General features: G+C 64.1%; 210 protein-coding genes, 5 tRNA genes and 1 other RNA gene (2 of these 216 cut by a window edge). 98 read left to right on the forward strand and 118 right to left on the reverse strand.

Translation table 11 applies throughout. The annotated features are described in order from the left end of the window. The 16 genes from HU144_RS17660 to HU144_RS17735 form a co-directional block, all read right to left on the reverse strand. Nucleotides 1-171, reverse strand: the beginning of a protein-coding gene (locus tag HU144_RS17660) for a hypothetical protein (RefSeq protein WP_235352402.1). It extends 183 nt beyond the left edge of the window; 171 of the gene's 354 nt are visible here — the first part of the coding sequence; the start codon lies at nucleotides 169-171; the stop codon falls past the left edge of the window. A 35-nt stretch (nucleotides 172-206) separates the two neighbouring features. After that, entirely contained in the window at nucleotides 207-971 is a 765-nt protein-coding gene (locus HU144_RS17665) for an MBL fold metallo-hydrolase (protein WP_235352403.1), read from the reverse strand. Then, a complete protein-coding gene (locus tag HU144_RS17670) occupies nucleotides 968-1945 on the reverse strand; it encodes a hypothetical protein (RefSeq protein ID WP_235352404.1) in 978 nt (325 codons plus the stop codon). The genes HU144_RS17665 and HU144_RS17670 overlap by 4 nt, the downstream gene beginning before the upstream one ends. Beyond that, on the reverse strand, nucleotides 1935-2408 hold the full coding sequence (locus HU144_RS17675; RefSeq protein ID WP_235352405.1) for a RidA family protein: 474 nt from the start codon (nucleotides 2406-2408) through the stop codon (nucleotides 1935-1937). The genes HU144_RS17670 and HU144_RS17675 overlap by 11 nt, the downstream gene beginning before the upstream one ends. A gap of 87 nt (nucleotides 2409-2495) precedes the next feature. Then, entirely contained in the window at nucleotides 2496-2651 is a 156-nt protein-coding gene (locus tag HU144_RS17680; RefSeq protein ID WP_096158366.1) for a hypothetical protein, read from the reverse strand. A gap of 287 nt (nucleotides 2652-2938) precedes the next feature. After that, nucleotides 2939-5296, reverse strand: coding sequence for a transglycosylase domain-containing protein (locus HU144_RS17685; protein ID WP_235352406.1), 2358 nt, complete (start codon nucleotides 5294-5296; stop codon nucleotides 2939-2941). Nucleotides 5297-5351: 55 nt separating this feature from the next. After that, on the reverse strand, nucleotides 5352-6320 hold the full coding sequence (locus HU144_RS17690; RefSeq protein WP_235352407.1) for a metallophosphoesterase: 969 nt from the start codon (nucleotides 6318-6320) through the stop codon (nucleotides 5352-5354). A gap of 131 nt (nucleotides 6321-6451) precedes the next feature. Then, a complete protein-coding gene (locus HU144_RS17695; RefSeq protein WP_198397763.1) occupies nucleotides 6452-7363 on the reverse strand; it encodes a metal ABC transporter permease in 912 nt (303 codons plus the stop codon). Beyond that, on the reverse strand, nucleotides 7363-8232 hold the full coding sequence (locus HU144_RS17700) for a metal ABC transporter ATP-binding protein (protein WP_235352408.1): 870 nt from the start codon (nucleotides 8230-8232) through the stop codon (nucleotides 7363-7365). Before HU144_RS17700 ends, HU144_RS17695 begins: the two co-directional genes overlap by 1 nt. 2 nt (nucleotides 8233-8234) lie before the next feature. Beyond that, a complete protein-coding gene (locus HU144_RS17705) occupies nucleotides 8235-9296 on the reverse strand; it encodes a metal ABC transporter solute-binding protein, Zn/Mn family (RefSeq protein ID WP_235352409.1) in 1062 nt (353 codons plus the stop codon). A gap of 212 nt (nucleotides 9297-9508) precedes the next feature. Then, on the reverse strand, nucleotides 9509-10561 hold the full coding sequence (locus tag HU144_RS17710; protein WP_235352410.1) for an aspartate-semialdehyde dehydrogenase: 1053 nt from the start codon (nucleotides 10559-10561) through the stop codon (nucleotides 9509-9511). Then, nucleotides 10558-11883, reverse strand: a complete 1326-nt coding sequence (locus HU144_RS17715; RefSeq protein WP_143922121.1) for an aspartate kinase — start codon at nucleotides 11881-11883, stop codon at nucleotides 10558-10560. The genes HU144_RS17710 and HU144_RS17715 overlap by 4 nt, the downstream gene beginning before the upstream one ends. Nucleotides 11884-12152: 269 nt before the next feature. Continuing rightward, nucleotides 12153-12386, reverse strand: a complete 234-nt coding sequence (locus HU144_RS17720; RefSeq protein ID WP_235344515.1) for a helix-turn-helix domain-containing protein — start codon at nucleotides 12384-12386, stop codon at nucleotides 12153-12155. Further along, nucleotides 12386-13072: a DUF2975 domain-containing protein gene (locus tag HU144_RS17725; RefSeq protein WP_235352411.1), complete on the reverse strand. Its 687-nt coding sequence runs from the start codon at nucleotides 13070-13072 to the stop codon at nucleotides 12386-12388. Before HU144_RS17725 ends, HU144_RS17720 begins: the two co-directional genes overlap by 1 nt. Nucleotides 13073-13314: 242 nt before the next feature. Continuing rightward, on the reverse strand, nucleotides 13315-13920 hold the full coding sequence (gene recR, locus HU144_RS17730; protein WP_198397770.1) for a recombination mediator RecR: 606 nt from the start codon (nucleotides 13918-13920) through the stop codon (nucleotides 13315-13317). Further along, on the reverse strand, nucleotides 13917-17255 hold the full coding sequence (locus tag HU144_RS17735) for a DNA polymerase III subunit gamma and tau (RefSeq protein ID WP_235352412.1): 3339 nt from the start codon (nucleotides 17253-17255) through the stop codon (nucleotides 13917-13919). The genes recR and HU144_RS17735 overlap by 4 nt, the downstream gene beginning before the upstream one ends. Nucleotides 17256-17393: 138 nt before the next feature. Between HU144_RS17735 and HU144_RS17740 the strand changes: the two genes are divergently transcribed. Genes HU144_RS17740 through HU144_RS17775 form a run of 8 tightly spaced genes read left to right on the forward strand, consistent with a single transcriptional unit; the run spans nucleotide 17394 to nucleotide 22996 of the window. Continuing rightward, nucleotides 17394-18062: a DUF1707 SHOCT-like domain-containing protein gene (locus tag HU144_RS17740; protein WP_235352413.1), complete on the forward strand. Its 669-nt coding sequence runs from the start codon at nucleotides 17394-17396 to the stop codon at nucleotides 18060-18062. After that, the gene (locus tag HU144_RS17745) at nucleotides 18062-18250 is read left to right on the forward strand and encodes a hypothetical protein (RefSeq protein WP_235352414.1); all 189 of its coding nucleotides are present in this window, start codon (nucleotides 18062-18064) and stop codon (nucleotides 18248-18250) included. The genes HU144_RS17740 and HU144_RS17745 overlap by 1 nt, the downstream gene beginning before the upstream one ends. Before the next feature lie 31 nt (nucleotides 18251-18281). Beyond that, nucleotides 18282-19307, forward strand: a complete 1026-nt coding sequence (locus HU144_RS17750; protein ID WP_235352415.1) for a GNAT family N-acetyltransferase — start codon at nucleotides 18282-18284, stop codon at nucleotides 19305-19307. A gap of 38 nt (nucleotides 19308-19345) precedes the next feature. After that, entirely contained in the window at nucleotides 19346-19963 is a 618-nt protein-coding gene (locus tag HU144_RS17755) for a DUF4178 domain-containing protein (RefSeq protein WP_235352416.1), read from the forward strand. Continuing rightward, nucleotides 19963-20541, forward strand: coding sequence for a DUF2617 family protein (locus tag HU144_RS17760; RefSeq protein ID WP_235352417.1), 579 nt, complete (start codon nucleotides 19963-19965; stop codon nucleotides 20539-20541). Before HU144_RS17755 ends, HU144_RS17760 begins: the two co-directional genes overlap by 1 nt. Continuing rightward, on the forward strand, nucleotides 20538-20897 hold the full coding sequence (locus HU144_RS17765; RefSeq protein ID WP_235352418.1) for a hypothetical protein: 360 nt from the start codon (nucleotides 20538-20540) through the stop codon (nucleotides 20895-20897). The genes HU144_RS17760 and HU144_RS17765 overlap by 4 nt, the downstream gene beginning before the upstream one ends. Nucleotides 20898-20945: 48 nt before the next feature. Next, nucleotides 20946-21371, forward strand: a complete 426-nt coding sequence (locus tag HU144_RS17770) for a DUF350 domain-containing protein (protein ID WP_235352419.1) — start codon at nucleotides 20946-20948, stop codon at nucleotides 21369-21371. After that, nucleotides 21368-22996, forward strand: coding sequence for a polyamine aminopropyltransferase (locus HU144_RS17775; RefSeq protein WP_235352420.1), 1629 nt, complete (start codon nucleotides 21368-21370; stop codon nucleotides 22994-22996). The genes HU144_RS17770 and HU144_RS17775 overlap by 4 nt, the downstream gene beginning before the upstream one ends. A 19-nt stretch (nucleotides 22997-23015) precedes the next feature. Here the strand turns inward: HU144_RS17775 and HU144_RS17780 are convergent, their stop codons facing one another. The 3 genes from HU144_RS17780 to HU144_RS17790 form a co-directional block, all read right to left on the reverse strand. After that, the gene (locus tag HU144_RS17780; RefSeq protein WP_198397780.1) at nucleotides 23016-23408 is read right to left on the reverse strand and encodes a DUF4190 domain-containing protein; all 393 of its coding nucleotides are present in this window, start codon (nucleotides 23406-23408) and stop codon (nucleotides 23016-23018) included. A gap of 126 nt (nucleotides 23409-23534) precedes the next feature. Beyond that, nucleotides 23535-24137, reverse strand: coding sequence for a TIGR03085 family metal-binding protein (locus HU144_RS17785; RefSeq protein ID WP_235352421.1), 603 nt, complete (start codon nucleotides 24135-24137; stop codon nucleotides 23535-23537). Further along, nucleotides 24134-25063 (reverse strand): Sir2 family NAD-dependent protein deacetylase, encoded by a 930-nt coding sequence (locus HU144_RS17790; RefSeq protein ID WP_235352422.1) that lies wholly within the window; start codon nucleotides 25061-25063, stop codon nucleotides 24134-24136. The genes HU144_RS17785 and HU144_RS17790 overlap by 4 nt, the downstream gene beginning before the upstream one ends. Before the next feature lie 42 nt (nucleotides 25064-25105). Between HU144_RS17790 and HU144_RS17795 the strand changes: the two genes are divergently transcribed. The 4 genes from HU144_RS17795 (at nucleotide 25106) to HU144_RS17810 (ending at nucleotide 27973) form a co-directional block, all read left to right on the forward strand. Beyond that, nucleotides 25106-25555 (forward strand): flavodoxin family protein, encoded by a 450-nt coding sequence (locus tag HU144_RS17795; RefSeq protein ID WP_235352423.1) that lies wholly within the window; start codon nucleotides 25106-25108, stop codon nucleotides 25553-25555. A gap of 157 nt (nucleotides 25556-25712) precedes the next feature. Continuing rightward, the gene (locus HU144_RS17800; protein WP_235352424.1) at nucleotides 25713-26132 is read left to right on the forward strand and encodes a hypothetical protein; all 420 of its coding nucleotides are present in this window, start codon (nucleotides 25713-25715) and stop codon (nucleotides 26130-26132) included. A 19-nt stretch (nucleotides 26133-26151) separates the two neighbouring features. Further along, nucleotides 26152-26493, forward strand: coding sequence for a winged helix-turn-helix domain-containing protein (locus tag HU144_RS17805; RefSeq protein WP_235352425.1), 342 nt, complete (start codon nucleotides 26152-26154; stop codon nucleotides 26491-26493). 52 nt (nucleotides 26494-26545) lie between these two features. After that, complete coding sequence (locus tag HU144_RS17810; protein ID WP_235352426.1) at nucleotides 26546-27973, forward strand: amidase; 1428 nt, start codon at nucleotides 26546-26548, stop codon at nucleotides 27971-27973. A gap of 7 nt (nucleotides 27974-27980) precedes the next feature. Here the strand turns inward: HU144_RS17810 and HU144_RS17815 are convergent, their stop codons facing one another. Genes HU144_RS17815 through HU144_RS17825 form a run of 3 tightly spaced genes read right to left on the reverse strand, consistent with a single transcriptional unit; the run spans nucleotide 27981 to nucleotide 30229 of the window. After that, nucleotides 27981-28652, reverse strand: coding sequence for a DNA alkylation repair protein (locus HU144_RS17815; protein WP_235352427.1), 672 nt, complete (start codon nucleotides 28650-28652; stop codon nucleotides 27981-27983). A gap of 48 nt (nucleotides 28653-28700) precedes the next feature. Next, nucleotides 28701-29873 (reverse strand): RNA polymerase sigma factor, encoded by a 1173-nt coding sequence (locus HU144_RS17820; protein WP_235352428.1) that lies wholly within the window; start codon nucleotides 29871-29873, stop codon nucleotides 28701-28703. Beyond that, complete coding sequence (locus HU144_RS17825) at nucleotides 29822-30229, reverse strand: YciI family protein (protein ID WP_198397787.1); 408 nt, start codon at nucleotides 30227-30229, stop codon at nucleotides 29822-29824. The genes HU144_RS17820 and HU144_RS17825 overlap by 52 nt, the downstream gene beginning before the upstream one ends. A 245-nt stretch (nucleotides 30230-30474) precedes the next feature. On the opposite strand from HU144_RS17825, the gene HU144_RS17830 reads away from it, so the two are divergent. The 3 genes from HU144_RS17830 (at nucleotide 30475) to HU144_RS17840 (ending at nucleotide 32879) form a co-directional block, all read left to right on the forward strand. After that, complete coding sequence (locus HU144_RS17830) at nucleotides 30475-31077, forward strand: hypothetical protein (protein WP_235352429.1); 603 nt, start codon at nucleotides 30475-30477, stop codon at nucleotides 31075-31077. 129 nt (nucleotides 31078-31206) lie between these two features. Next, a complete protein-coding gene (locus tag HU144_RS17835; protein ID WP_235352430.1) occupies nucleotides 31207-32163 on the forward strand; it encodes an NADP-dependent oxidoreductase in 957 nt (318 codons plus the stop codon). A 182-nt stretch (nucleotides 32164-32345) separates the two neighbouring features. Continuing rightward, nucleotides 32346-32879: a type 1 glutamine amidotransferase domain-containing protein gene (locus HU144_RS17840; protein ID WP_235352431.1), complete on the forward strand. Its 534-nt coding sequence runs from the start codon at nucleotides 32346-32348 to the stop codon at nucleotides 32877-32879. A gap of 103 nt (nucleotides 32880-32982) precedes the next feature. Here HU144_RS17840 and HU144_RS17845 read toward each other — a convergent pair. Next, a tRNA-Ser gene (locus HU144_RS17845) sits at nucleotides 32983-33067 on the reverse strand. Nucleotides 33068-33328: 261 nt separating this feature from the next. Here HU144_RS17845 and HU144_RS17850 point away from each other — a divergent pair. The 4 genes from HU144_RS17850 to HU144_RS17865 all read left to right on the forward strand — a co-directional run bounded on the left by HU144_RS17850 (nucleotide 33329) and on the right by HU144_RS17865 (nucleotide 36894). Further along, on the forward strand, nucleotides 33329-33754 hold the full coding sequence (locus HU144_RS17850) for a YciI family protein (protein WP_198397794.1): 426 nt from the start codon (nucleotides 33329-33331) through the stop codon (nucleotides 33752-33754). Then, nucleotides 33721-35085 (forward strand): RNA polymerase sigma factor, encoded by a 1365-nt coding sequence (locus HU144_RS17855; RefSeq protein ID WP_235352432.1) that lies wholly within the window; start codon nucleotides 33721-33723, stop codon nucleotides 35083-35085. Before HU144_RS17850 ends, HU144_RS17855 begins: the two co-directional genes overlap by 34 nt. 49 nt (nucleotides 35086-35134) lie before the next feature. Then, nucleotides 35135-35230, forward strand: an RNA gene (ffs, locus tag HU144_RS17860) — signal recognition particle sRNA small type. 182 nt (nucleotides 35231-35412) lie between these two features. Next, nucleotides 35413-36894, forward strand: a complete 1482-nt coding sequence (locus HU144_RS17865; RefSeq protein ID WP_235352433.1) for a L,D-transpeptidase — start codon at nucleotides 35413-35415, stop codon at nucleotides 36892-36894. 55 nt (nucleotides 36895-36949) lie between these two features. Here the strand turns inward: HU144_RS17865 and HU144_RS17870 are convergent, their stop codons facing one another. Beyond that, nucleotides 36950-37978: an iron-siderophore ABC transporter substrate-binding protein gene (locus HU144_RS17870; protein WP_235352434.1), complete on the reverse strand. Its 1029-nt coding sequence runs from the start codon at nucleotides 37976-37978 to the stop codon at nucleotides 36950-36952. 164 nt (nucleotides 37979-38142) lie between these two features. On the opposite strand from HU144_RS17870, the gene HU144_RS17875 reads away from it, so the two are divergent. After that, nucleotides 38143-38493, forward strand: a complete 351-nt coding sequence (locus HU144_RS17875; protein WP_235352435.1) for a helix-turn-helix domain-containing protein — start codon at nucleotides 38143-38145, stop codon at nucleotides 38491-38493. A gap of 31 nt (nucleotides 38494-38524) precedes the next feature. Here HU144_RS17875 and HU144_RS17880 read toward each other — a convergent pair whose 3' ends face one another. The 5 genes from HU144_RS17880 to HU144_RS17900 all read right to left on the reverse strand — a co-directional run bounded on the left by HU144_RS17880 (nucleotide 38525) and on the right by HU144_RS17900 (nucleotide 42308). Continuing rightward, nucleotides 38525-38812 (reverse strand): SHOCT domain-containing protein, encoded by a 288-nt coding sequence (locus tag HU144_RS17880; RefSeq protein WP_235352436.1) that lies wholly within the window; start codon nucleotides 38810-38812, stop codon nucleotides 38525-38527. Between the two features lie 118 nt (nucleotides 38813-38930). Then, nucleotides 38931-39590, reverse strand: a complete 660-nt coding sequence (locus HU144_RS17885) for a response regulator transcription factor (protein WP_235352437.1) — start codon at nucleotides 39588-39590, stop codon at nucleotides 38931-38933. Next, on the reverse strand, nucleotides 39587-40993 hold the full coding sequence (locus tag HU144_RS17890; RefSeq protein ID WP_235352438.1) for a sensor histidine kinase: 1407 nt from the start codon (nucleotides 40991-40993) through the stop codon (nucleotides 39587-39589). The genes HU144_RS17885 and HU144_RS17890 overlap by 4 nt, the downstream gene beginning before the upstream one ends. A 92-nt stretch (nucleotides 40994-41085) precedes the next feature. Beyond that, a complete protein-coding gene (locus HU144_RS17895) occupies nucleotides 41086-41667 on the reverse strand; it encodes a ClpP family protease (RefSeq protein ID WP_235352439.1) in 582 nt (193 codons plus the stop codon). Then, entirely contained in the window at nucleotides 41664-42308 is a 645-nt protein-coding gene (locus HU144_RS17900) for a ClpP family protease (protein WP_235352440.1), read from the reverse strand. Before HU144_RS17900 ends, HU144_RS17895 begins: the two co-directional genes overlap by 4 nt. A 154-nt stretch (nucleotides 42309-42462) precedes the next feature. Between HU144_RS17900 and HU144_RS17905 the strand changes: the two genes are divergently transcribed. The 3 genes from HU144_RS17905 to HU144_RS17915 all read left to right on the forward strand — a co-directional run bounded on the left by HU144_RS17905 (nucleotide 42463) and on the right by HU144_RS17915 (nucleotide 44424). Further along, on the forward strand, nucleotides 42463-42768 hold the full coding sequence (locus HU144_RS17905; protein ID WP_235352441.1) for a hypothetical protein: 306 nt from the start codon (nucleotides 42463-42465) through the stop codon (nucleotides 42766-42768). Between the two features lie 175 nt (nucleotides 42769-42943). Beyond that, entirely contained in the window at nucleotides 42944-43759 is an 816-nt protein-coding gene (locus HU144_RS17910; RefSeq protein ID WP_235352442.1) for a YidC/Oxa1 family membrane protein insertase, read from the forward strand. A gap of 35 nt (nucleotides 43760-43794) precedes the next feature. After that, nucleotides 43795-44424 carry an endonuclease gene (locus HU144_RS17915; RefSeq protein WP_235352443.1) on the forward strand — a complete coding sequence of 210 codons (630 nt, stop codon included), beginning with the start codon at nucleotides 43795-43797 and terminating at the stop codon, nucleotides 44422-44424. A gap of 87 nt (nucleotides 44425-44511) precedes the next feature. On the opposite strand, the gene HU144_RS17920 is transcribed toward HU144_RS17915, so the two are convergent. The 4 genes from HU144_RS17920 to HU144_RS17935 form a co-directional block, all read right to left on the reverse strand. Continuing rightward, nucleotides 44512-47061, reverse strand: coding sequence for an ATP-dependent Clp protease ATP-binding subunit (locus HU144_RS17920; RefSeq protein ID WP_235352444.1), 2550 nt, complete (start codon nucleotides 47059-47061; stop codon nucleotides 44512-44514). 90 nt (nucleotides 47062-47151) lie between these two features. After that, complete coding sequence (locus HU144_RS17925) at nucleotides 47152-47958, reverse strand: DUF3152 domain-containing protein (protein ID WP_235352445.1); 807 nt, start codon at nucleotides 47956-47958, stop codon at nucleotides 47152-47154. A gap of 45 nt (nucleotides 47959-48003) precedes the next feature. Next, nucleotides 48004-48672, reverse strand: coding sequence for a VOC family protein (locus HU144_RS17930; RefSeq protein WP_235352446.1), 669 nt, complete (start codon nucleotides 48670-48672; stop codon nucleotides 48004-48006). Then, entirely contained in the window at nucleotides 48660-49313 is a 654-nt protein-coding gene (locus HU144_RS17935; RefSeq protein ID WP_235352447.1) for a VOC family protein, read from the reverse strand. The genes HU144_RS17930 and HU144_RS17935 overlap by 13 nt, the downstream gene beginning before the upstream one ends. An 82-nt stretch (nucleotides 49314-49395) precedes the next feature. On the opposite strand from HU144_RS17935, the gene HU144_RS19585 reads away from it, so the two are divergent. The 7 genes from HU144_RS19585 to HU144_RS17965 all read left to right on the forward strand — a co-directional run bounded on the left by HU144_RS19585 (nucleotide 49396) and on the right by HU144_RS17965 (nucleotide 57234). After that, nucleotides 49396-49452, forward strand: coding sequence for a putative leader peptide (locus tag HU144_RS19585; RefSeq protein ID WP_353843990.1), 57 nt, complete (start codon nucleotides 49396-49398; stop codon nucleotides 49450-49452). Nucleotides 49453-49525: 73 nt separating this feature from the next. After that, complete coding sequence (locus HU144_RS17940) at nucleotides 49526-51235, forward strand: TIGR04028 family ABC transporter substrate-binding protein (protein ID WP_235352448.1); 1710 nt, start codon at nucleotides 49526-49528, stop codon at nucleotides 51233-51235. Then, the gene (locus HU144_RS17945; RefSeq protein WP_235352449.1) at nucleotides 51232-52287 is read left to right on the forward strand and encodes an ABC transporter permease; all 1056 of its coding nucleotides are present in this window, start codon (nucleotides 51232-51234) and stop codon (nucleotides 52285-52287) included. Before HU144_RS17940 ends, HU144_RS17945 begins: the two co-directional genes overlap by 4 nt. Beyond that, nucleotides 52284-53159, forward strand: a complete 876-nt coding sequence (locus tag HU144_RS17950; protein ID WP_235352450.1) for an ABC transporter permease — start codon at nucleotides 52284-52286, stop codon at nucleotides 53157-53159. Before HU144_RS17945 ends, HU144_RS17950 begins: the two co-directional genes overlap by 4 nt. Next, nucleotides 53156-54835: a dipeptide ABC transporter ATP-binding protein gene (locus tag HU144_RS17955; RefSeq protein ID WP_235352451.1), complete on the forward strand. Its 1680-nt coding sequence runs from the start codon at nucleotides 53156-53158 to the stop codon at nucleotides 54833-54835. The genes HU144_RS17950 and HU144_RS17955 overlap by 4 nt, the downstream gene beginning before the upstream one ends. 10 nt (nucleotides 54836-54845) lie before the next feature. Further along, the gene (locus tag HU144_RS17960) at nucleotides 54846-55889 is read left to right on the forward strand and encodes a putative FMN-dependent luciferase-like monooxygenase (protein WP_235352452.1); all 1044 of its coding nucleotides are present in this window, start codon (nucleotides 54846-54848) and stop codon (nucleotides 55887-55889) included. 1 nt (nucleotide 55890) lies between these two features. Then, on the forward strand, nucleotides 55891-57234 hold the full coding sequence (locus tag HU144_RS17965) for an alkylhydroperoxidase domain protein (protein ID WP_235352453.1): 1344 nt from the start codon (nucleotides 55891-55893) through the stop codon (nucleotides 57232-57234). Between the two features lie 6 nt (nucleotides 57235-57240). Here HU144_RS17965 and HU144_RS17970 read toward each other — a convergent pair whose 3' ends face one another. Beyond that, nucleotides 57241-57861, reverse strand: a complete 621-nt coding sequence (locus HU144_RS17970) for a class I SAM-dependent methyltransferase (RefSeq protein ID WP_235352454.1) — start codon at nucleotides 57859-57861, stop codon at nucleotides 57241-57243. Beyond that, complete coding sequence (locus HU144_RS17975; protein ID WP_235352455.1) at nucleotides 57861-58832, reverse strand: NAD(P)/FAD-dependent oxidoreductase; 972 nt, start codon at nucleotides 58830-58832, stop codon at nucleotides 57861-57863. The genes HU144_RS17970 and HU144_RS17975 overlap by 1 nt, the downstream gene beginning before the upstream one ends. Before the next feature lie 114 nt (nucleotides 58833-58946). Between HU144_RS17975 and HU144_RS17980 the strand changes: the two genes are divergently transcribed. Then, complete coding sequence (locus HU144_RS17980; RefSeq protein ID WP_235352456.1) at nucleotides 58947-59564, forward strand: helix-turn-helix domain-containing protein; 618 nt, start codon at nucleotides 58947-58949, stop codon at nucleotides 59562-59564. A 6-nt stretch (nucleotides 59565-59570) separates the two neighbouring features. On the opposite strand, the gene HU144_RS17985 is transcribed toward HU144_RS17980, so the two are convergent. Both HU144_RS17985 and exaC read right to left on the reverse strand, forming a co-directional pair. Further along, nucleotides 59571-59990: a DUF779 domain-containing protein gene (locus tag HU144_RS17985; RefSeq protein ID WP_235352457.1), complete on the reverse strand. Its 420-nt coding sequence runs from the start codon at nucleotides 59988-59990 to the stop codon at nucleotides 59571-59573. After that, nucleotides 59990-61513 carry an acetaldehyde dehydrogenase ExaC gene (exaC, locus tag HU144_RS17990; protein WP_235352458.1) on the reverse strand — a complete coding sequence of 508 codons (1524 nt, stop codon included), beginning with the start codon at nucleotides 61511-61513 and terminating at the stop codon, nucleotides 59990-59992. Before exaC ends, HU144_RS17985 begins: the two co-directional genes overlap by 1 nt. 249 nt (nucleotides 61514-61762) lie before the next feature. Here exaC and HU144_RS17995 point away from each other — a divergent pair, with 249 nt between their 5' ends. Next, entirely contained in the window at nucleotides 61763-62785 is a 1023-nt protein-coding gene (locus HU144_RS17995) for a hypothetical protein (RefSeq protein ID WP_235352459.1), read from the forward strand. Between the two features lie 8 nt (nucleotides 62786-62793). Here the strand turns inward: HU144_RS17995 and HU144_RS18000 are convergent, their stop codons facing one another. From HU144_RS18000 to HU144_RS18020, 5 genes are all read right to left on the reverse strand, one after another. After that, nucleotides 62794-63246 (reverse strand): SRPBCC family protein, encoded by a 453-nt coding sequence (locus HU144_RS18000; protein WP_092103478.1) that lies wholly within the window; start codon nucleotides 63244-63246, stop codon nucleotides 62794-62796. An 85-nt stretch (nucleotides 63247-63331) separates the two neighbouring features. Further along, nucleotides 63332-63943, reverse strand: coding sequence for a M23 family metallopeptidase (locus HU144_RS18005; protein ID WP_235352460.1), 612 nt, complete (start codon nucleotides 63941-63943; stop codon nucleotides 63332-63334). Between the two features lie 8 nt (nucleotides 63944-63951). After that, nucleotides 63952-64512 carry a GNAT family N-acetyltransferase gene (locus HU144_RS18010; RefSeq protein WP_268825973.1) on the reverse strand — a complete coding sequence of 187 codons (561 nt, stop codon included), beginning with the start codon at nucleotides 64510-64512 and terminating at the stop codon, nucleotides 63952-63954. Continuing rightward, nucleotides 64509-65282, reverse strand: a complete 774-nt coding sequence (gene aqpZ, locus HU144_RS18015) for an aquaporin Z (protein ID WP_235352462.1) — start codon at nucleotides 65280-65282, stop codon at nucleotides 64509-64511. The genes HU144_RS18010 and aqpZ overlap by 4 nt, the downstream gene beginning before the upstream one ends. Nucleotides 65283-65387: 105 nt before the next feature. Then, on the reverse strand, nucleotides 65388-65858 hold the full coding sequence (locus HU144_RS18020) for a GNAT family N-acetyltransferase (protein WP_235352463.1): 471 nt from the start codon (nucleotides 65856-65858) through the stop codon (nucleotides 65388-65390). 58 nt (nucleotides 65859-65916) lie between these two features. Here HU144_RS18020 and HU144_RS18025 point away from each other — a divergent pair, with 58 nt between their 5' ends. Next, nucleotides 65917-66132: a hypothetical protein gene (locus HU144_RS18025; RefSeq protein ID WP_235352464.1), complete on the forward strand. Its 216-nt coding sequence runs from the start codon at nucleotides 65917-65919 to the stop codon at nucleotides 66130-66132. A 3-nt stretch (nucleotides 66133-66135) separates the two neighbouring features. Here the strand turns inward: HU144_RS18025 and HU144_RS18030 are convergent, their stop codons facing one another. Next, nucleotides 66136-67206, reverse strand: coding sequence for an AI-2E family transporter (locus HU144_RS18030; protein ID WP_092103486.1), 1071 nt, complete (start codon nucleotides 67204-67206; stop codon nucleotides 66136-66138). Between the two features lie 107 nt (nucleotides 67207-67313). Between HU144_RS18030 and HU144_RS18035 the strand changes: the two genes are divergently transcribed. Together HU144_RS18035 and HU144_RS18040 are read left to right on the forward strand one after the other, a co-directional pair. Beyond that, entirely contained in the window at nucleotides 67314-69890 is a 2577-nt protein-coding gene (locus tag HU144_RS18035) for a M3 family metallopeptidase (protein WP_235352465.1), read from the forward strand. Further along, complete coding sequence (locus HU144_RS18040) at nucleotides 69865-70614, forward strand: queuosine precursor transporter (protein ID WP_235352466.1); 750 nt, start codon at nucleotides 69865-69867, stop codon at nucleotides 70612-70614. The genes HU144_RS18035 and HU144_RS18040 overlap by 26 nt, the downstream gene beginning before the upstream one ends. Here HU144_RS18040 and tgt read toward each other — a convergent pair. Beyond that, on the reverse strand, nucleotides 70611-71903 hold the full coding sequence (gene tgt, locus HU144_RS18045) for a tRNA guanosine(34) transglycosylase Tgt (protein WP_235352467.1): 1293 nt from the start codon (nucleotides 71901-71903) through the stop codon (nucleotides 70611-70613). The genes HU144_RS18040 and tgt overlap by 4 nt on opposite strands. Nucleotides 71904-71924: 21 nt before the next feature. On the opposite strand from tgt, the gene mmuM reads away from it, so the two are divergent. Beyond that, the gene (gene mmuM / locus HU144_RS18050; protein WP_235352468.1) at nucleotides 71925-72872 is read left to right on the forward strand and encodes a homocysteine S-methyltransferase; all 948 of its coding nucleotides are present in this window, start codon (nucleotides 71925-71927) and stop codon (nucleotides 72870-72872) included. Here the strand turns inward: mmuM and HU144_RS18055 are convergent. Next, nucleotides 72847-74247, reverse strand: a complete 1401-nt coding sequence (locus tag HU144_RS18055; protein WP_235352469.1) for an FAD-binding oxidoreductase — start codon at nucleotides 74245-74247, stop codon at nucleotides 72847-72849. The two genes, mmuM and HU144_RS18055, sit on opposite strands and share 26 nt — an antisense overlap. Beyond that, entirely contained in the window at nucleotides 74244-75329 is a 1086-nt protein-coding gene (hisC, locus tag HU144_RS18060) for a histidinol-phosphate transaminase (RefSeq protein ID WP_235352470.1), read from the reverse strand. Before hisC ends, HU144_RS18055 begins: the two co-directional genes overlap by 4 nt. 216 nt (nucleotides 75330-75545) lie before the next feature. Between hisC and HU144_RS18065 the strand changes: the two genes are divergently transcribed. After that, entirely contained in the window at nucleotides 75546-77021 is a 1476-nt protein-coding gene (locus HU144_RS18065) for a malate:quinone oxidoreductase (protein ID WP_235352471.1), read from the forward strand. Between the two features lie 143 nt (nucleotides 77022-77164). Here HU144_RS18065 and HU144_RS18070 read toward each other — a convergent pair whose 3' ends face one another. The 3 genes from HU144_RS18070 to HU144_RS18080 form a co-directional block, all read right to left on the reverse strand. Next, nucleotides 77165-77989, reverse strand: coding sequence for a bifunctional allantoicase/(S)-ureidoglycine aminohydrolase (locus tag HU144_RS18070; RefSeq protein ID WP_235352472.1), 825 nt, complete (start codon nucleotides 77987-77989; stop codon nucleotides 77165-77167). Nucleotides 77990-78061: 72 nt separating this feature from the next. After that, nucleotides 78062-79369, reverse strand: coding sequence for a DUF6986 family protein (locus tag HU144_RS18075; protein ID WP_235352473.1), 1308 nt, complete (start codon nucleotides 79367-79369; stop codon nucleotides 78062-78064). Between the two features lie 105 nt (nucleotides 79370-79474). After that, nucleotides 79475-80854, reverse strand: a complete 1380-nt coding sequence (locus HU144_RS18080) for an NAD-dependent malic enzyme (protein ID WP_235352474.1) — start codon at nucleotides 80852-80854, stop codon at nucleotides 79475-79477. A 241-nt stretch (nucleotides 80855-81095) separates the two neighbouring features. Between HU144_RS18080 and HU144_RS18085 the strand changes: the two genes are divergently transcribed. Beyond that, nucleotides 81096-81881 (forward strand): IclR family transcriptional regulator, encoded by a 786-nt coding sequence (locus HU144_RS18085; protein WP_235352475.1) that lies wholly within the window; start codon nucleotides 81096-81098, stop codon nucleotides 81879-81881. Nucleotides 81882-82057: 176 nt separating this feature from the next. On the opposite strand, the gene aceE is transcribed toward HU144_RS18085, so the two are convergent. The 4 genes from aceE to uraD form a co-directional block, all read right to left on the reverse strand. Beyond that, entirely contained in the window at nucleotides 82058-84811 is a 2754-nt protein-coding gene (gene aceE, locus HU144_RS18090) for a pyruvate dehydrogenase (acetyl-transferring), homodimeric type (protein ID WP_235352476.1), read from the reverse strand. Nucleotides 84812-84877: 66 nt separating this feature from the next. After that, a complete protein-coding gene (pucL, locus tag HU144_RS18095) occupies nucleotides 84878-85762 on the reverse strand; it encodes a factor-independent urate hydroxylase (protein WP_235352477.1) in 885 nt (294 codons plus the stop codon). 188 nt (nucleotides 85763-85950) lie between these two features. Continuing rightward, on the reverse strand, nucleotides 85951-86274 hold the full coding sequence (gene uraH / locus HU144_RS18100) for a hydroxyisourate hydrolase (protein WP_092103512.1): 324 nt from the start codon (nucleotides 86272-86274) through the stop codon (nucleotides 85951-85953). Next, a complete protein-coding gene (gene uraD / locus HU144_RS18105) occupies nucleotides 86271-86765 on the reverse strand; it encodes a 2-oxo-4-hydroxy-4-carboxy-5-ureidoimidazoline decarboxylase (RefSeq protein ID WP_235352478.1) in 495 nt (164 codons plus the stop codon). The genes uraH and uraD overlap by 4 nt, the downstream gene beginning before the upstream one ends. 263 nt (nucleotides 86766-87028) lie before the next feature. Here uraD and HU144_RS18110 point away from each other — a divergent pair, with 263 nt between their 5' ends. Together HU144_RS18110 and bcp are read left to right on the forward strand one after the other, a co-directional pair. Next, on the forward strand, nucleotides 87029-88228 hold the full coding sequence (locus tag HU144_RS18110; RefSeq protein WP_235352731.1) for a glycerate kinase family protein: 1200 nt from the start codon (nucleotides 87029-87031) through the stop codon (nucleotides 88226-88228). 43 nt (nucleotides 88229-88271) lie between these two features. Next, nucleotides 88272-88739 carry a thioredoxin-dependent thiol peroxidase gene (gene bcp, locus HU144_RS18115; protein ID WP_235352479.1) on the forward strand — a complete coding sequence of 156 codons (468 nt, stop codon included), beginning with the start codon at nucleotides 88272-88274 and terminating at the stop codon, nucleotides 88737-88739. 76 nt (nucleotides 88740-88815) lie between these two features. Here bcp and HU144_RS18120 read toward each other — a convergent pair whose 3' ends face one another. From HU144_RS18120 to HU144_RS18140, 5 genes are all read right to left on the reverse strand, one after another. Continuing rightward, nucleotides 88816-89370, reverse strand: coding sequence for a DUF559 domain-containing protein (locus HU144_RS18120; protein ID WP_235352480.1), 555 nt, complete (start codon nucleotides 89368-89370; stop codon nucleotides 88816-88818). A 619-nt stretch (nucleotides 89371-89989) separates the two neighbouring features. Next, nucleotides 89990-91369: an allantoinase AllB gene (gene allB / locus HU144_RS18125; protein ID WP_235352481.1), complete on the reverse strand. Its 1380-nt coding sequence runs from the start codon at nucleotides 91367-91369 to the stop codon at nucleotides 89990-89992. A gap of 196 nt (nucleotides 91370-91565) precedes the next feature. Continuing rightward, nucleotides 91566-93362 carry a glyoxylate carboligase gene (gcl, locus tag HU144_RS18130; protein ID WP_235352482.1) on the reverse strand — a complete coding sequence of 599 codons (1797 nt, stop codon included), beginning with the start codon at nucleotides 93360-93362 and terminating at the stop codon, nucleotides 91566-91568. 116 nt (nucleotides 93363-93478) lie between these two features. Continuing rightward, entirely contained in the window at nucleotides 93479-94360 is an 882-nt protein-coding gene (locus HU144_RS18135) for a 2-hydroxy-3-oxopropionate reductase (protein WP_235352483.1), read from the reverse strand. Between the two features lie 44 nt (nucleotides 94361-94404). After that, a complete protein-coding gene (locus HU144_RS18140; protein ID WP_235352484.1) occupies nucleotides 94405-95217 on the reverse strand; it encodes a hydroxypyruvate isomerase family protein in 813 nt (270 codons plus the stop codon). A gap of 307 nt (nucleotides 95218-95524) precedes the next feature. Here HU144_RS18140 and HU144_RS18145 point away from each other — a divergent pair, with 307 nt between their 5' ends. Next, nucleotides 95525-97087 (forward strand): nucleobase:cation symporter-2 family protein, encoded by a 1563-nt coding sequence (locus tag HU144_RS18145; protein ID WP_235352485.1) that lies wholly within the window; start codon nucleotides 95525-95527, stop codon nucleotides 97085-97087. A 25-nt stretch (nucleotides 97088-97112) separates the two neighbouring features. On the opposite strand, the gene guaD is transcribed toward HU144_RS18145, so the two are convergent. The 8 genes from guaD to HU144_RS18185 form a co-directional block, all read right to left on the reverse strand. Beyond that, a complete protein-coding gene (gene guaD / locus HU144_RS18150; protein ID WP_235352486.1) occupies nucleotides 97113-98399 on the reverse strand; it encodes a guanine deaminase in 1287 nt (428 codons plus the stop codon). 37 nt (nucleotides 98400-98436) lie between these two features. Further along, entirely contained in the window at nucleotides 98437-99234 is a 798-nt protein-coding gene (gene xdhC / locus HU144_RS18155; protein ID WP_328284311.1) for a xanthine dehydrogenase accessory protein XdhC, read from the reverse strand. After that, entirely contained in the window at nucleotides 99231-101621 is a 2391-nt protein-coding gene (gene xdhB, locus HU144_RS18160; RefSeq protein ID WP_235352487.1) for a xanthine dehydrogenase molybdopterin binding subunit, read from the reverse strand. Before xdhB ends, xdhC begins: the two co-directional genes overlap by 4 nt. Next, the gene (locus HU144_RS18165) at nucleotides 101618-103084 is read right to left on the reverse strand and encodes a xanthine dehydrogenase small subunit (protein WP_235352488.1); all 1467 of its coding nucleotides are present in this window, start codon (nucleotides 103082-103084) and stop codon (nucleotides 101618-101620) included. The genes xdhB and HU144_RS18165 overlap by 4 nt, the downstream gene beginning before the upstream one ends. A 213-nt stretch (nucleotides 103085-103297) precedes the next feature. Then, the gene (locus HU144_RS18170) at nucleotides 103298-104773 is read right to left on the reverse strand and encodes an NCS2 family permease (RefSeq protein WP_235352489.1); all 1476 of its coding nucleotides are present in this window, start codon (nucleotides 104771-104773) and stop codon (nucleotides 103298-103300) included. Nucleotides 104774-105181: 408 nt separating this feature from the next. Continuing rightward, nucleotides 105182-105269, reverse strand: a tRNA-Ser gene (locus HU144_RS18175). Between the two features lie 71 nt (nucleotides 105270-105340). Further along, nucleotides 105341-105805: a tRNA adenosine(34) deaminase TadA gene (tadA, locus tag HU144_RS18180; RefSeq protein ID WP_235352490.1), complete on the reverse strand. Its 465-nt coding sequence runs from the start codon at nucleotides 105803-105805 to the stop codon at nucleotides 105341-105343. A gap of 74 nt (nucleotides 105806-105879) precedes the next feature. Continuing rightward, nucleotides 105880-106434 carry a tRNA adenosine deaminase-associated protein gene (locus HU144_RS18185; protein WP_235352491.1) on the reverse strand — a complete coding sequence of 185 codons (555 nt, stop codon included), beginning with the start codon at nucleotides 106432-106434 and terminating at the stop codon, nucleotides 105880-105882. A 78-nt stretch (nucleotides 106435-106512) separates the two neighbouring features. Here HU144_RS18185 and upp point away from each other — a divergent pair, with 78 nt between their 5' ends. The 3 genes from upp (at nucleotide 106513) to HU144_RS18200 (ending at nucleotide 109291) form a co-directional block, all read left to right on the forward strand. Then, the gene (gene upp, locus HU144_RS18190; protein WP_235344937.1) at nucleotides 106513-107151 is read left to right on the forward strand and encodes a uracil phosphoribosyltransferase; all 639 of its coding nucleotides are present in this window, start codon (nucleotides 106513-106515) and stop codon (nucleotides 107149-107151) included. 282 nt (nucleotides 107152-107433) lie between these two features. After that, nucleotides 107434-108261: a winged helix-turn-helix transcriptional regulator gene (locus HU144_RS18195; protein WP_235352492.1), complete on the forward strand. Its 828-nt coding sequence runs from the start codon at nucleotides 107434-107436 to the stop codon at nucleotides 108259-108261. Nucleotides 108262-108349: 88 nt separating this feature from the next. Further along, the gene (locus HU144_RS18200; protein ID WP_198398036.1) at nucleotides 108350-109291 is read left to right on the forward strand and encodes an endonuclease/exonuclease/phosphatase family protein; all 942 of its coding nucleotides are present in this window, start codon (nucleotides 108350-108352) and stop codon (nucleotides 109289-109291) included. 28 nt (nucleotides 109292-109319) lie between these two features. On the opposite strand, the gene HU144_RS18205 is transcribed toward HU144_RS18200, so the two are convergent. Then, nucleotides 109320-110507 carry a MarP family serine protease gene (locus HU144_RS18205; protein WP_235352733.1) on the reverse strand — a complete coding sequence of 396 codons (1188 nt, stop codon included), beginning with the start codon at nucleotides 110505-110507 and terminating at the stop codon, nucleotides 109320-109322. An 8-nt stretch (nucleotides 110508-110515) separates the two neighbouring features. Next, entirely contained in the window at nucleotides 110516-112177 is a 1662-nt protein-coding gene (locus HU144_RS18210) for a PrsW family intramembrane metalloprotease (RefSeq protein WP_268825976.1), read from the reverse strand. Between the two features lie 383 nt (nucleotides 112178-112560). Here HU144_RS18210 and HU144_RS18215 point away from each other — a divergent pair, with 383 nt between their 5' ends. Continuing rightward, complete coding sequence (locus HU144_RS18215) at nucleotides 112561-114498, forward strand: hypothetical protein (RefSeq protein ID WP_235352493.1); 1938 nt, start codon at nucleotides 112561-112563, stop codon at nucleotides 114496-114498. Between the two features lie 96 nt (nucleotides 114499-114594). Here the strand turns inward: HU144_RS18215 and HU144_RS18220 are convergent, their stop codons facing one another. The 6 genes from HU144_RS18220 to HU144_RS18245 are packed head-to-tail and all read right to left on the reverse strand — an operon-like array spanning nucleotide 114595 to nucleotide 121010. Next, complete coding sequence (locus tag HU144_RS18220; RefSeq protein WP_235352494.1) at nucleotides 114595-115383, reverse strand: HpcH/HpaI aldolase family protein; 789 nt, start codon at nucleotides 115381-115383, stop codon at nucleotides 114595-114597. Next, nucleotides 115368-116153: a fumarylacetoacetate hydrolase family protein gene (locus tag HU144_RS18225; protein WP_235352495.1), complete on the reverse strand. Its 786-nt coding sequence runs from the start codon at nucleotides 116151-116153 to the stop codon at nucleotides 115368-115370. Before HU144_RS18225 ends, HU144_RS18220 begins: the two co-directional genes overlap by 16 nt. A gap of 12 nt (nucleotides 116154-116165) precedes the next feature. After that, nucleotides 116166-117278, reverse strand: a complete 1113-nt coding sequence (gene hpaD, locus HU144_RS18230) for a 3,4-dihydroxyphenylacetate 2,3-dioxygenase (protein ID WP_198398040.1) — start codon at nucleotides 117276-117278, stop codon at nucleotides 116166-116168. A gap of 11 nt (nucleotides 117279-117289) precedes the next feature. After that, complete coding sequence (gene hpaE / locus HU144_RS18235; protein ID WP_235352496.1) at nucleotides 117290-118795, reverse strand: 5-carboxymethyl-2-hydroxymuconate semialdehyde dehydrogenase; 1506 nt, start codon at nucleotides 118793-118795, stop codon at nucleotides 117290-117292. Continuing rightward, a complete protein-coding gene (locus HU144_RS18240; protein ID WP_198398042.1) occupies nucleotides 118792-119529 on the reverse strand; it encodes a GntR family transcriptional regulator in 738 nt (245 codons plus the stop codon). The genes hpaE and HU144_RS18240 overlap by 4 nt, the downstream gene beginning before the upstream one ends. Continuing rightward, nucleotides 119526-121010 (reverse strand): fumarylacetoacetate hydrolase family protein, encoded by a 1485-nt coding sequence (locus HU144_RS18245; RefSeq protein WP_235352497.1) that lies wholly within the window; start codon nucleotides 121008-121010, stop codon nucleotides 119526-119528. Before HU144_RS18245 ends, HU144_RS18240 begins: the two co-directional genes overlap by 4 nt. Nucleotides 121011-121176: 166 nt before the next feature. Between HU144_RS18245 and HU144_RS18250 the strand changes: the two genes are divergently transcribed. Together HU144_RS18250 and HU144_RS18255 are read left to right on the forward strand one after the other, a co-directional pair. Then, entirely contained in the window at nucleotides 121177-122520 is a 1344-nt protein-coding gene (locus HU144_RS18250; RefSeq protein ID WP_235352498.1) for an MFS transporter, read from the forward strand. 76 nt (nucleotides 122521-122596) lie between these two features. Further along, complete coding sequence (locus tag HU144_RS18255; protein WP_235352499.1) at nucleotides 122597-124498, forward strand: FAD-binding monooxygenase; 1902 nt, start codon at nucleotides 122597-122599, stop codon at nucleotides 124496-124498. A gap of 80 nt (nucleotides 124499-124578) precedes the next feature. On the opposite strand, the gene HU144_RS18260 is transcribed toward HU144_RS18255, so the two are convergent. The 5 genes from HU144_RS18260 to HU144_RS18280 form a co-directional block, all read right to left on the reverse strand. Beyond that, nucleotides 124579-125559 carry a hypothetical protein gene (locus tag HU144_RS18260; RefSeq protein ID WP_235352500.1) on the reverse strand — a complete coding sequence of 327 codons (981 nt, stop codon included), beginning with the start codon at nucleotides 125557-125559 and terminating at the stop codon, nucleotides 124579-124581. A gap of 164 nt (nucleotides 125560-125723) precedes the next feature. After that, a complete protein-coding gene (locus HU144_RS18265; RefSeq protein WP_235352501.1) occupies nucleotides 125724-126242 on the reverse strand; it encodes a hypothetical protein in 519 nt (172 codons plus the stop codon). Nucleotides 126243-126304: 62 nt separating this feature from the next. Then, the gene (locus tag HU144_RS18270; RefSeq protein WP_235352502.1) at nucleotides 126305-127966 is read right to left on the reverse strand and encodes an HNH endonuclease; all 1662 of its coding nucleotides are present in this window, start codon (nucleotides 127964-127966) and stop codon (nucleotides 126305-126307) included. Between the two features lie 53 nt (nucleotides 127967-128019). Next, nucleotides 128020-128631, reverse strand: coding sequence for a uridine kinase (udk, locus tag HU144_RS18275; protein ID WP_235352503.1), 612 nt, complete (start codon nucleotides 128629-128631; stop codon nucleotides 128020-128022). 94 nt (nucleotides 128632-128725) lie between these two features. Beyond that, nucleotides 128726-130249: a transposase gene (locus HU144_RS18280; RefSeq protein WP_235352504.1), complete on the reverse strand. Its 1524-nt coding sequence runs from the start codon at nucleotides 130247-130249 to the stop codon at nucleotides 128726-128728. Nucleotides 130250-130434: 185 nt separating this feature from the next. On the opposite strand from HU144_RS18280, the gene HU144_RS18285 reads away from it, so the two are divergent. Further along, on the forward strand, nucleotides 130435-133869 hold the full coding sequence (locus HU144_RS18285; protein ID WP_235352505.1) for a proline dehydrogenase family protein: 3435 nt from the start codon (nucleotides 130435-130437) through the stop codon (nucleotides 133867-133869). A gap of 112 nt (nucleotides 133870-133981) precedes the next feature. Here the strand turns inward: HU144_RS18285 and HU144_RS18290 are convergent, their stop codons facing one another. Next, a complete protein-coding gene (locus HU144_RS18290) occupies nucleotides 133982-134773 on the reverse strand; it encodes a GntR family transcriptional regulator (RefSeq protein ID WP_235352506.1) in 792 nt (263 codons plus the stop codon). 339 nt (nucleotides 134774-135112) lie between these two features. Here HU144_RS18290 and HU144_RS18295 point away from each other — a divergent pair, with 339 nt between their 5' ends. Genes HU144_RS18295 through HU144_RS18320 form a run of 6 tightly spaced genes read left to right on the forward strand, consistent with a single transcriptional unit; the run spans nucleotide 135113 to nucleotide 140784 of the window. Continuing rightward, on the forward strand, nucleotides 135113-136252 hold the full coding sequence (locus HU144_RS18295) for an ABC transporter substrate-binding protein (protein WP_096162225.1): 1140 nt from the start codon (nucleotides 135113-135115) through the stop codon (nucleotides 136250-136252). Further along, nucleotides 136249-137178 carry an ABC transporter permease gene (locus HU144_RS18300; protein WP_198398052.1) on the forward strand — a complete coding sequence of 310 codons (930 nt, stop codon included), beginning with the start codon at nucleotides 136249-136251 and terminating at the stop codon, nucleotides 137176-137178. The genes HU144_RS18295 and HU144_RS18300 overlap by 4 nt, the downstream gene beginning before the upstream one ends. Further along, nucleotides 137163-138083 (forward strand): ABC transporter permease, encoded by a 921-nt coding sequence (locus HU144_RS18305; RefSeq protein ID WP_096160314.1) that lies wholly within the window; start codon nucleotides 137163-137165, stop codon nucleotides 138081-138083. The genes HU144_RS18300 and HU144_RS18305 overlap by 16 nt, the downstream gene beginning before the upstream one ends. Further along, complete coding sequence (locus tag HU144_RS18310) at nucleotides 138080-139183, forward strand: ABC transporter ATP-binding protein (protein WP_235352507.1); 1104 nt, start codon at nucleotides 138080-138082, stop codon at nucleotides 139181-139183. The genes HU144_RS18305 and HU144_RS18310 overlap by 4 nt, the downstream gene beginning before the upstream one ends. Continuing rightward, nucleotides 139180-139860 carry an HAD family hydrolase gene (locus HU144_RS18315; protein ID WP_235352508.1) on the forward strand — a complete coding sequence of 227 codons (681 nt, stop codon included), beginning with the start codon at nucleotides 139180-139182 and terminating at the stop codon, nucleotides 139858-139860. Before HU144_RS18310 ends, HU144_RS18315 begins: the two co-directional genes overlap by 4 nt. 9 nt (nucleotides 139861-139869) lie before the next feature. Then, a complete protein-coding gene (locus tag HU144_RS18320) occupies nucleotides 139870-140784 on the forward strand; it encodes an endonuclease/exonuclease/phosphatase family protein (protein WP_193084107.1) in 915 nt (304 codons plus the stop codon). A gap of 59 nt (nucleotides 140785-140843) precedes the next feature. Here the strand turns inward: HU144_RS18320 and HU144_RS18325 are convergent, their stop codons facing one another. After that, on the reverse strand, nucleotides 140844-142028 hold the full coding sequence (locus HU144_RS18325) for an FAD-binding domain (RefSeq protein ID WP_235352509.1): 1185 nt from the start codon (nucleotides 142026-142028) through the stop codon (nucleotides 140844-140846). A gap of 1296 nt (nucleotides 142029-143324) precedes the next feature. Between HU144_RS18325 and HU144_RS18330 the strand changes: the two genes are divergently transcribed. Then, a complete protein-coding gene (locus HU144_RS18330; RefSeq protein WP_235352735.1) occupies nucleotides 143325-145169 on the forward strand; it encodes an ExeM/NucH family extracellular endonuclease in 1845 nt (614 codons plus the stop codon). Between the two features lie 98 nt (nucleotides 145170-145267). Here the strand turns inward: HU144_RS18330 and HU144_RS18335 are convergent, their stop codons facing one another. From HU144_RS18335 to HU144_RS18345, 3 genes are all read right to left on the reverse strand, one after another. Then, complete coding sequence (locus HU144_RS18335; protein ID WP_235352510.1) at nucleotides 145268-146434, reverse strand: PrpF domain-containing protein; 1167 nt, start codon at nucleotides 146432-146434, stop codon at nucleotides 145268-145270. Next, a complete protein-coding gene (locus HU144_RS18340; RefSeq protein ID WP_235352511.1) occupies nucleotides 146431-147690 on the reverse strand; it encodes an MFS transporter in 1260 nt (419 codons plus the stop codon). The genes HU144_RS18335 and HU144_RS18340 overlap by 4 nt, the downstream gene beginning before the upstream one ends. A 66-nt stretch (nucleotides 147691-147756) precedes the next feature. Continuing rightward, nucleotides 147757-149220, reverse strand: a complete 1464-nt coding sequence (locus HU144_RS18345) for a benzaldehyde dehydrogenase (protein ID WP_235352512.1) — start codon at nucleotides 149218-149220, stop codon at nucleotides 147757-147759. Between the two features lie 194 nt (nucleotides 149221-149414). Here HU144_RS18345 and HU144_RS18350 point away from each other — a divergent pair, with 194 nt between their 5' ends. Next, nucleotides 149415-150188 carry an IclR family transcriptional regulator gene (locus tag HU144_RS18350; RefSeq protein WP_235352513.1) on the forward strand — a complete coding sequence of 258 codons (774 nt, stop codon included), beginning with the start codon at nucleotides 149415-149417 and terminating at the stop codon, nucleotides 150186-150188. Nucleotides 150189-150200: 12 nt separating this feature from the next. On the opposite strand, the gene HU144_RS18355 is transcribed toward HU144_RS18350, so the two are convergent. Next, nucleotides 150201-150464: a DUF2277 domain-containing protein gene (locus HU144_RS18355; RefSeq protein ID WP_198398059.1), complete on the reverse strand. Its 264-nt coding sequence runs from the start codon at nucleotides 150462-150464 to the stop codon at nucleotides 150201-150203. Nucleotides 150465-150574: 110 nt separating this feature from the next. Between HU144_RS18355 and HU144_RS18360 the strand changes: the two genes are divergently transcribed. Beyond that, complete coding sequence (locus HU144_RS18360; protein WP_235352514.1) at nucleotides 150575-151207, forward strand: GTP pyrophosphokinase; 633 nt, start codon at nucleotides 150575-150577, stop codon at nucleotides 151205-151207. A gap of 17 nt (nucleotides 151208-151224) precedes the next feature. On the opposite strand, the gene HU144_RS18365 is transcribed toward HU144_RS18360, so the two are convergent. Continuing rightward, on the reverse strand, nucleotides 151225-151788 hold the full coding sequence (locus HU144_RS18365) for a dihydrofolate reductase family protein (protein ID WP_235352515.1): 564 nt from the start codon (nucleotides 151786-151788) through the stop codon (nucleotides 151225-151227). Nucleotides 151789-151980: 192 nt separating this feature from the next. Between HU144_RS18365 and HU144_RS18370 the strand changes: the two genes are divergently transcribed. Beyond that, the gene (locus HU144_RS18370; RefSeq protein ID WP_235352516.1) at nucleotides 151981-152739 is read left to right on the forward strand and encodes an SDR family NAD(P)-dependent oxidoreductase; all 759 of its coding nucleotides are present in this window, start codon (nucleotides 151981-151983) and stop codon (nucleotides 152737-152739) included. Here HU144_RS18370 and HU144_RS18375 read toward each other — a convergent pair. Genes HU144_RS18375 through HU144_RS18395 form a run of 5 tightly spaced genes read right to left on the reverse strand, consistent with a single transcriptional unit; the run spans nucleotide 152724 to nucleotide 156007 of the window. Then, complete coding sequence (locus HU144_RS18375; protein WP_235352517.1) at nucleotides 152724-153314, reverse strand: thiamine pyrophosphate-dependent enzyme; 591 nt, start codon at nucleotides 153312-153314, stop codon at nucleotides 152724-152726. The two genes, HU144_RS18370 and HU144_RS18375, sit on opposite strands and share 16 nt — an antisense overlap. Nucleotide 153315: 1 nt before the next feature. Further along, on the reverse strand, nucleotides 153316-153858 hold the full coding sequence (locus HU144_RS18380; RefSeq protein WP_235352518.1) for a thiamine pyrophosphate-binding protein: 543 nt from the start codon (nucleotides 153856-153858) through the stop codon (nucleotides 153316-153318). An 11-nt stretch (nucleotides 153859-153869) separates the two neighbouring features. Continuing rightward, nucleotides 153870-154226, reverse strand: coding sequence for a VOC family protein (locus tag HU144_RS18385; protein ID WP_235352519.1), 357 nt, complete (start codon nucleotides 154224-154226; stop codon nucleotides 153870-153872). A 10-nt stretch (nucleotides 154227-154236) separates the two neighbouring features. Further along, entirely contained in the window at nucleotides 154237-154770 is a 534-nt protein-coding gene (locus HU144_RS18390) for an O-acetyl-ADP-ribose deacetylase (protein WP_235352520.1), read from the reverse strand. A 13-nt stretch (nucleotides 154771-154783) separates the two neighbouring features. Beyond that, complete coding sequence (locus HU144_RS18395) at nucleotides 154784-156007, reverse strand: Fic family protein (protein WP_235352521.1); 1224 nt, start codon at nucleotides 156005-156007, stop codon at nucleotides 154784-154786. A gap of 153 nt (nucleotides 156008-156160) precedes the next feature. Here HU144_RS18395 and HU144_RS18400 point away from each other — a divergent pair, with 153 nt between their 5' ends. Next, nucleotides 156161-157039 carry a class II glutamine amidotransferase gene (locus tag HU144_RS18400; protein ID WP_235352522.1) on the forward strand — a complete coding sequence of 293 codons (879 nt, stop codon included), beginning with the start codon at nucleotides 156161-156163 and terminating at the stop codon, nucleotides 157037-157039. Nucleotides 157040-157051: 12 nt separating this feature from the next. Here the strand turns inward: HU144_RS18400 and HU144_RS18405 are convergent, their stop codons facing one another. The 6 genes from HU144_RS18405 to HU144_RS18430 form a co-directional block, all read right to left on the reverse strand. Beyond that, nucleotides 157052-157597, reverse strand: a complete 546-nt coding sequence (locus tag HU144_RS18405) for a hypothetical protein (protein ID WP_235352523.1) — start codon at nucleotides 157595-157597, stop codon at nucleotides 157052-157054. Further along, on the reverse strand, nucleotides 157594-158958 hold the full coding sequence (locus HU144_RS18410; RefSeq protein WP_235352524.1) for a signal peptidase I: 1365 nt from the start codon (nucleotides 158956-158958) through the stop codon (nucleotides 157594-157596). Before HU144_RS18410 ends, HU144_RS18405 begins: the two co-directional genes overlap by 4 nt. A 2-nt stretch (nucleotides 158959-158960) precedes the next feature. Beyond that, nucleotides 158961-159581, reverse strand: a complete 621-nt coding sequence (locus HU144_RS18415; RefSeq protein ID WP_235352525.1) for a SipW-dependent-type signal peptide-containing protein — start codon at nucleotides 159579-159581, stop codon at nucleotides 158961-158963. A gap of 125 nt (nucleotides 159582-159706) precedes the next feature. Beyond that, a complete protein-coding gene (locus HU144_RS18420; RefSeq protein ID WP_235352526.1) occupies nucleotides 159707-160312 on the reverse strand; it encodes a SipW-dependent-type signal peptide-containing protein in 606 nt (201 codons plus the stop codon). Between the two features lie 262 nt (nucleotides 160313-160574). Next, nucleotides 160575-160799, reverse strand: a complete 225-nt coding sequence (locus tag HU144_RS18425) for a sulfurtransferase TusA family protein (RefSeq protein WP_101598479.1) — start codon at nucleotides 160797-160799, stop codon at nucleotides 160575-160577. Further along, on the reverse strand, nucleotides 160796-161851 hold the full coding sequence (locus HU144_RS18430; protein WP_235352527.1) for a YeeE/YedE family protein: 1056 nt from the start codon (nucleotides 161849-161851) through the stop codon (nucleotides 160796-160798). Before HU144_RS18430 ends, HU144_RS18425 begins: the two co-directional genes overlap by 4 nt. Nucleotides 161852-162132: 281 nt before the next feature. Here HU144_RS18430 and HU144_RS18435 point away from each other — a divergent pair, with 281 nt between their 5' ends. The 12 genes from HU144_RS18435 to HU144_RS18495 all read left to right on the forward strand — a co-directional run bounded on the left by HU144_RS18435 (nucleotide 162133) and on the right by HU144_RS18495 (nucleotide 174354). Then, nucleotides 162133-163317, forward strand: coding sequence for a 4-hydroxybenzoate 3-monooxygenase (locus HU144_RS18435; protein WP_235352528.1), 1185 nt, complete (start codon nucleotides 162133-162135; stop codon nucleotides 163315-163317). A gap of 46 nt (nucleotides 163318-163363) precedes the next feature. Continuing rightward, the gene (gene pcaH, locus HU144_RS18440) at nucleotides 163364-164164 is read left to right on the forward strand and encodes a protocatechuate 3,4-dioxygenase subunit beta (protein WP_235352529.1); all 801 of its coding nucleotides are present in this window, start codon (nucleotides 163364-163366) and stop codon (nucleotides 164162-164164) included. Continuing rightward, nucleotides 164157-164729, forward strand: coding sequence for a protocatechuate 3,4-dioxygenase subunit alpha (gene pcaG / locus HU144_RS18445; protein ID WP_198398075.1), 573 nt, complete (start codon nucleotides 164157-164159; stop codon nucleotides 164727-164729). The genes pcaH and pcaG overlap by 8 nt, the downstream gene beginning before the upstream one ends. 51 nt (nucleotides 164730-164780) lie before the next feature. Next, nucleotides 164781-166166: a lyase family protein gene (locus HU144_RS18450; RefSeq protein ID WP_235352530.1), complete on the forward strand. Its 1386-nt coding sequence runs from the start codon at nucleotides 164781-164783 to the stop codon at nucleotides 166164-166166. A gap of 6 nt (nucleotides 166167-166172) precedes the next feature. After that, the gene (gene pcaDC, locus HU144_RS19590) at nucleotides 166173-167480 is read left to right on the forward strand and encodes a bifunctional 3-oxoadipate enol-lactonase/4-carboxymuconolactone decarboxylase PcaDC (protein WP_442862667.1); all 1308 of its coding nucleotides are present in this window, start codon (nucleotides 166173-166175) and stop codon (nucleotides 167478-167480) included. Between the two features lie 150 nt (nucleotides 167481-167630). Continuing rightward, complete coding sequence (locus HU144_RS18465; protein ID WP_235352531.1) at nucleotides 167631-168833, forward strand: MFS transporter; 1203 nt, start codon at nucleotides 167631-167633, stop codon at nucleotides 168831-168833. A 205-nt stretch (nucleotides 168834-169038) separates the two neighbouring features. Next, entirely contained in the window at nucleotides 169039-170481 is a 1443-nt protein-coding gene (locus HU144_RS18470; RefSeq protein ID WP_235352532.1) for an MFS transporter, read from the forward strand. Nucleotides 170482-170540: 59 nt separating this feature from the next. Beyond that, entirely contained in the window at nucleotides 170541-171011 is a 471-nt protein-coding gene (locus tag HU144_RS18475) for an FABP family protein (protein WP_235352533.1), read from the forward strand. Between the two features lie 193 nt (nucleotides 171012-171204). Then, nucleotides 171205-172002: a transporter substrate-binding domain-containing protein gene (locus HU144_RS18480; protein WP_235352534.1), complete on the forward strand. Its 798-nt coding sequence runs from the start codon at nucleotides 171205-171207 to the stop codon at nucleotides 172000-172002. Nucleotides 172003-172188: 186 nt separating this feature from the next. Next, nucleotides 172189-172983 carry an amino acid ABC transporter permease gene (locus HU144_RS18485; protein ID WP_235352737.1) on the forward strand — a complete coding sequence of 265 codons (795 nt, stop codon included), beginning with the start codon at nucleotides 172189-172191 and terminating at the stop codon, nucleotides 172981-172983. After that, the gene (locus HU144_RS18490; RefSeq protein ID WP_268825983.1) at nucleotides 172983-173765 is read left to right on the forward strand and encodes an amino acid ABC transporter ATP-binding protein; all 783 of its coding nucleotides are present in this window, start codon (nucleotides 172983-172985) and stop codon (nucleotides 173763-173765) included. Before HU144_RS18485 ends, HU144_RS18490 begins: the two co-directional genes overlap by 1 nt. Before the next feature lie 133 nt (nucleotides 173766-173898). Continuing rightward, a complete protein-coding gene (locus HU144_RS18495; protein WP_235352535.1) occupies nucleotides 173899-174354 on the forward strand; it encodes a protein-tyrosine phosphatase family protein in 456 nt (151 codons plus the stop codon). A gap of 21 nt (nucleotides 174355-174375) precedes the next feature. On the opposite strand, the gene HU144_RS18500 is transcribed toward HU144_RS18495, so the two are convergent. Then, the gene (locus HU144_RS18500; protein WP_235352536.1) at nucleotides 174376-174894 is read right to left on the reverse strand and encodes a MaoC/PaaZ C-terminal domain-containing protein; all 519 of its coding nucleotides are present in this window, start codon (nucleotides 174892-174894) and stop codon (nucleotides 174376-174378) included. A 125-nt stretch (nucleotides 174895-175019) separates the two neighbouring features. Between HU144_RS18500 and HU144_RS18505 the strand changes: the two genes are divergently transcribed. Continuing rightward, complete coding sequence (locus tag HU144_RS18505; RefSeq protein ID WP_235352537.1) at nucleotides 175020-176435, forward strand: MFS transporter; 1416 nt, start codon at nucleotides 175020-175022, stop codon at nucleotides 176433-176435. Next, a complete protein-coding gene (locus tag HU144_RS18510; RefSeq protein WP_235352538.1) occupies nucleotides 176428-176958 on the forward strand; it encodes a nuclear transport factor 2 family protein in 531 nt (176 codons plus the stop codon). Before HU144_RS18505 ends, HU144_RS18510 begins: the two co-directional genes overlap by 8 nt. A 13-nt stretch (nucleotides 176959-176971) precedes the next feature. Here the strand turns inward: HU144_RS18510 and HU144_RS18515 are convergent, their stop codons facing one another. Beyond that, complete coding sequence (locus HU144_RS18515; RefSeq protein ID WP_235352539.1) at nucleotides 176972-177613, reverse strand: TetR/AcrR family transcriptional regulator; 642 nt, start codon at nucleotides 177611-177613, stop codon at nucleotides 176972-176974. A gap of 41 nt (nucleotides 177614-177654) precedes the next feature. On the opposite strand from HU144_RS18515, the gene HU144_RS18520 reads away from it, so the two are divergent. Genes HU144_RS18520 through HU144_RS18540 form a run of 5 tightly spaced genes read left to right on the forward strand, consistent with a single transcriptional unit; the run spans nucleotide 177655 to nucleotide 183476 of the window. Further along, complete coding sequence (locus HU144_RS18520; protein WP_235352540.1) at nucleotides 177655-178440, forward strand: hypothetical protein; 786 nt, start codon at nucleotides 177655-177657, stop codon at nucleotides 178438-178440. A gap of 1 nt (nucleotide 178441) precedes the next feature. Beyond that, on the forward strand, nucleotides 178442-179335 hold the full coding sequence (locus HU144_RS18525; protein ID WP_235352541.1) for an alpha/beta fold hydrolase: 894 nt from the start codon (nucleotides 178442-178444) through the stop codon (nucleotides 179333-179335). Continuing rightward, nucleotides 179332-180999 carry an AMP-binding protein gene (locus tag HU144_RS18530; protein WP_235352542.1) on the forward strand — a complete coding sequence of 556 codons (1668 nt, stop codon included), beginning with the start codon at nucleotides 179332-179334 and terminating at the stop codon, nucleotides 180997-180999. Before HU144_RS18525 ends, HU144_RS18530 begins: the two co-directional genes overlap by 4 nt. 22 nt (nucleotides 181000-181021) lie before the next feature. After that, the gene (locus tag HU144_RS18535; protein ID WP_235352543.1) at nucleotides 181022-182200 is read left to right on the forward strand and encodes an acyl-CoA dehydrogenase family protein; all 1179 of its coding nucleotides are present in this window, start codon (nucleotides 181022-181024) and stop codon (nucleotides 182198-182200) included. 49 nt (nucleotides 182201-182249) lie between these two features. Then, a complete protein-coding gene (locus tag HU144_RS18540) occupies nucleotides 182250-183476 on the forward strand; it encodes an acetyl-CoA C-acetyltransferase (RefSeq protein ID WP_235352544.1) in 1227 nt (408 codons plus the stop codon). A gap of 148 nt (nucleotides 183477-183624) precedes the next feature. Here HU144_RS18540 and HU144_RS18545 read toward each other — a convergent pair whose 3' ends face one another. Further along, the gene (locus tag HU144_RS18545; RefSeq protein WP_235352545.1) at nucleotides 183625-184641 is read right to left on the reverse strand and encodes a proline racemase family protein; all 1017 of its coding nucleotides are present in this window, start codon (nucleotides 184639-184641) and stop codon (nucleotides 183625-183627) included. Between the two features lie 6 nt (nucleotides 184642-184647). Continuing rightward, nucleotides 184648-187518, reverse strand: coding sequence for an aminotransferase class I/II-fold pyridoxal phosphate-dependent enzyme (locus HU144_RS18550; protein WP_235352546.1), 2871 nt, complete (start codon nucleotides 187516-187518; stop codon nucleotides 184648-184650). A 140-nt stretch (nucleotides 187519-187658) separates the two neighbouring features. Here HU144_RS18550 and HU144_RS18555 point away from each other — a divergent pair, with 140 nt between their 5' ends. Further along, nucleotides 187659-189386, forward strand: coding sequence for a thiamine pyrophosphate-dependent enzyme (locus HU144_RS18555; RefSeq protein ID WP_235352547.1), 1728 nt, complete (start codon nucleotides 187659-187661; stop codon nucleotides 189384-189386). A 230-nt stretch (nucleotides 189387-189616) separates the two neighbouring features. Continuing rightward, on the forward strand, nucleotides 189617-191248 hold the full coding sequence (locus tag HU144_RS18560; protein ID WP_235352548.1) for an amidohydrolase: 1632 nt from the start codon (nucleotides 189617-189619) through the stop codon (nucleotides 191246-191248). Nucleotides 191249-191308: 60 nt separating this feature from the next. Here the strand turns inward: HU144_RS18560 and HU144_RS18565 are convergent, their stop codons facing one another. Further along, a complete protein-coding gene (locus tag HU144_RS18565; protein WP_235352549.1) occupies nucleotides 191309-192670 on the reverse strand; it encodes an aspartate aminotransferase family protein in 1362 nt (453 codons plus the stop codon). Nucleotides 192671-192791: 121 nt separating this feature from the next. Between HU144_RS18565 and HU144_RS18570 the strand changes: the two genes are divergently transcribed. Further along, a complete protein-coding gene (locus tag HU144_RS18570; RefSeq protein ID WP_235352550.1) occupies nucleotides 192792-193403 on the forward strand; it encodes a YigZ family protein in 612 nt (203 codons plus the stop codon). A gap of 30 nt (nucleotides 193404-193433) precedes the next feature. On the opposite strand, the gene ybaK is transcribed toward HU144_RS18570, so the two are convergent. Both ybaK and HU144_RS18580 read right to left on the reverse strand, forming a co-directional pair. Further along, entirely contained in the window at nucleotides 193434-193934 is a 501-nt protein-coding gene (ybaK, locus tag HU144_RS18575) for a Cys-tRNA(Pro) deacylase (RefSeq protein WP_204235035.1), read from the reverse strand. Nucleotides 193935-194179: 245 nt separating this feature from the next. Continuing rightward, a complete protein-coding gene (locus HU144_RS18580) occupies nucleotides 194180-194527 on the reverse strand; it encodes a metallopeptidase family protein (RefSeq protein WP_235352551.1) in 348 nt (115 codons plus the stop codon). 183 nt (nucleotides 194528-194710) lie between these two features. Between HU144_RS18580 and HU144_RS18585 the strand changes: the two genes are divergently transcribed. The 3 genes from HU144_RS18585 to HU144_RS18595 all read left to right on the forward strand — a co-directional run bounded on the left by HU144_RS18585 (nucleotide 194711) and on the right by HU144_RS18595 (nucleotide 195047). Continuing rightward, a tRNA-Glu gene (locus HU144_RS18585) sits at nucleotides 194711-194783 on the forward strand. A gap of 48 nt (nucleotides 194784-194831) precedes the next feature. Beyond that, nucleotides 194832-194905 (forward strand) — tRNA-Asp (locus HU144_RS18590). Nucleotides 194906-194974: 69 nt separating this feature from the next. Next, nucleotides 194975-195047: transfer RNA gene (locus tag HU144_RS18595), tRNA-Phe, on the forward strand. 72 nt (nucleotides 195048-195119) lie between these two features. Here the strand turns inward: HU144_RS18595 and HU144_RS18600 are convergent. Then, entirely contained in the window at nucleotides 195120-195962 is an 843-nt protein-coding gene (locus HU144_RS18600) for a CPBP family intramembrane glutamic endopeptidase (RefSeq protein ID WP_235352552.1), read from the reverse strand. A gap of 213 nt (nucleotides 195963-196175) precedes the next feature. Between HU144_RS18600 and HU144_RS18605 the strand changes: the two genes are divergently transcribed. The 3 genes from HU144_RS18605 (at nucleotide 196176) to HU144_RS18615 (ending at nucleotide 198725) form a co-directional block, all read left to right on the forward strand. Next, a complete protein-coding gene (locus tag HU144_RS18605; RefSeq protein ID WP_235352553.1) occupies nucleotides 196176-197072 on the forward strand; it encodes an SDR family oxidoreductase in 897 nt (298 codons plus the stop codon). A gap of 45 nt (nucleotides 197073-197117) precedes the next feature. Beyond that, nucleotides 197118-198173, forward strand: a complete 1056-nt coding sequence (locus tag HU144_RS18610) for a patatin-like phospholipase family protein (RefSeq protein ID WP_235352554.1) — start codon at nucleotides 197118-197120, stop codon at nucleotides 198171-198173. An 87-nt stretch (nucleotides 198174-198260) separates the two neighbouring features. After that, nucleotides 198261-198725 carry a hypothetical protein gene (locus HU144_RS18615; RefSeq protein ID WP_235352555.1) on the forward strand — a complete coding sequence of 155 codons (465 nt, stop codon included), beginning with the start codon at nucleotides 198261-198263 and terminating at the stop codon, nucleotides 198723-198725. A 22-nt stretch (nucleotides 198726-198747) separates the two neighbouring features. Here HU144_RS18615 and HU144_RS18620 read toward each other — a convergent pair whose 3' ends face one another. After that, nucleotides 198748-199554: an isocitrate lyase/PEP mutase family protein gene (locus HU144_RS18620; RefSeq protein WP_235352556.1), complete on the reverse strand. Its 807-nt coding sequence runs from the start codon at nucleotides 199552-199554 to the stop codon at nucleotides 198748-198750. 95 nt (nucleotides 199555-199649) lie between these two features. Between HU144_RS18620 and HU144_RS18625 the strand changes: the two genes are divergently transcribed. Beyond that, nucleotides 199650-201077, forward strand: coding sequence for a sugar porter family MFS transporter (locus HU144_RS18625; protein ID WP_235352557.1), 1428 nt, complete (start codon nucleotides 199650-199652; stop codon nucleotides 201075-201077). A 9-nt stretch (nucleotides 201078-201086) separates the two neighbouring features. Then, a complete protein-coding gene (locus tag HU144_RS18630; protein ID WP_235352558.1) occupies nucleotides 201087-201464 on the forward strand; it encodes a universal stress protein in 378 nt (125 codons plus the stop codon). A gap of 17 nt (nucleotides 201465-201481) precedes the next feature. On the opposite strand, the gene HU144_RS18635 is transcribed toward HU144_RS18630, so the two are convergent. After that, nucleotides 201482-201964 (reverse strand): DUF1648 domain-containing protein, encoded by a 483-nt coding sequence (locus HU144_RS18635; RefSeq protein WP_235352559.1) that lies wholly within the window; start codon nucleotides 201962-201964, stop codon nucleotides 201482-201484. A gap of 103 nt (nucleotides 201965-202067) precedes the next feature. Here HU144_RS18635 and mgtE point away from each other — a divergent pair, with 103 nt between their 5' ends. Together mgtE and HU144_RS18645 are read left to right on the forward strand one after the other, a co-directional pair. Continuing rightward, nucleotides 202068-203435 carry a magnesium transporter gene (mgtE, locus tag HU144_RS18640; RefSeq protein ID WP_235352560.1) on the forward strand — a complete coding sequence of 456 codons (1368 nt, stop codon included), beginning with the start codon at nucleotides 202068-202070 and terminating at the stop codon, nucleotides 203433-203435. Between the two features lie 77 nt (nucleotides 203436-203512). Next, nucleotides 203513-204778, forward strand: coding sequence for a C45 family autoproteolytic acyltransferase/hydolase (locus HU144_RS18645; protein ID WP_235352561.1), 1266 nt, complete (start codon nucleotides 203513-203515; stop codon nucleotides 204776-204778). A 25-nt stretch (nucleotides 204779-204803) separates the two neighbouring features. On the opposite strand, the gene HU144_RS18650 is transcribed toward HU144_RS18645, so the two are convergent. Both HU144_RS18650 and HU144_RS18655 read right to left on the reverse strand, forming a co-directional pair. Beyond that, nucleotides 204804-206588 carry an ABC transporter ATP-binding protein gene (locus HU144_RS18650; protein ID WP_235352562.1) on the reverse strand — a complete coding sequence of 595 codons (1785 nt, stop codon included), beginning with the start codon at nucleotides 206586-206588 and terminating at the stop codon, nucleotides 204804-204806. Continuing rightward, nucleotides 206585-208282, reverse strand: a complete 1698-nt coding sequence (locus HU144_RS18655; protein ID WP_235352563.1) for an ABC transporter transmembrane domain-containing protein — start codon at nucleotides 208280-208282, stop codon at nucleotides 206585-206587. Before HU144_RS18655 ends, HU144_RS18650 begins: the two co-directional genes overlap by 4 nt. A gap of 63 nt (nucleotides 208283-208345) precedes the next feature. Here HU144_RS18655 and HU144_RS18660 point away from each other — a divergent pair, with 63 nt between their 5' ends. Next, entirely contained in the window at nucleotides 208346-209224 is an 879-nt protein-coding gene (locus HU144_RS18660) for an oxidoreductase (protein ID WP_235352564.1), read from the forward strand. A gap of 56 nt (nucleotides 209225-209280) precedes the next feature. Here HU144_RS18660 and HU144_RS18665 read toward each other — a convergent pair whose 3' ends face one another. The 3 genes from HU144_RS18665 to HU144_RS18675 are packed head-to-tail and all read right to left on the reverse strand — an operon-like array spanning nucleotide 209281 to nucleotide 213444. Then, complete coding sequence (locus HU144_RS18665; protein WP_235352565.1) at nucleotides 209281-210477, reverse strand: acyl-CoA dehydrogenase family protein; 1197 nt, start codon at nucleotides 210475-210477, stop codon at nucleotides 209281-209283. 1 nt (nucleotide 210478) lies between these two features. Further along, nucleotides 210479-211705 (reverse strand): CaiB/BaiF CoA transferase family protein, encoded by a 1227-nt coding sequence (locus tag HU144_RS18670; protein ID WP_235352566.1) that lies wholly within the window; start codon nucleotides 211703-211705, stop codon nucleotides 210479-210481. Between the two features lie 26 nt (nucleotides 211706-211731). Continuing rightward, on the reverse strand, nucleotides 211732-213444 hold the full coding sequence (locus HU144_RS18675; RefSeq protein ID WP_235352567.1) for an acyl-CoA dehydrogenase family protein: 1713 nt from the start codon (nucleotides 213442-213444) through the stop codon (nucleotides 211732-211734). Between the two features lie 125 nt (nucleotides 213445-213569). Here HU144_RS18675 and HU144_RS18680 point away from each other — a divergent pair, with 125 nt between their 5' ends. Further along, nucleotides 213570-214475, forward strand: coding sequence for a LysR family transcriptional regulator (locus HU144_RS18680; protein ID WP_235352568.1), 906 nt, complete (start codon nucleotides 213570-213572; stop codon nucleotides 214473-214475). Between the two features lie 110 nt (nucleotides 214476-214585). Here the strand turns inward: HU144_RS18680 and HU144_RS18685 are convergent, their stop codons facing one another. The 4 genes from HU144_RS18685 to HU144_RS18700 form a co-directional block, all read right to left on the reverse strand. Continuing rightward, nucleotides 214586-216001 (reverse strand): aldehyde dehydrogenase family protein, encoded by a 1416-nt coding sequence (locus HU144_RS18685; RefSeq protein WP_235352569.1) that lies wholly within the window; start codon nucleotides 215999-216001, stop codon nucleotides 214586-214588. A gap of 64 nt (nucleotides 216002-216065) precedes the next feature. Beyond that, nucleotides 216066-217562, reverse strand: a complete 1497-nt coding sequence (locus tag HU144_RS18690) for an APC family permease (protein ID WP_235352570.1) — start codon at nucleotides 217560-217562, stop codon at nucleotides 216066-216068. Between the two features lie 128 nt (nucleotides 217563-217690). Then, nucleotides 217691-218689 carry a helix-turn-helix domain-containing protein gene (locus tag HU144_RS18695; protein ID WP_235352571.1) on the reverse strand — a complete coding sequence of 333 codons (999 nt, stop codon included), beginning with the start codon at nucleotides 218687-218689 and terminating at the stop codon, nucleotides 217691-217693. Between the two features lie 63 nt (nucleotides 218690-218752). Beyond that, nucleotides 218753-219403, reverse strand: coding sequence for a TetR/AcrR family transcriptional regulator (locus tag HU144_RS18700; protein WP_235352572.1), 651 nt, complete (start codon nucleotides 219401-219403; stop codon nucleotides 218753-218755). A gap of 88 nt (nucleotides 219404-219491) precedes the next feature. Between HU144_RS18700 and HU144_RS18705 the strand changes: the two genes are divergently transcribed. Further along, nucleotides 219492-221453 (forward strand): primary-amine oxidase, encoded by a 1962-nt coding sequence (locus HU144_RS18705; protein WP_235352573.1) that lies wholly within the window; start codon nucleotides 219492-219494, stop codon nucleotides 221451-221453. A gap of 23 nt (nucleotides 221454-221476) precedes the next feature. Here the strand turns inward: HU144_RS18705 and HU144_RS18710 are convergent, their stop codons facing one another. Next, nucleotides 221477-221881: a winged helix-turn-helix transcriptional regulator gene (locus HU144_RS18710; protein ID WP_235352574.1), complete on the reverse strand. Its 405-nt coding sequence runs from the start codon at nucleotides 221879-221881 to the stop codon at nucleotides 221477-221479. A 93-nt stretch (nucleotides 221882-221974) separates the two neighbouring features. Here HU144_RS18710 and HU144_RS18715 point away from each other — a divergent pair, with 93 nt between their 5' ends. The 3 genes from HU144_RS18715 to HU144_RS18725 are packed head-to-tail and all read left to right on the forward strand — an operon-like array spanning nucleotide 221975 to nucleotide 225064. Further along, nucleotides 221975-223000 (forward strand): NADP-dependent oxidoreductase, encoded by a 1026-nt coding sequence (locus tag HU144_RS18715; RefSeq protein ID WP_235352575.1) that lies wholly within the window; start codon nucleotides 221975-221977, stop codon nucleotides 222998-223000. Next, complete coding sequence (locus HU144_RS18720) at nucleotides 222993-223865, forward strand: alpha/beta fold hydrolase (protein ID WP_235352576.1); 873 nt, start codon at nucleotides 222993-222995, stop codon at nucleotides 223863-223865. The genes HU144_RS18715 and HU144_RS18720 overlap by 8 nt, the downstream gene beginning before the upstream one ends. Then, entirely contained in the window at nucleotides 223865-225064 is a 1200-nt protein-coding gene (locus tag HU144_RS18725; RefSeq protein ID WP_235352577.1) for an MFS transporter, read from the forward strand. Before HU144_RS18720 ends, HU144_RS18725 begins: the two co-directional genes overlap by 1 nt. A 49-nt stretch (nucleotides 225065-225113) precedes the next feature. Here the strand turns inward: HU144_RS18725 and HU144_RS18730 are convergent, their stop codons facing one another. Then, on the reverse strand, nucleotides 225114-225413 hold the full coding sequence (locus tag HU144_RS18730; RefSeq protein ID WP_235352578.1) for a muconolactone Delta-isomerase family protein: 300 nt from the start codon (nucleotides 225411-225413) through the stop codon (nucleotides 225114-225116). 209 nt (nucleotides 225414-225622) lie between these two features. Here HU144_RS18730 and HU144_RS18735 point away from each other — a divergent pair, with 209 nt between their 5' ends. Continuing rightward, nucleotides 225623-227052: the 5' portion of a GMC family oxidoreductase gene (locus HU144_RS18735; protein WP_235352579.1), read on the forward strand. 211 nt of this gene lie beyond the right edge of the window; only the first 1430 of its 1641 coding nucleotides appear in the window; its start codon is at nucleotides 225623-225625; the stop codon falls past the right edge of the window.

Genomic DNA, 227052 nt, shown 5'->3' on the forward strand with positions numbered 1-227052 from the left:
GTCATAGCCGAATCCATGCTCGAGAGGTATGCCCTCTGGCGTGGCGGGACACCATGGCTGATCAGGGTTGCCGCGGTTGCTCAGCGAGTATCCGAGGCCCCACGTGTGGAAGAGCGTGAGCACGATGGCAGGCACGCTGAGCCCGAGATACAGCCACGGGCTGAGCGACAATCGCCGTCTCGACTGTCGCTTCGTCCTATCGCCCCTCATCCGTCCTCGGGCATGAGCGCGCCGAGGTAGTTCAGTTGCGCCCGCACGATCTGCTCGGCGGCTCCCCGGACGCTGGGATCGACATCGTGGTAGACGATGTCGCAGACCGCAGATGCTGTCCTCGCTCCCTCTCCCAAAGCGGCCTTGACCTGCTCGATCCGTTCGAGCCGGTGGCGACGGTAGTAGGTGAGCACCTCGGCGGACGATTCGATCGTAGGACCGTGCGCTGGTTCGATGCTCGTGAACACGCCATTGTCGTGGAGTCGGATCAAACGGTCGAGTGACTCAAGGTAGTCGCGCAGAGAGCCCTCCGGGTGGGTGACGATGGTCGTCCCCTCCCCCAGGACCGTATCGCCGCTGTAGAGCACGTGGTCGTGGATGAGACTGATGCTGTCCATCGTGTGTCCCGGAGTCGCGATGACCTCCATGACATCCGCTGTGTCAGTGCCGAATGCGATCATGTCACCATCGGCCACAGGAGGTGCCAGACGGCCGAATTTCTCGAGGACCGCGTACACGGGCACCTCGGGCGCCCACCGCTCCACACTTCCGAGCATCTCCGAGTGATCGGCATGCTGATGAGTGAGGATGATGGCCGAGAGCTTCCTGTCGCCGAGCTCAGCCAGGAAGTTCTCACGGTGCTGCGCAAGTTCAGGGCCCGGATCGATGAGCACTGCCGTGGTGTCGTCCGCCGAGGCGATGACATAGGTGTTGGTGCCCGTCAGTGTCATCGGGGATGGGTTGTTCGCGCGGATCCTCATGATTCGTCGGTCTCCTCCTCGCCGCTTTCGGCGTTGTTGTCATCGTCACTCAGCGTCAGGAATCCTGGGCTCTGGTCGTTCTCGTCGTCACCGACGGCTATCGCGTAGTCACGCAGAGTGCCTTTGCGGTAGAGGTCGCGTCCGGGGTGGATGACGACGCGCCATTCGCCGTCTTCATTGGTGACCTCTGGTCGCAGCGGATGCAGGTCGCGGACCTGGGCCATGGCGGCTCCGACGCTTGGAACATCTATCAGGCTCTCAGCGATGATGCGTGTGCTCGCACTGATCTTGTCGGGATCTCCTGCTGTCTCGGCAAGGATCTCCTTGGGCCGTTTCCACCCTCCCGAGGTCTCATTCGGTGAGAGGAAGTCGACGTTCTGTCCGAAGGGCACTGTGGCCACAAAATAGGTGGTGTCGAAACGGTGCAGCTGGGTCCCCGTGTTGATCCAACGCAGCCAGGGTTTGCAGAGGTCCGGGCGAAGCTTGAGATCACGTTCGCGCAGGATCTGGGACCAGGAGATCTCATTGGAGAACAGCCGTGCCCGAGTTCCGCGCCAATCCGTCTGGGGCGCGGCGACGATGTCACGATCGACGTCTTCGCCCAGCAGCACACCGGTTGCGGCGAACGAGATGCGTGCCGCAGCCGAGAAATGGTGCAGCGCCCGTGACTTGTTCTCGATGCTCAGAGTCCTTGCGCAGCGAGCCGAGTTCCATCCGGCCAGAGGCAGATTGCGCAGGTCGCCGGGGCGCAGGTTGCTCACAGGGAAGGACAGGCGGTTGCGGTCTTCGATTCCGCGGGCATCGAGCTGCCGGGTGATGAAGGTTTCCAAACCTTCCAATGAGTCCCTGATCAACACGATCGCCGAGGCGGGTCGTGGAGCTTCGGGGACCGGGAACCGCCCGTCGGACTGCCATTGGTCCAAGAGCCAACGCAGCTCCGACGAGACGGGCAGAGAGCGTCCGCTAAGCGGCATCGTCCTCAACCTCGACGATGACCTCGACCTCGACCGGAGTGCCGAGAGGAAGAGTGTTCACTCCCACCGCGCTGCGCGTGTGCTGGCCGCGGTCGCCGAAGATCTCACCGTAGAGTTCGGAGACTCCGTTGATGACCGATGGCTGCTGTGTGAAGTCATCTGCCGAGTTCACGAAACCGGTCACTTTGACGACGCGCACGATCTTGTCCAGGTCGCCGATGACGCCGGCAATCGCGGCGAGAGCGTTGAGCCCTGCAGTCCGTGCCAGGTCGTAGCCGGTCTCGAGGTCGACGTCGGAGCCGATGTGGCCGGTCGCCGGGAGCTTCCCGTCGACGACGGGCAGCTGGCCCGAGGTGTAGACGTAGTTGCCGGTGCGAAGCGCCGGGACATAGACGCCAGCGGGAACGGCGACATCGGGCAGGGTGAGACCGAGTTCAGCGATGCGGTCTAGGGTCTTCGACATAGTTTGTCCTTCGACGAGGGTGTTACAGGTCAGATGAGCGCCCAGACTCTCATGCGTCAGGCTTGTGGTGCTTCAGGCACTGTTGCTTCAGGCTTTGGGACGCTTGAGGTAGGCAACCAGGCCGTTGTTGTCCGGGCCTGGGACGACTTGGACAAGCTCGTAGCCGTCTTCGCCCCACTGGTCGAGGATCTGCTTCGTTGCGTGAACGATGAGCGGCACGGTGACGTATTCCCACTTGGTCATGATTCTCCTTGAGTCTCTGTGTGCCCGAGTCCCCGATGCGTCATCGGTACGAGCGTCTGCATGGACCGACAGCCGATCGTCCTCCAGGAGTGCGACCGGCCGATCACTGTCGTTCCCAACCCTAGCCGAGAACCCGTGCACCTACCGCCAGCCATGCCACAGTGTGAACACCGCTGACAGAAGAGAGTGGGGCGGGGCGATCATGACGATCGTCCCACCCCACTGTCCCTCAGGCTCTGTCTCTCAGGCTCCGTTTCTCAGGCTCTGCCTCTCAGGGCGTCCGGTGCTCAGTTACCGCCGAGCCCCGGCGCTTCGCCGCCACCGTCTCCACCGTCGCCGCCGTTACCACCGGTGCCGCCGCCGTTGTTACTGCCGCCGCCACCGCCGGTGCCACCGCCGGTGCCACCGCCGCCGCCGTTGTTACTGCCGCCACCACCGCCGCCGGTGCCGCCACCACCGTTCTGGCCGCCGCCTCCGGTACCGCCGCCGCCTCCGGTACCACCGCCGCCGCCCATGTACTTGCCGCTCGGCTTAGGGAATCCGGTGTTGCCCTTCGTCTCCTTGACCGCGTCATTCATATAGGCCTGCCAGGTCTTACCGGAGATCGTGGCACCGTAGACGTGTCCGCGGACAACGCCCTCGCTGTTGTTTCTCCAGTCGCGTGTACCTGACGGGTCACCTGTCCAGACCGCAGTCGACAGTGTCTTCGTGAACCCGAGCAACCAGGTGTGGCCGACATCGAAGTTCGTCGTACCGGTCTTTGCACCTGCTGGTGCTCCGATCTTCAGCTGGGTGGTGGTACCGCCGTTGAACGTCTGTGTCAGAGCGTAGGCGACACCCTTGGCCACCTCTTTGTCGAGGACTCGCTTACAGCCTTCTCCCGGCACGTCGATGTTCTTGCCTGAGCGGTCCTTGATGGAGACGATCGGCTTCGGGCCGCAGAATTCGCCCTCGTTCGCGAAGGTCGCGAATGCCGCGGCCATTGCAATCGGTGTTGTCTCCGTCGTGCCCAGAATCGAGGATGGTGACAGGGCCTGGATGAAGCCCGCCTTGTTCTTGAAGTCGAGCTTCTCGCCGCTGCCGTAGCGAATTCCAAGGTCCATAGCGGTGTCCATGATCTTGCACATGTTGAGCTGGTTGCCCATAGCCGCATAACCGGTGTTCACGGACTTCTTCGTCGCTTCCAGCGCGGTCATCGAGCCCTTGCCCTCACCGTCACCGGCGTTGTTCGGGTCCCAGTCACCGGCCATGTTCGGACAGCCCTCATACTTCCAGGAACTTGCAGGGAAGTTGCGCTTGGTAGCGTTGACCGTGGTGTTGAGACCTCGACCGGATTTCAGCCACGTGGCCAGCACGAAGGGCTTCCAAGTCGAACCGACCTGGAATCCGCCACCGCCGTTGTGCTTCCTGTCGACCGTGTAATTGATGCTGGTCTTCTTGTTCTTTTCGTTCTTCTTGACCTCGCCGACCGTGTATTCGCGGTTCTCGGCCATGGCGATGACCTCGCCCGTGCCCGGTTCGATCGTGACCAGAGCGTGTCCGGCGCCGGACGGATCGCCCACAGGAACACGCTTCTTGATCTCCTTGTCAGCGATCTTCTGAATGTCTGGGTTGAGGCTGGTCTTGATCGTCAGTCCGCCCCGCTGCAGGAAGGCGAGGCGCTCGTCGACGGTCTCGCCGAAGGTGTCATCATTCTTGATGACGTTTTCGACGTAGTCGCAGAAGAACTCTGCGTTGCTCTTGGCCGAGGTACAGCCGTTCGGCGTCTCATGCAGATCGAGGTCGAGGTCGGTCTTCACCGCCTTGTCGTATTCCTTCTGAGTGATGTGCTTGTACTTGAGCATCTGCCCCAGGACGGTGTTGCGGCGCTTCTTCACCTGATCGGGGAAACGCTGCGGGTTGAAGGCCGAAGGGTTCTGCACAATGCCGGCGAGCATCGCCGACTGCTCGATATTCAGGTCCTTCGCATCGATGCCCCAATACTTATGGGCGGCGGCCTGCACTCCGTAGGCGTTGGGTGAACCGGAGTAGTTGTTGATGTTCATGTAGCGGTTGAGAATGTCCTTTTTGTCGTACTTCTTCTCAACTGCCACCGCGAGTTTGGCTTCACGGAGCTTACGCGCATAGCCGGCCGTGCCTTCTGACTCCTTGGCCGCTGACACGCCCTCTTTGTCCGCTTCGGCATGGGCGTTCTCCGCCAGCACGTTCTTCACGTACTGCTGAGTCAGCGTTGATCCGCCCTGCGTTGTCGAGGACACCATATTGTGCACCGCTGCCCGCGCAATGCCCTCGATATCGACGCCGCCGTGTTCGAAGTACCGGTAGTCTTCGACGGCGATCGTCGCGTCCTGCATATGATCTGAGATCTCGTCGAGAGGCACTTCGACTCGATTCTGCCAGTAGAATTCCGCGATCTCCGAACCATCGGAGGCGAGCATCGTCGACTTCTCTCCCAGGTCCTGGATCTCCAGGGTCGCGGGAAGTGAATTGAAGATCTCGACGGCACTGTTTGCACTGGCAGTAGCTACACCGACTCCGGGGATGGCAAGACCGGCGGCGACGATTCCCGCCACCGCGCTCACGGCGACGAACTGGAGAAACGCGCCTGTCTTGGTCGGATTCGGATTTGACTCAGGAGACACCATGAAACCAAGTTTAGCTAATACGACTTGTGCAAGTTCTCAAAAATCATTGAGAACGTCAGACTCCAGGGACGAGCGTCAACAGGCTGACCTCGGGACGGCAGGCGAAACGCACCGGTGAGAAGGGCGAGAAACCCAATCCGGCGGAGATTTCGACGAGAGATTTTCGATAGGGAAACAGGCCTCTCGCGCGTGTCCGATCGAGGTCGCAGTTCGTCACCGGCGCGCCCCAGAAGGGCACCCGGATCTGTCCCCCGTGAGTGTGCCCGGTCATGATGAGGTCAGCCCCCGCCGAGGTGAACGCCTCCAGCGTCCGCGAATAGGGCGCATGCGTGACCCCGACTTTCACCCCAGCTTCAGAATCGAAGCGAGGGTAGTCGAACGCGTCAGGGCCGCGGCCCTGACCGTCGCTGGGCTGGATCCGGTCCCGGTCGATGTGGGAGTCCCCCAGGCCGCAGAAGTCGATGCGGGTCCCACGGATCGTCAGAGTTGCCTCGGCGTTGTCGAGGAAATGCCATCCGCGGGTGCTGCTGGGCGTGTCACCGGTCGACACTTCGCTCACTGTTTCGTCTCTGGCCTCGAACCCGCGGATCAGGGCTTTCACGTCGAGGTCGGGCTGTGTGCGGTGCTTGACCTCGGAGGGGGACCGCAGGTAGGTGGCTGGGTTCTTCGCCTTGGGTGAGAAGAAGTCGTTGGATCCGAGGACGAAGACGCCGGGTACATCAAGAAGTCCGTCGAAGACGTCGAGGACAGTGGGCACGATGTCTGCAGAGAGGTTGTCTCCGGTGTTGACGACGACATCCGGTTCCAGTCGTGTCAGCGCTTTGACCCAGGCGGCCCGGTGCTTCTGCCAGGGCGCCAGGTGCAGATCGGAGACGTGCAGCATCCGGACGCTCTGTGCACCGGCCGGCAGGATCGGCAGAGTGTGGCGGCGGACGGCGAAGAGGTGCGGTTCGATGACCGCGCCCCAGATTCCAGCCGCCGCGGGGACTGCAAGGGCGCCGGCGAATAGTGCACGCTTCTTCATTCGTCCAACTCTAGTCGGCCTCGGGATCCCGGCCTGGACCCGGCCCTCGAGCTTCCGTCATAGTGGGCTCCCGTTCGAAGAATCACGCGTTCTCGAACGCGAGCCCACAATCACAGACTGCCAACGGCACCTCAGGCAGGGAACGCGACCGGCTTGTCGTGTTCATCGGCGGCACGGGCCGTGCGGCGGCGATGCAGATGCTTCATCCGGCGCTGCCCCACGAGCCTGCAGACAAGGTAGATGAGGAAGGAGATCGTGGTGACGAATGGGCTGATCGGCACCACAGGCGAGCCCAGTGCGATGAGGATGCCGCCGACGGAGGCGGTGACCGCGAAGATGACGCTGAACACCGGCACCCACACCGGGGAGGCCGAGAGCTGGGTGGCCGCCGCGGCTGGAGTGATGAGCAGAGCCAGGACCAGGAGGACGCCCACGACCTGCACGCTCAATGCCACGGCCAGACCGAGGACGAGCATGAACACGATCGTCAGCCCGGACACAGGCACCCCTTTGGCGCGTGCCACCTCGGGGTCGAGGCTGGCGAACATGAGTGGTCGCCAGATGACGGCGAGCACGAGGAGCACGATCAGCGAGCACACGACGAGGGTCATGATCTGGCCCGGGGTGATGGCTACGATCTGCCCGGTCAACAGGCCGAATTTGCTGGCGGCACGTCCGTCGTAGAGGGCGAGGAACAGAATCGCGAGGCCCAGCCCGAAGGGCATGAGCACACCGATGATGGCGTTCTTCTCCGAGGCTTTGGCCCCGCCGATGCCGATGATGAGTGCGGCGATGATTGAGCCGATGATGGACCCGCCGACCACATCGAAACCGATGAGGAGGGCAAAGGCGGCACCGGCGAACGAGAGTTCGGAGACGCCGTGGACAGCGAAGGGAATGTCGCGGGCCATGACGAAGACGCTGATGAGTCCGCCGACGACGCCGAGCAGTCCGGCGGCGATGAGCGAGTTCGTCAGCAGCGCCACCAGTTCGCCGTAGTCCTCGAAGGTGAACAGGCTGCCGAAGATCTCCTGAGCCGACATCAGATCGCACCTCGTTCCATGCTCATCTCGTCCTCGTGGACGTGGTGATCCACGCATTCGGCTTCGCCGCCGACCACGATGAGCCGACCGCCTACCCGGACGACTTCGACCGGGGAACCATAGAGTCGGGTCAGCGATTGGGTGGTCATGACCTCTGCGGGGGTGCCGACGAGGAAGTGGCCGCCGACGATGTAGAGGACGCGGTCGACGTAGGGCAGGATCGGGTTGATCTCGTGGGTGACGAAGACGACTGAGGTGTTGCGTTTGACTCGCTGCTCATGGAGCAGGTTGGCCACGACCTTCTGATGGTGGATGTCCAGGGACAGCAGCGGCTCGTCACAGAGAAGCACCGAGGGGTCGTTGGCCAGGGCCTGAGCCACGCGCAGTCGCTGCAGCTCACCGCCGGACAGGGTCCCGGCTGGGGCGTCCGCGTATTCTCGGGCGCCGACGGATTCGAGGAGTTCATCGACCAGCTGTCGGCGGCGTTTCAGGAACCGGCCGGGGCCCCAACGGTGTCCGTCGATGCCCATCCGTACCAGATCGCGACCCCGCATCGGGGTGTGTTGGTCGATTCCGCGCTGCTGGGGGATGTAGCCGATGGCCGAGTTCCCCGAGTGGACATTCCGGCCATTGATCTCAGCCGAGCCGGTGGACAGCGCATGCTGGCCCAACAGCACCTTGAGCAGCGAAGTCTTTCCTGTCCCGTTCGGGCCCAGCACCGCCACGAACTCCCCCGGCGCGACGTCGAGATCGAGGTCGTGCCAGAGCACACGCTCTCCGAATCGCAGTTCGGCATCGCGCAGACGGATCACCGGAGGGTGATCGGCGGATGCGGTCTGCTTGGGAGTAGCGTCGGAATCAGTGGCCATTCTCAGTGTTCATGTCCTTCGAGCGCAGTGGAGATTTCGGTGATGTAGTCGCCCATCCAATCCGCGTAGTGCGCATCGGCCGGCATCGTCTCGCCGAGGTCGACGACCGGAACATCGGATTTCTCAGCCGTAGATTTCAGCTGCTCTGCCTGTGGACCTGCCGCTTGAGTATTGTACCCAAGCAGCACCGCCTCGCCCGAGGAGATCTGCTCCTCGGCCTTCTTCAGCACCAGAGGCGGCACGTCATTGCCCTCTTCCACCGCTTCAAGGAACTCATCGGAGGTGATGTTCTTCAGTCCCATGTCCTCAAACAGCCACAGCGGCACGGGTTCGGTCGCCGCGACCTCATCTCCACTATGTTCTGCCTTGGCGTCGTCGATCTGAGACTGCAGCTTCTCCAGCGTCTTCTTATAGTCATCCGCGTTGGCTGCGAAGTCATCCTTGTGCTCAGGCTCAGCCTCGCCGAGGTGGGTTGCGACCTCATCGACGAGCTTCGTCATCGTGGGGACGGAGTACCACAGATGTTCGTTGAATTCCCCGTGTTCGTGGGCTTCCCCGTCACCATGGTCGTGACTCTCTTCTTCGCCGTGGTCGTGGGTTTCATCCTCGCCGTGGTCGTGGGCGTGGCCACCGGCTTGGGCTTCCTCGTCGCCATGGTCATGGCCCTCATTGCCGACCCCTTCAGATCCGGGCAGGCCCGAGATCGAGACTGTATCGATGGTATCGACGTCGACGTCGGAGGCCTCGAGCATCGTGGTCATGAACGAGTCGTAGCCGCCTCCGTTCTGCACCACCAGATCGGCCTTCGACAGCTTCAATCGGTCCTGGGTCGTCGCCTCATAGGAATGAGGGTCCTGGTTGGGATCGTCAATGACCGCCGTGACCTTCGCGAAGTCCCCGGCCACCTGGGACACGATGTCGGCGTACACATTGGTCGAGGTCACGACCGAGAGATCGGCGTTCTTGGAGTCCGCGCCGGATGCGCCTGACCCGCAACCGCTCAGTGCGAGAACAGCAGTGAGGGCAGCAGCTCCGGATGCGATGCTGAGTCGGGAAGAACGCATGGTGGGCCTTTCAGAGTGTGAGCGGTGATCAATGAATCAACCTCGAACACAATACTCAGCCTGGCGCCCCACCACTAATATAAATATTTATATATAGCAACTTGTTTATGTGTCCTCGCCGCGCTCGATCTGCTCCGAGTTCGAAGACGTTCCGGCAATGTCGAACGCCCGAGAGCAAGGCTCCCGGGCGTTCGATACGGCTATTCGACTGCTCAGGCCGCCTGTGCCTCGACCTTCTTCGCCAGCAGGGCGGCGATCTGCACCGTGTTCAGAGCAGCGCCCTTGCGGAGGTTGTCGTTCGCGACGAACAGGACGAGTCCCTTGCCCTCCGGGGAAGACTGGTCGGCGCGGATGCGGCCTACGAAGCTTGCGTCCTTGCCGGCCGCCTTCAGCGGTGTGGGCACATCATCAAGTTCGACACCGGGTGCCTCAGCGAGCACCTCGGTGGCCCTGGCCGGGGTGATCTCGGAGTCGAACTCCGCGTGGATGCTCAGGCTGTGCCCGGTGAACACGGGAACGCGCACGCAGGTGCCGGCGACGAGGAGATCCGGCTTACCGAGAATCTTGCGGCTTTCGTTGCGCAGCTTCTTCTCTTCGTCGGTCTCGAGCTCACCGTCGTCGACGATGGACCCTGCCATGGGCAGGACGTTGAATGCGATGGGCTCGACGTAGTTGTCCGGCGCAGGCAGAGTCACGGCGCTGCCGTCGCGAGCCAGCTTGCGGGAATCTGCAACCCCGGCTTCGAGCTGACCGGCGAGTTCCTCGACTCCGCTCACACCCGATCCCGACACTGCCTGGTAGGTGCTGACGATGAGCCGCTTGAGTCCGGCGGCGTTGTCGAGCGCCTTGAGGACCGGCATAGCGGCCATCGTGGTGCAGTTCGGGTTGGCGATGATGCCCTTGGCCACCGCGTCGAGAGCCTCAGGGTTGACCTCGCTGACGACGAGTGGAACCTCGGGGTCGGATCTCCAGGCCGATGAATTGTCGACCACGGTGACTCCGGCCGCGGCGAAACGCTCCGCCTGCGCCCGGGAGGTGGCTCCACCGGCGGAGAACAAGGCGATGTCGAGTCCGCTGGGGTCCGCCTCGGCGGCGTCTTCGACGGTGATCTTCTCACCGTTGAACTCGATGACCTTGCCTGCAGACCTCGCCGAGGCGAAGAGCCTCAGGCTCTTGATTTCGAATCCTGGGTTGTCTGCCAGCAGGTCGAGCATGACGCCGCCCACCTGGCCTGTTGCTCCGACTACTCCGATATTGACGCTCATCGTCCGGTACCTCCGTAAACCACTGCTTCGTCGTCTTCACTGTCGAGTCCGTACGCGGCATGCGCGGCGCGGACTGCGTCGTCGAGAACATCTGCTCTCGTGACGACGCTGATGCGGATCTCCGAGGTGGAGATCATGTCGATGTTGACCTGGGCTTCGCTCAGCGCTTCGAACAGGATGGCGGTCACCCCGGGGTGAGAGCGCATGCCCGCACCGACGACGGAGAGTTTGCCGATCTGGTCGTCGTAGCGAACCTGGTCGAAGCCGATCGAGGCCTTCACCGCGTCGAGGGCTTCGAGCGCCTTGGCGCCATCGTCCATCGGCAGGGTGAACGAGATGTCGGTCTTGGCCGGCTCTCGTGTGGAGATATTCTGCACGATCATGTCGATGTTGATCTCTGTCGCAGCCATGGTGTTGAAGATCTCGGCGGCTTTGCCAGGAACGTCGGGAACGCCGACGATCGTGACCTTGGCCTCCGAGCGATCATGGGCGACTCCGGAAATGATTGCCTGTTCCATGTTGGACTCCGTTTCTGATTCCGCTGCCGGGGCCTTCGCTCCCCGTGTCGGCCGGAAGGCTTCAGGAATGGGTGAGTCAGTCACCCAGGTGCCTTGCTTACGTGAGAATGAGGACCGTACGTGCACCGGCACGTTGTAGCGGCGGGCGTATTCGACACACCGGAGCATGAGGACCTTGGCGCCCGAAGCCGCCATCTCCATCATCTCCTCGTAGCCGATCTCATCGATCTTGTGCGCGGTCGGCACGATGCGAGGATCGGCGGTGAAGACGCCGTCGACGTCGGTGTAGATCTCGCACACGTCGGCATCCAGTGCCGCCGCGAGGGCTACCGCGGTTGTATCCGATCCGCCGCGTCCCAGTGTGGTGATGTTCTTCGCTGTCTGGCTGACTCCCTGGAATCCGGCCACAATGGCCACGTATCCCTGGTCAAGTGCCGAGCGGATTCGGCCTGGCGTGACGTCGATGATGCGCGCCTTGCCGAACTGCTCGTCGGTGATGACACCGGCTTGGGAGCCTGTGAATGACTGTGCTTCCTCGCCGAGGTTGGCGATCGCCATGGCAAGAACCGCCATGGAGATGCGCTCACCGGCAGTGAGGAGCATGTCGAGCTCACGGGCTGGGGGCATCGGAGAGACCTGTTGGGCCAAGTCGATGAGATCGTCGGTGCTGTCTCCCATGGCCGACACCACGACAACAACTTCGTGACCGGCCTGACGGTTCTCGACAATTCGCTTGGCCACCCGCTTCACCGATTCCGCATCGGCTACCGAGGACCCGCCAAACTTCTGGACGACTATGCTCACTGCAGTCTCTTCCTTATCGCTGATAAGTTCCGTGCCGGGCGATCGATTCCATGCTTCCGAACATGGTTGTCTCGTGCTTGCATCGATCAGGATTTCAGCCGTGTCGGCTCTCCGGCACCTTGACCATTGTATGAGGTCAGCCGTTTCACTTCACCTTCGCCCGTCATTCAGACACTGCTCAGGTCCCCGGGTTCTACGTCGTGGATCCACTGAGATCCCCGAGCTGCTAACGATCGCGGGCGTTTCGCCAGTGACGCGTTCTGCTCGTCTCAGTCGGGCCGAACGTTGACGGTGAAAAGGTCGCCAGGTTGGCAATCGAGCACTTGGCACAATGCGATGAGCGTGGAGTATCTGATGGCTTTGGCGCGGTTGTTCTTGAGCACCGACAAGTTAGCCAAGGACACATCGACAAGCCTCGAGAGCTCAGTCAGACTCAGCCCTCTCTGCGTCAGCACCGAGTCAAGATGACAGACGACGTGCAGCGACTCGAATTCCTCGACCATCAGACGAGGCCCTCGAGTTCTTCCTGGGCCTTCTGCCCCGACTTGAAACAGCGGCGCAGCAGCTCGACTCCACCGACGACACCCAAGAGCACGAACGCCTGGACGGTCGTCACGCCGGGGCCGACATCATCGGCGATGTCGAGGTCGCGCGAGACCATGTTGCTGCCCAGCACCATGGCAGCGAAGTACACCAACCACCCGACGGCGATGACGCTCTCGAGTACCCCGAGCGCATTGATCGACCGAGCAGTGAACGGGTCGCCCTTGGCGATGCCCCGGATCACAGGCACTATCGAGACCGCGGCGACGACGGCGGTGAGTGTCAGAACGATCTTCGCAATGAGAAGGAGCACCAGCGTCGCGGTGGCCAGATCGGTGGTCGCCACTGTTATCTGAGTCAAGCCACTCAGCGTTGCCTCCGCCCCCGGGAAATCGAGCGCGGCTGCCGCGTCGGATTCGAATTCAAGCGGAAGCCTGATCTGCGCATGAGCAAGGTCGGTGACCAGCTCGGTCACGGCAAAGATCACGTAGAACGCGAGCGCCATTCCGACCCAGAGTTCGTAGCCCGTGCCCAGGGCCTTCTGTTTGGCAGCGCCGTCTCCGCGCTTCATCCCACCCTTGAGACTTCCGCTGACGGTGTCGTCTGGCTCCTCGGGCAGTTCGCTGCGTCCGTTTTCCTGTGTCATGATCCTGCCTTCTCTTCGTGGCGAATCCCGGTGGGAACGTCAAGTCTCCGGCCCAGATCCACCGCATCGACTCGCAAATGGTTATCGTTAGTCGATATATCGATAAACAATATACTTCACGATAATCGATATGGTGTCAAGGACAGGGATCGAACGACTGCTGACGACAGAAGACGAGCACTGACGGCAAGACGAGCACTGACCAGAGGAACGATCAGCAGAGGCGGAGCTGTGGAGTCAGATCAGTCCATTTCGCGGCGGCCGGAGAAAGCACGCCCGAGAGTGACCTCGTCGGCGTATTCAAGGTCTCCCCCGACGGGCAGTCCCGAGGCCAGCCTGGTCACGGTCACTCCCAGAGAGTTGAGCAGCCGCACGAGGTAGGTGGCTGTGGCTTCACCCTCGAGGTTGGGGTCGGTGGCGATGACACATTCCTTGACCTCACCGTCCTGCAGACGCGGCATCAGCTCTTTGATACGCAGATTGTCGGGACCGACTCCTGCCATGGGGTCGATCGCGCCGCCGAGGACGTGGTAGAGGCCCCTGTATTCGCGGGTGCGTTCGATGGCGACGACATCCTTCGGCTCTTCGACGACGCAGATCATCGAACGATCACGACGCGGATCCTGACAGACGGTGCACTCTGCCTCCTCAGAGACATTGCCGCAGATATCGCAGAAGCGCACGCGCTTCTTCACTTCGGTCAGGGCCTGAGCCAGGGCGCTGACATCGGCGGATTCAGATTGGAGAATGTGGAACGCCAGCCGCTGCGCGGACTTCGGGCCAATGCCCGGAAGCTTGCCGAATTCCTCGACCAGGTCCTGCAGGGCACCTTCGTAAACCGCGCTCATACTTCTCTTTCATCAATGATTTCGCCGCCGAGGACGCGTGCGATCACGGCCACGCCGATCTGTGGAGCTTCCGAGACATCGAGATCCGTCTCCGGATCATAATCGTCTTCGTCGGCACCGGAGCGTTGGGCCTGAGCACCTGCGCTGTCGTCCACCGCACCGTTTCCGGGCAATGAGCCGTTCGCATCCTGCGGGTACGCGTTTGCTCCGGTCTGGGCCGGTTGCTGTGTGGTGGCGCCTCCGTGCTTCTCGGCCAGAGCGGCGAAACGGGATTTGAATGGCTTCGCGCCCCCGTGTCCCTGAGGTCGCGAGGACTGTGCCGATTGAGCCTGCGACTGCGGTTGCGAAGTTGGCTGTGCCGCAGAATCCGACAGTCCCATATCCCCATCTGCGTAGTCACCGAGGAAGTCGAGATCATCATCCTCTGGAGGAGGCACCACCAGCGCTCCCACTTCCACAGCTCCCGAACCCGCGCTCGTGGACTCGTCGATTGGATCGTTCGACGAAGCCTCGCCGTCTGAGGAACCACCGAAGTTCGGGGCGCCGGCGTTCCGGCCGTCAGCGCTCGGGGCACCAGCGTTCGGGTCGCCAGCACTTGGCCCATCGTGCCAGGTCGGCTCCTCCCACCGTGGCTGCACATACTCCATGGGTGCGTCCGGTGTCGTCTGTGATGTGGTGGGCGCCTGCGATGCAGTAGGCGCCGGTGACGTGGTGTGCGCCAGTGGATCACCTTCCGATTGCTGATCGGACGCATGGTCGGAAGGGCCGCTGAAGAAGTCATCGTCCGAGAGATCGGGCACGACGATATCCGAATCCGCCGCTGGATCGTCAGGCTCTGCGGCCTCCCGGGCTGGCTCGTCGATCATCGGCTTGTTGGACTCCGACAGTCCCTGGGATTCTGTAGATTCCTCTGGATCTTCGGACGCCGCGGGCTCGTCGACCCGTTGCGATTGATCGGCCGACCCGGCGAGGCCGTCCGGGCCGGGCTGTTCACCCGACGTGAATTCTTCACTCGAGCCGGGTTCTCCTCCTGGTCCAGAGTGGCTGCCTGAATCGTCGCTGGCCTGAATAGGCACGTCCGTTGAGGTGTCGGGTTCGGAGTCAGTCGGTGACTGTGGAGCTTCATGTGACGCCGGCTGTTCTCCCTCCTCGTCGTCGTCGGACCAAGGACCTTGAGGAGAGCCGCTGGTCTCCCAGAATTTCTCGTGATCAACCTGCGGCTTGTCGACCTCGCGAGTGCCGACGACCGCGGCGACTTCCTGAGGGCTGGGTCGCCTCTGTGTGGGAGCCTGCCCACGATTGCCGGCGGCCTCATTCGCCACCGGTGCCGAGGCGCCCTTGCCACCGCTTCCGCGCCCGGCATCCGCCTGACTCGAATTTCCACCTATACGACCGACGTCGCCGATATCGATGCGAGCTTGGATGCCGAGGACATCATTGATCGCCATCGCCAGCTTCGCTGCGTGGTCTCTCTGCTGGAAGCCCTGGACGGAACCGGCGTTGTTGAATCCGAGGTAGACGACACCCTCAGAGAACGACTGCGGGATCGCATTCGCAGCAATGATCGCCCTGGTCAGGCGACTGCGTTTCTCGACCGCCGCGAGGATGCTCGGCCAGGCCCGTCGAATGGCTTCGATCTCGCCACCGATGTTGCCCGCACCGGCTACGGCGACGCTTTCCGGAGCAGAGCCAGCGCCTGGGGCTGATTCCTGAGATGGCGCACTGACTTCTGGCTCACGCTGCGCTCGAGGTTCCGGTGCAGGTCGGGCCTGCCCCGCCTCATCATGAGGCGCCTGAGCCTGGTTCTGGGGTGCTTGCGCCTGGGCAGTCTGCTCCTGCGGAGCAGTTTCGACCACGGGCTCTTCACGAGGTTCCGCTTCTGCGGCTGCGTTCGCTGACAGTGATGGGTCTGGAGCCGAGCGCGGTGGCTCGTTGAGCATGGATTCCGCAGCGACAGCCATCTCGGCGAGGTCGTCGAAATCATCATGTGGTGCTTGGCTTGAGGCCTGCGCAGCGGGAGCCTGCGCAGGCTGTGCCTGAGGTGACTGCGTTGCCTGCGCCGAACTCGACGGCGCAGCTTCTCGCTGCTGGGCACCGGCAGCCGGCTGGGCAGTGTTGTCCTGCATTCCATCCTGCGGGGCGGGCGGAATGTTCTCAGCCGTTCCGGATGCGGACATGCCGATCCGACGTTCCATCCGTTCGACACGGCTGAGCACGGCATCACGGCTGCGGCCCGAACCGGGTAGGAGAATACGCGCGCAGATCAGCTCGAGCTGCAACCTCGGCGAGGTTGCTCCTGACATTTCGGTCAGACCCTGGTTGAGAAGGTCGGCGGCACGCGAAAGTTCGCCCTGACCGAACCCTCTGGCCTGCAGAGTCAGCCGTTCGAGGCGGTCGGGAGGGACCTCCGGCAGGAAGGCATGAGCGGCCTCGGGAGCAGCATTGATGACGATGAGGTCGCGCATGCGCTCGAGCAGGTCCTCAACGAAGCGACGCGGATCCTGACCGGACTCGATGACACGTTCGACGGCCCGGTACACCCCGCCGCCGTCACCGGCGGAGAACGCATCGACGATATCGCTGAGCAGGGAGTCAGGAGTGTAGCCCAACAGTGCGATGGCTCCGGCGTAGTCGACACCGTCGGGACCCGAACCGGCGATGAGCTGGTCGAGGACGGACAGTGTGTCACGCACGGAACCGCCGCCGGCGCGCACGACGAGCGGCAGCACACCCTTGGCGACCTGCACACCTTCGCGGTTGCACAGATCTTCCATATAGTTGCCCAGCGCCTCGGGCGGAACCAACCGGAACGGGTAATGATGGGTCCGCGAGCGGATCGTGCCGATGACCTTCTCGGGCTCGGTCGTCGCGAAGATGAACTTGATGTGAGGCGGCGGCTCTTCGACGATCTTGAGCAGAGCATTGAAGCCCTGCGAGGTCACCATATGAGCCTCATCGAGGATGAAGACCTTGTACCGGTCGCGTGCCGGGGCATAGATCGCACGCTCACGCAGGTCACGGGCATCGTCGACACCGTTGTGGCTGGCCGCGTCGATCTCCACGACGTCGAGGGATCCCGGGCCGCCGTTGGCCAGGTCCTCACAGCTCGGGCACTCACCGCAGGGCACAGGAGTCGGACCCTTGGCACAGTTGAGGCACCTCGCCAGGATCCGAGCCGAGGTGGTCTTGCCGCAGCCTCGGGGGCCGGAGAACAGATAGGCATGGTTGATGCGGCCACGTTCGATCGCGGCCTTCAGCGGATCGGTCACATGCTCTTGACCGATGACCTCATCGAAGGTCTCTGGGCGGTATCTTCTGTACAGTGCGGTGGACACGCCCCTAGCCTAATGCCAACGGCTGACACGACACACGGACCGCTCCTCGACGCCACGGTGACCTGCAGCCCATCGCCGCACCCAATGCCCGGTGCAGTCCGTTGTAAGCGGCGGTGTGAATCGGGCACGATAGAGACTATGAGCCACTCCACCCCCGATTCCCCCGACAACTCCCCTGCCGAAAACGACCCTGCGAAGACCTACCGCATCGGACACAAAGAGCGCGACGAAGCGATCGAAGTCCTGCGCGAAGCCGCCGGCGACGGCCGTATCACAGTTGAGGAACTCGACGAGCGCATGGAGAAGGTCCATGCCGCCCGGTTCCCGATCGATCTCGACGAGGTCCTCTCCGACCTCACCACCGATCTGCCCTCCGATCGCTTCCGTCCCGGCGCCTCTCTCACCCGATCAACTCCCGCAGGGCAGGCCATCGAGACAGGAGAGCCATTGGTCATCAGGGCCGGCTGGGAGAACGAGCTCCGTCGCGCCAAATGGCAGGTCCCTCCCTATATCCGGTGCCACCCGACAGGGGCGAACATCGAACTGAACTTCCTCGAGGTCGAGACCGGCCTCGAGGTCATCGATGTCGAAGTCGTCGCCGGCATGGGGTCTGTGATCGTCGTCATCCCCGATGACTGGGCCGTCAACATCGACTCCCTGTCCAAATCATGGGGTTCGGTGAAGTCCGTGGTCAACGCCGTTCCAGAGGGCCGCAAGCCGATCATCCGAGTCACCGGTTCGGTCGGCATGGGTTCCTTCCGCGCCCGTTTCGCGAATTTCCTCGACCGCCGCCGGATGGCCAAGTGATGGAACCCGGTCTCGGCGCGGTCATCTTCCTCATCCTGGCCATCATCGTGGTCGTCAGTGTGGGTGCCTTCCTCGTCTACCGGGTGATGAATCGTCCCGATGCGCACATCGGCTCGCGCCTTCCCAAAGACGATCCCCCCGCCGAGGCGGGACCTGAGGACGGCAGGGACTCGCACCGAAATCCTTGAAATCCGTGCCGGGCCATGGTCGACTCGTGACATGGTCGATGTCCGGATCACCCGCATCGAGCCCGACGATGTCGACGGGCTCACGCGTTGGCACGGCCTCATGCGTCAGGCCTACACTGCTGATCGAACCGCACCCTGGTGGCAGAGTCTCGAATCCACCCTCACCCAGTTCGCCCACCCGCGTTCGGACAAGGTGGACATCGCACTCCTGGCCCACCTCGGCGAGGAGGCCATCGGCGGTGCGGAGATCAACATCGTCACCGATGCTCCCGCCGATGTCGAGATCGGGGTTGTGCCCGACTGCCGGCGCCGGGGTCACGGCACCTCGATAGCCGGAGTCGTCGAGGAACTGCTGCGCGGGCGCACGGAGCTGGTCCAGACCGAGACCTACTGCCCGGAGGGCGTTGCCTTCGCTCAGGCCCAGAGCCTGCGCATCGGCAACCAGGAACATCGCCTCCTGCTCGACCTGCCGGCCTACCTGAACGACGATGCGAACCGCTACAAGAACCCGGATGCGAAGTCGCGTCTGACCACAGCGCCCGATCCTTCCCTGTCGATCACCTCATGGATCGGCGGCTGCCCGGACGAAGCGGTCGAGGATTGGGCGAGGCTGCGTGAACAGATGGACGAGGATGTCCCCGTCGGCGAACTCACTCGCACCCTCAAACATGCCGGTGCGAGCGCAATTCGCACCCATGAGGAGCGGATGGCGGAGCAGGGCTGGATCCTCGTCAGCTCGATCGCGCACAGCGACGACGACTCCAGCGGCCCTGCCCCTGTCGGCTATACGGAGATCATGGTCTCCCGCCACGAACCGGACATCGTCATCCAGGAGGACACCTTCGTCGAGGGTGCGTATCGCGGTCGCGGCATCGGACGCGGACTCAAGGTCGCGAACATGCGCCAGCTCCACGACGTCCCGGAGGCCGCCCAGGCTTCATGGGTCCAGACCTACACAGCGGCGGGCAACAGGCCGATGCACGCGCTCAACCGGGATCTCGGCTTCTTCTCTGCGGATTCCATGACCGCGCTCGAGGGACGTTTCGACTACAGTTGAGTGTGAAAGTTCCGGCTAACTGAGTGAAGCAGGCACCCGTGTCCTCCAACATCCTCATCACCGTCTTGGTGTTCATCGTCGTCATCATCATCACGGTGATCATCGTCCGCAGGCGCGCCGCGAGCCGCCGCAAGTTCGAAGAGAACGCGGCCGCACCCCGCCGGCCGCAGGATCCGTTCGCCCCCGAACAGAACACCGGCGGGGATCCGGAGACGATCAAGGCCGGTGACCTGCTCGAATTCGGCAATGAGAAGTTCTTCGTCCGCGGCACCCTGCGCATCTCCGAGGGCGGCTACGACTGGGCCGAGCACTTCTTCCAGGCCGACCAATCCGCCACCCGCCTGTGGCTGACCGTCGAAAAGGATCCCGACCTGCAGGTCTCCCGGTGGAGTGATCGCCCCGAGCTCGACATCGAGCCCAAGGCCAAGACCATTACGATCGAGGGCACCGAGTACAAACTCGTCGAGCACGGGACCGCCTCCTACCGCTCCGAGGGCACCACCGGCCTCAATGAGAAGGGCGGCGTGGACTACGTCGACTACGAGTCCGATGACCACAAGCTGCTCGCCTTCGAACGCTTCGACCACGGCCGTTGGGAAGTGAGCACCGGCGAATCGATCCCGGTCGGCTCCTTCACCATCTATTCGGGCAGCTGATGACACTCACTCCCTCATTGACCGAGCCGGTGCCGACCCAGCACGTGAGCGTCGACGTGGCATTCGCCGATACGTCCGCCCAGGCGCTGACCTTCAGCCTCGAACACGGCCGCATCACCCCTCTGGCCTCAGACTTCATCGACCTGCCGTCGTCGAATGGGCAGGAGCGCTCGCGTCTCGAACTCCACGTCATCGGCTCCTCCCACCAGGTCATCCTGAGCGAGAACGACGCTGACTCATTCATCGAAACCTTCGCCTGCCTCAGCGAGGATGAGCATCCTGGCTGGGATACGACCCGCACCACTGCTGGAACCTGGTCGGGTTTCGCCCGACATCAGTTCCGATGCGAGCTGACAGATGTGGCCGGCAGCTTCAGTGATGCCGCCGCCGAGGTGGTGGCCCGTTCGAGTGCCCACGACCGTCACCTCGTCGTCGACTTCCCCGGTGAACCGGGTGCGCTCACAGCATTGGCGCTCACAGACAGGACAGCTGAGCAGGTCTCCTGGCAGAGCTGGCACTGCTATCCGCAGCACCGACAGATCGTGCACAGCCACAGTCAGCTGAGGAGGAGATCATGAGTCGCGATCCCAACGTCTCCATGGGCGGAGGCTCCTTCAACTTCGACGCCGAGAACGGGCGCGGCTCCGGCGGCGGAGACCGCGGATCCGGGGGCAATCGCGGCTCCGGGCCCTCGAACAACAACTCCGGCGGCCCGAAGAGACGCTCCGGGTGCGCCACCGTCGTCATTCTCATCGTCATCGTCCTGATCCTCGGCAACATCATGAATGGCTGCACGGATGACTCGGACGGCTCGGGTGGCGGTGGCGGAGGATTCTTCTTCCTGCCCTTCTTCGGTGGCAGCTCCAGCAGCACAGGATCGAACTATGGCGACGGCTCTGGATTCCGCGGCGGCGGACCCGGCACAGGCAAATGACAGCGTTCGCGGCAAATGACAGCACCGGCAGCACTCTGAAAGGCAATCATGTTGGCAGAACTCTTCCTTGAGATCGGGATCGTCCTCTCCTACGCTGTGAGCGGCCTCGCGCTCATGCTCATCGGCTACTTCGTCGTCGACCTCCTCACCCCCGGAAAGCTGCACGTCATCCTCTGGCAGCAGAAGTCGAAGAATGCCGTGATCCTCGTCGCCTCCGACCTCCTCGGTGTGGCGATCATCGTCATCGCCGCGATCCGGGCCAGCTCGGATGACTTCGTCTTCGGCATCATCTCCACCCTGGTCTTCGGCATCGTCGGCATCATCCTCATGGCCCTGAGCTTCCTGCTCATCGACGCCTTCACCCCCGGCAAGCTCGGCGACATGATCAAACCCGATGCGTTTCACCCTGAAGTCTGGGTCAATGCCTCCGCTCACGTGGGCATCGCGGGCATCATGGCCGCAGCGCTCCTTTGAGTTCACCGACAGAGTCCAGTAACGCCGATACCATCGGCGGCAGCAGACCGATCACGCTGCCGCTGAAGCCAGGACCCGCCCGCTTCTTCGTGCTTCTGGCCGTCTTCATCTGCGCCAGCTGCGGCATGGTCTACGAGCTCGCGCTCGTCGCACTCGGCTCCTACCTCCTCGGCGACACAATTGTTCAGGCCTCGATCGTCCTCTCGGTCATGGTCTTCGCGATGGGCATCGGGTCCCTGGCCACGAAGCGCCTGACCGAGTTCGCCGCAGTCGCCTTCGCCCTCATCGAGGCGGCCCTGGGCATCATCGGCGGGCTCTCGGTCATCCTGCTCTACCTCGCATTCGCCTTCGCCGACGTCTACACCGTGGCGATGGTCGCCCTCGCCTTCGTCATCGGTGCTCTCATCGGCGCGGAGATCCCCCTGCTCATGGAGCTCGTCCAACGCATCCGTGCGCAGAAGGCCTCCAGTGCCGTGGCCGATCTCTTCGCAGCGGACTACGTCGGCGGGCTCGTCGGCGGCCTCGCCTTCCCGTTCATCCTGCTTCCGGTCTTCGGTCTGCCCAGAGGCGCTCTGGCTGTGGGGATCACGAACGCCGTCGTCGGCATCCTCATCGTCCTCTGGCTCTTCCGCACCGAGATCCGCACCCGCACACAGGTGATTTTGGCGGGCCTGCTCGTCCTCATCGTCGGCGGACTCACCGTGGTCTGGGTGTTCACCGACGACATCGAGATGACGACCCGCCAGCGTCTCTACCGCGACCCGATCGTGTACTCCCAGCGCACGGACTATCAGGAGATCGTGCTCACCGAATCGCAGAAGACCGGGGACACGAGGCTCTATCTCAACGGAGACCTGCAGTTCGCCTCGGCCGACGAATACCGTTATCACGAGTCCCTTGTCCATCCGCTCATGGACGGCCCCAAGCGCAATGTCCTCGTCCTCGGCGGCGGGGACGGCCTGGCCGTGCGGGAGATACTGAAGTACCCCGACGTCGAATCAGTGACGCTCGTCGACCTCGACCCACGCGTCCTCGAACTCGCGAAGACCTCGGACCACTTCACCGACTTCAACGAAGACTCCCTCGACGACCCTCGGGTGAGAACCATCGCCGCGGACGCCTTCACCTGGCTGCGTGAAGCCGAGCACACCGCCTACGATGCGGTCATCGCCGACCTGCCCGACCCCGACGATGTGGCCACCTCGAAGCTCTACAGCATCGAGTTCTACGGTCTCATCAAGCAGGTGATGTCCCCCGAGGCCCGCCTCGTCGTCCAGGCCGGCTCCCCGTACTTCGCGCCGGAGGCGTATTGGGGCATCGGAGAGGCTGTCGCCGAGGCGGGCCTGACCACCACGCCCTATCACGTCGATGTCCCCAGCTTCGGTGACTGGGGCTATTTCCTCGCCGATGCCTCTGATCACGACGGGACCAGCGATAAGGGTCCGGACGTGACAATGCCTGCTGATGCTCCCGGGGGGTTGAAATTCGCGACGCCTGAGGTGCTCGCTTCCTCCACCACGTTCCCGCCCGACCGTGATCGGGCCTCCGTCGGTGACGTTGAGGCTTCGACCCTGCTCCACCCTCGCGTGCTCGATCAGGAGCGCGGAGCCTGGGTCGGGTACTGAGTCTCAGTCTGTCTGAAGCTCAGGCTCCCAGCAGGCCGGCGAGCCCGGCGAAGCCTGCGATGGACAGGCCGAGCAGTCCGCCCAGTGCTGCCACCGAGATGAACACGATGCCGAGGATGAAGCCCCATTTGCCCATCTCGTTGTCGGCGAAGCCTGCGCCGCGTGAGTTCTTGCGTGCCATGTGACCGGTGATGATGCCGATGATCGGGCCGAGGAAGTTGAAACCGAGGAACGTCGACAGGGTCGCGACCAGGGAGATGATCCCCAGGACCTTACCCGGATCCTCCTCGGCTCGAGCACGGTATGACTGCGGCGGCTGCGCGCCTGTGCCGTAGTTCTGAGTCGGATCGTAGTAGCCCTGGCTGCCGGAGTGCTGGTTGCTGTCAAGGTTGGGGGTGTAGTTGGTGTCCATGATTCTGCCTCTGCTCGTCTCTGTGCTGTTGGTACCAGCCTAGGAACTCTGCGCGGCGGAGTGAATGATATAAACCGTTGCGCTCCTCGGGGGTTTTCCCCCGTTTCGCCTGTTGGAGCAGTCGCTTCACTTCACGTCGACGAGGGCACGGCGCTCACGACCCATGAGGTAGAGCAAGATCTCCACGGGTTCGCCCGTGATGGTGATTCCACCGGCCTCCCCGTTGCTTTCACGGGTCTGCCTGCCGGCGCTGCGCTGACCGAAGCCGGGGCTGGAGATCTCCACACGACCCTCGGCCTTGGCAGCGAAGGGCAGGAGCGCGGTTCGGCACGCGGCCCACACCGCGCGGTTCTCCGGCAGCGACAGCCTGCGTGGGATCCACTCGATCGCAGCACGGCGGATGTCCTCATGGTGGACGACGTATTCGGCGGTGTTCATCACCGATTCGACGCCGGGCCACCCGCCAGGGGTCCACCTCGGCGGGGATGCCACCAGACCCAGCAGATGCGAATACGGCATCGAGGCATACGCCTGTTCCTGCTCCTCACGCTTGCCCTCGAACTTCGGCATGAAGATGCCGAGGGCGGCAGCGGGATGACGCTCGCGAATCACCAGGTGTGTGGCCAGGTCACGTGTCGTCCAGCCCTCGCACAGAGTCGGGGCGTCTTCACCGGCCCTGTTGGCTGTATCGACGAGGCGGAGGCGTTCGGTTCGCGCAAGATTGGTCATGCCTGAAGCTTGTCATCATCGCCTTGGATTCCTCTGAGTGCCCAGTCCTGCACGAAATCGGCAACGCGGGAGATCGAGCGGTAGTCGGCGAGCTCATCGCCCCTGGTGGGACCGTCGGTGACGATGACGACCGGCTTCGACTCCTTCGCGGCAGCCCGGACGAATCGCAGCCCGGACAGCACCGCGAGCGAGGATCCGAGCACGACGATTCCGCTCGCCTCATCGCAGATGCGATTCGCGTCCTGCAACCGTGCCGGCGGCACGGAGTCACCGAAGTACACGACGTCTGGCTTGAGCAATCCGCCGCAGCGGGGGCAATCGGTCACGATGAAGTTCGCCGTCTCCTCCAGATCCACGTCACCGTCGGGCGCCGTCTCGACATCGATCGGGTCGATTCCCACGAGTTTCGCGAAGTCGGGGTTGAGCTCACTGAGTCTGGTCTGGACCCAGTCGCGGTCGAACATGTGCCCCTGGTCAAGGCAGATGACGCGATCAAGGCTGCCGTGCAGGTCGATGACCGGGCTGTCGCTGCCCATCTGCCTCGCCGCGGCCTGGTGGAGTCCGTCGACGTTCTGCGTGACGATTCCGGCAACGGGCAGCGCCGCGAGTCCCAGATGGCCCGCGTTCGGACGCGCTGAGCGCATGCGCGGCCAGCCCACCCAGGAGCGCGCCCAGTAGCGGGCCCGCTGATCGGGGTGGGACAGGAAGGTCTGGATCGTCATCGGCTGCCGTGGCACTGCGTCGGGCCCCCGATAGTCGGGAACTCCCGAGTCCGTGCTCATCCCGGCCCCGGTCAGCACCGCCCACCCGGAGGTGTCAACTCCCACGGTCCCGTCAGCGCCGGTGAGCACGTCGATGATCTCCTCATCACTGTGGCTGGCCGCGGGCCGCGTCCGCCCTCGGAGCGGATCAAAGATGACTGCCACGAATCCTCCCTCGTCGAACTGCTGCAGGGTTAGTCTGGTCCCATGGTCAGCATATTGCTCGTTCATCATTCTCCGTCACAGGCAACGACTGAAATCGCCGAGGCGGCGCTGTCCGGACTGCGCATGCCGGAGCTGGGTGCCGTCGACGTGACGGTCCGCTCCGCGCTGGAGGCGACGTCCGCGGACGTGCTCGCCGCCGATGGCTTCGTCCTCGGTACGACCGCGAACTTCGGCTACATCTCCGGTGCGCTCAAGCACTTCTTCGACACCACATACGACGAGGTCAGGGAACCGACCGCGGGTCGCCCGTTCTCCTATTGGATCCACGGAGGCTATGACACGACCGGAGCGGAGACCGCGATGAAGCAGATCACCACGGGCCTGGGCTGGAAACTCGCCTTCGACCCTCTCATCGTCACCGGCGAGGTCACCGAGGACCACCTCACCAGCGCGACCGAGCTCGCGGCCACCGTGGCGGCTGCGGCCATGTGAGCGCCGGGCACCACAAGCAGTCGCCGAGGTGCGCACGACGCTCATTGAGATGAACTTCGCGAAAGTACTTTCCAACATGGAAAGTACTTGCTAGTCTGTAATCACTTCCACTCGGAGGACACCGCATCTCGGTGAAGACAGCAACGAAGGAGTTGTCATGAGCACGCCCACTCCGCAGCAGGCAGAGGACCTTCTTTCGCGGGTCGAGTCACACCAGACTCAGGCCCGATCCGGCGACGCCTGGCCGCTGGTCACGATGCTCTTCGTCTACAGCGCAGCCGTCTCCGTGGGAATCCTCGCCGTGGGGATCATCGAGGACAATACGACTCAGCTGATCCTCCTCGGCGCAGGAGGCGCCTGGTTGGTGCCGGCCATCATCGTCTATGTCGTCAAGGCTCTGAGCTGGAGTCGTCGTTCGACCGTCCTGCTCTGCACCTGGCTGCCGCTGATCTTCGTCGCCTTCTTCACAGCGATCATCGTCGACTCGTTCACCCCCACTTCTTGGGTGCCGTTCGCTGCCGCCGGCTTCCTCTGGGTCCTCTCCCCCATCATGGCCCTCTTCGGTCTGCGCCGCTGAGAAGGGGCGAGGCACCGGAATGAAGAACGAATCACACGAGACGATCCCCGACCTCGGCGCCTCCCTGGCTCGGATCGAATCAGATCTGGGCAATCCCACGCGACTCGGAATCGTGGCGAGCCTGAAGAATCGGGACAGGGCCGAATTCAAACTCCTGCGCGATTCTCTCGGGGTCTCAGACTCAGTGCTCTCTCGACACATCTCCGCTCTCGAGAAGGCAGGCATGATCGAGGTCAGCAAGGGCTACGTCGGCAAGCGGCCCCGCACCTGGGTGTCTATCACCTCGGGAGGCCGCGATCGTCTCGACGCTCACGTCCAAGCCCTGCGGGAACTCGCCGGTGGTGGATCTGACCAGCAGTGACCTTCCGGACTTTCCCCGATAGCATGAGGAAAACCGATGCAAGGAGGCGTCCATGGCCAGCAGCAGCACAACCTCGGCGAAAAGCGGACTCGAGTTCCGCGAACTGCACGAAGTATCGGAACTCATCAGGTCAGGGCGACTGAGCTCCAGAGACGCCACGCAGGCCATGTTCGATCGGATCGCCGAGCTCGACTCCCACCTTCTGTCCTTCGTCACCCTGATGCGGGAATCGGCACTGGCCGAAGCCGATGCCCTCGATGCGCGCCTGGCTCGCGGGGACTGGCTGGGACCGCTGCACGGCGTGCCGCTGGCGGTCAAGGACCTGGCCTACACCCACGACGCGCCGACGGGCGCGGGCACCACGATCCACGCGGACTTCCGGCCAGACTACGATGCCACCGTCGTCGCGCGCCTGCGGGCCGCCGGGGCCGTGATCCTCGGGAAGCTGCGACTGACCGAAGGCGCATTCACCGGCCACCACCCCGACCTGCCGACTCCGGTCAATCCCTGGGAACCGAACACCTGGTCAGGAGTCTCCTCATCCGGTTCGGGCGTCGCGACCGCCGCCGGCCTCTGCTACGGCTCCCTGGGCTCGGACACGGGCGGATCGATCCGGCTGCCCTCCTCGGCGAATGGGGTCACCGGACTCAAACCCACGTGGGGCCGGGTCTCGCGCAACGGCATCTTCGGGCTGGCACCGAGCCTCGACCACATCGGCCCGATGACGCGCAGCGCACGGGACGCCGCCATCATCCTCGAGGCCATCGCCGGGCATGATCCCAACGACCCGACCTCTGCCCTCGAACCGGTCCCCCGCTACAGCCGGCAGCTCGAACTCGACCATGCTCCGGTCGTCGGCTTCGACCGCGAACTGGCCGCCGAGCATTTCGATGAGGCGACCAATGAGATGCTCGAGTCCACGATTGAGGTGCTCATCGACCTCGGTTGGCGCGTCCTCGATGTGCGCACCCCCGGGTTCCCCGAAGCGGCACAGGAATGGACTGCGCTGTGCGGAATCGAGACTGCGGGCGTTCATGCGGAGAACTACCCCTCGAGATCAGCCGAATACGGACCCGACCTCGCCGGGCTCATCGAGATCGGGCGCGGACTGAGCGCCGTCGACTACCACGAGCTGCTCGAATCCAGGCGGGCGTTCACCGGTCGTATGCGCGGCCTCATGGCCGATATCGACCTGCTGCTGCTTCCGGGCATCGGAGCCGCCTCGCCGACGATCACGCAGATGGAGAACCTCGGCTCGGATGCCGAACTGTTTGCCGCGGTGACGGTTCCGACGGCACCGATCGACAACTGCGGCATGCCCTCGATCACCCTGCCCGCCGGATTCTCCGATCGCGGCACCCCTCTGGCTGCTCAGTTCGTCGCCGGTGACTTTCAGGAGAGTCTGCTGTTGGCCGCGGGGCACGCGTTCCAACAGGCCACCGATTTCCACCGACAGCACCCGCATATCGTGGCGGTCTAGACGACGCTCACTGCGCCTCTCGGCGGGCCACAATCTCTGTGATCCAGGTCGGCGCGAAGGGGGAGGTGCAGTTCGGCGGGGTCGGATAGTCCTTGAGGACACCGAGGCGGTTGCCGATTGCGATGGCACGTGGACGCAGCTGTTCGTTCTCGATGCCGATATAGGACAGGGTCTCGTTCATCGCCCACTGCAGGCGCTCTTCGGCGTCGAGCATCTGAGCCTCGATGATGTCGAGGAGACCAGGCAGGTCAAGGCCTTCGGGCGACTTGTTCACGCGCTCGCTGGTCAGTGCCCAGCCGGCCGAAGCCACGACCGGATCGGGGTCGGCCATCCAGCTCAGGCGCAGTGTCTCGGCATGCTTCGACTTCTTGACGATGTAGTTGACCAACCAAGCGTGGACCTTCGGCACACGTGCATCGCGCAGCATGGCGTCGAAGCGCTCCGCGTCATAGCTGCGGGGGCGCATGATGAGGATCGCGACGAGACGCGCCGCGCTATCCCCGGTTTCCCACAGTTCGACGGCGAGCTCCTCGTTCTTCTTCAGTTCCTTGGCCACGGCCCGCAGCTTCGTCAGATTCACACCGTGATCGTCACCGTGCTTCTCGTTGACGGCACGGGCCTTGGGATCCTCCATCGTCGCCAGTGTCTCCATGACGCTGTGCACGCTTGCTTCAACCATGCGATCAGACTATCGCGAGTTCGGCGCCCGGTCCTCAGCGTTCGGAGTTCAGTGCTCAGAGTTCAGGCGGGCCGCCTGACGGATGAGGTGGTCACGTTCGGCGAGGTTGCTCGACTGGGCCGCGGCCCTGACGTAGAGCTGCGCCGCCGCCTCATCTTCGCCTGCCCGTTCTCGCAGGTGGGCTTCGACGGCGAAGTAGCGCGGCAGAGTCTCATCGAGTCTGTCCAGTTGGGCCAGTCCGGCCGCCGGCCCGTCGGCTTCACCGATCGCGACAGCTCGGTTGAGGGAAGCGATCGGGCTGTCGTGGAACTTGAGCAGCTCGTCGTACCACTCGACGATCTGGGGCCAGTCGGTGTCCTCGACTCGTTGTGCATCGGCGTGAAGAGCGGCGATGGCCGCCTGCACCTGGAATTCGCCGAGTTCCTCGCGGGCGAGCGCGGTCTGCAGAATGCCGATGCCCTCGGCGATGAGGTGGGAGTCCCACCGGGAACGGTCCTGGTCGGTCAGAGTGATCAGAGCCCCATCGGCGGTGAAGCGAGCTTCGCGCCGGGCATGGTGGATGAGCATGAGCGCCAGCAGCCCGGAGACCTCGGGATGGTCGATCGATGCGGCCAGCACCCGGGTGAGACGGATGGCTTCTGCTGCGAGGTCGATGTCACCGGAGTAGCCCTCGTTGAAGACGAGATAGAGGATCATGAGGACGGCGGAGATGCTTCCCGGGCGGTTGAGTCTGCGTCCGGACAGGGTGCGTTTGGCCCGAGAGATGCGCTGAGCCATCGTCGCCTCGGGCACGAGATAGGCCTCGGCGATCTGCCGGGTCGTCAGTCCGCCGACGGCCCGCAGGGTCAGGGCCACCGCCGAGGCTGGGCTGAGGTCCGGATGGGCGCACAGAAAATAGAGAGCGACGGTGTCATCGGCCGAGGTGGTCGCCGCATCCGTGTCCAGTGCAAAGGCATGTTCCTCCCGCGCAGTCCGCGCGGACTCCGCACGGACGCGGTCGAGGAACTTCCGCCAGGCGACCGTGATCAGCCACCCCTTCATGTCCCGGGGTTCGTTCTCCGGCCACGTGCGAAACGCCTCGATCAGCGCCTCCTGAACGGCATCCTCGGCGGTGGCGAAGTCTGCTCCCCTCCGCTCGAGGATGCCGATCACGATGGGAACGAGCTCCCTCAGTCCGTCGTAGATGGGGTCACACCCATGAACGGACGGAGTTCGAGCCACTCCCGGATCGGCTCGCCGCCGGCACCCGGTGCCGCCGAGAGTTCGCCCGCAAGTTCGAGCGCCCGATCGTAGGACTCGACGTCGATGACCATCCACCCGGCGATGAGATCCTTGGTCTCAGGGAAGGGACCGTCGGTGACCGGCGGCTTGCCCTCTCCGTCGAAGCGGACGAAGGTCCCTTCGGGCGACAGTGCCTGGGAGTCGACGAATTCGCCGCTGGCCTTCAGCCTCGCCGCAAAGTCGTTCATGTAGCCGATGTGCGCGTCGACTTCGCCCGGCGTCCACTCCTCCATCGGGGTGTACTGCATGTACTCGGGGGCCATCGTGTAGTGCTTGAGCATCAGGTACTTAGCCATGATCTTCTCCTCTAATGATTTGCTCGTCGCGAACTTCGCTGACATCCCTGGGACGGAGCCACATGCGCATTCTCGACATCCTCGGCGAGATTTCCTTCGATTCTTCCACGGATAGTCTCCGATGTGCGGTTGTCACCAACCTGGAACACACGTCTCCGAATGCGAACACACACGCCCCCACCTCGGCGGATTCCGTTGACAGAGTGAACTCATACACATCACCTTCACCTCATCAGGAGTTCACCATGAAGACCACGAAGATCATTCGGACCATCACCGTCGCCGGCGCAGTTGCGGCAGCACTGTCACTCTCGGCCTGCGATATGAACATCTCCTTCGGCACTCCCGAGCAGGAGCAGACGCAGGGCCAGGAGGACGACGAGACGTCAGCGAATCCTGACGAGCTGCAAGAGGCCGCGAATCCTGCTGAGGAATCGCCGGAGGAGTCTCAGTCGAACGACGCCGCCGGGGACTCCCCCGATTCCTCGCCGAGTCAGGGCTCGTCGTCAAGTGACGGCTACAGCACTTCCACCTCGGCGGGTGAAGGATCATCGAGTTCCAGCGGCGAACATGCCAGCGCCGATGACCCCGGATTCGACATCGATGAGCACGGCAACGGCACCATTCCCGCCTCCCTCCTCGAGAAGGACATTGAGAAGGCGTACTCCAAGCAGGGGACGACAGTCGACGAGGTCGAATGCCTCAACGACCTGATGGTCATCTCCAAGCAAGGCTCGGCCTCCTGCAACGTCACCGCCTACGGCGAGAAGCGCTACGGCACGGTCAAGGTCACATCGGTCTCAGGCAACTACGTCGGCTACAAGCTCGACTTCCCCAGCTTCAACTGAGCCTAGCTGCTGGCACCGCTGGTGTCGGCCGAGGCTGCGGAACAACTCGCGACCGCAGATGGTTATGGCGGGTGCACACCTTTACAGCCCGTGCACCTGCCACATCGACCAGCGAGGAGCATTCCCATCATGCGCAGTGTCCAGTACACCCAGAACGGCGATATCGACCAGCTCCACATCGCCGAGGCGAACGCCCCCTCAGTCGGTCCAGGTGAGGTCCGAGTCGCCGTCCGCTATGCCGGACTCAACCCCGTCGATCTCGCCGTCATCGGTGGAGCCTTCGGGCAGGCCACCGGCACGAAGGGCAACGGCGCCGACTTCTCGGGAGTCGTGGACAAGGTTGGTGAGGGTGTCACCGACTTCTCCCCCGGCGATCTCGTCTTCGGGGGACGGCCACACCGCACGCAGACGACTCATCTGCTCATCCGGGACCCGGCAGAACGACTCGACAAGATACCTCGGGGTCTCGGCATCGACACAGCCGGAGGCCTCTACATTGCCGGGCGCACCGCCATCGCGGGCATCCGCGCCCTGGTGATCACCGAAGGTGAGACCGTCCTCGTCACCGGTGCCTCGGGCGGAGTCGGAATCATCGCAGCCCAATTGGCGCTCAACTTGGGCGCCCGCGTCATCGGCACTGCCAGCGAAGGCAACCATGATGCTCTGCGCAATCTCGGCATCGAACCCATCACCTATGGTGAGGGACTCGAGGCCCGCCTGCGGGAGGCGGTTCCTGAGGGCATCGATGCCGCTTTCTCGACCCAGGACGAGGCCGAGATCAAGCAGCTGCTGAGTCTCGACATTCTCGCCGGGCGCATCAATTCGATCGGTGCGGGACCACAGGTCGCCGACACGTACGGGGTGAGCATCGCCGGCGAGACTGCGGCTGAACGCGGTGACCTGGCGTGGCTTGCCACAGCGATCGCCTACGGACATGTGCACGTGCCCGTCGCCGGGGTCTTCTCACTCGACGAGGTCCAGAGCGCCTACCGTTTCCTCAGGGGCTCACACCCTGCCGGCAAGGTGGTCCTCCGCGTCGGCGCCGATCCCCTCACCAACGATCAGCGCGAGTTCCTCAGCAGCTGATCCCAGGTCGCCTCCGATGGTGGGCGCTCAGGAATACTGTGGCCGGCAGGAATACTGGGGCCGGGTCGGTGCGTTCTCCTTGACGACACCGACGAACAGCACCCGGTGCTGAGAGATCGCATACGACGATGTCAGATCGTCTGCGACGAGTCGGATCCGACAACTGACTAGGAGTAAGCATCATGGCAATCTCAGACAAGAAAGTTGCATTCCTCCTCACCCGCGGGGTCGAGCAGGTCGAGCTCACCAGCCCCCGCGGAGCACTTGACGAAGCCGGAGCCACAACGGTCATCGTCTCGCCCTCGGACGGCACATTGCAGGCGATGAACGGTGACTGGGACCATGCCGATGAGTTCACCGTCGACGTCTCCGTCTCTGCAGCCAAGGTTGAGGACTTCGATGCGCTCGTGCTTCCCGGCGGCACCCTCAATGCGGATGCCCTGCGCCTCGACGAGGACGCTGTGGCACTGGTGAAGGCGTTCTTCGCGGCAGACAAGCCTGTGGCCGCGATCTGCCACGCACCATGGATCCTCGCCGAATCAGGCGTGGCCAAGGGGCGGAAGCTGACCTCATTCGTCTCGACGAAGACCGATCTGGTCAACGCCGGAGCGGAGTGGGAGGATTCCGAGGTCGTCGTCGACGGCAATCTCATCACCTCGCGCAACCCCGGCGACCTCGACGCGTTCAACGCAGCCATCGCGAACGCGCTGGGCTGAGGCCCTGGGGCTGAGGCGCTAGAGCAGGCTGATGCGCCTGTGCACAGCGAACGAAGAAGGCTCCCATCCGAAATGTTCTCGGACGGGAGCCTTCTTCTCTCTGCGGAGGATAGGGGATTCGAACCCCTGAGGGCGTTAACCCAACCCGCGTTCCAGGCGAGCGCCATAGGCCACTAGGCGAATCCTCCGCGAGCCAGCCTATCCGAGTCATGTCGACAATGCGAAATCCTGACGGCCGAGTGTGAACCATCACACTAAGTGTTGGTGAAATCGCTCCTCAGCTGCCTTTGCCCTCACCTCCCTGCCCCAGGTCGAGCCAGTAGAGGGCGGTTGAAATGGGCGCAGAAAATTTTCCCGCCGTGTGTCGACGCGGCATAAACTTGTTCGACGTAGTGCATGAGAGAGTCTCGACCGAGACTCTCTGAAACATTGCTGACTAAGGAGTCATCATGAAGTTCATGCTCATCATGCGCGCAGTCGACCAGACCGCTGTGGACGCCTACGAAACCGCCGATTTCGAGAAGATCATCGCCGACATGGGTGCCTACAACGAATCCATGGTCAACGCCGGGGTCATGGCCGACGGCGCCGGACTCTCCGATGCCTCCGAAGGGGCAGTCGTCGACTTCAGTGAGGACGATCCCGTCGTCACAGACGGTCCCTATGGAGAATTGCGGGAGCTGTTCAACGGCTTCTGGATGGTCGAGGTCTCGTCCCAGGAGGAAGCGATCGAGTGGGCCAAGCGGGCCCCTTTGGGCGCCGGATCCCAGATCGAGGTGCGACGCGTCAATGGACCGGAGGACTTTCCTCAGGACAATGAGTGGATCCAGAAGGAACAGGAATGGATCGCCGAAGGGAAACTGGCCGGCAGTTGACCAGTGCCCCAGCCGATGACACCGATGCGGTTCACCGGGTCATCGCCGCGACGTGGCGGATCGAGGCAGCGAAGATCATCGCGGCCCTGACCCGCTACGTCGGCGATTTCGGGCTCGCCGAGGATCTCGCCCAGGAGGCAGTGACCGATGCGCTGTCCCAGTGGCCGAAATCCGGAGTTCCGGCTAACCCGGCCGCGTGGCTGACCACGGTTGCCAAGCGTCGGGCAATCGATTCGTGGCGAAGGCGAGAGCGACTCGACGATCGTCTGGTGAAGCTTGCCGGGGAGCTCGAAGGCCGTCAGGACGCGGACTTGGGTGGCCTCCCCTGGGATCCGGACGACATCGAGGATGATGTACTCCGTCTCGTCTTCATCGCCTGTCATCCAGTACTCGGTCGCAGCGCCCAGCTCGCACTCACGCTTCGGGTTGTGGGCGGACTCTCCAGCGAACAGATCGCCCGGGCGTTCCTCATTCCAGTCTCGACAGTGCAGCAGCGCATCGTCCGGGCGAAGCGGGCCCTGGCAGATGCTCAGGTTCCCTTCGAGCTTCCACCGGCCGACGAACAGCCGAAGCGGCTCAAGGGAGTGCTGGGGGTCCTCTATCTCATGTTCGCAGAGGGACACGTGACAACCTCCGGACCCGACTGGATGCGTCCAGAATTGGCAATGGAGGCTCTCCGACTGACCCGGGTGACTGCCGGTCTGCTCCCACACGATCCGGAGGTCCACGGTCTCGTCGCCCTCATGGCCTTCACCGTGGCCAGATTCCCTGCCCGCCTGGGGGCGGATGGCGAGCCGATCCTGTTAGCCGATCAGGACCGATCGAAATGGGATCGCTCGCTCATACGCCTCGGCTCTCGCAGTCTTGGGACCGCACAAGGTCTCCGTGCTGCACTCGGCCCCTATACGCTCCAAGCCATGATCGCTTGGTGTCATGCCGAAGCCAGTAGCGTTGAGGCCACCGATTGGGTGCGCATTGCGTCGCTTTACGACATGCTCAATCGAGCCGTTCCCTCACCTGTCACTCAGCTCAACCAGGCGATCGCGATCGCCGAAGCGCATGGCCCAGCTCGCGCTCTCCCCCTCGTCGATGACATCGACTCCACGGGAGCACTTGGGAAATTTCACCTTGTTCCCAGCGTGCGCGGTGAGCTCCTGTCCCGCCTCGGCCGGGATCAGGAAGCGCGAGGCGAATTCGAACGCGCGGCATCGCTGACGGCCAATGACCGAGAACGCGACATCCTCCTCGCCAAGCTTCGCAGAATTGAGTGCCGGCCGGCAGAGAGCACCGACAAGGCCGATCGTGGACGTCGACGAAGCACTGGCAACTGATCCAGCCGCCTCGTTTTGTACCTCGAGGATGCTCTCGACTACACTGATCGATGGCTCCCCGTGCGGCGTCATCTTGTGAACTCCCCCAGGGCCGGAAGGCAGCAAGGGTAAGCGAGCTCTGGCGGGTGCACGGGGAGTCCTTCATATCTCAAGGTCACAATTCCACAACTCCCCCTCCCCTATGTCAGTCCAGGTCAGGGACACTCTCGACGGCGAGAAATGGGCAATTCCCGACGATTTCAGGCATTGCTTTAATACTTTCGTGATTTGGCTTCACTAGCATAGTCTGCAGCTCTCATCCCCATTGTTCGAACGAGGATCCCTGTTTTGTCACCCAAGAAGATTCACGGGGCGGTTGCTGCCCTATCGGCAATCGCTCTGCTCACGGCCTGCACCCCCTCGGGCTCTGACCCCGATTCCACTCGCGATGATGCTAAGACTGCCGAAGCCGCTGCCGAAACTGTCTTCCGAATCGGCACGATCTCCGAGGACGAGGCAGCCAAGTCCCCTGCGCAGAGATCGTCAGCGAAGACTTCCGGTTCCACCTCATCGGCCGAGCCGACCGGCACCAAGTCACCCACCCCGGGACAGAGCGGGAAAGTCGTCGAATCGGGCACGGAGTCAACGGCCGAACCGGGTGAGCGCATCAGCCTCAGCGTCGAGAACGCGACACTCAGCGACATTTCGATCACCGAGTCCGAACACCCCCGAATCACATCTGACCCTGGAGTCTTCTTCGACACCGCCGGGGCCGAACTCGAGGCAGCCGACCAGAGCCAGAAGTCCTCTGATGAGGCGGGCTCTGCGACTCCAAGCGAAACCGCTGCAACCGAGGCCGCTGCGAAGAAGGACGCTGCCAAGGACGAGCACTCGGTCTTGGCTCCCGACGACGCTGCGGCCTGGGTTTCGGCCTACGGCCTCGTCGCCGACAGCACCTACGAGCTCTCGGCCACTGCCACCTCAGCGGATGGGCAGGAGCACGACTTCACTTCCACGGTCAAGGTGCCAGCCGGCGACGCCTCGCCGATGTCCGTGCGCACGACCCTCTCCGATGACCAGACTGTGGGCGTGGGCGCACCGATCATCCTCAGCTTCGGCTCCACAGTGAGCAAGCAGTACCGTGACGATGTCGAGCGTCGCCTGACGGTCAATGTCACCGACAACGAGGGCAAGAAGCGCAAGGTCGAGGGCTCCTGGGCGTGGCTGCCTGACGATCCGCAGTCACGTCTGCACTTCCGCCCCAAGGACTTCTGGCCCGCGCACTCGAAGGTCTCCGTCGACGCCCCACTGAAGAACGTCCCCACCACGACGAAGACGGTCGGCCAGAACGACCTCACCCTTGATTTCGACATCGGCCGCAAGCAGATCGTCAAGGCCGATGCCAAGTCTCACCGCATGACCGTCACCCGCGACGGCAAAGAGGTCATGGACTTCCCCGCCTCGCTGGGTGCGGCGAAGTCTCCGTCATACAACGGAACGCATGTGGTCATGTCGAAGTCGGCAGACTACACGATGACGTCCGAGCAGTGGGACTACGAAACCGACGTGCGCTGGGCCGTGCGCATCCACAACAACGGAGAATTCATCCACGCCGCTCCCTGGTCGACAGGGGTCCAAGGATCGGCGAATGTCTCCCACGGCTGCATCAACCTGTCGACCGCGCGCGCCAAGCAGTACTACGACTCGGCGATCTTCGGCGATCCGGTCGAGATCACAGGCTCGAACGTCAGCCTGTCCACCGCCGCCAGCGACATCTCCGACTGGGTCTACAACTGGGGCGACTGGAAGAAGATGAGCGCACTCGACTGATTGTCTGCAGTGCGCCCACCTTGCGTCCCCGTGTGCCGCTCGGCCTCTTGTCGTCCTACTTCTTGACCTTCTTCGCTGCCTTGTCGATCATCGGGACGTAGCGCTCGAGCGTCCAGGGAACGGTGAGCGGGTTGATGATCGACGAAGCGGTGACGAAGGCCTGGTCTTCGGGAGCGACTACCGCACCGGATTTGATTGCCGGAATGTTGGAGTACACGCTCTGTGACTCGATCTCCTTCTTGCTCTTCTCATCGGAGTAGAAGGTGAAGATGAGGTCAGAGTCGTCAAGCTTGTCGGCGTTCTCGAGGCCGATGAGAGCCGAGTCCGTGCCCGGAGCATCGTAGTTCGTCTTGAGCTTGTTGATGATGGGATCGGGGGTCAGACCCAGTGCCGAGACCATCGCCACCCGCTGCTCATTGGGGTAGAAGACGCCGAGGGTGCCCGGTCCGTCGTTGTAGATGTAGGAGAATGTGAGTCCCTCGTATTCGGACCGCTTGGCTTCGGAGAGCTGCGTCTTGATGTCGTCGACGAGCCCCTCAGACTCCTTCTTCTGGCCCAGTGCCTTGCCGATGGTGGTGATCTGCTCATCCCATTCGATGGTCCACGGCTGCTTGGGGTAGGCAACCGTGGGTGCGATGGCGTCGAGCTGCTTGTACTGATCGGCGGTGACGCCTGACCACGGCGCGAGGATCACATCAGGTTCGAGCTCGGCGACGGCTTCGACGTCGAGCTCCGTATCTCCCTGGAACTGCGTGGGAAGCTTGTCCCCCTTCTCCTTCACAGCCTCATGGATCCACGGCATGTAGCCGGTGTCATCGCTGCCCCAGGCGTATTCCTCCATGCCGACGGGGGTTTTGCCCAACGCGATGGCTGTCTCGGTCGAGCCCTGGCCGAGGGTCACGACGCGCTTCGGTTCGGCCTCGATGACGGCCTTGCCCAGCGCATGTTCGATCGTGACGGTCTGGAAGTCGCTTGAGGCCGACTTCTCCGCATCCGCCGAGCCCTGGCTGCAGGCGCTCGCGCTGAAGGCGAGCGTGACGATGGTGCCTATGGCCATGGCCCGGCGAGAGAGATGAGCTGACATTCCTGCCCTTTCGACTGTGGGGATCGCTGTCGACCCCTCAACATGAACATAGGACAGCCTAACTTAACCTTGTGGTGTTGGTGCAACTCGGCTGCTCAGCTGCAATTCGTCTGCTCAGAGCAGAAACTCGTGCCACCGCAGCCGAACGCTCCTAGGATCACACCATGGAACCACTTCGAGTCACGGACGGACAAGGCGATCAGGCCCCGGCGCTGCTGTGGCGCGAGACTCTCGGGCGGGTGCTGCGGCTGCGCCGCACCGAGCTGGCCCTGACCTTGGCACAGGTGTCGCGACGCTCGGGAGTGTCAACCCAGTACCTGTCCGAGGTCGAGCGCGGCCTCAAGGATCCATCGTCGGAGGTCATCGAGGCGATCGCCGTGGTTCTCGGCCTCGCACTCCCTCAGGTTCTCGTTCTCGCTGCCTCGTCCATGACGAGAGCTGCGCCCGCGTTCTCCGTCGACGGGCGCTCAGTCCCGCTCAGCGGTGGGCGGGCGCAGCTCTCACTCGTGGCCTGATCTCACAGTCCGGTCGGCTCAGCTCGTCGTCTCAGCTCGTCCCGGAATCGAGCTGATTGGTTCTCAGCACTTCGAGCCGTGCCCGATACTCGGCCTCGTCGATATCGCCTTGGGCGAAGCGCTCAGACAGGGTCGCCTCCGCGTTCTTCGTCGATCCGAAACGGCCCTGAGCATCCCCCCAGGGCGGTCCCCCTGCTTGGCGCCAGCGACGCCGGTTGAGCGTGATGATGAGGGTGACGACCAATCCGATGATGAGCACCCAGAAGATCGGGATGAGGAAGAAGAGCGGCCAGGCCGCGGGTCCGTGTTCCATGTGCATGATGCCTCCTTGTCAGGAATCCACGTCGCTCGTGGATATGACATCCATCCTTCGCCGCCGGGCGTCACGGCGAATCCCCCACCGGGAGTCACTTCAGGTACTCGCTGGGGATGAGCTTCTACTGGTCGCGCAGCCACCCCGGGGAGACCAACCCGGACTCATAGGCGAGCACGACCAGGTGGACCCTGTCGCGAGCGGCAGTTTTGGTCATGATGCGCGAGACATGGGTCTTCGCCGTCAGCGGGGAGAGGACCAGCCGGCCGGCGATCTCGTCGTTCGACAGCCCCTGACCGACGAGGGCGAGGACTTCGCGTTCTCGCTGTGTCAGCACATCGAGATGCTTTGCCGGCTCCGCCCGCAGGCCCAAGGACATCCTCGACAAGAGGTATTTGGTCACTTCGGGCGAGAGCAGCGCCTCACCCTCGGCAACGACGCGCACCGCTCTGATCAGGTCAACCGGCTCTGTGTCCTTGAGCAGGAATCCGCTGGCGCCTGCCCTGACCGCGCGCACGATGTACTCGTCGAGGCCGAAGGTCGTCACCAGCACGACCCGCACGTGGCCGAGGCCAGGATCGGCTGCGATCGCCTCGGTGGCCCACAGTCCGTCACCGCCTGGCATCCGGATGTCCATGAGCACGACGTCGACCGGTGTCGCTGCCAGCTTCTCCAGCAGCTCCTCCCCACCGGAGGCCTGCACGGGTTCCGCGTCCAACAGCGAGGCGAAGCCGGCGCGGACCAGCTGGTGGTCATCGGCGATCGCCACCGAGATATCGCTCATATCTGAGCCTGCCGATCCGATCGTGCGTGTCCGCTGGCCCAGGGCAGCCAGGCGCTGATGTGCGTGCCGTCCCCGCTCGCCGAGGTGATCTCGAAGCTTCCGTCGAGAAGTCTCGTCCTCTCCCGCATCCCGATGATTCCGGTGCCCGAGTCGTCGTCTCGCCCGAGCCTTGAATTGTCGGTTCCGTGGCCGTCATCGCCGATCTCGATGTGCAGGAACTCGCCGTCACGGAAGACTCTGACGTTCGCCTGAGTGGCGTGAGCGTGGCGGACCACATTCGTCAGCGCCTCCTGCACGATCCGGTAGGCGGCCGCATCGGCGGCACTGCCGGGGGTCTCTCGAGTCCCGTCGGCTCGAACTTCGCGCCTGTCATCGAGGTGGATGGATGGTCGGCCCGTCATCGCGGCGATGAGGGCCGGCAGATCGTCGAGGCCGGGCACTGGGGCCAGCGGCTCGGCTAGGCCTTCGCCTGCACTGCCTGAGTCGGAACTGGCTGAGTCTGCACTTGCTGAGTCGGGGTCGGCGGCGTCCGAGCGCATCGTGTGGAGCACGGAGCGGACCTCGTTGAGTCCCGTTCGGCTCAGCTCCTTGATGGCGGCGAGCGCGCGCCGGGCCTGCTCAGGGTCGCGGTCGAGGAGGTGTTCGCCCACACCGGCCTGCACGTTGATCTGAGACAGGGAATGGCCCAGCACATCGTGCAGGTCTCTGGCGATGCGCAGTCTTTCGGCCTCAATCACCTCATGGTGCCGGGCCCGCGCCTCCTCGGCCGCGATCCTCCTGCCCTCGCGCCTGCGTCGGGCGAAGGCTCCGATGCTCAGAGTAATGAGCAGACCGATCGTTGCAGAGGCCACACGCCCCACCGACCAGTCGACTCCCAGGAAGGGCCCGAGGAGCAGGGCACCCGACCAGACACCGGCGGCCGAGGCGATGGCCCAGATCTGGTGACCGCGGACCATGGCCACGACGAGAGCGAAGAGGAACGCCGCATAGAACGGTGTCATCTCAGGCCCGGTCAGCCCCTGCGCCCACATTCCGCCCGCCCCCTCCCCTGACCAGGGACGACGGCCTGGACCATGGGCCCACACACCGGACAGGCTGGATCTTGCCAGGGCGGCCCACACGACAATGTCGACCAGCGTCAGCCCGGCGATGATCGCGACTCTCGGGCCCGGCCAACGTGCGCACAGCAGGAAGATCATCGGGGACACCAGGGCCACTGCGATGCGCACACCGCCGACCAGGGCATCGGCACCATCGTACGAGGCCATGAACAGCGCGAAGGGCAGCTGCAGCAGCAGGGCCAGGACGCTCAGTGCAACCAGGCGCAGTCGAGGTCGATGACGGACAGGACGATCAGAATCGGTCTCGCTCGCCTCGGCGGGGGCACGCCTGGATCGGCTCATCCTCCGATCGTAGTCACTGGTGCCGGATTCGGCGTCGTACCACGGGAGTATCTGAGGGGACTTCCCACGGAGTACTGCTGCCCGGGAGCGCCTCAGAGGATCTGATCGACGAGGCCGAAGTCCCGGGCAGCCTGCGCATCGAGGACGAGGTCCCGGTCGAGGTCGGCGTGGATCTGCTCTAGGCTGCGCCCGGTCCCCTGCGCCAGCATCGCCTCGACCTCACGTCGTTGTCGGGCGATCTCGTCGGCAGCGACGATGAGGTCGGGGATTGCTCCGCGTGCACCCTCGGCATGGGGTTGGCGCAGCACTGCTCGAGCGTGTTCGAGCATCGAGCGCTGGCCGGGCTCTCCGGCGGCCAAGAGCACCGCGGCATCAGCGGCCGCCTGCCCCACGCAGATGGTCGCCACCGGTGCCCCGATGTGCTGCATCGCGTCGTAGATGGCGGTCATGGCCGTCAGCGATCCGCCCGGTGAGTTGATGTACATCTGGATCGGAAGTTCGCGGCTGCTCGCCTCGAGATGGAGCAGCTGCGCGATGACAGTGTTGGCCACCCCGTCGTCGATCGGCACGCCCAGGTAGATGATGCGGTTGCCCAACAGGTGGGAATACACGTCGACGATCTTCTCCCCACCACCCGAGCGGTCAACGACATTCGGAATCGTGTACTGGCTCATGGCGCACCGATCCCGCCGCGCAGATCGGCTGGGGAGTCGACGACGCGGTCGATGAGCCCGTAGTCGAGTGCCTGCTTCGCGGTGAACCACCGATCACGCAGGGAATCCTCGAAGATGCGCTCATATGTCTTCCCCGTCGCCTCGGCGATGCGGTGCAGGACCGAGTCGCGGACGTTGCGCAGATCCCCGGACTGCAGTTCGATGTCCGCGGCGGCACCCCCGATGCCTGCCGATCCCTGGTGCAGGAGGATCCTGGCGTGGGGCAGGGCGAGTCGTCTGCCGGGTGTGCCCATCATGAGCACGAACTGCCCCGCCGAGGCGGCCCACCCGAACGCCACCGTGACCACATCATTGGGCAGAGTTTCGATCGTGTCGGCGATCGCGTGCATCATCGGCACCGACCCGCCGGGTGAGTTGATCCACAGGTGGATGTCGCTGTGGGGATCCTCGGCGGAGAGGAGGACGAGGCGGGAGATGATCTCCATGCCGTTCTCATCACGCAGCTCCCCGTTGAAGACAACCGAGCGGTAGGCGTAGAGCATTCTCTGGGATTCGGGGATGGACGTCGGTGTGGGGGCATCCTCCGGGTCGCCCCACCTCGGCGGGATTGGGACATTTCTGGTGTCGATTCGTGTGTTCATGTCACCACTGTGGCTGCCGCTGCGCCAGGCGGGAAGGTGTTTCCGCTCCAAGCGGGAGTCTGCCGCTGTGAGCGGACAGTTCCGCTTTCCCAGACGACGTGCAGTACCGTCGTGATAAAATCAAGCGACGATTTCAACTGGAAGGTCGACCGGAATGCTGCTGAACCTGTGGATGACAGTTCAGTTCATCGTGGTGCTGTTGAGCGCCGATGTCGATTCGGTCATTCCCCAGTCGTCCATGCATCTGATCGTCCTCGTGCTTCTGGGCGCGGTGCTGCTGTCACCGGTGGCGCCCTGGGCGGCGAACGCTCTCGTCAGGGCTCTGTCCCTGGCTCCCCACGGTCCCTGGATGCGACGTGAGCGAACCGAGGTTCGCGGATTCCGCATACCTGAGGAGCCCGGGACTCCGGGCACCGCGCAAGCCAGAGCCCCCTCCTTCGTCGTTCGCTCCTTCGCCTGAACGACGACTTGATCGCCGTGCCCTGAGGCGCGGTCTCTGACGTCACTCCTGCCTGCTCCCTGAGAGCCTGCCCGTGTGTCGCCATGCGTCGTTCAGTCCATGAACCCCCATGACGACATCACCACTGCTGCCTGCATGCTTATGCGCATCGGCGGCGCCCAGGAGGGCACTCACCATGAACATCTACGAATTTCCACCCATTGAACTGCTCGTCAACGCCGCCTATTGGGTCGTCACCTGGCTCTCGACCCTGCTCGAACCACTGGCAGGCAGCGCAAGCGCCGCGCTGGCCATCGTGGTGCTCACGCTCGTCGTCCGCGCCGTCCTCATCCCCGTGGGCCTGTCACAGGTCAGAGCCGGAAACACGCGACGTCGGCTGGCACCGAAGATCTCCGAGCTGCAGTCCCGACACAAGAAGAATCCCGAGCTCATGCAGCAGAAGATCATGGAGCTCTACAAGGAGGAGAAGGCCTCCCCGATGGCCGGCTGCCTGCCCGTGCTCGCTCAGATGCCGGTGCTCATGGCCGTCTACGGAATCTTCATCCAATCCACGATCGGCGGGCATGCGAATGAGCTCCTCAATCATTCGCTGCTGGGCATCCCCCTCAATGCCGGCTTCGTCGGTCTCCTGGGTAGCGGGGATCTGACGGTGGTCAGTACTGCGGTCTTCGCCGTCATCGTCGTGATCATCACTGTCGTCGCAGCCCTGTCGCGGCATCTCCTGACCCCCGAAATGCCGCAGACGCCGCCGGTCCAGGCTTCCACCACCGATCGACCTGCTATGCCGGACCTCTCCGGCGTGACCAGGGTGCTGAGCTTCATGCCGTTCATGACGGCGGTCATCGCCCTGTTCGTGCCGCTGGCGGCCACCCTCTATCTCATGACGACGACGGCATGGACCTTGGCAGAGCGTCTCGTACTCAACCGTGCCTTCAAAGTTGACGAGCAGGACCAGGCCCAGCAGAAGATTCAGAGCAGCTCGGCCGCCTGAAGAGATTGTCAGGCTGATGGCCTAGCATCTGCGACATGAGCACACATCGAGACCTCGCGCGCCGCCTGGTGGATGAGCACGGTCGCACATTCGCAGCCGAGGCGGCAATCACCTTGCGGGACAAACCCGCTCCGCTGTGGCAGCTCCTCGTTCTCAGCCTGCTGCTGTCGACGCGGATCAGCTCTGATATCGCCGTCGGAACTGCACGTGAACTCTTCTCCACTGGGTGGAGGACGCCCCAGCGCTTGCGCGAGAGCACGTGGCAGCAGCGAGTCGATGCGCTTGGGCGCGGAGGCTATCGCCGGTATGACGAGAGCACTGCGACCCGCCTGGACGAGGCAGCCGCACTCCTCATCGATCGGTGGAACGGAGATCTTCGCCGACTGCGTGACGAGGCCGGGGCGGACGCCGCTCGCATCTCGAAGCTCCTGCAGGAGTTCACCGGGATCGGTCCCACCGGAGCCAGCATCTTCCTGCGTGAGGCGCAGCAGGTGTGGCCCGAGGTCCGACCGTTCACCGACAAGCTCGTTCACAAGGGAGCCAAGACCGCTGGCCTGCCCGAAGATACCGACGAACTGGCCGAACTGGTCGCCGGGAACGAGTTCGCGAATCTGGCCGCGGCACTCGTGAGAGTGGCTCAGAACCCTGGCCTTCTCGACGGCTGACCCCGGTCACGCGGGCGAAGGACAGAAGAAGGCCCGGGCCGGAGGAAGAATCCTCCGGCCCGGGCCTTCTCAGCACCGGTGACTGACCTACGCCGACACGGGCACCTCGGAAGATGACACGATCACGCGCAACGCTCCGTCTTCGACGCTGGCGCTGACGGTTCCGCCCTCTGACACCGCGTCGTTGACGAGGAGGTCAGCGATGCGGTCGTCGAGCTCACGCTGGATCACACGCCGCAGCGGTCGAGCACCGAACTCGGGTTCGTACCCGGCATCGGCAAGCCATTCCACAGCATCCTCGGACACGCTCAGGCTGATGTCCTGGTGCGCCAGACGCTGCACCGACTGCTCCAGCTGGAGACGGACGATGACGCGCAGCTGCTCACGGTCGAGCCGCGAGAACATCACGGTCTCGTCGATCCGGTTGAGGAACTCGGGGCGCATGACTTCCTTGAGCTTGCCCATCACCTTTGCACTCAGGTCCTTCTCGGTGACCTTCGCATCGGTGGAGCTGAAGCCCAGCGGGGTGCTGCCGGCCATGAACTCGGAGCCCAGATTGCTCGTCATGATGACGACGGTGTTCCGGAAGTCCACGGTTCGCCCCTGTCCGTCGGTCAGACGACCGTCGTCGAGGACCTGGAGCAACAGATTGAATGCGTCAGGGTGGGCCTTCTCGACCTCATCGAGCAGGATCACCGAGTACGGCTTCCGCCGGACCTGTTCGGTGAGCTGACCGGCTTCGTCGTAACCGACGTAGCCGGGAGGCGAACCCACTAGGCGCGATACGGTGTGACGCTCGCCGAACTCACTCATATCGAACCGGATCATCGCCGACTCGTCGTCGAACAGGGTCGCTGCCAGAGACTTGGCCAGCTCCGTCTTGCCCACGCCTGTGGGGCCCAGGAACAGGAAACTGCCGATGGGACGGTTCGGGTCCCCCATGCCCATCTGTGACCGGCGAACGGCCTTGGACACCGCGGTCACCGCATCGTCCTGGCCGATGACACGGCCATGCAGGACCTCTTCGAGCTTGGCCAGTTTGGCCTTCTGTCCCTGAGTCATGTTCCCTGCTGGGATTCCCGTGGCACGGGACACGACCTGTGCGATCTGGTCGGCGTCGACGACGCTGGGATTGGCGTCGGCCTCAGCCTGCATCGTGCCGTCCGGGTTCTCGGCTGCATGCAGCTTCGCCCCAAGACTCATGATCTCGTCGCGGAGTTCTCCTGCGCGCTCATAGTTCTCTTCGCCGATGGCGGTGCTCTTCTCGGTTTCGAGCCGCTCGATCTCCGTCCGCAGAGCCTGGGCATCGATCTTGGGCCCACGACGCAGCGACAGACGAGCTCCCGCCTGATCGATGAGGTCGATCGCCTTGTCCGGCAGGAACCGATCGTTGATGTAGCGGTCGGAGAGCTCCACCGAGGCGCGGATCGCCTCAGGTGTGTACGTCACATTGTGGTGCTCGGCGTAGCGGCCCTTGAGCCCGTCGAGGATCGCCACAGCATCCTCGATGTTCGGTTCTCCCACACGCACCGGCTGGAACCGACGTTCGAGAGCTGTGTCCTTCTCGATCGTGCGGTATTCCTTGAGAGTGGTCGCACCGAGCAGGTGCAGATCTCCTCGGGCCAGCCTGGGCTTGACGATGTTGCCGGCGTCCATCGAGTTGGATTCGCCGTTGCCGCCAGCACCGACGAGGGTGTGGAGCTCGTCGACGAAGACGATCATCTCGCCATCCTCGGCAATCTCGTCGAGTGCGCCTGTCAGACGCTCCTCGAAGTCGCCGCGGTAACGTGTGCCCGCGAGCATTCCCGGCAGATCGAGTGCGATGACTCGTTTGCCTGACAGCTGTGCCGGAATCTCGCCGCTGTGGATGGCCTGAGCCAGTCCTTCGGCGATCGCGGTTTTGCCGACGCCTGCTTCGCCGAGGAGCACCGGGTTGTTCTTGGTGCGTCGGGCCAGGATCTCGATCGTCTCCTGAATCTCCTCAGCTCGTCCGATCACCGGGTCGAGATCACCATCGGCTGCCAGCGCCGTGAGATCCGTCCCGAAGCGCTGGAGCATGGTCTCTTCCGACTGCCCGGCTCCGGGACCGCCTTGCGGATCGCCGGCCTCAGCGGCCTCGGCTCCGGCCTGCAGCCGCTCCTGCGTCACGCCCGCCTGGGCGAGGATGCGACCGGCAGGCATCTCGTGGTTGAGCACGAAGGCGAAGAACAGGTGCTCCGGGTCGACGTAGGTCGAGCCGAATGCCCGCGCTACCTGGTAGGCGTCAAGGAGCGCACGCTGACCGGAACCGGTCAGGGTCAATGCTCCCTCGGGTTTCGTGCTCGAGGATGCGGGCAGGCGCTCCTCAACGGCGTGGGCGACCTGTTCGGGGTCCGCGCCGGCTTGGCGAATCGCTGAGATGCCGGGTTCGGTCTCTGCCATCGTGCGCAGAATGTGCAGGGCATCGACCTCTGACTGACCGTGCTCTCTGGCATAGTCAGCGGCGTTGTCGATGACCTCGTGACTGCGCTTGCTCAGCAGCTTGTTGATGTCGACGCTGCGCCCCTGGCGGGCGCCCTGTTGTCCTTGCAGAAAACGGGCAAGGAACTCGTCGAATGAATCTCCGCCAGAACCGGCGGATCCGAAGAACGTAGCCAATCTGACCTCCTGTCGAAAGTTGAGCCTATACGACTCAATCAACGACGAAGGCGGTGGTCTTATTCCCGAGTGCCGACTTCGACTTCCCGACTAGCCCTTCGAGGGCCAGCCGTTGGGCTCGCAGCCCTGCAGCCCCTTGGTCTGCTGCTGCATGAGCGGAGCGGTCTCACCGGAACCGGGGCAGGATTCATGGCCGTGGCCCAGTGCATGCCCGACCTCATGATTGATGAGGTACTGCCGATACTGGGTAGTGTCGTCGAATTCGTCTGTGGCAGACACCCAGCGTTTGGCGTTGAGGATGACGTTGTTGCCGTTGCGACACGAGAGCTTGCCCAGGGTGCGCAGCGGCAGGCACATCTCGTCGACCGTGTCGGGGCTGGCGATGGAGATCATCGCGTCCGGGCCCTCATCGACCATTTCGATCGAGACATCATCGAGGTCCTGCCAACCGCGTTCGTCCTGGAGAGTGGTGATGATGAATGCGGCCGCCTCGTCGACGTCGATCGGGAGATTGTCCTCGACCTGCAGTGCGACCGTGAAGGTCTTCCCCTCGTCCCGGTTCGGACCCGTCTCCTTCTTCGGGCGGTCCCATTCGCCGCTGCCGTTCATATCGATGTCGGACTCGCTCACACCGGCAGCACCGGCGGCTTCGACGTCGGGCGTGGAGGATTCGCTCGGCTCGGGACTCGGCGATGCCGACCCGCTCGGCTCGGCAGAGGCCGAAGCAGCCGGTACTAGTGTCTCGGACGACGACGGCGCGGGCCGGGTCTCGTCATCGGACTCGGGCGCGCAGGCACTGAGTCCGATGAGCAGAGAGGCGACCACGATCGCCGAGGCGGTCCGCAGAGGACGTCGTGAGTGCAGTGGGCCTTGTGAATTACGGGGAGTTCTCGACACTCTGCCGAGTCTAGCGTTCCTGTGCCCGTTCCCGGGCGGTTCGACTCAGAACGTGAGTTCTCCCCCGGGACCGCGCAGGCGCGCACGCAATCGGCATTCCGCCCCCTCGACGACCTCGGTGTCACCAGCGCCGAGCACCTCGAGCACCTCCCGCGCCGCCTCGGGCTCTGGGGATTCCACACGGAATTCGAGCAGCTCCACGGAAGGGAGCGGCGCCTCGGCGGGGTGGGTCGACTCTCCCCAGTCGATGAGGAACGGCTGCGCACCGTCGTGCGGCAGCGGCGAGCGGGAGGTCAGCCGCCATTCGAGGAGGTCGCCCTCGGCGGTCTCCCGGGACATGTCGTTGACCTCACCGAAGTCGATGTCGGCGGAATTCGCACCGGCGACCTTCGCGAGGAAGGCATGTGGGTGGATCGCCCAGGTCTGCAAGGTCAGGCCCTGCGCCAGATGTGCATCCAGCGGCAGGATGCCGTCTGCCGGTGGCTTCTGCTGTGCGTCCGGGCCCAGTATCTCAAGATAGGTATGGGCACCGGCGTCCCAGCCTGTTGGGGCAAGTCCGACAAGATAGTTCGCGGTTCCTCGGCCGGGGTGACTTCCGCCGGCGACGGGGCGGACCCCGGTGAGGCGCTCGAATTCAGCAACCCCAGCTTCGAGTTCAGGCACCGTGATGATGAGGTGGTCAAGATTGGCGGGAATCGTACTCAGATCGTCCATGATCCACCGGGACCTTTCAGTGTGGCGTGCAGGGTTTGGGTGACTCCTGCCTCAACCTCGATGGTAGCCCCCAAGGATCGCAGAACTCTGGATGTTGTGTCCACATCTGGGCTCGTCGCCCAGAACCGCTCGAGGCGAACAGTGGGCATCGCCTGCCGTGCGGGATGCACAGAATCCTTCCAATCGATGAGGAAGGGCTGGATTCCGCCCAGTGCCAGCGGTGTCCGTCTCGTCAGTCTCCATTCGAGAAGCGTGCCTTCGGGGGTGCGGCGGGTCATGTCGTGAACCTCGCCCAGGTCGATGTGCGGTTCGATTGATCGTGCGGCTGAGGTGACGAGTCCGTCGAAGTCGGCCGGGTGGATCGCCCACCGCTGCACAGTGGGCTCGGTGATCCCCGCCAGGCGCGAAGCCGCGAGGCCCGGATCCTGTTCGGGGTCGGGGCCGAGGATCTCAAGGTAGATATCACGGCCGGCCCCGGTACCGACCCCCTCGAGACCAAGCAGAGCATTGGCCGTGCCCAGACCCGGATGAGCGCCCCCGGGAATAGCCTCCACACCGAGAATGCTGTGATATTGCTCAACACTTTCAGCGAGATTGGGCACAGCAATGACGAGATGGTCGAATTTCGGAGGCAGCAACATGACTCAATGTTAAGCGATCAGATTGACGCTCAGCATGCCGATGCGCTTAACTCAAAACATGCAGACACAACCGGAGGCCCGAATGCTGTGGCGCCGAATCCACATCGATCTCAAGAGGCTCACCAGCTCCAATTGTTGAGCTATATCAACAACTGCTTGAGCAACTGATCCACCCCAGACCTCGGTTTCATCTGCACAAAGGACCACATTCCATGACGGACCTCCGTCCCTCCACCTCGGCGAGCCCCAGGCGTTCCTACGGCCGACGCAATTTCCTCAGCCTCGGGCTGGGACTGGGCACCATCATCACCCTCAGCGCGTGCACACCCTCGGACACCGAGCCGCTGCCCGAGGGCGGCGACCCGGTGCAGGGCGGAGTCCTCACCTACTTCGAACCTCAGACCTGGACACTCCTCTACCCGCCCTCGGTCGGGTTCTATCCCAACGGCGGCATCATGAACAACATCTCCGCGCGTCTGCTGTGGCAGGACCCGGAGACTCTCGAACTCCACCCCTGGCTGGCCACGCAGCTGCCGGAGATCAACGGCGATGCCACCCAATTCACGTTCACGATCCGCAGGGGCGTGACCTACTCCGACGGTTCAGCGCTGACGGCGCAGAATGTGGCAAAGAACTTCGACCTCTTCGGCAGAGGCGACGAGACCCGCACTCTCCCGGTCTCCGAGCAGATCTCGAACTATGAGAGCAGCGAGGTCCTCGACGATCATCGGGTCCGCTTCCACTTCAGCGCCCCCTCCCCGGGGTTTGCCCAGGCGACATCGACGATGAATGCCGGTCTGCTCGCCGATTCGACACTGGGACTCGACGCCGAGGGATTCGGTCCCGGCGGTGCCACACAGATCCACACCTGCGGTCCGTTCCGCATCACCGAGGAGACGATCGGGACGAAGCTGTCCGTGCGCGTCCGCGAGGACTACGACTGGGCGCCTCCGCACTTCGAACACCAGGGCCGAGCCCACCTCGACGGCATCGACTACCTGGCCAACAATGAGTACTCGGTGCGCATCGGAGCCGTGCTCTCCGGGCAGGCCGACGGTGTCCGCGACGTCCAGGCCCCCGACGAACCCCGGGTGAAGGAACAGGGTCTGAGCCTCTATGCCAAGGCCACGAACGGCATCAACAACAGCATCAACTTCCGTTTCCGACACGAGCTGCTGTCCGATCTCAAGGTCAGGCAGGCCATCATCGCCGCCGTTGACCGGCAGGAGATCGTCGACAAGCTCTTCACCCCCAACTACCCCTTGGCCACCGGGCTCTTGGCCAAGGGAGCCATGGGCTACAAGGACCAGTCCGGATCCTGGGTCCATGACCCCGACGAAGCGAACCGACTGCTCGACGAGGCAGGCTGGTCCGAACGCAATGACGCTGGCTTCCGCATCAAGGATGGTCAGGTCCTGGAACTGTCCGTCAACATCGCTTTGCCGCAGCCCCGCTCGAATGAGGTGCAGACGCTCGTCCAGCAGCAGCTGCGCCACGTCGGCGTGCGCCTGTCCATCAATCCCGGTGACCAGTCCAAGCAGACGCTGGACGCCCTCGATCTCGATCGCGTGCAGATCTATCATTCGATGGTCGCCCGCGCGGACTTCGACAATCTGCGGTCGAACTACTCTTCGGTCAACCGTGACGTCTTCCTCAACGGGAAGGACCGTGACGACGCTGGTGATGAGAGCATTGATCCCGAGGTCGACCGACTGCTGGACGAACTCGCCTCGGAGCCTGTGACGAAGAAGCGCCAGAAGGCTGCGGAGAAGGTCCAGGACTACCTCGTTGAGAACGCCTATGTGCTGCCGTTCTTCGAAGAGCCGCAGGTCTTCGCCTTCCGCCGCCGAGTCAACGGTTTCGCGACCGAACCGGTGGGTCGCCCCGACTTCTACAGCACATGGTTGGCAGGTCAGAAATGATCCTCGACGTCCGATACCTCTTCCTGCGCCTGGGGCAGGCTGTTCTCGTCCTCCTCCTCGCATTCACCGCGGCCTTCATCCTGCTCAGCCTCATCCCGGGCGACGGAGTCACCGCCAGGTTCGCCGACCCGGCACTGGGCCTCTCGGCCGATCAGATCGCCACGATCCGGAGCGAGACCGGGGCCGATGAATCCTGGATCAGCCGCTACTTCCTCAGCCTGGGCGGGTTCCTCACCGGCGACTTCGGGTTCTCCGTTCAGACCGGGGCCGCCGTGTCGACGATCATCACCGCGGCCCTGCCCTCGACGGCGGTCCTCGCCCTGTCCGGGTTCGTCTCAGCCTTGGTCCTGGCCGTGGTCATCGCGGTGCTGGCGACCTACGGGCCGTTTCGCTGGCTGCGCAAGATCCTCGACTCCGTGCCCAGTCTGTTCATCTCGATTCCCGTGTTCTGGCTCGGTATCCTGCTGATCCAGATCTTCTCCTTCCAGCTCGGGTTCGTCTCCGTGGTCTCCCCCACCCCCGCCGAGGCGCTCGTCCTCCCGACCCTGACCGTGGCGGTTCCGCTGTCGGCCCCGATCGCGCAGGTCCTCATCCGCTCCATCACCGATGTCAAGGCTTCCGGATTCGTCAAAGTCACCTCGGCGAAGGGCGCGAGCGAACTGTGGATCCTCGTCCACTCCGTCGCCCGCAATGCGATCCTGCCCGGGCTGACGATCATCGGCCTGGTCTTCGGCGAACTCGTTGCCGGCGCCGTGGTCACCGAAACCGTGTTTGGGCGCAACGGCATCGGCCAGATCACGGCCCAGGCAGTGACCCACCGCGACAATCCGATCCTCCTGGCCGTCGTCGTCATCGCGACCCTGACGTACGTGATCATCAACCTCATCGTCGACCTCCTCTATCCCGTCATCGACGTACGCCTGCGTTCTGGGGCAGGAACCACCTCGGCGGGGAAGAAGCCTGCCGACGAACCCACTCGCCGAGCGCTGACGACCACCGCTGCCAGCGTCGGAGTCGACCTCGACTGGGACGAGAAGGACACGCACTCATGAGCCTCATCGACACCTTCGCCCGCACCCCCGGCGCCGGCTCGCCGCGTCCGGCATCGAAACGGCGCAGCCGCACCCGGGCGAGCATCGGGCCCGCCACCATCATCTCCGGGTTGGTCCTGCTCATCGCCGTTGCGTGGGCACTCTTCCCGGGGCTGTTCACCCACCATGATCCCAATGACGGCGGAACCACTCCCGCGCTGCTGGCCCCGAGCCTCGACCATTGGTTCGGCACTGACCAGACCGGGCGTGATGCCTTCACCCGCGTCGTCTACGGCGCATCTCAGTCCCTGCTGGCCGCGCTCGTGGCAGTGGGCGTCGGCCTTGTCGTGGGAACGGCGATCGGACTCATCGCCGGCACCCGCCGCGGCTGGCTCGACGATGTGCTCATGCGCTTCATCGACGTGCTGCTCTCGATCCCCGCGATCCTGCTCAGCCTCTCGATCGTCATCGTCTTGGGCTTCGGCACCATCAACGCGGCCATCGCCGTCGGTGTCACAGCCATCGCCCAGTTCGCACGCCTGTCGAGGTCAGAGGCGGTGCGGATCAACACAAGCGACTTCGTGGCCGCGGCCTACGGCTCGGGCGGCACCTTCTTCTCCGTCCTCTTCCGCCACATCCTGCCCAACTCGATCTCGCCCGTCCTGTCCCTGGCCGTGCTGCAGATCGGATCCGCGATCCTCCAGATCTCGACCCTGGGCTTCCTGGGCTACGGCACTCCCCCGCCGACACCGGAATGGGGCCTCATCATCGCCGAGGGCCGCAACTTCGTGGCCACCGCCTGGTGGCTGACCGTGCTGCCCGGCTTCGTCGTCATGGCCATCGTCCTGGCCACCCATCAGATCGGCAACACCCTGCGAAAGGCGACATCATGACCGAGAGCGCACCGCTGCTGTCCGTCCAGGATCTCAGTGTCGCCTACTCCCAAGCAGCGGCCCCAGCCGTCGACGGCGTCTCGTTCGCCGTTGCTGCCGGGTCGATGACCGCGGTCGTCGGCGAATCCGGGTCCGGGAAGTCGACGACCGCGAACGCGGTCATCGGTCTGCTCCCGGAATCCGCGCAGATCACTGGTGGGCACATCCGATTAGGCGAGGTCGATCTCGGTGCGCTGGGCGCCAGCGCCTGGCGGGGAGTCCGCGGCAGTCAGATCGGCTATGTTCCCCAGGACCCCGGCAGTTCCCTCAACCCCCTGCAGACCATCGGGAAATCCGTCGCCGAGGCGCTGCGGATCCACAAGCGTGCCGACCGGAAGTCCGCCCGCGGCCAGGTCATCGACCTGCTGGCCAAGGTCGGCATCGATCGTCCGCAGATGCGTGCCGATCAGTTCCCGCACGAGCTCTCCGGAGGCATGCGTCAGCGGGTGCTCATCGCATCGGCCATCGCACTGCGTCCGCGTCTGCTCATCGCCGATGAGCCGACCTCGGCGCTTGATGTGACCGTGCAGAAGCAGGTCCTCGATCTCCTCGATGGGCTGCGGGCCGAGACCGGGACGGGCGTCCTCTTCATCACTCACGATCTGGCTGTCGCCGGTGAACGCGCCGATGATGTCGTCGTCATGCAGTCTGGGAAGGTCGTCGAGGCCGGTCCGGCAGCTCGGATCTTCTCCCGCCCTGCGACCGACTACACCGCCCGACTGCTCGCCGATGCTCCGGCGTTGAAGACGAAGGCGCGCCACACCGCGACCGCCGAGGACTCGCAGGCAGACTCATCCTCAGCAGCCTTCGTCTCCGTCGAGGGACTGACTCAGGTCTATGCCCGCAACGAGGATCAGGTCATCGGCGTCGACGATGTCTCGCTGAGCGTTCAACCCGGGACCACACACGGCATCGTGGGCGAATCCGGGTCCGGCAAGACCACAACCGGCAAGGCCCTGGCAGGGTTCCTCACCCCGCAGTCCGGGCGCATTCGCATCGGCGATTTCGACACCGCCGATTCCGTGAAGGGCAATGCCGCGCGCGTCCGCCGTCGGGACTTTCGACGCAGAGTCCAACTGGTGCACCAGAACCCGTATTCGGCATTGGACCCGAAGCACTCGATTCGGCAGATCCTGACCGAACCCCTGCGCAATTTCCGCATCGGGACCAGGGCTTCGCGTGCCGGACTCGTCGCCGAGGCTCTTGACCGGGTGTCGCTGCCGACAGAGTTCCTCGACCGGCGGCCGCAGGAGCTCTCCGGCGGTCAGCTGCAGCGAGTGGCGATCGCCCGGGCGCTCATCGCCGGTCCGGAACTCGTCGTCTTCGATGAAGCGGTCTCCGCCCTCGACGTCACCGTGCAGGCCCAGATTCTGGACCTCCTCGATGAGCTCCAAGTGGAGCTTGGTCTGACATATGTCTTCATCTCCCACGATCTTGCTGTCGTGCGTCAGATCGCTGATACGGTGTCGGTGATGTCGCAGGGACGCCTGATGGAGAACGGACCGACGGAGGACCTCTTCGCTCGCCCGCAGACACACTACACACGCACCCTCCTCGACGCGATCCCCCGCCCCGTGATGCTCCACGGCGGCGAGGACGCGAAGAATCCGACACCGCTCGCAGCCGCAGAAAGATGAGACCACCACGATGACGAACAGCTCCCCCGGACCCCGGCTCGGATTCTTCACACGCCTGCTCGAGGACGCTCCGGCCGACCAGCGCTACCGGTTCGCGCTCGAACAGATCCAGGCGGCCGAGACCCACGGCTTCGATTCGGCCTGGGTCGCCCAGCACCACTTCTCCGCGGCCGAGGGTGGTCTTCCCTCCCCGCTCGTGTTCCTCGCCCATGCGGCGGCGCAGACGTCTCGGATTCGACTGGGCACAGCGATCATCACCCTGCCGATGGAGAACGGTGTGCGTGTGGCCGAAGACGTCGCAGTCACCGATGTGCTCTCCGGCGGGCGCCTTGAGATCGGACTCGGTTCGGGCGGAAACCCCAAGTCGTTCCCGGCCTTCGGCACCAGTTTCGATGTCCGCCGCGAAGTCTTCGCCGACAACCTCGCCGCGCTGAAGACTCTGCTGGCAGGGAGATCATTGGACACCGGACACACCCTCTACCCGCAGGCCTCCTGCCTGTCTGACGGTCGCGGACTCTCCGAACGACTCTGGCAGGCCACCTTCTCCTCCGGCGGTGCCGGAGCGGCCGGTGCCGCGGGTGATGGCCTCATGCTCTCTCGCACGCAACCCCGTGCACAGGACAACCCAGGGGCACCCCTCGACGAGGTGCAGCTGCCGGTCATCGACACCTATCTGTCGAACCTGCCGGCGGGGATCGAGCCCCGCATCCTCGCCTCCCGCACGGCCGTCGTCGCCGAGGCCAAGGATCTGCCGGCGCTGCGTGCGCTGACGGAACCGGCGCTGCGGTCCGAGGCAGACCGCCTCGTCGGCTACGACACCTCGGGCCTTTGCCTTGATGAGCTGCTCGTCGCCACGGATACGTTCCTGGGCACCTCCGAGCAGGTCGTCGAACGCCTCTCGACAGACCGTGTCCTCTCACGGGCCACCGACGTCAGCTTCCAGGTGCACTCGGTGCCCGCGACGAATGAGACCACCCTGCGATCCATCGAGCTGTTGGCCACCGAGGTGGCACCGGCTCTGGGACTGACATTGACGACAGAACAGGCGGCCTGACATGACCGACATCATCAACACCCTGGCGGGAATCGCCGCGCAGGACCCGCTCGATGCTCTCCGCGATCACCGTGCACAGGCCAAGGAGAATGCGCAGCTCAGCTTCGAAGCTCTCTTGGAACCTGCCGAGGCCGAGGAGTTCTCCCAGCGAGATCGCTACGCCGTCGCCGCCTTCACCGCCGGGCTGCTGGGATCTCCTGCCGCCGAGGAGTTCTACCGCGACCTCCTTCGCGACGAGGACGAGGTCGCGTCCTGGGCAATCGCCGAACTCCTCGACGAGGCTCTGCCCGAACTCGACTCCCGGTCATCCGGGCACGGTCCCTATGGAATCTTCGAATCCGCTGCACTCGCTGACGAGAACGTCATCGGACCATGGTTGTCAGTGGAGAAGAAGTCCATCGAAGTCCTCGGTCCGCAGCTGGCCGCCGGGCTCGAGTTCGCTCATCTTCTGGTCCTGCATCCGCGAGATTCTCGACCCGAACATATGGCGCTGCTGCTCGATGCCGGATGGGACGAGGATTCGATCGTCACGCTCGCGCAGCTTGTCTCGTTCCTCAACTTCCAGATCCGCATCAGCACCGGGCTGACGGCACTGGTCCACGCACCGGCCGCGGCCCTGGCCCCCGTCGCAGACGAGCCACCGGAAGCGGTCGACGATGACGGCGAGGCCACCTCGGCGAGGGAAACCGCTGCCTCTTCGAAAGGCAGCGAAGCTCTGGCCCGGGTGGGCGATCGTGTCAGCTCCTACTCCGATCTCAAACGGCCCTCATTGTTCCAGCAGTCCGGATTGGGGTGGGTGCCCTGGATCGCACCCGTCGCCGAGGCGGAGCTGACCGATGTCCAGCGCGAGGCTCTGATCGAGGCGGGGCGGGCGAAGAACCCCTACTTCCGTCTGTTGGCCAGAGATCCTGCGGCTCTGCGGGCCCGGACGCTGACCGATCTCGACATCTTCTTCAACACCACCGACGGACTCGGCCGGGCCGAACGCGAGCTTGCCGCGACCGTGGCCTCACGTCTCAACGGGTGCCTGTTCTGCGCCTCGATCCACTCGGACCGGGCCACTGAGGAATCCGGGCGCCGCGACCTGGTGCAGTCGCTGCTCGACTCTGGCATTCACACACCGCCGAACCTCGGCGACGCGGTCTGGGATGCTGTCGTCGACGCCTCCGCGGCGCTCACGCTCACGCCCCAGGCGTTCGGCCCGGCGCATGTGACTGCACTGCGCGAAGCCGGTCTCGAAGACGCGGACATCGTCGACGTCCTCAACTGCGCGGCCTTCTTCAACTGGGCCAATCGGCTCATGCTCTCCCTGGGAGAACCGGAGGTGCTGGCACCCGGAAAGTGACCAGGCTCAGCGATCGCGCCGTGCCCTGACCACGACGTCGTCGATGGTGATTGTGCGGCCTCCAGGTCCGACCATCGTCCGCTGGGCCTCTTCGGCGGTGACGAGGGTCCAGACCGCTGGATCGAGACGGCCCGTGATGGAGTCGGCGGTGGCTGAGGCTTCTGCAGGTGGGTGAGATTCGCCATGGCCGTGGTGGTGGAGGTGGCCGACGATGAGCAGGGTTCCGCCGGGTGCCACCCAGGCGGCGATGCGGTCGTAGAAGTCCAGCTGCCCCATCGCAGGATGCGCATAGTGGGTGGTGACCAGGTCAAACTGCGTCTCCGGTTCCCATACGGACAGGTCAGCCTGGACCCATGCGATTCGTCCGGCCTTCCCGGCAGCGGCCGCACGATCCTCGGCATAGTTCAGCGCAGTGTCGGCGACGTCAGCGCCGGTGACGTCCCACCCCTTGTCCGCCAGCCAGATGGCTTCTGCTCCGGCACCGCAGCCGGCATCGAGGGCAGTCCCGGGTTCGAGCTCACCGATCTCGTGGACCAGGTGGGGGTTCGGATCGCCTGAGCTCATCATGGGGGCTCGTTCGCCGTCCCAGGTCTCGTCCCAGTAGTTCTTATCGAATGAGTGAGTCATCAGCTTGCCTTCCCGGCCTGCTCGTCGTTCAATTCTGCCGCTGCACGATCGAGGTCTTTGAAGATGAGATCGGTGTTGATGTGCTGGGCGGCGAGCGCTCCGGCTGCCGCCGCACCGCTGACCTGTGCTCCGATGTCTGTGGCGTTGCCTGCGACCCAGACACCCGGGACCGAGGTCAGTCCGAAGGATTCGGTTTCGATGAAAGCTCCTGCTGGATGTGCCGTGGGTTCGAGACCGATGCCTGCGAACAGTTCGGTCCGCGCGACCATCGGCGTTGCCACGACCGCGGCGTCCACAGCGACCACCTGCCCATCGTCCAGACGTACACCGGTGAGTGTGTCGTCGATGATCTCGAGGCTGGCGATCCCGCCTTCGATTACTGGGATGTCGAGTGCCTGCAGCTTGATCTGCTCGTCCTCGCTGAGCTCGTGGTCTCCGGCGAAGAGCATCACCTGGTCACTCCACTGGCGGAACAGGAATGCCTTGTGGACGGCCATCGGGGTGGTGACGAGGACTCCGATGCGGCCATCCCGAACTTCCCACCCATGGCAGTACGGGCAATGGAGCACGCCATGGCCCCACTGTTCGCGGACACCCGGGATCTCGGGCAGCTCATCGACCAAACCGGTGGCCATGAGCAGGCGCCTGCCTTCGACCGCATTCCCACTGCGTAAGCTGAGCGTGAATCCGTCCTCGGCGCCGCTGACGGCGACGACTTCATCGTCGATGAGCTCCCCTCCGTAGCCGAGCACCTCTTCTCGTCCTCGCGTCAGCAGCTCCTGAGGACTGATGCCTTCGTGGCCCAACAGCCCGCGCACTCCGTCCGCGGGTGCGTTGCGCGGTTGGCCCGCGTCGATCACGGTCACGCTCCGGCGTGCGCGGGCCAGGGTCAGGCCCGCACTGAGGCCGGCCGCTCCCGCTCCTACGATCACGACGTCTCTGATTGCGCTCTTCTTCTCTGCCACGCTCATGCCTCTCGTCCTCCCAAGAAATCAGGAACTGCCTTTGCGACGTTCCAATACTTCGATGGTGACAAGCACGACGCGCCATTGCAAATGAGTTTGCCGAATGGCAAAATAGTGAGCATGGATGAACTCATGGACCGCACCCTCGATGCTGTCGGACCGCGCCTGAAGCAGCTGCGACAGCGCCGCGACATCACTCTCACCGATCTTTCCGAAGAGACCGGCATCTCGATCAGCACACTGTCCCGACTCGAAGCCGGTCACCGCCGCCCCAGCCTCGAGCAGCTTCTGCCCTTGGCACGCGCATTCGGAGCCACTCTCGACGAGCTCGTCGATGCTCCACCGACTGGGGATCCGCGCATCAATCTGCGTCCGATCCCCAGTGGTGACGGTCGCACCATCCTGCCTCTGACCCGTCGGGCCGGGGGCATCCAGGCCTACAAGTTCGTCCTTCCCGCCGGGGACGACGAGACAGTGCCAGAGCTGCGCACCCATGAGGGCTATGACTGGGCGTTCGTCCTCAACGGCAGACTCCGACTCGTCCTGGGCGAACACGACCTCATCCTCGAACCAGGCGAGGCCGCCGAGTTCGACACTCGCACTCCGCACTGGTTCGGCGCCACCAGCTCAGGACCAGTCGAATTCCTCAGCCTCGTCGGCAAACAGGGAGAACGAGCCCACATCCGAGCGGCACCGAAGCGCCACCTCGGCGCAGAGCAGAAGCGCCAGGCGAACTGACTGGCTTCAGCCGACGTCCATGAGTGTCGACCGGATGATGAAGCGATTGCCCGTCGGTGACTCGACGCTGAAGCCGCCTCCCCGTCCGGGCACCACATCCACCGTCAGATGCGTGTGCTTCCAGTATTCGAACTGCTCGACCGACATCCAGAAGTCGAGGCCGGACTTCTCACTGTCGTCGATAGGCAGTTCGAAGTGTCCGAGCAGGACATCGGCATCGGAGGTCAGGAAGTCGCCTTCTGGGAAGCACATCGGCGAGGACCCGTCGCAGCAGCCACCCGACTGGTGGAACATCAGTTGACCGTGTTTGGCGACCAATTCGCCGAGGAGGTCGACGGCGGCCTGTGTCATGGCCACCCGGGACTTCTCCTCCCCATCGATGGTGGGGGCCGATTCCAGTGCTGCTGTCTGTGTCGATTCACTCATCAGAAAAATCCTTGTGCGTTCTCCGAGTAGCTGACCAGCAGGTTCTTCGTCTGCTGGTAGTGGTCAAGCATCATCAGGTGGTTCTCACGTCCGATTCCCGATGATTTGTATCCGCCGAACGCGGCATGTGCCGGGTAGGCGTGATAGTTGTTCACCCAGACACGGCCGGCCTGGATGTCACGGCCGGCACGGTAGGCGATGTTGCCGGTGCGGGCCCAGACGCCGGCCCCCAGACCGTAGAGCGTGTCGTTGGCGGTGGTGATGGCGTCGTCGTAGTCCTTGAACGAGGTCAGTGCCACGACTGGACCGAAGATCTCCTCCTGGAAGATCCGCATATTGTTCGAGCCCTTGAAGATGGTGGGCTGGACGTAGAAGCCGCCTGCGAGATCTCCTTCGAGTTCGGCCTTGTCTCCGCCGATGAGCACCTCGGCGCCTTCGTCCTTGCCGATCTGCAGGTAGGACATGATCTTCTCGTACTGATCATTCGAGGCCTGCGCACCGACCTGGGTATCGGTGTCGAGTGGATTGCCCTGCTTGATCGCTCGCACACGCTCGACGCCGGCGGCGACGAAGTCATCGAAGATCGACTCCTGGACGAGAGCGCGAGACGGACAGGTGCAGACCTCACCCTGATTGAGCGCGAACATCGCGAAGCCTTCGAGCGCCTTGTCGCGGTAGCTGTCGTCGGCGGCGAGGACGTCTTCGAAGAAGATGTTCGGTGACTTGCCGCCGAGTTCCAGGGTGACCGGGATGATGTTCTGCGAGGCGTACTGCATGATCAGACGACCGGTCGTCGTCTCACCGGTGAACGCGATCTTCTTGATCCTCTTGTTCGAGGCCAGAGGTTTGCCTGCCTCGACTCCGAAGCCGTTGACGATGTTGAGGACACCGGCTGGCAGCAGATCACCGACGAGTTCAGCCAGGATGAGGATCGAGGCCGGAGTCTGCTCGGCGGGCTTGAGGACGACGCAGTTGCCTGCGGCGAGCGCCGGTGCCAGCTTCCACGTGGCCATGAGTATGGGGAAGTTCCACGGGATGATCTGCCCGACGACGCCGAGCGGTTCGTGGAAGTGATAGGCAACGGTGTCGTCGTCGATCTGCGACAGGCCGCCTTCTTGGGCCCGGATCGCTGCAGCGAAGTAGCGGAAGTGGTCTATGGCCAGTGGGATGTCGGCGGCCAGCGGTTCGCGGATGCCCTTGCCGTTGTCCCACGTCTCTGCGACCGCGAGCATCTCAAGATTCTCTTCCATTCGATCAGCGATCTTGAGGAGGATGTTCGAACGCTCGGTCACCGAGGTCTTCCCCCAGGCGGGTGCTGCTGCCCAAGCCGCATCGAGGGCGGTTTCGATGTCCTCGGCGGTGGAGCTGGGGATCTCTGTGAATGCCTGTCCGGTGACGGGAGTGATGTTGTCGAAGTAGTCGCCGTTCTTCGGCGGCACCCACTCGCCTCCGATGTAGTTCTCGTAGCGCGACTTGAACGTGACGAGCGAACCTTCGGTACCGGGTGCTGAGTAGACTGCCATGACACTCCTTCCTGTGAGTCCATCCGCTCGCATCGCACGCATTGTTTCGCGTGCAGTGCATGGTCGTGGTCGACTGCGCGGAGCGGATGTGTCCGTGTCCTCTCACCATAGGGCGGAGAGAGTCTGCGAACAATAGCCTGCACGATTTCGACGTGAAGTTGAGAGAATGACTCCATGGATGTCCGACCGTTCTATCCTGCTGATCGCGAATCATCCGAAGCAGATATCTATCGGCCTCAGCGTAAGGTCATGACTTGGCGCGTGGAAAGTGCCCGTAGAATCTCTGCCGAGATCCACAGACTCGATGATTCACAGGTATGTGCGCTCGTCGACGCCGCTGAGATAGTAGGGGTCGGCATCGGTGGAACCACGAGAACTGCTGAGATCGATGGAGCTCCTGTCTTCATCAAGCAGCTTCCACTCACACACAGCGAAGCGTCGGATCCGACCGCCACCCGCAATCACACTGGACTGCCGTTTGTCAGCCACTACGGGATCGGGAGCCCGGCGCATGGTGTCGGGCGCGAGCTGGCAGCACACACGTTCACCTCCGATTGCGTCCGTTCCGGGGAGACAGACTTCTTTCCGCTCCTGCTCGGGTGGCGAATCGTCGATCTGAAGTGCGAATCCGACCTCAGCGAATTCGACGGAGACAGCCCGAGGCGCCGATGGGGCACCTCTTGGCCTCAAGTTGAGACGAAGCTCTCCGAGATGACGTCCGCGCCCACAAGTATGGTGATCTTCCTTGAACATGTGCCTGAGACCTTGGGGTCGTGGGTGCGCCGAAGCGTGGCCGAAGGCAGCGGATCGACGGTGTTTGCTGAGGCCGTGGGACAGATCATCGATGCCACGGCGTGGATGGAGAAGCAGGGATTCCACCACTTCGACGTGCATCCGGGAAACATCCTCATCCACGACGGCAGACTGATCTTCACGGATTTCGGACTCTCGCTCCACCGCGATTTCGATCTCACCGCGGACGAAGAGTCATCGCTGTCCACTCATCAGGGCTTCGACCGTGACACCGGCCTCATGCACCTGTTTCACTGGACGCTGTTCGAACTCGGATACACCTCCGGGTCCAGGCGGTTGGAGCTGCTGCGTGCCGCAGCAGCTGATCCGGCAGCCTCAGCGCTGAATCCGGTTCGCGCAGCTCTCGGTGAAAAGGGTGCCGACCTCATCGCTGAGCATGCGAGCGTCGCTGTCCGCATGACGGAGATGTTCGCCGTTCTCATGCGGGATGCGTTCGGCGCCAAGTACGACAGACGATGACGCCGGTTCTAGTCGGTTCTGAGTATATTTCGCCGGAGGAGTTCGAGGCTGAAGTCCCACCCGTCGGCGAAGAAGTCGCGCGCTTCGCCTCGGCGTTCGATTGGAATGTCGTCAAAGCGATGCACGATGACCACCTTCGTATCCTCCCCGTGTGGTTGCAGGGTGATCTCGACTCTGTCGGATCGGCCGAAGCGCCCATTCGTCCGCCGAAGGATCGCGATGCAGCACCGCTCGTCGAAGACGGTGATCTCACCAGTGAGCACGTACTCGTGGGAGTCGTCTCTGTAGTGCTCCTCGTAGGGGCTGCCGACTCGTGGTTCGAAGTCGATCTGCACTGTCGGCGGCGGACACCACCATCTGCTCAATCGAATCGGGTCTGCCACGTGCGGCCAGACCTGGGCAGCCGGCGCTTTGATCACCAGCGATCTGTCGAAGCCCCAATCCGGATTCTTGTCGGCCATGGGCACATTCTTCAGTGCCCGGCATCAAGCCACAAGGATGATTCGGATCAGCCGGTCGTACTAGGCGAGTTCTCATTCGAGCGCACTACCGCGAGACAACCGAACCATTCGACGGCAATGCGCCTCTGAACGCAATGCGCGCAGCCACAGCGTGCTCAATGTCGACGCGGTCGATCGCTTGGACATGCAGGTGCGGTTCCGTGCTGTTGCCGGAGTTTCCGCACCGGCCGATCTCTTCGCCGATCTCAATGTGCTGTCCCGCCCGAACTCGTGTGCTGAGATGCTGGAGATGGCAGAGCGAGACTATACCGCCGTCGCACCGGATCATGACGTGATTGCCGGCGAGCGCACGCCAGCCCTCGCCGACACGCCGGGCCTGTGTCAGGGAGTATCCGATCGACGGGACACCGCGGTACGAGAAATGATCACGCTCAGTGTCATGAGAAGCCACGACAGTTCCTGCGACCGGAGAGAGCACCGGGCGGCCGAAGCCGACAAAGCTCTCCGGAGGTTCCGGACGGAGGAGGGAGCCGAAGGTGAAGGGCGCCGATCTCCCAGAGCCATCGACCGGCACGAAGTCGATTGCGTATGAGGTCGCGAAGAGTGTCGTGCCGTGGCTCGGCACCCGGTCGGCGGGACTGTTTTGAACCAGCCATCGGCCGGTGAAGGGGTAGTCCATATCGAGCAAGTCGGCCATGGGGTTCATCACCTCCTGGGGTGGCCCCGTCGTACCGAGGAATACAGGATCATGTCGCGACATTCGCCGCCGACCAGCTGATGGCTGACCAGGAGTACATCGCGAACATAGCCTGCCCGTTCGGCGGTGCGAATCGATGCGATGTTCCACGGTTCGATGAATAGGTCGATCCGCTGTACTCCCGGTACAGTCCACCCGAACTCGGTCAGGGCCGCGAGTGCCTCGGCCGCATAGCCGCGCCCACGCTCGAACGGTGCAACGGCATAACCAGCTCTCGCCCGCCCCTCGTCGAGATCCTTCAGCCAGAGACCGCAGTGACCGATCGCGAACTCATCGGTTCGCCGCGCAATCGTGAACGAGAAGCCAGCTCCCTCCGCGTGACGACCCTGCTGGCGTTCGACCCAGTCGCTGGCCTCCTGCATGGTGGCGTTTCCTGGCAGTGAACCCGTCTGCGGCACATAGGGATCGGTCGACAGCTGCTGAGCCATTGCGGCATCCCGCGCCTCCACTGCTCGCAGCAGAACCTGCCCACAAGCCGGTGGCTCCGCTGGCCAGTGTGGCAGTGTCATCCGCCCTCGGTGATGGGAACTTCGACAGCCTTCGGGAACAGAAGGTTATAGGTGAGTCCGGCGACGGCGGCACCGGCGAGCGGTGCGAGGAAGAACACCCACACCTGACCGAGCGCGTCTCCACCGGCGAATACCGCGACACCGAAGGAACGCGCCGGATTGACCGAAGTGTTCGACACCGGAATGGCGACGAGGTGGATGAGTGTGAGTGAGAGGCCGATCGCCAGAGGTGCCATTCCGACCGGGGACCTGTCGTCGGTCGTCCCGAGGATGACGTAGAGGAAGATGGCGGTGAGGACGAACTCGGCGACGAGCACGCTGACCAAGGAGAATCCGTTCGGGGAGAATTCTCCATAGCCGTTCGTCGCCAGACCGTCCTTCGCAAGCGAATAGTCGGGATTGCCCGAGGCGATGAGGAGCACGACTCCACCGGCGACGATGCCGGCGACCAGCTGTGTGATCCAGTAGGGAACGGCGTCCTTGACCGGGGTCCTGCCCGCAAGTGCACAGCCCAGCGTCACTGCGGGATTGAAGTGTCCACCGGAGACATGTCCGACGGCGTAGGCCATGACGACGACGGTGAGACCGAAGGCCAGCGCGACGCCGAGGAATCCGATGCCCATGTTGATGCCGTCGTCACCGACGACCTTTGCTGCGAACACGGCCGCGCCGCAGCCGCCGAAGACGAGGACGAAGGTACCGAGGAATTCGGCGAAGATCTTCGAGACCAGGGTGGGTTTCTGCTGGAGCGCCATGATGATTGATCCCATCTGTGATGTGTGCCACATATCATGCCGTTTTCCATACTACAGTCACGTCTCAGCAGATGAGCCCAAGTCGTACTGTCGTCTCCTCTGACCGAGTACGACGCGGGCTCAGACCAACGGCATGACCATGATCAGGCAGGGCGTCTGCTCATCCCACAGATCGGTCTCCTCGAGCGGGAAGAATCCCATCTTCTGGTAGAAGTGTCGTGTCCGGTCGTAGTTGGGATCGGGGTTCGAAGCCCCCAACGTCTTCACCTGCAGCAGCGTGGCGCCCCTTCTCCTCACATCGGCTGCAATCGCTCGCATCATTGCTGTGCCGGCTCCTGCCCCATGTTCCGATCGGTCGACAACCGTGAAATGGACTTCGGCAGAGTGATCGAAATGCCACGACACCAGCGTGACCCCGACGACCTCGCCAGCCTCGTTTCGCACCGTCCAGGTCTCCATGGTTCGTGCATCATCGACGTACTCGGCGTTGGATTCCGGCCTGCCGAACCACTCCGGGACAGTCAGCAGAAGACGATCCACATCGTCGGGCACCTGGTCATCTCTGACTGCACTCCACCGTGTCTGTGTCATGCACTCAACCCTAGCGCCCACCTCGGCGAGGGAGCCGGCACTTGGTACGCTGACGAACATGAGCGATGTCGACAGCCCGGTTCTCCGCCTGATTCCCTATCTCGCGGCACTCACGGTCGCGGTGTTCCTCGGCCCGCCTGTGATGGGCAACGGAGATCTGCTGACGGCCGTGGTCGTCATCGCCGTCGCCTACTTCGTGACCTACTACCTGGTCAGGTACGTCATCGGCCTCATCGTCCGCAACCGCCGCAACAGCACCGACGACCAGGACTAGCAGCTACCTCTCGTCCTGCGCAGGCACGACGACCTTGCGGATGATGATCATTCCCGAGGCGGCCACGGGCACAGCGACCACGGCCCCGAGGACTCCGCCCAGGGTGCCGCCGGCGATGGCCGCGATGATGACGAGCGCACCGGGCACATTGACCGCGGTCTTCATGATGCGGGGGCTGAGCAGGTACGCCTCCACCTGCATGTACACGAGGTAGTAGATGCCGACGGCGATCCCCAGCCCCGGAGAGACCATGAGGCAGGACCCGGTGATGATGATCGCACCGGTGATCGGGCCGACGAGTGGGATGAGTGAGGCGAGGAACGCGATGAACGCCAACAGCGCCGGCAGCGGGGCACCGATGATGGTGAGGAAGATCGCCGAGCACACGCCGTTGACGATGCCCAAGGACACCTGACCCAGAACGTAGCGTCCGATGGATCGGGTGACTTCCTCGGTGACGGATTCGACGGTCGGTCGGGAGCTCGCAGCGACGAGGGAGAGCATGGCCGACTTGATCGTCGGCATCGTCACGGCGAAGTAGATGGTGAGGATGACGACGATGACGACGCCGGCGAGGAAGCTGATAATGCCGGCTCCGATGGACACGACCCCGCCGCCCAACGACACCACGTTCTTCGGGTCGGATGCCCACTCGCCGAGGTTGGCGAAGATCTTGTCGAGATCGACCGCTCCGGTGAATCTCTGTTCGAGGTCGGCGACCCACCCTGTGGCCGCCAGGCTCGCGACGATGTCCGGAAGATCACCGATGAACTGCTGGATCTGGCTGATGACGGCAGGGGCGATGAGCAGCACAGCACCCGCGACGATGGCGAGGAAGGCCAGAACGACGAGGACGACCGACAGGGACCGGGGCAGCCTGCGCTCGACCAGCCACAGCACGATCGGTTCGAGTCCGAGCGCGAGGAACAGGGCCAGACCGATGTAGATGATGACGGTCGCCACGGACTGCAGGGCCGTGATCAGCCCGAATGCGAGTCCCACACCGAGCGTTCCGGTGAAGCCGACCCGGAATGCGCTGTTGAGAGTCAGCGATTTTCCCTGCCCTTTGCCCATGGTGACAAGTGTAACCAGCGACCATGCGCTTCAGCGTGTTCACGCGTTAGGATCGAGGGCGAGACCTGGCACAATCCTTCAACCGTGTAGAAAGTGGTACGTCGACGATGAGCTCCGATCCGAACAGCATCGATGTCTGGGAGGCCTTCCTCGACCCACAGGGCGACTTCTCACTGCCCGATTTCTCCGCGGTCACTCCGGCATCACTGATCGCTGCGGTCAGGGCGGCCACCGACTTCGCGCGATCCGAGGTCGAAGACATCATCGGTGATGAGAACGAGCCGACGTTCGTGTCGACAACCGTGCGCTTCGAATCCGCGACCATTCCCATGGCCCGCATCTCGGCCGTGGTGAGCGCCGTGGAGTCGAATCATCTCCGTCCCGAACTCGCCGATGCCGTCGCCGAGGTGTGGGATCGTCTGTCCGCGGCACGGACCCGGATCTTCCTCGACGTCGATCTCTTCCACCGCATCGAACAGGTCCCTTCCAGCGATCTCAACCCCGAGGACAAACGTCAGCAGGAGCTCACGGTCGAGGAATTCGTGCGTGCGGGAGCCCGCCTCGGCGAAGAAGAACGCGAGCAGATGTCCACGATCGCGGCCGAACTCACGACCCTGGCGACCTCCTTCTCCCGGGCACTGCAGAAAGACACCCGGGATCTCGCAGTCCACCTCCGCGACGCGCAGCAGCTGGCCGGGATGAGCGAGGACCAGGTCGCCGCCGCCGCGAACCGGGCCGCCGAACGTGGCACGGACGGGTATCTGCTGCCACTGAACAACTTCACTCAGCAGCTCGTCCTCGAATCCCTGGAATCCGCCGAGACCCGCAGACTGGTGCTCGACAATTCGACCTCGCGCGGGGCTCGAGGCGGCGAAGGCGACACCCGTACCCAGGTGGCCGACACCACGGCGCTGCGAGCGCTGCAGGCGAAACTGCTGGGATACCCCTCGTACTCATCATTCGCAGTCGACAACCAGACCGCCGGCGGACCGGATGCGGCCGCGGACATCGTCTCCTCACTCATCGCCCCGGCCAACGCTCAGCTGTCGACGGAGCTGGCGCAGGTCAAGGACCGCTACGGCCTGAATGATGTCGCCCCCGAGGATGTCAAGCACCAGCTCGCGCGATACCGGGCGGATGAGTTCGGCATCGATGCCGACGAGGTGGCCAAGTACTTCGAGTTCGACACTGTCCTCAATGAGGGCGTCTTCCGCGCCGCAACGGGCCTCTACGGAATCACCTTCGCCCCGCGTGAGTCAGTCATCGGCTGGCACGAAGATGTTCGCTCCTTCGAGGTCACGGACACCAACGAACGCACCCTGGGACTCATCCTCCTCGACCCGTATTCCCGGGACACGAAGCGCGGCGGTGCCTGGATGGGCGAGTTGGTCACGAGTTCACGACTGACCGGGCACCTGCCCGTCGTCACCCTCTCACTCAACCTGGCCAAACCCGGCGAGGGCCGACCGACGCTGCTCAACCCCACCGAGCTCAACACCTTCTTCCACGAATTCGGCCACGTCCTCCACGGCCTGTTCGCCAACTCGACCTACCCGTCGACCGCCGGCACCGCCGTTCCACGCGACTACGTGGAGTTCCCATCCCAGCTCAATGAGATGTGGCGCTTCCACCCGCAGGTCCTCCCCCACTACGCCAAACACGTCGACACAGGCGAGCCGATGCCAGAGTCGCTGGTCACAGCCCTTATCGAGAGCGAGAAGTTCGGGCAGGGATTCGACACGACCGAATACCTGGCTGCGGCCATGCTCGACCTGTCGTGGCATTCCCTTGAAGCCGGTGAACACATCACCGACGTCCTCTCCTTCGAATCCGAGGTCCTCGCCGCTGCCGGGTTCACCACTCTCGTTCCGCCCCGTTATCGCACCACCTACTTCGGCCACATCTTCGCCTCAGGCTATGCCGCCGGCTACTACTCCTACCTCTATTCGGAGGTCATTGCGGCCTGGGTCAGCGAATGGTTCGAAGCTCAGGGCGGACTCAACCGTGAGGCCGGCGATGCGTTCCGCGAGGCGATACTGGCCCCCGGCTTCTCCATCGATCCGATGAGCGCGATCGAACGCTTCTTCGGCACACGCCCCGATGTGGCGCCGCTGCTGCGCCGTCGCGGGCTGGCGGAGCCAGTGGAGGAACCGGTCGAAGCCGTCGAAGAGCCCACTGAGGTCGAAGCCGTCGAACCACAGGAACACCGCAACCATGCTGAAGTCGCCAAGGTCCTCGAGGGGAAGGGGATCGAACCACAGATCAGACTCTTCACCGATGCCACGCCCACTGCAGCCTCGGCGGCGGAGAAGGTCGGTGTCGAGGTCGGCGCGATCGCCAACAGCCTGATCTTCGCCTCCGACGGGGAGCCGGTGCTCATCATGACCTCGGGACGTCACCGCGTGGACACGGAGCACGTGGCCAGGCTCATCGGCGCGGACTCCCTTGACCGAGCAGACAAGGACCTCGTGCGCACCGCAACGGGCCAGGTCATCGGCGGTGTCGCGCCCTGTGGACACCCGCAGCCGATTCCCACGTATGTCGACACAGCGCTGAAGGACTATCCTGTTCTCTGGGCTGCCGCCGGCACACCGAATTCGGTGATGCCGCTGACATACGAGCAGCTGTTGGCGATCACCGGAGGGAAGGAAATCACTGTTGTCGAAGAAGGTGCCGAAGGCTGAAGGCTCGGAAGAGCCGAGCCCGGAAGGCTCGAATGCGCTGAGCGCTGCGAGCAGATTTGCGGCCTTCGCCTCCTCCAGGGGGCGCTACTACGCGGTGATCCTCGCCGTGTTCTCGGCGATCCTCATCATCTCCAACATCTCCGCGACGAAGGTCATCGGGTTCGGACCCGTAGTCACCGACGGCGGTGCCTTCCTGTTCCCCATCGCCTACATCCTCGGCGACGTGATCAGCGAAGTCTACGGTTTCAAGGCCGCCCGCAAGGCCGTCATCACCGGCTTCGGGCTGCAGATCCTGGCGACCTTCGTGTTCTGGCTCGTCCTCATCTCACCGCCGGGACCTGGCTATGAGAACCAGGACGCGTTCGCCGCCGTCCTCGGCTTCTACCCCCGCATCGTCGCAGCATCGCTGATCGGATACTTCTTCGGGCAGCTGCTCAATTCCTATGTGCTCGTGGCCGTGAAGAAGCGGATGGGCGAGCAGAAGCTATGGGTCCGTCTGCTGACTTCAACGGGCGTCGGTGAGTTCGTCGACACCCTGCTGTTCTGCGTCATCGCCTTCGCCGGCGTCATACCCGGCCTCGACTTCATCAACTACATCGTCTTCGGCTTCGTCTACAAGGTCGCCGTCGAAGTCATCCTCATGCCCGTCACCTACCGGGTGATCAAGCTGGTGAAGAAGCACGAGCCCAGCTACGAACTGCCCGGCGGCGGCAAGGCAGACTAGCTGCGCTGCTTCGCGTAGTAGCGGCCGAGCACCTCGGTCTCGAGTTCGAAGAAGCGGCCCTCTTCCATGGACCGACGGATCTCGGCGACGAGGTTGACGACGAAGTACTCGTTGTGGATCGTGCACAGGGTGGAGAAGAGCATCTCCTTCGCCTTGTACAGATGCCGCAGGTAGGCCCGCGAATAGTTCTGGCAGGTGTAGCACCTGCAGTCCGGGTCAAGCGGCCCGAAGTCCCGGCGATACTTCGCTCCGGTGAGGTTGTAGCGGCCATCGCGCGTGTAGATGGCCGCATTGCGGGCAACGCGCGAGGGTGAGACGCAGTCGAAGGTGTCGGCGCCGGTCTTGATCGCCTCGAACAGGTCATCGGGCTCCGAGATGCCCAGCAGGTGGCGCGGTTTGTTCTCCGGCAGCTCCTCGCACACCCAGCGGATGATCGTGCCGAGGTTCTCCTTCTCCAACGCGCCTCCGATGCCGAAGCCGTCGAAGTCCATCGCGCCCAGGTCGTGGGCTGCCTTGCGTCGCAGGTCCTCGTACTGTGCGCCCTGGAGCACGCCGAACAGCGCCTGGTAGGGCCGGTGCGTGCGTGCTTCGGTCTGCCGCTTGTGCTCCTCGATGCAGCGCAGAGCCCACTGACGAGTGCGCTCCAAGGACAGCACCTGGTAGCCGCGGGTGTTGACCAGCGTCGTCAGCTCGTCGAAGGCGAACATGATGTCGGCGCCCAGTTCGTGCTGAACCCGCATGGAGACCTCGGGGGTGAAACGGTGCATGCTGCCGTCAAGGTGGGATTTGAAGGTCACGCCGTCGTCGTCGACATTCGACATGCGTTCCTTGCCGACGGCAACGAGATCATCGTTCTGCTCCCCCGTCGACTCCATCGAGATGACCTTCTTGAAACCCGAACCCAGGCTCATGACCTGGAATCCGCCCGAGTCGGTGAACGTCGGGCCGGGCCAGTTCATGAATTTCCCCAACCCGCCGGCCTCATCGACGAGATCGGACCCGGGCTGCAGGTAGAGGTGGTAGGCATTGGAGAGCACCGCCTGACCGCCGAGTTCTTCTACCTCATCGGGACGCACGGCCTTGACCGTGGCCTTCGTCCCGACGGGAATGAAGGCGGGAGTCGCGATGTCACCGTGTGGAGTGTGGATGACGCCGGTGCGCCCACCCTCGTCGAGGCGGGTTCCGATCTCGAACCCGAATCGGGAGCGGTCGTTGATGGCCGGGGCGTCGGCGCCGCCGTCGGTTGAGGAGGCTGTCTCAGATTCTGCGGAGGATTCGATTCGGGTCACCCGACAAGTTTAACTGGGAGCATGTCGACAACCTTCATCCAGATGCTCCGGGCCGCGGAAGTCAGCGGCGAGCCCATCATCATCGACGGCGGCCTGGGCACTGCGCTCGAGTCCCGCGCCATCGATCTGCGTCACGAGCTGTGGTCGGCGGCCCTGCTCCGGGACTCCCCTGACACGCTCGCCGAGGTGCACGCCGACTTCATCCGCGCAGGTGCCCGAATCGTCACGACCGCCAGCTATCAGGCGACCCCCTTGGGTTTCGAGCGGGCATCGATCTCCGCCGAGGAGGGGCTGCGTCTCATCGCGACCAGTGTGGAGGTCGCTGCCCGAGCTGGCACCGCCCTCGTCGCCGGGTCCGTGGGACCGTATGGGGCCGCTCTCGGCAACGGCGGCGAGTACACCGGCGACTACAGCTTGAGCGATGCCGAGTTCACCGACTTCCACCGCCCGCGTATCGAGGCCCTGGTCCGTGCTGGTGCCGATCTGCTGGCCATCGAGACTCAGCCCTCGCTTCCGGAAGCGAGGGTGCTCGCAGGCCTGGCCGAAGAGTTCGGCATTGCTGCCTGGCTGAGCGTGACTCTGGCCGACCATGGGGGCGTGGCCGATGGTCGTCACATGGCCGACGGGACACCCCTGACCGACCTCGCCGAGGCGGTTGCCGGCTCGACGATGATCCGCGCACTGGGCGTCAACTGTGTGCGCCCATCGCTGGTCTCACCCGCACTGCAGACGTTGGCGAGTGCCACGGACCTCCCGCTCATCGCCTATCCGAATTCGGGTGAGACCTACGATGCGGCGGCGATGGAATGGCGCGAGGGTGCGGCCCTCGACACGAGCCCGACGACCCTGTCATCGTGGGTGTCCTCCGGTGCCCGCATCATCGGCGGCTGCTGCCGGACGACGCCGGGCGACATCGCCGGCCTCGTCGCCTCGGCGCAGGAACTCAGCCGAGCATCTTCCCCGGATTGAGGATCCCCAGCGGGTCAAGCGCGTCCTTGATCTGCGTGTGCATCAGCCTGGCTCCAGCATCGAGCTCACGCCCGAGCCACTCGCGCTTGAGGAATCCGACACCGTGCTCCCCCGTGATCGTCCCACCCAGATCGAGTCCCAGCTGCATGATCGCGGCGAACGCCTCCTGCGCCTGGCCCACCTGAGCCTCGTCCCCGGCGTCGAAGACCACCGAGGGATGCATGTTCCCGTCACCGGCGTGACCGGCCGTGGCGACCTCGACGTCGAAGCGAGCATCGATGATCGCCAGGCGTTCGAAGAACTCCCCGAGAGCGGAGCGCGGCACGCACACATCATCGACGAGCTCTCCCCCGCCACGGGTGTGCGCGTACTTCTCCATCGCCGGGGCCACCGCTCGACGGGCCGCGACGAGCATCTCCGAATCGGCGGGATCGTCGGAGACGAAGACCTCGGTGCCGCCGTTGGATTCTGCGACCCTGCGGAAGGCTTCGAGCTCCTCCATCGCACCCGCGCCCTTCACATCCGACTGCACGAGCAGAAGCGCACCGACGTTGTCCGGCAGGCCGAAGTCACCGTATGCATTGATCATCGCCACGCTGGGCCCGTCGATGAACTCCAGCATCGACGGATTCGCTCCCGACCCCATGTACTCGGTGACTGTGCGCCCGGCGGATGCGGTGTCAGGGAAGATTCCCACGGCGGTGATCGGCTGCGTCAGTGCCGGCTTGAGAGCCAGCGTCACCTCGACGATGGTGCCCAATGTTCCTTCGGACCCGACGAACAGGGCCGCCAGGTCGAGTCCGGCAACACCCTTGGCCGTCTGTCTCCCCAGCTTCGTCACGGTGCCGTCGGCGAGCACCACGGTCATGGCGCGCACATAGTCCTTGGTCACTCCGTACTTCACGCAGCACATTCCGCCGGCGTTCGTGGCGACATTGCCGCCGATCGTCGAGATCGCCACGGACCCGGGGTCGGGAGGATAGGAGAGTCCGTGTTCGGCCAGCGCCGTCTTCAGATCCCGGTTGATGACACCGGGCTGGACCCGGCATGTCTGGTTGACCGGATCGATGTCCACGATCTCGTCCATCCCGGCGACATTGAGCAGCAGGCAGCCATCGACTGCGTTGGCGGCACCCGAAAGCCCGGTCCGTGCACCCTGAGTGACCACAGGAATGCGATGCTCGGTGGCGAAGACCATCACTGCCGCGACATCGTCGACCGTTCGCGCCCGCACCAAGGCCAGTGCCTGCCCGGCGGGGCAGAACAGGGCCCTGTCGACGGCATAGCTGTCGATGACGTCGCGGTCCGTGACGAGGGCACCGGGGCTCAGCCGAGCCTCCAGCTCCTGTGTCGGAATCTGGGCCGTGATGCTCATGCGGTCCTGGACTCTGCGAAGGACTTGGCCACCTCACGCACTCTCTCGAGCGCTTCGTCGGCGCCGATGCTGATCCGAACTCCCCCGCTCAGACGACGGATGGCGACGGCCTGCTCGGCACACGCGGCTTCGAATGCCTGTGCATCCTCTGCCCCGAGGCTGACCCACACATAGTTTCCCTGGGAGTCGGAGACGGTGAGCCCGGCATCGCGCAGGTCCTGTTCGAGCTGGTCACGGGTGGCCGCGACCTCCTTGGCTCGGACGAGGACCTCGTCATTGCGCAACAGCGATTCCACAGCAGCGACCTGTGCCGCCGAGGTGACGCTGAAGGGTGCGATCACCTGACGCAGTGCGCTCGCGATCGTCGGGTCGGCGACTCCGTAGCCCACACGCAGACCGGCCAGGCCATGTGCCTTGGAGAAGGTCCGTGCCAGCACCAGATTCGGGAACTTCCGGTAGGCGTCCATCCCATCGACCACCTCGGCGGCGGTGGCGAACTCGAAGTAGGCCTCGTCGAGGACGACGACGACCTCGGCTGGGACCTCGGCCATGAAGCCGTCGAGCTCGGATGTCGAGATCGACGGTCCGGTCGGGTTGTTGGGCGAACAGAGCAGGATGAGTCGGGTCGTGTCATCGATGGCGGCGACCAGTCCCGGGAAGTCGTGCCGACCGTCTTCGAGCAGGGGCACGGGGCGCTTCTGCGCACCGCGCGCCGAGGCGAGGATCGGGTACATCTCGAACGAAGGCCACGGGTAGACCACCGAGGTCCCGGACTCGAGCGTGATGTTCGTCAGCGCGGACAGGATCTCCGAGGCTCCGGCGCCCGGGACGATCTCCGCCTCATCGACGTCGAAGTGGGCCGCTATATCGGTCACCAGCTTCGACGACTTCGGGTCTGGGTAGTTCGCGGGCACCCGCCCGGCGTCTGCGATCGCGTCGGTGACACCCGGCAGCGGTGCCAGATGGTTCTCATTCGAGGACAGCTTGTACGGTTTCAGACCTGGTGCGCTGGCAGGGGGTTTGCCCGGCACATAGGGCGGGAATTCGGCCAGGGCATCACGAAGAAGGAAGCGATTCGACATGTGCCCATATTTGCACATCCTGTGGCGGGCGACACAAGGGGTCCAGAGGCTAAAAGTCCGAATGGTCGGAAAACACCTCACACCGCGGACAATCATCGGCTGTGAGGTTCCTCGCATGGGACTCCTGTGCCCGGGGGCGGGTTACTGGTTCGCCTGACGCGGAGAGTAGTCTGTGAGGCGAATACATGTAGTCAGTGACGAAGGATGAGAGTCGAAATGCCCTCAACGCAGGAAAAGGTTGACGTTGTCTTGATCGGCGGCGGCATCATGAGCTCCACTCTTGGTGCCATGCTGACCGAGCTTCAGCCCGAATGGGATATCCGGGTCTACGAGAAGCTCGACTATGTCGCCGAGGAGAGTTCCGATCCGTGGAACAACGCCGGCACCGGTCACGCCGCCCTGTGCGAGCTCAATTACACTCCTGAGGACGAGAACGGCCACATCGACCTCGCGAAGGCCTCGCAGATCAACGAGCAGTTCCATCACTCCCGCCAGTACTGGTCACACCTCGTCGACAACGGCGTCCTGGCCCAGCCGAAATCCTTCATCAACCAGGTCCCTCACATCAGCTACGGCCGTGGTGAGAAGGGACGCGACTACATCAAGAACCGCTACGAGCAGATGGTCCGCAATCCGCTGTTCTCCGAAATGGAGTACACCGACGATCCGGACACCCAGGCCGAGTGGCTGCCGCTGATGTTCGAGGGTCGCGGACCCGGTCAGGTCAACGGCATCTCACGCACGAAGATCGGCTCGGACGTCGACTTCGGTTCGCTCTCGCACCAGCTGCTGAACTATGTCGGCGATAAGGGTGCCACGATCCGCACCAGCCATCAGGTCACCGACCTCGAACGCTCCTCCGACGGCTGGGTCGTCACCGTCAAGGACCTGCTCTCCCATGAGACCCACAAGGTCAACGCGAAGTTCGTCTTCGTCGGCGCCGGCGGCGGTGCTCTGCCGCTGCTGCAGAAGTCGGGCATCCCCGAGGGCCGCGGCTACGGCGGCTTCCCTGTCTCCGGCATCTTCCTGCGCACCTCGAACCCCGACCTCGTCGCCCGCCACCATGCCAAGGTCTACGGCCAGGCATCCTTCGGCGCCCCGGCGATGTCGGTGCCTCACCTCGACACCCGTGTCGTCGACGGCAAGGACTACCTGCTGTTCGGACCCTACGCCGGCTTCTCCCCCAAGTTCCTCAAGGGCGGCCGCTTCACCGACCTGCCCTTCTCGGTGCGCGGGAACAACCTGCCCACGATGCTCAACGTGGCCAAGGACAACACAGACCTCGTCACCTACCTCGTCTCCGAGCTGGCCGCGTCGAAGAAGGCCCGCTTCGAATCGATGCACGAGTTCATCCCGAACATCGACCCCAGCGACTGGGAGTTCATCCAGGCCGGTCAGCGCGTGCAGGTGATGAAGAAGGATTCGAAGAAGGGCGGTGTGCTCAGCTTCGGCACCGAGCTCATCTCCTCCGCCGATGGCTCGATCGCCGCTCTCCTGGGTGCCTCGCCCGGTGCATCGACGGCAGTGTCCATCATGCTCAACCTGCTCAAGACCTGCTTCCCTCGCCAGTACAGCAGCTGGGAGCCCTCCATCAAGGACATGGTGCCTTCGCTGGGCCGCAGCCTCGCCGACGACGAGACCCTGCTCAAGGAGCTCTCCGAGTACACCGCGCGCACCCTGCAGCTGATCTGATCGGCTGACAGCCAGCAGCGCCTGGCCGTGCAGCCCGCTGAATGCAGTAACCGCTTGCCAGAAGTGCCAGAGCACGTCACTTGTGCTCTACCCAGGCACTTCCGGCAAGCGGTTACTGCATTCACCCCTGACACTGGCGGCAGCTACAGCTCGACTTGGCGGTTGACGTCTTTGTAGAGCAGGTAGCGGAAGCGGCCCGGTCCACCGGCGTAGCAGGCCTGCGGGCAGAAGGCGCGCATCGAGATGAAGTCACCCTCCTGGACCTCGACCCAGTCGCCGTTGACACGGTAGACGGCCTTACCCTCGAGCACGTAGAGGCCGTGCTCCATCTCGTGGGTCTCGGCGAAGGGAATCACGGCACCGGGTTCGAAGGTCACGATGTTGACGTGCATGTCATAGGCCAGATTGTCCGGATCCAACGGACGCGTCGTGCGCCACCGGTTGTCGGTGCCCGGCATCGCTGCGGGTTCGACGTCGGACTCCTGGCCGAACTTGGCCTCCGGGTCCAGTCCGGCCACTGGCTGGTAGCGCTTGCGGATCCAATGGAAGCGTGCCGCCTCGGCGCCGGTGGACTTCACACTCCACGTCGAACCGGCGGGCAGGAACCCGTAGCCGCCCGGCGTCAGGGTGTGGGCCTGACCCTCGTGGGTGATCTCGAGCTCGCCGGCCATGAGGAAGATGAACCCCTCGACCTCGACCTGCGGCTCCGGCTTCTCGGCGCCTCCGCCCGGGGCGACTTCGAGGATGGTCTGTGAGAACGTCACCGCACCCCCGGCCACCGGCTTGCTCAGCACCCAGGAACGGGTCCCCGTCCATTCGGGCAGGTTCGAGGTCACGATGTCGCGCATGACTCCGCGTGGGATCACCGTGTAGGCCTCGGTGACGATCGCACGGTCCGTGAGCAGGTCCGTCTGCGGCGGGTGCCCTCCGGTCGGCGCGAAGTAGGTGTAGGGGTCGGTCGTCGTCATGTGTGCGTGTTCTCCTTCGGAACGGGGGTGGTCAGTACCAGGTGGTTGTGTGTCGCCGAGGGTGCCGGCAGGTCACTCGGGCGCGCCGGTGGCGGCGATGTGATTGAGGGTCGCAATCGACATCTTCGTCCGGTCCGTCACGAATTCCTCGGTGTGGGCACCGCAGGACAGTCCACGGCCCAGGTAGCGGGCCAGCGCCCGCGCGGTCGCCGGCTCGTCGAGGACGGCCGAGTCCTCCTGGAACACGTAGTTGCGCAGTCGGGTCGCCGCACGTTCGGCCCCCTCACGGTAGAAGCGGAAGGTGGCGAGGAAGCGTGTGGGCAGCTGGTGCGGATGCATGTCCCACCCTTGGTAGATGCCGCGCTTGAGGTGCCTGCGGACCAGTCCGGCGTGCAGGCTCCAGGCGCGCTGAATCTCCTCGGGCTCGCCAAGGGGCATGATGTTCGTCGAACCGTCGGAGAGGTGGACGCCGGTGCCGGCGACCGCGAGCATCATCTGGTTCTTCGCGAAGTCGGCCACCGGGTGGTCCATAGCCTGATAGGCAGCGGCAACACCCATCGATGCCGAGTAGTCGTAGGTGCCGTAGTGCAGGGAGGTGATGCGCCCGGCACCGGCGTCGAGGACTGGAGCCAGGGGCACAGTGCCGTCGGCGCCGAGGATGAGCTGCGGGGTCTCGACCTGCACCTCGAAGGTGATCGAGCCCTCGGCCAGACCGTGCTCGGCTTCCAGCGCACGGCAGGCAAGGACCATGGCGGACACCTGGTCAACGGTGCTCACCTTCGGCAGAGTGAGGACCAGCTGCTTGGGCAGGGAACCGTGGGCGGCGATCACCTCGGCGAGGAACAGGTCCAAGGTGCGCAGTCCGCGCGCCCGGGTATCGGCCTCCATGCATTTGAACCGGATGCCGAAGAACGCCGGTGCGCCCGTCTCACTCAGTCCTGCGATCGCGTTGCGCGCGGCCTGGCGGACACAGTCGTCCTCGGTCGCATCACCACGATCTCCGAACCCGTCTTCGAAGTCCATCCGCAGGTCCTCGATCGGTTCGACGGCAAGCTTCTTGGTGACCGCCTCGGCGAGCATCTCCGCTTCCCGGGCGACCTGGTGCAGATTCGGCATCGTCTGGCTGTCGGGGGCCAGCGTCTCCTTGCGGGAGGCGATGATGACGCGTTCGGCCAGTTGGACCATCCCGCCGTTGGCCTCGACGCAGTCGAGCGCCTGCTCACCCCATTCGCGGGGCAGGGCCGGGGATGAGAGGTGCCCGGGGACGTAGACGGTGTGCACGGGCTGCCGGACCTCGCGCTCGCCGGGATACCGCGTGCTCAGCAGCTCGTCCGTGTCCGCCAGGAGTGAGTCGATGTCGGCCAACGTTGATTGATCCAATTTCACATTCTCTTTCGTAGCATCATTGCGCGGGAGGACTGGTCTTCCAACATTGTCTCTCATAAAACAGCGACCGGCCCCCTGTTTCAGGAGACCGGTCGAAGATCAGGAGGAGACAGCGGCGACAGCCTCCGCCACCTTCTTCGCCACGTCGGGGTCGAAGACCGACGGGACGACGTAGCCCGGATGGAGTTCGTCTTCGGGGATGCACGAAGCGATCGCGTCCGCCGCGGCGACCATGATGTTCTCGTCGATGTCGGTCGCCTCGGCGTCGAGGAGCCCGCGGAAGATGCCCGGGAAGGCCAGCACGTTGTTGATCTGGTTCGGGTAGTCGCTGCGTCCGGTGGCCACGACGGCGGCGTACTTGAGCGCCTCGGCGGGGTCGACCTCCGGGTCGGGGTTGGCCATCGCGAAGACGAGGGCGTCCTTGTTCATGGCCTGGATGTCACTGCCGTCGAGCACGTTCGGAGCGGAGACGCCGATGAACACATCGGCGCCGACGACGGCTTCCTTCAGGGTGCCCTCGAAGCCCTCGGGGTTCGTGTTGCGCTGCAGCCACACCTTATGTTCTGTGTCGACCTTCGAATTCGGTCCGATCGCGCCGTCACGGCCGCAGGCGATGATGTTCTTCGCCCCCGCGACCTGGAGGAGCCGGATGATCGCATTGCCGGCAGCACCGACGCCGGAGACGACGATGCGCTGATCTTCGAGCTTGCGGCCCACGACCTTGAGCGCGTTCTTCAGCGCGGCGAGCGTGACGATGCCGGTGCCGTGCTGGTCATCGTGGAAGACCGGAATGTCGAGCTCGGCGCGGAGCCTGGCCTCGATCTCGAAGCAGCGCGGGGCGGAGATGTCCTCGAGGTTGATGCCGCCGTAGGCCGGGGCGATGGCCTTGCAGATCGAGATGATCTCCTCGGTGTCCTTGGTATCCAGTGCCACGGGCCAGGCATCCACGCCCGCGAACTGCTTGAACAGAACAGCCTTGCCCTCCATCACCGGCATCGCCGCTTCGGGCCCGATGTCGCCGAGGCCCAGCACTGCGGTGCCGTCGGTGACGACCGCCACGGTGTTGCGCTTGATCGTCAGACGACGGGCATCGGCCTTGTTCTCCGCGATGGCCATGCATACGCGGGCCACACCCGGAGTGTAGGCACGGGAGAGGTCGTCGCGGTTGCGCAGAGGCACCTTGGGGGTGGATTCGAGCTTACCGCCGAGGTGGAGCAGGAAGGTCCGGTCGGAGACCTTGTGGACCTCGACTCCATCGAGCGTATCGAGTGCAGCCGATACCTCGTCGGCGTGTGCGACATCGCGGGTATCGGCGCTGACGTCGATCATCACCGTATGCGGGGTGGATTCGACGACGTCGAGCGCGGTGATCGCGGCGCCGGTGGCGGCAGCGGCGGCTACGAGGTCGGACGTGGATGTCCGACCGACCGCAGTCTCCACTCGAAGAGTGATTGAGTATCCGGGGCTTGGAACAGCCATGGGAGTTATCCTCTCTGATAAGTCTTTTCCGTAGTACGGATAATATCTTCTGTATAGTGGAAAATCTAGCCAGAATGCTCGTGAACGGAAACTTTCTTCCATTTCAGGACTAGACTGAGGGGCAGTTTCGCACAGCGATGCTGGTTTTCATGCCGTCGGCACTCATCGTCGAGCTGCCACACAAGTCAATGAATACGGATCCAAAGAACACGAATCCAATGGACGAGGAAGAGGAACTGGGATGACCAGCAATGACACGAAGGCCCCTGCGATCCGCCAGACGAAGGGCGGCGTCCAGTCCGTCGAGCGCGCCTTCGGGCTCCTCGAATGCATCGCGAACTCCTCCGGCTCTGCCACGCTGAGTCATATCGCCGCCGAGGTGAGCCTTCCCCTCCCGACGATTCACCGCCTGCTCAATACTCTGGTCAACCTCGGCGTGGTGCGTCAGCTGCCCAACCGCGGCTATGCCCTGGGGCCAGGCCTGATCCGCCTGGGCAACCTCGCTGGATCCCAGCTGGGCGCCATCGCGCGTCCCTACCTGCGCACGCTCGTGGACGAACTCGGCGAGTCCGCAAACGTCGCGACCATCGACGGAGACATGGTCGTCTACGTCGATCAGGTGGCCTCACAGCACCAGATGCGGATGTTCACCGAGGTGGGGCGCCGCGCCCATATGCACGACACCGGAGTGGGCAAGGCGATGCTCGCCGGGCTCGATCCCGAGCAGGTACGTCACATCGTCACAACTGCGGGAATGCCGACGCCCACGCAGTACAGCATCGGCACCGTCGCAGATCTCGAGGCCGAGCTGGTGCGCATCCGCGACCGCGGGTACTCGATCGACGAGCAGGAGCAGGAGCTGGGTGTGCGCTGCTTCGCGATGTCGATCCCCGATGCCCCCGCTCCCCTGGCGATCTCCGTGTCCGGACCCATCAGCCGCGTCGACCAGGCCTTCTCAGATCGCGCCATCCCGCTGCTGCGATCAGCCGCCGAGGCGATCTCAGCAGACATGCGCGGCGGAGCCTAGGGCGCAGCAGCCGGAGCGCCGCCGCATCCGCGATACAACGGCGGAGCGCCGAGACTCTGGTGTCCGCCAGACCTTAAAACTCAGTAACGGGTGGCGCGTCGAGAAACGTATGTGCAATCACGTTTCTCGACACACCACCCGTTTTTCGCTGCAGAGCGCCGCTGAGGCTGCCAGCCTCAGGAATCGCCTCCGGCGGTGCCTGAGGTTCCTGCGTTGACCTCGTTCAGGCGATACTTCTTCGCCGCCTCAACCGGCACCGAGCGAGCGATCTCGCCGCGGTCGGCCAGCAGCTGCAGGGTCCGGACGACCATCGAGTGCGCATCGATCTTGAAGTGGCGCCGGGCAGCGGCGCGGGTGTCCGAGAACCCGAAGCCGTCGGCACCCAGGGTCGCGAAGTCCTGACTGAGGAACGGACGGATGAGGTCCGGCTGAGTGGAGTCGAAGTCGCTCGTCGCAACGATCGGCCCCGCCTCGGCGCCCAGACGCTGTCGCACATAGGGCGTCCGCGGTTCGGCTTCGAAGTTCTCGAGCTTCTCGGCCTCGCACTTCAGCGCATCACGGCGCAGCTCGGCCCATGAGGTCACCGACCAGACAGCCGCATCCACGCCCCATTCCTGAGCCAGCAGGCCACGGGCCTCAAGTGCCCACGGGACCGCGACTCCCGACGCGAGCAGCTGAGCCTGCGGACGATTCCCGGCCCCCGCCTCGGCGCCGGTGCCGGCATCTGCCACTCGATGGATGCCGCGCAGGATCCCATCGACGTCGACATCCTCGGGTTCGGCCGGCTGGAGCATCGGCTCGTTGTACACGGTCAAGTAGTACATGACGTTGCGGGCGTCATCGCCGAGGTCGTGCTCGCCGTACATGCGGTGCAGGCCATCACGCATGATGTGGCCGATCTCGTATCCGTAGGCCGGGTCGTAGATCCGCACCGCAGGGTTGGTCGCGGCCAGCACGGGTGAGTGTCCGTCGGCGTGCTGCAGGCCCTCACCGGTCAGCGTCGTGCGACCGGCTGTGGCCCCGATGATGAACCCGCGGGTCATCTGGTCCCCGGCGGCCCAGAAGGCGTCGCCGGTGCGCTGGAACCCGAACATCGAGTAGAAGACGTAGATCGGGATCATCGGCTCACCGTGCGTCGAGTACGCGGTTCCGGCGGCGGTGAATCCCGCGGCCGCACCGGCTTCGTTGATGCCGACGTGGAGCAGCTGACCCGAGGTCGCCTCCTTGTAGGACAGGAACAGTTCACGGTCGACTGCCAGGTAGTTCTGCCCGTTCGGGTTGTAGATCTTCGCGGTCGGGAAGAATGCATCGATGCCGAAGGTCCGGGCCTCATCGGGGATGATGGGCACGATCCTGTTGCCGATGCCCTTCTCGCGCATGAGGTCCTTGAGCAGGCGCACGAAGGCCATCGTGGTCGCGGCCTGCTGATGGCCCGAGCCCTTCTTGGTCTGCGAGAAGGCCTTGTCGGACACGGCAGGCAGGGTCTTCTTGCTGTTCTCGGGCTTGCGATTGGGCAGGAATCCGCCCAACTTGGACCGCTTCTGAAGCATGTACTGGACTTCTTCAGCGTCGTTGCCCGGGTGGTAGTAGGGCACCGCGTAGGGGTCTTCGTCGATGACCTTGTCGGTGATCGGGATGTCCATCCGGTCGCGGAAGGCCTTGACGTCGGCGGCCGTGAATTTCTTCATCTGGTGCGTGGCATTGCGCGACTCGAAGGTCGTGCCCAAGCCGTAGCCCTTGACCGTCTGGACGAGGACGACGGTCGGCTTGCCCTTCGTGTTCACGGCCTGCTCGTAGGCGGCGTAGACCTTGTGATAGTCGTGACCGCCGCGCTTGAGGTTCCAGATGTCGTCGTCGCTCAGGTGCTCGACGAGGCCCTTCGTCACCGGTGAGCGGCCGAAGAAGTTGTCGCGGATGAATCCGCCGGACTCGGCCTTGAAGGTCTGGTAGTCACCGTCAAGGGTCTCGTTCATGATCCTCACCAGTTCGCCGGTGTGATCGGCGTCGAGCAGGGAGTCCCATTCGCGGCCCCAGAGGACCTTGATGACGTTCCAGCCGGCGCCGGTGAAGACCGCTTCGAGCTCCTGCACGATCTTGCCGTTGCCGCGCACCGGTCCGTCGAGTCGCTGCAGGTTGCAGTTGATGACGTAGGTGAGGTTGTCGAGGCCCTCGTTCGCGGCCAGCTGGAGCGCGCCGCGTGACTCCGGCTCGTCCATCTCGCCGTCGCCGAGGAAGGCCCAGACGCGCTGATCGGAGGTGTCCTTGATGCCGCGGTTGTGCAGGTAGCGGTTCATTTGCGCCTGGTAGATCGAGTTGATCGGGCCCAGCCCCATCGACACGGTCGGGAACTGCCAGAAGTCGGGCATCAAGCGCGGGTGCGGGTAGGAGCTCAACCCGTTGGGGGCCTTCGAAGCCTCCTGCCGGAAGCCGTCGAGCTGCGTGTCGCTCAGACGGTTTTCGAGGTATGCCCTGGCGTACATGCCGGGTGAGGCGTGACCCTGGAAGAAGACCTGGTCGCCGCCGCCGGAATGATTCTGGCCGCGGAAGAAGTTGTTGAACCCGATCTCGTAGAGGGTCGCGGCACCGGCATAGGTCGAGATGTGGCCGCCGACGGAGATCTCGGGGCGCTGGGCTCGGTGGACGAGCATCGCGGCGTTCCAGCGCAGCCATTTGCGGTACTTGCGCTCGAGGCGCTCATCGCCCGGGTAGGCAGGTTCCTGATCGGCCGGGATCGTGTTGACGTAGTCGGTGGTCGTGACCTTGGGCTGGGCCACCGAGTTCGATGCGGCACGTCGGCGCAGGGCCTCCATGATCTCGGCCGCACGCAGAGTGCCACGCTGGTTGACGAGCCCCTCCCAGGACTCGAGCCACTCGTCGATCTCTTCGTCACCGGTTCCCCTCGGGATCGCCGAGGTTGTGTCCTGGGTCATAGTTCTCCCTCTCAAACACGTCAGGCCCACGGGAAGGTGTTCCCGTGGACCCGACTATGGAAATTATCAGCAGAAGCCGGCGATCTGCGCCCAGGCGTCCTTGTTCTCCTCCACCCCGTCACGGGTGAAGGTGGCCTCGATCAGCCCGTAGGGCCGATCAGCGACGATGAGCACTTCGTTCGGGTTCTCCAAGCCGAAGCGTTCGATGTCGTAGAGGAAATGGTGCTTGTTCGGGCACGAGAAGCGGATCTCGTCGATCTCCGGCACAGCCTCGATGACCTTCTCACCCATCTGGTACAGGGTGTGCTGCAGGGCATGCGAGTAGTGGTCGGTGAACGAGTCGAGGATGATTTCCTTGACTCGTGAGTACACGCCTTCGAAGTCGAGATCCGTGGTGTTGTAGATCCAGCGGGTCGCGATGTCGGTGGCGAGGATGCGGTCGTCGGTCTCCGGCAGGGTCGTGTACTTGTCCTTCGGGTAGCCGACGAAGCCTGATTCGGTGGTCTTGAGCACGGTCAGCCCGTAGAAGCCGGAGATCAGGTTGGTGGTGTCGCCGTCGCGGGTGAGCACCGCGGTGCGGGTCTCCGGCGCTGACTTGTAGAAAGAGTGATTGTGATCGTTGATGCGCGACCAGCCGTACTCTTCGGCTGCCCAGCGTCCGCCGGTGACCCAGTCGAAACTGGAGGTGAAGTGTTCGCCGAGCCCGAGGAGGAACTGCTCGGGTGAACTCACTCCGAGTTCCTTGGCCTTGGCGAAGACCGTGTTCTTCTGGGTGTCGGTGGCGACGACGTGTTCGTTGTTGCCCTCGGTGTGCGCGGTCTCGAAATCGCCCCACAGCTGTGAGGTGACATTGAGGTCGCGGATCTCGTGACGTTCGGAGTCACGGTAGACCCGCATCAGACGATTCTCCGCCTTGCCGTACTGATTCGTCGTCAGTTTCACCTTGCTCATCTTCTTGCTCCTGTTGCCTGTGCCAACGACCGCGCCGCACTCGTCACCGAGTCCGACATGGCCGCTGTGACCAATTGATTTGCGAGGTCACCGGGCGTCGAACCCGGCGAACTTCGGCGGTTTGTTGAGGATCACGATCCTGTAAGGGGGCCTGCTTCCCCTGATGTCTTATGGGTGTTGCCGTCCGCTCAGCTTCCCCGGTAGGTGCTGTACGCGAACGGGCTCAGCAACAATGGTATGTGATAGTGCGCCTCGCCTGCCTTGACTGTGAAGTCGATCGTCACCTGGGGGTGGAAGTGATCCTGTCCCTGGGCCTCGAAGTAGGCACCGGTACCGAACACGATCCGATAATCACCGGCACCGAGGTGGTCCGGTCCGAATTCCGAGACACGACCATTGCCGTCGGTGCGGGCGTTGGCGAGCACCTCTGTTCCGGAGTAGAGCGTGACCTCGAGGTCGGCGGCAGGGGTGCCGAGCGTAGAGTCGAGAGCGTGGGCGGAGATGAAGCTCATGCGAGGAGTCCTTCGAGTCTGAGTGCGGCGATCTGGATCAGCTGCTCGCCGACCTCGGCGAGTTCGTCGGTGTCGGTGTTGGCCATGCGACGCTGAAGTTCGGCGAGGATCTCCTCGGGACTGCGGCCGGCCGCGCGGATGAGGAAGACGCGGTCGAAGCGCTCTTCGTAGGCGGCGTTGCCCGCCGCGAGTCGATCCTGGATGTCACCGTCAAGGGAACCCAGGCCAGCCTGCTCGCGGGAGGAATGAGCCGCCTCGGCGGAAGAGCCTTCGGCCTTCTCACCGATCCGGGGATGGTGGGACATGGCCTGGTTGATCTCGTCATCGGTCAGTGGGGTCGCGCTGGTGCGGGCACCCTCGAGGGCGGCCTGCACAGTGGAGAACGGCCGCGCTGCGACGACCCCGTCGATCCACCGGTCGACATCGAGACACGGGCGCAGAGTCGCGCGGGCGTCATCGATCGACAGCTGATTGAACTCGCCTAGGTCCACATTGACCTCCTGAGAAAATCGAGATGCACAACCACTGAGAATGTGTTTCACATCACGGAAGACTATTTCCATTTAACTGCTTCGAGTTTGACCCCAGGTCCGCGCTAAGTCAAATTCCGCGGTCGGCGTCAGCGGCCTTTTCCGGTGGATTTGGAAAAGTAATTCCACAAAGCGGATAATGATGGCAGAGTCCCTCGCGCAGTCCGCGTTCTGGGCACTTGGCCATCGTTTTCTCGACAATGAGGTTGAATGACGTCATGAGCATGGAAGCACCCACGATCGTCTGCGCGCCCGATTCCTTCAAGGGTTCGGCCGGCGCCCCCGCTGCCGCTGCCGCCCTGGCTCGCGGTGCCCGCCAGGTGTTCCCCGACTCGCGGATCACCGACCTGCCCTTCGCCGACGGTGGTGAGGGAACCCTCGATGCCCTGCTGGCCGTGTGGGACACCCCGGCTCGCTCAATCGAGGTCGTGGATGCCCTGGGCCGGCCGACGACAGCCCTGTTCGGCATCTCCGCTGATGGGAAGACCGCGGTCATCGAGGCGGCTCAGGCCAATGGCCTCCCCCAGGTCTCCGACCTCGCCCTCGCACCCGAGCGCGCCGATACATACGGCGTGGGCCTCATCGCCCGCCACGTCCTGGACCAGGGGGTGGAGGAGATCCTGCTGTGCATCGGCGGCTCGGCGAGCACCGATGGCGGCGTCGGCATCGCCTCGGCCTTGGGCGCGGCCTTCGCCGACTCCTCCGGTGCGCCCATCGCCCCCGGTGGCGGCGGGCTGTCCTCCTTGGCCAGCGTCGACGTCTCCGCATTGGATCCGCGTGCCCGCGAGGTCCGCTGGCGCATCGCCGTCGACGTCGACAATCCGCTCATCGGCCCTCGTGGCGCCGCCGCAGTCTTCGGTCCTCAGAAGGGCGCCGATGCGACGTCCGTTGCCGTCCTCGATTCCGGACTGGCCCACCTCGCCGAGGTGCTCGCCGGCTCGGCTGCCCAAGCGTCGTCGCTTGCGGCAACGCCGGGGTTCGGAGCCGCAGGCGGAATCCCTCTGGCACTGACGAGCCTGCTGGGTGCCGAGGTCGTGCCCGGGTCGACGATGGTCGCCGAGGCTGTGGGCCTGACCGAGGCCCTGGCCGCCGCCGACATCGTACTCACGGGCGAAGGATCCTTCGATTCCCAGTCTCTGGGCGGGAAGGTCGTCGCGGCCGTACGCGACCATGCCCCCGCCTCGGCGAGGATCATCGTCATCGCCGGCCGCGTCGCCCTCAGCCCCGCCGAATGCCGCGAGGCCGGCATCACTGCGGCCCTGTCGATCGCGCCGGGCCCCGCCGACCTCGCCGAGCTCTCCGGCCGCGCCGAGGAACTCATCGAAGCCACCGCCGCCCACGCGTGCGCGCTCGCGGGCGCAGGCGTCGCGGGCGCGAGAGCAAGCGTCACGGGCGCAGGCGTCGCGGGCGCGCAACAGAACTGACCACCAAAGACACCAGCAGTCACCTACGAAAGGACTCACCACCATGAGCACACAGCTCAAAGTCGGACAGACCGCACCGGACTTCTCTCTGGCCGATGCCAGCGGAAAGACCTACTCGAAGGCGGACCTCGCCGGGCAGAAGGTCATCCTCTATTTCTACCCGAAGGCCGCGACGCCTGGCTGCACCACCGAGGCCTGCGACTTCCGCGACAACCTCTCGTCCCTGGCCGCTGCCGGGTTCCAGGTGCTCGGCGTCTCCCCCGATGACGCCGAGGCGCTGCAGGCGTTCACCGACGACCAGCAGCTGACATTCCCGCTGCTCTCGGATCCGGGTGCGGAGCTGGCGCAGGCGTACGGCTCGTTCGGTGAGAAGACGGTGGGCGGCAACACCTTCGAAGGCACCCTGCGCTCAACCTTCGTCATCGCCGAAGACGGAACTCTCTCCGACGTCGAATACAACGTCGACGCCGAAGGCCACGTCGCCCGCCTCCGCGAGAAGCTCGGCGCCTGACCCTCCCTCTCCCTAAACCTCCCCGACGTCACTAATACCGCGCGGCGCCGCGAGCCTTTAGTGACGTCGGGGAGGTTTAGCGTGCAACAACTCGTTCAGACACGATCCGCTTGATGTCCTCAAAGGGCGCCGCGAGGAAGAGCTGCTTCCATGTCAGATGGACGACCCTGTAACCAAGGGCGGCCAGTTGCGCATCACGAGCCTTTTCATCCTCAAGCGCCTTCCGAGGAGTTCTGGTGCCCATGGAGTATTTCGCGAGGCCGTCCACTTCAATGATCACCTTCGCCGCACGGTGACAGAAGTCGACACGGGCGAATACACGTCCGTCCCGGCCCCTGAACTCCACCTGCGGATCAAATCCACCGATTCCATGTTCGAAGAATCGTGCGGCGGCGACTGACTCTGCCGGTGACTCGCGCCGCGCATCCGATAGATCCAGCGCACACCGCGCCCTCCTCTGAGCACGTGCTGCGTCGCGTTCCGCAAAGGCTGTCTGAATCTCTTCCATCGACGTCAGTTCCCGACGCAGAGTGTGATCGATCATCGCCAATGCCGTTGCCAGCTCATAGGTCAGCGCGACGTCGACAATGGTCCGCTCAAGTGTGGTTACCCTGTAGATGCCGATCGTCATGACGCTCCCGGGCGCCAGAGGTGTGTTTCGGACTCGAAGATAACGATGCTTACGCGAAGCGCCGCGCCTGATGACCTCCACCCGCTGTTCGGGAACGACGACAATCGGAAGCCCGTGGATGAGAGCGGCTGAGAGGTGCGAGAAGACTTCGTGTCGCCGCTTCGGCCGGCCTGATGACTCTTCCTCGTTGACCTTCTCTGCTCGAGCACGCACTAGGGCTTTGAGATACTGCTCAGCGTCTCTGCGGTCATTGAAGAGCTCGAATTCCTGGGCATGCCCCTCACGCACAGCAGCCCAGATGCCCTCATGCTCGACTTTCTCGCATGTTCGCTCGACCGCATAGCGACCCCGAGCGACTCTGCGGACACAGCACCGTTCAGCTCGCGCCAGCTCGCGTTTGGTGAATCCAGAACGCAAAAGTCGCGCCGTAGTCATTATCGAATACATACTGCAGATAATGACAACAAACAGCGCCATTCGCCACACCAACGTAAAAACTGTGGATAAGCCTGTGGATCACGCCGGCAGTGAATCGACTAAACCTCCCCGACGTCACTAATCACTCGCGGCGCCGGGCGCAATTAGTGACGTCGGGGAGGTTTAGGGAGGGAGGCGGGCCTCAGCGGGCGCGGAGGAGGTGACCCTGGGGCTCGTCGTAATTCACGGGTGCGCCGCGGAGGATCGTCTGTTTGACGGTGCCGCGGACGGTACGCGTGTCGTAGGCGCTGATCTGGTTGCGGTGGTAGAGGTCTGTGGCGTGAACAGTCCACTCCTCGTCGGGGGCGAAGACTGCGAAGTCCGCGTCGTTGCCGAGTGCGATAGCGCCCTTGTTCTTCACCCCGGCGACGGATGCGGGGGCACTGGACATCCAGGCCACCACCGCGGCGAGGTCGATTCCGCGTTTGGCTGCTTCTGTCCACACGAGGGAGAGACCCAGCTGCAGGGAGGAGATTCCGCCCCAGGCCGCACCGAAGTCCCCGGTGTCGAGGAGCTTGAGCTCGGCCGTCGAAGGCGAATGGTCGGAGACGATGCAGTCGATCGTGCCGTCGACGAGCCCCTGCCACAGCGCTTCGCGGTTGGATTCCTCGCGGATCGGCGGGCAGCACTTGTGCGTCGTCGCGCCGTCCGGGATCTCCTCGGCGGTAAAGACGAGGTAGTGGGGGCAGGTCTCGACCGTGAGCTTCACTCCCTCGGCCTTGGCCTCCGCAATCTGAGGCAGCGCGTCTGCCGATGACAGGTGCAGGATGTGCGCGCGGGCGCCGGTCTCGCGGGCGGCCTCGATGACGCGGGCGATCGCAACATTCTCGGCCTCACGCGGACGCGAGGCGAGGAAGTCGCTGAATTTGCGCCCTGAGTTCTTCGGGGCTCCGGCCATCACCGAGTGGTCCTCTGCGTGGACGATGAGCAGACCGTCGTACTTCGCGAGTTCTGCCAGATCGGCGCGCAGCTCATCGGGCTCCAGCGGTGGGAACTCATCGACCCCTGAGTCCTCGAGGAAGCACTTGAAACCGTAGACGCCGGCATCGAAGAGGGGCTTGAGGTCACCGGTATTGCCGGGGATCGCCCCACCCCAGAAGCCCACGTCGATGAATGCCTTGGACGCTGCGACCTCGCGTTTGATGTCGAGTGATTCGACGTTGACCGTCGGCGGCAGGGAGTTCAGCGGCATGTCGACGATCGTCGTCACGCCTCCGGCTGCTGCGGCGCGGGTGGCGCTGGCGAAGCCCTCCCATTCGCTGCGGCCGGGGTCATTGACGTGCACGTGCGAATCGACGAGGCCCGGCAGCAGCACCTGTGAAGCGTCGAGCTCGACGACGCGCGCATTCGCCGAGGTGGTCCCGCTCAGTCCGGCTCCCCCGGTGGCGATCTCGACGATCGCGCCCTCGCGCACACCGACTTCGGCGGCGCTGACACCCTCGGGCAGAATGGCCCTCTGCGCCTTGATGACCAGGTCAAAAGCTTGGTCGGTGGCCTGTGTACCGGCATCATCGACGTTCATGAATCCTCCTCATTCACCCAACCTGGACGGCCGGGGCAGTTCCCCCGGCAATGCCAGCCGGGTCCATTGTCCTCAGCATCTGCGCCGAGCATGTCAGACAAGTCCCCGAGGGGTCGGAATCGCGCATCCGACTCCCCCGGGGGCCATGGTATACCAATTGTGACCTGGCCGACATCGGGTCCCGTTGACCCGAAGCCTACTTCGCCGCGGCCAGTTCGCCCATCGGCGTCAGCGCCGTGGGTGCATCGGCCGGGGTCTGGGCGAGGACGTCGAACTCGTTGATGCTGTCCAGTGCCGCACCCATCGAGATGTTCGTGACGCGCTCGAGGATGACCTCGACGACAACGGGCACCTGGTGCTCGTCCATGAGTTCCTTGGCCACCCGCAGGCCCTCGCCGATGAGCTCAGGGTCCTCGACGCGCAGCGCCTTGCAGCCCAGCCCCTGCGCGACGGCCACATGGTCGACGCCGTAGCTCGCGGCGTCTCCCGAGGAGTTGATGTTGTCGAAGGCCAGCGACACCTGGTAATCCATGTCGAAGCCGCGCTGCGACTGTCGGATGAGCCCCAGATAGGAGTTGTTGACGACGACGTGCAGGTACGGAATCTTGTGCTGCGCGCCGACGGCCAGTTCCTCGATCATGAACTGGAAGTCGTAGTCACCGGAGAGTGCGACGACCGTCTCCTCCGGCTTGGCCTTCGCCACCCCCAGCGCGGCCGGTCCGGTCCAGCCCAAGGGTCCGGCCTGACCTGCGTTGATCCAGTGGCGCGGCTTGTAGACGTGGAGCATCTGAGCCCCGGCGATCTGGCTCAGGCCGATCGTCGACACATAGGTCACATCCTCATCGAAGGCAGAGTTCATCTCCTGGTAGACACGCTGCGGCTTGATCGGCACATCGGTGTAGTTGGTCTTGCGATGGTCGGTGGACTTGCGCGCCGTGCACTCGCCGGCCCAGCCGGTGAAGTCCGGCAGGCTCGCAGCCTCAGTCCGACCCCGTGCCGCGGACAGCAGTGCGTCGAGCGCGGCACCGGCGTCGGAGACGACACCGTAGTCGGGTGAGAACACACGCCCGATCTGCGTGGGCTCGATGTCGATATGGACGAACTTCCGACCATTGCGGTAGACCCCGAGGTCACCGGTGTGACGGTTGGCCCAGCGATTGCCGATGCCGATGACCAGATCCGACTCCAGGAACGAGGCGTTGCCGTAGCGCACGTGGGTCTGGATGCCGACCATGCCCGCCTGCAGCGGGTGGTTGTCCGGGATCGCGCCCCAGCCCATCAGCGTCGGTGAGACCGGGATCGAGGTCGCCTCGGCGAATTCGACGAGCTTGTCCGCGGCATCGGCGTTGAGGATGCCGCCGCCGGCGATGATGAGCGGATGCGACGCTGCGGCGATGAGGTCGAGGACCTTCTCCGCCTGTGCCGAGGTGGCAGCTGGCTTCGAGGGCACCAACGGTTCGTAGGTGTCGATGTCGAAGTCGATCTCGGTCTGCTGGACGTCGATCGGCAGATCGATGAGGACCGGGCCGGGCCGAGCCGAGCGCATGAGCTGGAAGGCCGACTGGAAGACGCCGGGGACCTGTCCTGCCTCGAGCACGGTCTTGGCCATCTTGGTCACGGGCTTCGCAATCGAGGCGATGTCCACGGCCTGGAAGTCCTCCTTGTCGAGAACCGCGACAGGAGCCTGCCCGGTGATGCACAGGATGGGCTGCGAGTCCGCGGCTGCGGCGTAGAGTCCGGTGATCATGTCGGTCCCGGCAGGTCCCGAGGTGCCGAGGCAGATGCCGATGTTCCCGGCCGCCGCCCGCGTGTACCCGTCGGCCATGTGTGAGGCACCTTCGACGTGGCGGGCCAGCGTGTGGCTGATTCCGCCGTGGGCCTTCATCGCTGAGTACAGCGGGTTGATGGCCGCTCCCGGCAGGCCGAATGTCTGGGTAGCGCCTTCCTTTTCGAGGATGAGCACCACCGCGTCAACTGCGCGCATACGTGTCATTGTTCTTCCTTCGCTTCATCGGCCCACGTTCGAGCGGACCGGGTTCAGTGGCCCGCCATGGGCCGAGTTCAGTGAGCCGGCGACGACGCTGTCGCCGGCTCGGTTCGTGGTGGTGTCTACTTCTTCCCGGAGAGCTGCTCGACGACGGTGAAGAGACCCGAGTGGTCGAGTCCCCCATTGCCCTGCTGGACGGTCGAGGCGACGAGCTGCGCGACGGCCGATCCGAGTGGGATCGCGACGCCTGCCTCGCGGGCTGCAGCGGTGACGATGCCCATGTCCTTGTGGTGCAGGGCGAGTCGGAACCCGGGGTCGAAGGAGCGGTCGAGCATCTTCTGCCCCTTCTGCTCGAGAACCTTCGATCCGGCCAGTCCCCCGCCGAGGACCTGCAGCGCCGAGGTGGTCTCGACTCCGTAGGCCTCGAGGAAGACGACAGCCTCGGCGAGGAGTTCGATGTTTCCGGCGACGATGAGCTGGTTCGCGGCCTTCACGGTCTGGCCCGAGCCCGAGGGCCCAACGAGGACGACGGTCTTGCCGACCGCGTCGAAGACATCGGCCACTGCATCGAAGTCAGCCTGAGCGCCGCCGACCATGATCGACAGTGCGCCGTTGATCGCCCCTGCCTCGCCACCGGAGACAGGTGCATCGAGGGGTTTGAGACCCTTCTCCGCTGCCTGAGCGGAGAGGCTCTTGGCGACATCGGGACGGATGGTCGAGTTGTCGATCCAGTACGCGCCGGCCTCGGCATGGGCGAGGATTCCGTCCTCGCCGGTCAACACGTCTTCGACGTCTGGGGAGTCCGGGACCATGGTGATGATGACATCGGCACCGTCGACCGCCTCGGCGATGGTGCCTGCGGCCTGGCCGCCCGCTTTCGCGAGTTCAGCGGCCTTCTCGGGTGAGCGGTTGTAGCCGCGGACGGTGAAGCCGGCACTGACGAGGTTCTTGGCCATCGGCAGGCCCATGATTCCGAGTCCGATGAATGCGATTGTCTTGCTCATGTTCGTGTCCTATCTCGTGCAGAGTGCTGGAAGTGGAGGCAGATTCAGTTCGCGAGCCATTCGAATGCTGTGGCGCGGTCCTGCTTGTATTCGAGGGCGATGGAGCCGGTGTAGCCGAGTTCGTAGGAACGGTTGATCCAGTCCTGCAAGGGCAGCTCACCCGTGCCTGGTGCTCCGCGGCCGGCGGCGTCGGCGATCTGGATGTGTCCGAACTTCGCGGCGTCGGCTTCGATGACTGCGGCCACATCGTCGCCGTTGATCGACATGTGGAAGAAGTCGGCGAGGACGGCGATGTTGGCAACGCCCTGAGCACGGACCCGCTGGACCACCGCGGCGGCGTCTGAGGCGCGCTTGAGCGGGTAGCCATCTGCTCCGGAGACGGGCTCGACGAGGACTGTTCCCTCGATGGCGGCCACGGCGTCGGCCGCGAGCTTGAGGTTCTCGAGTCCGACCTCGTCCTGCTCCTCGGGAGTCTGGCCTTCGGTGCGCAGACCGTAGAGGGCGTTGAAGGCTCGGCAGCCTGTGCGGCGGCCGATCTCGACGACGATTTCGACGTTGGCCGCGAAGTCGGCCTCTGCGCCCTTGATCGAGACCATGCCCCGGTCGCCGGCGGCCATGTTCCCGGCCCAGAAGTTCAGGCCCTTGAGTTCGACTCCGGCCTTGTCGAGTGAGGCGATGAACTCATCGACCTCCGCCGAGGTGGGCCTCGGGTTGCCGTCGAAGGGCCACCAGAACTCGACCTGGCTGAAACCGGCGTCCTTGGCCGCCTGGGCTCGCTCCATCACGGGCAGCTCGGTGAGCAGGGTGGAGCAGTTGAGGATGTAGCTGTCGGCATTGGTGAAATCGAATGTCGTCAAGGGATTCTCCTTCGCGTCGCTGCGAGTGCGGATTCATTGTTTTCCGTATTGTGGAAATTCATTTCCGTGTGATGAAATCAAGCATAGGCAGGCAAGTGAGATGGAGTCAACCCTCCGACGCAGGCAAGTCAGAGATCCTCGGAATCAGAACACCACTGAAGACTTGCCACGAGCGCCGAAACCAGCTACCCGAATCGCCTATTTGACTTCCCAGAAAAAGAGGCAGAACGTAGTGGAGATCACATTTTATGGAAAAGCGAATCCACGATACGGAAGAGTAATGAGGCTTACTCCGGAAGGTTGAGATATGACCGAGAATTCGACGACGAAGTCCCTCCCGCCCGGGTCCAAGCGACCCGAAGACGCGTGGCTCCCTGTGCCCAAGCTCTTCGCCTACGGGCTCCAGCATGTCCTCACCATGTACGGCGGCATCATCGCGGTGCCCCTCATCATCGGCAAGGCAGCCGGTGTCGACGGCGATCAGCTGGTCGCTCTGGTCACCGCCAGCCTCTTCGTCGGCGGCATCGCCACGCTGATCCAGAGCATCGGGGTCCCCCTGGTCGGGTCCAAGCTGCCGCTCATCCAGGGAGTCTCCTTTGCCGGTGTCGCGACGATGCTCGCCATTCTCACCGGCGGCGGCAGGCTCAGCGACATCTTCGGCGCGGTCATCGTCGCCAGCGTCATCGGCTTCGTCGTGGCCCCTTTCTTCGCGCGGATCATCCGCTTCTTCCCACCCGTGGTCACCGGGGTGGTCATCACGGCCATCGGACTCACGCTCATCCCGACAGCAGCCGATTGGGCCATGGGCGGCGATGAGGCCGCAACGGACTACGGTTCCGTGCAGAACATCGCCCTGGCCTTCATCACCTTCGCCGTCATCCTGCTGCTGAGCAAGGTCGGCTCGGCCGCCATCTCTCGGCTGTCGATCCTGCTCGGCCTCATCATCGGCACGGGCATCGGTGCCGCCATGGGCATGACTGACTTCTCCGAGGTCGGGCACGGCGCTCCCGTGGCGATCCCAGGGCTGCTGCCCTTCGGCGCACCGACCTTCGACCTCGCGGCGATCGGGTCGATGCTCATCGTCATCCTCGTCATCAAGACCGAGACCGCGGCCGATGTGCTGGCCGTCGGAGAGATCATCGGCACCCCGGTCGACAAGAAGCGGGTCGCGGCCGGTCTGCGCGCTGACATGGCCTCCTCGGTCATCGCGCCCTTCTTCGGCTCCTTCACCCAGTCGGCCTTCGCACAGAACGTGGGCCTCGTGGCGCTGACCGGAGTCCGCTCCCGCTTCGTCGTCTCCGCAGGCGGCGTCATCCTCATCCTCCTGGGGCTCATGCCCGTGCTCGGTCAGGTCGTCGCCGCGGTGCCGATGCCCGTCCTCGGCGGCGCCGGCTTCATCCTCTTCGGAACCGTCTCGGGATCAGGCATACGCAACCTCAAAGAGGTGAAGTTCGACGGCAACATGAACCTCATCATCGTCTCCGCATCCCTCGCCTTCGCCCTCGTCCCCGTGGTCAAGCCCGACTTCTACGAGCACTTCCCGTCCTGGGTGCAGACGATCTTCCACTCGGGAATCTCCTCGGCCGCGATCATGGCAGTGCTGCTGAACCTCCTGTTCAACGAGCTGCGCTTCGGAAATTCGACCAACCCTTCCGTCTACGCCGCGAAACCGGCACGCTTCCTCACACCCTCGAACCTCAAGGATCTGCGCGAGGGCGATCAGTTCATCGACGGAGTCTTCGTCGACTGCGACGGCGAGGAGATCCCCCTCGTACCCGATGAGCGGGCAGAGGAGATCCAGGCCGCAATCGACTGCGGGGACATCGTCGACACCGCCGAAGTGAAGCAGCTCGCGCACCGCCGTTCCTGACGGTGCCTCGTCCCCTGACGTCGGCTCAGCCCTTGACGAGCTGACCGTCGACCCACACCTGAGCGATGTCGGCCGGAGTCCCCATGGCGAAGATCTTCGCCAAGGCATCGTCATCGCTGCTGGCGTGCTCAAGCCCCACGGCCAAGGGCTCGCCAGCGCTCGGCCGGATATAGGCGGCGTCGAAGCGCTTGCCCACGGACAGGTCCCCGACCTGATCTGACAGCTCCAGGGCCTCGGCGCCGGCGGCCGTTGCCAGGTGCAGCAGGTGTGCCGAACTCAGCGGCAGTCCGCCGGACGGGTCCAGCTGCTGCATGAAGTAGGCCTGGACGCCCTCCTTGAGCAGGGAGAAGCCCGTGCCCGCTCCCACATCGGAGCCGAGTGCCACACGGACCCCGGCTTCGATGTGTCGGCGCAGCGGGAAGAAGCCGCTGGCCAGATTCGAGTTCGATGTCGGGCAGTGCGCCGAGGCGGCCCCCACTTCTGCCATCCGTGCCAGTTCGCGATCGCTCGGGTGGACGTTGTGGGCCAGGACCGTCTGCCGGCCCAGCAGTCCTGCCCGATCGTAGGTGTCGAGGTAGTCGAGCGCTTCGGGGAACATCTCGGCGACACCGGCGATCTCGTCGCGGTTCTCGTTGAGGTGAGAAGTCACCCAGATGCCCGGGTTGTCCGCCACCAGCCGGCCGCCGGCAGCCAACAGCTCCTGACCCGCCGAGAAGGAGAAGCGCGGGGTCACCGCATACCGGAGATGACCCTTCCCATGCCAGCGATCGATGAGGTCCTGGCTCTCGGACACGGATCTCTCCACGCTCGTCAGCAGCGGTTCTGGGAGCATCTTGTCACTCGTGACCAGTCCCGATGTGATCCGCAGACCCACCTCGGCGGCCTGGGTGAAGAAGGTGTCCATCGCGGTGGCGAAGTGCGAACCGAAGACCATCGCCGAGGTGGTCCCCGCCGAGGTCAGCCCGGTGAGGAACTCGCCGGCCACGGCTGCGGCATAGGCCTCGTCACCGAGTTTCTCCTCTTCGGGCAGGGCACAGTGGTCGAGCCACTCGAGCAGCGGCTTGCCGAGGTAGCCGATGGCGCGGACCTGCGGGTAGTGGACGTGGGTGTCGATGAGGCCGGGGATGAGGACGCCGGCACGGAGGTCGACCACCTCGGCGTCGGGATGGTCCGCGACCGCACTCTCATAGTCGGTGCGGGCGATGATCAGTCCGTCATCGACGACGAGAGCGACGTCCGAGTCGGAGCGCAGGGCGCCCCCGGCGAAGGGGCTGGTCGGTGTGTCGAAGACACGGGCGCGGCAGATGAACATAGTGGTGCTCCTTGAAAGCTGAGAGAGTCGAAGTGGTTCAGCCCATGCGGCCCAGCAGGTCGGCGGCGACGCTGAGAGCGATCGTCGCCGGCTGCTTGCCGGGCAGGTCGGGCAGGCCGATGGGGCAGTCGATGGTGTCGACGACCTCGGGCGTGTGGCCTTCGGCGATGAGGTTCTTCCGAAACCGCTGCCATTTGGCGCTCGAGCCGATGAGCCCGATGGAGCCGAGGTCACCGCGGGTCAGTGCCGCATCGCAGAGGTGAAGATCCTCGGCGTGGTCGTGGGTCATGATGAGCACATGGGTGCCCGCGGGCAGCCCGACGAGCACCTCTTCGCCGACGACGGCGAACTCGCGATGGATCTGGGCCACAGGCGGTTCCAATCGGTCGAGCTCCTCGAGGTGCTCGGGACGGGAATCGCTGACGTGGACGTCGATGTCGTGGCGGGCCAGGATACGGGTCAGTTCGAGTCCGATGTTGCCGATCCCGAAGATCGCCACTGCGGCGGGCACGGGCAGCGGTTCGAGCAGAACGCTGACCTCTCCCCCGCAGCATTGGCGTCCGTATTTGGCCGGTGCCTTGTCGTTGAGCCGCAGCGTGAGCATCTCGGGTTCGGCCCGGGTCGTCTCCGTCCCGGACGCGAGGATCTCGCGGGCCCGGGTGACGGCCGTCATCTCCAGATTGCCGCCGCCGATGGTCCCATGCAGGTCATCGGCAGTGACGATCAGCTTCGCTCCGGCCTCACGTGGGGCGTGCCCGCGAACCGAGGCGAGAGTGACGAGGACGGCCGGCACCCGAGAATTCCGAAGCTCGGCCGCTGTGTCCATCCACGTCATGATGGGACACTGAGGCCTTCGGCTGCCGTCGGTGCCGGAACCGTCATGGCTGGTGAGCGCACCGATTCGATGGCCCAGAACACGGCTTCGGGTGTCGCCGGTGACGCGAGCTCGACCGACGGCCCCAGGCCCCCATGGGCACCGAACGCGGCCACGGCATCCCGCAGGGCCTCCCGGACCGAGAAGGCGAGCATGAGCGGGGGTTCGCCCACAGCTTTGGAACCGTAGACGGCGCCCTCTTCGTGTGCCTTGTCCAGCAGCGAGACGTTGAAGACCTCCGGGGCCTCGGAGAAGCTGGGGATCTTGTACGTGCTCGCAGCCTGGGTCGCCAGGCGACCGCGGCTGGGCTTGTCCGATTCGTCCCACCGCAGGTCCTCCAGGGTCAGCCATCCGGCGCCCTGGACGAATCCGCCCTCGATCTGGCCGAGGTCGATCAGCGGTGAGAGCGAATCGCCGACGTCATGGACGATGTCGACGCGACGCAGTGTGTAGGAGCCGTCGAAGCGGTTGACCTCGACCTCGCTCGCCGCAACACCGTAGGCGAAGTATTTGAAGGGTTCGCCGGTCATGATCGACAGGTCCCAGTGCAGTCCCTCGGTCCGGTAGAACCCTGAGGCCGAGAGCTGGATCCGCTGGAAGTAGGCGGCGTTGATGAGCTCTTCCCAGGTGATGGTCTTCTTCGATGACAGCGCGCTGACGATGCCGCGGGTGACGCTGACCTCGTGGGCGGGTGCGCCGAGGATCCCGGCGGCCACCTGTGTCAGCCGGCCCAGAATCTGTTCGCAGGCGTCCTTGACCGCACCACCGTTGAGGTCGGTGCCGGAGCTCGCCGCCGTCGCCGAGGTGTTGGGGACCTTATCCGTGCGCGTGGGCGCAAGCCGCACCGTGGACAGAGGAACACCCAAGGTCGTGGCCGCGACCTGCAGCATCTTCATGTGCAGGCCCTGGCCCATCTCGGTGCCGCCGTGGGTGACGAGGACGGACCCGTCCTTGTACACGAGCACGAGGGCCCCGCCCTGGTTGAAGGCCGTGAGGTTGAACGAGATCCCGAACTTCACCGGTGTCAGCGCGATCGCGCGTTTGACGTTCTCGCTGCCCGCGTTGAACTGCTCGATCTCGGCTTCCCTGGCCTCCACCTCGGCGGTGGACACGACCTGGTCCCAGGCCGCCTCCATCCTCTCGGGATGACGCACGGGCTGGTAGTACGGTGTGTCCTGGCCGGCGGTGTAGAAGTTGCGGCGGCGCAGCTCACGGGCTGTCAGGCCCAGCTTCGGGGCGACCCGGCCGAGGATGTCCTCCATCACCAGCATGCCCTGGGGCCCGCCGAACCCGCGGAAGGCGGTCTGCGAGGTCTTGTTGCACTTCGCAATGCGACCAGCCACACGGATATTGGGCACCCAGTAGGCGTTGTCGATGTGGCACATGGCCCTGGTCAGCACGGGCTCGGACAGGTCGAGGCTCCACCCGCCGTCGGCGGTCAGCGTGGCGTCGAGGGCAAGGATCTTGCCCTCGGCGGTGAAGCCGATCTTCCAGGACGAGTGGAAGCCGTGGCGCTTGCCGGTCATCGTGATGTCCAGCGTCCGGTTGAGCCGCAGGCGCACCGGGCGACCGGTGAGCTTCGCACCGAGGGCCGCAAGAGCCGCGTACCCGTGGGGCTGCATCTCCTTGCCGCCGAAGCCGCCGCCCATGCGCAGGCACTGCACGGTCACCTCGTGGGCGGGGACCCCGAGGACGTGGGAGACGATGTCCTGCGTCTCCGTGGGATGCTGCGTCGAGCACTGGACGAAGATCTGCCCGCTCTCGTCGATCTGAGCCAGCGAGGCCTGGGTCTCCAGGTAGAAGTGCTCCTGGCCGGCGAACTCGAATTCGCCTTCGAACACGTGCGCGGCATCGGCGAAGGCTCCGGTGGCGTCGCCCTTGTCGATGACGGGCTGGATGCCGTGGAAGCTTTCCGCCTCGATCGCATCCCTGACGCTGACCAGAGAGGGCAGCGGTTCGTAGTCGACGGCCACGGCTGCCGCCCCGGCCTTCGCCGCTTCGAGATCGTTGCCCAGGACCCAGACGATGGGCTGGCCGAAGAACATGACCTCGTCGACGGGCAGCATCGGCTCGTCGTGTTTGACGCCCTGGTCGTTGACGCCGGGAATGTCTGCTGCCGTGATCACGCGGACGACTCCGGGCACCTCGTAGGCGGGTCCGATGTCGACGGAATTCAGCTTGGCGTGTGCCTGAGTGGACTGCACCGGGTAGGCGTGGAGGACTCCGGCGAGGCGTCCCACGAGGTCATCGGTGTAGAGGGCCGCTCCGGTGACGTGACCGAAGGCGCTTTCGTGGTGGTGGCTCTCACCGACGATGGGATCGGTGGGGCGCTGTGAGAGCTGGCTCATCGTCCTGCCTCCTGTTCGGCATAGAAACGTTCCAACGAGGACCGCAGCATCGCGGTCCGGTACTTCGCACTCGCCCGGTGATCATCCATCGGGGTGCCCTCGGCGGCGAGGGTCTCTGCGGCGCCGTGCACGGTCTCAAGCGTCCAGGCCGAACCTTCCAGCAGAGCCTCGGTGGCGTCGGCGCGCAGCGGTGTGGCCGCGACTCCGCCCAGTCCGATCCGGGCCTTGGCCACGACCCCGTCCTCGACACTCACGGCGTAGCCGATCGCGACCGAGGAGATGTCGTCGAAGCGGCGCTTCGCGATCTTCTGAAACGAGGTCATGGGTGCCAAGGGCAGCGGGATGCGGATCGCGGTGATGAGTTCCCCGGCAGCACGGACGGTCTGCCGGTATCCGGTGAAGTAGTCGGCCAGGTCCACGACCCGTGCCCCCTGCACCGAGGTGAGCACGAGCTGTGCTTCGAGGGCCAGGAGTGCCGGTGGGGCGTCGCCGATGGGTGAGCCCGTGCCGAGGTTTCCGCCGATGGTGGCGGCGTTGCGGATGAGTCGGGAGGCGAACTGCGGGATGAGTTTGCCCAGCAGCGGGATCGAGCCGGCGAGTTCGCGTTCGAGTTCGCTCAGGGTGTGAGCCGCACCGAGTTCGATGTAGTCCTCGGTCCGGCGGATACCGCGCAGTTCGGGCAGACGATCGATGGCGAGCATTGATTTGGCGCGTGCTCCCTTGATGTTGACCTCAACGCCCCAGTCGGTGGCGCCGGCGACGACGAGAGCCTCGGGTTCGGCGGCCAGGATGTCGAGAGCCTCGGCGAGGGTGGACGGGCGACGGTAGCGTCCTTGTTCACCCGTGGCCGTATCGGCTCGGTGGATATCGGTGCTCGCCGAGGTGGGTGCCGGCTTCTGCCGACGCTGTGCGATCGTGTCGCCAGCTTCTGGCTGGCCGAGAGCGTAGGCGGCATCGCGGATGGGGCGGTAGCCGGTGCAGCGGCAGAGGTTGCCGGACAGGGAGTGGATGTCGAAGCCGTTGGGGCCGCAGTGGTGGTCGGCGGCGATGGCGTCCTCGGCACGTTCTGGCCGGTAGTATTCGGCGGCCATGGAGCAGATGAAGCCGGGGGTGCAGTATCCGCATTGGGATCCGCCGCGCACGGCCATCTCTTCCTGGACGGGGTGGACGGACTCAGCGTCGGCGAGGCCTTCGGCCGTGATGACTTCCTGGCCGTCGAGTGCCGCGGCCGGCAGCAGGCACGAGTTGACCGAGGTCCAACGGGTCGTCCCATCGGCGTCGGGGCGGGCGACCATGATCGCGCAGGCCCCGCATTCGCCTTCGGCGCAGCCTTCCTTGGCTGCTGTGAGACCGGCTCCGCGGAGAAAGTCCAAAGCATTTGTGTGTGGTGGCCCGTCGAATTCGTGAACGGTCGAGTTCACTGAAACCTGGGCGGTGGAACGTTGAGTTGCCGGGGCAGACATCGCACTTACCTCCTGCGCCTCATCTATGCGGCGCGCAGTGCATGGTTGGAACAATTGCTTCGTTCTTCGAGCTTCTGGTTATCCATGCGAACAGCAGCGAAGAACGTGGTGTCGCGGCTCGGGTGTCACACCCGCTGTGCCGACGACGCAATCGTCCTCAGCACCCGTGTGCGATCTGACCTTTCGACCAGGCTGTGATCTCCGACATAAACGTCATCCTCCCAAGATAGCTGAAATCGGCCCGCGAACGAAGTACAGCACGAATCCTGCGGACACGACCCAAAGGAGCCAGTGAACGTCCCGGCCGCGTTTGCTCATCGCGTGGATGAGGGCCCACGAGATGAATCCGACGCCGATTCCGTTGGCGATCGAATAGGTCAACGGCATCGTGACCATGGTCAGGAACACCGGCAGCGAGGTGCGGAAGTCGCTCATGTCGATCTCGCGGATCTGCGTGACCATCATGGCGCCCACGACGACGAGCGCGGCGGCTCCGGCTTCCATCGGGATGACGCCGATGAGCGGTGCGAAGAACATCGACACCAGGAACAGCGCACCCGTGATGCAGGCGGCGAGTCCAGTTCGAGCACCTTCGGCGATACCTGCCGCTGCGTCGACGAACACGGTGTTCGACGAGGCGGAGGCTCCACCACCGGCAACTGCGCCGATGCCCTCGACGATGAATGCACCGCGGATACGGGGGAACATTCCGTCTTTGGTCTGCAGCCCTGCGCTGCGGGCGAGGCCGGTCATGGTGCCCATGGCGTCGAAGAAGTTCGTGAACACCAGGGTGAAGACGAGCATCGTGGCAGCGAGGACGCCGATGCGCTCGAAGGACCCGAACAGGTCGAAGGCTCCGATGAGCGAGAAGTCGGGCAATGCGACGACCTGACTGGGAATCTCGGGGGCGGCCAGGTTCCAGCCCACCGGGTCCGGATTGACCGGGTCGCCCACGGTTCCCAACTTCGCGAAGGCCTGGATGACCATCGCGACGATTGTGGCCACGATGATGCCGATGAGTATTCCGCCCGGAACCTGACGTGCGACGAGAATGCCGATGAGGATCAGAGCGAAGACGAACACCAGCGTCGGCAGCGATGCAATCGACCCGTCCTGTCCCAGCTGGACGGGAGGTCCGGCCGGGGTGCGGGTGACGAAGCCGGAGTTGACGAACCCGATGAACGCGATGAACAGGCCGATTCCGACCGTGATCGCGACCTTCAGGGCGTGGGGCACGGCGTTGAAGATCGCGGTTCGGATGCCGGTGGCTCCGAGGACGACGATGATGACACCGTTGATGACCACGAGCCCCATGGCTTCGGCCCAGGTGACTTCCTGGACCACGGAGACGGCCAGGAAGCTGTTCATGCCCAGCCCTGCGGCGAGTGCGAAGGGGAGCTTCGCGACGACGCCGAAGAGGATCGTGATGACGCCGGCGACGAGGCCGGTGACAGCAGTCAGTTGGGCGAAGTCGAGCGCCCCGCCCGCGACGTCCTGGGAACCGCCCAGGATGAGCGGGTTGAGGACGACGATGTAGGCCATCGCAAAGAAGGCGACGATGCCGCCGCGGATCTCCTGTTTGACCGAGGATCCGCGTGATGTGATTTCGAAGAATCTGTCGAGCAGACCGGGACTCCCGCTGCTGTTGTCAGCGGTCTTCGTGTCCCGCTGTTGGTCGTTGTCAGCCATTTTCATGGACCACCTCAAGTTGTTCGATTTGATCAGTCGGCAACATCATCGTCGGCGACCATGCGCCTTGAACATGCGCAGAGAAACGGACACTAGCTTCCACAACAGAAATTTCTTTTCACATCATGGAAAGACACTTCCGTTCCGACTGACCAGTTAAGTCTGTTTTGCATAATGTGTCAACGATCACACTCTGATTACGCTGCTGACCATGGCCAAGTCGTCCGCCTCGACCACACGCAATCATCGCAAACCACACACTTGCCCCCCGCCATCGGGGTGGCGGTCCGCGGCTCACGACCGCAGTCGGCGCAGAGGGAAGGAATGAGGGTCATCGCTCGTCTTCGAGCACAGAAAAACCTGAGCCGTGACACCGTCTCCCAACGATGTCACGGCTCAGGCAAAACGCGGTGGCGGTGGGATTTGAACCCACGGTAGGGGGTTACCCTACACAACATTTCGAGTGTTGCACCTTCGGCCGCTCGGACACGCCACCGCGGACAACATTACAGTCAGCCCCAGGCGGCGTCCAAATCGAGCGGGCGTGACCTGAGCCACTGTGCCGACTCACTCCCTCGGCGTGCTTCGGCCACCGGGATTCACCCGTTTCGCGGCGAAGAAATCACTGAGCAGACCCCGGCACTTCGTCGCTGCAACTCCGGAGTAGACCTCTGGATGATGCAGCGCGGCGCGGTCTCGCAGCAGATCCCAGACAGACCCGGCCGCACCGGCCTTCTCATCGAAGGCACCATAGACGACTCGCGCAATCCGGGACCCGACGACAGCACCTGCACACATCGCACAGGGCTCGAGGGTGACGACAAGGGTAGCGTCGTCGAGGCGCCATCGTCCGGTCGCCTCGGCGGCATTGCGCAGTGCCATGAGCTCGGCATGTCCGAGCGGATCCTGATCGACTTCGCGTCTGTTGTGACCGCGCCCGATCACCGCACCATCAGCGCTCAGCACCACGGCCCCGACGGGAACGTCGTCATGCGCACTCGCCAGCGCCGCCTCGGCGAGGGCGAGTGCCATCCAATCCTGGAAGTGTGCGTGGGCGCCGAAGCCGAGATCCGCACTCTCCCCTGGGGAAGCCTCCTCCGGTGAGCTCAGCGGGCGGCCTGGAGCTGATCGGCGAATCCCACGGTCTCACCGACATGGGCAACGACGCGGGCAGGGTCCGAGCGGTACTTCTCCACCTGCTCGATGAGGTCGGCGGGCAGGACTCCGCGGTCGGCGTAGATCTCGGCATCTCCGCCCCATTCGGCGTCGATGTCGAACTCGAGCATCGCAACCTCTTCATCCTCGTCGTCGTCATCGGTCTCGGCGACCGCATCTTCTTCGAGACCGAATTCTTCCTCCGGCTCGGCCTCATAGGCATCGGGCTGCGAATCGAGGAAGTCGGCGAATATATCCGCGAAGGGGCTGAGCTCGACGGCACGCAGGTCAGACAGGAAGACTTTGATCTCGTTGTTCTCGCAGACTCGCACGAGGCCGAACCATTCGTCCTCGTGCTCGATGACTGCGACCGATTCGCCGTCTTCCGAGCCGGCCGCCTGCATCATCTCAACCAGGCTGTCGAGATCTGAGGCATCCCGGACATCGACATCGAGCGCACGAAAACCATCGCTAGTTTCGGCAAGGATCTCAGTGAAGTAGGACATGGTCCCATTGTGACTCCTCGGTCGACCATTGACCACAGTTCCACGCGCGAAGATGAAAAGTTCCGTACCATTTCTCTTATGCGCCTACATGTAGCCGATCACCCGCTCATCGCCCACAAACTCAGCGTCCTACGTGACCAGAGCACGGATTCTGCTCGCTTCCGTCAGCTCACCGAGGAGCTCGTCATGCTCCTCGCATACGAGGCCACCCGCTCGGTTGCGGTCGAGGACAAGGAGATCACGACACCCGTCACGACGTTCACCGGCACCCGCCTGGCGGAACCGCGCCCGGTCGTCGTTCCGATCCTGCGCGCGGGTCTGGGCATGCTCGATGGCATGCTGCGCATCCTCCCCACCGCCGAGGTCGGCTTCCTGGGGATGGTCCGCGATGAGGAGACATTTGAGCCCAGCGCCTACGCAGATCGTCTGCCCGATGACCTCAGCGGTCGGCAGATCTTCGTCGTCGATCCGATGCTTGCCACGGGTGGGACCTTGGCCATGGCCATCGATTTCCTCCTCGCCCGGGGCGCCAGGGACGTCACGGCGGTCTGCCTCGTCAGTGCTCCAGAGGGAGTCGCGCGCATCGAGAAGGACTACGCGCAGTCGGCGAATGTCGAGATCTACACGGCGGCGCTTGACGAGAAGCTCAACGAGAAGGGCTACATCGTCCCCGGGCTCGGCGATGCCGGTGACCGAATGTACGGAATCGTCGACTGACCGAGGCTGGATGACGCCGGGTGACGAAGAATTCGGCGTCATATTTCGTCACACTCGTCTCATTTTCGGGCTTTCCTTTGCAACCAGCGAGTTTTGTGACAAATAATGAAGTCATGACTTCTTCGACGCACCCGACGCGAATGTGCCCCGCAGGCATGCGTATGCTCTGCGTTCGTTGTCGGTGATCGCCTCTCCGCTGTCCGGCTTCGAACGAGTACACGCAGACTCCGCAGCGGACTCATTCAGTCACAACGGCCTGACAGGTCGAAGCAAAGGACAGCCATGTCGAATCCAGAACCAGCGTACGCACATCCACGCAGCGCAGCTGCCATCCGTCGCGCAGGAGCCCGGTTGAGTGCCGTAGACCCGCAGAACCCGCCCCACACCTTCGGCCCCGCCGGCGTCGTGCCCTCGCCGAAGGCGGCGCGTGGAATCATCGTCTACGTCGGTCTTGATGAGTCCAAGGCGGCTGCCGATGGGACCAACCTCTCCGCGATCGCCGGGGAGCTGCAGGCTTACGCAAAGGAGCTGGCTTCCCAGGCCGAGACCCAGGCGGTCATCGCTCTGGCCCCGGAAGGTCGCGGCAACGACATCGATGCCGTTCGTGCCGTGGCCAACGGCTCCCCCGCCGCCACCGGCACCCCAGCTGGATCACACGGCCCGGTCCGCTCGCGCATTCCCAACCGGATCCATCCACCGGCCCTGCGCCGCGAGTCCGAGCAGGGAATCGGCGAAGCTGCCCCCACAGGCGGCTTCGGATCCCGATTCGATGGGAACTTCCAGAGCAGAACCGCCGAGCGCCTGCGCATCGACATCCCCCGCCGCGAGGTGCGCATCGACGGCGATCTCATCGATGTCACCACCAAGGAATTCGACCTCCTGGCGACACTTGTCTCTCATGCCGATTCCACTCTCCCCCGTGAAGATCTCATCACTGCCGTCTGGTCGGGTGGCGAAGTCCCTGATGAGAGGACTGTTGACGTGCACATCCGACGCCTGCGCCGGCGTCTGGGAGAGTACTCTTCGGTGATTCGGACGATGAGAGGCTCCGGCTACCGCTATGACACTCACCCCGATGTCACGGTCTGGTCCGCCACCGCCCACCGGTGAATGATTTCTATTCTTGGGCGAAAAAGTGAGCCACGTCGCATGGCTCGCCCAGCATGAGGACAGACTCAGCGGTTAAGATTCTTAATCGATGAACGAGGAATATTCTCAACCCAGGAAAACGCATAGCCCAGCCAAGGGGATCACCGCGCTGATCTTCGGCATCGCCTATGCCGCATTTCTCCTGCTCCACCACCTGCTGCCGACCAGGATGGGTATTGCGCTGCTCATCGAGAGCATTCTGCCGTGGACGGGAATCTTCCTGGCCTTGGTCCTGCTCATGTTCCTCATCCGCTTCTCGCTGCTCTCAGCAATCGGCTTCCTGGTGCCGACAGTGGTCTGGGCCTCGATGTTCGGCTCTGCGGTGATTCCGGCGAGCGACAAAGGCGACCCGGATGTCACCGTCGCCACGCACAATGTGGGTGCCAGGTTGTCCGAGCCCACCGCAGCGGCGAAGAGTCTCGTATCCGCTGACCCCGACATCGTCACGATTCAGGAGCTCGAGTCCCTGTCGGGCAAGATTATCCACAAGGAACTCGATTCCTCGTTCCAGCATTCGCAGGTCGTCGACACGATCGGCGTGTGGTCGAAATGGCCGATGTCCGCACCCGAAGAGGTAGACCTGGGACTGCAGTGGCCTCGTGCCTTCGCCACCACAGTCTCCACGGACCACGGCGACATCAGGTTCTACTCCGTACACATGCCTTCGGTGCGACCTGGTCACGAAGCCATGCGCAATGCCGCAATCCGCAGGTTGGCCACAGAGGTCGAAACCGATGAAGCCGAGCGTGTCATCGTGGCCGGTGACTTCAACACCGCGACGACGGATACCAACTTCTCGACTTTGTCTCCCCCACTTGAGGATTCGCGGGTCGAGACCGGCGGCGGCTTCGGTTTCACTTGGCCTGCTCGCCTGCCCGTCACCCGGCTCGACCATGTCCTCTATCGCGGGTTCGACGCCACCTCCGACGAGGTGCTCGGCCGCGGCTCGAGTGACCACCGCGCCGTCCTCGCCGGCCTTGACGTGAAATAGTTAGTCAGCCTGACTCTCTAATAGTTCCTCAGCCGGTGCAGTGCCCTGTCGACTCCGGAGTCCGGTTCTGTGCTCCTGCTTGCAGTTCGTCGCTGATCTCCGCTCGCGTGAGGGCATACCCTGTCTCGTCATCGGTGGCGGACCTGGCGAAGACCATCCCCACCACGTCGCCGTTCGCGTCGAGCAGCGGACCTCCCGAGTTTCCTTCGCGGACGATTCCACGCAGCGAATACACCTCGCGCACCACTGAGCTCGAATCGTAGATGTCGAGGCCCCGCGCGTCGATCTTCTCCCGCACTCGCGAAGGAGAGATCGTATAGGGCCCGTTCTGAGGGAACCCGGCGACGACAGAGTCATCTCCCGGTCCCAACCCGCTGCCGAATTCGAGGGCGGGAGCATCGAGCTCGGGAACCCGCAGGACGGCCACGTCGGCCTCGGAATCGAATTCCACCACCTCGGCGGAATACGGCCTGCCCTTACCGCCAACCTGGACGGCGAGGTCAGTTGAGCCTGCAACGACGTGGGCGTTGGTGGCGATGAGTCCGTCACTGTAGACGAATCCCGAGCCCTCGGATCCTGTCGGGCAGGTGGTGGCAGTCGTCGTGACCTTGACGACGGATTCCTCCACACCACGACCGACGTCGACCATCGCTGAGTCGGGTTCTCCGACGCCGCGGATCTGCTCTGTCTGGCCCGAGAAGACTTGCGGGAAGCCTGTGGCCTCGAGACCCTGGGAGATGTCGCCCAGAGCGATCTGTGAGGAGTACGGGATCGTCTTGTCAACGGCCGCTATCACCGTGGAGTCTGCGACCCATCGGTTCGGCTCGACCCACGGTGTGGTCCGAATGAAACCTGCCGCCAGCCAGATGACGAGGACGTAGACGACGCCCGCGGTGACTGTGCCGCCGATCGAGTCGATGCCCTGCCCGAGTTCAGAGTCCATGGATCGTTTGATCCACACGCCGACCCCGTTGCCGGCGAAGGCGAACAGAACGCTGAGGACGAGCGGCATCGATGCGAGGAGGATGACGACACCGGGATTCTCCATGACCTGCGTGCCTTCGCTCAGGCGTTCGATCAGGGGTGAGAGCAGTCTGCCCACGATCCAGCCGACCACGAAGCCGGCGACGGTGGCGAGGCCGATGATGAAACCCTGGCGGAACCCGGAGAAGAGCGCAGCGATCCCCAGGACGATGATGACGACGTCGACGAGCATCACGAGACTCAGCGCACCACGCTTCCCGATGCGGCAAGAAGGCGATCGCGGGCGGAGGCGAACTTCTTCAGCTGGAAGCTCTCGATGTCACGTTCCTTCTGCCCGCCGACTCCGGCGAGGAGCCGCATGCGCGTGGTCGAGAGATCTCCGGAGGTGCGGATCATGGTGCGCATCTCTTCTTTGCCGCCGGGGAAGGAATCGGCCCAGCGCTTGCCGAATTTGCGTCCCTTCCAGGTTGCGAGCATGTCGACTTCGGAGTGAGTCATCCATCCCGTGTTCGCGTAGTCGCCGAGCATGTTCTGTGTGTGGAGTCGCTCGCTGCGCCGCAGAAGTATCCCGAGCACAATCCAGCAAGTGGTGAATATGAAGCTGAGGACGATGAGACCGATGATCGACGCGATGCCGTTGATCTGGCCCAACCCGGTCATCGTTCCGTTCCAGACGGCGTGCAGAAGCATGCCGACGAGAAGGCCGGGCAGCCACATCAGGACAGTCGCCCACCATTTCCACTTGCGGGCAGCGAAGCCGATGGTCACGCCAGCACAGGTGCAGAACACAGTGTGCAGCAGCGGTGAGCACAGGCAGCGGAGGATGAATGTTCCCAGGAGGTCCCCGCCGCTCTGTTCCCAGGCTCCGCCGAGGTAGAGGACGTTTTCGGTGAAGGCGAAGCCTGCGCCGATGAGGGCTCCGTAGACGAGTCCGTCGAGGGGACCTTCGAAGTGTCGCCGAGCGGCGAGGACGATGACGACGAGCAGCACGGTCTTCGTCGTCTCTTCGACGACCGGGGCCTCGACGACTGCTCCGTAGGCATCGGGCAGACTTCCGACGCCGGCTAAATAGAGTGCGACCTTGCCGACGATGGAGAATACTAGCGTGAGGGTGACGGCAGCGACGGCACCCCAGAGGAGACAGAGGCCGAGGATGATCTTCGGCTGCGGTTTCCATCGGTCGAGCCAGAGCACATAGGCGATGATTCCGATCAGCGGTATCGCCGACAGTGCGACCAGGGCGAAGAGCCTGAGGCCGAAGCTCAGTCCCCCCAGAAGAGCGAGAACCAACAGCCCGACGAATAGCCCGACCACAGCAAGGATGGCGATGACCAGACGAATGATGTTGGCGGTCGACCCGGGCTCCTCCTCCGGCTGGGACTGGCGCACGGCACCGGTCCACGGAGTTTCCGAGACCACCTGCTGAGGGGCCTGCATGCGTGCGCGGACCCGCATCTCCTGAGTCACGGTCGGGGCGAACCGTGCCTGTTCGTAGACGCGTCCCGGCATCGGCGGCTGGTTCATTGGGGCGCCGAGGTGGGGGCTACCTTGGGTCTGTGGCGCGGAGTTCATCCCCGGCTGGGGAATCTGCCGCGGCGGCGGCTGAGAGCCTGGCCCCTGCGAACCGGGGCCGGGCTGCTGCGGTCGCGGCCGAAACCGATCGTTGTTCGGGCGCTGTGGCGGCGGGACTTGCTGTGGCGGCGGGCCCTGCATCGGCGGTCCCTGCATCGGCGGTCCCTGGGGCGGCACTTGCCCCTGCTGCGGCATCCCTTGCTGAGGCGGCACGTTGAGGTTCCGGGGGTCGGCGACCCGAGGCGGCTGCGCGCTCGGGGGCACGGAATTGCCCGGATGCGCGTCCTGCTGCGAGTCGGGGCCGTTGCCGGGGCCCGCCTGATGCGACATATATCGTCCTTCTTGGTATGGAATTCACCGCCTCGCCAAGTTTACGGTCCAATGCTGACGTCAGACCGAAAACGGTGTTGCCGTACCGCAACAGTTGCTGACTTTCGGGGGCCACTCAAGTTCGCTCCTATGTGGACGGATCACCATTGTCGACACCACCTCGGCGAGGGAGAGGGGCCATGAAATCGTGCGCTACCCGTCCATTCTCAATGGCACCCATCGTGACCTGGAACGATGCCCATGCGGGGTCTCGTTCGCCTGTCCACACCCCCGCTGCGATCGCCGTCGACTCATGCTCGTTTTCCTGTGGACGGCGCCGGGTGAATTCACAGGCAGATTTTCTGCTCTAGTCAGGCTCGACTCGTCCGTCGTGAAATCAGGGTATGACTACTCGCAGACGCTTCACTCTCCGCTCCGCTCTCTTCTTCCTGGTCCTAGCTCTGGCTTCTCTCATCGGGCTCGGTCCGGCCATGGCCCAAGGGCCGCCCTCCTCGCTTGGGGAAGTGCCGATGCTCAAGGCCAGCGACACCTATGGTCCGGGCATTTGGCATCACGCACCGCAGGGCAAGACCTGGTACGGCTCCTACGAAACCTTCGATGACACGCAGGCCTACTGCATCGATGCCGGCAAGCAGTCGCCTCTGCCCAAGTACTTCACGACCTCGAAGGCGCAGAAGATCACCACCGCGCAGACCGCGTGGGCGCTGCACGAGTACTCCGGATCCGAATCGGCGGACGTGCAGGCGGCCCTGAGCGCATTGGCGCGCCTGGATGAGGCGATCCCGCACGATCACAAGGTTCCACCGCAGGAGCCGGGCGATCTGGGAAAGAAGTTCAAGGGTGCTGCCAAGCAGTTCTCAAAGATCAGCGCCGAGGCGAAGAAGCTCGCGGGCCCCTATACCCTCGATGTCAGCCTGACTCCCGTCGCGGCCATGCCGGTGCTTGAGCCGTACGGCAAACAGGGACCCGAGGACGGTGACTTCAAACGCGTCGATGACGAAAAGGACGACCATTTGAGACCCCAGCTCCCCACGACGGATACAGTCACGCTCTCGGTGTCCTTGACCAGTGCCTCTGGCACCGCCGTGCCGGGTATTCCCATCACTCTCGACGTCGACGGAACCGAGGACGCACCGAAATTCCTGACCAGCGGGGCGAAACCCGTTGTCACCACCCTCAGACTCAACGCTCCGGGCGCAGTCACGGCCAAGGCCTCAGCGAGTCTCGCTCCCGAGTCTGTCCTGCTCTACGAACCGCAGAAGACCAAACGGGTCCAACGCGTCATCACCCCTGACGAACCTGTCGAGGTCACTGCTCAGGCGAAGGTCGATTTGACCTCGCAGCCTCGTGTGTCCACCGACATCTCTGATCAGAGTCCACAGCCCGGCGATTCGATCACCGACAAGTTCACCGTATCCGGCCTGGTCGGAGACCATACGGTGACCGTCGAACATGAACTGTGGAAGACGGAATCGGCACCCGAGCCCGGTAAGAAGAATGACGACGCCGAGGTGATTGCAGAGGTGACGTCGAAGGACGTCGGCAACGGCACGCATCGTTCCGACGAAATCACAGTCCCGAAGGACTTCCACGGATGGATGTACTTCACCGAGACCATCGCCGGTGGCGAGTCCACCAAGGAATGGAAGGGCGCCCACGGTCAGCCGCGGGAGACAGGCTTCGTTCCCTGGACCCCGAGTGCCGAGACGGAAGCGGTACTTGAGGTCAACGCCGTCCACGACGAAGTCACGGTCAGCGGACTGCGCCCGGGCGGTGAAGCTGTGATCACGATGACGGCATATCACTCAGAGTCAGAGCCGCAGCAGTCGAAGGAAGTCAGCGGTACGGAGCTCCATTCCCAGGACATCACCGTTGTCGGAGACCAAGAGGGAAAGGCAACCGTGAGCTCAGAGGCTGTTGACATGCCGGTCGGGTGGGTCACCTATGTGACCACGATCCAGGGCACTGACGAGCACCAGAAGTGGACGAGCGACTGGGGCATCCCCGCTGAAACAGTGCACAGGACGCCCGAAGAGACTCCGACGATGCCACCCGAGGAGCCCACGACGCCACCCGCTCCGCCGGAAGCCCCGGAACCGCCAGAAGCGCCCGCTCCACCTGAAGCGCCCGCTCCACCAGAACCACCAGCCGAACCACCGGTCGAACCCGTCGCTGACAAGCCTGCAGCGCCAGCCCCACCGGCACAGCTGCCGCGGACGGGAACCACTGGCAACGGAATGCTCATCGGCGCCGGAATCTTCCTCATCGGACTCGGAGCCACGGCGCTGCTCATCACCGGCAGCCGCCGAAGCAAGGAGTAAGAAGAAAGGAGAACAGCGGTGGCCCGGAGGACCCACGTCCTTCGGGCCTCCGCCACGCTGCTCAGCTGCTCAGCTCGTCAGCTGCTGTTCAGCCGTTCAGTCCTGCACCCAGGTCTCGGCCCAGGCGCGAGCGCCATTCATCATCAATCCGACGCCGGCCCCGACGAGGACGAATGAGGCACCGGCGTCGAGGTACTTCCGTGCCTGTTCGGGATCGAAGGCATTGACGCCGACGAGCTTTCCGGCCGCCTTGACCGCATCGAAGGTCCGCAGCACCGCATCGGTGACATCGGGATGCGTCTGCTGCCCGAGCAGACCCATCGAAGCAGCAAGGTCAGAGGGTCCGACGAACACCGCATCGATCCCATCGACCGCAGCGATCTCCGCCGCGTTGTCCACCGCCGTAGCCGATTCGATCTGCACGGTCAGGGACACAAGTTCCTCGGCCCGCGCGAGATAGTTCGGCACCGCGTTCCAGCGGGAGGCCCTCGCAAGTGCCGATCCCACCCCACGCACACCGCGAGGTGGGTAGTGCACGGAACGCACGGCTGCCTCGGCGTCGGCAGGGGTATCGATCATCGGCACGAGCAGGTTCTGCGTACCGAGGTCGAGGTACTGCTTGATGAGGACCTGGTCGTTCACAGGCACCCGCACGACGGGAGTCGCGGGATATCCGTTCATGGCACGCAGCAGACTGGTCGTGGTCTCCAGGCCGATCGGCGAATGCTCGGCGTCGATGAGCACCCACTGCATCCCGGAGGCCGCGGCGATCTCTGCAGCTGCAGGCGAGCCGGAGCAGACCCACATTCCGGCCAGATATTCTCCGTCACCTAGCTCGGTCACGCGCTGGGTGAAGGTCTGCGGCAGTTCTACTCGAAACGACATGTGATGACTCCCAAATCTCCGTAGTCGGCGTGGACTGTATCGCCCGGGCTGACCCACATGGGGCGGGTGAAGGACCCAGCCAGAACGGTTTCGTCTGCCTGGAGGACATCGCCGTGTTCGGCCAGTTTGTTCGCCAGCCACACGATGCCGCGGGCCGGGTGATCGAGGACGGCGGCGGCGAGGCCGGAGTCCTCCACCGACTCATTGCGGTACAGCAGTGCGCCGACCCGGCGCAGATCAACCGCGTCGACGGCCACCGGATTGCCACCGAGGACCATGGCCCCCAACGCAGCGTTGTCGGAGATCGTGTCGACGATGGTGCGGCCTTCCATCTCGATCCGCGAGGACAGCACCTCAAGCGCCGGCACTACGTATTCGGTGGCGCGCAGCACATCGATGAGACTGATGTCTGGCCCGCGCAGCTCGTCTTTCAGCACGAAGGCGAGTTCGACCTCGACTCGCACGCCCGAATACTGCGAGTGGTCGATGACCGAACCGGTGTCATAGACCTGGTCGGCGAAGATCGCACCGTAGTCGGGTTCGCTGATCCCCGTCGCCTGCTGCATCGGCTTCGAGGTCAGTCCGATCTTGTGACCGATCAGTCTGCGCCCGGATGCTTCGCCGCGGCGACGCCATTCGTTCTGCACAGCGTAGGAGTCCTCGACGGTCATGTCGGGGAACTTCGCCGTGAGCAGACCGATCTTCGTCCGGTCCTTCTCTGCCTGCGCCAGATCGTCGGCGATTGCCGCGATCGTTGATTCATCGAGCATGTGCACGTCTCCTCAGAGCTGGTGGCCCAATTTGAACTCGTCTTCTCCGTCGTCAGCACCGGAATGTTCACCGAAGTTCGTCGTCGCGTCCTCTCGGCGAGTATAGGAGAACCCGTCGGCGCCGATAGTGACGTCCATTTCGGAGTCGTCGGTGCGCTGAGTCAGCGACACCGGGTTGCCCTCGAGGTCGAGGACCGTGGAGGCGTCGGTGTACCAAGAGGGCACGACCGGGTTGCCCCACCAGTCACGGCGCTGGTTGTCGTGGACGTCCCAGGTCACGCGTGGGTTGTCGGGGTCGCCGGTGTAGTAGTCCTGCGTGTAGATCTCGATCCGGTGACCGTCGGGGTCGCGCAGGTAGAGGTAGAAGGCGTTCGAGACGCCGTGGCGGCCCGGTCCGCGCTCGATCGCGTCGGACAGGCGCAGCGCGCCGAGCTTGTCGCAGATGGCCAGGATGTTGTGCTTCTCGTGCGTGGCGAATGCGACGTGGTGCATCCGCGGTCCGTCGCCGCCGGTCATCGCGGTGTCGTGCACGGTGGGCTTGCGCCGCATCCATGCAGCGAAGACGGTGCCATCGGAGTCCTGGATGTCCTCGGTGACACGGAAGCCCAGGTTCTCCATGTAGTCCACGGCCTTCGGCACGTCCGGGGTGACCTGGTTGAAGTGGTCGATACGGACGAGTGCGCCCGGAGAGTAGAGGTCGTAGCGCCAGGCCAGACGTTCGACGTGGTCGACCTCGTAGAAGAATTCGTAGGGGAAGCCGAGGGGATCCTGGACGCGCACCGAATCACCGATGCCGGCGACGAATCCCTCCTTCTTCCGCACAACCGGGCAGCCGAGTTCGCGGTAGTACGCCTCGGCGGCGTCGACGTCTTCGGGGCTGCGCACACGGTAGGAGAATGCGGCCACCGCGGCAATCGGACCCTGGCGGAGGATCAGGTTGTGGTGGATGAACTCCTCCATGGACCGCAGGTAGACGGTGTTCTCGTCTTCCTCGGTGACCTGCAGATCGAGCACATCGACGTAGAAGTCGCGCGACTTCTTCAGATCGGTGACGACGAGCTCCATATAGGCGCACCGCAGAATGTCCGGGGCCGGAACTGATGGGACTGGGATTGTTTGGGACATGTGGTTTCCTCTCACTGCTTCCCGAAGACTGGATTGTGGACCTCGCCGAGGTTGATGTGCACGGACTGCTGCTCCGTGTAGAAGTCAATCGACCGGTAGCCGCCCTCGTGTCCGAGTCCCGAAGCCTTGACACCGCCGAAGGGGGTGCGAAGGTCGCGGACGTTGTTCGAGTTCAGCCACACCATTCCGGATTCGACGGCCTGTGAGAAGTTGTGCGCCCGCTTGAGGTCGGAGGTCCAGATGTAGGCGGCCAGACCGTACTTGGTGTTGTTGGCCAGCTGCAGCGCCTCCTCATCGGACTTGAAGGGTGTGATCGCGACGACGGGTCCGAAGATCTCCTCCTGGAAGATTCGAGCGTCCGGGGTGACATCGGCGAACACGGTCGGTTCGACGAAGTTGCCGGTATCGAACCCTTCGGGGCGGCCGCCGCCGGCGACGAGGCGAGCTTCCTGCTTGCCGATTTCGACGTAGGACATGACCTTGTCGTAGTGCTCGGGGTGGACCAGTGCGGCCACCTCGGTGCTGGGATCCGACGGCAGACCCACCTTCACACGCTTGGCCTGGGCAGCGTAGCGCTCGACGAACTCGTCATAGACGGACTCTTCGACGAGGATGCGCGAGCCGGCGGTGCAGCGTTCGCCGTTGAGGGAGAATACGCCGAAGACAGTGGCGTTGATGGCGGCGTCGAGGTCAGCATCGGCGAAGACGACGGCTGGTGACTTTCCGCCGAGCTCCATCGACAGGCCCTTGAGCCAGGGAGCGGCGTTGGCGAAGATCGTCTGACCCGTGCTCGACTCACCGGTGAAGGAGATGAGCGGAACGTCGGGATGCTTGACGAGGGAGTCTCCGGCGAAGCCCTCTTCGCCGAAGCCGTTGACCATATTGAACACGCCCTTGGGCAGTCCGGCCTCTTCGAAGATGCCCGGCCACAGCGAAGCTGAGAGCGGGGTGAATTCTGCGGGCTTGAGCACGACGGCGTTCCCGGTCGCGATGGCCGGAGCCAACTTCCAGGACTCGAGCATAAACGGCGTGTTCCACGGGGTGATGAGCCCGGCGACGCCGATGGGCTTGCGGTTGACATAGTTGGCCTGACGTCCGGGAACCTTGAACGCATCGTCAACCTGGGCGACGATGAGATCGGCGAAGAAGCGGAAGTTCTCCGCGGCGCGGTTGGCCTGTCCCTTGGCCTGGGTGATCGGCAGACCGGAGTCGAAGGACTCCATCTCGGCGAGTTCCTGGCTGCGGGTCTCGGCGATGTCGGCGATCTTGTTGAGCACGCGGGCACGCTCACGTGGGAGCATCGAAGGCCACGGACCTTCGTCGAAGGCCTGCTTCGCCGAGGCGACGGCTGCGTCGATGTCGGCCTTCTTACCTGATGCGGCCTTGATGTAGGGCTCGTTGGTCACCGGGTTGATGACGTCGAATTCCTCGCCGTCGATCGAATCGACGAACTCGCCGTTGATGTAGTGACGGATCTTCTCCGGCAGGTTCGCCGGAGTTGCAGTGGACTCGGTCATGACTTGTCCTCTTCTCTGTCGATGATTCCTGTGCTTGCAGGGGTATCGGGGGCTTTGGCTTGGGCTTCCTGGTAGCTGGCCAGGGTCGTTGAGCGGTGATTCCTCACGACTCGCTCGATCTCCTCCGCCGAGGCGCGGGCCCGGATGAGAGCGACGATCCTCGAGTGCTCGTCGACCGAACCCCGTGCCCGTTCGGGCACGAAGGAGAAGGTCGAGTTCCGCAGGTGCGCCAGACGGTCCCATTCGACGGCGACCAGGGTGTGCAGTCGTTCGTTCGGGCACCGTCGAAACAGTGCCGCATGGAATTCGTGGTTGAGGCGGGTGAACTCGGTGGGATCGAAGTCGGCGAGCAGGTCACGCATGCGCTCATTGATCGCATCCGCCTCGGCGAGATCGTGCTCGTCCAGGAATTCAAGAGCCTGCGCGGTCGCGGCTCCCTCGAGGATCGCCACGGCCTCCATCGACTGAGCGTAGGAGCTCTGGTCGACCATGGCGACCCGGGCACCGACATTGCGTTCGAAGGTCACGAGCCCATCGGCCTCGAGGCGGCGGATGGCCTCCCTGACCGGAACGACGGAGGTATCGAGCTCGAGAGCGATCTGAGCCAGCACCAGTTTGTGCCCGGGTTCGAAGGTCTGATCCGCGATGCACTTTCGGATCCAGCGGTAGGCCGTCTCCGCCTTGCTCAGTGAGCTCGGCTCCGCCGGTGCGTCGACGGCGTCAGCGGTTGTCATCGTGAGGCCTTCCAGGCGTCGAACTTCTCTTTCCATTCGCCCTTGGGCGGGAACAGCGACTCGATCGGATTGCCGGCTGCGACCTGTTCGGCCACCCATCCGTCTTCGATCTCCTTCGTCAGCGCAGAATCGACGACTTCCTCAACGAGATCGCGTGGGATGACGATGACTCCGTCGTCGTCTCCGACGATCACGTCACCGGGCAACACTGTGGCGTTTCCGCAGGCCACGGCCACGTCGGATTCCCACGGGACGTGCTTGCGGCCGAGTACGGCGGGGTTCTTCGACGTTGAGAACACGGGGAGGATCCCGGCCACCTCGGCGGAGTCGCGGACTCCCCCGTCGGTGATGACGCCTGTCGCGCCCTGAGCCTTGGCCCGCAGCGCGAGCACGTCGCCGAGGGTTCCTGAGCCGGATTCACCACGTGCTTCGATGACGACGACCTCGCCGGACTGCAGAGAGTCGAAGGCCCGCTTCTGGGCGTTGTATCCGCCGCCGTGCGATTTGAACAGGTCCTCGCGGTTGGGCACGAAGCGCAATGTCTTCGCGGTGCCCACGACCTTGCTGCCGGGCACCAGGGGCGAGACGCCTTCGATGACCACGTTGTTGAGCCCGCGTGCACGCAGCTGGGCGGACAGGCCCGCAGTGGGTGCTTCAGTCAGTTTCGCGCGGAGCTCCTCGCTGAGCGGGCCAGTGCTGGCTGCCTCTTCCGGTGCCAGACCTGCTTCCTCACGTGATCCCCAGGCGTCGGCCTGCAGGGCTTCGGTCACGGCCGGGGTGCTGCCGAGGTTCGGGTCGAATGCGCCCGGCCCCTCGACGACGTTCGTGACGAGGCGGCCCGAGCTGAGCTCTGATCCGGTGCTCGCCGAGGTGGTGCTGACCTCGACCTCGACCGTGTCCCCGGGGGCCACGACAGTTGATCCTGCGGGAGTTCCGGTGAGGATGACGTCACCGGGCTCCAGGGTCATGTGCTGGCTGAGATCGGCGATGATCTGGGTCAGGGGGAAGATCAGCTGGGCGGCACTTGTGCCATCGTCCTGCTTGACCTCGCCGTTGACCCAGGTGCGGATGCGCAGGGACTGCGGGTCCGCCTCGGCGGCGGGGATGATGTTGGGACCCACCGGCGTGTAGCCGTCGCGGCTCTTCGACCGCAGATTCGAGCCCTTGTCGGGAGACTTGATGTCGTAGAGGCCGAAGTCGTTGGACGCGGTCACTCCTTCGACGAAGGTCCAGGCCTCCGACTGGCTCACGCAGTGGGCTGCGGTGCCGATGACGATTGCGATCTCCCCTTCGAAGGCGAGCAGCGATGTTCCGGCGGGACGTTCGATCGTCTCACCCGATGCGGCAAGAGAGCTGGTGGCCTTGAGGAAATAGGACGGCTGGGAGGGCCGTTTTCCGCGCTGGGCTGAGCGTGACTCGTAGGCCACATGGACGGCAATGATTTTGCCCGGTCGGACTGGAATACCAGCTGGAGTCGACATCGATCTCGCACCTCATTTCGATTGGCTTTCACCCAGATCGTATATGATACGGTTCCGGAGGACAAGTAGTCCGCGTCACATGACTGAGGTCACGTCAGCGTTCCGATAGCTGCGATCCCATGGGACAGCGGCACTAACGCAGCAGCCTCAAAGCGACACAGGAGTCATGGTGAGTAAAAAGCACACCCAAGGTCGGGTGGCATTCGCGACCGTCGTCGGTACCAGCATCGAGTGGTACGACTACTTCCTCTATGCGGCAGCCTCAGGGCTGATCTTCAACGAGCTGTTCTTCGGCCCGCTGGGTTCGACGCTGTCGACCATGGTCGCCTTCGCCACCGTCGGCATCAGCTTCCTGTTCCGACCCCTGGGCGCTTTCCTGGCCGGACACTACGGCGACAAGTTGGGGCGACGGGTCGTCCTCATCATCACGCTCATCGCCATGGGTGCCGCCACCGCTCTGATCGGCTTCCTGCCGACCCACGATTCGATCGGCATCGCGGCACCCATCCTCCTCATCGTCCTGCGCATCATCCAGGGCATCTCAGCCGGCGGCGAGTGGGGCGGAGCGGTTCTTCTGGCCGTCGAGCACGCGGAGCCCAAACATCGCGGACTGCGCGGATCCTTCCCGCAGATCGGTGTCTCCATCGGACTCATCCTCTCCTCGGGCGTGCTCGCACTCATGACCGCGATCGCCCCGGGCGAAGCCTTCCTCGAGTGGGGCTGGCGGGTGCCGTTCTTCCTCTCGATCCTGCTCGTCGCCGTGGGCTACTGGATCCGCCGCGGCGTCGAAGAGTCCCCTGTCTTCCACGAGATCGCCGAGCGTAAGGAGCAGGTCGCCAATCCGCTGGGCAAGCTGTTCAAGAGCCACTGGCTGCTCGTCATCCTGGCCTCGCTGGTCTTCGTCGGCAATAATGCGGCCGGCTACATGACCACCGGCGGCTACATCCAGAACTACGCCACGGACCCAACCGGACCGGTCGGACTCGATCGCGGTCCCGTGCTCTGGGCCGTCTCCGCCTCGGCGGTGTCATGGCTGATCTTCACGATCATCGCCGGCTCCGTCTCAGACAAGATCGGTCGCAAGAACACCTATCTGCTGGGCTGGATGCTCCTGCTGATCGGCATCTTCTCACTCTTCCCGCTGGTCAACACCGGCAGCATCTGGATGCTCTTCCTGGGGCTGGTCATATTGACCGTCGGGCTCGGATTCACCTACGGACAGCAGCCGGCGATGTATGCCGAGATCTTCCCCTCCAGCGTGCGGTTCTCCGGCGTCTCGGTCTCCTATGCGATCGGGTCGATCCTGGGCGGAGCCTTTGCTCCCACGATCGCGAAGGCACTGGTCTCGTCGACCGGCACGACCACCTCGGTGGCCATCTATCTGGCCATCATGACGGCGATCGCGCTTATCGCCACGCTGGTCCTACGCGACCGCTCGCGCATCCCCCTGGGCCCCGACCACGAGGAGGAGCAGTCAGTGAGCCCGATCATAGGCATTGGCTCAAGATGACCTGAGTAACACAAGATCGTATATGAACTGCTAATATGGGAAAGTCACGAAGACGTGTGATGAACCGGAGGTTGACATGCATTTTCACCAGCACGGCTATGTGTCCGCAGACCCGCGGATCGAAGCTGCAGCAGGTTACGGAATCGATCGTCCACAGGACCTGCCCGATGAGGTCGATGTCCTCATCGTCGGCAGCGGCCCGGCGGGCATGGTCGCGGCGGCACAGCTGTCTCAGTATCCCGAGGTCAACACCCGGCTGATCGAGAAGCGGGACTCACGACTGGTCATCGGTCAGGCCGATGGCATCCAGGCCCGATCTGTCGAGACCTTCCAGGCGTTCGGATTCGCCGAGGAGATCATCCGCGAGGGTTATCACATCATCGACATGTCCTTCTGGAACCCGGACCCGGAGAATCCCGAGCACATCATCCGAACGGGACGGCCGAAGGACGATGAGACCGGAATCAGCGAGTTCCCGCACCTCATCGTCAACCAGGCTCGCGTCCTCGACTACTTCGCTCAGTTCGCCAAGCAGTCCCCTGGACGCGTCGAGCCCGACTACGGCATCGAGTTCGTCGATCTGAGGGTCGACGGTGACGCCGATTCCGAACACCCGGTGACGGTGACCGTTCGCTATACCGCAGGAGCGCGCGCAGGCGAAGAGCGCACGATCCGCGCCGGTTATGTCGTCGGCTGCGACGGAGCCCGCTCGGGCGTACGCCGGTCGATCGGTCGCACGATGACCGGCGACCAGGCCAATCATGCCTGGGGCGTCATGGACGTGCTCGCCAACTCCGACTTCCCCGATATCCGCACTAAGTGCGCCATCTCCTCCAAACATGGCAACATCCTTCACATCCCCCGCGAGGGCGGGCACCTGTTCCGCATGTACGTCGACCTCGGCGAGGTCCCAGAGGACGATGCACGTAAGGTGCGGCAGACGAGCGTCGACGAGATCATCGATCGCGCGAACGCCATCATCAAGCCCTACAGCATCGACGTGAAGAACGTCGCCTGGCACAGTGTCTATGAGGTCGGGCACCGTCTCACCGATGCCTTCGACGACACCGACGACACCACTCCCGGATCACCGTGTCCACGCGTGTTCATCACCGGCGACGCCTGCCACACACACTCGGCGAAGGCCGGTCAGGGCATGAACGTGTCGATCCAGGACGGGTTCAACATCTCGTGGAAGCTCGGCCAGGTGCTGTCAGGACGATCCTCACAGGAGCTGCTGCGGACCTATTCCGCCGAGCGTCAGGTCACGGCGAAGAACCTCATCGACTTCGACAAAGAATGGTCGACACTGATGGCCACTCCCCAGGAGGATCTGCCGGACGAGACTTACCTGCAGGACTTCTACGTCAAGACCGCTGAGTTCCCGGCCGGGTTCATGACCGAGTACACCGAGTCGATGATCACCGCGTCCACCGAGCACCAGGAGCTGGCCACCGGTTTCCCCGTGGGCAAGAGGTTCAAGTCTGCTCGAGTCCAGCGCAACTGCGACGCCAACTACATCCACCTCGGCCATCGGGCGCGGGCCGACGGCCGCTGGCGCGTCTATGTCTTCGCCGATGCGCCGGTACCGGGTAACAACGCCTCGTCCAAGGTCACCCAGTTGGCCGACTGGCTCAACGCGGATCCGGCCTCGCCGTTGGTCAGATTCCGTCGTGCAGGCGAGGACCTCGACAGCCTCCTCGAGCTCAGCGTCATCTACCAGCAGGGACACACGGAGTTCTCCTTCCCCGATGTGCCGACGGTCTTCCGCCCGCATGTGGGCGAGTTCAGCCTTGAGTATGTGGAGAAGATCTACGCGACGCTGCCCGATGAAGACATCTTCGACGTGCGCGGCATCAGCCGTGACGGTGCCGTGGTCGTGGTCCGTCCCGATCAGTACGTATCGGGCATCTTCCCGTTGGATGCCCATGACGAGATCGGCAGCTTCTTCGACGGAGTGTTCGTCTCCGAACAGTGACGTGTCGGATCCAGCGACTCATAGGATCAAGTGACTCGTAGGATCCACTGACGCCGACGTCTCTGCAGTGAGGGCATTCCTCATCTGAAGAGGCGTCGGCGTTGTCGTTGGGCAATGAATCCGCTGATGCCGGCTGCGATCAGCATGAAGCTCCCCAAAGCCCAAAAATTCACTCCCGCCGCCGGAAAGCCGGAGACGGTGGCATTGACCGATTCTCCGGACGACGTTTCGCCTCTCCACCGGACAGACGGCGGATTCGCCAGGATCCAGTCCAGCATGAGGTACAGGCCCACGCCGAAGGCCACGACGACCGCTGACCACCAAGCAGGTGGATCCATGGTCAGACCTGTTGCCGCGCAGAGGATGACCGCAGACCACGCAAGCAGGATGCCGGGGCTCATATCCACGAGGTCGGTTGTGTTGAGGCCCAGAGACGTGAGTGTGACACCCTTGACGTCCGATGCCGTGTTCTCCATGATCGGCACCCAGATCATGACGATCCACGCGGCCATACTCAGCAGCGGCAGCAGACGCGCAGCGCTGCCGGCCAGGGTTCGATGCTGGCGGACGACGAACCGGCCAGGGTTGCTGGGGCTGATGGGGCTGCTGGGGCTAATTGGGCTGATGAGGCTGATGGGGCTGATGGGGCTGATGGGGCTGCTGACGACAAGCCAGCGGCGGATGCGTGGGCGGAAACGATCAGGCGACTGCTGACGTTCACCGATGAGGCCGCAGATCCCCGCAGCGATCAGAGCCATACTCCCGATTGCCCACAATGCAGCCCCCGCCGCGGGAGAGGCCACTTCCATGCCGCCGATCCACCTCCCGCTCTCGTCCTGACCGTCCCACATCAGCGACGGAGGCTCGGCCACCATGTTGATCAGCGACGCTAGGACAGCGATGCCGAGACAGACCGTGACCCAGGCCCACATCAGCAAACGGTCGACGAGCCATGCCGAGATCACACAGGCGAGCAGACAGCACCAGATGATGACGAATTCGGGATCGAGATCGCTCAGGCCGCGGGAGACATCACCCAACGAGGTGACGACAATTCTCATGGACCCTCTGGTGTGCAGACTGTTGAGCGAACTGTCGAGAACCGGCACCCACAGTGTGATCACCCACGCGCACAGCGCCAGAATCGGCAACAGCCTCGCAGCGAATCGCAGGCGCTGCCTATGTGGTCGGTGGCGTGGACGCCTCATTGTGGTCTTGCGCGCACTCATGGCTGCCGCATCGGACGAGATCTGCCAGCAGACGATCCGGCGCTCCCCGCTGCACCAAGCGCCAAAGCCCCCACCAAGCACACGAAGAAGCCGAAGTCAGGGAGTGCGACTTCCATGCCGCCCGTCGGCATTCCATCAGCAGTCTGACCGTCCCACAACAGAGACGGCGGGTTGAGAGCGGCGATCACGAGAACGACGATGAGGAGCGCGGCGACGACCATCGCTGCACCGGACCACCAGCGGGAGATTCCGAAGACCAGAGGCAGAATCGAGAAGACGACCACCAACAGCCAGACTGCGAAGAATCCTGGAACAGCAGTCGCCGGATCAAACGGGTTCTCCCCCATCGACGTGATCCTGATCCTCGGCCCGTCATCGTTTCCGCTGTCGAGGATGGGCACGAAGATCGTGATCACCCACGCGGCGACAGTTACCAGCGGCAGGAGAGCCGCAATCCGGCGGAGGCGCGCTGTTGGGGCGGAGGGTCCGTGAGAACTGCCGTCGTCAACATTCATACTCAGTATCCTGCGGCGGATCGTGGTGTCAGCCGTGTCGGATTTGTTGCAGTCTCAGCACGTCACCCGGTGTCGAGCATCCCCGAGCGCAGAGTCTCCTCAATTGTGCTTCCCGTCGAAGACTCTGGCACACGCCGCCGGCCAGACGACCGAGTTCGGCCAGGTCTACGGGACCGGGGACGGTAGCGAAGACTCACTGCCGGTGGAAGGCGCAGAGGATCGACCACCTCGGCGATCTCGCAATCGGTGCTCTCCCCCGCAGGCGCCGCTTCCACGAACTTCCTGGCCTCCGAGGCCGAGATCGGAAGGAACGGCAGCTCCGCCTCGCGCCCGCCGACGTCGCCCGACTCCGGATCGGCGTCAGGTGGGTCTCTCTGCGGTTCGAGCAGCCCGGCGAGTTGCAGCCGCCAACCGTCGGCGGCGTTCGCATCCGGTGGTGCTGTACCGGGTCGTGGGTATCTCATTCGTCTCACGAACGGAGGTGTTGCCGCTTCGTAGTCGAGTCCGCTCGGTGTGGTGACCTTCAGCCCCCGAGCCGTGGCCTCGTGCTTCCACCCCGGGTGTTCCTTGGCATAGTTGCAGGCTGCGCACAGGCCCGAGCCGTTCTCCCACGAGGTCGCTCCCCCGGATGCATATCCCTCGGAGTGATCGGCGTGCTTGATCCTGGCATCACACCACGGCGTCCGGCACACGTCATCGCGGTAGACGACCATCTGCCTGAGCAATCCGGTGAAGGACCGCGAGCGTGATTCCATGCCCACCAGTTGGCCATCGGTGACCTGTGAGAACATGCGGCGGATGAATACCTCCGCCTCGTTTGCGGCGATGAAGCTGCGGGCCGTCTTGGCTGGCAGGGGGCCGAATCCGGGCAGCCACGCGGGAACCATGCCGTCGGAGAACAGGGATTCCGCCTCGACGACCAGGTGGACTTCGGTCGGCACAGCCTCGGCGCCTGCCTGACCGGTGAGCCGCTCGACGAGGGTGTCGGCCATGAGCTGATTGTGCCTGCGACCTTTCGCCGTTCCGGCCGCCAGGGCTGAATCTGTCGCCTCGCGCAGTCCTTCGTACACCGCGACTGCCTGTTGGATGGGCAGAATCGCAGAGACCCGTCCCGTCCCGTCGTCGAGCGGGGTCATCGTCACACGCCGATTGGCTGTTGCCCTCTTCGCCCGTTCGGCAGCGGCTTCGTCGTTCATCTCCTCTGCCAGGGCTCGTGCTTCGGTCCGCAGACTCCGCAGACCCGATGGCCCCATACTCGATTTCATTCGAGTGTCGACCTTGCGTCGGTCGGCGGAAGGCAGGCATGCGGTCTCGTCGACCATGATGCGTGCCTTGTCCTCGGAGATCTCACCCGAGGACAGTGCCTTGAATGTGTTCGGCAATTCGCCGACGATTGCACGCGAAGCGGAGAGGAACCTCCGGCCGCTGCCTGGTGAGACTCTCTTCGCCAAGGCGATCTCCTCGGCAGCGTGGATACCGCAGTCGCGGTCCGGGACCTGGTTGAGCGCATCTCGACGCCGACGCAGCACCTCGAAAGCCACCGCTTCGGCCGACTGCACGGAAGCAATCGTTGCTTTGAGGGACTCAAGTGCACCGATCCGAGCGAGCGCAGCAGACTCGGTCACCGCAGACGCGGCGCCGCGCAGGATAGAGGCGAAGCCGTCGATCTCCGCGATGAGATCATGATCCGCCGGTGGCGTCTCCACAACGATGCTCGCGTTCATGTCAGTACACTACAAGTCGCTGCTGACACGAGATTTCCCAACCGATCGGGATACTAGCCGACGTCCCTCTGAATCCGATTGAGCACCATGTCCATGGCCACGATATTGTGCCCGCCATCAGGGATGATGATGTCCGCATTGCGCTTCGAGGGCTCGACGTAGAGTTCATGCATCGGCTTCACGGTTCCCAGATACTGGTCCTCGACCGACTGCAGGGTTCGGCCTCGTTCGACGACGTCACGTTTGATCCGCCGCAGCAGACGAACATCGGCGTCCGTGTCGACGAAGAGTTTGATGTCCAGCAGTTCGCAGATCCGGGGCTCTGCGAAGATGAGGATTCCCTCGACGATGATCACCGGCGATGGTTCGACCAGAGTCGTGCGATCGCTGCGATTGTGGATCGAGAAGTCATAGACCGGGCTCTCGACCGACTGTGAGGACCGCAGTGCGCGCAGGTGCTCGACGAAGAGGTCGTTGTCGAAGGCGTCGAGATCGTCGTAGTTGACCTTCTCCCGTTCTTCGTACGTCAGTTCGTCTCGCCGCCGATAGTAGTTGTCGTGAAAGAGCACCGAGGGTGGTCCCGCGCACTTGTCCAGCAGCGCCTGGGTCAAGGTCGTCTTTCCGCTGCCGGTGCCGCCGGCCACGCCTACAATCAAGGTCTCCACGGTTCAACTATCCCTTTCGGCTGTGCGGACTCAAGCACTGACTTTCCCCAAATTTATACCAGTCACCCTCGCCGAGGTTGTCCGGCGGGGCCGTTCAACGCCGCCGGGTGAGCTGTGCCCAGAGGTCCTGGTCGAACCGGCGGCGAGCAAAAAGTCCGGCCATGTGCCTGACCGCGTTGTCGACCTTGCCCCGCCAGGCGCTCACAGCGGTGTCGGCATCCCCCAGCGACAGCGCCTTGAAGATGGCACGGTCGTCTATGAGGATGCGATCGCTGGCCGGTGAGTAGTCGAGCTGCAGGACAGAGATGAACAGACGCAGACGCAGCGTCAGGGCTTCGAAGGCGCGAGCGCTCTGCCGCAGTCCGGACGCTCGGGCCAGTTCCTGCTGGAAATGGAGGTCTGCGTCCTCGACGTCGATGCCGCTCTTCGTCGCCGCCGATGCCTCCACCTGCCGCAGCGCCAGCTGCACAGGCACGAAGTAGCGCTTCGGCCGAAGCGCCAGAGACCGCAGCAGAACCTCCCCCACCGCCATACGCCCGGCATAGAGGTCGAGAACGTCGAGGGTCGTGATCAGAGGAATTCTCGAGCCACCACGTGAGCCGTCAAGCAGCTTGTCATCGACCATGCGCCGGAGTGCGGCGTCCACCGAGGAACGGGGCACCTGCATACGGCGTGACAGGAGGCGCGGGTTGATTCTGTCTCCGGGCTCATAACCGGAGTCGATGATCTCCTCACGCAGCGCGATCGCCAGATGCTCGGTGATGGATCGCGTCTCCTTCGGCAGCCACGAAGAGATCTCCATTGAGTCAGAATTGTTGGAACTTCTCCGGGGGTCTGCTTGACTCGATTGCCGCCACATCACGCCTTCGAAACCATGCCGCACGCGAACGGCGAGCATGTCGAGCAGAGACCCGGGAATATCGCGGCAAGTGGCGAGAGCGGATTTGACGGCGTCGAGGAACTCTGCGAACTCACGGTGGACCGCGATGTTCGCGCTCTCTGCCGTATCGTTCGTCTCTCCATGAGGATCGAAGACGACGAAGCGCTCCCGGTCGCTCCCTGCCTGAAGCAGCTCGAGCATCACCGCTGCATCGGTCTGGCGATGCTCGCTGTCGAATCGCTGCGGCCAATGCTGGACCCCTGCCGAACGCAGACCGGCCACGATGCCGGCGATGCGGCGCTGAACCCGCCGCGCTGAGACTGCGCTCGTGCGTTCAGCTCGTTGATCGGCAACGCGTATACCGATGATGACCAGGGGGAATCCTCCCGCTACGGCAGTGATCTCATCGCCACCGCGCACCTGATCCCGCGGCACTGTCATGCCCCTCATCGCACGAGATACGATGCTCTGGCTCAGGCCAGTGGCATCAGCCAGCGCCCGGGTCGAATAGTCCTTCCCAGAGATCCTCGCCCCTGCCGTGCTCACGAGAGCTTCCACCACCTGATCGGCCGTGCTCTGGATCTGCGGACGGCCACTTCGGGGACGATCCTCGAGATCGGATCTCACCATCCACCGACGCAGACTCGACGGTGAGACGTCCAACTCAGCTGCCACCTCGGCGATGGAGGACGAGGCCGTCCTGGCAACGGCGTCACGACGCATTTCTGAGGAATACATCACGCTATTCTATTACTTCTGACTCAACTATGTCTGCGATTGGTCACGAGCCCTTCACCCCGTATTCTCTCCGGCGCATACTGTTCACAACGATCCCGTCAACGGTCAACGGCGACGCGGGAACAGCTGGCACAGACACCAGCCAGACTCATCCAGAGTTCGTCCAACAGAAAAGGAACGAGCAGTTGTTGCACACAGACTCCGATCTTGATCAGCTCACCAGTCGCTCCATCGACACCGTTCGCAAATGGCTGCGCGTGGCAACGAGCAAGACCACGGCCAAGAACCCTGCCGCCGAACGCCTCTCGGCAGTGCTCTCCGACCCCAACGGCCTCGACTTCACCGTCGGATTCGTCGACCGGGTCGTGCGCACCGATGATGTGCACGCCGCCGCCGATGCCCTGGCTGAGGTCGGCAAACTTGCGCCCGAGACGATGTCTGCCCTCGACCGCGCCCAGATCAAGACCGGTGCCGCTCTGGCTCGGGCACTGCCGCAGGTCGTCGTTCCGGCAGCCCGCACCCGCCTGCGTCAGATGGTCGGGCACATGGTCGTCGATGCCCGCGACAAGCAGTTCGGCAAGGCCGTTGCCGCGCTGACCGCAGACGGTCACCGACTCAACATCAACCTCCTCGGCGAGGCTGTCCTCGGTGATGGCGAAGCCGACCATCACCTCGAGGAGACCCACCGACTGCTGGCCCGCGAAGACGTCGACTACGTCTCCGTCAAGGTCTCCTCTGTCGCTTCTCAGATCTCCATGTGGGCCTTCGACGAGACCGTCGACTACGTGGTCGAACGCCTGCGTCCGCTCTACCAGCAGGCGGCGAAGGCACCGACCGGGTCCAAGTTCGTCAACCTGGATATGGAGGAGTACCGGGACCTTGAGCTGACGATCGCGGTCTTCACCCGTCTGCTCGCCGAACCCGAGTTCAAGAACCTCGAGGCCGGCATCGTCATCCAGGGCTACCAGCCCGACGCGCTGGGCGCCGTGCAGCGTCTGAGCGAGTTCGCCAATGAACGTGTCGCCAACGGCGGAGTCGGGATCAAGGTTCGTCTCGTCAAGGGCGCGAACCTCGCGATGGAGACCGTCCACGCGGAGATCGCCGGCTGGCCGGCGACGACGTGCGATTCGAAGCAGTCCACAGACGCGAACTACAAGCACGTCCTCCATTGGCTCTTCACTCCCGAGCGGATGAAGGGGCTGCGCATCGGCGTGGCAGGCCACAACCTCTTCGACATCGCCTTCGCCCACCACCTGTCGCTCGACCGGGAAGTCACCGACCGCGTGGAGTTCGAGATGCTGCAGGGCATGGCCTCGGAACAGGCCGCCGCGGTGACAGAGGACGTCGGAGATCTCCTCCTCTACGTCCCGGCTGTGCATCCGAAGGAATTCGACGTCGCAATCTCCTACCTCGTGCGCAGGCTCGAGGAGAACTCGTCGTCCGAGAACTTCATGTCCGGCATCTTCGACCTGGCCAACGGCAACGAGGTCTTCGTTCGGGAGGCGGACCGCTTCCGTGAGTCAGTTGCACAACTCGAGGACATCCTCGAGACCGACGGTGATACCGCGCCGAGGCCGAACCGGCACCAGGACCGTTCGGCCGAACGCGATGTCTCCGGGCCCGCCCCGACTGAGTTCTTCAATGAGCCTGACACCGATCCCTCGCTGCCGGCGAACCAGAAGTGGGCCAAGGAGATCATCGCCGAGGCGACCGCCCCCGGATATCTCGACGACCGTCCGAAGACGCCGAAGGTCGACTCGGCCGCGAAGCTCGATGAGATGATCGCCGATGGCCGCGAGGCTGCCAAAGCCTGGCGTGCGCTGGGTGCTGCCGGTCGTGGGGAGATCCTCCATCGGGCCGCCGAAGTGGTCGCCGCCCGTCGTGGCGAGTTCATCGCCGTCGAGGCCGCCGAGGTTGGGAAGATGCCGTCCCAGTCCGATCCGGAGATCTCAGAGGCCATCGACTTCATCCGCTACTACGCTCTGAACGCCCCGGAGCTGGAGACCCTCGAAGGAGCGAACTTCGTTCCCGATGAGATGGTCGTCGTCACCCCGCCGTGGAACTTCCCCATCGCCATCCCCACCGGAGGCACCGTGGCAGCGTTGGCGGCCGGTTCGGCCGTCATCCACAAACCGTCGAAGCCCACACCGCACTGTTCGGCCCTCATCATCGACTGCCTGTGGGAAGCCGGCGTCCCGAAGGACGTGCTGCAGCTGTGCACGCCTTCGGACCGGGACCTCAGCCGTCATCTCGTCGCCCACCCGGATGTCGACCGTGTCATCCTCACCGGTGCCTCCGAAACGGCGGCCCTGTTCAAGTCCTTCCGTCCGGACCTGCACGTCAACGCGGAGACCTCGGGCAAGAACGCTCTGCTCATCACTCCGGCGGCTGACCGCGATCTGGCCGTGGCCGATCTCGTGTATTCCGCCTTCGGACATGCCGGTCAGAAGTGCTCGGCCGCCTCGTTGGGCATCATGGTCGGCTCGACCTACGACTCCGAGCGCTACCGCAAGCAGCTCATCGATGCTGCTTCCTCAATGGTCGTCGACTGGCCGGCGAACATGTCGGCGACGATGGGTCCGCTGACCGAGGATCCCTCCGACAAGCTCGAACGGGCCCTGACCTCCCTCGAACCGGGTGAGTCCTGGCTGCTCGAGCCCAAGCAGCTCGATGACACGGGCCGGCTGTGGAGCCCGGGAATCAAGGACGGCGTCAAGCCGGGATCCTTCTTCCACCTCACCGAGGTGTTCGGTCCGGTGCTCGGTCTCATGCACGCCCGCGACCTCGACGAGGCCATCGAGTTCCAGAATGATGTGGACTTCGGCCTCACCGGCGGCATCCACTCCCTCGACCCCGAGGAGGTGCGCACCTGGCTCGACCATGTCCAGGTCGGCAACGCCTACGTCAACCGCGGCATCACCGGTGCAATCGTTCGGCGCCAGTCCTTCGGCGGCTGGAAGCAGTCCTCCGTCGGGCTCGGCTCGAAGGCCGGTGGCCCGAACTACCTCATGCTCTTCGGCCACTACACCGACGATCCCTCCACACTGCCAGGCGCCACTGACGCAAGCCAGAACCTGGAACTGGCCAAGGCCGACGACGAACGTTGGCTGGCGCGGGAGTTCGGCGCGGCGAAGGATCACACGGGCCTGCAGTCAGAGGCCAACATCTTCCGCTACCGGCCCCGCCCGGTCACACTGCGAGTGACCTCGACATCGTCGCTGTTCGATCTGGAGAGGTCATTGCACGCGGCGAAATGCGTCGGGTCGACCGTGCAGCTGTCCGTCGCCGAGGAGGTGGCCCCCGAGGTGAAGATCGCCGCCACGAACGCGGGTGTCGCAGCTCGGACCGAGTCCGCAGCGACATTCGCGAACATGGTCGGCGAAGGACGCTACGACGACTCCGTCGGTGCCCGCATCCGCGTGCTCGGACCGCAGGAACCTGAGCTGCTGGCGGCCACCGCACCACGCCCCGAAGTTGCGGTCATCGATGAACCGGTGACCTCCTCGGCGCGGGTGGAGATGCGGTACTACGTGCAGGAGCAGGCAGTGTCGATGACCCTGCACCGCTTCGGCAACCCCAGTCGGGACTTCCACGAGCTGGCGGCCGAGCTCAAGGCCTGACCCAGCCGACCTGCTGGCTCTGACCCAGCCGATCGGTTGGCGGACGGCGGCTCTGATACCTCGGATCGAGGTGTCCGAGCCGCTGTCTGCTGTTCGGGTGTCGGCGACGAAATCAGAACCAGTTCGGTTCGTCGGCAGTCAGCCAGCTGATCGGGTTGACATTGCGACCGTTCGACATCGCCACGGACAGGATGTTGGCCAGATAGCGGTCTTCGGATATCTCCAACGGCCGCCCCGCGCTGTCGCGGCTGCGGCGCAGGTGGCGCAGCAGCGGTCGTCCGCGTGCAACCCCCAGCAGGTCTGCATCCTGCTGACCGCAGACGGTCGCCGAGAAGACGTGATCAGCACCGGCGAAGACGATCCCGTACTGCTGGGCGAGGCTGCGGCTGACCGAGGCTGCATCGTTGGGAACCTTCTCGACCAAGTCGCCGAGATCCTCGGGGTAGCTCGTCCGTTCGACCATGACCTTCTCGCCGTCGAGTAGACGCACACGAAGAACCCGCAGCACACGGGCACGAGGATCGACTTTGAGTGCCGCGGCCGTCTCATCCCCCGCAATGCGCCAGCGCTGCTCGATGACCTGGCCGCCCGGGGTCCGCCCGTGCGCGCTGGCCCACTGAGCGAAGCTGCGGAACTCCTCAGCCACTGCCGCCGGCCGAGGCCTGCGCAGCACCATCTTGCGAGCTCCGCGCCGACCTCCCACGGTTCCCTCACTGACCAGCAGTCGCAGCGCTTCGCGCATCGTGCCCGGTGCGACTTCGTACTCGGAGGCCAGAGCTGCTTCGGATTCGAGGCTCTGACCCACCTGCCGTGCCCCCGTGCGAATCGATTCGCGTATCTGCTCCGCGATCTGCTCGTACCGCGCTCCGCCGGATCCAGACGGCTGCAGTTGCGACTCGGTCACGCCTTCAGTCCTCCCATGATGTATTCCCAATAGAGCCAGCACGCTCAGCACTGCTGTCAGTGCCGTGCACCTACGCTACCGCAAGCTCCGAGCTGGCGATGACCGCACGCACTGGAGCGTCACCGTCACCTTGTCTCGACGCTGTGAGCAGCCCGGCAGAGTTCATACGCACGGAATTTTCGCGGTCGGGCTCACTAGTGAGGATTATTCTACTCTTAGAACCTCACTAGTGATCTAGGTTGTCTATCTTCCATCTGTTCCCTATCGTGGGGATGGATCGAAGCACTTCGAATGAGAACACAATGCGCTTGCGCACAAGTCCGAAAGGCGAGTACGACGATGCTCAAACACACACGAAAGCTCACGGCTGCCCTCGCAGTGGGCGCTCTGGCCGCCCTGTCCGGCTGCGGTGACAGCGCCGAGTCCGAGGAATCGGCCAATTGGCGATCGGCGACGTCGGTCGAAGACGGCGGGGGCATGGACGCTCTCGTCGAGGCTGCTCAGGCGGAGGGATCACTCAATGTCATGGGCCTCTACCCCGACTGGGCCAACTACGGCGGGCTGCTCGACGCGTTCTCGGAGAAGTACGACATCGAGATCGACAACGACACCTCGACCGGCGCGAGCCAAGACCTCATCAACGCGGTCAAGAACAGGCAGGGGCAGGAAACCTCTCTCGACTACCTCGACACCGGCGAATCCTTCGCCGTCGACGCCGCAGAGGAGGGCCTGCTCGCCGAATACTATCCCGAGACCGCCGATGACATCCCCGAGAACATGAAGGCACCGGACGGCACCTGGTTCAACCACCTCGGCGGGACCATGGCCATCGGCTGTGACTCCGAAACCGTGAAGAAGTGCCCGAAGAGCTTCGCCGAGCTACTCGAGCCCGAGTACAAGGGCAAGGTCGCCATGCGCGGCAACCCGACGACGGGCGAAGCCGGCTTCATGGCCGTCGTCGCCGCGTCCCTGGCCAACGACGGCTCGCTCGACGACATTCAGCCGGGCATCGACTACTTCGCCGAGCTCTCGGACAAGGGCAACCTCGTACCGACAGAGGCCGAGGCCGGAACGTTCGAGACCGGTGAGACGCCGATTGCCGTCAACTGGGACTACCTGCTCCTGCAGTGGGCGGACGACCTTGCTGACGGTGGGGTGGACATGTCGATCTCCATCCCGTCCGACGGCACCGTCGCCTCCTACTACGCGGCATCGATCAACGATGATGCACCACACCCAGCGGTTGCACGCCTGTGGCAGGAATTCGTCTTCAGCGACGAGGGACAGAACCTGCTGCTCGAAGGCTACGTCTTGCCCGGTCGCCTCGACGCCATGGTCGAAGCCCACACGGTCGACGACGATGCACTGTCGAAGCTGCTCGATGATGCGGTCGACCAGACGGCGCCGCAGCCGACTCAGGAACAGCGGGATTCGCAGCAGAAGGTCCTGGCTGACAACTGGGCGAAAGCCATCGGATGACCTCAGTTCCACAGTCACTGCCCCGCACCGCTGGGCCGGCCGAAGCAGAACCTGCTCCGGCCGGCCCACGGCGCAGGCGAGCCCTCTCACCGGCCTGGACGGCCCTGGCACCGATCGCGGTCATCATCGTGCTGTTCTTCGTGATCCCGATCGGCGGAATGGTGGCGACCTCGCTCCTCGTTCCCGGCAGCGAACCCGGCACGAAGACCTTCGGCCTCGACAACTTCACCGCGCTGGGCTCGGGATCGCGTTCGATGGCCCTGGGCAACAGCCTCCTCCTGTCGTTCACCGCCGCCACCGTGGCCGCGATCTTCGGCGGTCTCTGCGCCTGGGCGATCTCGACCGTGAAGTCGAAGATCGTCGACTCCATCACCGCCGTGATCTCCAGCGTGCTGGCCAACGACGGAGGCGTTCCTCTGGCGTTCTCCTTCATCGTCGCGGTCGGCAACACCGGATACTTCACCGCGCTGATCACGGCGGTCGATTCGACCTTCACGCTCTACAGCGTCAAGGGTCTGATCCTCATGTACCAGTACTTCCTCATCCCCACGATGATCCTTCTCACGCTTCCCAGCTTCGTCTCGCTCAGACAGCAGTGGCGTGAGGCCAACACGTCGTTGGGCGGCACCAGCGTGACCTTCTGGCGCCGTGTCGGACTGCCCGTGATCACTCCCGCCCTGCTGGGTGCCTGGCTGCTCATGTTCGGTTCCGCCTTCGGCACCCACGCCTCGGCAGCAGTGCTCATCGGCACGGGAGGCTTCCCCCTCATCCCGCTCGAGATCGCCGGCCAGCTCGCCGGTTCTGCGGCCACCGGCGGAGAAGGAGTGGCGATGGCCCTGGGCGTGACGACGGGAGCGATCGCCGTGATCGTCCTCATCGCCTACAACGCATTGATGAAGAGGAGCGCCAAGTGGCTGAACACCTGAACAGCTCCCCGCGGATGAAGAGATTCTTGGCGTGGCTGCCGCTCGCGGCGCTGGCGATCTTCATCCTTACTCCGCTGCTGAGCTCGCTGATATATTCGTTCTTCCGCGCCGACGGCAGCTTCACCACGTCCGGGCTCACCGGCCTGGCCGACTCCGGAAAGATCGTGGCCCCGCTCATGCGCAGCCTCGTCGTGTCCGTGCTCGCTGCCGTCATCCTCGTGGTCACGCTGGTTCCTGCAGTCGTCGCCGTCCACCTCTGGGCGCCTCGGCTGCGGTCGGTGCTCAGCATCCTGTGCACCCTGCCTCTGGTCGTGCCGGCCATCGCGATCGTCGCCGGACTCTCAGCAGTGCTGCGCAGCCTGGCGGCTCAGGGCCGGGGCAGCCTCGGCATGCAGCTGAATACGATGCTGCAGTCGCAGGATCTGCCGCTCGTGCTCGTCGGCACCTACGTCATCCTGTGCCTGCCCTTCACATTCCGATCGATCGACGCGGGGCTGTCCACCCTGCCGCTGCGCACGCTCTTCGAGTCCTCATCGATCCTCGGCGCCGGGCTCGGGACCACACTGCGGCGGGTCATCATTCCCAACATCCGAGGACCGGTGATGTTCTCGGTCTTCTTCACCTTCGCCCTGTCCATTGCGGAGTACACGGTGGCCGCGACTCTGTCGATCAACACCCTGCCGGTATTCCTCAATACACTCTCAAGCACGAACTTCCGCGGTTCGATCACCCTGTCCGTGCTGCTCAACCTCACCACATGGCTGCTGCTGGCTGCCGCCACCGTGAGCGCCTCGCGCTTCGGCCATCGACCGAGCGCTGTCAGCGAGCACGATGAGCCCGAAGCCGATGAACCGGCCGTCTCCCAGGCCGCCGGTGCTTTTCGAAAGGACGATGAGACCCCATGACCACTGCGGATAACCGCCCTCGCCCATCACGATCGGGCATCGAACACACAGATGAGCCCGAAGCCGTGCGCTTCGAACACGTCAACAAGTCCTACGGCGGCACCGAGGTGCTCAACGACTTCAACATCGACATCGAAGCGGGCAGCATGGTCAGCTTCCTCGGACCGTCCGGCTGCGGCAAGACGACGACCTTGCGCATCCTCGCCGGTTTCGAACCGGTCAACGGAGGAGATGTCCTCGTCGGCGGCGAATCCGTCCTCAAGCTGCCACCCAACAGCCGCGACATGGGCATGGTGTTCCAGAGCTACAGCCTGTTCCCCAATCTCGGGGTCAGCGACAACATCGAATACGGCCTGCGGATCCGCAAGGTCGACGCCGGAGCACGCCGTCGACGCACCGAGGAGCTCCTCGAGATCTGCGGCCTGACCGGAATGGGCGCCCGCTTCCCGCATCAGCTTTCTGGCGGGCAGCAGCAGCGTGTCGCTCTGGCCCGCGCGCTGGCCACTCAGCCGAAGGTCCTGCTGCTCGACGAGCCGCTATCCGCACTCGACGCTTCGGTCCGCTCCTCGCTGCGTGATGAGATTCGTCGAGTGCAGCAGGCGCTGGGCACGACGACGGTCTTCATCACCCATGACCAGGGAGAGGCTCTGGCGATCGCCGACCGCGTGGCGGTGATGAACGACGGCAGGATCGAGCAGTACTCCGCCCCGCACGAGGTGTATTCGTCTCCGGCCACTGCCTTCGTCGCCCGGTTCGTCGGCTCGATCAACGAATTCGCCGTGGGCCAAGACTGGACGATTCGCGACCGTCTTCCCATCGAGCCCGCACCGCATCACACCGTTTTCGTCCGTCCCGAGAACCTGTCGATCACTTCTGCCGCGGACGGCTTCCTCGAGGTCAAGCACAGCACCTACACCGGCGAGCGCACAATGGTCCACCTCGGGCTGCCCGGAGACCACAAGGCGCGGTGGGCGGCCTCCCTGGCCTCGGTCGACGCCGATGACTTGCAACCCGGCATGCGCATCGATGCCTCGGTCACCGCTGAACCCGCGCTGCGCCTGGACCGGAACGACGCCGACGCCGAAGGAGTCCCCGCATGAGCGACTCCATCACCGGATTCTCCGGTGCCGTCTTCGACTGCGACGGCATCCTCGTCGACTCCGAATCCCCCTGGATCGACCTCATGGCCGGTTACCTGACATCGATGTCCGCCAGTGGCCTCTCGCCCGAGGACCTGCGCGGACTCACCTCGGACGAGGCTGTGGCCCGACTTCAGCGCATTCACGAGGCACCCGGCTCGCCCGGCGATGTCCGACCGCCGACGGCAGGCGAGGTCGACCGCGCCTACAGCGCCGCCCTCGAGCACGTCGCCGCTCCCATGCCCGGCGCTCCCGAACTCGTGGCCTCATTGTCAGGGACCATTCCGATAGCTGTGGCCAGCAACGGCCGAGGCGAGGACGTCCGCGGACTCCTCGAACGTGCCGGAATGCTCGACTTCTTCGACGCCATCATCACGATCGACGACGTCGACCAGGGCAAACCGGCACCGGACCCCTACCTTCTGGCGGCTCGACGGCTCGGGCTCTCCGCCTCGACGGTGGTCGCCTTCGAGGACTCACCGGTCGGGTCACAAGCAGCGCACACGGCCGGATGCACGGTGATCGGAGTCAACAACGATCCCAGCATCGAGCTGGCAGGCGAGGTGCGATTGCGCCACTTCGCGCAGCTGCGTTTCGATCCCCGAACCCGTTCGCTGCTCATCGACACCGAGCATTGAGGAGATGCCATGCCCACTTCGACCACATTCACCCTGCAGACGTGGAACGTCTGGTACGGCGGCCGCGAAGTCGACTTCGGCCAAGAGAAGCAGTACGCGATCGCTGCGCAGTTCCCAGCAGACGTTCTGGCGCTGCAGGAATGCTGGGGCAGCGCCGCAGAGAACCTGGCACCGAAGATCCTCGCAGACCATGCGCAGCGGGGATGGGACACGGCTGTGCTCAGCTCCGGACAGCTGACGGTGGTGGAAACCAGCACGCTGCCCTATGCCCAGGCAGCACTCGTGCGTCCGCTGCCGGACTCGCCGCAGATACTCGTCTGGTCCGTCCACCTCGCGCCGTACCCCTATGCGGTCTACCGAGCTCTGCAGGGGGAAGGACAGGACGTCGCCGATGCCGAGGAGGCACCACGCCTCGAGCAGATCGAAGAGATCCTGTCTGAGACCGACCGTATCTGCGGCCAGGACGGTCAGGCCGATCTGCCCGTCGTCATCTGCGGTGATTTCAATACCCCGTCCACCGGGGACTGGTCGGCGCGCACTGATCGACCCGATATCGCGTGGCGCTCGCCCGACGCACTGCTGGCGGCCGGGTTCACCGACACCTTCCGCGCGGTGCACTCTGACCCTGTCGCCTCTCCGGCCGATACATGGTCTCCGATCGAGCCGCTCACCCACGCCGGTCATCAGGAGAAGCCCGAACCGGGCCGCGCCGACGGTGCCGAGCCCCGTGATCGGATCGACTTCATCTTCTCGCGCGGCCTCGACGTCGTCGACAGTGTGATGCGTGGCTGCAGCGCCGAAGGTCTGATCGAAGACGGCTTCGTCGATGTCGGCGGACGCTGCGAACTCATCCCGAACCAGCGGCAGAACCGTTTCCCGTCCGATCATCAGCTCGTCGAAACACGGTTCACTTTCCCGACCTGAGCGGTTCCCTGCGCGATCGGCGCGTGCCACTCCGTCGATCGTGTACATACGCTGAAGCCTCAGCGGCCCGGCCACGTGGGAAGGCCGGCCTGGTCCCGCAGACTGCGCCCCAGCATCAAACCGGCCAGCGGTCGCATGTTCATGAGTTTCATTCCGACCGAGCGCTGCAGCAGCAGGTCGCGGCGATTCGCTGGAGCGAAGACGATTCCGAGCCCATGGGCCGCGTCCTGCTTGCTGGCTATCATCGGCGTCAGCCGACGTTCGTATGCGTCGAAGGCTCGGCGATGGTCCCCCGGTGTGGCAGCCAATTCGGCCGCCAGCACATAGGCTTCGACCATCGCCAACGCCGATCCCTGCCCGGCCAACAATGACGGACTCGCCGCGGCGTCGCCGATCAGTGCGACTCTGCCGCTGGTCCATGAGCGCATCCGGATCTGATTCGCCCGATCTAGGTAGAGCGTTCGTGCCCGCGGCAGCTCGTGAAGAATCGCCGGGATCTCCCATCCTGCCTCTGCCAGGCTGGAACGAAGGAGGTCCCGTTGTGCATCGAGATCATCAGTGGGAACCGGGCCCTGATGCCGGAAGGTCAGCATGAACATCGTCAGGTCATCACGCAGCGCGACACGGATCGCCTGGAACCCGACTTCAGCATGCAAGACGGCGACGAGTTCATCTCGTGGGCGGTAGCCGTCGACATCGAACGCGGCGACGGCGATCCCGAGGTCTCGCTCGAACCGCGACTCCTCACCGAAGATCAGTTCACGGACGCGTGAGTGCAACCCATCCGCACCGACCACGAGGTCGAATTCCCGTGGGGCAGCATGCAAGAACTCGATATGGACGCCTCGCTCCCCCTCGGTGAGTCGGGCAACGGTGTCCCCGAAGATCGTCTCGACGCCTCCTTCGAGGCTGTCTTGGATTGCAGCGGCGAGGTCTGAACGCAGAATGCTGACGTATCGGCCACTTGTTCCCGCAACGAACTGCTGGGGGTCGAGCGACGCAATCCGGTGCCCATCTAGGGCGACATCGCGAGCCTCTGCGAGCGGGTAGCCCTCGCGTCGCAGTCGAGGCACAAGGTCCATCCGCTCTGCCACATCGAATCCAGTACCCCAGAAATCGATGAGATAACCACCTCGACGCAGCCTGTGTGATCGCTCGAGGAGCGTGGGCTGATGCCCCGCTTTCTGCAGCCAATAGGCCACCGTGGAACCAGCGATCCCGGCGCCGACGACGAGCACACGCATCTTCTGCCTCCCTGCAGACTGATGATCAGATCACCAGTTTAGATCTCCCGGAGCCAGCGCGGACTCGCTGCGTCCAAGCCGACGTTCGTGTTGGCAGGGTCTCATATGTAGTAGTCTCGATCACACCAGAGCACCCAGCGTTCTCTTGCAGAGTTCACACTTCGTTCACATGTCTGCCATAGACGTCAGCGTGGACAGCGATACGGTGCTTGCGTCTGCGCCGTGATCTCTCGCGACGCTTGAGAATCCGAAAGGCTCCTATGACAGTCTCCAAGACGGCTTCATCGTGCGCGGCACTCAGCCTCGTCGCGGCAATCGGCCTCACGCTTCCCCCAGCACCGGCAACCGCTGCCGAAGATCCGCACATCAGCGAAATCGGCTACACGCTCGACACTGACTTCATCGAGATCGCAGCCGAGCCCGGCACCGACGTCTCGGGATGGACGGTCGGTTCCGTCACTCGCGGCGGCAGTGTCCAAGCGGCCGAGAACATCACCACCGTTCCTGCCGGCACCACCGTAGGCGAGGCCGGCGCGCTGGCGGTCGAGGTGCCGATCACGAACTCCGTGAAGTCCGGGAATGCCGCCGACGGCAGCTACGGCTCCTCGGCCTTCGCCATCGATGACGACGGCATGCTCGTGGACTTCGAACAGGTCGGCGGCGTGACCGACGGCAAGGGTGTGACGGGTAAGTCGAACAAGAACACCCCCGACGCCGTCGTCGGCGAAGAGGCCTCTCCCACGGGAGCCACCGCCGCGGGCGGACAATCCATCCAACTCATCGACGGCACCTGGTCCTCCGCGGCGCCGACTCCGGACGCGCTGCCCGGTGATGACGGTGAAGACGGCGGCAACTCCCCTGTGCCAGAGGATGTCACCCCGATCGCCGATATTCAGGGCACCGGCGATGAAAGCCCCCTGCAAGGCGAGACCGTCAGGACCCGCGGCATCGTCACAGCGTCGTACCCGAGCGGCGGGCTGAACGGATACTACGTGCAGACGCCGGGCACAGGCGGTGCCGAGGATGAGACTCCGGGCGCCTCGGACGGCGTCTTCGTCTACTCCCCTGACACAGTCGCTGATGTCAGCCTCGGCGACCATCTTGAACTGACCGGCTCGGTCTCTGAACACTACGGGCAGACTCAGATCTCAGTCAGCAACACGGGAATGACGGTCCTGGATGAGCCCGCCGAGGCGGTCAAGCCCATCGAAGACGCGTTCCCTGACGACGCTTCCGCCCGTGAAGCCCTCGAAGGCATGCTGCTGCAGCCCACCGGTGAGCTGACCGTGGCCGACAATTACAACACGAACGCCTACGGCGAAGTGGTGTTGGCCACCGGCGACGGAGCCCTCCCCCCAGCCCACCGAAGTCGCCCGACCGGGAAGTGCAGAGGCCAAGGCCGTCGAAGCCGAGAACCTCAAACGTGAGGTCATCCTCGATGACGGTGCGAGCGTCAACTACCTCGAAAACGACAAGGACACTGTCGTCCCGTATGTCTCGAACGACGAACCGATGCGCGTCGGCGCTCAGGTAACGATGACCTCGCCGGTGGTGCTCGGCTTCGATCACGAGAAGTGGCGCTTCCAGCCCACCACGCGCCTGACCGGCGACAACGCCGAGGCGATCCAGCCTGCCAGCTTCACCGACACCCGCACCGATGCACCAGAGGACATCGGCGGACAGGTCAGTCTGGCCAGCTTCAACGTCCTCAACTATTTCACCACGACCGGCGATCAGCTCTCCGGCTGTGACTACTATGACGACCGCGAGGGCAACCCGATCACCGTTCGCGGCGGCTGCGATGCCCGTGGTGCTGCCAACGCGGAAAGCCTCAAACGCCAGGAGACGAAGATCGTCACGGCCATCAGCAAGCTCGATGCTTCAGTCGTCTCTCTCATGGAGATCGAGAATTCCGCGGCGTTCGGCGATGATCGCGATGATGCACTTGAGACTCTTGTGCAGCGCCTCAATGAGGCTGCCGGCACCGATAAGTGGGACTTCGTGCCCTCCCCCGACGACGTTCCTGCGGATGAGGACGTCATCCGCACGGCTCTGATCTATCAGCCCGCCGAGGTGGCCCCGCACCAGGATTCGACGATCCTTGATGATGAGGATGCGTTCTCAAACGCCCGCGAACCGCTCTCGCAGGCATTCGCGCCGAAGGATGAGTCAGGTCAGCCTGACACGGACAAGACCTTCGTGACGATCTCGAACCACTTCAAGTCCAAAGGTTCGGGCTCAGGTCCGGGCAACGAGGACAGCGGCGACGGCCAGGGTGCCTCGAACGCTGACCGGGTGAAGCAGGCGACGTCCCTCGTGGACTTCGCCGGTCAGCAGCAGGAGGCAGCGGACTCCGACTACGTCTACCTGCTCGGCGACTTCAACGCCTACACGCAGGAAGACCCGATGCAGGTCTTCTACGAATCCGGGTTCAAGGATGTCGCGTCCGAGATGACAGACAAGGCGACCTATGTCTTCAAGTCCCGCACCGGCAGCCTCGACCATGTGCTGGCACTGGACTCTTCGGACTCTGGCGCCGGCGACCAGGCTGCGGCGGATCTGCCGTCGAACGCTTTCGATGCGATCACCGGCGCCGACGTCTGGAACATCAACTCGGTCGAAGCACTGGCCCTGGAATACAGCCGCTTCAACTACAACGCGGGCGACTTCTACGCTCCGGATCAGTTCCGCGCCTCCGATCACGATCCTGTCGTCGTGGGGCTCTTCGAACCTGGGGACGAGGTCGGGAACGACAACGCAGAGGCCTCGGCTGGTGCTGACGGTGGAGATGCTGGTGCAGGTGCTGAGGGTGGAGATGCTGGTGCTGGTGCCGACGGCGCAGACACAGATGCTTCGGCGGGTGCGGATTCGGCGGCTTCTGTGAGTGCGGATGCCAACAGCGGTTCGAGCGGTGCGAGTGACTCGGGTGGTTCCAGTGACTCATCTGCTGCGGGGGCCGGTGGATCCTCAGATTCTGCTGCCGGTGGATCCTCAGACGCGGCAGCAAGCGATGCTGGCGGCGACCTGCCTCGTACGGGTGTTGATCCGGCGCTGACCATGTCCGTTGCGGCTGGGTTCCTCATCATCGGCGCGAGCATTGTGCTCATCGTGCGCAGACGCAAGCTGAGAGTACGCAGCTAGTACACGGTTCCGGGCGGCCACGTACCGGCCGGACCACCCATTGTGAGGGAGGAGAACGTCGATTCTGATCGTAGAATCAACGTTTTCCTCCCTCACTTTCAGCTCTCAACCGCGACCTGGCCGCGCATGAGCACCCGGGCGGTGCGGTACAGGGAAGCAGCAGTCACGGTTTTCTGCGCTTCATCCCAGACGGCGGAGGCTGTGACAACGCCAGAGGGTGTGCCCAGACGCACCTCGGGGCCGGGCATTGAACGCTCGGATCTGTGGAATATTCCGTAAACGATTGTTCCAGAGATCTGCGCGGCAGCTGCCAAGCACATTGCTCCGGTGCCCGGTACAGCCTTGTGGGTCTGGCCCATGGAGATCATGCGGACGACGACATCGGAATCCTCAGCCGCCGAGGTGGTGCCGTCGAGCAGGGTCGTTGGCTTCGGTGAGGTCACGACCGCGACCTTGGGCACGACCTGCGGGGCGGTCTCCGGAGACTCGCACAAGCCCATTCGCACGGCTGCTTTGCGTCTCAGTTCCTCGATCATCAGGGTGGAGGGACGATTGGCGTCGATGGACTCGGGAGACTCATCGCCGTTGAGACCGATCGCGCCTGCAGGCACTATGACTACCGGCAATGCCGCATCGACCATGGAGACCTCGATCATGCCTCCATCGACGTCGATCGACTCCGAGGCAGCTCCCGTGGGCAGAATCCCCGAGGTGCGGCTGCCTGCCGGATCGGGGTAGATGAGCTCGATCGGTGCTCCGGTGCCGCTGACCCCGGTGAGTTCGAAGTCCCCTGCGACCGCGGCCTGTCCATCGACGACGGTGAGGCCGACGTCGACGAGCTTGCCGGTGTTGGTGTTGAACAGACGGAATACGTGCCACCCATCGGCCGCGGAGATGATCTCGGCCAGCAGGGCGAAGGGCACGACACCCGAGGACAGATTTCCGCAGTTGCCCGAATAGTCCACGACCGCCTCGGCGACATCGACCTGACCGAAGGTGTAGTCCAGGTCGACACCTGTCCGCGTCGACGCGGACACGACCATCACCTTCGACAGCGATGAGATCCCACCACCCATGCCATCAAGCTGGCGGCCGAAGGCATCCGGGGAGCCGAGCGCAGAACAGAAGATCGCATCCCACGCCGAGGTGTCACCGGCGTCGCCCTGGGCTGGCACCCTGTCCAGCTCGGGCAGGGCATCGATACGGAAGTAGAGTCCCTTGCTCGTGCCTCCGCGGACGAACGCGGCATCGATCCAGTCGGTCATCGGCCTGCGGCGTCCACAGCCTTCGGAACGATGACCATCGCGGCGAAGCCGAGGACGGCGACGACGGCGAAGAGATAGAAGCCCCACGGGTAGGCAATACCTGCCGTGACGAGGGTGCCGGTGATGAACGGTCCGACGATGGCGCCGATGCGGCCGACTGCCGAGGCCATGCCGATCGCGGTGCCGCGTGCCGTGGGTGGGTAGATCGCGGAGACGAAGGCGTAGACGAGGACCTGAGCGGAGAAGACGAAGACACCGGTGATGAAGACGGCGATGTTGAGCAGGATCTGGCTCGTCATCGGGATGCTCAGTGCCGCGAGGAACACGGCTGCCAAGAGGAACCACATGAGCACGATCGGTTTGGTGCCGTGCTTGTCCGCCAACCAGCCGGCGATAACGAGTCCGACGACGGCGCCGATGTTCATCACGAAGAGCATGACGAGGGAGTCGGAGACCTCATAGCCCGCATCGGCCATGATCTTCGGCAGCCAGGTATTGAGTCCATAGACGAGCAGCAGACCCATGAAGCTGGCGGCCCAGACACCGATCGTGACCAGCTTAAACCGTCCGACGAAGAGTCCGGCCATGCCGGTCTTCGGGGCCACGGCAGTGGATTCCGCAGGTGCCTGCTTCGCGACCTGAGCGGCGACGAACTCCTGAGATTCGGGCAGCTTCCACCACAGCAGCGGGACGAGGACGAGGCCGGCGACACCACCGGCGATGAAGAGCAGGTGCCAGTTGTGCGAGTAGAAGACGGCGAGCAGTGAGATCGCCACGGCACCGGCGTGGTAGCCGGTCATCGTCAGGGTCGTCGCTTTGCCGGTCTTGCCCGATTTGTTGTGCTCGCTGATGTAGGCGAGGCAGCCGGGCATCACGGCACCCAGGGCAAGTCCGGCGATGAACCGGAAGGTTGTGAACAGGGCGACGTTCGGGGAAAACGCGACGAGAATCGTGAAGATGGAGAAGAAGAGCACGCAGAAGATGATCGTGTAACGGCGCCCGAAGCGGTCGGCGATCGGTCCCACCGCCGCGGCACCGAGGCCCACACCCACCAAGCTCAAGGTCGCGACGAGGGTCGCAGCCTCAGGAGTGAAGCCGATGGCGTTGGTCGCCAGAAGTTCGGGGATCACTGCGCCCAGCACGACGAGGTCGAAGCCTTCGAGTGCGACGGCCAGCCAACACAGGATCGCCGGCCAGCGGGTATCGCTGGCGCGGGCAGTGTTGGCAGCGCTAGGGGCTGCGGCAGGTGTGGACATCAGTGTCTCCGGTCGTTCAGTAGGTCAGTGTGGTTGGACCGTCTTCGTGGGTGGACGGTCAGCGAATCAGAAGGGGTACGGTGCGATCTGCGAGCGCATCGTGACCCACTGGGTTTCGGTGAAGGCTTCGATGTTGGCCTCGGCCCCACCGAAGCGGGATCCGTTGCCGGAGTCCTTCGTGCCGCCGAAGGGCACATTCGCCTCATCAGAGACGGTCTGCTCATTGATGTGGACCTTGCCGGAGTCGACGAGGTCGGCCAGTTCGATGGCCATGCCCACATCGCCGAGGATGCCCACCGACAGCCCGTATTCGCTGGCATTGACCAGTTCCGCGGCCTCCTCAAGAGTCGAGAAGCGACTCACGGGTGCCACGGGTCCGAAGATCTCCTGCGTCCAGGCTGGGTTCGAGGGACTGAGATCGGCAAGCACGGTCGGCGGCACGAATGCACCCTCGCCGGTTCCTCCGGCGACGAGTCGTGCACCGTCGGCCTGGGCCTTGTCGATGATGTCGCGGACATTCGTTCGCTGCTTGTCGTCGATGATCGGCCCCAGTGCGACCTCCTCGGTGGCGGGATTGCCCACGGGCAGGTTCCGGGCACGCTCGGCCAGCTGTTCGACGTATTCGTCGTAGATGGACTCGTGGACGAGATGGCGACCCGTGGTCATGCAGATCTGACCCTGGTGCATCCAGGAGCCGAAGGCCCCCGCCGAGGTGGCCGGACCGACTTCTGCCCCGGGCAGGACGATGAGGGCGTTGTTTCCACCCAGTTCCAGGTGGCAGCGCTTGAGGAGGCGTCCGGCGGTTTCGCCGACCTTGCGCCCGGCTGCCGTCGAACCGGTGAAGGAGATGACCGATACTTCGGGAGCAGAGACCACTGCTTCGCCGGCTTCCCGGCCTCCGGGGAGCACCTGCAGGAGTCCCTCGGGAAGCCCCGCCTCGGCGAAGATCCGGGCCAGGGTGACACCGCCGCAGACCGCGGTGCGTGGGTCCGGTTTGAGCAGGACCGCATTGCCCAGGGCCAGCGCCGGAGCGACCGAGCGGATGGAGAGGATGAGTGGGAAGTTGAATGGTGCGATGACGGAGACGACTCCGGCGGGCACCCGGCGGGAGAAGGACCAGCGAGGTTCGTTCGAGGTCAGGACCTGCCCCTTGGGGTGGCTGGGCAGGGCAGAGGATTCAAAGCAGATCTGCTCTGCAGAGCTGACTTCCAGTCCGGCCTTGGCTGGAATCCCACCTGATTCGCGGACGATCCAGTCGGAGATCTCCTCGGCGTGCTCGGCCCACAGAGCGCCGGCCCGGCGGAGGACAGCGGCACGCTCGGCAGGTGGCGTCTTCGCCCACTCCTTCTGTGCTGCCGCTGCACGGGTGGCGGCCTTGTTCACGTCATCGGCGTTCGCAGCGCCCAAGCGCCCCAAGGTCTGGCCTGTGGCGGGTTCGATGACGTCATAGGACTCGTCTGCGCCGTTCGTCCACGCGCCGGTGAAGATCTTGCCGTGCCACTGGGCACCTAGGAAGCTGTTCTCGCTCATGTCTTTCTCCCCTATTCCTGCTCTGGTCGGGTTGTGACTGTTGTGGCGCCCGCTCCTTCGAGGTCGGCTTTTTCGGGCATGGGTGATCCACGTGATTGCCACGCTTATCGGCCACAATAGTGATGCGGACCACGGGGAGCCATCGTTGGCCCATTGATTGAGAATACGAGTGCTCCGGGGCTACGATTGCGGTCATGGCGAACTCTCAATCGGGCGACTCGATGATCGATCGGCTGGTCCGAGTCCTCGGTTCCTTCGATCCTGATCACCAGAGCCTGAGCACCGAGGAACTCTCCGCACGAGCGGCATTGCCGAAGTCCACGGCGTACCGGCTGATCAACGACATGATGCGGCACAATCTCCTGCAGCGTGACCCCAACGGTCGGATCAGGATCGGAGTGGGAATGTGGGAGCTGTCGAACCGCGCCTCCGACGCCGTCGATCTCGCGACCGTGGCCAGACCGCACATGATGGCCGCCCACGATTTCGTCGGCGAGAACACCCAACTGGGGATCCTGCGCGAACGTGAGGTCCTCATCATCGAGCGGATGTCGAAACCGACCGCAGTCATCCACCGCTCGAAGACAGCGGGGAGACTTCCTGCGCATGCGTCCTCGTGTGGGCTGGTGCTGCTCGCCCACGCCCCCAAGCACGTGCGGGAGGCCTACCTGCGCGGACCGCTGGCCGCAATCACCGAGAAGACGACGACCGATCCGGCTGTGCTGCGAAAGATGCTGGCCACGATCCGGACGTATCACTTCGCAGAACTTGCCGGACATATCGATGACGGCACCACCGGTATTGCGGTTCCCGTCTTCGACAGTCATGGGCTGACGATCGCCGGCATCGGCGTCGTCGTCGACTCCGAGCACCATGTGGGTGGCCCAGCGATCATGCAGGCCCTGCGCACCGCCTCGGCGGGGATCACGAAGGATCTCGAGGCTCAGGGCAAATCCGTGGTGGACTGATCTCCCGGCTCGTCACGCGCGGGCTTTGAATCTGGCTCGTCGCTTCTCGGCCTCGACCTCACGGTTCTTCGGCGGAGCAGTGGTCACCAATGCGTCGAGGAGATGCTGAGTCGTGTGAGCGATCTCGTCGACGGCTGCCTCGAAGGCCTCCGCATTGGCTTGGGAGGGTTTCGTCGTGCCCGCGATCTTGCGCACGTACTGGAGCGCTGCGGCGTGCACTTCGTCCGATGTCGCGTGGGGTTCGAAGTTATGAAGGGTTCTGATGTTCCTGCACATGTTCCAACGGTACGCTGCGGGACTGACACAGGACAGGGGTCTGCCGCCGATAGACTGGCCAGGCGTCCCCTCAACAGCCAGCTCCTTCACCAGCCCAGCTATGGAGAACGATGACCGGTCGAATCCCACCCTCGAGCGTGGCGCTGACTCCTGGTCAAGTCCCGAGCGTGCGAACCCTGCGGCGCGACTTCTCCAGACTGCTCATGGAACATCGCTTCGTCATCGACGAGCTGCTGACCAAGATCTCCATCCTCGACCTCGATGTCATCCGCACGAAGATCACCGATATCGCGGGCATCCGGATCACCTGCAGCTTCATCGCCGACACCTACCATGTGCTCGACATGCTGACCTCGCGGAATGATGTTCGGGTCGTGGAGATCAAGGACTACATCGCCCACCCGAAGCCCAACGGCTACAAGAGCCTGCATGCGATCCTCGAGGTGCCCGTGTTCCTCAGCGGCGGCCCGACCCCGGTGATCTGCGAGGTCCAGATCCGCACCATCGCCATGGTCTTCTGGGCCAGCCTGGAACACAAGATCCACTACAAGTTCGCAGGCGAAGTTCCCGACCGGCTCGTCGAGGAACTCACTCAGGCCGCCGAGGTAGTCGGCCAGCTCGATCGCAAGATGGAACAGCTGCACGCCGAGGTCCACGACGGTGACCCCGACGGCTCGGCCAGCGAGGACTTCGATGACGAGGCGATGCGCACCCTGTGGGAGCTGAGCAGGCGCGAGGCCTGAGACCCGTGGCCCGAGCCCTACGGCTGCTTCGGGCGAAATCTGCGAAACCAAGCGTCCTTGTTGGCGTCATCCTCTGCGATGAGCTCCCAATAGACGCGCCTGCCGCCGGGGACGTCAAAGATGCGCGTGCCGTCGCCGAGGAAGATGGGCGCGACGAAGACCTGCATCTCGTCGATGAGGTCGACCTCGAGCGCCTGCCTGCCGATATCGGCGCTGATGATCTGGATGTCACGATCACCGGCGATGGCCTGGGCCCGATCGACCACCTCTGCGATGGAGCAGTTCACGGCTGTGATCGTCGTGTCCTCGGCGAGCTCCTGGGGACGGTGGGTGAGGATGAACTCGGTGCCTTCCCACGCTCCGCCGTAGGCTTCGGAGGTCATTTCGTCGCGCTCGGCTGCCTGTGCCTTGGCCGCGTCGTAGCCACGACGACCGGAGATGATGACGGCGACCTGCGAGGCGAGGTCCTCGACGGTGCCGTCTGAGAGCGAACCGAGCCCGGCCATCCAGGACATGTCGTGATTCGGGCCGGTGATGAACCCGTCGAGTGAGCTCGTGAAACCCCATGTGACTCTTGCCATCGCTCCTCCTTGAGCAGAAGTGATTGCGTTTGACAATCACTTTCTCCCCATTGAACCACTGCCGCTCGGCAGTAGCAAGGTAAGAAGCAGACGACGTGACCGAGCAGACGGAATTTCGGCACCTTGAACTTCGTTGCAGCTGGTGAGAGCCACAGAGTATGGCTCATCGAAGAATGAAAGAAGGTCATCGCAATGGCAGATTTCACGAACAAGGTCGCGCTCGTCACCGGCGGAGGCTCCGGACTCGGCGAAGCCATTTCTAAGGATCTCGCTGCCAGGGGCGCGAAGGTCGTCGTCACCGACATCGATCTCGACGCAGCCCAGCGAGTTGTCGATGAGATCACCGGGAACGGTGGAACCGCCTCGGCGATCAAGCAGGACACCAGCGTCAAGGACGACTCCGCGAAGGTCGTGGAGTTCGCGATCGACACCTACGGCGGACTCAACTATGCCGTGAACAATGCCGGCATCGGCGGCAAGCAGGTACCAGCGGGCGAAACCGACCTGGACAACTGGGACAAGGTCATCGACGTCAATCTCAACGGTGTGCTCTACGGCATGCGCTACCAGATCCCAGCGATGCTCAAAGCCGGAGCCAAGGAATCAGCGATTGTGAACATGGCGTCTGTCCACGGCTCGGTCGCCGCGATCAACAACGGCGCCTACACCGCGGCCAAGCACGGCGTCGTCGGCATTACGAAGAACGCCGCTGCCGAGTATGGCGATCAGGGTCTGCGCATCAACTCCGTGGGGCCCGGCTACATCACGACCCCGCTGCTGGAGAGCAGCATGGATGCCGAGGCCCTGGAAGGCCTCAAGGCCAAGCATCCGCTCGGCCGCCTGGGCACCGCCGAGGAGGTCGCAAAGGTCGTGAACTTCCTGCTCTCGGACGACGCCTCCTTCGTCACCGGCGCCTACTACCTCATCGACGGGGGCTATACCGCAGTGTGAGCTCCTAATCTCGCCGTCAGCCAGCTGTGGAACCGGTGGGCGAGGACCACCGGGTCGACGAGGAGCTTGGGAATGCCGGCAGCGTTGCCCGGCTCGATGCTCACGTGCAGCAGGATCGGCCCAGTCGTTTCGAGCAAGCGATCGAATTCGGCGCGCAGCTGTGGTTCGTCCTCGGCCCGGCTGACGGTCCAGCCCGCCGCCTCGGCCATCGCGCCGAGGTCAACACGGGAGGAATATGTTGGCAGTCCGGCAGTCGATCCGTACACCTGATTGTCGAGGACGATGAGGAGCAGCTTCTCGGGACCTAAGAATCCCCCTGTGGGCAGCACGTTCGGGTTCATCAGCAAGGATCCGTCGCCTTCGAGACCGATGACTTTGGGCAGGTCGGAGTCCTTGGCCGCCAGGGCGAGGCCTGTGGTGATGGAGCCGACGAGGCCCATCGAGTCGAGGACGTAGAAGTGGTTGTCCCGGTTCTCCACGGACGCCAGCTCACGACTGGTCGCAGCACACGTCACCACGACCGGCAGTTCGGCGGTCAGTTCGTTGAGGACGTCGAGTGCTTCGATGCGCTTCATCTCAGGCCACCTTCCCATCTGTGTTCCAAAAGGAGCCGAGGACAACGACCGGACGGTAGGTCATACGGGCGTGAACACCCGCCTCGGCGACGGTCTGCTCCCAATCATCAGCCGAGGATCGGCGGTCGAGTTCGAGGACTTGGAGTCCTACCGTGCGCAGCACCGTCGGCATGGGTTGGCTGATCGAGTGGATCATCGAGTTGTACTCCCCCGGACCGCCACGGGTGTTGGCGAAGATGAGGAGCGGCAGGTGATAGGACATCGAGAATGTCGTCAGTGCCGTGAGGCTGTTGCCGAAGCCGTTGTCCTGCATGACGACGGCCCCGAACTTCCCCGCCAGCGGCAGTGCACCGAGGACTCCGACTGCCTCCTCTTCGCGGGAGAGCGGCTTCACTCGCTCCGAGCTTCCGGCGGTCCCGCGGTCGGCGGCGACCAGATGCTCGATGACAGGAGCGATGGTGACGGATGGGATGTAGCCGATGAGGTCGGCACCGGCGCCCCAGATCCCATCGGCGACAGCCTGCGTACATGACTTCGTTGTCACGGATTTCCTCATTAGGTGACTCGGTGTTGGGTGATGTTGATGACGTTGCCGTCAGGATCGCGGACGAAGAAGCGCGTCACGCCCCATTCCTCGGTGGTGAGCGGATGGACGATGTCGAGTCCGCGATCAACTGACTCGGCGAAGGCGGCATCGATGTCGTCGACCTTGAGCGAGAGCACCGGGGTGACGGGTGCGGTGGCGTCCTTCGTGACGAGCTGGACGTGAGCTCCGGTCTCCGCCGAGGTGAAGCGGGCCACCCAGCCCAAGTTGAACTCCTCGGTGCTCAGACCGAGGAAGTCTTCGTAGAACCCTCGGGCCGCTTCGATGTCGGATACCGGAATGTCGGGGATGACGTCGTGGACCTTCATTGGATCTTCCTCACCATTGGTCGTGGTCGAAGACCTGGCAGAACACGCTCGTCATCGAGTCGCTGAAGAGGACGAAGACCACCTCGGCGATGGACTCCCAGCGCCCGCGTTCGCGGCCGTCGACGATGACGGCGTGGGCCGCCTCGGCGACGTCTCGGGCCGACCAGCCGTAGACTCCCCCGCCGATGGCAGGGAAGGCCACCGAGGTGGCGCCGAGGTCCTCGGCTGCGTTGAGGCTGGATTCGAAACAGGACTCAAGCACCTCGGGGTCGGCCTCGCCCTGGTGACGATTCGGGCCGACGGTGTGGATGACCCACTTGGCCTTGAGCGCGCCGGCGGTCGTGGCGACGGCCTGACCTGCGGGAAGTCCGCGCGGGTAGCTGGTTTGGCGTACCTCTCGGCAGGCCTCGAGCAGTTCGGGTCCGGCTGCCGTGTGGATGGCGCCGTCGACGCCGCCTCCGCCGAGCAGACTTGAGTTGGCGGCATTGACGATCGCGTCCACGGACGCCTCGGTGATGTCTCCCTCGAGTACCGTGATCTTCATGATTCAAGTCTAGTCATAGCCCTCCTCTTCGTGCGCCGTCAGCGAATGCGTCGAGAACGCTCAATACGCCGGGCTGCTGCCAGATGCGATTCCTTCTACGTCCGGTCGCCTCGTGCAGAATGCCACGATCGACCAATGTGTCGACCGCACGCATCGCCGTCATCTGATTGGTGCCGAGGGCAACGGCGACGAAACTGAGATTAACTGCTGGTTGCGCGATCAGCATGGGCAGCAAAGTCCATGCTGACGAGTCGCGCCTCACTCCTGCCAGCGCGTGCTCCATCTCATTGAGCACGGTGAGCAACTCGTCCATGAGCTGCCTGCCCGAATGGCTGGCGAAACGAGCGGCACGAGTGAACTGAGCAATGATGGGTCCGGCATCACCCGAGCGGAATGCACCGAGGGCGGCGAAGTACGCTCCGATGTCGGTGAGCAACCCTGCCGAAATCGGTATTACCGAGGTGGTGACAAGGCCCTTCTCCTTGAGAATTGCGTGGATCAGAGCGCGACCAGTCCTGCCGTTCCCGTCGGCGAACGGGTGTATGGTCTCGAACTGCGCGTGTGCGATGGCGGCTTGAACTAACACGGGAAGATCCTCCCGCGCGATGAATGCGACGAGATCGTCTATCGCTGGAGGAACTCGGTGGTGCGCCGGCGGTACAAAATCAGCGAGCAACGGCCCACTTCCTCCCGGTCCGATCCATACCTGCTGCTCGCGGAGTGCTCCGGCCTCGGAAGCCATCATTCGATCGCCCTCCAGCAGAGCCCGATGCATGTCGAGAATCGACTCGAGGGACATCTGACCCGACATCCCGATCGCGGTCTCCATGGCATGCACGTTGCCCAGAACTGTTGTGGCATTGGCCTTCACCGTCTCGTCTATGGACGCTAGCGCCAACTGCAGAGCCGATGTTGTCAGCTGTTCAATCTGTGAGCTTGATGCACTCTCGGTCCGCAGTAATATGGTCGGCATTGGACCGCCCATACGAGCGTTCGGGCCGAGTCTTCCGGATGCGAACCCGTCGACCCGAGCCAAAGCGCCGGTTGCATCGTCGACGTCAGCATGTACTTCAGCCGGCAGACGCACCTCCCACTGCGCGATCTCTGGCACCAGGACGGCACGATAGGCCCCCGTCTGGCGCTGAACCTCCCGACGACTGAGCATGTCCGGATTGACCGGTGACCAGTTCAGTTCTTCACTGCCCATCGACGGTATTGGTACCTTGAGATCCGTCATGACGCGAACTCCTTATTAACACTTAAACGTGTATCCGTTGGTTAGAGTCTAACTAATTCACACTTCTCAGTCGAGAGATCCACCGGCGTAGGCTGACACGACACACCCGCCTCGGCAAGGCAGACGGCCTTCTGCGGAAGGAAACGACGAACCATGTGCAGACTTCTCGGCTATATTTCCCCCACTCCGGCGAGCGCAGCCGATCTCATCGGTGCCGAGGAATGTCGGCAGTGGCAGAACTTGGGCCGACTCCATGCCGATGGCTGGGGCACCGCGTGGATCCGACCGGAATCTGATTCAGCCGAATCTGCCCGTCCGCGGGGAACCACCTCGGGCACCTTAGACACCGGACCCGGCGTGCAGGACACCGTGTCTCGGGGAGGACGTCTTGAAAGGTATCGCACCCCGCACGAGGGAGCAGACGACCCTCATCTCACGGAAGTCCTCACCATCCGTCCGACGGCCGCGCGGATCACTCACTTCCGCATGGCCACGCACGGGGCTGTCGACCTCACCGAGAATTCGCACCCTTTCCTCGCCGACAACATCGCCCTGGCGCACAACGGGTCCATCCATCCGATAGAACGCCTACGCGAATACGTCACGACTGCCGAGGCCGAGCGCATCGGCGGAACTACGGACACCGCAATCATGTTCGCCCTCATTTTGCGACGCGTGGGTCAGGGCGAAACTCTGTTCGACGCCACCATCGCGACTGTCCGGATGCTGCAGGCAGACTTCGACCATCCGGGGATCAATCTGCTCGTCCTCAATGCCGAGGAGATGATCGTCGTTCATGCGACTTCGGGAACACCGATTCCATATAAGAACTTCGACACTTCCGGCACCGGCGGTGAACTGCCGCTCGATCACAAGGACCACTACTACCGGATGAGCTGGCGGCGCATCGACGATGGAGCGATGATCGTGTCGTCGTCGGGCATTGAACATCAGGGCTGGAGCCTCGTTGAGCAGAACACGGCGATGCGGCTGACTGTGGCGGATGGGGCGGAGACTGTGGTGGCGGTGTGAGGCTCAGAGTATTTATGTCAGGTTGCGACAGTTTCCGCCGATTCCGCCCAGCAGACCAGCGTTGCTCGCGACGGAGGCGGACTTCGATTGCCAACCGCTTTCATGCTCGGCCACGAACGCGATCTCCAGTTCGGTTCCGAGACCGAGCAGTCCGCCGAGGAGGTTGGTGGGTACATCAGTTGTATAGGTGCCGTCACCGTTGGAGGTGGTGTTCGACGTGAGGCTGAACCCAGTCAGTGGTGCCAACACGGACCCAAGACCACGAGTAGATGCTTTGACGACGATGTCATCGAGTTGATAGCCCGCCGGCGGTTTCCAGTAAACCCTAACTCGAGCCCCAAGGCCGAGGACCGATCTGAATTCGCAGGATTTGGTCAAGGCTGGTGCTGGAATCGTCGCGGCGCTGAACGACCCTGCGGCCTTATCCGAGCCCGTCCATCCAGCCATCGTCGAACGCACGCCCGATAGGCCGAGCACGAGCATGACGAGGAAGAGTCCTGCGATGAGGGCACGGATTCGCCGACTTCGAAGCGACTGATGCCTACGAGGCTGAGTCATGACTTCCTCCCGCTTCGTGTTCTGGCGACGACGGCGGAACCGACGGCAATGAGTGCGCAGGCAATCAGCAGGATCCACAGCCATCCTTCGATGCCTGTCCGTGGCAGATCACCGGTAACGTCGGGTGCATCTGGGCCGGACTCGCCTGGATCATCGGGATCTCCCGGACCACCGGGGCCCATGGACACCTCTTCTCCTTGTCCGATCGCGGTCAGTCTCACACTGCTTCGCTGTCCGGCAACTGCCTCGGCGTCGGCGCTCTGGGCCAGAGTGACTGTCACCTGCACTCGACGCTTTTCGTCACTGGGCATTTCGAGCAGGAAGCGGTCATTTCCCGGAGCGACTCCGAGCTCGTTGAGCGGGGTTCGGTGAATCAGATCGGTGGCACCATCGGGGCATCGGTTCAGCGGCACGATCTCTGCACACGATCGAACATCAACGAAAAGCTCGCCTGCAATCGCCCTCGTGAGCTGTCCGGAGCCGATCTCCAACTCCACCGTCCCTGGGTCCGGCGCGTCAGCCCAGACATCGACAGTCCAGTCCGCAGAGGCACCTGGGCTCAGGCTGAGCATCTTCGACTCGTCACCAACGGCACGCATCCGCAGGTACTGCCCGCGCACCTCGGCGGTGGTGCTCTCTGCGGTGGCACCGACTGCGGAGGCAGCGACGCCGTCAGCGGTTGCAACCACTGGCATCGGCCCATCGATCGAGCCGAATGGACCGCTGTTGGCCGCCAGCAGCACAACCGCGACCGGCAGCACGAAAGCATGCTTCGGTGAGCGGGTCACGGCTGATTGGGCAGTGAAGTGCGCCGAAGGCTGCGCAGCCGTGGTGGCATCCTCGCCTTTCTCCGCGAGTTCATCACTATCGTCCTTCTTCGCGTGTCGTGGCCAGAAGGCCCAGACGACGAGCAGGGAAGCTGCGATCGTGATGCCGCCGAGCAGGAATGGATTACGCATCGATTGGATGGCGGGCGCGACCCCTGGAATCGAGAAAATGACTTTGCGGACGGTGTCCGCCGTGTACGGCTCGGGGTCCTTCGCCTCGTTGGCGTCGCCCTTCATCTCGAAGGTGACTGGCCCGGACGAACTGTCAGCGTCCAAGATCGACGTCACGCGGTGGGTCACGGGAAGGACGTTCTCGCCGCGATCGGCGGTGATGATGTCTCCGACCTTCATCTCCTCGGCGGGGATCTCTTGGACGAAGGCGATCGATCCGGCTTCGATGGTCGGGCTCATCGATCCCGTCTTGAACATCATGATCGATATGTTGAAGACGAAACTGAGGATGACGAGGACGATGCACACCGCCCCCAGTGCGGCGAGGACGTTGAGCAGTGCTCCGCCGAGCCACTTACCCACGGTCAGCCACCTGCCGGAACAGATTCACCGTTGAACGTCCACGTATGGGCGGCGCTCGTTCCCTGGGCAGCACTCGGAGTGGAGGTCGGCAGGACGACTTCGAAGCAGTAGGCCTGGACCGACCCTCCTGCGGAGCTGACCGTCTGCTTCGATGTACTCGTGACAGACGTCCTCAACGGCTGTTTGGAAGTACCCCCGCCGAAGACATAGCTCGGCGAACCGGAGAACGCTGAGGCGTCGCAGGCAGAGGCGAAGGCCTCAGCAGCCGAGGGAAACGATTTCGTCACGGCGCGATATTCGAGATTTCCGGCAACGGTGTTCGAGGTCCCGGCTACGCCGTTGCCTGCGACCTGGATCTGACCTTTCATCGTGGTATCGGCCGTCGTCCTCACGTAGGCGGGAGCGTAGACCGTCGAGCCCGGGTACATTCCGGTGCCTTTGAAAGTCATCTCACGGCTGCTGCTCCATGTCTTGTCGACTGACAGGTCGATTTTGAACCTGCCGGCCTCGAATGACCCCGAAGCGGTCTCGGTATCGGTCCAAGCTGCCAGGGTTGCGGTGGAGCCGATGCCGAAGACCAGGCCTCCCGCGAGAACCGCTTTGATTCGCTGGTTGCGCAGCACTCGACTATTCCGCGCATGAGCTCGGTTTTGCCGTCGACTGTCTGAGCGGGGCCCTGACGAGACCCGCTCAGGCGGGTTGGGGTCGCGCGGCGGACCCGAGGTGAACCTCATGAAGACCGATCTGGCTATTCAGCCGAGGTCGCGGTGAACTGCCACTGGGCAGTTGCGGCCTGACCCTGTGTCAGGCTGTCACTGGCGGTGACCTGGAAACACAGAGTGACGGGTGCCCCTGCAGCGGCGTCTGCCCCGGCAGTGAGGTCAAAGCCCTGGGCGCCTGCGACAGAGCCGATGGCTGTACCAGCAGGGACGATCGAGGTGCCGGTCGCGTCCGCGCTGCAGGCGCCTGCGTTGGCGACAGAGACTATTCCGTAGGTCAGCGCCTCAGCGTTGCCGCCGCTTCCCGCCGCATTTTCGAGAACCACGCTCGCGTCGTACGAGGTTTCGCCGTCGAGCCTGAGAACGAACGGGGCCGCCACGGTGTCGCCGGGGGTGAGATTGTCGCCGCCGTCGAGGTCGAATGTCAGATTCGCCGCACCATCGGCACTGGTGTGATCGGTGAAATCGGTTCCATTGGTGCTTCCCTGCACATTGAACGAACCGGCACCGAAGGTCCCTTCAGCCCATTCGTTGTCCGTCCAGGCGGCCAGCGTCACCGCAGCTCCGACACCCAGAACGATGCCACCCGCGAGGATGGCCTTGAACTTGCGAGAACGCGTCGTGGACTGCGTCATTCTGACTCCTTGAAAAGGCACATATGTGCACAAAACACCAACAGTGGTGACTTGTTCATTATCATACAATTACTTTTGCACTAAAAATGCTTATCACGCCTGTGCTTTTCGGCACATCTGCGAATACCAAACAGCGAAAGCCTCCGACCCCGGGTCGATATTCGCACTCTTCCCGCGGGCAGCACAGAGGCGGCCCTGCGAATTCGCAGGGCCGCCTCCGCAGCGGGGATGGTCGTGTGACCGAGAGGAGATCTGTGGCCGGTCAGGCCTTCTGCACGGTGATCGTCCAGCTGGCGTCTCCGGTGCGATCGAAGTGGGTCACGGGGTAGCCGTTCTCCGCCGCCCACTGGGGGATCGCCTCGGTGGCTTGGGTGCAGTCGAAGTTGATGACGAGCTCATCTCCGTTGTCCATTCCGCCGATTGCGTCCTTGGCCTCAACCAGGGGGAATGGGCAGACAAGACCGTTTGTCTCTAATACCTGTTTCATACGCTCCTGCTCTCTACGGGCTGCGCGGCACCTGTCCGCGCTCCTGATTTGATGGTGAATTTCGCGGCGACTCCAGCGCCGACGATCATGAAGAAGGTCGCGACCCAGCCCTGATATTCAAACTGTGCGGTCGAGACCATGGCGTTGCCGACGGTGCAGCCGCCGGCGATCGCGGCGCCGACGCCCATCCCGATTCCGCCGAGGATTGACTTGACCACGGTCCCCTGATCGGGAACGCGAATCCGGAACTCTCCCGAGGCCTTCGCCGCGATGAACGATCCGAGGAGGATGCCGATGACGAGCATGACGCCCCAGTCGACGAGCGAGGAGTCGCCCGTGCCCAGGAATGTCGTGAGATTCGCCGAGGGGGTCGTGATTCCCAGACCCGAGTTGCGTCCGGTCGCAGCCGAGAGCGGCCAGGCGATCGTGGCGATGACGCCGATGACGACGGCCGTGACGAACGGGTTCCAGCGCTTCTCCGTGAGGATATGAGCCAGACCCTTCTTCAGTGGCGGCAGGGTCGCGACGGGCGTGGAGGTCTTCCTGTTGTGGTGCACGGTGACGGCAATGGCCACGGCGGAGATGATCGCAACGAAGACCCACGGACTCAGCCCCGTCGATGCCTGGAGCGTGCCGCTTTCGATCGTGATCGAGCGCAGCCCCTCCGTCACCGAGGCGAGCGGACCGTTCTTCATCACTGCGGAGACGAGCGCATAGAAGATCAGTGCGAACCAGCTGCCGACGAGACCTTCACCGGCCCGGTAATAGGTGCCGGTGGCACATCCGCCGGCCAGCACCATGGCGAAGCCGAAGATGAGGCCGCCGATGATCGACGCCAACCAGGGGAACGGCGAGGCCTCCAAGGTGATGACGCCAAGCGCGTTGAGCAGGAACAACCCGATCGAGTGCACGGCGATGAGGAGGATGAGTGCCGAGAACCACCTGGTGTTCCCGGTCAACGTGAGATCGCGGAAGGCTCCGGTCACGCAGAAACGTCCCCGCTGGAGGACGAATCCGAGCGCCAGGCCGACGATCAGTCCGGTGATGATCATTCATGAGCTTTCTGCTTGTAGGCAGCTGGCTGCCGTGACGATACATGCATGTGTTGAGCTATCTTTCACCGAGGCTGGCTGAGAAAAACGCTCAGACCTCACCTCGTGAACACAACGCCCTACATTCTGCTCAACAATCTGACCGTTCGTCAACACCGCTGCTCGAATCCCCGCCGATCCTGGAGTCTGCACAGCTCTTCTTCTCATTCATTGATAACTTCCTCGCCTTGTGTCAGTGACTGGGCGCACACTGAGAGGACAATTACGGCAAGGAGGCCCAGGTGCCAGAATTTCAGACCGACGTCGCCATCGTCGGAGCAGGTCCGGCCGGGCTGCTGCTCGCCCACACGCTGCACAATGCAGGGATCGATTCGGTCGTCATCGACAATCGCAGCCGCGACGACATCGCCCACACCCACCGGGCAGGCATCCTCGAAGCCGGGTCCGTGCGCATGCTCGAGGCCGAGGGCATCGAATCACGCGTACATACAGCCGGCCACCGTCACGACGGCATCGACATCCGCGTCGACGGCGTCAGCCACTCCTTCGACTTCCCGAGCCTCATCGGCGAATCCGTCTGGCTCTACCCGCAGAACGAGATCTTCGTCGACCTCTCCGCCGCCCGCGGACGCACCGGACGCCCCACCTTCTACTCGGTCACCGACACCGCGATCGGCGATATCGAGACCGAACAGCCGTGGGTGAGTGCGACGACCGAGAACGGCGAGGAACTGACGATCAATGCCCGCTACGTCATCGGCTCCGACGGCTCCCGCGGGCCCTGCCGGGCGATGATCCCAGCAGACACGAAGCAGCGCTTCTTCCACGAATACCCATTCTCCTGGTTCGGGATCCTCTGCGAGGCACCGGCCAGCCACGAGGTCCTCATCTACTCCCGCTCCGAACGCGGCTTCGCCCTGATCTCCCAGCGCAGCGAGTCCGTACAGCGTATGTACTTCCAAACCTCCCCCGACACCGAGGTGGCCGATTGGTCCGATGACCGCATCTGGTCGGAGCTGCAGTCCCGAGTCGAGGGACCCGACGGCTTCCAGCTCAAAACGGGTGCGATCATCGACAAGAACATCCTGCCCTTCCGCTCGGCCGTGACCGAGCCGATGCAGCATGGTTCCCTGTTCCTCGCCGGCGACAGCGCCCACACTGTTCCTCCCACCGGGGCAAAAGGCCTCAACCTCGCCTTCGCCGACGTGTCAGTGCTTGCCCCGGCGCTGATCTCAGCTCTCAAGAACTCCGACGCCGAGGCGCTGGCCGGGTATTCGCAGACCGCGACGAAACGTGTGTGGAAAGCTCAGAACTTCTCCTACCAGATGACCCGGATGCTCCATTCCGACCCCAGCCAGGATGCGTTCGAAACGAAGCGCAGCCTCGGCGAGCTCAATTCGATCCTCGAATCCGAGCACGGGCGGCGCTACCTCGCCGAGTGCTACACAGGTTGGCCCAAGGGCTGAGCAGCTCAGCACAGACAATCCTCCACACCGAGAAGAAAGGTTCGACATGGGAGCACAGAAACCCTCCGGCCCGGACGACGCGGCCGAGTCACAGCAGACGCTGTCTGCCGAGATCGAAGCCATCGAGACCGAGCATAAGAACGCAGTTGCCGCCGGCACACCGGCCGAGACACAGCCGCGCCTGGACTACCCGCCGTACCGGTCCTCGATTCTCCGACACCCGACGAAGGACCCTCGGCACACGGATCCGGAGACCATCGAGCTCTTCTCCCCCGCATTCGGCCACCGCGACCTGGCGAATCTCGAATCGGACCTCACCATCCAGGCCGGCGGGGAGCCGATCGGCGAACGCATCAAGGTCACCGGGCGCGTCCTCGACGGCAACGGCCGGCCCGTCCGAAACCAGCTCGTTGAGATCTGGCAGGCCAACTCCGCCGGACGCTACATCCACAAGCGCGACCAGCACCCAGCCCCGATCGACCCGAACTTCACCGGCGTGGGCCGCACCCTGACCGGTGACGACGGCTCCTACTCGTTCACGACGATCAAGCCAGGACCGTATCCGTGGAAGAACCACCACAATGCGTGGCGGCCGGCCCACATCCACTTCTCACTCTTCGGCTCCGAGTTCACTCAGCGCATGATCACCCAGATGTACTTCCCCAGCGATCCGCTGTTCGCACTCGACCCGATCTACCAGTCGATCACCGACCAGAAGGCCCGCGACCGCCTCGTCGCCACCTACGATCACAACATCACCGAGCACGAATTCCTCATGGGCTACAACTGGGACATCGTGCTCACCGGAGGCAACCGCACCTGGATGGAAGAAGAGGACGATGACTGACCAGAAGCTCACTGCAACACCCGGCCAGACAGTCGGCCCGTTCTACGGCTACGCCATGCCGTGGCCCGGCGACAATGAACTCGTTCCCCCAGCCAAAGCCGGAGCAGTCCAGCTCCACGGCTATGTCTACGACGGGGCCGGCGCTCCCGTTCCCGATGCGATCCTCGAGATCTGGCAGCCCGATGAGGACGGCAACGTCTCCCGCAATTCGGGATCGCTGCGCCGTGACGGATTCACCTTCACCGGTTTCGGCCGCAACGAGGTCGACCCGGAAGGCCGCTACGTCTTCTCCACCCTCAACCCAGGGGCGACTGAGGCAGGCAAGGCACCGTTCATCAGCGTCGTCATCTTCGCCCGCGGACTGCTGAACAGGCTGTTCACCAGGATCTATCTCCCTGAGGACACCGAGGCTCTGGCGGCCGACCCGCTGCTGTCCTCCCTCGATGCGACCGAGCGGGATCGCCTCATCGCGACTCGCGGGGCTGACGGATCGCTGCGTTTCGACATACGGTTGCAGGGTGAGAACGAGACCCCATTCCTGCGGTTCCCCAGTCACGAAGACTGACAGGACTCACGAACACCGAGTCACCGCTGCCGCCACTGGAGAGGACACACAATGACTGACACCGTTGCCCATACGCGCCTCCTGTTCGCCCCGGGCGACCTGCGAGGCGCCGAGGCCATCGACGATGTCGCCCTCGTGTCTGCACTCGGCGATGTGGAGTCGGCGTGGATCAACGCTCAGGCGCATGCCGGGCTGATCTCCTCCGATGCCCGCGCCGAGGCGGTGGCGGGCATCGAAGCCACCACCCGGTCGCTGCTCTCCGACTCCGCCGAACTCGAGACGCTGGCCGCTGACGCCGAATCCGGTGGCAACCCGGTCATTCCGTTCCTCAAGGCCGTGCGCTCACGACTCGGTCCGGATGCGTCCCGTGCCTTGCACAAGGGCCTGACCAGCCAGGACGTCATGGATTCGGCGCTAGGACTGCTCATGGCCCGAGTTGCCCGCCAGACTCATGCACGCCTCGACGTCATCGCCGAGGTGCTCGTCGGGCTCTCCGAGGATCATGCCTCGACCGTGTGCTTGGCTCGCACCCTGACCCAACCGGCACTGCCGACGACCTTCGGACTCAAGATCGCCTCCTGGGCCGCCGAAGTCCACGAGGTCCAGAGCCTGACCCCGCGCATCGACTACGTGCAGGTCGGAGGAGCCGCGGGCACCCGAGCCGCGATCCGCGAGTTCGCGGGAACCCAGACCGAGGCGCTGCTGCGCGAATTCCATGTGCAGCTGCGCGGACCCGACGCCGCGCTCACCAGCATTCCCGCGCCCTGGCACACCGACCGCGTCCGGGTTCTCAACTGGGCCTCTCACCTCACCCAATGTGTGACGGTCGGGGCCTCAATCGCCCGAGACGTGCTCATCGGCACCCGCCCCGAGGTCGGCGAGCTGAGCCTGGCCGCGACCGGCGGGTCCTCGGCGATGCCGCAGAAGGTCAATCCCACCTCGGCGGTCCTCCTTCACCGCAACGGCATGCGCGCCCCCGGGCTCATGGCCACACTGACTTCGACCGCGGCCGAGGCGATCGAGGAGCGCTCCGACGGAGCCTGGCACGCCGAATGGCCTGCCCTGTCCGAGCTCATGGGCCTTGCCGTGTCCTCCCTCATCATGCTCCAGACTATGGTCGAAGGACTGAGCGTCAAGCCTGATGCAATGCGGAAGAACGTGGACGCCGCCAGCCCCGGCATCTATGCCGAACGCCTCACCATCGCCTTCGGCGACCGGCTGACGAAGACTCAGGTTCAGGACATCATCGCCCCTGGTGGTGACCCTGTGGCCGCGCTCAAAGCAGCCCTGGGCCAGGCCGATGACGATCTGGAGAGCTTCTTCTCTCCGGAGAATTACCTCGGCGACGCCGAAGATATCCGACAGACCATCATTGCCGCCATCAACGGACCCGAGCCCGTATCGCCGGGCCTCCTCCCCTTCGCCTCAAGAAAGTGACCTGACGTGGAACTCACCGCAACTGTCCTTGCCTCACCGACCGCCACTGCCACCGCCACTGCGAATCCGCGCGTCCTCGTCGTTCTGCCCTCATTGGGCACCTCGGTGAGCGCGCTGTGGCAGTCAGCTGCCACCCACCTCGGCGGCGTGGATCCTGAGACGACGGTCATCGGCATCGACCTGCCCGGCCACGGCCGTTCGACGCCGGTCGACGTCCCCGCGGGGACGTCCGAGGTGCCCAGGCTGACGATGAGCGACCTCGCCGAGGCGGTCCTGACCACCATCGACCGAGTCCTTCCCGACGTGGCCGGTTCTGCTGCTGCCCGCATCAGCCTGGCCGGTGACTCGATCGGCGGCGCGATCGCCCTGCAGCTGGCCCTCGACCACGGTGACCGCTTCGATCGTGCCGCCGTGTTCTGCACCGGAGCCAAGATCGGTGAGGCCAGCGGTTGGGAGGAACGCGCGGAGGTCGTCGCCACCTCGGGCACCCCCACACAGGTCATCGGTTCGGCCCAGCGTTGGTTCGGTGAAGGCTTCATGGATCGGGAGCCCGATGCTTCGGCTGCCCTGCTGCACTCGCTGCAGGACGCGGACCGCTTCTCCTATGCCGCGCTTTGCCACGCACTGGCCTCCTTCGACGTCCGCTCGCGCCTCTCGGAGATCGCCCTGCCGGTTCTCGCCGTCGCCGGGTCCGAGGATCAGCCGACCCCACCGACCAAACTCGCCGAGATCGCCAATGGCATCTCCGGTGCCCTCCTCGAGGTCATCGAGGGCGCCGCCCACCTCGTGCCTGCCGAAGCACCGGCGGTCGTCGCGGGTCTGCTCCACGACTTCCTGGATGGAAACAGCAGGGGCGGAAACACTGCGAGCGCACAGAACTCGGACGCCGCCTCCGCGGATCTGCCCACCGCCTCTGGTCCACGTGAAGCCAGCCGGGACGAGGTGCGCGAGGCCGGGATGACCGTGCGCCGCCAGGTCCTCTCCGACGCTCACGTCGACCGCGCGAATGCGAAGGTCGATGACTTCACCGCCGACTTCCAGGACCTCATCACCCGCTACGCCTGGGGCGAGATCTGGACCCGCCCGGGCCTCGAGAAGCGCATGCGATCAGCGATCACACTGACCGCGATGATCGCCGGTGGGCATGAGGCCGAACTCGCGATGCACGTCAAGGCCGCCGTGCGCAATGGGCTGAGCCGCGACGAGATCAAGGAAGTCCTGCTCCAGTCGGCAATCTACTGCTCGGTACCCAGCGCCAACACCGCGTTCTCCGTGGCTTCGCAGGCACTGGCGGAGATGGACGAAGAAGGCTGACGCTGTTCGAATCGTCACATTGCGTCCACGGGGCTATCGGTGGCTGTCGATGGGCAATAGGCTGGTTCGGTTGCAGTGAATCGCTTGATTGAGTCTCCGACCTCGGGCGTCACCGCGGTCCCAATCATTCACTTCGCCCGAAGGAACTCCATGAGCGACGCGCCGTACCCACGCCGGGTCTACAAGTTCGCCGTCTTCGCCCTCGCGATCGGCGCGTTTGCCATTGGTGTGACCGAGTTCGCCACAATGGGCCTGCTGCCCCACATCGCCCGCGAACTCGACATCACCGTCCCCCAGGCCGGTCACGCCGTGTCGTTCTACGCCATCGGCGTCGTCGTCGGGGCGCCCCTGATCACCACGATCGCTGCGCACATGGACCGCAAGAATCTGCTGCTGGGCCTCATGGGACTCTTCGCCCTCGGCAATTTCGCCTCGATGCTCGCCCCCGACGCGACCCTGTTCAACATCGCGCGCTTCTTCAGCGGGCTCCCCCACGGCGCCTACCTGGGTGTCGGCGCGATCGTCGCGTCCTCGCTCGTGGCCCCTCACCGTCGCGGCCGAGCAATGGCACGGGTCATGCTGGGCCTGACGATCGCCAACATCGTCGGCGTCCCCATCGCCACGGCGCTGGGCAACATGTTCGGCTGGCGCAGCGCCTACGCCCTCGTAGCCGCACTCGGCATCCTCACTGTCATCATGGTTGCCGTCGGCGTACCGAAGGTGAAGCTGGCCGGTATCCCCTCGGCTCGCGGCGAGATGAAGGCCCTGGGCCGCAGCCAGATCGTCCTCACCCTCGTCGCGGGTTCGGTGGGCTTCGGCGGCATGTTCGCCGTCTACACCTACATCACCCCGACCATGACCGACGTCGCCAGCGTCCCCGAGGTCGCAATCCCCTGGGTCCTCGCGGTCTACGGACTCGGCATGACCGCCGGCTCCCTCATCGCCGGGCCCCTCGTCGACAAGTCCATCGAACGCTCTGGCATCGGCGGCATGATCCTCTCCGCGATCGTGCTCGCCGCCTTCGGCGCCTTCACCCACATCGCTGCGGTCGCAATCATCGCGCTCTTCCTCATCGGCATCGCCGGCTCGATGATCACGACCGCCCTGCAGATGCGTCTGCTGCGTGACTCCCACGACGCCCCGAGCCTGTCAGCGGCCATGAACCACGCCGCGTTCAACCTCGCCAACGCCCTCGGCGCCTGGCTCGGCGGCATCGTCATCACCGCCGGCTTGGGTTACCGCGCCCCGGCCTGGGTGGGCGTGGGCCTGTGCCTGCTCGGGCTCATCGTCCTCATCATCGCCATCGCCATGCGCCGAGGCGGCTCGACGAACCGCTCGACCGTCGAGCTCTGAGGCCGGTGGGGCTTCGCGTCTGAGTCGCGCAGATCACTCGGACGTACAAGTAATCTCAACTTCTGATACCTTCGGGTCGCATTGCGTGAGACAGGAGTAGTGTCTAGCAGTCGCCTTTCACGCCCGTGTCCGGCGACTTTCATCTGACACGAGCACCATCCCGCCCGTGCCTTCGTATCTCGACAACAGCGGAGCACAAAAGAACATGTCCACCGATACACAGCCGGGAAACCCCAGCGCTCAGCCGGGCCCCGAGTCCGAATCCGATGTCATCGCAGCGACTCGGAAGAACAACACCCGGGGCAAGGTTCTCACCGCCTCGATGGTCGGCACCACGATCGAATTCTTCGACTTCTATGCCTATGCGACCGCCTCGTCGCTGGTGTTCCCGGCCCTGTTCTTCCCGAACCAGACGTCGACGACCCAGCTGCTGAGCTCCTTCGCGATCTTCGGCGTCGCCTTCGTCGCCCGACCACTGGGCTCCATCATCTTCGGCCACTTCGGCGACCGCATCGGCCGCAAGAAGACACTCATCGCCTCCCTGCTCATCATGGGCATCGGCACCTTCCTCATCGGCCTCCTCCCGACCGCGAGCACTCCGGGCTGGATCGTCCTGGCCCCGCTGCTCCTCGTCCTTCTGCGCTTCTGCCAGGGAGTCGGACTCGGCGGCGAATGGTCGGGTGCGGCACTGCTGGCCACCGAGAACGCTCCGAAGGGCAAACGTGCCATCTGGGGAACCTTCCCGCAGCTGGGCGCCCCTGTCGGCTTCATCATCGCCAACCTGCTCTTCGTCGGGCTCAACAAATGGACCTCTCCCGAGGCGTTCCTCGCCTGGGGCTGGCGCATCCCGTTCCTGCTCTCGGCTCTCCTCGTCGCCGTCGGCCTCTACGTTCGCATGTCCCTCATGGAGACTCCCGCCTTCCAGCTGGTCGCCCAGAAGCAGCAGATCTCCAAGGCCCCGCTCGCTGCTGTCTTCAAGACGAGCTGGAAGCCGCTGATCCTCGGCACCTTCATCATGTTCGCGACCTACGTGATCTTCTACTTCATGACCGCGTTCACCCTCACCTACGGCACGTCACCGGCTACAACCGGTCAGGCGAAGGCCGCCGCCGAGGCCGCCGGCACGAGCTTCGATCCCGCCGGGTTCGTCGCTGGGCTGGGGTACACGAAGAGTGAGTTCCTCACCTACCTCATCGTCGGCGTCGTGTTCTTCGGCATCTTCACCGTGGTCTCCGGACCGCTGGCCGAAAAGCTGGGACGACGCAAGATGCTCATGGGAGTCACGGTTCTCATCGCCGCCTATGGCCTCGTCGTCAATGTACTGTTCAATTCAGGAACCCCAGGCGTCATCATCGCCCTGATCGTCGGATTCATCCTGATGGGACTGACTTTCGGTCCGATGGCCGCGTACCTGCCGGAGCTGTTCCCGGCCAATGTGCGCTACACAGGCTCGGCGATCTCCTACAACATGTCCAGCGTCATCGGTGCAGGTCCCGCGCCGTTCGTCATGGTGGCGCTGTGGCAGGCCGAAGGTGGAACGATCTTCTACTGCGGCCTCTACATCATCGGGGCGGCGATCCTCACGCTCATCGCCCTGTTCCTGGCCAAGGACACCTCCGACCTCGACATGGAGGCTCAGCTGAGCTGAGCTGAGTCCCAATGCCCTAGGATCGAGACGAGGACAAACCGCATCCGGGGAGGACGACCATGGCACTTTCACCGCAGCTGCAACCCTTGGTCGGCACCTGGCAGGGCACCGGATCGGGCCATTACCCCACGATCGACCCCTTCAGCTACAGCGAAGAACTGACCTTCCGCGACGTCGGCAAACCCTTCCTGGTCTACCAGCAGCGCACCTGGTCACCCGACGGGCAGCCCATGCACATGGAAACGGGGTTCCTGCGCAGCCCCACTCCCTCCACCGTCGAATTCGTGCTGGCCCAACCGACCGGACACGCCGAACTGGCCGAAGGCACCCTGATTGCGGCTGAGCACGGGCTCATTCTCGACCTGCAGTCACCGCAGATCCTCGTGGCCGCATCGGCGAAGCCCGTCGAAGCAACCGCTCGGACCTACCGTCTGGTGAAGAATCAGCTGTCGGTCGACTTCTCCATGGCCGCCGTTGGTGCGGCCATGACTCACCATCTCCATTCGGACCTGGTCAGAGCCGAGGACTGACCGGGTCACGACTGCCCCAGGCTGATACGGAACTTCAACACTACGATTTGGCAACGACCGCCTCGGCGAGGCTCCGTTCGTCATTCATGTGATCCAGGACACGGTACGATTCCTTTCAGACGTTGCTCAGACTTTTCCCGCGCGAGCGACACCTTTCTATGACATCGATGTCACTGACTCTCCTGGAGGAACTATGAAACGACGCTTGACTCTGGCCACAGTGGCCGTCGGCGCCATGCTCGCTCTGTCCGCGTGCGGCGGCGGAGGCGAATCGGAACCGGCAGCGACCGGCGAAGGTGGAGTCCCTCTGGTCAAAGAGGGCAAGCTGACGACCTGCACCCACCTGTCCTACCAGCCTTTCCAGTTCGAGAAGGACGGCGAGGTGGTCGGATTCGACGTCGACATCGTCGATGCCGTGGCGAAGAAGCTCGGCGTCGAACAGGAGATCATCAACACCTCGTTCGAAACGATCACCTCGGGCGCGGAATTCAACCAGCAGAAGTGCGATGTCGCGGCAGCGGCGACGACGATCACGCCTGAGCGCCAAGAGGCCACGGACTTCTCCGAGGGGTATTTCGCCGCCAATCAGGCCATTCTGACCAAGGGCGACAAGACAGCCAAGGACGAGAAAGCGCTCAAGGGATTCAAGATCGGCGCCCAGGCCGGAACCACTGGCCTCGACTATGCGACCGAGCACTTCAAGGACTCCGAGGTCATCACCTACGAAGATCTCCCGCTCTCGCTCGAGGCGCTCAAGACCGGTCAGGTCGATGCCGTCATCAACGACAACGGCGTGCTCTACAACTACAACACCGAGAACAAGGGCTTCGCGATCGGCTTCGATATCAAGACCGATGAGCACTACGGCATCAGCATGAAAAAGGGCAACACCCAGATGAAGAAGGCTGTCGACGACACCCTCAAGGAGATCAAGGACAACGGCGAGTACGACAAGATCTACAAGAAGTGGTTCGGCGAAGCTCCCAAATAGAGATCGCTGATCGGGCGGTCGGCCTCGACTTTCACGTCTGGGCCGGCCGCCCGTTGACCTGAGCAGACTCGGCACACCACGCCACCATCGTTGAAGGACTCACCCATGTCACCAACACCCGAGACCGGACGCGGCGGTCAGACCGGCCCCGCAGTCCCTCTCGCCACTGCCACCCCCAAGGCCAAGATGAGCAAACGCCAGAAGGCCAAGCTCTCCCGCGGCATCCAGTACGCGATCCTCATCCTCATTGCCGTCGTCATCGCGTTCGTCGCCGACTGGCCGACGCTCATCGATTCCTTCGGCCGGGTCGACATCGCAATCGGCATGTTTCCTGGGGTCATCACCGGTGCGCTGAAGAACACCGTCATCTTCACGGCCCTCGGCTTCGTCCTCGGGCTGGCCATCGCTCTCGTCGTCGCCCTCATGCGACTGTCCTCGGTCGGTGTCTATCGCTGGCTCGCGACGATCTACATCGAATTCTTCCGGGGACTGCCGGCTCTCGTTGTCTTCCTCGTCATGGGATTCGGGCTCCCCGTCGCGTTCCCCGGTTTCCTACTCCCCCAGCTGGTCATCATCATGATCGCCCTCGGCCTCGTGTCCTCGGCGTACATGGCGGAGACCATCCGCGCCGGCATCCAAGCTGTGCCCAAGGGACAGGTCGAGGCGGCACGTTCACTGGGCATGTCGTCCTCGCGGGCAATGATCACGATCGTGCTGCCCCAGGCAATGCGCATCATCCTCCCTCCGCTGACCAATGAACTCATCCTGCTGACGAAGGACTCCTCACTGGCCTACATCCTCGGGTCCTCGGTCGACGGGCGCGAACTCGCAGCACTCGGTCGAGCCGAGATCGTCAACACAGCCAACCTCACCCCGTTCATCGTCATCGCGGTCTGCTATCTCATCATCACGATCCCGCTGTCCTATCTCTCACGCGTCCTCGAACGCAAATACGGTTCCGCCGAGCCAGGAGCGAAATGATGTCCCCAACAACCACCACGGCGCGGGAGACCGCGACCCCGATCATCGCGATTCGGAACCTCAAGAAGAGCTTCGGGTCCAATCAGGTCCTCACGGACATCAACCTCGACGTCGACAAGGGCGAAGTCGTCTGCGTCATCGGCCCCTCGGGATCCGGCAAGTCGACGATGCTGCGCTGCATCAACACGCTCGAGACCCCGACTGGCGGCTCGATCGTCGTCGACGGCATGGACATGATGGACCTCGATCTCGACATCGATGCCGCGCGCACCCGCATCGGCATGGTGTTCCAATCCTTCAACCTCTTCGGCCACCTCACCGTGCGCGAGAACCTCACCATCGCCCAGACCAAGGTCCTGGGGCGCTCGAAGGCGGAGGCGAACACCGTCGCCGAGGCGAACCTGGCGAAGGTGGGACTGTCTGAGAAGATCGAGGCCAAGCCCTCGTCCCTGTCCGGGGGCCAGCAGCAACGGGTCGCAATTGCCAGAGCCCTGAGCATGGACCCAGACGTCATGCTCTTCGACGAGCCCACCTCGGCACTCGATCCCGAGACCGTCGGCGATGTCCTCCAGGTCATGCGCAACCTCGCCGAGGCGGGGATGACCATGGTCGTGGTCACGCACGAGATGGAGTTCGCCCGGCAGGTCGCCGACCGCGTGCTCTTCATGGACGGCGGATACGTCGTCGAGGCCGGGCCCGCCAAGGAGGTCATCGGCAACCCGCAGGAGCAGCGGACGAAGGACTTCCTCGCCCGCGTCCTCAATCCCGGGCAGCTGGGGTAGGGGCAGCTCAGCTTCGCCGAGCGGGCACCTTAGCGTTGAGCGGCTATGGCAGAACCTAGACCGTCAGTGATAAGAGGGCCGATCGCTGGAAAACGGTCCGATCAGTGTTTCAGATGGCTATCCTGACAGAGTGATGGCGTGGGAGAGAACGGATCCGAACGTCCTCGAGCTGCCCTCTGGCCGGCTGGTTCGAGGACGTTCACTGCACGCCGCCTCAGCCAGCGAGGAGACAGCGCCAGGGTTCGAGCTGATTCTGCTTGGGAAACGTCACGAGTTCGAGTCACAGATAGCGGCGCCGTCTGCTGCAGACGAATCACGATGGGTGAAGTGGCCCGACTTCTGGCTGCCTTCCGACCCACGTGATGCTGCCGAAGCTATGCACGAGCTGTGGAAGCACGCCGAGTCACTGCGTGTCGGCGTCGCCTGCAGCGGTGGTCGGGGGCGGATCGGCACGGCAATGGCCTGCATCGCAATCATCGACGGCGTCGCGCCACACGAAGCAGTGAGTCTTGTCCGGCGAGGCTACGACGCTCGAGCGGTAGAGACCCCTTGGCAGAATCGATTCGTCGAAGAATTCACCGGTCGGTGAGCCCACGTCTGGCCCGAGACCTCACGATTGTGGAGCCATCGGGCTCTTGTCAGCCAGTTTGATCAGGAAGCCGCATCGTCCCTGCTGGGAGATCTCGCCGTGCTGGTTGTACAGGGTGAACTGCCGGTCGAGGAATCCCTTGTCCTCGGCCGAGACCAGCCGCTTGCCGAGGATCTCCATCTCCATGGTCACCGTGTCTCCGATGTGGAGCGGGCACTTGAACTTCCAGTCGTCGATGCCGGTCATCGCGATCGCGGAACTGGTGAACCAGCCGGCCCGGTCCATCAGCCCGGTGATCACCGCGATCCCCAGTACTCCGTGGAGGAGCCGACCACCGCCTGCCTCCATGTACTCGGCGTCGGAGTGCACCTGGTTCCAGTCGCCGGAGACCATGGAGAACAGTGTGAGGTCGGCCTCCGAAAGCGTGCGTGAGGAGGACCGATAGATCTGGCCGACGTCCATGTCCTCAAAGTAGAGGCTGTGATCGGTGGAGATGGACCTGCCTAGGGGCGGTCCGGACTGCGCGGGATCTTGCGTCATTGCCGACTCCTTCGTTCTTCTGGGCCGGAACGGTCCTTTGCGGACCCCCTATTGCCAGCCCTCATATGATCTGCCATACTCACTATACAAGAACGAACGTTCTTCCCTGCTCAAAGGAGAGTGCTATGGCCTCAACAATCGAACCACCCGTCGACCGATCCGGGCCTGACGCCGTCGATCTTGACCTCCCCGAGGAGAGCAAGATGACGAAGCTGGCGAGTGCCTCGGTCCTCGCCACAGCCCTCGAATGGTTCGACTTCCTCATCTACTCCACCGCCTCGGCGCTGGTGTTCGGGCACATCTTCTTCCCCTCCCTCGACGGCGCACTGGGCACCATCGCCTCATTCGGCACCCTCGCCGTGGGCTTCATCGCACGACCAGTCGGCGGCATCATCGCCGGCGCACTCGGCGATCGCTTCGGACGCAAGGGCCCCCTTGTCGCTTCCATGGTCATCATGGGCCTCGCGACGGCTTCCATCGGCCTGCTGCCCGGGTACGAGACAATCGGCATCTGGGCACCCATCCTGCTCATCACCGCACGCCTGATCCAGGGACTTGGAGTCGGCGCCCAGTGGGGCGGCGCGACACTGCTTCTGACCGAGCACTCCCCCATCAAACGTCGCGGCTTCTACGGCTCCCTCGTTCAGCTCGGCACCGTCGCAGGCATCATCATCGGCAACGCCTTCTTCCTCTGCATCCTGCTCTTCGTCGATGAAGACGCCTTCATCGCATGGGGCTGGCGTGTGCCGTTCCTCTCCGGACTCATCCTCGTCGCGGTCGGCATCTTCGTCCAGATGAAGATCGAAGAGACCCCGGTCTTCAAATCGATGCAGGCCAAGGCCCAAGCCGAGACCGCAGGCAAGGAGATGCCCAAGGTGTCTCTGCTGGGCGCCGTGCGCAGGTACTGGCGTCAGATCCTCCAGGCAGCCGGAGCATTCTTCGTCGTCAACGGCACCTTCTACGTCATGATCTCCGGCATGCTCTCCTACGGAACAGCCAACGTCGGTCTTTCACAGACGACGATGATCATAACCGTCTGCCTCGCCGTTGCCACTCAGATCTTCACGATCCCCTACTTCGGTGCCTGGTCGGACCGCCACGGCCGCCGCAAGATCTTCCTCGTGGGCACAGTGCTCATGGCAGTCTGGGCATTCCCGTTCTTCTGGCTCGTCGACACCGGCAATCCCGTCCTCGTCGCTCTGTCTCTCATCGTCGGTCTCACACTGCATGCAATGATGTTCGGCCCGCAGGCGGCACTGTTCGCGGAGATGTTCCCCGCCGACGTTCGCTACTTCGGAGCCTCTCTCGGATTCCAGCTCGCCAGTGTCTTCGCCGGTGGCCTGGCCCCGATGATCATGGTCTCCCTCATCGAGTTCACAGGCACCTCGGCGAGCGTATCGGCCTACATCATCGTCATGGCAGTCATCACCTTCATCGCCGTCTACACGATCAAGGAGCGCTTCCAGGCCAACCTGCACGAGACCACTCGTGACATCGAGGAGCGCGAAGCTTCGGAAGCAGCAGGTGTCGAACATGTCTGAGCACAATGCGTCACTCGAGGAGCGCATCGCCCGCCTCGAGGACATCCAGGCGATCGGACAGCTTCGCGCCCGCTACTGCCAGGCTCTCGATGACGGTCACTGGAATGCTCTGGCCGACACATTCACCGCCGATGGCGCCTTCGTCGGACTCTCGACGGCCCGCGGTCGTGAGGAGATGCTCGAGTTCTTCCCGAAGCTCAATTCGACGACCGTGACCTCGTGGTGGCACTTCAGCTCAAACGAAACCGTCGACCTCGACCTCGACGGCGACTCGGCCACCGGCACGACCTGGCTGCTCCAGCCCTGCGTCGTCGAGGGCGAATCGCAGCTGGCTGCAGGTCGCTACGACGACACGATGGTCCGCACCGCAGAGGGGTGGCGCTTCGCCGAACGCAAGGTTTCGTTCTTCTTCTGGTCCTCGCTCGAAGCCGGATGGGACGCAGCGCGGTTCTCATTCCCGCCCGCCAGCGGGGCCGCCGATGTGCGCACCATGGAACGAGTCGATCGTGGCCAGTCAGTCTGAGGTCTGCTACGGACTACCGACCGGTGCTGCCGGGCCGGTGAGCGGCACGCACAAGGCCGAACACCAGGTCGACCTGGAGATCGGCGAGTTCGACGGGCGAAAGTCCGCCGTCTGGCCGGTACCACGTGGACATCGAGTTGCACAGAGTCACCACACCACGCGTGGCCGAGCCGATGTTGGCCACATCGCAGGCCCCGGCATCGAGGCCGTCGGCGATGGCGGTACGGAAGACCTCCTCCGTCCGATCACGCTGAGTAACCACCTCGGCGCGGTTCTCGCCTTCGAGGTAACGGAACTCGGTGATGCCCACCACCGAGGCGCGCGGCTTCTCCACGATGAAATCGACATAGGCCCGCACCGCCGCATCAAGCCTGGCCAACGGCGCTTCACCGGCCGCAGTCACTGCCGCCTCGAGAGAGTCGGCGAGCGTGCGCGCAGTGTCCTCGAGGACGACCTCGAGGATCTCGCTCTTCGAACCGAAGTAGTTGTAGAGGTTCGACAGCGAGGTCCCGGCTGCCTTCGCAATCTCACGCGTCGACGCCCCGTGGAAACCCTTCGCTGCGAGCACTTCGAGCGCCGCATCGACGACCGTTTCGCGGTCGATGAAACGTGGCGCAGCCCGCCGCCTGCCTGACTTGTCCACATACTCGTCCATTGCCACCAATCTTCTCATAAGCCCCCTCGGAAGGAATCTCCATGACACCGCAACTCGCCCCCGGACAGCGACTGCTCGCTGCCGCCCCCACCCTCGCACCGGGTTCGACATTGGCCTTGGCTGACGCTGTGGCGACTGCGCTTCGCACCGAGATCATCGACTCCTCCGACCTGGTCTCAGCGGACTTGGTGTCCGCCAACCTCGAGCTGAAGAGGCAGGTCGCCGAGCCGCTGAATCCGACTGCGGTCGTCACAGCGATCCTGCCCGATCGGGACGCAAGTGTGCGCACCGAGGTGACTGCCTTCCTCAACGATGACACCAGGGCCGTTGCCGTCCTGCGGTTGGCATTCACCGGAACGATGCCCGACGCCTGGGCCCTCGACCGTTCCGATTCCTTCTCCGGCCTGCTGTGCCCCGGCAGCAGGGAGTGGAACGCCGAGCTCCACCGTCGGCTGAGCGAGGACGAGTCGTTCGCCCGCCTCATCGAGACCTACGACGGAACAATAGGGATCTCGATCGGCGGCCGTCCCGTGCACATCCGCTGCTACCGCGGCCAGGTCCTCGAGGTCGTGGCCCGCGCGATCAAGGGTGCCGACTTCGTCCTCGACATCCCCGGCGAGGTCTTCATCGATCTCATGAACTCCGACGACAACAGCTTCATGGAGACCGCGATGCTGGGGAAGATGCGATCGGCAGGATCCGGCTACGAATACCTGCGCATGACAAGCGCACTCATCCGCATCATCGACAACGCCCGCGCCCTCGCCGGCACCGCCGGATACATCGGCGCACACACGACTTCCATCGAGACCCAGCAGGTGGCCTGATATGACGACACTGAGCGAAACCACTGAGACAACCGGTGCGAACACTACCGCAGCAGTGACCACGCTGCGTGCGCACCAGCTCGTCATCGACGGCCGCCTCGCCTTCGTCGAAGACTGGGGCGAGGCCGACGCGACCCCGCTGCTGGCTCTGCATACCGCCGGTCAGAGCGGCGTCCAGTACGCCCACGTCGCCGCCGAGCTCGCGGCACTGGGCTACCGCGTCATCGTCCCCGACTTCCCCGGCCACGGACGCAGCGAGCCCGCTGCACACGGGCCGGTGACCGACCTCGGCGAATATGCCCGATTCGCACTCACCGTCCTCGATCGGCTGGGCATCGACCGCTTCGTCGCCGTCGGCTGTTCGATCGGTGGGAAGATCACGATCGACCTCGCTGTGCGGGCAGGATCTCGCATCCGGGCCGCGGTCGCGATGGCCGCCGGGGCCAGCGGTGGCCACGTCTCCATCCGGGGACTGACCCGCGAACTCAACGACATCTCGACGCCCTCGCGCAGCGACCGCACCTACTGGGGCACACGCGCCGTCGTCGGCTCCGCAGTCAGTGAAGAACGCCGTTCGCTCATCGCCCGCATGCACTGCCGCGAGGATCCAATCATCTCGAACTCGGATCTCATCGGCTGGGGCAAGCACGATGTCAGCGCAGGATTGCCCGACATCGCATGCCCCACGATCCTCGTCGCCGGTGAGGATGATCTCTGGATCGACGCCGAGGCGGTCCGTCGTGATGCCGCGTCCATCCCTCGAGGATCGTTCACGTTCCTCCCCGGGATCGGGCATTATCCGATGGAGGAGATGACTGATTTCGCCAGCCAGGTCGACGCTTGGGTGCGCACCCTGGAAGCCAGTGACGAAGGAACGGAGACCACCCGATCATGACCGCACAGCCCAGCACTCTCTACGGCCACCTGAAATCGTGGGTCGAGGCCGACCCACAGCGACTGGCCCTCATCGACCCCGTACCTGTCAGCGCTCAGACCAGCGACCTCGACCACGGACACATCCGTGTCAGCGTCGCCGATCTGCTGGCTCGCGCGAACCAGTTCGCCACCCTCCTCACCGAGCATGAAGTCGGCGAAGGCGACTGCGTGGCCGTGTGGCTGCCCAGTTGGGCAGACACCTACGCCTGGCAGTTCGCGGCCTCGGCCCGCGGAGCCCATGTCATCGGCGTCAATACCCGCTACAACGTCGCCGAGGTCGGCCATGTACTGACGAAGGCACAGCCCAAACTCCTCGTGATGGCTCACGGATTCCGCGGCATCGACTTCCTCGCCACTGCGAGGAAGGCCGTCGCCGAATCGCAGGACGAGGCACCCACGGTTGCCGTCTGGGCCGTGCCGGGGGCATCGGAGGAACCTGTTGCCGCCGACTATGACCTCGGTTCAGGGGCAGTGGTCGTTCCTGCGGTCGGTGCCACCACCTCGGCGCCGGAGCTGTCGGCTGTCGAACCCAGCGCGGACCGGCTGTCGGTCGCGTTCACGACCTCGGGATCGACGGGCATGCCGAAGCTGGCCGCTCACAAAGAGACCGCTGTCGTCTCCCATTCGCAGCACGTGGCCTCGCGCGTGGGATTCGAGCCCGGCGACGTCCTCGTCGAGCCGCTGCCCTACTCCGGTGTCTTCGGATACTCGGCGGGCATGGGTGCGCTCTTCGGCGGTGCCGCGGTCCTCCTCCACCCCGTCTTCGACGAGCTGGAACTCGTGTCGGCCTGGGACCACTTCAACGGCTCGCACTTCGTCGGCGCCGATGACATGCTCTCGCGGGTACGCCGTGTATGCGAAGAGACCGGCACGACGATCGGCTCGTGGAACTGGGCCGGCGTGGCCGACTTCCAGGGGATGTCCGCAGACATCGCGAAGTGGGCCGCCGAAGAATTCGGAACCCGGACCGTCGGTGTCTACGGCTCCTCAGAAGTCTTCGCCCTCACCTCCTTTTGGCCCGTCGACACCGCCGAGGAGCTTCGCTACTCCGGTGGTGGACGACTGACCGATCCCGCATACGAGTACCGCATCGTCGATCCGCTCTCGAACCTCGACGTCCCCGAAGGGTCAGAGGGAGAAGTGCAGCTGCGCGGAGCGAACATCGTCGACAGATACCTCGGTGATAAGGGCGAAGGCGCCAAGAACTTCACACCCGACGACTGGTTCGCCACCGGCGACCTCGGCCGCGCGCAGGGACCCGACTCCTTCGAATACGTGTGCCGCATGGGCGACGTCATCCGTCTGCGCGGATTCCTCGTCGACCCGGCCGAGATCGAACTCCACCTCATCACCCATCCCGAGGTCGAAATCGTCAAGGTCGTCGGCCGCAACAGTGAAGCGGGAGCCCCTGAGGTGGTCGCCTTCGTCCAACCCGTACCGGGCACGAATCCGGATCCGGTGGAGATCAGGGCGTACTGCAAGGAGCGCTTGGCCAGCTTCAAGATTCCCACCGAGGTCCGCCTCGTCGAAACCATGCCCGTGACCGCCGGTACCAACGGGTCGAAGATCAAAGCAGCCGTCCTGCGCGAATGGGCGGCCAAACCGCTCGAGACGCAGAAGTGACTTCAAAGCTAGGAGATACACCATGACGCATAAGCCCAGGCCACGCCCGGACACCCCGCACTTCATGACCGAGGAGCGGCTGGAGATCCAAGCGCTTGCTCGCGAGTTCGCCCGCGACGTCGTCCTGCCGCTGGCCAATGAGCTTGACCCTGTCGAGGGGCAGTTCCCGGATTGGTTCGTGTCTCAGATGGCCGACATGGGCTTCTTCGGCATCCTCATCCCCGAAGAATACGGGGGCCTGGGACTCGGCGTCTTCGAGTACTGCCTCGTCGCCGAGGAACTCTCCAGAGCCTGGATGAGCGTCGGCGGACTCTTGGCTCGAGGCAACGGGATGGGCGGCAACTTCTCTCCTGAACAGGAAGCCCGAATGCTGCCGAAGGTCGCCACCGGCGAATACCTCGGCGCCTTCGCCCTGTCCGAGGCTGAGGCCGGATCGGATGTCGCCAACATACGGTGCAAGGCCACACGCGCTGACGATGGTGGCTGGGTCATCAATGGCACGAAGATGTGGTGCACGTTCGCCGACCAGGCCGATTACATCATCCTCTTCGCCCGTACCTCCACCGATGAGGCCAAGCGGCATCGCGGGATCTCGGCATTCCTCGTGGAGAAGGAACGCGGTACCTTCCCCGAAGGGATGAGCGGGACCGCTGTGAAGAAGATCGGGTACTTCGGATGGAAGACCTGGGACCTGAACTTCGACGACTTCCACCTCCCAGCCGACGCACTGCTGGGAGAGGAAGATCGTGGCTTCTACCAAGCGGTGTCGGGTCTTGAAGTGGGGCGTGCACATACCGCGGCCCGGTCGATCGGCTTGGCCCAGGCCGCATTGGAAGATTCGATTGCCTATTTGAAGCAGCGGGTCCAGTTCGGCCACCCCTTGGCTGATTTCCAGCACCTGCGGTTCAAGGTCGCTGACATGGCCGCTCAGATCGAGGCGAGCCGGGCCCTGATGTATCACGTGTGCACGCAGATCGACTCGGGTGCTCGCTGTGACAAGGAAGCCGCGATGGTCAAATACCTCGCAGCCGAGATGGCGGAGAAGGTCACCTCGGAGGCCGTGCAGATCCATGGCGGGGCCGGATATACGAAGGACTTCGCGGTCGAACGCCACTGGCGTGATGCCCGCTTGACGAAGATCTTTGAGGGCTCGTCTGAGATCCAGATGCGCATCATCTCCGATGAACTGCTCGGACGCTGAGCCACCGCTTTGGGACACTGAGGCCCACCAACACTTCCGAGGAGGAAGAATGGCGAAGAACATTGTCATCTGTGAACCCGTGAGAACTGCCGTCGGCGGATTCGGCGGCCAGTTCAAGAACCTGCCACCAGAAGAGCTCGGCCGTCAGGTCCTCGAAGCTCTCATCACGAGATCCGGGCTGAACGTCGACGTCGTCGACGATGTCATCCTCGGCAACTGCTACCCCACGATGGAGGCCCCTGCCATCGGCCGCGTGGTCGCCCTCAACGCCGGACTGCCGATCACCACACCTGGCCGCCAGATCGACCGTCGCTGCGGCTCCGGCCTCCAGGCCATCGCCGACGGGCAAGCGATGATCAACGCCGGTTTCGCCGATGTCGTCATCGCCGGCGGCGTCGAGACCATGAGCCGCGGCGCCGTCTTCAACGAGGAGATCCGCTGGGGAGTCAAGGGCTCCGGCATCGACCTCAAGGACAGCCTGGCACGTGGCCGAGTCACAGCTGGTGGCACGAACTACCCGGTCCCCGGCGGGATGATCGAGACCGCAGAGAACCTGCGCGCCGAATACAGCATCAGTCGCCAGGAGCAGGACGAATTCGCCGTTGCCTCGCACCAGAAGGCGGCCACGGCCAGAGACACCGGCGCCTTCGACGACGAGATCGCAGCGATCACGATTCCGGCGACCCGGAAGACCCCGGAGCAGGTCATCACGACCGACGAGCACATCCGCCCGAACGCGAACGTCGAATCGCTGGGCAAGCTGCGCCCGATCCTCGGGTCCTCCGACGCCGAGGCGACCGTGACGGCCGGCAACGCCTCCGGACAGAACGACGGAGCCGCACTGTGCATCATCGCCACCGAGGAGAAGGCGCGTGAACTCGGACTGCGCATCTTCGCCCGGATGGTCGGCTGGGCCGTTGCAGGCGTTGCGCCCAAGACGATGGGAATCGGTCCTGTGCCGGCCGTGGCCAAGGCACTCGAACGCGCCGAGCTGACGCTGGCCGACATGGACCTCATCGAACTCAATGAGGCCTTCGCAGCCCAGGCACTTGCCTGCACCCGCGAATGGAAGCTGGGTGAGTCCGACTTCGCCGAACGCCTCAACGTCAACGGTTCGGGGATCTCCCTCGGACACCCCGTGGGAGCAACCGGAGGCCGCATACTGGCCACCATGCTCCACGAAATGAAACGCCGTGACTCGCGCTACGGAATCGAGACCATGTGCATCGGCGGCGGCCAGGGCATGGCAGCAGTCTTCGAGAACCTCGCGAGCTGAGAGTCGGACCGCGGAGGCCGATCTCGTCGAGAGCCGACCTGAGCGCCGAAAGTCGACTTCGTGAAGTCGGCTCTCGGCGCTCAGCAATGCTCTCGGGGACAACCGCTCACGCGTCCCCGCGAGGACGCTTCAGAGCGTGAAGCTCGCTTCAGATGGTGAACCCTGCGGGGAACGGGTCGGTGGGGTCGAGTGTGTAGTGGGCGGTCCCAGTCAGCCAGGAGCGGCCCGTGATGGTGGGGACCACGGCCATGTGTTCGTCCACGCTCGTCTCCTCGACGAGGCGGCCGGTGAACGAGGTGCCGATGAAGGACTCGTTGACGAAATCCTCATTCAGCCCCAACTCACCGCGGGCATGATGGACGGCCATGAGTGCGCTCGTCCCGGTACCGCCAGGCGAGCGATCCACCCACCCGGGATGATTGATGAGGATGTGGCGGGTGTGCGAGGCGGTCGACCCCGGGGCCAGGAACACAACGTGCTCGCAGCCCCGGAACCCTGAGACCGGGTGCACCGGTTCGATCTGCTCATTGACCGCGGCCATGATCGCTCGGCCGGCCGCGGTGAATTCCTCGGCGCGGTCGCGTTCGAAGGGGATGCCGACCCCGCCCGAGCCCCACTCCCCCGTTGCCTCAACGAACGCATAGTAGTTCCCGCCGAAGGCGATGTCGCAGTTGATCGAGCCGTATCCGCCGACATCGACGCTCTGGTCCAAGGCATGGGCGTAGGAAGGGACGTTGACGATGGTCACCGATTCGGCTCGACCATCACGGACGGCCACCTCGGCGATGATGAGCCCGATGGGCGTGTCCAAACGGATACGCGTCACCGGTTCCTCCACGGTCACCATTCCGGTCTCCACGAGGACGGTGGCCACGGCGATGGTGCCGGCACCGCACATCGGGAGCACACCTGTGACCTCGATGAACAGCACGCCCCAATCGGCATCGGAACGTGTCGGCGGCTGCAGGATCGCCCCGGAGAGCCAGCCGTTGCCGCGGGGTTCGCACATGAGAAAGGTGCGCAGGTCATCGGAATCAGCGATGAATCGGTCCCGGCGCTCGGCCATCGTGGCGCCGGGAAAGGCCCCGACTCCCCCGGTGACGACCCGCACGGGCAGGCCCTCGGTGTGGGCCTCAACAGTCTGGATGAGTCGATTCGTGCGCATGTTCGCCTACTTCTTCGACTCGAGCTGATCCTTCGGAAGGATGACACGGTAACCCAGCCGGGCGTCGTAGCCGTGGATCTCTCTGGTGTCGAGGGCGGACATGAAGTCGAGCACCTCGGCGGTGATGATCTGACCGGGCACGAGCACGGGGAATCCCGGCGGGTAGGGCGTGACGAACCCGGCAGAGACCGGCTGATCCCCGGACTCGACCCGACGGCCCAACTCCTCCGGGAGGACGTGTTCGATGTTCCACCGGCGCAGCCCGGCGTAGTAGGCGGTGCGCAGATCACCGTCGGGCAGCTGCTTCGACGGATCCTCAGCCGGCACCTCGGCGGCGTATTCCGGCGCGAAGGCGCTGAAGTCCGGAAGCGGCGGCATGATCTCGGCCGGCTCGTCAAGGGAGTACTCGGCCTGGAGTTCGTGCGGGTCGTTGAACTTCTCGGCCATCTTGACGAGGACCTCGATGAGGTAGGCCACGGCTGACCGTGACGTGCCGATGTTCGTCATGAACAGCACCGTGTTGCGGCTCGTCTTATTGACCTGGATTCCGTAGCGGTCCATGAGGAAGTCGTGTTTGAAGGTGTCCCCGTCGACTCCGGTGCCGCTGATCTCGATGGTGATACGGCTGGGATCGACGACGAACTCGTCGGTCGTCCACGCATGCCAGAACGTCGCCAGCCCATCGCGCAGAGGCATCGTGCGCTCGGTCTGCCGGTACTCCTCGGGGATGAGGTCGGCCGCAGTGAGCACACGGAAGGTCTTCTTCAGCAGCGGATGACGCGAGACGGCGGAGGCCAGGCTCATCGCCAAATCCAGCTGCTTCTGCACGAGGGCGAAGCCCTCCATCTCGACCTGCCGGCGACCCAAGTCCAAGGACGCGAGGATCTGGTAGTTCGGCGAGGTCGAGGTGTGCGTCATGTACGCCTCGTGGAACGATTCCTCCGCTCCGTGAGAGAACTCCTGGTCGTAGACATGGATCATCGAGCCCTGCCGCAGCGAGGTCAGCGTCTTGTGCGTCGACTGGGTCGCGTATACGCGCAGAACCGCATCCGGCGGCGGCAGCAGCGACTCGTTCAGCCACACCTCGTCGGGGGCAGGCTCACCGGTCTGGGCATCGAAGAGACGCTCACGCTGCTCGCGGTACGCCCTGGCATGGGCGTCGGTGTCGAGGATCGCTTCGAGCCGCTCGGCCGCGACCATTGCAGTGCGCTTGCGGGTGACAGGGTGGAACCGGGCGAAGGCGAACCACGCCTCATCCCAGAGAAAGACGAGGTCGGGCTTGATCGCCAGGCATTCGGCCATGACCTTCTCCGGGTCGTAGACGATCCCGTCGAAGGTGCAGTTGGTCAAGGTGATCATCCGGACCTCGTCGAGGCGGCCGGCGGCCCGGTAGTCGAGCAGGAGCTGCTTGATCCGGTTCAGCGGCACCGCGCCGTAGAAGGCGACGTCGTTGAGCGGGTACGCCTCGAGGTAGGCGGTCCTGGCACCCGTGAGCATGAGCGCATGGTGGTGCGACTTGTGGCAGTTGCGGTCGACCATGACGACCTCGTCGGGTGAGACGACGGCCTGGTGGACGATCTTGTTCGCCGTCGAGGTCCCGTTCGTCACGAAGTAGGTCCGCTTCGCGCCGAAGGCCCTGGCCGCCAGTGACTGCGCCTTCTTGATCGTGCCGACCGGCGCCAGCAGGGAGTCCAGCTCACCCGAGGTGGCACTGGTCTCTGCCAGCAGCAGATTGAGACCGTAGAAGTCGACGAAGTCACTGATCCACTTCGATCCCACGACCGAGCCGCCACGGGAGACCGGCAGAGCGTGGAAGACACCGGCCGGGCGGCGCGCGTGCTCCCGGATAGCAGTGAAGAACGGGGTGTCATAGAGGTGCTGGACGCGGCGCAGGAGAGACAGGTGGAGCTCGAACTGGTCCTCACGGCGGAAGACACGACGGAACCGATGGGTCAGGGCTCCGGCCAGGCTCTCGATGTGGGCACCGGCCATGAGGTAGAGGTCGAGCTCCGGGCGCAGACCGGCCAGAGTGTCTGCCAGACGCAGCACTCGACGGACCGAATTGAGCGGACTCATCGGCATCGTCGGCGAGTCGGTCGTGCCCTGGTGGGCAAGTTCGATGGCACTGCGCAGATCGCGGCTGAGCACCTGCCGGGTCCGGTCGGTGAAGCCGGGGCGGATGACGCAGGCGAGCAGGTTCGGATTCGTCAGCGCCGCCGCGACCGCATCGTCGGCGGTGGGAACGATGACGTAGTCGTAGATGAACTGGTCGGAGGCGTTGCGCAGCTTGAGCAGGTCGGTGTGCAGCTCATCACGGCCGCCCTCCGTAGTCTCATCGACGATGAGCACTTCGAAGCGGGGGCGCGAATCCTGACGGTCCTTGTGCTCGGCGCGCTCATCCTCGGTGAGGTCATCCTCGGCGACGTCGGGGACTGTGGTTCCGCGCAGGCGGTTGACGGCACGCGTGATCATGTCGTGGGCCTTGTCGAACTCACCGTTGGAGAGCAGCTCGGCGATGTCCTCGACGTAGCGCTGCCCGAAGCCGCCCCAGTACAGTTCGATCGTCTTCAGCGAGCGCAGCGAACGCCAGACCTCACCGTCGGCGGCGATCATCGAGAAGTCCCCGCCGCTGATGGCCAGACGCTTGATCGCGAACTTCAGGTACTCCCAGGCATCCGAGCGCAGACGCCAGGTGCTCGCAGGCATTCCCGGATCGCGTTCGAGCTTCGACTTCTTCGGCCGAGACCGAAATCCCGTCTCCGAGGAACCGCCGGCCGAGTCAGAGTCCAGCCGCTTCCGGGGCGTCCCTCCGGCCGCTGCCGGTCCAGGCATGAAAGATGCCTGTGCCGAATGGTCGTCGGAGTCGATGCCGGTCATACTTGAGCCTCCTGGCGATGAAGTATAGCGATGTCGAGCGATCCCCTGCGGAATCCGTTGTGCCAAGATCATACGGCGTTGCACGACCGAATGTTCAACAGCCCACCCACATGAGACAAAAGAATGATAAGCATGAAGCCATGGACAACTCCGCGCCACTTTCCGCCGGCCATCTCCTCGTCAACGAGCTCGAAGCCCACGGCGTCCAGCGTGCCTACCTGGTCCCCGGTGAGTCCTATCTCGACGTGCTCGATGGCCTCCACGATTCGACCATCACCCCCATCGTCTGCCGCCAAGAGGGCGGAGCCGGCTACATGGCCGTAGCCGAGGGACGCATGACCGGCATCCCCGGAATCGCCATGGTCACCCGCGGTCCCGGAGCCTCGAATGTCATGGTCTCCGTGCACACCGCCCACCAGGACGCGACGCCGCTCGTCGTCTTCGTCGGCCTCATCCCCACCGCCCAGCGAGGTCGCGAATCCTTCCAGGAATTCGATCTGGACGGCTGGTTCTCGACGACGACCAAGAAGGTCCTGACCCTCGATGACCCGGACAAGGCCGCCGAGGTGGTCGCCGATGCCATGCACACCGCCGTGACCGGCCGGCCCGGTCCCGTCGTCGTCGGCCTGCCCGAGGAGGTGCTCGCCCAGGCCAGCGGCGGTCGAGTTCTGGCACCGCGCACACACGGCTCCGCCGCACCGTATGCCGGCGATGTCACAGAGCTGCGGGCCCGCATCCTCCAGGCCGATTCTCCCGTACTCATCATCGGCGGCGAGGACTGGTCCCCGGCCACCTCGCGCAGGATCGCCCAATGGTCACGCGATCGCGGCCTCGGCGTGATCGGCACCTTCCGTGCCTATGACGGCATCGACCATGACTGCCCCAACTTCCTCGGCATGCTCGGCTTCGGCGCCTCCGCGGTGGCCAAGAGAACCTTCGCCGAGGCTGACCTGCACATCTTCCTCGGCTGTGTCCGCACCGATGTGGCCACCGATTCCTTCACGATCGGCACCGAGGCCAAGACCGTCGTCATCGGCCCCGACCCTGACGCCCATGGACACTTCGGCAGCCTCGACCAGCACATCGTCACCTCGGTCAACCGCTTCGCCCAGGCCCTGTTCACCGAGGACGGTTCGCGCGCCTATTCGGTCTCCTCGGACGGGTCCATCGATGAACCCGCCGTCGGCGATGAGCACCTGAGCGGCAACGATGAGCCGGTGCCGCTGCCGGACTGGATCCGCGAGGCCCGCGCAGAACTCGAGGAATGGCGGATGCCGGTCACCACCTCGGCGAGCTCTGGCTCTGCTGATGCCGGTGACGGCTTCGTCGACATGGATGAGGCCTTCGCCCATGTCAAGGAGCTGCTGCCGGACAACGCGATCATCACCTACGGGGCCGGGAACTTCTCGGGCTGGGCCACCAGGTTCCTGCCCACGCATGGGTTCCCCTCGGCGCTGGGCCCGCGCAACGGGTCGATGGGCTTCGGCCTCCCTGCCGCGGTTGCCGCCGGCCTGGTCCACCCCGAGCGACCCGTGTTCTGCATCGCCGGAGACGGGGACTTCCTCATGAACGGCCAGGAGCTCGCCACCGCCGCACAGTACGGGGTGAACCTCACCGTCGTCGTCAACGACAACTCCGTCTACGGCACGATCCGCGGCCACCAGGACCGCGAATATCCGGGCCGGGCAACGGGAACTGCTTTGCGAAGCCCCGACTTCGCAGCCCTGGCCACGGCCTTCGGCGGTCTGGGTCTCACAGTCGAACACACCGCGGACTTCCGGGACGCCTTCGAGAAGGCACTCGCCAATGAGGGTCCGTCCCTCGTCCGCTGCCTCACGGATCCCACGATCCGCGGTGCCCGGGTGTGATTGGGCCGATGCGCTCCCTCCTACCGGCTGCACAGCCACGGACCCAACGGTTGGTGACTTCTGGTCGAAAATTCGCTTCGGATCGACCAGGAGTTACCAACTGTTGGGCGCTGGGACCGCGTTCCGTGCTCTCCGACGCCGCGGCGGCCTCGGTCGCCGCGCAATCCGCGCTCTCTCGCTGTAACTGATTCCTACGCTGTAACTGATTCTGACGCTGCAAAGGTGACACTATGAACATCGACGCGATCTTCACCGATCTTGATGCCCACACGCTCGACCCGGCACGTCCGCGGGCGACGAAGATCGGCGTCTTCGCCGGACGCATCATCGGCTTCGACGAGGAACTCGACGGCGTCACCGCAGATCGGGTCGAATCGCTGGGCGGGGCCACCGTGCTTCCGGGCTTCAACGACGTCCACTGCCACACAGCTTGGTTCGGACTCACCTTGGCATCCATCGACGTCACAGCGCTGCCCGGCGGTCTGCCCGATGTCTACGCTGCGCTCGAGAAAGCGGCAGCGACGACACCGGCCGGCGAGTGGATCAACGCCACCGGCTACGCCCACCGCGACTACGACGGGCAGTACCCGGAGCTCTCCCGCCTCGACGAGATCACCGGCGACCGGCCTCTGTTCATGCGCCAGACCTCGGGGCATGCCGCGATCGTCAACACCGAGGCGATGAAGCGAGCAGGGATCCTCGACCCCGGTTTCAGCGATCCCGTCGGCGGCAGGGTCGTCACCGATGCGGCGGGCCACCCCACAGGTCTGGTCGAAGAGACCGCGCAGGGACTTGTCCAGGACCTCATCCGCCCCTACTCACTCGACACGATCGTCGACGCCATCGACCTTGCGACTGCGTACTATGCAAAGGAGGGCATCACCTCCTTCGGTGACTGCGGCGTCGCCTACGGGTGGATCGGCCACTCCCCCATCGAGGTCTCTGCCTATTTGCGTGCCCGGGAAGAGGGCAAGCTGCGCGCCCGGGCCCAGCTGTTGCCGCAGGCCGATGGTCTCCACGAGATCGCAGCGAACTCCGCAGACGGCTTCGGAATCGGCCTCGACGCGGGAGTGCGCACCGGCCTCGGCGATGACCTGGTCTCGCTGGGGCCCGTCAAGTTCTTCATGGACGGGGCGCTGAGCGGGGAGACCGCGGCTCTGCGGGAGAACTACGAGGGCAAGGATCATCCCGGCTATCTGCAGGACGACGCCGAGGTGCTGCGCAAGCAGATCCTGGACACCTACGCCTCAGGATGGTCCGTCGCAGTCCATGCGATCGGCGATGCGGCCGTGGATGCTGCGGTAGCCAACATCGTCGACGCCCAGGCCAAGTATGGTCGCCGAGCGGTCCCCAACCGGATCGAGCACGCTGGCCTCGTCCATGATGAGCACCTGCCCACTCTGGCCGACAACGGCATCGTCGTGACCCCGCAGTCCGCGTTCGCCGAAGGAATCGGCGACGGAATGAACGCCTCACTGGGCCCCGCACGCCGCTCACTGATCTACCGCGCGAAGTCCTTCCTCAACGCCGGTGTGCTGCTGGCCGGCAGCTCGGATCGCCCCTGCGCCGACGGCAATGCGCTGCGCGGAATCGAAGCCTTTGTGACCAGGAAGACCCGCGACGGCGACATCATGGGCTCGGCCGTGGAATGCCTGAGCGCCGATGAGGCGATCGCCGCCTACACCTCGGTCGCGGCCGAGGCCTCCGGGCATGGTGCAGACAAGGGAACCCTGTCACGCGGGAAGCTCGCGGACTTCGTAGCCCTCGATGCCCACCCCGCCGAGGTGGAACCCGAGCAGATCTCGCAGATCACGGTCCGCGCCACGGTCCTCGGCGGCGATTTCACCCACGACGCCCGCTAAACCTCCCCGACGTCACTAATAGCGCCCGGCGCCGGGGGTGTTTAGTGACGTCGGGGAGGATCAGCGGGAGAGGTCGAGGTCGGTGAGGACCTTCTCGAAGACGCCCAGGCCCGTTTCGAGGTCCTCTTCGCTGATGTTGATCGGCGGGACGACGTGGAGACGGTGATAGTTGTTGAAGGGGACCACGCCGTGTTCCTTGAGTGCAGCAACCACCGAGGCGACCTCGGGTGAGTCTCCGCCGTAGGGTGCCAGCGGCTCACGGGACTCCTTGTCCCAGACGAGTTCGATCGCCCAGAAGGCGCCGACTCCGCGGACTTCGCCGACGTGCTTCGAGTTCTCCGCTATCTGACGCAGCCGGGGCCCGATGATCTCCTCACCGATGCGTTCGGCGTGCTCGATCATGCCCTCGTCATCCATCGCCTGCATCGTGGCCACTGCCGCCGCGCAGGCCAGCGGGTGACCGGAGTAGGTGAGCCCGCCGGGGTAGGCCTTCTGTGCGAACGAACCGTAGATCGCATCATCCATGATCACCCCGCCCAGAGGCACGTAGCCGGAGTTCACGCCCTTGGCGAAGGTGATGATGTCGGGCACCACGTCGAAGTGCTCGAAGGCGAACCATCTGCCGGTGCGGCCGAACCCGGCCATCACCTCGTCGGCGATGTAGATGATGTCGTGCTTGTCGCACAGCGCACGCGCCCCCTGCATGTAGTCGCTGCCCGGGAGCATGATGCCGGCGGTGCCCGGAATGGTCTCGAGGATGATTGCGGCGATCGTCGACGGACCCTCGAGTTCGATGGTGCGCTCGAGGTGGCGCAGCGCCCGCTCGGTCTCCTCCGCCTCTGTGGTCGCAGAGAACTCGGACCGGTAGAGGAAGGGCCCGAAGAAGTGGACGACACCGGAGTCACCGCGATCATTCGACCAGCGACGCGGGTCGCCGGTGACGTTGACGGCGGTCTCGGTGCCGCCGTGATACGAGCGATAGCGGGAGAGGACCTTATGCTTGCCCGTGTGCAGCCGGGCCATGCGGATCGCGTGCTCGTTCGCGTCCGCACCGCCGTTGGTGAAGAACACATGGTCGAGACCGGCAGGGGTGCGGTCGGTGATGAGGCGGGCGGCCTCCGAACGAGCGGCGTTGACGTGGGCGGGACTGATCGTGCACAGCAGGTCCGCCTGATCCTTGATGGCCTGGACGACCTTCGGATGCTGGTGCCCGATGTTGGTGTTGACCAGCTGGGAGGAGAAGTCGAGGAACGACTGCCCCTGGCCGTCGATGATGGTCGATCCCTGCGCACGGGAGACGGTCATCGGGTCAAGCAGCTCCTGCGCCGACCAGGAGTGGAAGACATGTGCCCGATCGAGCTCGTAGGCCCTGGCGGATTCGTCCTTGATCTCAGAGATGTCTGCCTCGCTGAGCTGCTGCACAACGCATCACCCTTTCACCATCGTTCAGGTTCGTCCGCTCATCGTAGATCAGATTCCGCTGAAACGGTCCGCGTCCGTGGCGGCGGGGTCCGCGTCGGTGGTCTTCGGTAGAGTGATTCGCATGCCTTACCGCACGCTCGCCGCCGTGTCCGAAGCCGAGATCGAGATCAAGAAGTCACGCTTCATCGGATTCCTCGCACCGGTCGCCGATGAGGCAGAGGCCAGGGAGGTCATCGCCGAGCGCCGCAGCGCCCATCCGAAGGCGCGCCATCATTGCACCGCGTTCGTCCTCGATCCGGATTCGCGCACACAGCGCTTCAGCGATGATGGTGAGCCGGCAGGCACGGCCGGGGCACCGATCCTCGACGTCGTCTCCGGTCACCAGCTGACGTTCGTCGTCGCGGTCGTGACCAGGTACTTCGGGGGAACTCTGCTGGGTGCGGGAGGACTCGTCCGCGCCTACGGCCAGGCCACCTCGGCGGCATTGGAGACGGCACGCGTGGTGACGAAGCATGAGCTGGTGCCTGTGCGCGCCGAAGTCGACTACGCCCAGGCCAACGCCCTGGATCGGGCGGCCGGGAACAGAGGATGGGCGACGCGGTCGCACTACGGAGCCACGGTGGTCATCGACATGATGGTCCCCGTCGCCGAGGTGGACGCGGCCTTGGCAATATACGCAGACCTCACCGCCGGGCAGGCAGAGCCCGCCGTCGGTGACGTCGAATGGGCGTGATCAGTGCTGAACTGATCAGTGCTGAACTGATCAGTCCAGGGCTGCGATCTTTCCGACCTGTGCATTGGTCAGCATGACGAGGTCCTCGGGACGGATTTCGATCTCGAGGCCGCGACGACCTGCGGAGACGAATACCGAGGAGTGCTCGAGTGCGGTGCGGTCGATGACGACCGGCACAGCATGGCGCTGCCCGAACGGGGAGACCCCGCCGACCGGGTAGCCGGTGCGACGTTCGGTCTCGGCCACGCCTGCCAGCTGGGCCTTCTTCGCTCCGCGTGCGGAGGCGAGGCCCTTGAGGTCGAGCTGCCCGGACACTGGAACCAGGGCGGTGACGGGTTCGCCGTCGACCTGGATCATGAGGGTCTTGAATACCTGATCGGAGCCTACGCCGAGCTTGTCGGCTGCTTCGGTTCCGTAACGGCGTGTACTCGGATCGTGATCGAAGCTGTGCAGGGTGTAATCGATGCCTGCCAGGTTGAGTACACGGACGGCCGGGGTAGCCGCGCTTGTCGGTTTGGATGCCACTGTCATAAAGGGGTCGTGCCTCCTGCCCGTAAATCTGCGAGGACACGCGGAGCACTTCTGCCCAGGGCATTCGCCCCTGTGTTCCCGCGTCGATACGGACGGAATGTTGTATCGAATGCTGATGGGTACCCGCCCACAATAAGCGAAGTCCCGGCTCAAGCGCCAATCAATGACGGTTGATGAAGAGTGAGAAACCACCTACGACCTGGGGTGACGCCGGTGTTCACGGGCAACTGCGGAGGTTGTCGGCCTCAGCCCCAGCCGATCTCGTGGAGCCGTTCATCATCGATTCCGTAGAAGTGTGCGATCTCGTGAACGATGGTGATGACGATCTCGCTGCGCAGGTGGTCACGGTCCTCGGCGAAGGCAATGAGATTGTCGCGGTAGAGGAAGATATTGTCCGGCAGCTCGAGTCCGGAGATGCCGCGCTCCCCCACCGGCGTTCCGTCGTAGAGGCCCAGCACATGTGTATTGCCATCCTCAGGCCGGTCTTCGACGAAAAGAGCGACATTGTCGAGCTCATCGGTCACGCCCGCAGGAAGTTGGTCGAGCGCCTCGTCAAGGATCGCTTCGAACTCTTCTTCACTGAGGTCTTCCATGTCGACCAGCCTACCGGGATGATCTCCGAAGGGACTGTGGGCCGTTCTCCCGCGGGCCCCGAACCACTCTCCTCAAAGCCCCCGAGGCAGTGTGACCGAGGACACGGGTTGCCGGTTTGCACTCTTCGAAATGGTTGGGATAAGCTTAACGTCGTTGCCCCGGGGAATCCGAGGTCAACCTGGGCCCCCATCGTCTAGAGGCCTAGGACACCGCCCTTTCACGGCGGCGACACGGGTTCGAATCCCGTTGGGGGTACGGTGTAGGATTGAAAGGTCCGATACCGCATCAGATGCAACAAAGTTAGGCCCTGTAGCGCAGTTGGTTAGCGCGCCGCCCTGTCACGGCGGAGGTCGCCGGTTCGAGTCCGGTCAGGGTCGCGGAGCACAAGGCTCTTCTTCGGAAGGGCCTTTGTTTCTCTCAACATACTTGACGTATGTTGACGACCTGGCTCTGTAGCTCAGTTGGTAGAGCGTTCGACTGAAAATCGAAAGGTCACCGGATCGACGCCGGTCGGAGCCACAATCAGGGGAAGCCCCCGGATTTCTGCGGAAGTCCGGGGGCTTTTCTGTGCCAGATTCAACCCTGCCAGATTCAGCTCTCGTGGAGCACTGGCTCGGAGGCCTCCGATATCTGCTGCCCACCACGAAGCGGAAGAATTCTGCCGCGTCGATGAGCCATCCAGACGAAGACGGCACCTGTAAGTACACAGATTCCGATGGAGAACACGCTGCCTTCAGGTCCGAAGTCTCCGCCGGTGAGGAGCACCGGGCCTGACATCGTCGCATCCAGCAGCCCCTGCGGTGTATTGGCTCCGGAGACTTCAGTGCTGAAGATTCCACCGGCAGCTATATTCCATCCGAAATGCAGACCGATCGGAACCCATAGTCGTCTTGTCGCCATATAAGCGGCGGTGAGCATAAAGCCGGCCTCGACCGCGATGGCGATCGCACCGAAGAGGGAGGCGTTGGGGTTGAGCAGGTGCATGAGACCAAATAGCAGTCCGGTGACCGACATGGCGACCCATGAGCCGGTCCACTCTTCGACGACTCGGAACAGGACACCCCGGAAGATCACTTCCTCAGTGACCGCGGCCGCCACCATGAGACCGAGCAGTCCCAGCAAGGCTCCTGGAGATCCGAAACCATCGACCGCGTACCCGCCGAGGAGCGCGATATTCGCAATCACGAGCGCGAACAGGCCGATGCCGATGAGCGCTCCGAGGCCGAGCGACCGGGCGGCGCCTGTTCGCGACAACTCGGTGACCGGGCGATTTTCCGTGCGCCGCACGACAGCGCGGTAGACGATGAGCGTGAGGGTTGCAGTAATGAGTCCTGCAAGCAGAGCCAATACCCCGTTTCCTCCGACGATATTCGCCGCGATTCCTCCGAGGACGGTGACTGCCACGACGGCGATGAGCTGTTTGATGAGACGCACGACACTGACTCCATTCGCAAGAAGACCGTGAGCGTTTGCCCCGGCCATCGGCGACGATAGGGGGCATCTATCCGGGCGGACATCACCCCTGAGAGTGAAAACAGATGGGACCAACCGGTTACGCCACGGTAACCATGGCATGTATTGTGATGGCGGTAACAGAGTTCCCAACCGAACCATGCGCTGAAACTCACGATGCAAAGGAGCAAAAATATGACACGTGGTACCCGAATGAATGGTGCACGAGTGCTGATCACCGGTGCAGGCAGCGGAATCGGACGCCTGATGGCCCTCGACGCTGCAGCACGTGGAGCCGCAGAGATTCTGATCTGGGACCTCTCGGCCGAGAGTGGACAGCGCGTACGCGATGAACTCGTGGCGGCAGGAACGCAGGCCCGCTCATTTGCCGTCAATGTGGGCGACTCCAGCCAGGTCACAGCCACCGCAGAGGAAACCGGCCCGATCGATGTCCTCATCAACTGCGCCGGAATCGTCACCGGCAAGAAGCTGCTGGACGCCGATGAGGACGCCATCCGACGGGTCTACGACGTCAACACCCTCGCTTTGTATTGGACGACACGTGCCTTCCTGCCCGGAATGCTCGAACGTGACCGCGGCAGCGTGGTCACCATCTCCAGCGCCGCGGGCCTCACCGGAGTGGCCAAGCAGACTGATTATTCGGCAAGCAAATTCGCCGCCCTGGGCTTCACCGAGTCCCTGCGCAATGAGCTGCGCACCGACGGCAGCAACGTCAACACTCTCGTCGTGTGCCCCTTCTACATCAACACCGGCATGTTCGAGGGCGTGACCACGAAGTTCCCTCGCCTGCTGCCCATCCTCGAGGAGAACAACGTCGCCACCAAGGTCATCGACTCCATCGAATCCGGGCGCGAACAGCTGGTCATGCCCTCCCTGGTCCGTCTGCTGCCAAGTATGCGGATGCTGCCGACGCAGGCCTTCGACCGGGTGCTGGACTTCCTCGGCGTCAACAAGACCATGGATCATTTCACCGGCCGTCGGCCCGCGGCGGCGGAGTCGAATACCGCCTCGCCGGCACAGGAACTGAATTCCGCCGATCCGACCGCAGCCCCGGCCCCTGCCCGACGCTGACGAGGGACACGAACTCCTCCTCATCTTTGGCTATACGCCTACTCGATGGACAATGATGAGGAGGAGCATCGACCCCGCGGTGGCTCAGACACCGAAGCTGCGCAGAAGGAGGACGCCATGGCCGTCACCGATCTGGTCCTCGAAGGCGGAGGGGCCAAGCTTCCCGGACTCATCGGCGCGGTCAATGCACTGAGCTCAGCCGACTACTCCTTCCACCGCATTGCGGGAACCTCGGCCGGTGCGGTTGTCGGAGCCCTGACCGCTGCGGGCATTCCGCCGGAGAGTCTCATCGAGACGGTTCTCGACAAGGACTTCACCGACTTCGAGGATCTCAGTCCGGCCTTCCGGCTCGTGCCGTGGCTCGGGAAGGTCCAGGGGCTTCTGTTCCACAAGGGCATGTATCTCGGCACCGCCCTCCACGACTTCCTAGCCGACATCCTCGCTGATCAGGGCATCCGCACCTGGGGAGACCTGCGCCTGCACGACCCCCACAGCGCGCTGCCGCCGGAGAGGCAGTACCGCCTCGTCGTCATCGTCTCCGATGTCTCCCGCGGTCGCATGCTGCGACTGCCCTGGGATTACCGATCTGCGCTCGGCGTCGACCCGGATTCTCAGTCCGTCGCCGAGGCGGTCTGTGCCTCGGCCGCGACCCCGTTCTTCTTCCGGCCCCGCTCTTTGCGAGCAGATCCGCAGGTGGCCGGTGGTGCCACGGTGCTCGGGGCCGACGGCGGGCTGCTGTCGAACTTCCCCGTCGACATCTTCGATCGCAAAGACAGTCAGCCCGCTCGTTGGCCCACCCTGGGTGTGATGCTCTCAGCCAAAACCACGGCCGAAACCCAATGGCGGCCCAATGCGAACACCTACGAATACGCCGTCTCTCTGCTGTCGACCATGATCAACGCCCACGACCGGCGTCATATCGATGAACCCTCGGTCACCGACCGGACGATCTTCGTCGACACGGCATCCCAGAGCAGCACCGACTTCGCCTTGACGCTGGCGGACAAGCTCGGCCTCATCGGATCGGGTGAGACCGCGGCCGAAGACTTCCTCAGCACCTGGGACTGGCAGACGTGGAAGGAACGCTACGACCGACGGTGAACCAGGGCACCTGCGCGCTGGCGCCTGCTCGTGCAACAATGTGGGCGTCGACAGACAGAACCATCGACCACCACCGAAGGAGCGATCATGAGCGACAATCCCACCGATCCGACACCGTGGCAGGACGAACCCGAGATGGGGGCGCCGGAGACGGATGATCCCACTCTCGACGAGCCCACCGCCGACGAACTCGACGACCCGGAGCTCAACGCCGCCGAGGCCGAAGCCGATGACGTCGACACCGAACTCGATGCGGACACCGAACTCGATGCCGAAGACTCTCCGGCCGTCGAACCCGGGGCAGAGGGCCCCGAGGGAACCGGCATCGAAGGTGCCGACGATGAGCTCTTGGACGCGCAGGGCTTGGAATCTGGGAATGACGCCCCCGACATTTCGGAAGAGTTCTCCACGGATTCCTCGCCCGCTGCCGAACAGGGCAATCGTCGCAGCGATCATATGATCTCCGAAGACCAAGACGATGCAGAAGTCGCCCAACTCGCCGGTGACGATCTCGATGTCGACGCACTCGCCGACGACGGAATAGACGACTGAAACGCTACGTGGCCCGCTGAGGCTAGTCGCCCAGCTCGGAGACCGTCCGGTAGGACAGCACGTTCGCTGTCTGCGCCGGGCGGTCTTCGCTCAGCCCACTCAGCGACTGCACTGCCGCTGAGATCGCGGCTCGGTAGAGCAGGGAGCCGGTGCTGATCCTGGCCACCCCCACCTCGGCGAACTGGTCACGTGAGAAGCGCGGACTGGCGAGCACATTGACCGGAAGCGGACAGGAGTCGACGATCCGCCCGGTGGTCTCCAGATCGAGATCCCCGGGCACGAAGATCCCATCGGCCCCGGAGTCGACATAGCGCCGCATCCGTTCAAGGGTGTCGCCGAGGCTGTCCTGACCCGTCCAGTACGTGTCGATGCGCGCGTTGACGAACAGACCAGGAAGCGCATCCTTGATCGCGCTCACCTTGGCGGCGAGCGCGGCGGGTTCGCTGAGGCAGCCGCCGGTGGCGTCTTCGATGTTGATGCCGTCGACGGCGAATCCCTGTTGCAGGGTAGCGACGACTGCCGCCGGGTCGTCGCTGTACCCATCCTCGAAATCGCAGGTGAGCAGCACTTCGGGCAGGGTTCGGGAGATGTTGCCGATCAGATCGGCCATCGCGGTCAGGGTTTCACGGTCCTCATCGGCAGCGCCGATTCCGGCAGCCACACCCAGACTGGTCGTGCCCACGGCCGGGTGACCCGCCTCGGCGAACAATCGGGCACTTGCCACATCCCAGGCGCACGGCAGAACGAATGGCGCCCCCGGACGGTGCAGTCGGTGGAACGACTGGCTGCGGGAGGGCTGACGCTCGGAGGCCGGGATCTGATCGCTCATACCCCCATGCTAGGCCTCACGCTGCTCGCTTCACTCCTCGTTCGAGAACACGACAACGGGCTGTGTTAGAAAAGAGAAGGAGAAGGGAGTCATCCATGTCTGCTTCGCGTTATCGCTCCGAGAAACAGTTCGACCTGCCGCATGCGGGTTCGGGTCGGCCTGTGCATCGCCTCGGCGTCATCGCCACCGTGGCCACCTTCGGTGGGCTCCTCTTCGGCTATGACACGGGCGTCGTCAACGGTGCGCTCGAACCGCTGAGCCAAGATTTCGGTCTCACGCCGCTGTCGGAGGGGCTCGTCGTCGCCAGCCTCATGGTCGGTGCCGCATTCGGCGCGGTCTTCGGCGGTCGCGTCGCCGACGCCTACGGCAGGCGTCACACGATCCTCCTGCTGGCAGGTGTCTTCATCATCGGCACGCTGGGCTGTGTGCTGGCCCCGGGCGCGGAGTTCCTCATCGGTGCCCGCTTCGTCCTGGGCATCGCAGTCGGCGGAGCCTCCGCCACCGTCCCCGTCTATCTGGGCGAGATCGGCCCCTCAGAGAAACGCGGCTCCTTCGTCACCCGCAATGAGCTGATGATCGTGGCGGGGCAGCTCGCAGCGTTCATCATCAACGCCGTGATCTTCAACGTCTGGGGCCATGTCGACTCCATCTGGCGCTGGATGCTCCTCGTCGCCCTCGCCCCGGCCATCGCGCTGCTCGTGGGCATGATCTTCCAACCAGAGAGCCCCCGTTGGCTGATCTCGAAGGGCCGCACGGAGGAGGCTCTCGTGGTGCTCAGACAGGTCCGCTCCCCCGAACGCGCCGAGGCGGAGGTCGCCGAGGTCACCCACCTCGCATCCGAGGACGCCAAGCAGGCCACCGGTGGGCTCTCCGATCTCGGAACCCGCTGGGTGCTGCGATTGGTCATCATCGGCGTGGGCCTCGGCTTCTTCCAGCAGCTGACCGGCATCAACTCGGTCATGTACTACGGCACGCAGCTGCTCACCAATGCCGGGCTCGATTCCGGTGTCGCGATCATCGGCAACATCGCCAACGGAGTCTTCTCGCTGCTGGGCATCTCGCTGGGCATGTTCCTGCTCAACAAGCTGCCGCGTCGGGTCATGTTCCTCACCGGTTACGCCCTCATTGCGTTCTTCCACATCCTCATCGCGCTCACCGCCGTCGTCATTCCGCCGGGACCGGGTCAGGCGTGGACGGTTCTCGTGTTCCTCGTCCTCTTCGTATTCTCGATGCAGGGCACGGTCGGGCCGCTGACCTGGTTGATGCTCTCCGAGATCTTCCCGATGAAGATCCGCAGCTTCGCCATGGGCATCTGCGTGTTCGTGCTGTGGATCATGAACGCCATCGTCGCCCAGTTCTTCCCGCCGCTCATCGAGGCGATGGGAATGACGGCGACATTCAGCATGTTCGCCGGCTGCGCCGTGCTCGCCTTCATCTTCCTGTTCCTCCTTCTTCCCGAGACCAAGGACAAAGATCTGGCCGAGTTCGAACGCGAGTTCAAGGCGAAGTACGGCAGAAAGTAAGGAGTCAACATGTCAGTCGCAGTAGCCGTCACCGACAGCCCTGAGGGACGCACGGCACTGGACAGTGCCGTCGCTGAGGCCAGGGCACTGAACACGGGCCTGCTCCTCATCAACCTCACCCTCCATGACCTCACCGATGATGAGATTCCTCGTCACCTCGAAGTGAAGCTGATCAACCGGTCCGGGCGCGGGGATCGTGATCCCGTCACCGCGGTCCTCGATGAGCTGCGCGATCACGTCGCCGAGGTGGATCGCCTCGTGCTCGGTGTGCGCAGTCGCTCCCGTGTGGGCAAGGTCCTGCTCGGCTCCGTGGCCCAACGCCTCATCCTCCGCTCCCCTGTCCCCGTGCTCACCGTTCGGGTGCCGGAGGCTGCGAAGAAACGCTGACCGGCAACGTGCTGAGCTCAGCCGGCTGTCAGTGTTCGTTTGACGCCGATGATCGTCGCGAGCGCCAGGCCGAGGATGCCCACGAGGAAGGCGGGCGCTCCGTAGCCGCCCCAGGAGGAGATGGCCGTGCCGAGGTAGACGATGAACAGTGCGGCCGAGACCCACACCATCATCCGCTCCGACTCACGGAAGATCTGCTGCGCGTTCTCCTCAGTCACGACAACCGGGAAATTGAGCATCTGCGGCCGCGTGGACAGCCAGGACGTGGCGCCGATGAGGGCAGCGAGCAGGCCGACGATGACGAACACCGTCCAGCTCGGACCATAGCCGTCGGCCATGCCGGCGAGGTTGAAGTGGGTGGGAATCAGATCAGGCAGCATCGGGTAGCTGACCAGCACAACGACTGAGAGCACAGCGGTCGCAATCAGCGTCGCGCGTCGGATCCACCTGGTTGCGGTTCCGGTCTCGAATGTCGTCGCATAGTTCTGCTGCCCCACCATGCGACGATCGTACCCTCTGCGCGCTGGCCCCTTTGGGCTCCGTCTCCGGCAGTGGCATAGGGTGGACAGCGATCACACGGGCAGCGGACGCAAAGGAGCAGTCATGACAGACATGACGGTGGAGAACTCGGCGGCCGACCGCCTCGAATCCGCACTGTCGGGACGAATCGACCGGTCCGCGATGGACGAGATCGCGGATCTCACGCATCAGATTCCACTCCCCGAACTGACCCGTCTCGTCCACACGAGCACTCCGCTGCAGTCGGCGGTCCTCTTCCGCATCTTGGATAAGGATGACGCTCTCGCGGTCTTCGAGAATCTTCCGCCGGGTTATCAGGCGGAACTGATCCAAAGCCTGCGGGAACCGGAGGTCGCCCACATCGTCGAAGGCCTCGATCCCGATGACCGTGCCGAACTCTTCGGCGAACTTCCCGCCAACGTCGCCCGCAGGCTGATGAGCGGCCTCGATGCCGAAGAACGAGAGATGACGACCGCGGTCCTCGGCTACCCGAAGAAGGCGATCGGCCGCTACATGTCACCCGAGGTGCTCAGCCTCCACGAGGATTGGACGGCCGCCGAGGCTATGGAGGTCGTCCGCGCCCGCATCGACGGTCCTGAGACCGTCTACCTCCTGCCCGTCGTCGGGGTCGGTCGTGTCCTCTTGGGCGTGGTGTCCCTGCGCAACCTCATCGCCGCCGAGTCCGAGGGTCTTGTCGGGGACATGGTGCGTGAATCGATCAGCACGCAGGCGCTGACCGATCGTGAGGTCGCCTCACGTGAGTTCCTCTCCCACCGGCTCATTGCGATGCCGGTCGTGGACAAGGAGGACCGCCTCGTCGGGATCCTGACCATGGACGATGTCCTCGACATCGTTGATGAGGAGGACGCCGAGGACATCGCCCGGTCCAGCGGTTCCGAACCTCTCGACCGCTCCTACCTGTCCTCGACGATCTTCCGCCTGGTCAAGAGCCGCATCGTATGGCTGTTGGTCCTCGCGGTCTCCGCGATCCTCACCGTCCAGGTTCTCGAGGTCTATGAGGACCGGCTCGATCAGGTCGTCATCCTCGCCCTCTTCATCCCTCTGCTCACCGGCACGGGAGGCAACACCGGCAACCAGGCCGCAACGACCGTGACCCGAGCGCTGGCCGTGGGCGAAGTGCGGATCCGCGACCTCGGGAAGGTCATCTGGCGCGAGCTGCGGGTCGGTGCGCTGCTGGGCGCTGTGCTCGGTGGTCTGGGATTCATTGTCGCCGGGCTCGTCTATGGGCGGGCGATCGGGCTGGTCATCGGCCTCACCCTGCTGTCCGTGTGCATCATGGCCGCGACTGTAGGCGGGCTGATGCCGATCATCGCCAAGCGCGTCGGGGCGGATCCGGCGGTCTTCTCCAACCCGTTCATCTCCACCTTCTGCGACGCCACCGGCCTGATCATCTACTTCACCATTGCGACGACGATTCTGGGGCTCAGCTGAGGCCCGACGAACACCCAGCCGCCACGAGATGTCAAGATTTTATTGACACATTGAAAGTGTCAACTTAGCCTTGACGCATGACCTCATTCAACTTCTTTGCCATCACCGAAGACCGCCCCTCGACCCGCTGGCAGATACTGTTCGATACCGTGTGGCCCGCCTACCGGGCGTGGTATCTCCGCGACGGGGACACCGCCCGCCCCAGTTTGGCTACGGCCGAGGCCAAACTGCGCGAACACATGCCCGAACTCGTCCCCACCTGGCAGCGTCTGGTCGAACTCGCACGCGGGGACGAGACCGCGGCTCGCATGCTCACACTGTGGAACCCGCCGCGTTTCCTGCCCGGGTGTTCACAGGTTGCCCTGCAATCCCCTGAGCCAGCGCTGGTACGCAACTACGACTACGGGTTGGAGCTGTTCGAACAGGTCCACGCCTCGACTCGCTTCGACTCCCGCCGGGTGATCGGGACCTCGGACTGCCTGTGGGGCCTGCTCGACGGAATGAATGAGGACGGGCTCGCCGTCTCCTTGGCCTTCGGCGGGCGGCCAGGCGACGGCGACGGCTTCGCCGCGCCGCTGGTCGTCCGCTTCCTCCTGGAGGTCGCCGGCTCCGTGCCGGAGGCCCTGCGCCGACTCGAGACGATACCGGTGTCCATGTTCTACAACCTGACCATGATCGATGCCCAAGGCACGTCGGTGACGGCCTACGTCGGTCCGGGAATGACCCCAGAGATCATCAACGATCCGGTTGCAACGAACCATCGCGGTCGCCACCCGGAATTCCCCGACCACGCGCGACGGTTCCGCAGCGTCGAGCGCCAGGACCTGCTCACCGAGGCAGTGGAGCAGGGATGCGATGTGCAGGAGATGGCCCAGACGATGCTCAGCCCCGGAGTCTTCAGCGACGACTACGACAACGCCTTCGGCACCCTGTACACTGCCGTCTATCTGCCGCTGCGTGGCCAGGTCGAATATCATTGGCACGACCGCAGCTGGACCCGCAGCCTGCACTCTACCGAGGAGATGATCATCGTGACCCTCGATGAAGACAGTCCCGAACCGATGCATGTCGACAGGCAGCCCGACAACCAGCCGATCGCGGATCCGGTCAGAGAATCGGCAGGCCCTGCTGTGGCCGATCTGCTCGACACGGCACGGCAGGCGGTCCACGATCTGTCCCATTCGCCGGACCCTGCGGCGTTTTCGGCGCTGCTCAGCCTCTCCGCCGAGGTCGGTGAGGCCTTGGGCACCAGTGCTCGCACGATGGCCGAGGACAATTCCTGGGCCCGGGTCGCCGAGATGGCCGACGTCAGCCGTCAGGCAGCCTGGCAGCGCTGGCGCTGAGCGTCCACACTCAACGGCCATAACCTCACGCCGACCACGCCGACCACAGCTGCGCGTAACGACCGTTCTCGGCGACGAGTTCCTCGTGACTGCCCTCCTCGATCACCTCGCCGTGTTCCATGACGAGGACCCGGTCAGCGGTCTCGGCCTGGCTGAGCCGGTGGGCGACGACGAGAGCCCCGCGGCCGGCCAATGCGGCACGGGCAGAGGCTTCGAGCACGTGAGCTCCCGCCGATCCCGCCTCAGCGGTGGCCTCGTCGAGGATCGCGAAGTCAGGATTCGCCAGCACCAGACGGGCGAGTGCGATCGTCTGCTCCTGCACCGCACTCAGACGGGTTCCGCCGTCACCGACCTCGGTGTCCAGTCCCTTGGACAGTTCGCTGACCCAACCGGCCCCGACCGTGCTCAAGGCTGCGGTGATCTGCGCATCTGAGGCATCCGGGACCGGCAGCGCCACGTTCTCACGCAGAGTGCCGTTGAAGGTGTGCACCTCCTGAGCGACCATCGTGATGTGGTTGCGCAGCACATCTTCCGGCAGATCGGTCAGTTCCACCATGTCCCCCGCCGAGGCGGCTGTGCCCGAATCGAGTCCGGCCCGTCCGCGGGTGGGCGCTGACAGACCCGCCGCGATCCGTGCGAGCGTGGACTTCCCGGCCCCTGTGGTGCCGACGACGGCGACGACTTCGCCGGGGTTCAAGCGCAGGCTCACGCCCTTGAGGACATGGTTGCTCGACTCCGGGTCCTCATCGTAGGTGAACCACAGATCGTCCAATACCAGTACGGGGCGGTCGATGCTGATATCGGTCGTCCGCCTCGGCGAGGCCGATGCTTCGTCGATGACGCCGACCATGCGGGTCAGCGAGGCACCGGCGGATTGGATCTGGTCGAAGAGGCCGACCAGGGCGCCGATGGGATTGAACAGGCGGTGGAAGACCAGAGCCGCGGTGGTCACGGCACCGGCGGTCGTCTCGCCAGCGAAGACCAGGACGAATCCGGCGATGAGGAGCAGGGAGAGCACGACAGCCTCGGCGCGGTTATTGCGTGAGAAGGCGCGGGTCAGGAAGCTGAACACGCCGATCGACAGGTCCCGGGCCTGCCCGGAGGCGGAGTCGATACGAGCCAGCTCCCCTGACTCAGCGCGGTAGGCACGCAGGGTCCGGGCACCTGTGAGACCGCCGAGGAGGCGACCGGCGCGGCGGCCGAAAGCAGCTCTCTCTTCTTTGTAGATCGGCTCCGACCTGGGCAGATACCACCGCAGGGTGAGCCAGTACATCGGCAGTGCCACGAGACCGACGAGGCCCAGACGCCAGTCGATCGCGGCCAAGCCGACGGCGGAGACGATGACGATGAGCAGTGATTCGACGACGAGTGGCAGCACCTGCGCGGCCGCCTCGCTGATCTTGCGAGAGTCGTCGGCGACGCGGGAGACCAGGTCTCCGGTGCCAGTCGATTCGATGCGCTGGGATTCGAGCCTGAGTGCGGATTCGACGACCTGTGTGCGCAGGTCACCGACGATGGGCATCGCGATATGGGCCAGCGCCCACGCGCCGATCCAAGTGCCCAGCGCCATGACCACGCCTGCGATGGCCACTGCTGTCGCACACGTGATGACGACGTCAGAACCGGCGCCGGCAGGGAGCTCGTCGACGAGGCGACCGATCGCCCATGGCCCCACGAGCCCGGCGCCGGCGTTGGCGATTCCGGCGAGGACGAGGATGACGAGCCACCCCCACCGTGCGCGAAGGAGCGGGGCCAGATGCGCGAACGAGCGGCGTCTGGAAGCGATCGCCAGGGTGGTCTGCTCGCTCATCGGGTCACCGCGTTTCGATAGGCCTCGGCAGACGTGTTGTCGGCGTCCGCGTCTGCGGCGGCGAGGAGGTCGGCATGCTTCCCCACGAGGCTCGGGCCCGTGGTGGGCGCGAACACGACGGTCTCGGCGGCGGCGAGGAATGCCGGTGAGCTGGTGAAGATGAGCGTTGCGGCGGCGCTGCGTGAGCTGCGCAGCTTCTGGAGTCCGGCCGCTATCCGTGCTTCGGTGACGGCGTCGACCGCAGTGGTCGGTTCATGAAGGACGAGGATGCGGGGATCGGCGTGCAGGGCGCGAGCCAAGGCCACCCGCTGACGCTGGCCGCCGGAGAGGTTGCCTCCGAGTTCCTGGATGCGGTGGTCGAGTCCGGCGTCGACGAGGTCGAGGAGTTCATCGGCACCGGAGGCCGCCAGCACCTCGGCGGAAACGGGTGCATTGTCGGTGCCGAGAATCATGGTGACATTGGAGCGGATCGTGCCTTCGAACAGGTCGACAGTGTGGGGTGAGACGACCATCTGGTCCGGTCCGGTCCCGCGGGCGTGAGTGCTCAGGGCCGCGATCAGCGCAGCCTCCGACTCGGGCGCTTCTGCGACGATGCAGGTCAGGGAGCCGAATGTGGTGGTGAAGTCGACCGTGCGGTCCTCTCCCAGGGCCCAATCGCGGATGCTGATCGCCTCGTTGTCGATGTCGATGGTCGGTGCGGCAACGTCGTTCGGTGCTGTCGTCGATTCGGCGCCGTCGATGTCCCCCAGAAGCTGGGAGATCCGCTGGGCGGCTCCATGGGATTGGGCGAAGAGTCCGACGATCTCGGCCAGCGCGCGCATCGGTTCGGTGAGGAACGCTGTCATGCCGAGGATGCCGATGAGCGCCCCGACGCTCATCTGGCCGTCGATGAGGCGCAGACCGGCGACGATGAGGACGATTGCGAGCACGAACGACATGACGAGGGCGCCGAGCCCGGCGAGCCGTCCGGTCCTCTCACCGGTGGCGATGCCGGCGGTCGCGGCCTCGTCCGAGGTGTGTCGGTAGCGGTTCACGGCCCAGGTCTCTCCGCCCATGGCCTTGATCACGCGCAGACCGTGCATGAGGTCGGAGGCCGAACGGCCTGCGCGTGCCACCGCTTCAAGCTGCGCATTGGCTTTCGTAGACACGGATCGTCCGGGCAGGGCCACGATGAGGAGGCCGATGGGTACGGCGATGAGGACGACGAGTCCGGTCACGGGGTCAGCGATGAGGAGGAAGACGGCGGCTGTGATCATGCCCAGCACCGAAGCGATCCCCCGCCCCAGCTGGGCGAAGGACTGTGCCGCGGTGTCCGCGTCTGCCGAAGCGATCGAGAGGACTTCGCCGGAGGCTCGGTCGGGTGGAAGGCTCGCCGAGGTGAGAGCCGCATGGGTGATCTCGACGCGCAGAGCGTGCGCCTCGTGTTCGCGGGCAGAATTGCACAATCGTGCACCGAATCTGTAACCGAGGCTGAGCACGGTGAACAGCAGGCCGATGCCGATGATCGAGACGAGGAGCATCGGAAGGGAGAGCGGGATGATCGCGACGTCGACGACGATGCCGATGGCGACCGGGACGAGTGCCTCACAGACCTGCCACAGCGACAGGGTGATGGCTCCGGGCACGAGCAGTCGGAGGCGACGCCGGGCGGCTCTGCGCAGCAGCATCGAACCTGATGAGGGAGTCTTCGGCACGAAGGCTACCCTAACATTGTGCGACGGACCGCGGAGTTCCGCACTTGGGCTTACGATGGCTTCATGGGCACAAGGCTCGATGACAACATCTCATCCGCAGCCGACCGCACCATCGTCATCACCGGTGGCAACAGCGGAATCGGACGGACGGCAGCATCCATGCTCGCAGGCATGGACGCCCAAGTGGTGCTTGCTGTACGCAACTTGGACAAGGGACGCGCTGCGGCCGAGACGATGCGCGGAACAGTCGATGTACGACATCTCGACCTCGCCGACCTCGCTTCGGTGCGTGCCTTCGCTGAAGATTTCACCGACCCCATCGACATCCTCATCAACAATGCAGGGATCATGGCCCCACCCTTGGGTCGCACTGCTGACGGATTCGAATCCCAGTTCGGCACAAACCACCTCGGCCATTTCGCGCTGACCAACCTGCTTCTGCCCCAGATCCGCGATCGGGTGGTCACCATCTCCTCGATCGGGCATCGGATGGGGACCATCGACTTCGATGATCTCAGTTGGGAACACAGACCGTATAGACCGATGGCGGCCTACGGGCAGTCAAAGCTTGCGAACCTCCTCTTCACCTCCGAACTCCAGCGACGGCTCTCCGAGGTGTCCTCCTCTGTCACCGCGACCGCGGCCCATCCGGGGCTGGCGGCAACGAATCTCTACCGACAGCGGGGGAACCGACTGCTCGCGTCAGTCACCGAAGCCGTGATCGGTCTGATCTCACAGGACGAGCAGCAGGGCGCCGTGCCGACGCTGTGCGCAGCCACAGCTGACATCCCGGGCAACAGCTACGTCGGCCCGCGCCGTTTCAAAGAGACTTTCGGACAGCCGAAACTCGTCGGCCGCTCAGCTGCAGCCAAGGACGCCGAGGTTGCCCGACGCCTGTGGACGGTGTCGGAGGAGCTGACGGGAGTCAGGTTTCCGCTCTAGGTCGTGGAATTCATCGCGCGACGCTTTTTCAACACCCCGTCCAATTGCCTCCCGGCCTACCGAAACGCCTGCTCACCGGTGATGTGACGGCCCAGAATCAGAGTGTGCACCTCATCCGTGCCTTCGTAGGTGCGCACCGATTCGAGATTATTCGCATGCCGCAGCGGTGAGTATTCGAGTGTGATGCCGTTGCCGCCGAGCATCGAGCGGGCCTCCCGGCAGATGGCGATCGCCTCGCGGCAGTTATTGAGTTTTCCGACCGAGATCTGGACCGGATCGAGCGTCCCGGCATCCTTGAGGCGACCGGTCTGCACGGCCACAAGGATCCCTTTCTGGATCTCGAGCACCATATTCACCAGCTTCTGCTGAGTGATCTGATAGCCGGAGAGTGGTTTGTCGAACTGCATCCTCTCCTGCGCATACTTCAGAGCCACCTCGTAGGAGTCGCGGGCGGCGCCCATCGCGCCCCACATGATTCCGTAACGGGCCTCATTGAGGCAGGAGAACGGCCCCTTGAGTCCTCGGACTTCGGGCAGGACCGCCTCGGCGGGGAGATGGACCTCGTCAAGGGTAATGTCGCACTGGATGGAGGCGCGCATCGACAGCTTCTGCTCAATCGGGGTCGCTTCAAAGCCTTCGGTGTCGGTGGGGACGAGGAAGCCGCGGATGCCTTCGTCGGTCGCGGCCCAGATGACGGCGATGTCGGCGATCGAGGCCAGCCCGATCCACCTCTTGACACCGTTGAGGGTCCAGGTGCCGTCGTCGCCGCGCACGGCAGTCGTGGCCATTGATCCGGGGTCGGACCCGGCGGTGGGTTCGGTCAGACCGAAGCAGCCGATGATCTCTCCCTTGGCCATCCCCGGCAGGTACCGGTTCTTCTGCTCTTCGGACCCGAATTTGTGGATCGCGGACATAGCCAGGGATCCCTGCACGGACACGAAGGTCCGCAGTCCCGAATCACCGGCTTCGAGCTCCATGGCCGCGAGGCCGTATTCGACGGCGGTTCGCCCGGGGCAGCCGTAGCCGTGCAGATGCATGCCCAGCAGTCCGAGCTCGCCCATCTCGGCCACGATCTCGCGGGGGAAGATGGCGTTCTCATACCAGTCGGCGATGTTCGGACGGAAACGCTCATCGACGAAGGCCCGCACCTTGTCGCGAAGTTCGATCTCGGACTTGCTGAGGAGTCCTTCGAGATTGAGGAGGTCGGACTTGTCGAGGTCGGCGGCGTCCTGCGCAGTGGCGGTCGTAGTCATTTCAGGCTCCTGTGGTGGCTGGGTGTGGGTGGGCGGCGGCGTCGAGGATGTCGTGAGTATCTGCTCCGAGCTCCGGTGGCGCGGAACGCACGGGTGGGCGGACTCCGTTGAAGTTGACGGGGAATGCCACCTGCCGCATGGGTCCGGCGGTGGGATGGTCGACCGTCTGGACCATCCCGAGGGCTTCGGTCTGCGGATCGGAATAGACCTCGTCGAGGTGTTTGATCGGTGCGGCGGGAATGCCGGTGGCCGAGAACTTCGCGCACCAATGCTCGACGGTGTTTGTGCGCAGGGTGCGGGAGAGTTCCGCGTTGAGGTATTCACGGTTCTCGACTCGACCACGGTTGACCGACAGGCGTTCGTCGCCGCCGAGGTCTGGTCGGTCGATGGCTGTGCAGAGCCGCTGCCACAGGGAGTCGTTGCCGATGGCGATGACGAAGTAGTCATCGGCGGCCGGGTAGGCCTGATAGGGCACGAGGTTGGGGTGGCCGGAGCCCAGCGCGTGTGGGCGTTTGCCGTCAGCGAAGTAGTTCGTCGCCCAGTTCACGTGCAACGCCAGCTGGCCTTCATAGAGGGAGGTCGTCAGGTATTGGCCCTTGCCGGTCCGGCTGCGTTCGAAGAGCGCGGAGACGATGCCGATGATGCCGAACAGCCCCGCACCCAGATCGCCCATGGCGAACCCGGACTTCATCGGTGGCCCCCCGGCCTCTCCGGTCAGGGACATGAGTCCTCCGCGAGCCTGGGCAACCATGTCGTAGCCGGGTTCATCGCGCATCGGCCCGTGGTCTCCGTAGGCGGAAATGTGGAGGATGACGAGGTGCGGGAATCTGGCCGAGAGCTCTTTGTAATCGAAGATCTGCTGCAGCGAGCTGCCCGGTCGGAAGTTCTCGACCAGCACATCGGCCTCAGCCAGCAATTCGTGGACCTGCTCCTGGCCCCGATCGGATTTGAGGTCAATCGTCACAGACTTTTTGCTGTGGTTCGCGGCGTGGAAGTACGTGGCATCGGCGCCCACAGTCGGTGGGCCCCAGGCTCGGGTGGGGTCTCCCCCATCAGGATGCTCGACCTTGATGACCTCGGCACCGAGATCGGCCAGGGACATCGTGGCATAGGGACCGGCGAGGATCTTCGACAGGTCGATGACGCGTACACCCGCGAGCGGTCCAGTGAAGGTCTCGTCGGCAGTGAGGGCTTCGTCGTGTGCTGCTTCTTCTGCTGTGGTTCTCATGTGATGCTCCGATGGTTGAGGTGGCTTCAGGCCACGGGTGTAGGAGTTGAGACGGTGCCAGCCGAGACAGATTCGCTGGTCAGACTCGCCCCATCGACGATGTCCTCGAAGTGGGACAGGATTTCGACCACGGCGGACTCGTCACCCGTGATGTTGCTGCCGATGAAGGTCTTCGCGACGAGCAGCTTGCGGAAGTTGCCGTCACGGGTGGCTTCGGCATCGGCCTGCTCGAGCAGCAGGGTAGCCATAATCAGCTGTGCCAGATCATCGGCATACCCACCGATGAGAGCTTCGGCGGCTTCGGATTCGGCGCTCACAATGGCGTCACCGCGGTCGACGATCGCGCTCCATCTGGTCAGGAGCTCACTGACCTCAGGACCCGCCTCGGCGAGGGTGATGGTGTTCAGCTTCTCCGTCATCGTGTTCGCCAAGAGTCGGTGCGTGTCTTGTTTGCGCATGCAGCGCAGCACGTCGAGGGCGATGACGTTGCTCGAGCCTTCCCAGATGGAGCCGAGGTGGGAGTCGCGGACGAGGCGGGCATCGGGCCATTCCTCGATGTAGCCGCGGCCGCCGCGGACCTCCATCGCCTCCCCGGTGACGAACCGGGCACGTTTGCAGATGTAGTGCTTGGCCAGCGGGGTGAGTACGCGGATCTGCGCGGCCGCGGAATCGTCACCGGCATCGGCCCGTTGCAGCATGTCACCGCAGTAGAAGACGAGTCCGAGTGCGGCTTCGGCCTCGGCCTGCAGCGGCAAAAGTGTCATGCGCATCAGGGGTGCCTCAATGAGGGTCTTGCCGAAGACCACACGTGTGCGGGCGTGGGCGAGCGCTTCGTTGATCGACCGGCGCATGAGGGCTGTGGCACGCATCGCGTTGGACAGGCGGGAGGTGTTGACCATCTCCGCCATCTGCCGAAATCCGCGCTCGAGCGCCCCGACCTGGACGGCATAGGCCCCGTCGAGAGTGACTTCGCCGCTGGGCATCGACCGGGTACCGAGCTTGTCCTTGAGCCTGTCGATGACATATGAGTTCTTCGTCCCGTCCGGACGGTGCTTGGGCAGCATGAACAGTCCGACTCCGCGTGTGGTGTCATCGCCGCCGGGGAATCTGGCGAGGGTGAGGATGATGTCAGCGTCGGGATTCGAGGCGAACCATTTGCGCCCGGACAGGGCCCAGTTCTCGCCGTCGCGTTCGGCCACCGTCGAAGTCTGAGCGATGTCCGTGCCGGCATGGATCTCGGTCATGAACATCGCACCGGTGAACCGACGTTCGGGATCGGTCGAGATCAGACGATCAATTGCCTCGGCGATCTGCTCCCCGTCACCGAACTTCCGCAGGGTCCGGGCAGCGGCATCGGTCATGGACACGGGGCAGGCCAGACCGAACTCGGCCTGGACGAAGACGTAGGAGAGGATGTATTTGACCAGGTGGGGTGGTACGTCGTCCCAGCCGTGGAGGCCGCGGTGTGAAAGGGCGGAGAGGCCGTATTCCTCGTAGGCGGCCTTCTGCAGCTCCTGGTAGCTGTGGTGGTAGTCGATCGTGTCGACGCGATCGCCCTCGCGGTTGAACTGTTCCAGCGTCGGCGGGTTCTTGTCCGCAACGTCGGCCAGCGGAGCGAGGCGCTGCGCTGCATCGGCGCCAAGTGCAGTGAGCACCGGAGCGAGCAGCTCTCGATCTGCTGACTCAAGGTAGGTCTCGATGAGGGGCTGCAGGGCCGGATCGAGGTCGACGTAGTTCATGGTTCCTTACTGTTCCACTTGTATTACACGGCGTCCAAGACGTAATCTCATGGTCATTATTTGCGATTCTTTATCAATGCTCGGCTGTCTGCGGATACGGCCGAACGACAACGAAAGCGGGCACCATGGAACTGCGGCATTTCTCGGCTTTCCTCGCCGTCGCACAGGAGTTGCACTTCGGACGGGCGGCGGAGACCTTGCACATCGCGCAGCCGGCCTTGAGCCAGATGATCCGCGCCCTCGAGAAGGACCTCGACGTGCAGCTGTTCGAACGGACAACGCGCCGGGTGCGACTGACCTCCTCAGGTGAGGCGCTGCTCGAGCCCGCTCGCGCGATCCAGGCCCAGGTCGAGGGCGCGCGACGCATCGCCCGTGCTGCGAAGGAAGGCGTGGTCGGCCGGGTCCGGATCGGGTTCGGCGGCACGAGCGGCTATTCGATCCTGTCCCTGCTCGCCCGGGAGGTCGCGCACCGACAGCCCGGCATCACCCTGGAGATGCACCCACAGACGTATTCCGGTGAGTCGGCCTTGGCCGTTCGTGACGGGACCATGGATATGGGGATCATCTCCCCGCCAGCGCCGGCAGGCATCGCCGTCCACGTCATCCGGCAGGAACGGGTCATGGTCGCGGTCCCCACCAGCCACGAACTCGCCGGGGCGGAGAGCGTCTCCATGGCGGATCTGAAGGAGCAGCCGTTCATCACCTACGCGCCTTCGCACGGTTCGCAGGTGCGGGAGGCGATGATGCGCCTGGCCGATCAGGCCGGCTATCTTCCGCACATCGCGCAGGAGGCACCGGATCCCTACAGCCTGCTTGCGCTCGTCGGAGCGCAGGTCGGAATCGCGATCGTCGTCGAGTCCTCGAATCACATCCGCATCGACGGTGTCACCTATGTTCGCCTCGCCGAGGGTGGGGATGCGTTCACATTGGCGCTCGGCTGGCGCCGCAACAATCCTTCGAAGGCCCTGGCCCGGGTCGTCGAGATCGTGCAGGAGATCCTGCCCGAGGCGCAGCTACCGAAAACAAATTGAGCCGGAGCGCACCTCCCGCTAAAACTTCCCGACGTCACTAAAACTCCCCGGCGCCACGCGAAATCAGTGACGTCGGGGAGTATTAGTGGGGTAGGAAGGGCGGGCGAGTGCTACCAGCTGATCACGTGTGGGACGCTGACGTGCTTGAGCCCTTCGAGTCCGAACTCGAGTCCGAAGCCTGACTTCTTCACACCGCCGAAGGGAATCCGCGGATCCACGGCACCGTGCTTGTTGATCCAGGTCGATCCTGCTTCCAGGCGGGCCGCGACCTTCTTGCACTCTTCGAGGTCGCTGCCCCAGACCGAGGAGCCGAGGCCGACCTCGAGTTCGTTGGCCCAGCCGATGGCCTGTTCCAGGTCGGTGTACTTGATGATCGGCAGAGCCGGGCCGAACTGCTCCTCTGCGACCAGCGGGTTGTCGTTGTCGATGTCGGCGACAAGCGTGGTCGGGTAGAAGTATCCGGGCTGGTCCGCGACAGGATCTCCCCCGGTGAGCACCCGGGCACCGGAGTCCTTGGCTGCCTGGACGAGCTTGGCGACGATGTCGTACTGCGCCTTGTTCTGCAGCGGCCCGAGCACGTTCTCCTCTTCGAGGCCCACGCCCATCGGTGACTGTTTGGCCACCTCGACGAGGGCATCGCAGACCTGGTCGTAGAGGGATTCGGGCACGTAGAGGCGCTTCATCGCCGCACACGTCTGACCGGTGTTGATGAACGCACCCCAGAACAGGTCACCGGCAATGGCCGCAGGATCGGCGTTTTCGAGCACGATTCCGGCGTCGTTGCCGCCCAGCTCTAGGGTCAGTCGGGCCAGAGTATCGGCGGCCGATCGCATGATTGCCTGACCGGTCTTCGTCGATCCGGTGAACATGATCTTGTCGACATCTGCGTGGGAGGTCAGGGCCGCGCCGACCTCGCCGCCGCCGGGGACGACGGTGAGAACGTCGGCGGGCAGGACCTGGTTGATGACTGCGACGAGTGCCTGCACCGACAAAGGCGTGTATTCCGAGGGCTTGAGAACGACGGTGTTGCCCATCTTCAACGAGGGGGCGAACTGCCACACGGAGATCATCATCGGCCAGTTCCAGGGCCCCACTGCTCCGATGACGCCGACGGGTCCGTAGTGGAGTTCGGCGTGGGTCTCCTCATCCTCGACAAGAACTTCAGGCTCGAGCTCGAAGGCGGCATTGGCCCGCAGCCATGCGGCGCAGGCGCCGACCTCGAAGCGGGCATTGGGTCCGTTGAGCGGCTTGCCCTGTTCACGCGAGAGCAGCTCGGCCAATGCCTCGGCGGAGGCTTCGACCGCGTCAGCGGCCCGGTTCAGCAGATCGCTGCGCTCCTTCGACGTCCGCGACGCCCATTCGGGCTGAACCTTGCGTGCAGCTGCAACGGCGGTGTCGATGTCGGCGGTGCTGCCTTCACGGGTGCGACCGACGACCTCGCCGGTGGCAGGATCGAGCAGTTCTCGACCGTTGGGGTCTTCGATGGTCGACAGCAGTCCTGCGAAAGTGGTGAGGTCGGTGCTCATGATTCTCCTTTTCTGGGTGTGGAACAAGTAGTTGCGGGAATTACGGATCGGTCGGGTTGGAGTCTCATCCCAGGCTTCCACCTGTGCCGATACCTGCATAGAGCTGTGGGCGCCTCGACCGGAGGACGAAGGTCCAAGCTGTGCCGATGATGCCAGGCACAAGCACAATGGCGGGCAGCAGCCAGGAGAGCACCGAGGTGCCTTCGAGGCCGATGAGGACGTTGAAGTTGATGACGATGGCGATGAACAGAACGATCAACCCGATCGCTGAGAGCCCTGGTGCGATCGCCCTGGTCCACAACGAATATTCGTGTGAGTGAGAGCGCAGGAATCCGACCACGGCCAGCGCGGTCAGCGCCATGAGCAAGACGAGTCCGAATGCGCCCATGTTCGTCAGCCAGGTGAAGAGGGTGACAACAGGGAAGAGCGGATCCTCACTGCCGGCGCCGACGAATGCGAAGACGAGGATGACGATGAGAGCGATCCCTGACTGGGCCAGAGACCCGGCAACGGGTGCACCCGCTCGGCGGGAGGTTCTGGCGAGGACGGTCGGCAGCACCCGATCACGGCCGAGGGCGAAGAAGTAGCGGGCCACAATGTTGTGGAAGGCGACGAGCGCGGCCAGCAGTGAGGTGAGGAAGAGCAGGTTGGACAGGTCGACGAACCAGACCGGGGCATGCTCACCGAGGAAGACGAACATGAGATCCGGACCGAATTCTTGAGAGCGTCCGACGACGTTCGAGACACCTTCGCCCACGGTCATCGCCCAGGCGGAGAAGGTGTAGAACACGGCGATGATGCTGACTGCGATGATCGTCGCCCGGCCTGCTGTGCGCTTGGGGTCCTTGACCTCTTCGTTATAGATCGCGCCGGATTCGAAGCCCATGAACGCTGCGATCGAGAATGCCAGAGCCGCGCCGACTCCGGGCGCGAAGAGCTGGTCGGGCAGCAGTCCGTCGGCGGTGACGCCTTCGGGACTGTGACTGAAACCGATGATGTCGAAGACGATGACGACGAGGAACTCGGTGCCGACGATGATACCGAGGACCTTCGCGGAGAAGTCGACACGGCTGATGCCCATGAGTCCGACGATCACCCAGGCGATGAGCGCACAGATCCACCAGGCGACCTGCAGACCGAAGAGGGAATCGAGGAAGGAGGAGAAGACGAAGCCGAACATTCCGGCGATGCCGATCTGCATCGAGTTGTAGGCCACCAGCGCGGTCAGGGCCGCGCCCATCCCCACGGGCTTTCCCAGCCCTTTGGAGATGTAGGCGAAGAAGGCACCGGCATTGTGCACGTGTCGGCTCATGGCCGCATACCCGATCGCGAAGAGGACGAGAATGATGCCGAGGACGACGAACGACAATGGGATTCCGAGGAGACCGGTGACCGCGAAATTGCTCGGGACACCGCCGGCGACCACGGTCAGGGGCGCCGAGGCCGCGATGATCATGAAGACGAGAGCGACTGTGCCGATCCGGCGCGAGTCGAGACCCGCGGTGGCTGGTTGATGGGATGCGCTGTCAGGTTCGCTGCCAGTGCTGAGATTCACGCCCATGTGATCCCCCTTACGATAGTGGCTGTATCGTCAGGTTCTCTCATCGGCCCTATCAGTGTCTTGGCTCTGGAGGCAGCACTCTTGTCTTTCGGCGCAGACAACACCGCGTCGATGGCTGCTGACCCGAGTCAGCGCAAAGCGCTGCGACGGAACTGCGCGGGAGGCGATCCCACGACGTTGCGGAAGAGCCTCGAGAAGTGGGCAGGGTCGCTCAGACCCCAGCGAGCGCCGATAGCGGCGACGGGGACCTGTACCTGCAGTGGGTCGGCGAGGTCGTGGCGGCAGCGAGCGATCCGGCGGCGGCGAATCTCACTGGAGACCGTCTCACCACTGCCCTCGAAGATCTGGTGGAGGGCACGTACCGACATGAAGTGCGCGGCGGCGATCGTCGACGGCGTCAGCTGCGGATCGGCGAGGTGGTCCTCGATGTAGGTGGTGATCTGCGACCACAGTCGCTGCCTCTCCCCCGGCGCCTCTGCCGCAGACAGCTCATCGGCCATGACCGTGGTGAGCAGGTCGACGACGTTGCCGGCCAGCCGGATACCCACGGATCGGCTGAGCGTGGGCAGCATGGCCCCGGCCTGAGTGATGAGCTGGGTGGCAGCCGCACCGAGCTGATGGTCAGCGCCGATCGAGGTGGCCGTGAGCTGACGGACAGTATCGGTGGGCAGATTGACCCGCGTCTGCGGGAACATCATGACATAGGACGAGAAGTCACAGTCGAAGCTGAGCGTGTAGGGCCTCGAGGTGTCATAGATGGCCAGAGACCCAGGCGCCAGAGACACTTCCCGTCCGTCTTGGACGAGCAGCCCATGCCCCTTGAGCTGGAGCGAGACCTTGTAGTAGTTCGCCCCGCCTGCCCTCTGGGCGCCGGCGCCGGTGCCGGTGCCGGTACCAATATCGGTATCGGTATCGGTATCGGTATCGGCGGAGATGAGGCTGGGTGTGCGCAGCACTGCGTGAGGGTTGGCGCTGATGTGGGACATGACCACGGAGTCGTAGTCACGAGCGCTGATCGCGCCCCGGAAGCCGCCGCGGCGCTGGGGCTCGGTGTCCAGCGGCACGAAGGAGTCCGAGACGAGGGACTTCCACCCATCGAAGTCGGAGGCTGTGCTCTCAAGTAACATCTTCGTCCTCTGCAGAAACGACCGATCGTCGACCTCTGCGTCGGCGACCGCTTGGCGCTCACTCTATCCCCAACCGCGCAGGGAGTCACGAGCGTTCCAGGATTTACCGACCGAATGGTCAAGATCATCGCTCAGTCGCGCGATGACAAAGTCGAACTGGGCACGGAAGCCCGCGAAGTCGACGGTCTCACCACCGATCATCGCGGCGGTCTGGGCACCAAGCAGATATGTCAGGAGGACATCGGCCGCGGGCTCGAGGACCACCTCGGCGGCCAAATCACCATCATCACGGGCCTGCCCGAGCCAACCGAGGATCCAGGTCCGCCACAGTGCCATGGTCTCGCGCGTGGTGCGGGCATGATCGGGACTTTGGGCCACCTCGGCGAAGAAGGACAGGACGACCCTGGCCTCGTCGTGGAGCTCGGGCGTGATCGGCAGGACCTCCGAAGCGAAGGCCCGCAGCGCCGCGAGGCCGCGCAGATGCCCAGTCGAGAGGCCGACGCGACGGTTCGTGGCCTCGAAGACGAACAGGTAGGTGGCCGCCAGCAGGTCCGACTTGGAGGCGAAATAGGACTTGAGCGCACCGTTGGCGAAGCCTGCCTCGGTGGCGATGTCGCGCATCGTCGCCCCGGCCAGGCCCTGCCGAACGATGATGCGCAGGGTCGCCTCGACGAGTTCACGACGACGCTGGTCGTGGTCCACGATCTTGGGCATGCTTCCTCCAGCCGCTCTTGACTTTATTTTCTACAAGCGTAGGTTAATACATGACTCAGCACACACATTACGTTGCAAAGGTGCACACATGTCCTGCCATTCAACCCCCGCCGAGCCGTCCGCTCCGAGCACCCCCACCCAGTTCACACTGCCGACCGAGGACGAGATCGCGACCGTCACCACGGTGCTGCGCGAGGCCGGGCACTTCCCCGCCGAGGCGCGCATGGCCTACGTCGGACTGCTCGATCCCGTGCGCGGCCAGGCCCGCACCGCCGCCGAGGTGGACCGCCGTTTCCGTGCCTTCATCATCGACAAGTCCGCTGGCACGGCCCGCGACATCATCGTCTCGGTCACGCATTCGACAATCGAGTCCGTGACCGAGGTGGACTCCGCCGCCGAAGGCGAGTTCCCTGTCATGGAGGAGGAGTTCGGAATCGTCGAGGAGGTGCTTGCCGCGGACCCGAAGTGGCAGGAGATCCTCGCCCGTCGCGGCCTGCCCGTCGAACAGGTGCGTGTGGCACCACTGTCCGCAGGCGTCTTCGAATACCCGGAGGAGAGCGGCCGGCGGATTCTGCGTGGCCTTGCCTTCCACCAACAGCACGAATCGGACTCCGCGTGGGCACATCCTATCGACGGTCTCGTCGCCTATGCCGATGTCACGAACAAGTCAGTCGATCAGATCCTCGACCTCGAGGATGTCCCGGTGCCTGCCGAACACGGGAACTACACCGACCCCGAACTGACCGGTCCGGTGCGCACCACACAGAAGCCGATCGAGATCACCCAGCCCGAGGGCCCGAGCTTCACCCTGTCCGAGGGCAATCACATCGAGTGGGAGAAGTGGTCACTCGACGTCGGCTTCGACATGCGTGAAGGTCTGATCCTCCACAACATCGCCTTCACCGACGGCGTGCGCACCCGTACGATCCTCGACCGTGCCGCCATTGCGGAGATGGTCGTGCCCTACGGCGATCCCTCACCGGTCCGGTCCTGGCAGAACTACTTCGACACCGGAGAGTACCTCGTCGGGCAATGCGCGAACTCACTCGAACTGGGGTGTGACTGCCTCGGTGACATCACCTACCTCTCCCCGTGGGTGGCGAACAACCTCGGCGAACCGCGACAGATCAAGAACGGCGTCTGCATGCACGAGGAAGATGCCTCGATTCTGGCCAAGCACTCCGACCTGTGGTCCGGTGTCGATTACACCAGACGCAACCGACGCTTCGTCGTCTCTTTCTTCACCACTGTCGGCAACTACGACTACGGCTTCTACTGGTACCTCTACCTCGACGGCACCATCGAGTTCGAGGCCAAGGCCACGGGAGTCGTGTTCACCTCGGCACTGCCGGAGGGATCGAGCGATTTCGCCTCGGAGATCGCGCCCGGGCTGGGTGCTCCGTTCCATCAGCATCTCTTCGGGGCGCGTCTCGACTTCGCCCTCGACGGCGGCAAGTGCCGAGTCGAAGAGGAGGACGTGGTGCACCTGCCGGTCTCCGAGACCAATCCGCGCGGCAACGCCTTCAGCCGCAAACGCACCGTGCTGGGCACGGAACTGGCGGCCCAGCGCGATGCCGATCAGTCGAAGGCTCGGACCTGGGTGGTGTCGAACCCGGAGTCGGTCAACCGCCTCGGCGAGCCTGTCGGGTACAAACTTCATCCCACGGGACTGCCGACCCTGCTGGCGGCCGAGGATTCCTCGGTTCACCGGCGGGCGACGTTTGCGTCGAAGGCGCTGTGGGTATCGCAGTATCACGAGGACGAACGCTATCCGACCGGCGATTTCCCGAATCAGCACCCAGGCCATGCCGGCCTGCCGGCGTGGACCGCTGCTGATCGCAACGTCGACGGTGAGGACATCGTTCTCTGGCACAGCTTCGGCCTCACGCATTTCCCCCGAGTCGAGGACTGGCCGATCATGCCCGTCGATACCGTCGGCTTCAAGCTGCGCCCGGAAGGGTTCTTCGACCGCTCCCCTGTCCTTGATGTTCCTGCGCCGGCCTCGGGTGGACACTGCGAAGGATCCGACGGCGGCTGCTGCGAGGGCTGAGGCTCTTACTCAGGACTCCGCTTTCAGAGGTGCGCGGCCCGCAGAGAGCGCAACCGGTCCTCCAGACTGCCGGTGCCTTCAGCGGCGAATGCGGGAGCATTCCCGGCGGTGTTCGGGTCGATGGCTGCACCGAGGCGGCCGAGCTCGACGAGGACTGGAATGACCTCGAGTCCGCGCTCGGTCAGCGAGTACCGACCCTGCTTGCCGCGGCCGACCTCCGATTTGCGGAGGAATCCGGCCGCAGTCAGGTCGGCCAGCCTGCGAGACAGGACAGGCGCGCTGATACCCTCATCGCTGCGGGCGAGCAGTTCCCGAAACGAACGTCGATCGCGCATCGCGATATCACGCAGAATCAGCAGGCTCCATTGGTCGCCGAGCATCTCCAGCGCACGGTTGATCGGGCAGTTCGACCGTGGGGTGGTGATCATGCGAGCTCCGAAGTGATTGCAAAGTGTTACTGGATAGCTCTAGAGTACTACTGGTAACAGAATGTAACTACCCATGCTTGCCAGGAGCTCACAATGAAGGCGTTCGTCCTCGAGAAGTACGGATCCCCACTGCGGCAGACCGAGATGCCCGTTCCGAGCCCCGCACCCCATGAGGTGCTTGTGCGCATGGTTGCGTCCGGCATCAACCATGCCGATGAGCGGCTCAGGGTCGGCGAGTTCAAAGCCCTCTTCCCTGTCAGCTTTCCCAAGGTCATGGGCGGCGAATTCGCTGGAGTCGTCGTCGAGGTCGGTGCCGCAGTCACCGATTTCACCGTGGGCGAGACCGTGTACGGATATGTGGGCTTGTCGGCCGCTGGAACCCTTTCGGAGTACCTCTCCGTCGACGCTCGGGCCATCGCACGTGCACCGGAATCGCTGAGCCTGGTTGAGGCCGCGGGTCTTCCCGTCGCAGCGCTCACGGCATGGCAGGCCCTGGTGGACATGGGCCACACGACAAAGGGACAGACGGTCCTCATCCACGGCGGAACGGGAGGTGTCGGCTCCATCGCGATCCAACTCGCCAAGCGCCTGGGGGCCACCGTGGCAACGACCGTCTCGACGAAGAACATCGATGCCGCTCGAGAACTCGGTGCCGACATCGTCATCGACTACACACGCGATGACCTTGTGCAGCGCCTTGACGGCACTCCGGTCGACCTCGTCCTCGACACGCAGGGCGGGACCACACTTCTGACTTCGCTTGAGGTGCTGCGCTCCGGTGGCACAGTCATCGGAGTCACGGGACCGCCAGAACCGATGTTCGCCCGCCGCATCGGAGTCAATCCGGTGGTCCGGCTGGCCATTCGAGCCATGAGTGCACGTGTGCGCCGCAGGGCACGCGCCCTCGGCGTCACCTACCGATTCCTGTTGATCGCTCCCGACGGCGCTGCCATGCAGAAAGTGGCGGAACTCGTCGACGATCGGATCCTGCGCCCGATCATCGATCGTGCACGGGCTTTCGACGAGACCCAGGAGGCACTGGACGATGTGCTCGCCGGTGGCACACGCGGCAAGATCGTGGTCACCACCGATCCGAAATCGGTGACCGCTCGTGGATGAGAAGTTCGCTTTGCAGCGCCCGACCACCTGGGCCTCGACACCCAATCGCCGCATCGTCGCCGGTCAGCATATGTTCGTCTATCGTGATCTGGGCCCGGATCGGGGCGTCCCGCTGGTCCTCCTCACTCACCTCGGCGCCACACTCGATGAGTGGGACCCGAGGTTCGTCGATGCAATGGCCACCGACCGGCGAGTCATCGCCGTCGACTTGCCCGGTGTGGGCGGTTCCACCGGCCAGGTCCCGGCCACCGTCGCAGAGATGGCGGATTCCGTCGAAGGATTCGTGACCACCCTCGGACTGACCCAGTTCGACCTGCTCGGTTTCTCACTTGGTGGTTTCATCGCACAGCAGGTGGCGCTGGAGGCCCCGGGGCTCGTGCGACGGCTGGTGCTTGCCGGCACTGGTCCTGCCGGCGGGGCCGGAATCGACCATCCGACCGGCGGCACCTATATCTACTGGGACATGGTTCGGGCCTCACTGGCCCGCACCGATGCGAAGGAGTTCCTCTTCTTCCCTCGAACTCGCGCAGGAAAAGCGGCGGCGCGGGCCTATCTTGCTCGCCTGCGTGAGCGGATCATGGACCGAGATGAGCCCATCTCACTCTCGTCCTTTCACCGTCAGATCTCGGTCATCGGAGCCTGGGGACGGGCAGCTCCCCAGGATCTGTCCCGCATCAGCGCCCCAACACTCATCGCCAATGGCGACCACGACCGGATGGTGCCCACCGCTCTGTCGCGCGATATGCATGCTCGCATCCCCGGCAGTGCGCTCATCATCTTCCCCGACTCCGGGCACGGCGGAGTGTTCCAACACGGAGATGAGTTCATCGCCGCGCTCCGCTCCCACCTCGGCACCGACGACTGATGCCCGCGCTGCGCAGGCTGGGCAGGACGGGCGCCTTCTGGGCCTCGGCATCGGTGCTTGCGCTGGTGCTGTGGTCGAGCGGGGCGCCGAGCGTGCTCTATCCGATCTACGCCCAGAAATGGAATCTGAGTCCGGCAATCATCACTTTGGTGTTCGCCGCCTATCAGCTTGCGCTGATCGTCGTCCTCCCGGTCTTCGGCAACCTCTCCGATCAGTTCGGGCGCCGTCTGGTGATGATCTGGGGCGTGGCACTGATCGCTGCCTCAGCCGTCATGTTCGCCATCGCCCCGAACGTCACGTTCCTCTTCGTCGGACGTGTGCTCCAGGGAGCCGGTTCCGGGCTGGCGATGGGTGCCGCGACGGCGTCCCTGGTCGAGAACAATTCGACGGGCAATGCCCGATTCGCCAGTTCTCTGGCGACCGTGTCGACGGCAGCCGGGCTCACCCTGGCGCTTGTGTTCAGCGGAGTGTTCGCCCGTTTCATCCCCATGCCTCTGTTCTGGAGTTACGTCCTCCTCCTGGGACTGACCATCACTGCCGGGATCGCGCTTGCTCTGACCCCGCACGATCGCCCCTCACAGACTCGCCGCTGGCGGCCCCAGGCTCTGCGCCTTGCTCCGGGACTGCGTCTGAGCTTCTCGATCGCGACCTTGTCGGTTTCGCTGGCCTACTGTGTGGGTGCGATCTTCCTCTCGCTCGGAGCACACATGATCGGCCAGTTCACCCACACGACCAACGCGGCAACGGTGGGTGTGCTGTTGGGATGCTCCTCGGCGGCGATCGGTGCCACCGGCCTGCTGCTCGCACGTATCCGCCCACTCGTCTCGGTACTGGCAGGGACGCTGCTGACCCTCGTCAGCCTTGGGCTCATGGCCGCAGCGGCGACTTTCGGGTCGATCGGACTGTTCCTGGCCTGGTGCCTCGTCGGCGGGGTCGCCTACTCGTTCGCGTTCACCGGCGGGCTGGGCGTGATCAACCAGGCGACCACTGTCCATCACCGAGGCACGACCCTATCCCTGCTCTATCTCATCGCCTATGTTCTCCAGGCCGCCACGGCCATCGGCATGGGCGCTCTTGCCACCGCCGGCACGTTGGGGACGGCGATCAGCGTCGCCTCTGCCGTGATAGCCGGTCTGTGCCTGGTGTCGCTGATGCTCATCATCCTCGGTGCGCGAACACGGCGCTCAGCGGCACGTTGATCGGGTGCCTCACCGAGGTGGGCGAAATGAACTCAGGTCTGCCTGAGCTTCAGAGCTGGCGGAAGAAATCGTCCGTGGTCGCATTGGGGTGCTTGGCCAGCGGTGTGACCTTGACGTTCATGTAGGCGAACATCGGGAAACCCTGGAAGGTCGCGTGGAGGAAGTCGAGGTCGTCGACGTCGTAGATCGAGATGTTGGAGTACTCCCCCACGATGCGCCAGATGCCCTTCATGATTCCCCGCTCCTGAAGATCAGCCGAATAGGCCTTCTCCTTGACCTGGAAATCGGCCTTGGTCTCATCGGTCATCGATTCGGGAAATACGACGTCCATGCGTGCAACGAACAGCATTCGTGCCTCCTGCGTTTCTTGAAAGAGCCTTCGGACTGTCACCTTAGGCCCTTTCTCCGATCGGGCCGAATTTCAGCAGGACGCACCTCTGGCTGGACGTGGCAGCTCGAATTGACCCTCCGCGCACAGGTAGCGGCACGGCTTGCCCGTGCGTGCAGAGTCGACGACCGCACCTGTGCCGCAGTGAACCAGATCACTAGTCTGGCAACATGAATGCCACCGCAGACAGCGCAGTCAGCCCAACAGGTTCGATCACCGCGCATAGTGAGACCTTCCCGACCGAACTGCCCACCGAGCACTTCGACTATGTGGTCGTCGGTGCCGGATCCTCCGGGTGCGTCATCGCCCGCAGGCTCATCGACGCCGGCAAGAAGGTCTGCCTCATCGAGGCCGGCGGCGACGAGACTAACCCGAACATCGACCACCTCAACACCCTGGGCCTGCTCTGGCATTCGGCTCAGGACTGGGACTACTACACGACCCCGCAGCCATCCGCGATGAATCGCAAGATCCACCTGCCGCGCGGCAAGGTCCTCGGCGGTTCCAACGCCCTCAACGCCGTCATCTGGGTCCGCGGCGACGCCTGGGACTACGAACAGTGGGTCGAATCGGGCTGCCCCGGCTGGTCATGGGACGAGGTTCTGCCCGTGTTCAAAGCCATCGAGACCTACGACGGTGAGATCACAGAGGCACGCGGCACCGAGGGCCCCATGGATGTGCGCATCGGCTACGAACGCAACCCGATCCAGGAGGACATGGTCACAGCGGGCGAGCAGACTGGCCTCGAGTACAACCCGGACTACAACTCCGGCAGCGTCGAAGGCATCTCCCGGATCCAACTCAACGTCCGCGACGGAAAGCGATTGAACACATGGCGGGCCTACCTCAAGCCCCGCCTCGGCGATGGGAATCTCACGATCCTCACGTCGACACATGCTCGTCGTCTCCTCACCGAGGACAAGCAGATTACGGGCCTCGAGGTCGACTTCCGCGGACGGGTGGGGACACTGAACGCAGACGAAGTCATCCTCACCGCGGGTGCGCTGGCCTCTCCCGAGCTGCTCATGCGCAGCGGGATCGGTCCCGCCGATGAGCTGCGCGAGGTCGGGGTCGAACCGATCCACGACCTGCCCGGCGTGGGCAAGAATCTGCAGGATCACTGGCTGTCCCCGGTCATCTTCACCACCGGCTCCGAGCCCGTACCGATGGGTGAAGTCGCCCCCGCCGAGGTGCACCTGTTCTGGAAATCCAAGCCCGAACTTCCGGTGCCCGACACCCAACCTCTGTTCTTCTCCGTGCCGATGTACGCCCAGGACTCCGCGCCGAACCTGCAGACGGGACCGGACAACGCCTTCACCCTGCAGGGCGGACTCGTCCGGCCGAAGAGCCATGGTGAGGTCACGCTCAGTGGGCCGAACCCACAGGACCCGACGCTGGTCAACCCGAACGTGCTGTCCGAACAGGCCGATGTCGACGCCCTCGTGGCCTCGGTGAAGCAGTGCCGGGAGATAGGACGCGCCGAGGCCCTGGCACATTGGCAGCCGACAGAGATCTTCCCCGGCCCCGAGGTGGCCGATGAGGATCTCGAGGACTACGTTCGCGGATCTGTCGTGACCTACCACCACCAGGTCGGCACCTG

Origin of the sequence: Brevibacterium sp. UCMA 11752, assembly GCF_021532235.1 — a bacterium.
Classification (GTDB): domain Bacteria; phylum Actinomycetota; class Actinomycetes; order Actinomycetales; family Brevibacteriaceae; genus Brevibacterium; species Brevibacterium antiquum.

Bases quoted from the DNA above. Each gene is read 5' to 3' on its own strand.
- HU144_RS17665 (WP_235352403.1), bottom strand. From the start codon at position 971: ATGAGGATCCGCGCGAACAACCCATCCCCGATGACACTGACGGGCACC.
- HU144_RS17670 (WP_235352404.1), bottom strand. From the start codon at position 1,945: ATGCCGCTTAGCGGACGCTCTCTGCCCGTCTCGTCGGAGCTGCGTTGG.
- HU144_RS17675 (WP_235352405.1), bottom strand. From the start codon at position 2,408: ATGTCGAAGACCCTAGACCGCATCGCTGAACTCGGTCTCACCCTGCCC.
- HU144_RS17680 (WP_096158366.1), bottom strand. From the start codon at position 2,651: ATGACCAAGTGGGAATACGTCACCGTGCCGCTCATCGTTCACGCAACG.
- HU144_RS17685 (WP_235352406.1), bottom strand. From the start codon at position 5,296: ATGGTGTCTCCTGAGTCAAATCCGAATCCGACCAAGACAGGCGCGTTT.
- HU144_RS17690 (WP_235352407.1), bottom strand. From the start codon at position 6,320: ATGAAGAAGCGTGCACTATTCGCCGGCGCCCTTGCAGTCCCCGCGGCG.
- HU144_RS17695 (WP_198397763.1), bottom strand. From the start codon at position 7,363: ATGTCGGCTCAGGAGATCTTCGGCAGCCTGTTCACCTTCGAGGACTAC.
- HU144_RS17700 (WP_235352408.1), bottom strand. From the start codon at position 8,232: ATGGCCACTGATTCCGACGCTACTCCCAAGCAGACCGCATCCGCCGAT.
- HU144_RS17705 (WP_235352409.1), bottom strand. From the start codon at position 9,296: ATGCGTTCTTCCCGACTCAGCATCGCATCCGGAGCTGCTGCCCTCACT.
- HU144_RS17710 (WP_235352410.1), bottom strand. From the start codon at position 10,561: ATGAGCGTCAATATCGGAGTAGTCGGAGCAACAGGCCAGGTGGGCGGC.
- HU144_RS17720 (WP_235344515.1), bottom strand. From the start codon at position 12,386: ATGGTCGAGGAATTCGAGTCGCTGCACGTCGTCTGTCATCTTGACTCG.
- HU144_RS17725 (WP_235352411.1), bottom strand. From the start codon at position 13,072: ATGACACAGGAAAACGGACGCAGCGAACTGCCCGAGGAGCCAGACGAC.
- recR (WP_198397770.1), bottom strand. From the start codon at position 13,920: ATGAGCGCGGTTTACGAAGGTGCCCTGCAGGACCTGGTCGAGGAATTC.
- HU144_RS17740 (WP_235352413.1), top strand. From the start codon at position 17,394: ATGAGCCACTCCACCCCCGATTCCCCCGACAACTCCCCTGCCGAAAAC.
- HU144_RS17745 (WP_235352414.1), top strand. From the start codon at position 18,062: ATGGAACCCGGTCTCGGCGCGGTCATCTTCCTCATCCTGGCCATCATC.
- HU144_RS17750 (WP_235352415.1), top strand. From the start codon at position 18,282: ATGGTCGATGTCCGGATCACCCGCATCGAGCCCGACGATGTCGACGGG.
- HU144_RS17760 (WP_235352417.1), top strand. From the start codon at position 19,963: ATGACACTCACTCCCTCATTGACCGAGCCGGTGCCGACCCAGCACGTG.
- HU144_RS17765 (WP_235352418.1), top strand. From the start codon at position 20,538: ATGAGTCGCGATCCCAACGTCTCCATGGGCGGAGGCTCCTTCAACTTC.
- HU144_RS17770 (WP_235352419.1), top strand. From the start codon at position 20,946: ATGTTGGCAGAACTCTTCCTTGAGATCGGGATCGTCCTCTCCTACGCT.
- HU144_RS17780 (WP_198397780.1), bottom strand. From the start codon at position 23,408: ATGGACACCAACTACACCCCCAACCTTGACAGCAACCAGCACTCCGGC.
- HU144_RS17785 (WP_235352421.1), bottom strand. From the start codon at position 24,137: ATGACCAATCTTGCGCGAACCGAACGCCTCCGCCTCGTCGATACAGCC.
- HU144_RS17795 (WP_235352423.1), top strand. From the start codon at position 25,106: ATGGTCAGCATATTGCTCGTTCATCATTCTCCGTCACAGGCAACGACT.
- HU144_RS17800 (WP_235352424.1), top strand. From the start codon at position 25,713: ATGAGCACGCCCACTCCGCAGCAGGCAGAGGACCTTCTTTCGCGGGTC.
- HU144_RS17805 (WP_235352425.1), top strand. From the start codon at position 26,152: ATGAAGAACGAATCACACGAGACGATCCCCGACCTCGGCGCCTCCCTG.
- HU144_RS17810 (WP_235352426.1), top strand. From the start codon at position 26,546: ATGGCCAGCAGCAGCACAACCTCGGCGAAAAGCGGACTCGAGTTCCGC.
- HU144_RS17815 (WP_235352427.1), bottom strand. From the start codon at position 28,652: ATGGTTGAAGCAAGCGTGCACAGCGTCATGGAGACACTGGCGACGATG.
- HU144_RS17825 (WP_198397787.1), bottom strand. From the start codon at position 30,229: ATGGCTAAGTACCTGATGCTCAAGCACTACACGATGGCCCCCGAGTAC.
- HU144_RS17830 (WP_235352429.1), top strand. From the start codon at position 30,475: ATGAAGACCACGAAGATCATTCGGACCATCACCGTCGCCGGCGCAGTT.
- HU144_RS17835 (WP_235352430.1), top strand. From the start codon at position 31,207: ATGCGCAGTGTCCAGTACACCCAGAACGGCGATATCGACCAGCTCCAC.
- HU144_RS17840 (WP_235352431.1), top strand. From the start codon at position 32,346: ATGGCAATCTCAGACAAGAAAGTTGCATTCCTCCTCACCCGCGGGGTC.
- HU144_RS17850 (WP_198397794.1), top strand. From the start codon at position 33,329: ATGAAGTTCATGCTCATCATGCGCGCAGTCGACCAGACCGCTGTGGAC.
- HU144_RS17855 (WP_235352432.1), top strand. From the start codon at position 33,721: ATGGATCGCCGAAGGGAAACTGGCCGGCAGTTGACCAGTGCCCCAGCC.
- HU144_RS17870 (WP_235352434.1), bottom strand. From the start codon at position 37,978: ATGTCAGCTCATCTCTCTCGCCGGGCCATGGCCATAGGCACCATCGTC.
- HU144_RS17875 (WP_235352435.1), top strand. From the start codon at position 38,143: ATGGAACCACTTCGAGTCACGGACGGACAAGGCGATCAGGCCCCGGCG.
- HU144_RS17880 (WP_235352436.1), bottom strand. From the start codon at position 38,812: ATGCACATGGAACACGGACCCGCGGCCTGGCCGCTCTTCTTCCTCATC.
- HU144_RS17885 (WP_235352437.1), bottom strand. From the start codon at position 39,590: ATGAGCGATATCTCGGTGGCGATCGCCGATGACCACCAGCTGGTCCGC.
- HU144_RS17890 (WP_235352438.1), bottom strand. From the start codon at position 40,993: ATGAGCCGATCCAGGCGTGCCCCCGCCGAGGCGAGCGAGACCGATTCT.
- HU144_RS17895 (WP_235352439.1), bottom strand. From the start codon at position 41,667: ATGAGCCAGTACACGATTCCGAATGTCGTTGACCGCTCGGGTGGTGGG.
- HU144_RS17900 (WP_235352440.1), bottom strand. From the start codon at position 42,308: ATGAACACACGAATCGACACCAGAAATGTCCCAATCCCGCCGAGGTGG.
- HU144_RS17905 (WP_235352441.1), top strand. From the start codon at position 42,463: ATGCTGCTGAACCTGTGGATGACAGTTCAGTTCATCGTGGTGCTGTTG.
- HU144_RS17910 (WP_235352442.1), top strand. From the start codon at position 42,944: ATGAACATCTACGAATTTCCACCCATTGAACTGCTCGTCAACGCCGCC.
- HU144_RS17915 (WP_235352443.1), top strand. From the start codon at position 43,795: ATGAGCACACATCGAGACCTCGCGCGCCGCCTGGTGGATGAGCACGGT.
- HU144_RS17930 (WP_235352446.1), bottom strand. From the start codon at position 48,672: ATGGACGATCTGAGTACGATTCCCGCCAATCTTGACCACCTCATCATC.
- HU144_RS17935 (WP_235352447.1), bottom strand. From the start codon at position 49,313: ATGTTGCTGCCTCCGAAATTCGACCATCTCGTCATTGCTGTGCCCAAT.
- HU144_RS17940 (WP_235352448.1), top strand. From the start codon at position 49,526: ATGACGGACCTCCGTCCCTCCACCTCGGCGAGCCCCAGGCGTTCCTAC.
- HU144_RS17945 (WP_235352449.1), top strand. From the start codon at position 51,232: ATGATCCTCGACGTCCGATACCTCTTCCTGCGCCTGGGGCAGGCTGTT.
- HU144_RS17950 (WP_235352450.1), top strand. From the start codon at position 52,284: ATGAGCCTCATCGACACCTTCGCCCGCACCCCCGGCGCCGGCTCGCCG.
- HU144_RS17955 (WP_235352451.1), top strand. From the start codon at position 53,156: ATGACCGAGAGCGCACCGCTGCTGTCCGTCCAGGATCTCAGTGTCGCC.
- HU144_RS17960 (WP_235352452.1), top strand. From the start codon at position 54,846: ATGACGAACAGCTCCCCCGGACCCCGGCTCGGATTCTTCACACGCCTG.
- HU144_RS17965 (WP_235352453.1), top strand. From the start codon at position 55,891: ATGACCGACATCATCAACACCCTGGCGGGAATCGCCGCGCAGGACCCG.
- HU144_RS17970 (WP_235352454.1), bottom strand. From the start codon at position 57,861: ATGACTCACTCATTCGATAAGAACTACTGGGACGAGACCTGGGACGGC.
- HU144_RS17975 (WP_235352455.1), bottom strand. From the start codon at position 58,832: ATGAGCGTGGCAGAGAAGAAGAGCGCAATCAGAGACGTCGTGATCGTA.
- HU144_RS17980 (WP_235352456.1), top strand. From the start codon at position 58,947: ATGGATGAACTCATGGACCGCACCCTCGATGCTGTCGGACCGCGCCTG.
- HU144_RS17985 (WP_235352457.1), bottom strand. From the start codon at position 59,990: ATGAGTGAATCGACACAGACAGCAGCACTGGAATCGGCCCCCACCATC.
- exaC (WP_235352458.1), bottom strand. From the start codon at position 61,513: ATGGCAGTCTACTCAGCACCCGGTACCGAAGGTTCGCTCGTCACGTTC.
- HU144_RS17995 (WP_235352459.1), top strand. From the start codon at position 61,763: ATGACTTGGCGCGTGGAAAGTGCCCGTAGAATCTCTGCCGAGATCCAC.
- HU144_RS18000 (WP_092103478.1), bottom strand. From the start codon at position 63,246: ATGGCCGACAAGAATCCGGATTGGGGCTTCGACAGATCGCTGGTGATC.
- HU144_RS18005 (WP_235352460.1), bottom strand. From the start codon at position 63,943: ATGGCCGACTTGCTCGATATGGACTACCCCTTCACCGGCCGATGGCTG.
- HU144_RS18010 (WP_268825973.1), bottom strand. From the start codon at position 64,512: ATGACACTGCCACACTGGCCAGCGGAGCCACCGGCTTGTGGGCAGGTT.
- aqpZ (WP_235352462.1), bottom strand. From the start codon at position 65,282: ATGGGATCAATCATCATGGCGCTCCAGCAGAAACCCACCCTGGTCTCG.
- HU144_RS18020 (WP_235352463.1), bottom strand. From the start codon at position 65,858: ATGACACAGACACGGTGGAGTGCAGTCAGAGATGACCAGGTGCCCGAC.
- HU144_RS18025 (WP_235352464.1), top strand. From the start codon at position 65,917: ATGAGCGATGTCGACAGCCCGGTTCTCCGCCTGATTCCCTATCTCGCG.
- HU144_RS18030 (WP_092103486.1), bottom strand. From the start codon at position 67,206: ATGGGCAAAGGGCAGGGAAAATCGCTGACTCTCAACAGCGCATTCCGG.
- HU144_RS18035 (WP_235352465.1), top strand. From the start codon at position 67,314: ATGAGCTCCGATCCGAACAGCATCGATGTCTGGGAGGCCTTCCTCGAC.
- mmuM (WP_235352468.1), top strand. From the start codon at position 71,925: ATGTCGACAACCTTCATCCAGATGCTCCGGGCCGCGGAAGTCAGCGGC.
- HU144_RS18055 (WP_235352469.1), bottom strand. From the start codon at position 74,247: ATGAGCATCACGGCCCAGATTCCGACACAGGAGCTGGAGGCTCGGCTG.
- hisC (WP_235352470.1), bottom strand. From the start codon at position 75,329: ATGTCGAATCGCTTCCTTCTTCGTGATGCCCTGGCCGAATTCCCGCCC.
- HU144_RS18065 (WP_235352471.1), top strand. From the start codon at position 75,546: ATGCCCTCAACGCAGGAAAAGGTTGACGTTGTCTTGATCGGCGGCGGC.
- HU144_RS18070 (WP_235352472.1), bottom strand. From the start codon at position 77,989: ATGACGACGACCGACCCCTACACCTACTTCGCGCCGACCGGAGGGCAC.
- HU144_RS18080 (WP_235352474.1), bottom strand. From the start codon at position 80,854: ATGGCTGTTCCAAGCCCCGGATACTCAATCACTCTTCGAGTGGAGACT.
- HU144_RS18085 (WP_235352475.1), top strand. From the start codon at position 81,096: ATGACCAGCAATGACACGAAGGCCCCTGCGATCCGCCAGACGAAGGGC.
- aceE (WP_235352476.1), bottom strand. From the start codon at position 84,811: ATGACCCAGGACACAACCTCGGCGATCCCGAGGGGAACCGGTGACGAA.
- pucL (WP_235352477.1), bottom strand. From the start codon at position 85,762: ATGAGCAAGGTGAAACTGACGACGAATCAGTACGGCAAGGCGGAGAAT.
- uraH (WP_092103512.1), bottom strand. From the start codon at position 86,274: ATGAGCTTCATCTCCGCCCACGCTCTCGACTCTACGCTCGGCACCCCT.
- HU144_RS18110 (WP_235352731.1), top strand. From the start codon at position 87,029: ATGGAAGCACCCACGATCGTCTGCGCGCCCGATTCCTTCAAGGGTTCG.
- bcp (WP_235352479.1), top strand. From the start codon at position 88,272: ATGAGCACACAGCTCAAAGTCGGACAGACCGCACCGGACTTCTCTCTG.
- HU144_RS18120 (WP_235352480.1), bottom strand. From the start codon at position 89,370: ATGACGATCGGCATCTACAGGGTAACCACACTTGAGCGGACCATTGTC.
- allB (WP_235352481.1), bottom strand. From the start codon at position 91,369: ATGAACGTCGATGATGCCGGTACACAGGCCACCGACCAAGCTTTTGAC.
- gcl (WP_235352482.1), bottom strand. From the start codon at position 93,362: ATGACACGTATGCGCGCAGTTGACGCGGTGGTGCTCATCCTCGAAAAG.
- HU144_RS18135 (WP_235352483.1), bottom strand. From the start codon at position 94,360: ATGAGCAAGACAATCGCATTCATCGGACTCGGAATCATGGGCCTGCCG.
- HU144_RS18145 (WP_235352485.1), top strand. From the start codon at position 95,525: ATGACCGAGAATTCGACGACGAAGTCCCTCCCGCCCGGGTCCAAGCGA.
- guaD (WP_235352486.1), bottom strand. From the start codon at position 98,399: ATGTTCATCTGCCGCGCCCGTGTCTTCGACACACCGACCAGCCCCTTC.
- xdhC (WP_328284311.1), bottom strand. From the start codon at position 99,234: ATGACGTGGATGGACACAGCGGCCGAGCTTCGGAATTCTCGGGTGCCG.
- xdhB (WP_235352487.1), bottom strand. From the start codon at position 101,621: ATGAGCCAGCTCTCACAGCGCCCCACCGATCCCATCGTCGGTGAGAGC.
- HU144_RS18165 (WP_235352488.1), bottom strand. From the start codon at position 103,084: ATGTCTGCCCCGGCAACTCAACGTTCCACCGCCCAGGTTTCAGTGAAC.
- HU144_RS18170 (WP_235352489.1), bottom strand. From the start codon at position 104,773: ATGGCTGACAACGACCAACAGCGGGACACGAAGACCGCTGACAACAGC.
- tadA (WP_235352490.1), bottom strand. From the start codon at position 105,805: ATGGCACTCGCCCTCGCCGAGGCGGCGCTGGCGAGTGCGCATGACGAC.
- HU144_RS18185 (WP_235352491.1), bottom strand. From the start codon at position 106,434: ATGTCCTACTTCACTGAGATCCTTGCCGAAACTAGCGATGGTTTTCGT.
- upp (WP_235344937.1), top strand. From the start codon at position 106,513: ATGCGCCTACATGTAGCCGATCACCCGCTCATCGCCCACAAACTCAGC.
- HU144_RS18195 (WP_235352492.1), top strand. From the start codon at position 107,434: ATGTCGAATCCAGAACCAGCGTACGCACATCCACGCAGCGCAGCTGCC.
- HU144_RS18200 (WP_198398036.1), top strand. From the start codon at position 108,350: ATGAACGAGGAATATTCTCAACCCAGGAAAACGCATAGCCCAGCCAAG.
- HU144_RS18205 (WP_235352733.1), bottom strand. From the start codon at position 110,507: ATGCTCGTCGACGTCGTCATCATCGTCCTGGGGATCGCTGCGCTCTTC.
- HU144_RS18210 (WP_268825976.1), bottom strand. From the start codon at position 112,177: ATGTCGCATCAGGCGGGCCCCGGCAACGGCCCCGACTCGCAGCAGGAC.
- HU144_RS18215 (WP_235352493.1), top strand. From the start codon at position 112,561: ATGACTACTCGCAGACGCTTCACTCTCCGCTCCGCTCTCTTCTTCCTG.
- HU144_RS18220 (WP_235352494.1), bottom strand. From the start codon at position 115,383: ATGTCGTTTCGAGTAGAACTGCCGCAGACCTTCACCCAGCGCGTGACC.
- HU144_RS18225 (WP_235352495.1), bottom strand. From the start codon at position 116,153: ATGCTCGATGAATCAACGATCGCGGCAATCGCCGACGATCTGGCGCAG.
- hpaD (WP_198398040.1), bottom strand. From the start codon at position 117,278: ATGTCCCAAACAATCCCAGTCCCATCAGTTCCGGCCCCGGACATTCTG.
- hpaE (WP_235352496.1), bottom strand. From the start codon at position 118,795: ATGACCGAGTCCACTGCAACTCCGGCGAACCTGCCGGAGAAGATCCGT.
- HU144_RS18240 (WP_198398042.1), bottom strand. From the start codon at position 119,529: ATGACAACCGCTGACGCCGTCGACGCACCGGCGGAGCCGAGCTCACTG.
- HU144_RS18245 (WP_235352497.1), bottom strand. From the start codon at position 121,010: ATGTCGACTCCAGCTGGTATTCCAGTCCGACCGGGCAAAATCATTGCC.
- HU144_RS18250 (WP_235352498.1), top strand. From the start codon at position 121,177: ATGGTGAGTAAAAAGCACACCCAAGGTCGGGTGGCATTCGCGACCGTC.
- HU144_RS18255 (WP_235352499.1), top strand. From the start codon at position 122,597: ATGCATTTTCACCAGCACGGCTATGTGTCCGCAGACCCGCGGATCGAA.
- HU144_RS18260 (WP_235352500.1), bottom strand. From the start codon at position 125,559: ATGAGAATTGTCGTCACCTCGTTGGGTGATGTCTCCCGCGGCCTGAGC.
- HU144_RS18265 (WP_235352501.1), bottom strand. From the start codon at position 126,242: ATGAATGTTGACGACGGCAGTTCTCACGGACCCTCCGCCCCAACAGCG.
- HU144_RS18270 (WP_235352502.1), bottom strand. From the start codon at position 127,966: ATGAACGCGAGCATCGTTGTGGAGACGCCACCGGCGGATCATGATCTC.
- HU144_RS18280 (WP_235352504.1), bottom strand. From the start codon at position 130,249: ATGTATTCCTCAGAAATGCGTCGTGACGCCGTTGCCAGGACGGCCTCG.
- HU144_RS18295 (WP_096162225.1), top strand. From the start codon at position 135,113: ATGCTCAAACACACACGAAAGCTCACGGCTGCCCTCGCAGTGGGCGCT.
- HU144_RS18300 (WP_198398052.1), top strand. From the start codon at position 136,249: ATGACCTCAGTTCCACAGTCACTGCCCCGCACCGCTGGGCCGGCCGAA.
- HU144_RS18310 (WP_235352507.1), top strand. From the start codon at position 138,080: ATGACCACTGCGGATAACCGCCCTCGCCCATCACGATCGGGCATCGAA.
- HU144_RS18315 (WP_235352508.1), top strand. From the start codon at position 139,180: ATGAGCGACTCCATCACCGGATTCTCCGGTGCCGTCTTCGACTGCGAC.
- HU144_RS18320 (WP_193084107.1), top strand. From the start codon at position 139,870: ATGCCCACTTCGACCACATTCACCCTGCAGACGTGGAACGTCTGGTAC.
- HU144_RS18325 (WP_235352509.1), bottom strand. From the start codon at position 142,028: ATGCGTGTGCTCGTCGTCGGCGCCGGGATCGCTGGTTCCACGGTGGCC.
- HU144_RS18335 (WP_235352510.1), bottom strand. From the start codon at position 146,434: ATGACCGACTGGATCGATGCCGCGTTCGTCCGCGGAGGCACGAGCAAG.
- HU144_RS18340 (WP_235352511.1), bottom strand. From the start codon at position 147,690: ATGTCCACACCTGCCGCAGCCCCTAGCGCTGCCAACACTGCCCGCGCC.
- HU144_RS18345 (WP_235352512.1), bottom strand. From the start codon at position 149,220: ATGAGCGAGAACAGCTTCCTAGGTGCCCAGTGGCACGGCAAGATCTTC.
- HU144_RS18350 (WP_235352513.1), top strand. From the start codon at position 149,415: ATGGCGAACTCTCAATCGGGCGACTCGATGATCGATCGGCTGGTCCGA.
- HU144_RS18355 (WP_198398059.1), bottom strand. From the start codon at position 150,464: ATGTGCAGGAACATCAGAACCCTTCATAACTTCGAACCCCACGCGACA.
- HU144_RS18360 (WP_235352514.1), top strand. From the start codon at position 150,575: ATGACCGGTCGAATCCCACCCTCGAGCGTGGCGCTGACTCCTGGTCAA.
- HU144_RS18365 (WP_235352515.1), bottom strand. From the start codon at position 151,788: ATGGCAAGAGTCACATGGGGTTTCACGAGCTCACTCGACGGGTTCATC.
- HU144_RS18370 (WP_235352516.1), top strand. From the start codon at position 151,981: ATGGCAGATTTCACGAACAAGGTCGCGCTCGTCACCGGCGGAGGCTCC.
- HU144_RS18375 (WP_235352517.1), bottom strand. From the start codon at position 153,314: ATGAAGCGCATCGAAGCACTCGACGTCCTCAACGAACTGACCGCCGAA.
- HU144_RS18385 (WP_235352519.1), bottom strand. From the start codon at position 154,226: ATGAAGGTCCACGACGTCATCCCCGACATTCCGGTATCCGACATCGAA.
- HU144_RS18390 (WP_235352520.1), bottom strand. From the start codon at position 154,770: ATGAAGATCACGGTACTCGAGGGAGACATCACCGAGGCGTCCGTGGAC.
- HU144_RS18395 (WP_235352521.1), bottom strand. From the start codon at position 156,007: ATGACGGATCTCAAGGTACCAATACCGTCGATGGGCAGTGAAGAACTG.
- HU144_RS18400 (WP_235352522.1), top strand. From the start codon at position 156,161: ATGTGCAGACTTCTCGGCTATATTTCCCCCACTCCGGCGAGCGCAGCC.
- HU144_RS18405 (WP_235352523.1), bottom strand. From the start codon at position 157,597: ATGACTCAGCCTCGTAGGCATCAGTCGCTTCGAAGTCGGCGAATCCGT.
- HU144_RS18420 (WP_235352526.1), bottom strand. From the start codon at position 160,312: ATGACGCAGTCCACGACGCGTTCTCGCAAGTTCAAGGCCATCCTCGCG.
- HU144_RS18425 (WP_101598479.1), bottom strand. From the start codon at position 160,799: ATGAAACAGGTATTAGAGACAAACGGTCTTGTCTGCCCATTCCCCCTG.
- HU144_RS18430 (WP_235352527.1), bottom strand. From the start codon at position 161,851: ATGATCATCACCGGACTGATCGTCGGCCTGGCGCTCGGATTCGTCCTC.
- pcaH (WP_235352529.1), top strand. From the start codon at position 163,364: ATGGGAGCACAGAAACCCTCCGGCCCGGACGACGCGGCCGAGTCACAG.
- pcaG (WP_198398075.1), top strand. From the start codon at position 164,157: ATGACTGACCAGAAGCTCACTGCAACACCCGGCCAGACAGTCGGCCCG.
- HU144_RS18450 (WP_235352530.1), top strand. From the start codon at position 164,781: ATGACTGACACCGTTGCCCATACGCGCCTCCTGTTCGCCCCGGGCGAC.
- HU144_RS18465 (WP_235352531.1), top strand. From the start codon at position 167,631: ATGAGCGACGCGCCGTACCCACGCCGGGTCTACAAGTTCGCCGTCTTC.
- HU144_RS18470 (WP_235352532.1), top strand. From the start codon at position 169,039: ATGTCCACCGATACACAGCCGGGAAACCCCAGCGCTCAGCCGGGCCCC.
- HU144_RS18475 (WP_235352533.1), top strand. From the start codon at position 170,541: ATGGCACTTTCACCGCAGCTGCAACCCTTGGTCGGCACCTGGCAGGGC.
- HU144_RS18480 (WP_235352534.1), top strand. From the start codon at position 171,205: ATGAAACGACGCTTGACTCTGGCCACAGTGGCCGTCGGCGCCATGCTC.
- HU144_RS18485 (WP_235352737.1), top strand. From the start codon at position 172,189: ATGAGCAAACGCCAGAAGGCCAAGCTCTCCCGCGGCATCCAGTACGCG.
- HU144_RS18490 (WP_268825983.1), top strand. From the start codon at position 172,983: ATGTCCCCAACAACCACCACGGCGCGGGAGACCGCGACCCCGATCATC.
- HU144_RS18495 (WP_235352535.1), top strand. From the start codon at position 173,899: ATGGCGTGGGAGAGAACGGATCCGAACGTCCTCGAGCTGCCCTCTGGC.
- HU144_RS18500 (WP_235352536.1), bottom strand. From the start codon at position 174,894: ATGACGCAAGATCCCGCGCAGTCCGGACCGCCCCTAGGCAGGTCCATC.
- HU144_RS18505 (WP_235352537.1), top strand. From the start codon at position 175,020: ATGGCCTCAACAATCGAACCACCCGTCGACCGATCCGGGCCTGACGCC.
- HU144_RS18510 (WP_235352538.1), top strand. From the start codon at position 176,428: ATGTCTGAGCACAATGCGTCACTCGAGGAGCGCATCGCCCGCCTCGAG.
- HU144_RS18515 (WP_235352539.1), bottom strand. From the start codon at position 177,613: ATGGACGAGTATGTGGACAAGTCAGGCAGGCGGCGGGCTGCGCCACGT.
- HU144_RS18520 (WP_235352540.1), top strand. From the start codon at position 177,655: ATGACACCGCAACTCGCCCCCGGACAGCGACTGCTCGCTGCCGCCCCC.
- HU144_RS18525 (WP_235352541.1), top strand. From the start codon at position 178,442: ATGACGACACTGAGCGAAACCACTGAGACAACCGGTGCGAACACTACC.
- HU144_RS18530 (WP_235352542.1), top strand. From the start codon at position 179,332: ATGACCGCACAGCCCAGCACTCTCTACGGCCACCTGAAATCGTGGGTC.
- HU144_RS18535 (WP_235352543.1), top strand. From the start codon at position 181,022: ATGACGCATAAGCCCAGGCCACGCCCGGACACCCCGCACTTCATGACC.
- HU144_RS18540 (WP_235352544.1), top strand. From the start codon at position 182,250: ATGGCGAAGAACATTGTCATCTGTGAACCCGTGAGAACTGCCGTCGGC.
- HU144_RS18545 (WP_235352545.1), bottom strand. From the start codon at position 184,641: ATGCGCACGAATCGACTCATCCAGACTGTTGAGGCCCACACCGAGGGC.
- HU144_RS18550 (WP_235352546.1), bottom strand. From the start codon at position 187,518: ATGACCGGCATCGACTCCGACGACCATTCGGCACAGGCATCTTTCATG.
- HU144_RS18555 (WP_235352547.1), top strand. From the start codon at position 187,659: ATGGACAACTCCGCGCCACTTTCCGCCGGCCATCTCCTCGTCAACGAG.
- HU144_RS18560 (WP_235352548.1), top strand. From the start codon at position 189,617: ATGAACATCGACGCGATCTTCACCGATCTTGATGCCCACACGCTCGAC.
- HU144_RS18570 (WP_235352550.1), top strand. From the start codon at position 192,792: ATGCCTTACCGCACGCTCGCCGCCGTGTCCGAAGCCGAGATCGAGATC.
- ybaK (WP_204235035.1), bottom strand. From the start codon at position 193,934: ATGACAGTGGCATCCAAACCGACAAGCGCGGCTACCCCGGCCGTCCGT.
- HU144_RS18580 (WP_235352551.1), bottom strand. From the start codon at position 194,527: ATGGAAGACCTCAGTGAAGAAGAGTTCGAAGCGATCCTTGACGAGGCG.
- HU144_RS18605 (WP_235352553.1), top strand. From the start codon at position 196,176: ATGACACGTGGTACCCGAATGAATGGTGCACGAGTGCTGATCACCGGT.
- HU144_RS18610 (WP_235352554.1), top strand. From the start codon at position 197,118: ATGGACAATGATGAGGAGGAGCATCGACCCCGCGGTGGCTCAGACACC.
- HU144_RS18615 (WP_235352555.1), top strand. From the start codon at position 198,261: ATGAGCGACAATCCCACCGATCCGACACCGTGGCAGGACGAACCCGAG.
- HU144_RS18620 (WP_235352556.1), bottom strand. From the start codon at position 199,554: ATGAGCGATCAGATCCCGGCCTCCGAGCGTCAGCCCTCCCGCAGCCAG.
- HU144_RS18625 (WP_235352557.1), top strand. From the start codon at position 199,650: ATGTCTGCTTCGCGTTATCGCTCCGAGAAACAGTTCGACCTGCCGCAT.
- HU144_RS18630 (WP_235352558.1), top strand. From the start codon at position 201,087: ATGTCAGTCGCAGTAGCCGTCACCGACAGCCCTGAGGGACGCACGGCA.
- HU144_RS18635 (WP_235352559.1), bottom strand. From the start codon at position 201,964: ATGGTGGGGCAGCAGAACTATGCGACGACATTCGAGACCGGAACCGCA.
- mgtE (WP_235352560.1), top strand. From the start codon at position 202,068: ATGACAGACATGACGGTGGAGAACTCGGCGGCCGACCGCCTCGAATCC.
- HU144_RS18645 (WP_235352561.1), top strand. From the start codon at position 203,513: ATGACCTCATTCAACTTCTTTGCCATCACCGAAGACCGCCCCTCGACC.
- HU144_RS18650 (WP_235352562.1), bottom strand. From the start codon at position 206,588: ATGAGCGAGCAGACCACCCTGGCGATCGCTTCCAGACGCCGCTCGTTC.
- HU144_RS18660 (WP_235352564.1), top strand. From the start codon at position 208,346: ATGGGCACAAGGCTCGATGACAACATCTCATCCGCAGCCGACCGCACC.
- HU144_RS18665 (WP_235352565.1), bottom strand. From the start codon at position 210,477: ATGACTACGACCGCCACTGCGCAGGACGCCGCCGACCTCGACAAGTCC.
- HU144_RS18670 (WP_235352566.1), bottom strand. From the start codon at position 211,705: ATGAGAACCACAGCAGAAGAAGCAGCACACGACGAAGCCCTCACTGCC.
- HU144_RS18675 (WP_235352567.1), bottom strand. From the start codon at position 213,444: ATGAACTACGTCGACCTCGATCCGGCCCTGCAGCCCCTCATCGAGACC.
- HU144_RS18680 (WP_235352568.1), top strand. From the start codon at position 213,570: ATGGAACTGCGGCATTTCTCGGCTTTCCTCGCCGTCGCACAGGAGTTG.
- HU144_RS18685 (WP_235352569.1), bottom strand. From the start codon at position 216,001: ATGAGCACCGACCTCACCACTTTCGCAGGACTGCTGTCGACCATCGAA.
- HU144_RS18690 (WP_235352570.1), bottom strand. From the start codon at position 217,562: ATGGGCGTGAATCTCAGCACTGGCAGCGAACCTGACAGCGCATCCCAT.
- HU144_RS18695 (WP_235352571.1), bottom strand. From the start codon at position 218,689: ATGTTACTTGAGAGCACAGCCTCCGACTTCGATGGGTGGAAGTCCCTC.
- HU144_RS18700 (WP_235352572.1), bottom strand. From the start codon at position 219,403: ATGCCCAAGATCGTGGACCACGACCAGCGTCGTCGTGAACTCGTCGAG.
- HU144_RS18705 (WP_235352573.1), top strand. From the start codon at position 219,492: ATGTCCTGCCATTCAACCCCCGCCGAGCCGTCCGCTCCGAGCACCCCC.
- HU144_RS18710 (WP_235352574.1), bottom strand. From the start codon at position 221,881: ATGATCACCACCCCACGGTCGAACTGCCCGATCAACCGTGCGCTGGAG.
- HU144_RS18715 (WP_235352575.1), top strand. From the start codon at position 221,975: ATGAAGGCGTTCGTCCTCGAGAAGTACGGATCCCCACTGCGGCAGACC.
- HU144_RS18725 (WP_235352577.1), top strand. From the start codon at position 223,865: ATGCCCGCGCTGCGCAGGCTGGGCAGGACGGGCGCCTTCTGGGCCTCG.
- HU144_RS18730 (WP_235352578.1), bottom strand. From the start codon at position 225,413: ATGCTGTTCGTTGCACGCATGGACGTCGTATTTCCCGAATCGATGACC.